At 35.4% G+C, this 230,686-nt stretch carries 211 protein-coding genes and 3 pseudogenes (2 of these 214 only partly in view); 81 read left to right on the forward strand and 133 right to left on the reverse strand.

Annotation, left to right across the window (positions count from 1 at the left end):
- On the forward strand, positions 1-1,438 hold the 3' portion of the coding sequence (locus tag GON26_RS10325; RefSeq protein ID WP_160374736.1) for a TonB-dependent receptor domain-containing protein. The gene continues 944 nt to the left of window position 1, outside the view; 1,438 of the gene's 2,382 nt are visible here — the last part of the coding sequence; the start codon falls outside the window, past its left edge; its stop codon occupies positions 1,436-1,438.
- Between the two features lie 211 nt (positions 1,439-1,649).
- Here GON26_RS10325 and GON26_RS10330 read toward each other — a convergent pair whose 3' ends face one another.
- Both GON26_RS10330 and GON26_RS10335 read right to left on the reverse strand, forming a co-directional pair.
- Positions 1,650-2,318 (reverse strand): ZIP family metal transporter, encoded by a 669-nt coding sequence (locus tag GON26_RS10330; protein WP_160374737.1) that lies wholly within the window; start codon positions 2,316-2,318, stop codon positions 1,650-1,652.
- Between the two features lie 51 nt (positions 2,319-2,369).
- A complete protein-coding gene (locus GON26_RS10335; RefSeq protein ID WP_160374738.1) occupies positions 2,370-3,134 on the reverse strand; it encodes a class I SAM-dependent methyltransferase in 765 nt (254 codons plus the stop codon).
- Between the two features lie 130 nt (positions 3,135-3,264).
- Between GON26_RS10335 and GON26_RS10340 the strand changes: the two genes are divergently transcribed.
- Together GON26_RS10340 and GON26_RS10345 are read left to right on the forward strand one after the other, a co-directional pair.
- Complete coding sequence (locus tag GON26_RS10340; protein WP_160374739.1) at positions 3,265-4,428, forward strand: THUMP domain-containing class I SAM-dependent RNA methyltransferase; 1,164 nt, start codon at positions 3,265-3,267, stop codon at positions 4,426-4,428.
- 93 nt (positions 4,429-4,521) lie between these two features.
- A complete protein-coding gene (locus GON26_RS10345) occupies positions 4,522-4,758 on the forward strand; it encodes a hypothetical protein (RefSeq protein WP_160374740.1) in 237 nt (78 codons plus the stop codon).
- Between the two features lie 118 nt (positions 4,759-4,876).
- Here the strand turns inward: GON26_RS10345 and GON26_RS10350 are convergent, their stop codons facing one another.
- The 4 genes from GON26_RS10350 to GON26_RS21660 form a co-directional block, all read right to left on the reverse strand.
- Complete coding sequence (locus GON26_RS10350) at positions 4,877-5,689, reverse strand: DUF6048 family protein (RefSeq protein ID WP_160374741.1); 813 nt, start codon at positions 5,687-5,689, stop codon at positions 4,877-4,879.
- The gene (locus GON26_RS10355) at positions 5,661-6,194 is read right to left on the reverse strand and encodes a DUF6452 family protein (protein ID WP_160374742.1); all 534 of its coding nucleotides are present in this window, start codon (positions 6,192-6,194) and stop codon (positions 5,661-5,663) included. The genes GON26_RS10350 and GON26_RS10355 overlap by 29 nt, the downstream gene beginning before the upstream one ends.
- A 12-nt stretch (positions 6,195-6,206) precedes the next feature.
- Positions 6,207-7,619, reverse strand: coding sequence for a 23S rRNA (uracil(1939)-C(5))-methyltransferase RlmD (gene rlmD, locus GON26_RS10360; RefSeq protein WP_160374743.1), 1,413 nt, complete (start codon positions 7,617-7,619; stop codon positions 6,207-6,209).
- Positions 7,620-7,822: 203 nt separating this feature from the next.
- Positions 7,823-7,975, reverse strand: a complete 153-nt coding sequence (locus GON26_RS21660) for a hypothetical protein (RefSeq protein WP_230407919.1) — start codon at positions 7,973-7,975, stop codon at positions 7,823-7,825.
- 19 nt (positions 7,976-7,994) lie between these two features.
- On the opposite strand from GON26_RS21660, the gene GON26_RS10365 reads away from it, so the two are divergent.
- Complete coding sequence (locus GON26_RS10365; RefSeq protein WP_230407920.1) at positions 7,995-8,825, forward strand: sensor histidine kinase; 831 nt, start codon at positions 7,995-7,997, stop codon at positions 8,823-8,825.
- Here the strand turns inward: GON26_RS10365 and GON26_RS10370 are convergent.
- From GON26_RS10370 to epsC, 4 genes are all read right to left on the reverse strand, one after another.
- Positions 8,822-9,265, reverse strand: a complete 444-nt coding sequence (locus tag GON26_RS10370; RefSeq protein ID WP_160374745.1) for a hypothetical protein — start codon at positions 9,263-9,265, stop codon at positions 8,822-8,824. The genes GON26_RS10365 and GON26_RS10370 overlap by 4 nt on opposite strands.
- Before the next feature lie 99 nt (positions 9,266-9,364).
- Positions 9,365-10,351 carry an aldo/keto reductase gene (locus GON26_RS10375; RefSeq protein WP_160374746.1) on the reverse strand — a complete coding sequence of 329 codons (987 nt, stop codon included), beginning with the start codon at positions 10,349-10,351 and terminating at the stop codon, positions 9,365-9,367.
- 123 nt (positions 10,352-10,474) lie between these two features.
- The gene (gene cysM, locus GON26_RS10380) at positions 10,475-11,362 is read right to left on the reverse strand and encodes a cysteine synthase CysM (RefSeq protein WP_160374747.1); all 888 of its coding nucleotides are present in this window, start codon (positions 11,360-11,362) and stop codon (positions 10,475-10,477) included.
- A gap of 1 nt (position 11,363) precedes the next feature.
- On the reverse strand, positions 11,364-12,155 hold the full coding sequence (epsC, locus tag GON26_RS10385; RefSeq protein ID WP_160374748.1) for a serine O-acetyltransferase EpsC: 792 nt from the start codon (positions 12,153-12,155) through the stop codon (positions 11,364-11,366).
- Between the two features lie 182 nt (positions 12,156-12,337).
- Here epsC and GON26_RS10390 point away from each other — a divergent pair, with 182 nt between their 5' ends.
- Positions 12,338-13,039 carry a DUF1003 domain-containing protein gene (locus tag GON26_RS10390; RefSeq protein ID WP_160374749.1) on the forward strand — a complete coding sequence of 234 codons (702 nt, stop codon included), beginning with the start codon at positions 12,338-12,340 and terminating at the stop codon, positions 13,037-13,039.
- Between the two features lie 16 nt (positions 13,040-13,055).
- Here the strand turns inward: GON26_RS10390 and GON26_RS10395 are convergent, their stop codons facing one another.
- Entirely contained in the window at positions 13,056-13,340 is a 285-nt protein-coding gene (locus GON26_RS10395; RefSeq protein ID WP_160374750.1) for a DUF2752 domain-containing protein, read from the reverse strand.
- A 105-nt stretch (positions 13,341-13,445) separates the two neighbouring features.
- Here GON26_RS10395 and GON26_RS10400 point away from each other — a divergent pair, with 105 nt between their 5' ends.
- Both GON26_RS10400 and GON26_RS10405 read left to right on the forward strand, forming a co-directional pair.
- Positions 13,446-13,631, forward strand: a complete 186-nt coding sequence (locus GON26_RS10400; protein WP_160374751.1) for a hypothetical protein — start codon at positions 13,446-13,448, stop codon at positions 13,629-13,631.
- A complete protein-coding gene (locus GON26_RS10405; protein WP_160374752.1) occupies positions 13,621-14,172 on the forward strand; it encodes a Smr/MutS family protein in 552 nt (183 codons plus the stop codon). The genes GON26_RS10400 and GON26_RS10405 overlap by 11 nt, the downstream gene beginning before the upstream one ends.
- A gap of 150 nt (positions 14,173-14,322) precedes the next feature.
- Here the strand turns inward: GON26_RS10405 and GON26_RS10410 are convergent, their stop codons facing one another.
- Positions 14,323-15,282, reverse strand: coding sequence for a hypothetical protein (locus tag GON26_RS10410; protein ID WP_160374753.1), 960 nt, complete (start codon positions 15,280-15,282; stop codon positions 14,323-14,325).
- An 86-nt stretch (positions 15,283-15,368) separates the two neighbouring features.
- On the opposite strand from GON26_RS10410, the gene GON26_RS10415 reads away from it, so the two are divergent.
- Complete coding sequence (locus GON26_RS10415) at positions 15,369-16,493, forward strand: cysteine desulfurase family protein (RefSeq protein WP_160374754.1); 1,125 nt, start codon at positions 15,369-15,371, stop codon at positions 16,491-16,493.
- Positions 16,494-16,591: 98 nt separating this feature from the next.
- On the opposite strand, the gene GON26_RS10420 is transcribed toward GON26_RS10415, so the two are convergent.
- The 7 genes from GON26_RS10420 to GON26_RS10450 form a co-directional block, all read right to left on the reverse strand.
- Positions 16,592-17,164 (reverse strand): L-threonylcarbamoyladenylate synthase, encoded by a 573-nt coding sequence (locus GON26_RS10420; protein WP_160374755.1) that lies wholly within the window; start codon positions 17,162-17,164, stop codon positions 16,592-16,594.
- The gene (locus tag GON26_RS10425; RefSeq protein ID WP_160374756.1) at positions 17,164-17,811 is read right to left on the reverse strand and encodes an acetyltransferase; all 648 of its coding nucleotides are present in this window, start codon (positions 17,809-17,811) and stop codon (positions 17,164-17,166) included. The genes GON26_RS10420 and GON26_RS10425 overlap by 1 nt, the downstream gene beginning before the upstream one ends.
- Positions 17,805-18,881, reverse strand: a complete 1,077-nt coding sequence (locus GON26_RS10430) for a DegT/DnrJ/EryC1/StrS family aminotransferase (RefSeq protein ID WP_160374757.1) — start codon at positions 18,879-18,881, stop codon at positions 17,805-17,807. Before GON26_RS10430 ends, GON26_RS10425 begins: the two co-directional genes overlap by 7 nt.
- Positions 18,878-20,053, reverse strand: coding sequence for a glycosyltransferase family protein (locus tag GON26_RS10435; protein ID WP_160374758.1), 1,176 nt, complete (start codon positions 20,051-20,053; stop codon positions 18,878-18,880). Before GON26_RS10435 ends, GON26_RS10430 begins: the two co-directional genes overlap by 4 nt.
- A gap of 25 nt (positions 20,054-20,078) precedes the next feature.
- Complete coding sequence (locus GON26_RS10440; protein ID WP_160374759.1) at positions 20,079-20,903, reverse strand: glycosyltransferase family 2 protein; 825 nt, start codon at positions 20,901-20,903, stop codon at positions 20,079-20,081.
- Between the two features lie 16 nt (positions 20,904-20,919).
- Positions 20,920-21,888, reverse strand: a complete 969-nt coding sequence (locus tag GON26_RS10445; RefSeq protein ID WP_160374760.1) for a glycosyltransferase — start codon at positions 21,886-21,888, stop codon at positions 20,920-20,922.
- Positions 21,889-22,065: 177 nt separating this feature from the next.
- Complete coding sequence (locus GON26_RS10450) at positions 22,066-23,010, reverse strand: hypothetical protein (RefSeq protein ID WP_160374761.1); 945 nt, start codon at positions 23,008-23,010, stop codon at positions 22,066-22,068.
- Positions 23,011-23,924: 914 nt separating this feature from the next.
- Here GON26_RS10450 and GON26_RS10455 point away from each other — a divergent pair.
- Positions 23,925-25,043: a glycosyltransferase family 4 protein gene (locus GON26_RS10455; protein WP_160374762.1), complete on the forward strand. Its 1,119-nt coding sequence runs from the start codon at positions 23,925-23,927 to the stop codon at positions 25,041-25,043.
- A 97-nt stretch (positions 25,044-25,140) separates the two neighbouring features.
- Here the strand turns inward: GON26_RS10455 and GON26_RS10460 are convergent, their stop codons facing one another.
- Positions 25,141-25,935 carry a glycosyltransferase family 2 protein gene (locus GON26_RS10460; RefSeq protein WP_160374763.1) on the reverse strand — a complete coding sequence of 265 codons (795 nt, stop codon included), beginning with the start codon at positions 25,933-25,935 and terminating at the stop codon, positions 25,141-25,143.
- Between the two features lie 82 nt (positions 25,936-26,017).
- Here GON26_RS10460 and GON26_RS10465 point away from each other — a divergent pair, with 82 nt between their 5' ends.
- On the forward strand, positions 26,018-26,785 hold the full coding sequence (locus tag GON26_RS10465; protein ID WP_160374976.1) for a lipopolysaccharide kinase InaA family protein: 768 nt from the start codon (positions 26,018-26,020) through the stop codon (positions 26,783-26,785).
- Position 26,786: 1 nt separating this feature from the next.
- Here the strand turns inward: GON26_RS10465 and GON26_RS10470 are convergent, their stop codons facing one another.
- The 4 genes from GON26_RS10470 to GON26_RS10485 all read right to left on the reverse strand — a co-directional run bounded on the left by GON26_RS10470 (position 26,787) and on the right by GON26_RS10485 (position 31,601).
- Positions 26,787-27,557 (reverse strand): glycosyltransferase family 2 protein, encoded by a 771-nt coding sequence (locus tag GON26_RS10470; RefSeq protein WP_160374764.1) that lies wholly within the window; start codon positions 27,555-27,557, stop codon positions 26,787-26,789.
- A 5-nt stretch (positions 27,558-27,562) separates the two neighbouring features.
- On the reverse strand, positions 27,563-28,630 hold the full coding sequence (locus GON26_RS10475; protein ID WP_160374765.1) for a glycosyltransferase family 9 protein: 1,068 nt from the start codon (positions 28,628-28,630) through the stop codon (positions 27,563-27,565).
- A 126-nt stretch (positions 28,631-28,756) separates the two neighbouring features.
- Positions 28,757-30,625, reverse strand: coding sequence for an LTA synthase family protein (locus GON26_RS10480; protein WP_160374766.1), 1,869 nt, complete (start codon positions 30,623-30,625; stop codon positions 28,757-28,759).
- A gap of 160 nt (positions 30,626-30,785) precedes the next feature.
- Positions 30,786-31,601 (reverse strand): 2,3,4,5-tetrahydropyridine-2,6-dicarboxylate N-succinyltransferase, encoded by an 816-nt coding sequence (locus tag GON26_RS10485; protein ID WP_035683702.1) that lies wholly within the window; start codon positions 31,599-31,601, stop codon positions 30,786-30,788.
- Between the two features lie 161 nt (positions 31,602-31,762).
- Between GON26_RS10485 and GON26_RS10490 the strand changes: the two genes are divergently transcribed.
- The 4 genes from GON26_RS10490 (at position 31,763) to GON26_RS10505 (ending at position 34,340) form a co-directional block, all read left to right on the forward strand.
- Entirely contained in the window at positions 31,763-31,996 is a 234-nt protein-coding gene (locus tag GON26_RS10490) for a hypothetical protein (RefSeq protein ID WP_160374767.1), read from the forward strand.
- A complete protein-coding gene (locus GON26_RS10495; RefSeq protein ID WP_160374768.1) occupies positions 31,986-32,267 on the forward strand; it encodes a type II toxin-antitoxin system RelE/ParE family toxin in 282 nt (93 codons plus the stop codon). The genes GON26_RS10490 and GON26_RS10495 overlap by 11 nt, the downstream gene beginning before the upstream one ends.
- A gap of 42 nt (positions 32,268-32,309) precedes the next feature.
- Positions 32,310-32,726 (forward strand): Holliday junction resolvase RuvX, encoded by a 417-nt coding sequence (gene ruvX / locus GON26_RS10500; protein WP_160374769.1) that lies wholly within the window; start codon positions 32,310-32,312, stop codon positions 32,724-32,726.
- Between the two features lie 114 nt (positions 32,727-32,840).
- Positions 32,841-34,340 (forward strand): malate:quinone oxidoreductase, encoded by a 1,500-nt coding sequence (locus tag GON26_RS10505; RefSeq protein ID WP_160374770.1) that lies wholly within the window; start codon positions 32,841-32,843, stop codon positions 34,338-34,340.
- A 44-nt stretch (positions 34,341-34,384) separates the two neighbouring features.
- Here the strand turns inward: GON26_RS10505 and GON26_RS10510 are convergent, their stop codons facing one another.
- Positions 34,385-36,607, reverse strand: coding sequence for an FUSC family protein (locus GON26_RS10510; protein WP_160374771.1), 2,223 nt, complete (start codon positions 36,605-36,607; stop codon positions 34,385-34,387).
- A gap of 200 nt (positions 36,608-36,807) precedes the next feature.
- Between GON26_RS10510 and def the strand changes: the two genes are divergently transcribed.
- The 3 genes from def to mazG all read left to right on the forward strand — a co-directional run bounded on the left by def (position 36,808) and on the right by mazG (position 38,813).
- The gene (gene def, locus GON26_RS10515) at positions 36,808-37,398 is read left to right on the forward strand and encodes a peptide deformylase (protein ID WP_160374772.1); all 591 of its coding nucleotides are present in this window, start codon (positions 36,808-36,810) and stop codon (positions 37,396-37,398) included.
- 64 nt (positions 37,399-37,462) lie between these two features.
- Complete coding sequence (locus GON26_RS10520; protein ID WP_160374773.1) at positions 37,463-37,942, forward strand: DUF5606 family protein; 480 nt, start codon at positions 37,463-37,465, stop codon at positions 37,940-37,942.
- 100 nt (positions 37,943-38,042) lie between these two features.
- The gene (gene mazG, locus GON26_RS10525; protein WP_160374774.1) at positions 38,043-38,813 is read left to right on the forward strand and encodes a nucleoside triphosphate pyrophosphohydrolase; all 771 of its coding nucleotides are present in this window, start codon (positions 38,043-38,045) and stop codon (positions 38,811-38,813) included.
- On the opposite strand, the gene GON26_RS10530 is transcribed toward mazG, so the two are convergent.
- Entirely contained in the window at positions 38,808-39,494 is a 687-nt protein-coding gene (locus GON26_RS10530) for a Crp/Fnr family transcriptional regulator (RefSeq protein WP_160374775.1), read from the reverse strand. The genes mazG and GON26_RS10530 overlap by 6 nt on opposite strands.
- Before the next feature lie 200 nt (positions 39,495-39,694).
- On the opposite strand from GON26_RS10530, the gene GON26_RS10535 reads away from it, so the two are divergent.
- From GON26_RS10535 to GON26_RS10570, 8 genes are all read left to right on the forward strand, one after another.
- Positions 39,695-42,088 (forward strand): heavy metal translocating P-type ATPase, encoded by a 2,394-nt coding sequence (locus tag GON26_RS10535; protein ID WP_160374776.1) that lies wholly within the window; start codon positions 39,695-39,697, stop codon positions 42,086-42,088.
- A gap of 109 nt (positions 42,089-42,197) precedes the next feature.
- On the forward strand, positions 42,198-42,389 hold the full coding sequence (gene ccoS, locus GON26_RS10540; RefSeq protein WP_160374777.1) for a cbb3-type cytochrome oxidase assembly protein CcoS: 192 nt from the start codon (positions 42,198-42,200) through the stop codon (positions 42,387-42,389).
- A gap of 2 nt (positions 42,390-42,391) precedes the next feature.
- Positions 42,392-44,578, forward strand: a complete 2,187-nt coding sequence (gene ccoN, locus GON26_RS10545) for a cytochrome-c oxidase, cbb3-type subunit I (protein WP_160374778.1) — start codon at positions 42,392-42,394, stop codon at positions 44,576-44,578.
- 7 nt (positions 44,579-44,585) lie between these two features.
- Positions 44,586-44,774 (forward strand): CcoQ/FixQ family Cbb3-type cytochrome c oxidase assembly chaperone, encoded by a 189-nt coding sequence (locus tag GON26_RS10550; RefSeq protein ID WP_160374779.1) that lies wholly within the window; start codon positions 44,586-44,588, stop codon positions 44,772-44,774.
- Between the two features lies 1 nt (position 44,775).
- On the forward strand, positions 44,776-45,714 hold the full coding sequence (locus GON26_RS10555) for a cbb3-type cytochrome c oxidase N-terminal domain-containing protein (RefSeq protein ID WP_160374780.1): 939 nt from the start codon (positions 44,776-44,778) through the stop codon (positions 45,712-45,714).
- Positions 45,715-45,719: 5 nt separating this feature from the next.
- Positions 45,720-47,138, forward strand: coding sequence for a cytochrome c oxidase accessory protein CcoG (gene ccoG / locus GON26_RS10560; protein ID WP_160374781.1), 1,419 nt, complete (start codon positions 45,720-45,722; stop codon positions 47,136-47,138).
- Positions 47,139-47,149: 11 nt separating this feature from the next.
- Positions 47,150-47,599 (forward strand): FixH family protein, encoded by a 450-nt coding sequence (locus GON26_RS10565; RefSeq protein WP_160374782.1) that lies wholly within the window; start codon positions 47,150-47,152, stop codon positions 47,597-47,599.
- 46 nt (positions 47,600-47,645) lie between these two features.
- Entirely contained in the window at positions 47,646-48,347 is a 702-nt protein-coding gene (locus GON26_RS10570; RefSeq protein WP_160374783.1) for a sulfite exporter TauE/SafE family protein, read from the forward strand.
- A gap of 7 nt (positions 48,348-48,354) precedes the next feature.
- On the opposite strand, the gene hemN is transcribed toward GON26_RS10570, so the two are convergent.
- The 9 genes from hemN to prfB form a co-directional block, all read right to left on the reverse strand.
- Positions 48,355-49,719 carry an oxygen-independent coproporphyrinogen III oxidase gene (hemN, locus tag GON26_RS10575; RefSeq protein WP_160374784.1) on the reverse strand — a complete coding sequence of 455 codons (1,365 nt, stop codon included), beginning with the start codon at positions 49,717-49,719 and terminating at the stop codon, positions 48,355-48,357.
- 124 nt (positions 49,720-49,843) lie between these two features.
- Positions 49,844-50,314 (reverse strand): hypothetical protein, encoded by a 471-nt coding sequence (locus tag GON26_RS10580; RefSeq protein ID WP_160374785.1) that lies wholly within the window; start codon positions 50,312-50,314, stop codon positions 49,844-49,846.
- A gap of 106 nt (positions 50,315-50,420) precedes the next feature.
- Complete coding sequence (locus GON26_RS10585) at positions 50,421-50,768, reverse strand: hypothetical protein (protein WP_160374786.1); 348 nt, start codon at positions 50,766-50,768, stop codon at positions 50,421-50,423.
- 67 nt (positions 50,769-50,835) lie between these two features.
- Positions 50,836-51,258, reverse strand: a complete 423-nt coding sequence (locus tag GON26_RS10590; protein WP_160374787.1) for a DoxX family protein — start codon at positions 51,256-51,258, stop codon at positions 50,836-50,838.
- Between the two features lie 121 nt (positions 51,259-51,379).
- Positions 51,380-53,008 carry an acyl-CoA carboxylase subunit beta gene (locus tag GON26_RS10595; protein ID WP_160374788.1) on the reverse strand — a complete coding sequence of 543 codons (1,629 nt, stop codon included), beginning with the start codon at positions 53,006-53,008 and terminating at the stop codon, positions 51,380-51,382.
- A 360-nt stretch (positions 53,009-53,368) separates the two neighbouring features.
- Positions 53,369-53,599 carry a hypothetical protein gene (locus GON26_RS10600; RefSeq protein WP_160374789.1) on the reverse strand — a complete coding sequence of 77 codons (231 nt, stop codon included), beginning with the start codon at positions 53,597-53,599 and terminating at the stop codon, positions 53,369-53,371.
- 399 nt (positions 53,600-53,998) lie between these two features.
- Entirely contained in the window at positions 53,999-54,997 is a 999-nt protein-coding gene (lpxD, locus tag GON26_RS10605; RefSeq protein WP_160374790.1) for a UDP-3-O-(3-hydroxymyristoyl)glucosamine N-acyltransferase, read from the reverse strand.
- Between the two features lie 268 nt (positions 54,998-55,265).
- A complete protein-coding gene (gene msrB, locus GON26_RS10610; RefSeq protein ID WP_160374791.1) occupies positions 55,266-55,712 on the reverse strand; it encodes a peptide-methionine (R)-S-oxide reductase MsrB in 447 nt (148 codons plus the stop codon).
- 127 nt (positions 55,713-55,839) lie between these two features.
- A protein-coding gene (prfB, locus tag GON26_RS10615) for a peptide chain release factor 2 (protein WP_160374792.1) occupies positions 55,840-56,938 on the reverse strand; the annotation gives its coding sequence in 2 pieces (ribosomal slippage) (positions 55,840-56,874 and positions 56,876-56,938; 1,098 coding nt in all).
- A gap of 151 nt (positions 56,939-57,089) precedes the next feature.
- On the opposite strand from prfB, the gene GON26_RS10620 reads away from it, so the two are divergent.
- On the forward strand, positions 57,090-58,109 hold the full coding sequence (locus GON26_RS10620) for a threonine aldolase family protein (protein WP_160374793.1): 1,020 nt from the start codon (positions 57,090-57,092) through the stop codon (positions 58,107-58,109).
- A 166-nt stretch (positions 58,110-58,275) separates the two neighbouring features.
- Here the strand turns inward: GON26_RS10620 and GON26_RS10625 are convergent, their stop codons facing one another.
- The gene (locus tag GON26_RS10625; RefSeq protein WP_160374794.1) at positions 58,276-58,596 is read right to left on the reverse strand and encodes a YbaB/EbfC family nucleoid-associated protein; all 321 of its coding nucleotides are present in this window, start codon (positions 58,594-58,596) and stop codon (positions 58,276-58,278) included.
- 67 nt (positions 58,597-58,663) lie between these two features.
- On the opposite strand from GON26_RS10625, the gene GON26_RS10630 reads away from it, so the two are divergent.
- The 3 genes from GON26_RS10630 to GON26_RS10640 all read left to right on the forward strand — a co-directional run bounded on the left by GON26_RS10630 (position 58,664) and on the right by GON26_RS10640 (position 63,192).
- Entirely contained in the window at positions 58,664-60,799 is a 2,136-nt protein-coding gene (locus GON26_RS10630; RefSeq protein ID WP_160374795.1) for a S9 family peptidase, read from the forward strand.
- Positions 60,800-60,870: 71 nt separating this feature from the next.
- Positions 60,871-61,911, forward strand: a complete 1,041-nt coding sequence (locus tag GON26_RS10635; RefSeq protein ID WP_160374796.1) for a PLP-dependent cysteine synthase family protein — start codon at positions 60,871-60,873, stop codon at positions 61,909-61,911.
- A 354-nt stretch (positions 61,912-62,265) separates the two neighbouring features.
- On the forward strand, positions 62,266-63,192 hold the full coding sequence (locus GON26_RS10640) for a LamG domain-containing protein (protein ID WP_160374797.1): 927 nt from the start codon (positions 62,266-62,268) through the stop codon (positions 63,190-63,192).
- Positions 63,193-63,311: 119 nt separating this feature from the next.
- On the opposite strand, the gene GON26_RS10645 is transcribed toward GON26_RS10640, so the two are convergent.
- Positions 63,312-63,509 carry a hypothetical protein gene (locus tag GON26_RS10645; protein ID WP_160374798.1) on the reverse strand — a complete coding sequence of 66 codons (198 nt, stop codon included), beginning with the start codon at positions 63,507-63,509 and terminating at the stop codon, positions 63,312-63,314.
- Positions 63,510-63,761: 252 nt separating this feature from the next.
- Between GON26_RS10645 and GON26_RS10650 the strand changes: the two genes are divergently transcribed.
- Positions 63,762-64,520: a hypothetical protein gene (locus GON26_RS10650; RefSeq protein ID WP_160374799.1), complete on the forward strand. Its 759-nt coding sequence runs from the start codon at positions 63,762-63,764 to the stop codon at positions 64,518-64,520.
- A gap of 64 nt (positions 64,521-64,584) precedes the next feature.
- Here GON26_RS10650 and GON26_RS10655 read toward each other — a convergent pair whose 3' ends face one another.
- The 3 genes from GON26_RS10655 to gcvT all read right to left on the reverse strand — a co-directional run bounded on the left by GON26_RS10655 (position 64,585) and on the right by gcvT (position 68,820).
- A complete protein-coding gene (locus tag GON26_RS10655; protein ID WP_134146555.1) occupies positions 64,585-65,301 on the reverse strand; it encodes a YebC/PmpR family DNA-binding transcriptional regulator in 717 nt (238 codons plus the stop codon).
- Positions 65,302-65,456: 155 nt separating this feature from the next.
- Positions 65,457-67,487 carry a S41 family peptidase gene (locus tag GON26_RS10660; RefSeq protein WP_160374800.1) on the reverse strand — a complete coding sequence of 677 codons (2,031 nt, stop codon included), beginning with the start codon at positions 67,485-67,487 and terminating at the stop codon, positions 65,457-65,459.
- A 250-nt stretch (positions 67,488-67,737) separates the two neighbouring features.
- On the reverse strand, positions 67,738-68,820 hold the full coding sequence (gene gcvT, locus GON26_RS10665) for a glycine cleavage system aminomethyltransferase GcvT (protein WP_160374801.1): 1,083 nt from the start codon (positions 68,818-68,820) through the stop codon (positions 67,738-67,740).
- A gap of 336 nt (positions 68,821-69,156) precedes the next feature.
- On the opposite strand from gcvT, the gene GON26_RS10670 reads away from it, so the two are divergent.
- The 3 genes from GON26_RS10670 (at position 69,157) to GON26_RS10680 (ending at position 71,534) form a co-directional block, all read left to right on the forward strand.
- Complete coding sequence (locus tag GON26_RS10670) at positions 69,157-70,005, forward strand: NAD(P)H-hydrate dehydratase (protein WP_160374802.1); 849 nt, start codon at positions 69,157-69,159, stop codon at positions 70,003-70,005.
- Between the two features lie 376 nt (positions 70,006-70,381).
- Positions 70,382-71,161, forward strand: a complete 780-nt coding sequence (locus GON26_RS10675) for a HipA family kinase (protein ID WP_160374803.1) — start codon at positions 70,382-70,384, stop codon at positions 71,159-71,161.
- On the forward strand, positions 71,151-71,534 hold the full coding sequence (locus GON26_RS10680) for a DUF3037 domain-containing protein (RefSeq protein ID WP_160374804.1): 384 nt from the start codon (positions 71,151-71,153) through the stop codon (positions 71,532-71,534). Before GON26_RS10675 ends, GON26_RS10680 begins: the two co-directional genes overlap by 11 nt.
- Before the next feature lie 210 nt (positions 71,535-71,744).
- Here GON26_RS10680 and GON26_RS10685 read toward each other — a convergent pair whose 3' ends face one another.
- Positions 71,745-72,851, reverse strand: a complete 1,107-nt coding sequence (locus GON26_RS10685; protein ID WP_160374805.1) for a pectate lyase family protein — start codon at positions 72,849-72,851, stop codon at positions 71,745-71,747.
- A 230-nt stretch (positions 72,852-73,081) separates the two neighbouring features.
- On the opposite strand from GON26_RS10685, the gene GON26_RS10690 reads away from it, so the two are divergent.
- A complete protein-coding gene (locus GON26_RS10690) occupies positions 73,082-73,651 on the forward strand; it encodes a Crp/Fnr family transcriptional regulator (RefSeq protein ID WP_160374806.1) in 570 nt (189 codons plus the stop codon).
- Positions 73,652-73,900: 249 nt separating this feature from the next.
- On the opposite strand, the gene GON26_RS10695 is transcribed toward GON26_RS10690, so the two are convergent.
- The 8 genes from GON26_RS10695 to thrA all read right to left on the reverse strand — a co-directional run bounded on the left by GON26_RS10695 (position 73,901) and on the right by thrA (position 82,794).
- Positions 73,901-74,407 carry a GNAT family N-acetyltransferase gene (locus GON26_RS10695; protein WP_160374807.1) on the reverse strand — a complete coding sequence of 169 codons (507 nt, stop codon included), beginning with the start codon at positions 74,405-74,407 and terminating at the stop codon, positions 73,901-73,903.
- A gap of 87 nt (positions 74,408-74,494) precedes the next feature.
- The gene (locus GON26_RS10700; RefSeq protein ID WP_160374808.1) at positions 74,495-74,809 is read right to left on the reverse strand and encodes a hypothetical protein; all 315 of its coding nucleotides are present in this window, start codon (positions 74,807-74,809) and stop codon (positions 74,495-74,497) included.
- Positions 74,793-75,122 carry a hypothetical protein gene (locus GON26_RS10705; protein WP_160374809.1) on the reverse strand — a complete coding sequence of 110 codons (330 nt, stop codon included), beginning with the start codon at positions 75,120-75,122 and terminating at the stop codon, positions 74,793-74,795. Before GON26_RS10705 ends, GON26_RS10700 begins: the two co-directional genes overlap by 17 nt.
- Positions 75,123-75,146: 24 nt before the next feature.
- Positions 75,147-75,743 carry an NAD(P)H-dependent oxidoreductase gene (locus tag GON26_RS10710; protein WP_160374810.1) on the reverse strand — a complete coding sequence of 199 codons (597 nt, stop codon included), beginning with the start codon at positions 75,741-75,743 and terminating at the stop codon, positions 75,147-75,149.
- A 308-nt stretch (positions 75,744-76,051) separates the two neighbouring features.
- Positions 76,052-77,539 carry an AAA family ATPase gene (locus GON26_RS10715; protein ID WP_160374811.1) on the reverse strand — a complete coding sequence of 496 codons (1,488 nt, stop codon included), beginning with the start codon at positions 77,537-77,539 and terminating at the stop codon, positions 76,052-76,054.
- Between the two features lie 177 nt (positions 77,540-77,716).
- Positions 77,717-79,006, reverse strand: a complete 1,290-nt coding sequence (gene thrC, locus GON26_RS10720) for a threonine synthase (RefSeq protein WP_160374812.1) — start codon at positions 79,004-79,006, stop codon at positions 77,717-77,719.
- A gap of 210 nt (positions 79,007-79,216) precedes the next feature.
- A complete protein-coding gene (locus GON26_RS10725; RefSeq protein WP_160374813.1) occupies positions 79,217-80,137 on the reverse strand; it encodes a homoserine kinase in 921 nt (306 codons plus the stop codon).
- Between the two features lie 209 nt (positions 80,138-80,346).
- A complete protein-coding gene (thrA, locus tag GON26_RS10730) occupies positions 80,347-82,794 on the reverse strand; it encodes a bifunctional aspartate kinase/homoserine dehydrogenase I (protein WP_160374814.1) in 2,448 nt (815 codons plus the stop codon).
- 619 nt (positions 82,795-83,413) lie between these two features.
- Between thrA and hutH the strand changes: the two genes are divergently transcribed.
- From hutH to GON26_RS10745, 3 genes are read left to right on the forward strand one after another with little or no spacing between them, the layout of a single operon-like run.
- Entirely contained in the window at positions 83,414-84,928 is a 1,515-nt protein-coding gene (gene hutH / locus GON26_RS10735; RefSeq protein WP_160374815.1) for a histidine ammonia-lyase, read from the forward strand.
- Positions 84,929-84,976: 48 nt separating this feature from the next.
- Positions 84,977-85,621, forward strand: a complete 645-nt coding sequence (locus GON26_RS10740; protein ID WP_160374816.1) for a DUF47 domain-containing protein — start codon at positions 84,977-84,979, stop codon at positions 85,619-85,621.
- Between the two features lie 32 nt (positions 85,622-85,653).
- Complete coding sequence (locus GON26_RS10745) at positions 85,654-86,985, forward strand: inorganic phosphate transporter (protein ID WP_160374817.1); 1,332 nt, start codon at positions 85,654-85,656, stop codon at positions 86,983-86,985.
- Between the two features lie 76 nt (positions 86,986-87,061).
- On the opposite strand, the gene GON26_RS10750 is transcribed toward GON26_RS10745, so the two are convergent.
- The 5 genes from GON26_RS10750 to GON26_RS10770 form a co-directional block, all read right to left on the reverse strand.
- Complete coding sequence (locus GON26_RS10750) at positions 87,062-88,378, reverse strand: serine hydrolase domain-containing protein (protein WP_160374818.1); 1,317 nt, start codon at positions 88,376-88,378, stop codon at positions 87,062-87,064.
- Between the two features lie 39 nt (positions 88,379-88,417).
- Positions 88,418-88,933, reverse strand: coding sequence for a DUF421 domain-containing protein (locus GON26_RS10755; RefSeq protein WP_160374819.1), 516 nt, complete (start codon positions 88,931-88,933; stop codon positions 88,418-88,420).
- A gap of 86 nt (positions 88,934-89,019) precedes the next feature.
- Positions 89,020-89,640 (reverse strand): hypothetical protein, encoded by a 621-nt coding sequence (locus GON26_RS10760; protein WP_160374820.1) that lies wholly within the window; start codon positions 89,638-89,640, stop codon positions 89,020-89,022.
- Between the two features lie 24 nt (positions 89,641-89,664).
- Entirely contained in the window at positions 89,665-91,032 is a 1,368-nt protein-coding gene (rimK, locus tag GON26_RS10765) for a 30S ribosomal protein S6--L-glutamate ligase (RefSeq protein WP_160374821.1), read from the reverse strand.
- Positions 91,033-91,172: 140 nt separating this feature from the next.
- Positions 91,173-93,719, reverse strand: a complete 2,547-nt coding sequence (locus GON26_RS10770) for an ATP-dependent Clp protease ATP-binding subunit (RefSeq protein WP_160374822.1) — start codon at positions 93,717-93,719, stop codon at positions 91,173-91,175.
- Between the two features lie 258 nt (positions 93,720-93,977).
- On the opposite strand from GON26_RS10770, the gene gyrA reads away from it, so the two are divergent.
- Both gyrA and GON26_RS10780 read left to right on the forward strand, forming a co-directional pair.
- Positions 93,978-96,620: a DNA gyrase subunit A gene (gene gyrA / locus GON26_RS10775; protein WP_160374823.1), complete on the forward strand. Its 2,643-nt coding sequence runs from the start codon at positions 93,978-93,980 to the stop codon at positions 96,618-96,620.
- Between the two features lie 45 nt (positions 96,621-96,665).
- Positions 96,666-97,934 (forward strand): tetratricopeptide repeat protein, encoded by a 1,269-nt coding sequence (locus GON26_RS10780; RefSeq protein ID WP_160374824.1) that lies wholly within the window; start codon positions 96,666-96,668, stop codon positions 97,932-97,934.
- Positions 97,935-98,037: 103 nt separating this feature from the next.
- Here GON26_RS10780 and GON26_RS10785 read toward each other — a convergent pair whose 3' ends face one another.
- From GON26_RS10785 to GON26_RS10815, 7 genes are all read right to left on the reverse strand, one after another.
- On the reverse strand, positions 98,038-98,457 hold the full coding sequence (locus GON26_RS10785; RefSeq protein ID WP_160374825.1) for an OsmC family protein: 420 nt from the start codon (positions 98,455-98,457) through the stop codon (positions 98,038-98,040).
- A gap of 171 nt (positions 98,458-98,628) precedes the next feature.
- Positions 98,629-100,614 (reverse strand): DUF349 domain-containing protein, encoded by a 1,986-nt coding sequence (locus GON26_RS10790; RefSeq protein WP_160374826.1) that lies wholly within the window; start codon positions 100,612-100,614, stop codon positions 98,629-98,631.
- Between the two features lie 375 nt (positions 100,615-100,989).
- Positions 100,990-101,736: a lipid A phosphoethanolamine transferase gene (locus GON26_RS10795; RefSeq protein ID WP_160374827.1), complete on the reverse strand. Its 747-nt coding sequence runs from the start codon at positions 101,734-101,736 to the stop codon at positions 100,990-100,992.
- Between the two features lie 66 nt (positions 101,737-101,802).
- Positions 101,803-102,552, reverse strand: a complete 750-nt coding sequence (locus GON26_RS10800; protein ID WP_160374828.1) for a shikimate dehydrogenase family protein — start codon at positions 102,550-102,552, stop codon at positions 101,803-101,805.
- Complete coding sequence (locus GON26_RS10805; protein ID WP_160374829.1) at positions 102,552-103,949, reverse strand: tetratricopeptide repeat protein; 1,398 nt, start codon at positions 103,947-103,949, stop codon at positions 102,552-102,554. Before GON26_RS10805 ends, GON26_RS10800 begins: the two co-directional genes overlap by 1 nt.
- Before the next feature lie 277 nt (positions 103,950-104,226).
- The gene (locus tag GON26_RS10810) at positions 104,227-105,420 is read right to left on the reverse strand and encodes an aspartate aminotransferase family protein (RefSeq protein WP_160374830.1); all 1,194 of its coding nucleotides are present in this window, start codon (positions 105,418-105,420) and stop codon (positions 104,227-104,229) included.
- A gap of 205 nt (positions 105,421-105,625) precedes the next feature.
- Entirely contained in the window at positions 105,626-107,269 is a 1,644-nt protein-coding gene (locus GON26_RS10815) for an OstA-like protein (RefSeq protein WP_160374831.1), read from the reverse strand.
- 380 nt (positions 107,270-107,649) lie between these two features.
- Between GON26_RS10815 and GON26_RS10820 the strand changes: the two genes are divergently transcribed.
- Complete coding sequence (locus GON26_RS10820) at positions 107,650-109,521, forward strand: alpha-amylase family protein (RefSeq protein WP_160374832.1); 1,872 nt, start codon at positions 107,650-107,652, stop codon at positions 109,519-109,521.
- A gap of 56 nt (positions 109,522-109,577) precedes the next feature.
- On the opposite strand, the gene GON26_RS10825 is transcribed toward GON26_RS10820, so the two are convergent.
- The 7 genes from GON26_RS10825 to rsfS form a co-directional block, all read right to left on the reverse strand.
- Positions 109,578-110,357 carry a superoxide dismutase gene (locus GON26_RS10825; protein WP_160374833.1) on the reverse strand — a complete coding sequence of 260 codons (780 nt, stop codon included), beginning with the start codon at positions 110,355-110,357 and terminating at the stop codon, positions 109,578-109,580.
- 6 nt (positions 110,358-110,363) lie between these two features.
- Positions 110,364-110,633, reverse strand: a complete 270-nt coding sequence (locus GON26_RS10830) for an acyl-CoA-binding protein (RefSeq protein ID WP_160374834.1) — start codon at positions 110,631-110,633, stop codon at positions 110,364-110,366.
- Positions 110,634-111,287 (reverse strand): phosphatidylserine decarboxylase family protein, encoded by a 654-nt coding sequence (locus tag GON26_RS10835; RefSeq protein ID WP_160374835.1) that lies wholly within the window; start codon positions 111,285-111,287, stop codon positions 110,634-110,636.
- Positions 111,277-112,164: a phosphatidate cytidylyltransferase gene (locus tag GON26_RS10840; protein ID WP_160374836.1), complete on the reverse strand. Its 888-nt coding sequence runs from the start codon at positions 112,162-112,164 to the stop codon at positions 111,277-111,279. Before GON26_RS10840 ends, GON26_RS10835 begins: the two co-directional genes overlap by 11 nt.
- A gap of 1 nt (position 112,165) precedes the next feature.
- Positions 112,166-112,768 carry a lactate utilization protein B/C gene (locus GON26_RS10845; protein ID WP_160374837.1) on the reverse strand — a complete coding sequence of 201 codons (603 nt, stop codon included), beginning with the start codon at positions 112,766-112,768 and terminating at the stop codon, positions 112,166-112,168.
- 113 nt (positions 112,769-112,881) lie between these two features.
- Positions 112,882-114,807, reverse strand: a complete 1,926-nt coding sequence (gene ftsH, locus GON26_RS10850; RefSeq protein ID WP_160374838.1) for an ATP-dependent zinc metalloprotease FtsH — start codon at positions 114,805-114,807, stop codon at positions 112,882-112,884.
- A 15-nt stretch (positions 114,808-114,822) separates the two neighbouring features.
- Positions 114,823-115,194, reverse strand: a complete 372-nt coding sequence (gene rsfS / locus GON26_RS10855) for a ribosome silencing factor (RefSeq protein WP_007809313.1) — start codon at positions 115,192-115,194, stop codon at positions 114,823-114,825.
- A gap of 92 nt (positions 115,195-115,286) precedes the next feature.
- Here rsfS and GON26_RS10860 point away from each other — a divergent pair, with 92 nt between their 5' ends.
- Entirely contained in the window at positions 115,287-116,015 is a 729-nt protein-coding gene (locus tag GON26_RS10860; protein ID WP_160374839.1) for a biotin--[acetyl-CoA-carboxylase] ligase, read from the forward strand.
- Between the two features lie 241 nt (positions 116,016-116,256).
- Here the strand turns inward: GON26_RS10860 and GON26_RS10865 are convergent, their stop codons facing one another.
- Positions 116,257-116,649: an SRPBCC family protein gene (locus tag GON26_RS10865; RefSeq protein ID WP_160374840.1), complete on the reverse strand. Its 393-nt coding sequence runs from the start codon at positions 116,647-116,649 to the stop codon at positions 116,257-116,259.
- 117 nt (positions 116,650-116,766) lie between these two features.
- Entirely contained in the window at positions 116,767-117,411 is a 645-nt protein-coding gene (gene pyrE / locus GON26_RS10870; protein ID WP_160374841.1) for an orotate phosphoribosyltransferase, read from the reverse strand.
- 7 nt (positions 117,412-117,418) lie between these two features.
- Between pyrE and GON26_RS10875 the strand changes: the two genes are divergently transcribed.
- A complete protein-coding gene (locus GON26_RS10875) occupies positions 117,419-118,021 on the forward strand; it encodes an NUDIX hydrolase (protein WP_160374842.1) in 603 nt (200 codons plus the stop codon).
- Positions 118,022-118,270: 249 nt separating this feature from the next.
- Here GON26_RS10875 and GON26_RS10880 read toward each other — a convergent pair whose 3' ends face one another.
- The 4 genes from GON26_RS10880 to GON26_RS10895 all read right to left on the reverse strand — a co-directional run bounded on the left by GON26_RS10880 (position 118,271) and on the right by GON26_RS10895 (position 123,058).
- Positions 118,271-118,726, reverse strand: a complete 456-nt coding sequence (locus GON26_RS10880; protein WP_160374843.1) for a hypothetical protein — start codon at positions 118,724-118,726, stop codon at positions 118,271-118,273.
- A 164-nt stretch (positions 118,727-118,890) separates the two neighbouring features.
- A complete protein-coding gene (locus tag GON26_RS10885; RefSeq protein ID WP_160374844.1) occupies positions 118,891-119,439 on the reverse strand; it encodes a hypothetical protein in 549 nt (182 codons plus the stop codon).
- A 1,045-nt stretch (positions 119,440-120,484) separates the two neighbouring features.
- Positions 120,485-121,123 (reverse strand): heavy metal-binding domain-containing protein, encoded by a 639-nt coding sequence (locus GON26_RS10890; protein WP_160374845.1) that lies wholly within the window; start codon positions 121,121-121,123, stop codon positions 120,485-120,487.
- A gap of 207 nt (positions 121,124-121,330) precedes the next feature.
- Positions 121,331-123,058: a M14 family metallopeptidase gene (locus GON26_RS10895; protein WP_160374846.1), complete on the reverse strand. Its 1,728-nt coding sequence runs from the start codon at positions 123,056-123,058 to the stop codon at positions 121,331-121,333.
- A 325-nt stretch (positions 123,059-123,383) separates the two neighbouring features.
- Here GON26_RS10895 and GON26_RS10900 point away from each other — a divergent pair, with 325 nt between their 5' ends.
- On the forward strand, positions 123,384-124,733 hold the full coding sequence (locus GON26_RS10900; RefSeq protein WP_160374847.1) for a DEAD/DEAH box helicase: 1,350 nt from the start codon (positions 123,384-123,386) through the stop codon (positions 124,731-124,733).
- A 350-nt stretch (positions 124,734-125,083) separates the two neighbouring features.
- On the forward strand, positions 125,084-125,527 hold the full coding sequence (locus tag GON26_RS10905; RefSeq protein WP_160374848.1) for a hypothetical protein: 444 nt from the start codon (positions 125,084-125,086) through the stop codon (positions 125,525-125,527).
- Between the two features lie 150 nt (positions 125,528-125,677).
- Here the strand turns inward: GON26_RS10905 and GON26_RS10910 are convergent, their stop codons facing one another.
- The 4 genes from GON26_RS10910 to GON26_RS10925 all read right to left on the reverse strand — a co-directional run bounded on the left by GON26_RS10910 (position 125,678) and on the right by GON26_RS10925 (position 128,826).
- Complete coding sequence (locus GON26_RS10910; RefSeq protein WP_160374849.1) at positions 125,678-126,256, reverse strand: PhnA domain-containing protein; 579 nt, start codon at positions 126,254-126,256, stop codon at positions 125,678-125,680.
- Positions 126,257-126,392: 136 nt separating this feature from the next.
- Entirely contained in the window at positions 126,393-126,851 is a 459-nt protein-coding gene (gene coaD, locus GON26_RS10915; protein ID WP_160374850.1) for a pantetheine-phosphate adenylyltransferase, read from the reverse strand.
- 97 nt (positions 126,852-126,948) lie between these two features.
- Positions 126,949-127,641, reverse strand: a complete 693-nt coding sequence (locus GON26_RS10920; protein WP_160374851.1) for a DUF421 domain-containing protein — start codon at positions 127,639-127,641, stop codon at positions 126,949-126,951.
- A gap of 213 nt (positions 127,642-127,854) precedes the next feature.
- Positions 127,855-128,826 (reverse strand): D-alanine--D-alanine ligase, encoded by a 972-nt coding sequence (locus GON26_RS10925; protein ID WP_160374852.1) that lies wholly within the window; start codon positions 128,824-128,826, stop codon positions 127,855-127,857.
- Positions 128,827-129,141: 315 nt separating this feature from the next.
- On the opposite strand from GON26_RS10925, the gene GON26_RS10930 reads away from it, so the two are divergent.
- On the forward strand, positions 129,142-129,762 hold the full coding sequence (locus GON26_RS10930; RefSeq protein ID WP_160374853.1) for a PASTA domain-containing protein: 621 nt from the start codon (positions 129,142-129,144) through the stop codon (positions 129,760-129,762).
- Entirely contained in the window at positions 129,755-130,798 is a 1,044-nt protein-coding gene (locus GON26_RS10935) for an RluA family pseudouridine synthase (protein WP_160374854.1), read from the forward strand. The genes GON26_RS10930 and GON26_RS10935 overlap by 8 nt, the downstream gene beginning before the upstream one ends.
- A 71-nt stretch (positions 130,799-130,869) precedes the next feature.
- Here the strand turns inward: GON26_RS10935 and GON26_RS10940 are convergent, their stop codons facing one another.
- From GON26_RS10940 to GON26_RS10970, 7 genes are all read right to left on the reverse strand, one after another.
- Positions 130,870-132,048, reverse strand: coding sequence for a cation:proton antiporter (locus tag GON26_RS10940; RefSeq protein ID WP_160374855.1), 1,179 nt, complete (start codon positions 132,046-132,048; stop codon positions 130,870-130,872).
- Positions 132,049-132,208: 160 nt separating this feature from the next.
- Positions 132,209-132,832 carry a hypothetical protein gene (locus GON26_RS10945; protein WP_160374856.1) on the reverse strand — a complete coding sequence of 208 codons (624 nt, stop codon included), beginning with the start codon at positions 132,830-132,832 and terminating at the stop codon, positions 132,209-132,211.
- Between the two features lie 10 nt (positions 132,833-132,842).
- Positions 132,843-134,084, reverse strand: coding sequence for an ATP-binding cassette domain-containing protein (locus tag GON26_RS10950; protein WP_160374857.1), 1,242 nt, complete (start codon positions 134,082-134,084; stop codon positions 132,843-132,845).
- A gap of 229 nt (positions 134,085-134,313) precedes the next feature.
- Positions 134,314-135,165: a sulfurtransferase gene (locus tag GON26_RS10955; protein ID WP_160374858.1), complete on the reverse strand. Its 852-nt coding sequence runs from the start codon at positions 135,163-135,165 to the stop codon at positions 134,314-134,316.
- Positions 135,166-135,178: 13 nt separating this feature from the next.
- Positions 135,179-136,015 carry a ThuA domain-containing protein gene (locus GON26_RS10960; protein ID WP_160374859.1) on the reverse strand — a complete coding sequence of 279 codons (837 nt, stop codon included), beginning with the start codon at positions 136,013-136,015 and terminating at the stop codon, positions 135,179-135,181.
- Positions 136,016-136,141: 126 nt separating this feature from the next.
- Positions 136,142-136,531 (reverse strand): DUF1398 domain-containing protein, encoded by a 390-nt coding sequence (locus tag GON26_RS10965; RefSeq protein WP_160374860.1) that lies wholly within the window; start codon positions 136,529-136,531, stop codon positions 136,142-136,144.
- A 21-nt stretch (positions 136,532-136,552) separates the two neighbouring features.
- Positions 136,553-137,548, reverse strand: coding sequence for an alpha/beta fold hydrolase (locus tag GON26_RS10970; protein ID WP_160374861.1), 996 nt, complete (start codon positions 137,546-137,548; stop codon positions 136,553-136,555).
- Positions 137,549-137,852: 304 nt separating this feature from the next.
- Here GON26_RS10970 and GON26_RS10975 point away from each other — a divergent pair, with 304 nt between their 5' ends.
- On the forward strand, positions 137,853-138,545 hold the full coding sequence (locus GON26_RS10975; RefSeq protein ID WP_160374862.1) for a hypothetical protein: 693 nt from the start codon (positions 137,853-137,855) through the stop codon (positions 138,543-138,545).
- A gap of 50 nt (positions 138,546-138,595) precedes the next feature.
- On the opposite strand, the gene GON26_RS10980 is transcribed toward GON26_RS10975, so the two are convergent.
- Both GON26_RS10980 and GON26_RS10985 read right to left on the reverse strand, forming a co-directional pair.
- A complete protein-coding gene (locus GON26_RS10980) occupies positions 138,596-139,033 on the reverse strand; it encodes an acyl-CoA thioesterase (RefSeq protein WP_160374863.1) in 438 nt (145 codons plus the stop codon).
- A 435-nt stretch (positions 139,034-139,468) separates the two neighbouring features.
- On the reverse strand, positions 139,469-140,731 hold the full coding sequence (locus GON26_RS10985; RefSeq protein ID WP_160374864.1) for a Na+/H+ antiporter: 1,263 nt from the start codon (positions 140,729-140,731) through the stop codon (positions 139,469-139,471).
- A 720-nt stretch (positions 140,732-141,451) separates the two neighbouring features.
- Here GON26_RS10985 and dnaK point away from each other — a divergent pair.
- The 6 genes from dnaK (at position 141,452) to GON26_RS11015 (ending at position 147,839) form a co-directional block, all read left to right on the forward strand.
- Complete coding sequence (gene dnaK / locus GON26_RS10990) at positions 141,452-143,332, forward strand: molecular chaperone DnaK (RefSeq protein ID WP_160374865.1); 1,881 nt, start codon at positions 141,452-141,454, stop codon at positions 143,330-143,332.
- 204 nt (positions 143,333-143,536) lie between these two features.
- Complete coding sequence (locus tag GON26_RS10995; RefSeq protein WP_160374866.1) at positions 143,537-144,091, forward strand: helix-turn-helix domain-containing protein; 555 nt, start codon at positions 143,537-143,539, stop codon at positions 144,089-144,091.
- On the forward strand, positions 144,088-145,338 hold the full coding sequence (locus GON26_RS11000; RefSeq protein ID WP_160374867.1) for a site-specific integrase: 1,251 nt from the start codon (positions 144,088-144,090) through the stop codon (positions 145,336-145,338). The genes GON26_RS10995 and GON26_RS11000 overlap by 4 nt, the downstream gene beginning before the upstream one ends.
- 5 nt (positions 145,339-145,343) lie before the next feature.
- Positions 145,344-146,093 carry a hypothetical protein gene (locus tag GON26_RS11005; RefSeq protein WP_160374868.1) on the forward strand — a complete coding sequence of 250 codons (750 nt, stop codon included), beginning with the start codon at positions 145,344-145,346 and terminating at the stop codon, positions 146,091-146,093.
- A 107-nt stretch (positions 146,094-146,200) separates the two neighbouring features.
- Positions 146,201-146,542: a helix-turn-helix domain-containing protein gene (locus GON26_RS11010; RefSeq protein ID WP_160374869.1), complete on the forward strand. Its 342-nt coding sequence runs from the start codon at positions 146,201-146,203 to the stop codon at positions 146,540-146,542.
- 538 nt (positions 146,543-147,080) lie between these two features.
- Positions 147,081-147,839, forward strand: coding sequence for a phosphatase PAP2 family protein (locus GON26_RS11015; protein WP_160374870.1), 759 nt, complete (start codon positions 147,081-147,083; stop codon positions 147,837-147,839).
- A gap of 78 nt (positions 147,840-147,917) precedes the next feature.
- On the opposite strand, the gene GON26_RS11020 is transcribed toward GON26_RS11015, so the two are convergent.
- The 8 genes from GON26_RS11020 to GON26_RS11055 all read right to left on the reverse strand — a co-directional run bounded on the left by GON26_RS11020 (position 147,918) and on the right by GON26_RS11055 (position 159,094).
- Positions 147,918-148,799: a diacylglycerol/lipid kinase family protein gene (locus GON26_RS11020; RefSeq protein ID WP_160374871.1), complete on the reverse strand. Its 882-nt coding sequence runs from the start codon at positions 148,797-148,799 to the stop codon at positions 147,918-147,920.
- On the reverse strand, positions 148,799-150,757 hold the full coding sequence (locus GON26_RS11025; RefSeq protein ID WP_160374872.1) for an LTA synthase family protein: 1,959 nt from the start codon (positions 150,755-150,757) through the stop codon (positions 148,799-148,801). The genes GON26_RS11020 and GON26_RS11025 overlap by 1 nt, the downstream gene beginning before the upstream one ends.
- A gap of 75 nt (positions 150,758-150,832) precedes the next feature.
- Entirely contained in the window at positions 150,833-153,244 is a 2,412-nt protein-coding gene (locus tag GON26_RS11030; protein WP_160374873.1) for a TonB-dependent receptor domain-containing protein, read from the reverse strand.
- 63 nt (positions 153,245-153,307) lie between these two features.
- Positions 153,308-154,573 carry a sensor histidine kinase gene (locus GON26_RS11035; RefSeq protein WP_160374874.1) on the reverse strand — a complete coding sequence of 422 codons (1,266 nt, stop codon included), beginning with the start codon at positions 154,571-154,573 and terminating at the stop codon, positions 153,308-153,310.
- Entirely contained in the window at positions 154,563-155,243 is a 681-nt protein-coding gene (locus GON26_RS11040) for a response regulator transcription factor (protein WP_042567096.1), read from the reverse strand. The genes GON26_RS11035 and GON26_RS11040 overlap by 11 nt, the downstream gene beginning before the upstream one ends.
- 68 nt (positions 155,244-155,311) lie before the next feature.
- Positions 155,312-156,073 (reverse strand): phosphatase PAP2 family protein, encoded by a 762-nt coding sequence (locus GON26_RS11045; RefSeq protein WP_160374875.1) that lies wholly within the window; start codon positions 156,071-156,073, stop codon positions 155,312-155,314.
- A 456-nt stretch (positions 156,074-156,529) separates the two neighbouring features.
- Positions 156,530-158,698: a TonB-dependent receptor gene (locus GON26_RS11050; protein ID WP_160374876.1), complete on the reverse strand. Its 2,169-nt coding sequence runs from the start codon at positions 158,696-158,698 to the stop codon at positions 156,530-156,532.
- A 66-nt stretch (positions 158,699-158,764) separates the two neighbouring features.
- A complete protein-coding gene (locus tag GON26_RS11055; protein ID WP_160374877.1) occupies positions 158,765-159,094 on the reverse strand; it encodes a hypothetical protein in 330 nt (109 codons plus the stop codon).
- A gap of 278 nt (positions 159,095-159,372) precedes the next feature.
- Here GON26_RS11055 and GON26_RS11060 point away from each other — a divergent pair, with 278 nt between their 5' ends.
- From GON26_RS11060 to GON26_RS11075, 4 genes are all read left to right on the forward strand, one after another.
- Complete coding sequence (locus GON26_RS11060; RefSeq protein ID WP_317164702.1) at positions 159,373-159,699, forward strand: DUF6660 family protein; 327 nt, start codon at positions 159,373-159,375, stop codon at positions 159,697-159,699.
- 98 nt (positions 159,700-159,797) lie between these two features.
- The gene (locus GON26_RS11065) at positions 159,798-164,117 is read left to right on the forward strand and encodes a CusA/CzcA family heavy metal efflux RND transporter (protein ID WP_160374977.1); all 4,320 of its coding nucleotides are present in this window, start codon (positions 159,798-159,800) and stop codon (positions 164,115-164,117) included.
- 10 nt (positions 164,118-164,127) lie between these two features.
- Entirely contained in the window at positions 164,128-165,348 is a 1,221-nt protein-coding gene (locus tag GON26_RS11070) for an efflux RND transporter periplasmic adaptor subunit (protein ID WP_160374879.1), read from the forward strand.
- 48 nt (positions 165,349-165,396) lie between these two features.
- Complete coding sequence (locus tag GON26_RS11075) at positions 165,397-167,427, forward strand: heavy metal translocating P-type ATPase (protein ID WP_160374880.1); 2,031 nt, start codon at positions 165,397-165,399, stop codon at positions 167,425-167,427.
- Positions 167,428-167,516: 89 nt separating this feature from the next.
- Here GON26_RS11075 and GON26_RS21810 read toward each other — a convergent pair whose 3' ends face one another.
- From GON26_RS21810 to GON26_RS11250, 35 genes are all read right to left on the reverse strand, one after another.
- On the reverse strand, positions 167,517-167,852 hold the full coding sequence (locus GON26_RS21810) for a four-helix bundle copper-binding protein (protein WP_202110863.1): 336 nt from the start codon (positions 167,850-167,852) through the stop codon (positions 167,517-167,519).
- 38 nt (positions 167,853-167,890) lie between these two features.
- The gene (locus GON26_RS11085; protein WP_160374881.1) at positions 167,891-168,499 is read right to left on the reverse strand and encodes a DUF305 domain-containing protein; all 609 of its coding nucleotides are present in this window, start codon (positions 168,497-168,499) and stop codon (positions 167,891-167,893) included.
- Between the two features lie 144 nt (positions 168,500-168,643).
- Complete coding sequence (locus GON26_RS11090) at positions 168,644-171,262, reverse strand: multicopper oxidase domain-containing protein (RefSeq protein WP_160374882.1); 2,619 nt, start codon at positions 171,260-171,262, stop codon at positions 168,644-168,646.
- Positions 171,263-171,288: 26 nt separating this feature from the next.
- Positions 171,289-171,777: a DUF305 domain-containing protein gene (locus GON26_RS11095; RefSeq protein ID WP_230407922.1), complete on the reverse strand. Its 489-nt coding sequence runs from the start codon at positions 171,775-171,777 to the stop codon at positions 171,289-171,291.
- Positions 171,778-171,927: 150 nt separating this feature from the next.
- On the reverse strand, positions 171,928-172,800 hold the full coding sequence (locus GON26_RS11100; protein ID WP_160374884.1) for a DUF2911 domain-containing protein: 873 nt from the start codon (positions 172,798-172,800) through the stop codon (positions 171,928-171,930).
- An 11-nt stretch (positions 172,801-172,811) separates the two neighbouring features.
- On the reverse strand, positions 172,812-174,056 hold the full coding sequence (locus tag GON26_RS11105; protein WP_160374885.1) for a hypothetical protein: 1,245 nt from the start codon (positions 174,054-174,056) through the stop codon (positions 172,812-172,814).
- 26 nt (positions 174,057-174,082) lie between these two features.
- Positions 174,083-176,608: a heavy metal translocating P-type ATPase gene (locus tag GON26_RS11110; RefSeq protein WP_160374886.1), complete on the reverse strand. Its 2,526-nt coding sequence runs from the start codon at positions 176,606-176,608 to the stop codon at positions 174,083-174,085.
- A gap of 176 nt (positions 176,609-176,784) precedes the next feature.
- A complete protein-coding gene (locus GON26_RS11115) occupies positions 176,785-177,324 on the reverse strand; it encodes a DUF3347 domain-containing protein (protein ID WP_089055915.1) in 540 nt (179 codons plus the stop codon).
- A gap of 21 nt (positions 177,325-177,345) precedes the next feature.
- Positions 177,346-178,560, reverse strand: coding sequence for an efflux RND transporter periplasmic adaptor subunit (locus GON26_RS11120; protein ID WP_089055914.1), 1,215 nt, complete (start codon positions 178,558-178,560; stop codon positions 177,346-177,348).
- 3 nt (positions 178,561-178,563) lie between these two features.
- A complete protein-coding gene (locus tag GON26_RS11125; protein ID WP_160374887.1) occupies positions 178,564-179,904 on the reverse strand; it encodes an efflux RND transporter periplasmic adaptor subunit in 1,341 nt (446 codons plus the stop codon).
- Positions 179,882-181,150: a TolC family protein gene (locus tag GON26_RS11130; protein ID WP_272092506.1), complete on the reverse strand. Its 1,269-nt coding sequence runs from the start codon at positions 181,148-181,150 to the stop codon at positions 179,882-179,884. The genes GON26_RS11125 and GON26_RS11130 overlap by 23 nt, the downstream gene beginning before the upstream one ends.
- On the reverse strand, positions 181,116-183,119 hold the full coding sequence (locus tag GON26_RS11135; protein ID WP_230407923.1) for an efflux RND transporter permease subunit: 2,004 nt from the start codon (positions 183,117-183,119) through the stop codon (positions 181,116-181,118). Before GON26_RS11135 ends, GON26_RS11130 begins: the two co-directional genes overlap by 35 nt.
- Complete coding sequence (locus GON26_RS11140; protein ID WP_089055911.1) at positions 183,037-184,347, reverse strand: efflux RND transporter permease subunit; 1,311 nt, start codon at positions 184,345-184,347, stop codon at positions 183,037-183,039. Before GON26_RS11140 ends, GON26_RS11135 begins: the two co-directional genes overlap by 83 nt.
- 4 nt (positions 184,348-184,351) lie before the next feature.
- A complete protein-coding gene (locus GON26_RS11145) occupies positions 184,352-184,822 on the reverse strand; it encodes a heme-binding domain-containing protein (RefSeq protein WP_035650032.1) in 471 nt (156 codons plus the stop codon).
- 1 nt (position 184,823) lies between these two features.
- Positions 184,824-185,513, reverse strand: a complete 690-nt coding sequence (locus GON26_RS11150) for a DUF3347 domain-containing protein (protein ID WP_160374888.1) — start codon at positions 185,511-185,513, stop codon at positions 184,824-184,826.
- A 29-nt stretch (positions 185,514-185,542) separates the two neighbouring features.
- The gene (locus GON26_RS11155; RefSeq protein ID WP_160374889.1) at positions 185,543-186,397 is read right to left on the reverse strand and encodes a DUF3347 domain-containing protein; all 855 of its coding nucleotides are present in this window, start codon (positions 186,395-186,397) and stop codon (positions 185,543-185,545) included.
- A 149-nt stretch (positions 186,398-186,546) separates the two neighbouring features.
- On the reverse strand, positions 186,547-186,915 hold the full coding sequence (locus GON26_RS11160; RefSeq protein ID WP_160374890.1) for a hypothetical protein: 369 nt from the start codon (positions 186,913-186,915) through the stop codon (positions 186,547-186,549).
- A 1,839-nt stretch (positions 186,916-188,754) separates the two neighbouring features.
- A complete protein-coding gene (locus tag GON26_RS11165) occupies positions 188,755-189,810 on the reverse strand; it encodes a hypothetical protein (protein ID WP_160374891.1) in 1,056 nt (351 codons plus the stop codon).
- A gap of 19 nt (positions 189,811-189,829) precedes the next feature.
- Positions 189,830-190,633 (reverse strand): hypothetical protein, encoded by an 804-nt coding sequence (locus GON26_RS11170; protein WP_160374892.1) that lies wholly within the window; start codon positions 190,631-190,633, stop codon positions 189,830-189,832.
- A gap of 28 nt (positions 190,634-190,661) precedes the next feature.
- Complete coding sequence (gene traN / locus GON26_RS11175; RefSeq protein WP_160374893.1) at positions 190,662-191,507, reverse strand: conjugative transposon protein TraN; 846 nt, start codon at positions 191,505-191,507, stop codon at positions 190,662-190,664.
- Between the two features lie 18 nt (positions 191,508-191,525).
- A complete protein-coding gene (gene traM / locus GON26_RS11180; protein WP_317164704.1) occupies positions 191,526-192,764 on the reverse strand; it encodes a conjugative transposon protein TraM in 1,239 nt (412 codons plus the stop codon).
- A 49-nt stretch (positions 192,765-192,813) separates the two neighbouring features.
- Positions 192,814-193,308, reverse strand: coding sequence for a hypothetical protein (locus GON26_RS11185; RefSeq protein ID WP_160374895.1), 495 nt, complete (start codon positions 193,306-193,308; stop codon positions 192,814-192,816).
- A gap of 13 nt (positions 193,309-193,321) precedes the next feature.
- Positions 193,322-193,930, reverse strand: a complete 609-nt coding sequence (gene traK, locus GON26_RS11190; RefSeq protein WP_230407925.1) for a conjugative transposon protein TraK — start codon at positions 193,928-193,930, stop codon at positions 193,322-193,324.
- 29 nt (positions 193,931-193,959) lie between these two features.
- Entirely contained in the window at positions 193,960-195,156 is a 1,197-nt protein-coding gene (gene traJ / locus GON26_RS11195) for a conjugative transposon protein TraJ (RefSeq protein ID WP_160374897.1), read from the reverse strand.
- An 11-nt stretch (positions 195,157-195,167) separates the two neighbouring features.
- Positions 195,168-195,803, reverse strand: a complete 636-nt coding sequence (locus tag GON26_RS11200; protein WP_160374898.1) for a TerB family tellurite resistance protein — start codon at positions 195,801-195,803, stop codon at positions 195,168-195,170.
- Positions 195,800-196,429 carry a hypothetical protein gene (locus GON26_RS11205; RefSeq protein WP_160374899.1) on the reverse strand — a complete coding sequence of 210 codons (630 nt, stop codon included), beginning with the start codon at positions 196,427-196,429 and terminating at the stop codon, positions 195,800-195,802. The genes GON26_RS11200 and GON26_RS11205 overlap by 4 nt, the downstream gene beginning before the upstream one ends.
- A gap of 15 nt (positions 196,430-196,444) precedes the next feature.
- A complete protein-coding gene (locus GON26_RS11210; RefSeq protein WP_160374900.1) occupies positions 196,445-197,131 on the reverse strand; it encodes a conjugal transfer protein TraI in 687 nt (228 codons plus the stop codon).
- A gap of 27 nt (positions 197,132-197,158) precedes the next feature.
- A complete protein-coding gene (locus GON26_RS11215) occupies positions 197,159-199,639 on the reverse strand; it encodes a TraG family conjugative transposon ATPase (protein ID WP_449404279.1) in 2,481 nt (826 codons plus the stop codon).
- A 12-nt stretch (positions 199,640-199,651) separates the two neighbouring features.
- Entirely contained in the window at positions 199,652-199,975 is a 324-nt protein-coding gene (locus GON26_RS11220) for a DUF4133 domain-containing protein (RefSeq protein WP_160374902.1), read from the reverse strand.
- A 28-nt stretch (positions 199,976-200,003) separates the two neighbouring features.
- The gene (locus GON26_RS11225) at positions 200,004-200,468 is read right to left on the reverse strand and encodes a hypothetical protein (RefSeq protein WP_160374903.1); all 465 of its coding nucleotides are present in this window, start codon (positions 200,466-200,468) and stop codon (positions 200,004-200,006) included.
- Between the two features lie 11 nt (positions 200,469-200,479).
- Positions 200,480-200,818 carry a DUF4134 domain-containing protein gene (locus tag GON26_RS11230; protein WP_160374904.1) on the reverse strand — a complete coding sequence of 113 codons (339 nt, stop codon included), beginning with the start codon at positions 200,816-200,818 and terminating at the stop codon, positions 200,480-200,482.
- Positions 200,819-200,959: 141 nt separating this feature from the next.
- The gene (locus tag GON26_RS11235) at positions 200,960-201,439 is read right to left on the reverse strand and encodes a hypothetical protein (RefSeq protein ID WP_160374905.1); all 480 of its coding nucleotides are present in this window, start codon (positions 201,437-201,439) and stop codon (positions 200,960-200,962) included.
- 281 nt (positions 201,440-201,720) lie between these two features.
- Entirely contained in the window at positions 201,721-202,929 is a 1,209-nt protein-coding gene (locus GON26_RS11240; protein ID WP_160374906.1) for a hypothetical protein, read from the reverse strand.
- Between the two features lie 97 nt (positions 202,930-203,026).
- A complete protein-coding gene (locus GON26_RS11245; RefSeq protein ID WP_160374907.1) occupies positions 203,027-203,518 on the reverse strand; it encodes a helix-turn-helix domain-containing protein in 492 nt (163 codons plus the stop codon).
- A gap of 693 nt (positions 203,519-204,211) precedes the next feature.
- Positions 204,212-204,814: a hypothetical protein gene (locus GON26_RS11250; RefSeq protein ID WP_160374908.1), complete on the reverse strand. Its 603-nt coding sequence runs from the start codon at positions 204,812-204,814 to the stop codon at positions 204,212-204,214.
- A gap of 480 nt (positions 204,815-205,294) precedes the next feature.
- Between GON26_RS11250 and GON26_RS11255 the strand changes: the two genes are divergently transcribed.
- Positions 205,295-206,968, forward strand: coding sequence for an AraC family transcriptional regulator (locus tag GON26_RS11255; RefSeq protein WP_160374909.1), 1,674 nt, complete (start codon positions 205,295-205,297; stop codon positions 206,966-206,968).
- 134 nt (positions 206,969-207,102) lie between these two features.
- Complete coding sequence (locus GON26_RS11260; RefSeq protein WP_133525787.1) at positions 207,103-207,279, forward strand: histone H1; 177 nt, start codon at positions 207,103-207,105, stop codon at positions 207,277-207,279.
- 544 nt (positions 207,280-207,823) lie between these two features.
- Here GON26_RS11260 and GON26_RS11265 read toward each other — a convergent pair.
- Together GON26_RS11265 and GON26_RS11270 are read right to left on the reverse strand one after the other, a co-directional pair.
- The gene (locus tag GON26_RS11265) at positions 207,824-208,411 is read right to left on the reverse strand and encodes a hypothetical protein (RefSeq protein ID WP_160374910.1); all 588 of its coding nucleotides are present in this window, start codon (positions 208,409-208,411) and stop codon (positions 207,824-207,826) included.
- A gap of 179 nt (positions 208,412-208,590) precedes the next feature.
- Positions 208,591-210,252: pseudogene (locus tag GON26_RS11270) on the reverse strand (ATP-dependent nuclease); the annotation flags it as partial.
- 307 nt (positions 210,253-210,559) lie between these two features.
- On the opposite strand from GON26_RS11270, the gene GON26_RS11275 reads away from it, so the two are divergent.
- The 13 genes from GON26_RS11275 (at position 210,560) to chrA (ending at position 221,419) form a co-directional block, all read left to right on the forward strand.
- A complete protein-coding gene (locus GON26_RS11275) occupies positions 210,560-211,825 on the forward strand; it encodes a site-specific integrase (RefSeq protein WP_078704261.1) in 1,266 nt (421 codons plus the stop codon).
- Between the two features lie 665 nt (positions 211,826-212,490).
- Positions 212,491-212,868 carry a single-stranded DNA-binding protein gene (locus GON26_RS11280; protein ID WP_113264893.1) on the forward strand — a complete coding sequence of 126 codons (378 nt, stop codon included), beginning with the start codon at positions 212,491-212,493 and terminating at the stop codon, positions 212,866-212,868.
- A gap of 44 nt (positions 212,869-212,912) precedes the next feature.
- Entirely contained in the window at positions 212,913-213,986 is a 1,074-nt protein-coding gene (locus tag GON26_RS11285) for a DUF932 domain-containing protein (protein WP_113264894.1), read from the forward strand.
- A 52-nt stretch (positions 213,987-214,038) separates the two neighbouring features.
- The gene (locus tag GON26_RS11290) at positions 214,039-214,638 is read left to right on the forward strand and encodes a PRTRC system protein E (protein WP_078704255.1); all 600 of its coding nucleotides are present in this window, start codon (positions 214,039-214,041) and stop codon (positions 214,636-214,638) included.
- Between the two features lie 27 nt (positions 214,639-214,665).
- A complete protein-coding gene (locus GON26_RS11295; protein ID WP_037438461.1) occupies positions 214,666-214,884 on the forward strand; it encodes a PRTRC system protein C in 219 nt (72 codons plus the stop codon).
- 17 nt (positions 214,885-214,901) lie between these two features.
- Positions 214,902-216,065, forward strand: a complete 1,164-nt coding sequence (locus tag GON26_RS11300; RefSeq protein WP_113264896.1) for a hypothetical protein — start codon at positions 214,902-214,904, stop codon at positions 216,063-216,065.
- A complete protein-coding gene (locus GON26_RS11305) occupies positions 216,062-216,781 on the forward strand; it encodes a PRTRC system protein B (protein ID WP_160374911.1) in 720 nt (239 codons plus the stop codon). Before GON26_RS11300 ends, GON26_RS11305 begins: the two co-directional genes overlap by 4 nt.
- Positions 216,781-217,587 carry a PRTRC system ThiF family protein gene (locus tag GON26_RS11310; protein ID WP_113264898.1) on the forward strand — a complete coding sequence of 269 codons (807 nt, stop codon included), beginning with the start codon at positions 216,781-216,783 and terminating at the stop codon, positions 217,585-217,587. The genes GON26_RS11305 and GON26_RS11310 overlap by 1 nt, the downstream gene beginning before the upstream one ends.
- A gap of 343 nt (positions 217,588-217,930) precedes the next feature.
- A complete protein-coding gene (locus GON26_RS11315; RefSeq protein ID WP_160374912.1) occupies positions 217,931-218,731 on the forward strand; it encodes a helix-turn-helix domain-containing protein in 801 nt (266 codons plus the stop codon).
- An 83-nt stretch (positions 218,732-218,814) separates the two neighbouring features.
- Complete coding sequence (locus GON26_RS11320) at positions 218,815-219,288, forward strand: hypothetical protein (RefSeq protein WP_160374913.1); 474 nt, start codon at positions 218,815-218,817, stop codon at positions 219,286-219,288.
- Positions 219,288-219,866, forward strand: a complete 579-nt coding sequence (locus tag GON26_RS11325) for a phosphatase PAP2 family protein (protein WP_230407926.1) — start codon at positions 219,288-219,290, stop codon at positions 219,864-219,866. The genes GON26_RS11320 and GON26_RS11325 overlap by 1 nt, the downstream gene beginning before the upstream one ends.
- Position 219,867: 1 nt before the next feature.
- Positions 219,868-220,299 (forward strand): DoxX family protein, encoded by a 432-nt coding sequence (locus GON26_RS11330; RefSeq protein WP_160374914.1) that lies wholly within the window; start codon positions 219,868-219,870, stop codon positions 220,297-220,299.
- Positions 220,289-221,419 (forward strand): chromate efflux transporter, encoded by a 1,131-nt coding sequence (chrA, locus tag GON26_RS11335; protein WP_160374915.1) that lies wholly within the window; start codon positions 220,289-220,291, stop codon positions 221,417-221,419. The genes GON26_RS11330 and chrA overlap by 11 nt, the downstream gene beginning before the upstream one ends.
- Positions 221,420-221,559: 140 nt before the next feature.
- On the opposite strand, the gene GON26_RS11340 is transcribed toward chrA, so the two are convergent.
- Entirely contained in the window at positions 221,560-222,600 is a 1,041-nt protein-coding gene (locus tag GON26_RS11340; RefSeq protein ID WP_160374916.1) for an IS110 family RNA-guided transposase, read from the reverse strand.
- 10 nt (positions 222,601-222,610) lie between these two features.
- Between GON26_RS11340 and GON26_RS11345 the strand changes: the two are divergent.
- The 9 genes and pseudogenes from GON26_RS11345 to GON26_RS11385 form a co-directional block, all read left to right on the forward strand.
- Positions 222,611-222,943: pseudogene (locus tag GON26_RS11345) on the forward strand (conjugal transfer protein TraG); the annotation flags it as partial.
- A 132-nt stretch (positions 222,944-223,075) separates the two neighbouring features.
- A complete protein-coding gene (locus GON26_RS11350) occupies positions 223,076-223,705 on the forward strand; it encodes a Crp/Fnr family transcriptional regulator (protein ID WP_041516034.1) in 630 nt (209 codons plus the stop codon).
- Positions 223,706-223,765: 60 nt separating this feature from the next.
- The gene (locus tag GON26_RS11355) at positions 223,766-224,563 is read left to right on the forward strand and encodes a sulfite exporter TauE/SafE family protein (RefSeq protein ID WP_041516035.1); all 798 of its coding nucleotides are present in this window, start codon (positions 223,766-223,768) and stop codon (positions 224,561-224,563) included.
- A gap of 12 nt (positions 224,564-224,575) precedes the next feature.
- Positions 224,576-225,850: an NAD(P)/FAD-dependent oxidoreductase gene (locus tag GON26_RS11360; protein ID WP_160374917.1), complete on the forward strand. Its 1,275-nt coding sequence runs from the start codon at positions 224,576-224,578 to the stop codon at positions 225,848-225,850.
- Positions 225,851-225,929: 79 nt separating this feature from the next.
- The gene (locus tag GON26_RS11365) at positions 225,930-227,282 is read left to right on the forward strand and encodes a cytochrome ubiquinol oxidase subunit I (protein ID WP_041516036.1); all 1,353 of its coding nucleotides are present in this window, start codon (positions 225,930-225,932) and stop codon (positions 227,280-227,282) included.
- Between the two features lie 19 nt (positions 227,283-227,301).
- Positions 227,302-228,338: pseudogene (gene cydB, locus GON26_RS11370) on the forward strand (cytochrome d ubiquinol oxidase subunit II).
- Positions 228,339-228,469: 131 nt separating this feature from the next.
- Positions 228,470-229,126 (forward strand): peroxiredoxin, encoded by a 657-nt coding sequence (locus tag GON26_RS11375; RefSeq protein ID WP_202110864.1) that lies wholly within the window; start codon positions 228,470-228,472, stop codon positions 229,124-229,126.
- A 32-nt stretch (positions 229,127-229,158) separates the two neighbouring features.
- Positions 229,159-230,577, forward strand: a complete 1,419-nt coding sequence (locus GON26_RS11380) for an MBL fold metallo-hydrolase (RefSeq protein ID WP_160374918.1) — start codon at positions 229,159-229,161, stop codon at positions 230,575-230,577.
- Between the two features lie 11 nt (positions 230,578-230,588).
- Positions 230,589-230,686, forward strand: partial view of a rhodanese-like domain-containing protein gene (locus GON26_RS11385; RefSeq protein WP_041516039.1) — the start only. 217 nt of this gene lie beyond the right edge of the window; the window shows 98 of its 315 coding nt (coding positions 1-98); the start codon lies at positions 230,589-230,591; its stop codon lies off the right edge, out of view.

The raw sequence follows: 230,686 nt of genomic DNA on the forward strand, positions 1-230,686 counted from the left end.
AATTTTGAAAGATAAAAGCAATCCTGATTTTGACTCGGATATCAGAATTGATAATTATAATGCTCAGAATAAATTAAACAATTATATCATAAATGAGAGTTTTTTAGACCGAAAAACAGATAACCAGACTTATAATTTACATTTAATTACAAAACTGGATTCGCTAAACCGTAAAGTATCATTTGATGTAGATTACTTTGATTATAACTCAAAATTCGACAGAGATTTTATAGCAAACAATTATGCAGCAGATGGAAGTTTTGTGGATGTAAATCAGTCAGGACGCAATCTTTCGAATCAGGATATTGATAATTTAAGTTTTAAGGCCGATATGGAACATCCGCTTGAAGCAATAAACTTATCTTATGGAGCGAAAGTAAGTTTTACAAACAGTAAAAGTGATGTGGTTTTTTATAATACTATTACCGGAACTCCGGAATTGGATGCCAATCAAACCAACCAGTTTAAATACACCGAAAATAATCAGGCGGTTTATATTAGTGGAGACAAAAAGATTAACGAAAAATGGAATTTTAAATTAGGATTGCGATTAGAAAATACGCAGACAAAAGGTTTTTCTGAGACTTTGAATCAGGAGACTCAAAACAATTATTTTAAATTATTTCCAACCTTTTATACTTCTTATCATAAAAATGAAAATAACAGTTTTAGTTTGAATTATGGAAGAAGAATCCGCAGACCTAATTTTTCTTTGTTGAATCCGTTTAGAGTTTATATCAGCAGTAATAGTTATTCAGAAGGAAATCCTTTTTTGAAACCTTCTTTTAGCGACAATTTTGAATTTGCACATACTTATAAAGAGATTTTGAAAACCAGCATTTTCTTAAATTCGATTACAGATGGTTATGGCGTAATTTTTACAGCAAATCCGGAAACACTGACACAAATTGTATCGAGAGAAAATTATTTTAAAGGGATTAATTATGGAATTGGAGAAACATATTCGGCCAATTTTGCAGACTGGTGGCAAAGTGAGAACTCGTTGTATTTTTTAGGTTCAGATATTAAGTTTATAAAAGATATCAATGCAACACCTGTAAATGGTCTTCAGGTAGATTTTTCGACAAACAATACCTTTTCATTAGGCAAAGCAACCAAATTGCAAATAGATTTTAACTATACGACGCCTTATAAAAGCGGTTTGTATGATACAGGATATGCAGCAAGTCTGAATATTGGTTTTAAACAGGATTTGTTAAACAAAGCAATGCAGGTTTCTGTTTTAGTGAATGATATTTTTAATACGTCTTATCTAAAAGAGGATGTTTCGATTGTAAACAATGTAAGGCAAGTTTACAGTCAGAATGAAAGCAACCGATTTGCCCGTTTGTCTGTTGTTTATAATTTTGGAAACAAAAAAATCAATGTCAGTCAACGTAATTTTGGAAATGAAGAGGAGAAAAACAGAGCCCGATAATTAGTCAATTAGTCAATTAGAGAATTAGATAATTGTATATCCTAACAGGTTTTTAAAACCTGTTAGGTATTTTTTTTTAAGTCAGTTTTTTGCGCGTGAGGGATAGAGCTAAGCTACCGAAGTAGCAGTGAAAGCCCGACCCCATCCTGATAAAAGGGCGTATAACCGCAAAGTTTGTTTGCCCTTTTGTCGGGATGGGGTCACGCCCTGATTATAATAAATAGGCTAGAAATATTCCGAGAACAATCATGGAAACTTTGGCCACATTGAATTTATGGCCTTCGCTGCTTTCGAAAATGATCGTGGATGAGATGTGGAATAAGATACCAATTACGATTGCGGTTATTTGCGTGTAATATTGGTTTAAAAACGGTAAAAAGTCTGATGCTACTGTGCCGAGTGGTGTCATAATCGCAAAAACGAGCATGAAGGCAAAAATGGCTTTTTTGTTTAAACTGGCGTTGATGAAAAACGTGGTTAGAATCACGGCTATGGGCAAGTGATGAATGGCAATTCCGATGGCAAGACCCTGATGATGTCCTACCGGGAAGCCTTCTAAAAAGGCGTGAATACACAAACTGATGAAAAGCAACCACGGAATCTGAGACATTTTTGCATGTCCGTGAACGTGCCCGTGTTCGGCTCCTTTTGAGAAAAATTCTAAAATGATCTGGAATAAAATTCCGATCATAATAAAGAGTCCAATTTTATGATCGTGCGCTGCATAAACCTCCGGTAAAAGGTGCATTACGGTAAGCGATAATAGAAAAGAACCGCTAAAAGCCAGTAACAATTTTAATTTGGTTTTGTTTTTAGGTTTTAAAAACAAAGCGATCAAATATCCTATAAGTACTGAAAATAAGGGTAATAAATAATTCATTTGAAACCTTATATTAATTTTTTAAATCGAATTTTAAGAAAAAAGTTAAGCTTATTTAAAAATCATGATCAATCGTTCGCTTTCGGTTTTGTGGAATTTTTTGAGTTTGTAATCGCCAAAAATGTCCAAAAGATAGATGCCTGCTTCCTCCATTAATTCCTGAAAATCAGCCAGAGTTAATGCTTTTACTTTTTCGGTAAAATGATAATGATGGCCTTTGTCTTCAAAATCAATTTCCTTAAAAATATGTCCGTCCTGAACGTACCTTTTGATTTTAAAATCGATGTTGTCAACTGTTTTTACTTCTTCGGGAACCAACGTTTCGATTACCTGCGCGACATTCATAAAATCGATTACGGCAAAACCATATTCGGATAAGCTTTCTTTGATGGCTTTTAGGGTTGTTAGGTTGTCATCGTCATTTTCGAAATAACCAAAACTGGTAAAGAGATTGAAGATAGCATCAAACTTTTCTTCGAAAGGCTCGCGCATATCGTGCACTTTAAAATGCAGGGTTTCGTTGTTGTTTTTGCTGGCTTCAGCGATACTGTTTTCAGATAAATCGGCTCCTAAGACGTTGAATCCTAATTGGTTTAAGTAAATAGAATGACGGCCTTTTCCGCAAGCTAAGTCCAAAACTTTTGCTTTTTCGGGCAGGTTGAGATAATGGGTAATATTATCCATAAAAATCTGAGCCTCGCGGTAGTTTCTATCTTTATAAAGAATGTGATAATACGGGGTATCAAACCATGAGGTAAACCAATTTTCGGTATTACGTTCGGGATTTGGTGTAGAGGAGTTCGGTGCTTCAGACATTTATTCTATTTCAATTAATTCAAAGTCCGGCAAATTTAGTGTATTTTTGCCAAAAAATTACTATTTAACGAGGATACCTATAAAGAATCAGGTTAGGTAGATTGGGATTTTTTTTATAACAAAAATAAAAATGGAAGAAAATTTTAGAATGATTGCCAAATGTTTTTTTGGCTTCGAAGAAATATTAGAGGCAGAATTGAAAGCATTAGGCGCTCAGGATGTTGAGAAAGGCGTAAGGATGGTAAGCTTTAAAGGGGATAAAGGTTTTATGTACAAAGCCAATTTATCGTTGCGTACTGCCTTAAAAGTGTTAAAACCAATTTACTCTTTTAGAGCTAATAATGAACAGGCGTTATACAAAGGAATTTCGGGTGTAAACTGGTCTAAATTATTGAATGCCAACCAGACTTTTGTAATTGATGCGACTGTGCACTCTACTTATTTTAACCATTCGGAGTTTGTTTCTCAAAAATGTAAAGATGCGATTGTAGATCAGTTTAGAGAAAGAACAGGACAGCGTCCGAGCATTGATAAAGCTTTTCCGGATTTACGAATCAACATTCATATTGATAAAGACCAGGTTTCGGTAGCACTGGATACTTCAGGAAATTCGCTGCACCAGCGTGGTTACAGAACCGCAACGAATATTGCGCCAATCAACGAAGTTCTGGCAGCAGGAATTTTATTGTTGTCGGGTTGGGAAGGGCAAAGTCACTTTTTGGACCCAATGTGTGGTTCAGGAACATTCCTTGCTGAAGCAGCAATGATTGCCTGTAATATTCCGGCAAACATTAACCGTAAAGAATTTGCTTTCGAAAAGTGGAAAGACTGGGACAATGATTTATTCGATCAGATTGTAAACAGTCTGATGAAAAAAACAAAGGAATTTCATTATACAATAAAAGGTTTTGATAAAGCGCCAAGTGCTGTAAACAAAGCCAAAGACAATATTAAAAACGCCAATCTTGATGATTATGTAACTATTTCTGAGGATAACTTTTTTGATACTGAAAAAGCAGTAGAAGGAAAGCTGCACATGGTTTTTAATCCGCCTTATGATGAGCGTCTGGATATTCATATGGAAGAATTCTACAAAAATATTGGTGATACTTTAAAGAAAAGCTACCCGGGAACAAACGCCTGGTTCATAACAGCCAATCTGGAAGCTCTAAAGTTTGTGGGATTAAAACCGTCAAGAAAAATTAAACTTTTTAATGCAAGTCTTGAAGCACGTTTGGTAAAATACGAAATGTACGAAGGAAGTAAGAGAACGAAATTTCAGGTTAACGAATAATAGTTGCAAAGGTTCAGAGGTTCAAAGCGACAAAGGTTTTTTCTTTGTACCTCTGAACCTTTGTAACTTTGAACCTTAAAAAAAAGAAGAAAAATGACAAAACTACAAGTAAGAGCTTTTTTATATCAATTAGGATGTTTCGCTATTTTATTTATTCTAGGGAGATATCTGGTAGCGAATTATACTCATTTAACCGGAATTTGGATTCCGTTGACAGCATTTATTGTGGGAACTTTGATTTCGCCTAAATTTCAGGCTGTAAAAACAAAAGACGGCGAAAAACTGTTTATGAAATGGATTTTTATAAAAGGAATTAGAGAAATAGGGTAGTTTTTGAAGCTACTAAGTTGCTAAGGGACTAAGTCTCTAAGGCAAAATAAAAGCCACGAATTCACGAATTAAAACTAATAATTCGTGAATTCGTGGCTTTTTTATTCGGTATAAAAAATTACTTTTTAGGCGTTTCTGGTATTATTTCAGGCAGCACTTTCTTTTTGTAAAGCGGGATAAAATACGAAACGGTATAATTAAACCCTATTCCGAAGTTACCATTGTAAGTTCTGTTAAAACCAGGAATATACAAATTGTCAAAACCATCGGGTTTTTTATTGGTAACCAAAGTTTTAAGCTGAACGCCAAAACCCACAAAGACATTATTAAAGACTTTGGCTTTTAAGCCTAAAGCAACCTCAATCCAGCTGGCTGATAAACCGCTGTATTTCTCTCCGGATGTCAAAGGTGGAATTGTGCCCCAATACGGATTTGGGTTGTAGATTTTATAACTGTTCAGTTGCTGGCTAAACGTACTAAAACCTCCACGTAAGCCCACAGTTAGCAGGTTTTCCATATCCAGCCAGTTTTCGTACATATTGTAATCAAAACCTGCTTTGATGTATGTACCGGTTGCGGTAGAGTTTAATCGGTCGTCGTCTGTGGTTTTATCTTCGATACCAAGTTCGGCAGCCAGATAGTATTTTTTCGTCAGACGAAAATCTCCGGTAAACTCAACACCTTTATAATCTTTATCATAAAAACCACGGGTAAGCTTGTACAAATCAACACCTACACGCAGACCGTAACGATCTGTTTTAGGAGGAATACTGTCTTTTTTTGCTTCCTGAGCGTTATTGTTTGCTGCAGATTTTGGTTTTTCCTGAACAATTTCTTTTGCTTCTTTTGTAGCGGGTGTTTCCTGGGCCTGAACCAAAAACATCGAAAACAATAAACAAATACTAGAAAAATATTTTAACATGTGTTTCATTTTCGAATTCGACATTAGGATTAAATAAACTGATATTACTTATCCAATAGCTATTGGCATCTTCGTCTCCAGCGCGTTCAATTGAAGTTAAAGTGTAAATGGTTTTGAAACCGCAGGCTCTCGACACATATTCATTTCTTCTGGTATAATTAAACGTCAGTACATCAGTGTTGCTTTGAGCAGGATTTGTGGAGCTAAAATTTGATATAAAACTATAGGTTACTGCATCTTTTGTTGGGTCTAACGGAATTAAAACCTGATTGGCATTTGTGGTATATTTTAAGTCATCCGTAGTAGCGGTTTCGTTAAAAACAATCCCGTTTTCTACACCATCACCCTGAATTTTCAAACGTGTAGCACTTTTCGCAACTGATGTTCTGTCGGCATAGAAAAAAGAAATCAACATTCTGGATGTTGTGGGTGTATTCGCATCGCAAATGTCGTCTTTTTCACAACTAGAAAGACCAAAAGTGAAGACCAATAAAAGAGCAATTATTTTTTTCATTGAATAGTTTTATTATCGAAGTTCTAAAAGTACAACATTTTCGACATGATGCGTTTGCGGAAACATATCAACCGGACGAACACGTGTTACTTTGTATTTTTCATCCATCAAAGCCAAATCACGAGCTTGTGTAGCCGAGTTACAGCTTACATATACTACTTTTTTAGGAGCAATTTTCATGATTTGTTCAATTACGTCTTTGTGCATTCCGTCTCTTGGCGGATCGGTTATAATAACATCCGGTTTTCCGTGTTGTGCTATAAAAGCTTCATTAAAAACGACTTTCATGTCTCCAACAAAAAACTCGCAATTGGTAATATTATTGCGTTCAGCATTTGCTTTTGCATCCAGAATAGCTTCAGGAACACTTTCTACACCAATTACTTTTTTCGCTTTTTTAGAAACAAACTGAGCGATGGTACCTGTTCCGGTATATAAATCATAAACCGTTTCTTCGCCAGTAAGTCCAGCGAAATCGCGTGTTATTTTGTATAATTCGTAAGCCTGATCAGAGTTGGTCTGGTAAAAAGATTTAGCATTAATACTAAATTTTAATCCTTCCATTTCTTCCAATATATAATCTCTTCCTTTATATAGTTTAATGTTCTGATCGTAAATTGTATCATTTGCTTTAGAATTTACCACATATTGCAACGAAGTAATCTGTGGAAACTTCTCGTAAAGATGATCCAAAAGCAGTTCACGATTGGCTTTGTCATTTTCAAAAAACTGAATCAAAACCATAATTTCGCCAGTAGAAGCCGTGCGAATCATAAAAGTTCTCAATAAACCAGAATGTTCTCTTGGATTAAAGAAAGCCAGATTATGCTCATTAGCAAAAGCTCTAATTTCATTTCTGATGGCGTTTGAAGGATCTTCCTGCAAATGACATTTTTGGATGTCCAGAATCTTATCCCACATTTTCGGAATATGAAATCCTAAGGCATTTCTGTTTCCTAAATCTTCAGTGCTTTCTATTTCTTTTTCGGTTAACCAGCGGCTATTCGAGAAAGAGAATTCCATTTTATTTCTGTAGAAAAACTGTTTTTCAGAACCCAGAATATTTTCGAATTCTGGCAATTCAATTTTTCCAATACGCTGCAAATGATTTTTTACCTCGTTTTGTTTGTAATACAACTGTTGGCTGTATTTCATATTTTGCCATTTACAACCACCACAAACACCAAAATGCTCGCAAATTGGTTCGACACGATGTTCTGAAAGCTCATGAAATTTCACTGCTTTTCCTTCGTAATAAGCTTTTCTTTTCTTAAAAGTCTGTATGTCAACTACATCGCCCGGTACCACATTCGGTATAAAAATAACTTTTCCGTCCGGAGCTTTCGCTACTGATACTCCTTTTGCGCCAGCATCAAGAACCTGAATCTGATGAAAGACAATTTTATCTGTATTTTTTCTTCCCATAGCGCAAAAATAAGGGTTTGTAAACTTTTATAAATTCAATTTCGAAAATATTTTGTCAAATTCTTTAATTTATTAGATTAATTGGGTTTTAAGGTTAACTTTGTTTTTAGCAATTGTCCCCAAATGCTACCATAACCTAAGTACTGTAATGCTTATATGAAGTTGTATCACAACCTTTCACAAGTTAGCTTTTTAAAAAACAGCTATTCTTTAAAATTTTTATTTGTAGCTTTTATTGGGATCTTCATTCCTTTTATTGGTGTTTTATTTTTTGTCTTATATTCAGATACTACTCTTACGCCATTTTCTATTCTTATTTTTTCTCTAATAATGACTTTGTTGGCTTGTGTAGTCACGCTTTTGGTTTTAAATCAATTGATTAAGCCAATAGCTCTGGCTTCAAAATCATTAAATGAATATAGAATAAACAGACAACTTTCGGTTTTGCCTACAGAGTATAAAGATGAGGCAGGCTTACTGATGTGTAATATTCAGGAGTCTATTTATGAAGCCGAGAGTTATCTTAACGAAAAACAGGATTTGATTTATATGCTTTCGCATGATTTGAAAAACTTTGCCGGAAATCCTCAGGGCCTGGCAAAATTGATTATGCTTGAAAACCCAACAGATTCTGTACAAAATCTAGCTCAATTAATATGCGAGTCCACCAATCTGCAATTTAGATATATCGAAAATTTTATCAATCTGTTGAAAGAACAGGATAATATTAAGAATGTAAATCAGGAACCTAAATTAATAATGTTTCCAACTATTTTTCCTTTGATTAATGAACAGGTCGAACAGCGGTTGATTGATAAAAACATTAAATTGAATTTGAATTTCGAAGTTGCTGAGGCCAAACTCAAAATTGATGAAAATCTGTTGATTCAGGTTATGGTTAATTTGATTAGTAACGCCATTAAGTTTTCGTATTTTGATAGTGAAATAACGATTACTATTTTTAAAGATAACGGTAAACTTAGTATTAAGGTTTCTGATGACGGAATTGGTTTTAATCAAAATCAGATTGATGAATTGTTTAAAAAATTCACTAAAATGAGCCGATTAGGAACAGCCAATGAAACTTCGACAGGGATTGGATTGTATTTGTGCAAAAAAATTATCGAAAGAAATAAAGGAAAACTAAGCGCCACCAGCGACGGAAAAAACAAGGGCGCTGAATTTGAAATTTTATTTGAAGCTTAAGGCTTTTTCTTTTTTAGAAGTTCATAATTTAATATGGAAAAAGAATAGAAACACAAATCTGCAGAAATTTTTCCAAAAATAATTCCGAAAAAGTAATTCCCAAAAATAATGGGCATCCAGTACATGCAAAACGGACGAATCACTAAAAAGTCTAAGATGGCAGGATAGCCAAATTCCAGAACTAAATTTTTAAGAAGTTTAAGGAAATCTCCAAAACTTGTTTTCTGGTTCAGAAGTTTATTCCGTTGGGCTAATTTTTTATATTCAGAAATCAAAATGACACTGTAAAAAGCCAGATATTCAGCAAATGTAATCAAATAAGCAACCGTTAAACCACTAAAAAACGTACTCGAAAGCGAAGTAGTCAGTGCGGCACTTGTACTTGCGAGTTCGGCATATTTGTAGCGATCGAACCATTCTTTGAATTTGCTTTTTTTCAAGGTTTATTTTTTGAGATTCTGAGTTACTAAGGTACTGAGTTACTAAGAAAAAAACTTAGAATCTTAGTAACTCAGAATCTTAGTAGCTTTAAAAAAAAACTACCAAAGATGCTGTACACTTGGTTTTATGTATTCTTCGTAAATTTTGTTCATAGCAGCAATTTTATCAGAAGATAATTTAGGTAAATCATAAACTGATAAATTCGAGGTAACATGGCTTACATTTGAAGCGCCAGGAATAATACAGCTAATATCTTCAAAACTCAAAATCCATTGCAGGGCGATAGGAGCCAGATTGGTGTTCTTTGGAAAAAGTGCTTTTAAGGCATCAACGGCCTTTAAACCTAATTCGTAATCAATTCCGGAAAAAGTTTCGCCTTTATCAAAAGCTTCTCCGTTACGGTTAAAATTACGATGATCCTGAGCTTCAAAAATGGTTTTCGAATCGAATTTACCTGTCAAAAGGCCACTGGCCAAAGGTACTCTGGCTATGATTCCGATATCTTTTTTTCTGGCTTCGGAGAAAAATAATTGCGAAGGTCGCTGGCGGAACAAATTAAAAATAATCTGAACTGTTGTAACATTCGAATATTCGATAGCTTTTAAGGCTTCTTCGACTTTTTCGACGCTAACGCCTAAATTCAGAATTTTACCTTGCTCTTTTAGTCGGTCAAACATTTCGAAGATTTCAGGTCTGTAAAAAACTTCGGTAGGAGGACAGTGCAACTGAATCAAATCGAGAGCTTCTAAACCAGTTCTTTTCAAACTGTCTTCAACAAATTTTTGCAATACTTTAGGTTGGTATCCTTCGTTTACATGCGGATTAATATGGCGTCCACATTTAGTGGCTACATAAATACGTTCAGAGCGCGAACGCACCACCCGGCCAACAGCAGTTTCGCTTAGACCATTTTCATAAACATCAGCAGTATCAATAAAATTCACACCATTGTCAATAGCAGTATTGATAAGCTCATCTGCAGTTTTATCATTAAAAGGGGATCCCCATTTTCCTCCAACCTGCCAAGTGCCAAGTGAGATTTCGGAGATGTTAAAATTTGTTTTTCCTAGTTTGCGGTAGTTCATTTTTTCTTTTTAAGGTTCAAAGGTTCATAGTAACAGAGGTTCAAAGGTTTTTTAAAATTATAAAGGCTTTTGCAGACAAGTAAGAAAACTTTGTGTCTTTGAGCCTTTGTAGCTTTGAAACTGTTAATCAAATAAATCCGAAGACAAATAACGGTCGCCACGATCACAAATGATGGCTACAATTACGCCTGATTCTAATGATTCTGCTATTTTTAGAGCGACAGCCACTGAGCCACCACTGCTCATTCCGGCAAAAACACCTTCTTCGAGAGCAAGTCTTTTAGTCATTTCGCGGGCTTCTTGTTCGCTTACATCTACAACGGTATCTACTTTCGAAGCATCAAAAATTTTAGGCAAGTATTCTTTCGGCCACTTACGAATTCCGGGAATCTGAGAGCCCTCACTTGGTTGTGCGCCTACAATTTGAATCGCTTTATTTTTTTCTTTCAGATATGTCGAAGTACCGATAATAGTTCCTGTAGTTCCCATAGCCGAAACAAAATGAGTGACTGTTCCTTCGGTGTCATTCCATATTTCCGGTCCTGTTGTTTTGTAATGTGCTTTCCAGTTGTCATCATTTGCAAACTGATTTAGCATTACGTAGCCGCCTTCAGCTACTTTTTTATCAGCATAGTCACGCGAACCAATAATTCCTTCGCTAGCAGGCGTTAAAATCACTGTAGCGCCATAAGCACGCATGGTTTGAGTTCGTTCTTTTGTAGAATCTTCCGGCAGAACCAGTTCTATTTCTATTTGCAGCAATTGCGCAATCATGGCCAGCGCAATTCCGGTGTTTCCACTGGTCGCTTCAATCAGTTTATCGCCTTTTTTGATATCGCCTCTTTCCAGAGCCGATGCAATCATGTTATAAGCCGCTCTGTCTTTTACGCTTCCTCCGGGATTATTTCCTTCCAGCTTCAGTAATAATTTTACATTTTTATTTTTTACCAGATTGACGGTTTCCATCAACGGTGTATTTCCAATTAGGTTTAGCAATTTCTGTGGACCCATTTTATTTTTTTTCTTTTATTTTAACTTCGGTTGTAGTGGTGTTTAGAACGATAGAATCTGCTGGTACTGATTTGGTAATCCAGGCATTTCCTCCCACAATACTGTTTTTTCCAATAGTGGTCTCGCCTCCTAAAATAGTAGCATTGGCATAAATACAAACATTTGCTTCAACAGTAGGATGACGTTTGGCATTTTTCATGTCTTTGCTTACGCTCAAAGCACCCAGCGTTACCCCTTGGTAAATTTTTACGTGTTTTTTGATAACCGTTGTTTCGCCAATCACGATTCCGGTGGCGTGATCAATAAAAAAGGGCGATGCAATATCAGCTCCTGCATGAATATCGGTTCCGGTTATACGATGCGCGTATTCACTCATTAATCTTGAGAAAAGTAGTAAGTCAAGTTTGTATAATTCATGACTTAGGCGGTAAATAGCAATGGCGTAAAATCCGGGATAACCCAAATAAACCTCGTCGATACTGTTTGAGGCAGGATCATTTTCTAGGATATATTCGGCGTCCTGATTAAGTTTTTCTAAAACTCCGGGTAATGTTTCCAGGTATTTGTCCCAAATAGATTCGCATAAATTTTCAGGCTTTTTGCAAGCCAAAACGGCAATTTCCTTAAAGCGAACTTCAAGCTCATTGATGCTGATATCCAAAGGTGCATTCGAATCAAAAAGAGTATAAAAAAGCTTTTCGGTAAAATCTTCTGTCTTCGTTTTGATTCCGTAGTTGATATTGGAATGGCTCTTTAAAGCCTTTATATTTTGTATGATAATATCTTTTGTCAAAACTATAAAATTGAATGAGTAATTTGAAACGCTAAAAGTAAGGTGTTTTTTGGAAATAGTCGTATGAAAAGCGTAAAGAAATTTTGTTTTTAAGATTCTTATTTGTGATAATTAAAGGAATTTTAACTATTTGTTTTTATGTAATTCTGAATAGCTTAAATTAGCCTGTAAAACCTATTTAGATGAAAAATAATTCCACTTTTAAAAGCGCAATTTCGAATCTTTCGTTTCCGGAAAGAGAAAAAATCTCTTGCAAATCAATTCATAATCCTATTTTAGGACTTATTACTGATGATTATCCATCTCTTACAGAAGATCAGTTTATTTCGGTTAAAGAATTAAATGCGTACCGTCAAAAATACATTTCGAATTATCTTTCGGCCGAAATCGGAACACTTTCGAATCTTGAAAAAAGTGTAATTGAATCTTTGAGCGACGACAAATCGATTGTAAGTTCAGCCGAAGATGAAGTTGAATCCAGAAGTTTTGGACAAAGAATTGCCGACCGAGTGGCAGACTTTGGCGGAAGCTGGACTTTTATTATTTCGTTTTTACTTTTTATAGTTGTATGGATTGGTTCGAATGTTTATTTTTTGGCTAACAAAGGTTTTGATCCATATCCGTTTATATTGCTCAATTTGATTTTATCCTGCGTTGCCGCTTTGCAGGCTCCGGTAATTATGATGAGTCAGAATCGTCAGGAAGAAAAAGATCGTACTCGCGCCAAAAAAGATTATATGATTAACCTGAAATCTGAATTAGAAATTAGAATGATTCATGACAAAATCGATCACCTGATTATGCATCAGCAACAAGAATTAATCGAAATTCAGAAAGTACAAATCGAGATGATGAATGATATTCTCAACCAGATTAAAAAGTAATTTTCGCTAAAAAAAATCAAATATAAAAGTGTTTGTAGTAATATCCTGCAATCATAAAAACGCTGTTTAGGATGGCTGTTGCCCAAAGTATTTTTTTGTAATTTTTGGATTTATCCAAAAAATGCAAGGCTACAAAACATAAAAATATCAGGCTGGTATAGAGTGCCGGATACATCCTGAAAGCGGCTAAAAATTCACCCTGAAAAAGTAAGAATAAAGCGCGTTGAAAACCACAGCCTAAACACTCAATTCCGAAGAGGGTTTTGCTTATACAAGGCAGCATGTATTTTTCTAAATTCAAAGCGTTTCTTTTTTACAATTTTACAAAAAATAATCGATAACCTTTTTAGAGGTAAGAAGTACTATTTTAAAGTTTCTTACTTTTGAAGTCTTATACCTGAAAAAAATGAAAACGCTAAAAATTTTAATAATGGTTCTGGCAATTTCGGTTGCGCTTTATGAACAGGTTTCGGAAGAAAAAAATATCTATATAACGGTAATTGCAATTGTTGTTTTCATGTTTGGAATGATGCAGCTCAGTGCCAAAACACCAAGTAAAAACCAAGAAAAAGAGGAGCAGGATGTTGACTAAAGGAGATAAGGTTTCGGTACTGGACGAAGCGATAAACGGAGTAGTGGTTTCGGTGAAAAACAATGAGGTTTTGATCGAAACTGAAGATGGATTTATGATGACGTTTTTTGTCAATGAATTGCTTAAAATACAAGAATCCAGTAATTTACTTAATTCTATTAAAAGAATTGATTTAGATACTGTTTCTAAAGAAAAAGAAGAGCCAAAACCGAGAAGTTTTGTCAAGGAAAAGAAAGACAAACGCGAAATTTCGGCTCCGGAATTTGATTTGCATATCGAAAAACTGGTTCCTAATAAACGCGGAATGTCAAATTATGATATCCTGACTTTGCAAACAGAGACGGCAAAAAGACACATAGAATTTGCTATCAGAAATCGGATTCCGAAGATTGTTTTTATTCACGGAGTTGGCGAAGGAATTCTAAAAGCCGAACTTGATTTTTTATTAGGCCGTTACGATGGAATCGATTTTCAGGATGCCAATTATCAAAAATATGGTCTTGGAGCAACCGAAGTTTATTTTAGACAAAACAATAAATAAAGTTATTTGGAGCGTTAAAAAACACTTTTAACAGCATAAAAAAACATCCGTTACGGAACTAATTTCGAAAGAAAATTAGAACTGTAACGGATGTTTTTTTTGTAAGAATATTTTAAGTAAAATATTCTTTTGTATGGGCTAAAAAATAGCTTATTGTTGTGTGGTAATTTCGCCGAAAATAAAAGTACTTGCCAGTTTAAATTGAAGGCTTCCGTTTTTAAGTTCGATGTTCTTTAGCGTAATAACGTGCTTGTATGTGGTGTTGTCAAGTTTGGTAGTTTCGACTTCTATTACACCACCAGCCAGCGCATTCCAGGTTTCTTCAATTTCGGGTGTTGTAGGTCTTGGAGTCTTGCAGAAATAGTCTGCAGTCATGCTGGCAGTTTTATACTTAGTGTAAGTAACTTTGTTTTGTGTGGAACTTATAGTACTTGTTCTTGGATCAGTCGTTTCAATGTTCTGAATCAATGTCGGATCTAAAGCATCAATAATGATAGATGAATCAGAATTCCAATTGTAGATTTGTGTTTGGCTACATTGTCTAGCAGTAGTTGCTGCAAAAGATACAGTTGGAGATGTATAGGTTGATGTAGTCAGAACGCCAAAGAAAAACTCCGGACCTACCTGATCTCCTTCTGGTTTTGAGTACGTAACATTGGTCATGTATATCGAATGATTGAAACCAGCAATTTTGGTACTCCCGTCAGCTGCTGGTTCTGTTACATTTGGAGTAGTTATGACTTCCATTAATCCAGTTTTAGCAAACCATTCGGTAGATACATTAGGAAAAGAAGGTCGTATAGCATCACAAATATTTGATTTTGAAATTACACCATCGTAAGATTTATAGACTAGCTTATAATCTCCACCTTCGGTAATATCATATTCTTCAGTTCCAACTTCAGGTGCTCCTTCTAAAGGGGCAAATGTTTCTGCTTTTACTTGTAATAATAAAGATTCTTGTTCTTTTAGTTTGTAAATCAGAACGTAGGTGTTGTCGCAATTTACAGGGTCTATTTCTTCAAAATTAATTATTTCAGGAACTAAATCTCCGTCATCGCAACCGTTCAGCATAATGGCGAATAACAATAGGCAGGCAAATTTTTTCATCGTATTTTTATTTGGCTCAAAAATAGTGAAAAATTTGGCAAATGATATTTAAGAATTCACAATTGATATTCCTTAACTTTGCATTAATGAAAAAAGTATATCTCGATAACGCCTCAACAACCGCAATTCGTCCCGAAGTTATTCAGGAAATGACTAAAATTATGACTGAGGATTTTGGAAATCCATCTTCGACTCATAGTTTTGGAAGAAATGCAAAAACGATACTGGAGCTTTCCAGAAAGAACATTGCTAAGTATTTAAACTGTTCTGCGCAGGAAATCATCTTTACCTCGAGTGGTACAGAAGCAAATAACTGGATTCTTCGCTCTGTAGTAAAAGATCTTAAGATTGAGCGTATCATTACCTCAAAAATAGAACATCATGCGGTTTTGCATACTGTTATGGTTTTAGAATCGGAGTTTAATGTTCAGGTAGATTACGTAAAAATTGCACCTGACGGAAGTATAGATTTAACTCATTTATCGAATTTATTGTCTGATGAAAAAAAGACAATAGTGAGTCTGATGCACGTAAACAACGAAACAGGAGCCGTTTTGGATTTGGATAGAGTTGGAGTTATTTGTAAACAATATAGTGCACTGTTTCATTCAGACACCGTGCAATCTATTGGTAAAACCGAAATCGATCTGCAAAAAACGTCAGTTGACTTTATTTTGGCAAGTGCACATAAATTTCATGGTCCAAAAGGAGTAGGTTTTGCTTTTATCCGTAAAAATTCTGGATTGCAACCTCTAATTTTTGGTGGAGAGCAGGAAAAAGGCCTGCGTGCCGGTACAGAAGCTGTACATCAGATTGCTGGTATGTCAAAGGCTTTGTCGCTTTCATACGAAAACTTAGACGCAGACAGAAAATATATTCTGGAATTAAAAACATACTTGATTGAACAACTTGAAATACATTTTTCAGGATTCAGAATCAACGGAAAAAAAGATGATTTTTATAATATTATCAATATTATTTTACCTTTTTCTGCAGATAAAACCTCGATGTTATTGTTTAGTCTGGATATGAAAGGAATAGCTGTTTCAAGAGGAAGTGCATGTCAGTCTGGAAGTATAAAGCCGTCACACGTACTTAAAGAAATGCTTTCGGAGGAGGATTTAAAATTGCCTAACCTCCGCATTTCATTTAGTCATTACAATACCAAAGAAGATATTGATTGGCTGATTCAGAGTTTGAAAACTTTATAAAGGTACAAAGTTACAAAGTGATGATTTTTATAAATATTAAATTCCAATTTTATAAATTCCAAATTCCAATTGGTAAAACCTGAAACCTGAAACCAAAATTATTTTCTAATAACTTTCACCTGCGAATCTTTCGTCAGTTTGATGATGGTAGATGGTTTTCCGCCAATTTTGTCCTGATTTAGTTTTACAACATAGTCAACACCATTTATAATAACGGGATTAATATCCTTGAAAGCAATAGGAGTAGGCTGTCCGGAAATATTAGCTGAAGTGGAAACTAGTGGTTTTTTCATTCGCTCTAATAATTTAAAACAAAAAGGCTCTTTTACGATTCGAATAGCCAATGATTTGTCGGCAGCAATAATGTTTGGAGCCACGTTTCTTGGGTCATCAAGAATGAGTGTTGTAGGTTTTTCTGAAAGATCAAGGATTTGCCAGGCTACTTCCGGAATGTCTTTAAAAACATTGTACATCATTTTTTCGCCATTCATCAAAACAATCATGCTTTGTGTCTCGGCACGCTGTTTTAGCTTATAAATTTTAGCTACAGCCTCAGGATTTGTAGCATCACAACCAATTCCCCAAACGGTATCAGTAGGATAAAGGATAATTCCGCCTTCTTTAATGACTTCGTATGCGTTGTGTATTTCGGTGTTTATGTCTTGATTCATTATAAAAAATCTAAAGGTTCTAAATATTTAATAATTTTCCCTGGAGTTCCGACTACAACAGCATTGTCTGGGATATCTTTTGTTACTATTGTTCCAGCTCCTATGATAACATTTTTACCTATTTTAATTTTGGGTAAAATTACAGCTCCTGCACCTATTTGCGTATAAGACCCAACTGTAACATTCCCTAAAAGAATAACGTTAGGTGATAATTCTACAAAATCTCCAACAACACAATCGTGTGTTATTACACTATTGTAATATACAATTGTTCCTATGCCTACCTTGGTTGAATTTGAGAAAGTAGCCTGAGATAAAATATTTGAACCCTTGCCAATTTCGACATCAAAACTTCCAATTATTGAAAAAGGACTTATTGCAGAAACAAATTCTCCTCCCAGCAAAGTAAATTTATCATAAATTTTTTTTCTCAGAAAAGGGTTTCCTATTCCTATTGTAAACTCATTATTTTTAGAAAAAAACAATTTTACTTGCTCTTCATTTTTTAGAATTCGGAATTGGTTATACAGATAATCATCAATCTGAAGATTGATGTCATCATAAAAGGCAATAGAATCTAATTGATTACTTTGTTTAAAAATCTCAAGAATCTCTTTTGCAAAGCCTTTAGCACCAATGATTAACATGTGAATTTATTTATTGTTGATACAATTCTTTCTAAGTCGGATATTGAGAGATCGACATATAAAGGTAAACATAAAATTCGGGAAGCAATACTTTCAGAAACGGGCATACTTGCTCCGTTTATATAGTTAACAGTATTTAAAGAGGGGTAAAAATATCTTCTTGGAAAAATATTTTCTTTTTGCAATTCGTTCTCAACTGTCAGTAAAACTTCTTCGGAAGAAAAAATAACGGGATAATAACTATAATTCCATTCTGTATTTTCGCGAATTTTTAATGATTTTAGATTACTAAAATCTAAATTTTCATTATAAAAATCAACCACTTTTTTACGTTCTGAAAAAATAGTGTTAATATTATCAAAAACCGCCAGACCCAAAGCAGATTGTAGTTCAGAAATTTTAGCATTTATTCCTAAACCATGAAAATCTAAAGGACCATTATGACCAAAATTGTGGCTGTAAAAAAGTTTGTCAAATAATTTGTTATCATTGCAGAACATGGCACCACCTTCTCCAGTGTGGAATATTTTTGTTGCATGAAAGCTGCAAGTTGATATATCACCATAATTAAATACAGATTTGTTATTATGCTTCACTCCAAAACAATGGGCAGCGTCGTAAATTACTTTTAAATTATGTTTTTTTGCGATATTTTCGATAGCAATTACATTACAAGGATTTCCGAAAACATGAGTTGCTAATATTGCTGTTGTTTTTGGTGTAATTGAGGCTTCAATTTTACTTTCATCAATAGTTAGGTATTCGGGATGAATATCAACAAATATTGGTTGGCAATTTTCCCAAATTATAGCTGCAGAAGTTGCAATATAAGAGAAAGGAGTAGTAATTACTTCACCACCATTACCAAATAATTTTAGTGCAATTTGCAAAGGAATAGTTCCATTGTTCGTTATTATTAGATGAGATACTTCAAGATAATTTTTCAATTTTTCTTCTAATTCCAGCGTAAGCTCTCCTCGGTTTGTTAGCCAAACTTTTTCCCATGCACGTTGTAAGTATGAATTGTAGAGTTCGATTGAGGGCAGAAAAGTTTTTGTAACAGTTATCAAGACAATATTTTTTTAAAATGTTCTATTCTAGGTGTGATTTGTTGATTAAAAGAATACAAATGTAACATTTTATTGCGACCATTTTCTGCGATTCTTTTCATTAAATCTTTGTTAGTGTGTAATTGCATGATTTGTTTAATCATTTCATCAAGGTTGTTGTTAATCTTATAAAAATCTATTCCGTCTTCTAAATCTATATGTTTACTTTCATTGAAATAATCCGTCATAAAATTTACATTTCCAAAAATTGATGCTGTGACTGAGGTTGCTAATGGGAAGCCATCGAAAGCATTTTTACTTAATACAAACGGCTTATTTGGAGAAATCATAATATGCGTTTTTTTCAAAATTGATTCAAATTGAAATTCATCTAATATACCTTTAAATTCTACAATATTATCAAGGCTTCTGTCAACAAGATCATTTTGGCTAAATCCCCCAATTACAATAAAATTAAAGTCATCTTTTTTGTGCTTTAATAGAGAAACAATTTTTTGAAATACATCAAATCCTTTGTCACTTCCGTCATTAGTATATTTATTAGCAAAAAATAAAATGGAAGTTTTTTTTGTGTCTTTTAGGTATCTGAAATTTTTAATTTCTAAAGTGTTTAAATTAAGAGGTACACCATTTATTAAATTAATCTTTTCAGGATCACAAAGCTTTTTTTCGAGTAGATATTCTTTCGTAATATTTTGATTTACAATTACGCCTTTGAAGTAAATAGAATCAAAATACCTTTTAAGATTTTCATCTAAAAGTTTATCATCGAATCCAAAACCCCCTCCAGGATATAATGTTAGGGTAAAAGGATTTTTATTGCGGTTTAAAACCTCAAAATGCTTTTTGATATTATTATAAAAAAGCATATAAATTAGTTGACTGTTTAAATTACTGGAAAATTTCAGTTTTCCTATTTTATCAGTAAGCGAAGGATAATTAGCAGTTAATAAAGCTAAATTTTGATCAAAACTTTTTTCTTGAGTATAATGCTCATAAGTGCTGCCATCTACTTTGATACGGGTATTATCAAAAAAACTGCAAATTTCAGAATATTCATAACTTCTCCAGGGAGAAAGTGTAGATGGAAGAAAATCATCAAGTATTATAATTCCTTTGCTATTACCTCTTTTATAATATTTAAAACGATCGATCATTAATCCCTTTTTCAATTTGATATCTAATTAGTTTAATATTTTAAAAAAAGTTTATTATTTTATATTGAATTTTATACACACTTCTTTTAAACCCCCTCAATCTTCGTGTTTTTAATTCGTAAATCTGTTCAGAAAGTATTTTCCGAATAGGTTTGTCAAAATTTACTTTTATTTTTTTAATAAAAGTAATCCAGATATTTTCACGGTCTATTTGTTGTTTTGATGACCAGTATGAAGTTTTATGAATTCTATAAACTGCCATGTGTTCATTTAAGTATTTGATTTTTCCATACTTAGCATTCAACATGTGTAAAAAGTAATCGCCTATCGGTGACTTAATGAAATATTTAGGGAACGATTTAAACAAATGATTTCTGTAAACTACGCTAGGGGTATGAATGTAGTTATATTTAGCTAAATCATGAATAGTTGTAGTTTCTAAAATTTCGTCTTGAATAGAGTTATCCTGTATAGTATTATCTTCCAAAACATTAATATTATGAAAACATATGCTGTAATCCTTATTTTTATCCAGAAATGAGACTTGTTTTTCTAATTTTAAATTTGAAGTCCAGTAATCATCACCCTCACACAAAGCGACATATTCTCCTACTGCTTTATTTATTGTAAATAAAAAATTAGGCATCATTCCTATATTTTTTTCATGTCTGAAATACTTAATTATATTTCCTTTAGGATTTGTTTTAATTATTTCGTTAATTATAGAATCCGTTTCATCAGGCGAATTGTCATTTGAAATAATTAATTCAAAATCAAACTTAGTCTCCTGATCTAAAATACTCTCAATAGCTTGCCTTATATATTTTTCATGATTATAGGTAATCATTAAGACGCTTACTTTCATATGCATTTTATTTATTCTATTCGATTTTTAAATTTTTATTTTTTAGGTTATAACCAATTTTCATTAAATGATATTGAAAAAAATACTTCTTTTTCATTGCTGATTCTGTTTTAAAGAAAAGATTTTTAGTTTCTTCGGAATTAATCTTAAAAGAGTCACTAAATTTTGTGTCAAATGTGCTTAATTTAATATTTTTTTGATACGCTCTAAAAACTCTTTTCCATCTTTTTTTGTACTGTTTAAAAGAAATATTATCATGATTCAAATTGCACATGTCGATTAACCATAGTTTGGTTTTTTCGGTTTTATCATAAAAAACACCTCCAACTTGTTGATTATCATGTAATCTATAATAAAAATATTTTTTATCTAAAAGTTCAAATTGATCTTTAGAACTTGAAATAAGGGCAATCCATTCATCATGATGAAATTTATCAACAACAGGAAAAGGAAGTATGTCGGAAAGGACTTCTTTTTTAAAAGCCATCGATGCTCCAGTAGCAACATTTAAAATTTGACTGATTAATGTGTAATAATTAAAATCAATATTTTCTTCTCTTAAAAATCTAGGAATGTCCCAAAGCGAATATTTATCTTTTAATATTGAATTATCATCTATACAGTAACCATTAGATGATAAGGTTTTTATGTTTGGATGAGAATTAAAATAAATAATATATTCTTCCACTTTTTCACTGACCCAACGGTCATCCTGATCTGATAAAAAAATGATATCCCCCGTGCAAAGTGTAATAGCTTTTTCGAAATTTTTGACACTTCTTAAAGTGACTTCATTTTGATAAATTTGAAATATATTAGGAAAATTTATTTTATAATTATTTAATATTTCAATTGTTTTATCTGAAGATCTGTCATCGCAAACAATAATTTCATCAACTTTATGCGTTTGGTTTAAGATAGAATCAAGTTGTTCAACCAGATGTTTTTCTCCGTTATAAGTACACATTGCAACTGAAATTTTCATTTTTTTTTAATATTATGAGTTTATATTTTGCAATTTTTATAATTCAGAATAAAATCTGTTTTTTGCAAAATTAGGATTGTTTTTTTTTATTTTGTTTAGTCATGTTATAACTGAATAAAGCTCAACAAATAATTGATAAAAGTAAAGCTTTATTTTTAAGTACGGTTTGAATTTCAATCAAACAGAGCTATAAATTACATTTTCTATCCAACCTTCCTTAGTATATTTATGAAAAATAGCTTCAGGGATTTTTTCATATTTCTTCTCAAAAAATGATATAGGTATATCGGGGCTTTTTTCATCAATGACTAAAATATTATTAGCATTATAGAAATCGTAATTTACAATATCTGTATTGGTAGTTATGAGTTTTTTTTCTAGGCCAATGCTTTCAAAAACCCTAAAAGTTAATCCGCTTTGGTTTTTTCGGTTAACATCTAATAAAACTTGAGAACGGTTAATATATTCTTCTATTTCTTCTAATGAAATATGATTGTTTATGTATTCCAGATTCGTTTTTTTGTGATGTTGTTTTTTGTCATATACAAATATTTTGTATTTTATATTTTTAGATTTTAAATTATCAGCTATTTTATTAAGTATTGGTAATCTTCTGTCTAAGGATATGATATTAAATATCTGATAATCAAAATTTTTATTTTCTCTTTTAGTGGGTTGTGCGTATATCCAGTTGGTGGCAGGTTTCAAATTATACTTTTCGCAATCTTCCTTTTCAAACGAGAATACTTCATCGAAGAAAGGAATAACTCTTTTTATTTTTGGGCATCGGTAAGTGTTATCATTAAAATAGGCTATAGTCTTTTTGGAATATTTCTTTATTTTTAAAATACTCTTAGGATCTATAAAATCTCCTTTGATGATAAGTATAAGATCTTGCTTTTGACCAATTTCTTCAAGATTTTCAATTATTTTTTTTCCGAAATGTTCTGTTTTTAAATTCCTCTTAAATAAGGTCTTTAAAATGAAGTTATAAATCCTGTAGAAAAAGTTAGGATAATGATATTCGAACCTATTAAAATTAATATGTTGTACATTATGCCCTTTTTTTTCTAATGTTATTGCGATATGATTATTAAATCCCCAGTTATCAAGGCTTATCAAGGTAATGAGCATAGTGTTTTTTTATTTAAACTATTGTTGTAATTCTAGGTTAGTTGTTTTTAAAGTGCTTGTAATTAATGATTTAGTGTTGTTGTATGTCCGCTAGTTGATTATTCTCGAAGAGGGAAAAATAATTTTCAGACTAACTGCCCCCTACTAATAAGATGACAATTACTTAAAATGGTTGCATATTTTTTAAAATATTTTTTAAAATCTTTTTGTACAATCAATTTGTCAAATTTTTGAATTAATCAATTTGTTTTTAGTTTATTTATTTCAATTTTAGATTTTATTTATTACTGAATTTAAACTAGTTTATTTTTTAAAATAATTATCAGTCAGATATTTACTTGGAATTAGCTATTATAAATTATCACCAATATTACTAAATATACTAAACGTTCTACAGTATAAAATATTGGACTGTTATAGTTTATAATTATTTATCGGCGCTGAGTCAATACTTTTTCATTGGTTTAACAAAATATAATGTAATGATCATTTTATAAATTCTATTTTTATCTATCAATTTATTTTAAGAAAAAACATATATCTTTTTTAAAATTATATTTAATTTTTTATATCCCTACCAAAATTAGCATATTCTACTAAGTCACAGTTTTGTATAAAAAGTATAAATTTTAAACATTAGTAATAGAAGCGCAAGGTAATAATTTAGATTAAATGAAGTAGTATTTGGATTACTATTTTAGAAGTAAAATTATTTTTATAACATTAAAAATCTTCTTTTTTTTTTAAACTCTTCTTGTGAAGAAAAGCGCTGACTTTTCTTAATTTTAATGAAATATATTAATTTTTACATCCGTATTTAGTGAATTTAGAATATTAAGCGATAGGAGATATTTTGGATTTTTGCAATGTTCTGTTATATTTGTAAAGTAACAAATAATATAATGAAAATAGTACATATTTCGGGTGCAAGAAGTTGGGGAGGGAATGAGCAGCAATTAATTGATATGATTCCAGAATTGGCAAAAATAGGTGTGGATAATGTTGTTTTTGGCGTAAAAAAATCCCCTTTAGAAAAAGAATGCATTTTAAAAGGTATTAATTTTATTGAAGCCCTAGGAGATAAGCTAAATACTTTTTCAAATTATAAATATCTAAAAGAAATTGTAAAATTAAATCAGCCTGATTTAATTCATTTACATACGAGTGATTCTTTGACTGTTTTTACCATTTCTGATCTACTTTATAATCTAAAGGTTAAAGCAGTATTTTCTAAAAAAGGAATGGGAAATAGTAGTAGTGTTTTAAGTAAATTCAAATATAACTATAAAAATGTTGCTAAGATTATTTGTGTTTCTGAAGCAGTTAAAAAGTCTTTTTCAGCAATAATTTTCCCGAAAAACATTTCAAAACTTGAAGTAGTGTATGATGGGATAAATTTGGAAAGAACAAAGACAGTTCGATTAGAAAATATTAAAGAACTCTTTAATATTTCTGATAATAAAATAGTAGTTGGGAATATAGCTAATCATGTACCAGCAAAAGATTTACCCACACTTATTAAGGCAATTAATTATTTAGTTAATGATATTGGTCTGAAAAATGTTCATCTTGTGCAAATTGGTGAGTTCTCTAATAAAGTTACTCCGGTAATTCGAGAAATGATTACTGAATTTAAATTAGAAGAATATATTACTATTGCAGGTTTTCAGTCTAATGCATTAGATTTTTTAACTCAGTTTGATATCTATGTAATGAGTTCGCAAAGAGAAGGTTTGCCATTGACTATCTACGAAGCTTTCTTAAAAAAAGTACCTGTAGTTAGTACAAAAGCTGGAGGGATCCCTGAAGCTATTAACCATGATTTTAATGGTTTTTTATCTGAAATATTTGATTATAGAGATCTGGCATTGAATTTAAAGAAAATTTCAGAAGATGAGAATAAAAGAATTAAATTTGTAGAGCGATCTTATTCACTGTTTTTTGAAAAATTTACTGCTCAGGAAAATGCAAAAAACATATCTAAAATATATTCGAAAGAAAGTTTAAAAGGCTTGAATTGATTTTATTTGTAAATAGTATATTAGAAGGAAATCAATAAACTCAAAAATATTAGATGTAATTTAAAAACAAATACTTCAAAATGTTTTTGAGTTTAATTTATAAAAATTGATCAACTCCTTTTTCTATATAAGTAAGTTTATTTTTAATAGTTTGTGCCTCAATTTCATTGTTGATATCAAGATGATTTTTAGATTGTTCTTTATGATAAATATGATAGGCAATTCCAGAATATTTTAATCTTTTTCCTTTAACTCCTATGTTGTGTAATCGCTGAATCATTTCAGAATCGTCAATTCCCCAACCTACTAAACTTTCGTTAAAACCATTAATTTTAATAAAATCTTCCTTCCAGAAAGACATATTGCAACCTCTAAGTTTGCGGGAACGTTTATCTACACTTTTAACAAAATTCATAAGAAAAGGAAAGCGTATTGTTCGGCCTCTTTTCTTAATTCCTTTTGAAAACAGATTAAAATTAATGATTTTTTTTGAAAATAATTTAGGTAATAAATTTTCCTGAATATTTACACGTGATCCAAATAAGTAGTGTCCTTTTTTAGCAAATGCAAGATGGTCTTCAATGAAATGTTTATTAAGGATAATATCGCCGTCAATTTCAACTATATAGTCGTATTTTGCCGCAGCAATGGCCTTATTCATGATTCTGGGCTTTCTGTTTTTTATATCTTCATGCCAAATATGAGTCAGTGGAATTGGAAATATATTTTTAAATTTGTCTATTAATTTTTTAGTATCTTCTCTTGAACCATCATCTGCAATAATGATTTCGTTGGGTAAAACAGTCTGATTTAATGTACTCAATAATAATAATTCTAAGGCTTCCGGCCAGTTATAAGTTGGTGTTACTAAAGTACAATTTGGGTTTGACATGAAATTAAATTTGAGTAAAAATACAATAATAATTTGAAGTCTAAAATTCTATGTGTATTTTTGTTTACATATAAAGCTAATGATGAATTTTAAAATAAATCCTTTTTTTGAAAATAATAGAGTATCAGTACTTGATACTATTAAAACTTTTAGTCAATCGGGGATTCTTTTTGGTAATGGAGATAGAAATAAAATAAAGCTTTTTGACTTAAACGGAAAAGTAATTAATATAAAATCGTTTAAGATTCCGAATATCATCAATAAAATTGCATATAAATATTTTCGTAAATCGAAAGCAAAACGATCTTTTGAGTATGCTACCATTTTATTAGAAAAAGGTATCGGAACTCCACAGCCCATTGCATTTCTGGAAAATTTTAGTTTAATAGGATTAAAAGATAGTTATTATGTCAGCGAACATTTAGAGTGTGATTTGACATATAGGGAATTGGTTGAAATTCCGGATTTTCCGAATCATAATACTATTTTAAGACAGTTTACCAAGTTCACTTTTGATTTACATGAAAAAGGAGTAGAGTTCTTAGACCATTCACCTGGAAATACATTAATCAAAAAGCGGGAAGATAATACCTATAATTTTTTCTTAGTCGATTTGAACAGAATGAATTTTCATACTGATATGAGTTTCGAACAGCGTATGAACAATTTTAGCCGTTTGACTCCTAAAAAGGAAATGATTGGTGTAATGGCAAATGAATATTCGAAATATTACTCTGATAAAACTGAAACGGAAATTTTTGAAACAATGTGGAAGGCTACAACTCATTTTCAGGAAGAATTTGCCAGAAAGAAACGTCTTAAAAAGAAACTAAAATTTTGGAAATCCTAAATTAGTTTTTTGAACGTAATTTTTTAAGTTCCTGAAACCGCACAGCTACACTCAAAGCATTTAAGTAGCAAATTACAATTCCTTTTTTGCCATCTAAAAAGCCCAGACGCAGTAAATATTGATTTGAAAATTGATATACAGGACGAATGTAATAATGAAAGGCATTAGGATTTGTGTTTTTTAGCAATTCCTCTTTGGCCTTTAATTTTCCGTAAAAAATCATTTTTTGCTTATATTCAGTATAGTTTGCATAGGAGTAATGAATAAGCTTATGTTTTAGTTTGCCTGTCCGCCCTTTTACGACAAGTTTTTCGTGTACAATTTTTTCAATATTGTAACTTGCGTGCTCTTTTTTAAACAGCCTTATAATTTTATCGGTTTGCCAGCCACTAAAATGTAATCTCTTGTCTTCGAATATAAAATCCCGATAAATATAATAAGCAGATAAAGTGTTTTTTTGATTAATTGTTGCAATGATTTCGTTTTGAAGTTCTGGTGTAATTCTTTCATCTGCATCAATAAAAATAATCCAGGAATGTGTTGCTAATCCTATTGCAAAATTACGTTGCGCTGCAAAATCATCAAAAATACGCTGTACAATTTTGACATTGGTAAACGCAGAAGCGATTTCTATTGTTTTATCTGTACTAAATGAATCTACAACGATAATTTCATCGGCGAAAGCCAAATTTTCGAGTACAGCTTTTATGTTTTTTTCCTCATTATACGTAATGAGTAATGCCGTTGTTAGTTGTTTGTCCTGCAAAATCATTTTAATTATTTGCTAAGATTTTGATTTAAAAACAACTCAACTTGATCCTTAAAAAAATTAGGTTTAAAGGCTTCGTACAAAGTTAAAGCGTCTTTTTTTAGAATCTTTTCAGTTTTTCCTTCCAATAAATCCGGGCGAAAATCATTTAAATGAACGGAAAGATGTCTGATTCCATCTTCAAAAGTGGCCCAGATTTTCTTTTCGATCCAGGGAGAAAAAATTATAAAAGAGGGTTTTTCAAGTGCTTTAGCCATATTTATAGCGCCACCATCATTCCCAATTATCAAATCGCACTGATTCATAATGGCTATAAAAGAGCGTAAATCATTTCCTAACAAATCAAAATATATTTTTTTCTGAGTTGCTGTTTTACAGCTTTTAAAGACGGTTTTTGCTTCTTCAATTTGTTTTGGAAAATAATTAAAAAGGATGTTTACATCGGTATTATCAGCAATATAATCAATCACTTCGGCCATATATTCTAATGGATAAGTTTTGATTTTTTCACTTCCCAAAAGGCTTATCATGATGGTTTTACGTTCTTTTTTTACCTGGTGCTTTTCAAATAATGCTATTGCGTCACTTTTTTCTTTTTCAGAAACATATAATTTAGGAATCGGGTCTGTATTTATTGCTAAATGTAAGGGACCTAATAAGGAAAGTCTTCTCTCAATCGCTAAACCTAAATTGGTTTTTGGATACTCATCAAACGGAACATTATCGGTGTACAGAAAATTTCTGCCTGGTTTTTTATAGGATATTTTTCTTTTAGCATTACTCATAAATACTAAAATCCAGCTTTCTAACTTAGAATAGGCGTCAATTAGTAAATCATAACTTTCTTTTCTGATTTTTAATCCAAGATTAAAAAGCTCTTTTTTGCTCTTGCGATGTTTTTCTTCAAACAAAATGATGTTATCTATATTAGGGTTGCCTTCTAAAACCGGAGTTGTTGAGGCGTAAACCAAATAGTCGATTTGGGCATCCGGATAAGCAGTGCGCAAATTATTGCACAAAATGCTGCTAATCAAAACATCACCAATCATTTTTTGTTGAATTACAAGTATCTTCATTAGGAAATTAAATCTTTTTGCTGAGATTACAAATTGAAGCAAAAAAATCCAAATTCCAATCAATTTATGATATGGAATTTGGATTTTTTATTAAAATTTATTTAGATTCTAAAATCAATACTTTTATTAATTGGCCAGTTTATCATTAATTACCCTGTCATTAAAAGTTTGGATATAAGCTTTTAAGAATCTTTCCATTTGTTGAGTTTTTGCTTTGTCCTGCTGCATTAAATTTGTTTTAAGCAAAACATCTTTTTTCCAGTTATACAATCCAATTGCCTGATTATTTGCAAAAGCAAGATAATAGTCATCCTGTATATAATGATAAGTTCCCTGAAGATAATATACTACGAAATTGTCCTTAGACTTATAACTTTTTCCAAAACTAATCATATCGGTCTTGATGTTCAGGTAATCTAAAATACTCGGCATAATATCAATTTGCTGGAAGTTTTTTTCGTTTACACCTACCAATTCAGGATTCGAAGGATCGAAGAATAATATCGGAATGCTAAATTTACCAATATTGGTTTTATCAATAGCCTGATCGCCACCAGACGAAGTATGATCTGATGAAATGACAAATAAGGTGTTTTTGTACCAGCCTTGTTTTTTTGCGGTTGCAAAAAACTTACGTAAAGCAAAATCGGTATAAGCTATACTTTCCTGAATTACAGTAGTTCCTTTAGGAAATTTACCTTTATATTGCTCAGGAATTATATACGGATTATGAGAGGAAATAGTAAATAAAGAACTGAAAAAAGGCTGCTTAAAAGAGTTTAATTTTGTGGCATAAAATTGTAAAAACTCTTCATCAAAAATACCCCATCTTCCGTCAAAAGCTTCTTTTCCGATATATTGATCTTTACCATAATAGTGTTCAAAACCAGCTACTTTAGCATATTGATCAAAATTTTGGCTTCCGTTGAAAGCACCATGAAAAAAAGAAGTGTTGTAGCCTTCTTTCTTTAAAATCTTAGGAAGACCATTTATTTTATTTAAAGAATAGCTTGATGAAATAAATGAATTATTCATTAAACTAGGAATACTTGAAAGAATAGAAGGAACAGCATCAATAGATACTTTTCCGTTGGCAAATCCGTTTTTAAAATAATACGATTTAGTGATAAGCGAATCCAGAAAAGGAGTTTGTCCTCGTCCTACATTTTCGTCTCCAAAACTTTCTAAAATTAATATTACTACATTTTTTTTTGTAGCTGGATTGGTTGGTTGTAGCGTAATGGCAGGATTGTAAATCGAAACTAATTCCTTTTCATCAAAGTAATTTACTTTATCAATATCTTCTTTTTTTGCAATTGTTTTTAAGATGCAAAACGGAGTGTTTAATACTAATGCCGAGTTGCTTAGCGCTCCGTATTTGATAGCATCAACAATTTTAATTGGCTTTTTTTGTAAACCACCACGACCAATAATTAGTATGATAACCAGCGAAAGAATAAAATAAGCCGTTTGTTTATAATAGTCTTTTCGGGTTACAGTTTCTAAAAGATTTATTTTTTTTAGGTTTGGAATAAGTTTCCAAAGTATGATACTAACCAGAAAGAATATAACAGCAATGTACCAAAACTCTTTTAAAAAGGAGGGAATCAGCCCTACTGCTTCTTTTTCCATTCCTTTTGCAGTAATCATGCTAAAAGTACTTCTTCTGCCGGTAAAACGATAGTAGATGATATCAATAAAATTGGTAGCGATAAAAATTAGATTGATGCTATAAAAAGCAATTTTTAAAATACGCTGATAGGTTGTTTTGTATTTAAAATTACCCGGAATTAAATGAAAAATAACAAAAAAGGTATTGATATACGCAATGGCAGCAAAATCAAAAAGTAAACCTCCTGTAAAGGTTTCTAATGTAAAATCGCCAAATTGTTCCCTATTGATGCAATAAAATAATATGCGGCTTAGCTGATAAATGATAACAATTAAAAAAAATCTTTTTAAAAATAAGGCAATACTGCTTTTGTAATTATTCATTCGATATTAGGGCTTTAATAAAAAAATAACTTGTTGTCTGTTAATTGATTTGAAGATGTAATAAAATAAAAAAAGATTTAGAAAACAGTTTTCATTGTTCTCTAAATCTTTTTTATTTAAAACAATTCGCGGCAAAAATACGAAAAAGTTTATATTAAAATTATACTGCTACATCATATTCGCGAAGTGCATTATTTAGTGACGTTTTTAGGTCCGTAGATGGTTTTCTTGTACCAATAATCAAAGCGCAAGGTACCTGAAATTCACCAGCAGCGAATTTTTTAGTATAACTTCCTGGAATTACCACTGAACGGGCAGGCACAAAACCTTTCATTTCAACTGGTTCGTCGCCAGTAACATCTATAATTTTGGTAGAAGCTGTTAAGCATACATTTGCTCCTAAAACCGCTTCTTTACCTACGTGAACACCTTCTACCACAATACAACGAGAACCGATAAAAGCGCCATCCTCGATGATTACCGGTGCAGCTTGCAATGGCTCTAAAACACCACCAATACCAACACCACCGCTCAGGTGAACGTTTTTACCAATTTGAGCACAGCTACCAACAGTTGCCCAGGTATCCACCATAGTTCCTTCGTCAACATAAGCACCAATGTTTACATAACTTGGCATCAAAATTACACCGCTCGAAATGTAAGCTCCATAACGTGCAACTGCATTTGGTACAACACGAATTCCTTTTTCAGCGTATCCTCTTTTTAGCAACATTTTATCATGGTATTCAAAAATACCAGATTCCCATGTTTCCATTTTTTGAATTGGGAAATACATAACAACCGCTTTTTTCACCCATTCGTTTACTTGCCATTTGTCTCCAACTGGTTCAGCACAACGTAATTTTCCGGCGTCAACCAATTCTATAACTTCTCTAATAGCATCAGTTGTTGCTGTTTCCTGTAATAAAGCTCTGTTTTCCCAAGCTTGTTCTATAATAGTTTGTAAAGAATTCATAAGTTTTAATTTTTGGCAAATATAAGGTTTTTGAGTAAAAATATTAGGTCAAAACCTTTTGAAAATGTTACATATTTAACTTTTTGTTTTTATTTAAAAGTGTTAAACCAAAATATTTTTCGAATTAAATACTTTATATTTGTGTTGTAAATGAAAGTATTATGGAAGCGATTAGATTAGAATTTAAATCAGAGATTAAAGAAAAAATCTTAGCATTATTGAGTTCTTTTTCTTCAGATGATTTGAAAATTGAATTTGAAGACCCTGATTTTGAAGAAAACAAGAAGAAATTAGATTTGGCTTTTGCGAAGATTAAAAATGGAACAGCAAAATTTTATACGTTGGAAGAAGTAGATGAACTACTAGAAAAAACAATTTCAAAGTATGAAAATTAGGTTTCAGGAGGAATTTTTGTATACATTAGAAAAACAAGTTCATTATATTTCAAATGATAAGCCACTTGCAGCCAGGAAATTTAAAAACGATTTACTTAGAAATATCAAAAAAGACTTAAGAAATCCTTTCCATTTTAAGAAATCTCAATATTTTAACGATGAGTATATAAGAGATTATGTGTTTAAAGGATATGTAATAACATATTATATAGATGAATCTGAAAATTATATTTCAGTCTTTGGTTTTATAAAATACAAAGATTCTTTTTAGACTTCTGTAAATTCCTTTCTATCTTTGATAAAAATAATTTAAATGCCTAGAATTCTCTCTATAGATTACGGACAAAAACGCACTGGAATTGCCGTTACCGACGAAATGCAGATTATAGCTTCGGGTTTGACTACGATTCCAACCAGTACAGTAATTGATTTTTTAAAAGATTATTTCTCCAAAGAAAAAGTCGAAGCCGTATTAATTGGTGAGCCGAAACAAATGAACGGACAGCCATCAGAAAGTGCTCCTATAATAAAAGGTTTTGTAACCCATTTTTCTAATATTTTTCCCGATATGAAAGTCGTTCGTGTTGATGAAAGGTTTACTTCAAAAATGGCTTTTCAAACAATGATTGATAGTGGATTAAGCAAAAAGCAACGCCAGAACAAAGGATTGATTGATGAAATTTCGGCTACAATAATGCTTCAGGATTACCTGTCTTCTAAACGATTCTAAAAGCAAACTTCTATTTCATAAATTTTCACAATTTTCTAACTATTATCTTCTAAAAATTAGTTTTTTTTTGCAATTATAAAAAGTACCTTTGCATTTTAAATAAAATACCCTGTTATGCCCGACCAAACGATACGTTCAAGTAGTGAAGTAGTACTTATTGGAGCTGGAATTATGAGTGCCACTCTAGGAGTAATTTTAAAAGAATTGCAGCCTGATATTAAAATTGAAATCTACGAAAGATTAGATGTTGCTGCTGCAGAAAGCTCTGATGCCTGGAATAATGCAGGTACAGGACACTCTGCTTTTTGCGAATTAAATTATACTCCTGAAAAACCGGATGGAAGCATTGATCCAAAAAAAGCGATTAGTATTGCTGAATCTTTTGAGGTTTCCCGTCAGTTTTGGTCTTATCTGGTACAGCAAAATAAAGTTCCTTCACCTGAGAATTTTATCAAAAGTGTTCCTCACATGAGTTTTGTTTGGGGAGACAAAAACGTAAAATATCTTAAAACCCGTTTTGAAGCTTTACAAAAAAATCCAATTTTTTCTCAAATGACTTTCAGTACAGAGTTTGAGCAACTAAAAAAATGGATGCCTCTTGTAATGGAAGGCAGGGAAGCTGATGAAAAATTAGCAGCAACATATATGGAAATTGGTACCGATGTAAATTTTGGTGCTTTAACAAGAAGTATGTTTGATTATTTAGGAAAGCTAGATGGTGTTTCATTATATTTTAATCACGAGGTTAAAAAATTAAAACAGCGTGAAGATAAATCTTGGAGAATCAAAATAACCGATTTAGATACTGGAAATACTCGAAAATCTTATACTAAATTTGTATTTATTGGTGCTGGTGGTGGTTCTTTGCCATTATTAGAAAAAGCGAATGTTCCAGAAGGAAACGGTTACGGAGGTTTCCCGGTAAGTGGACAATGGTTAAAATGCACCAACCCAGATGTAATTGCTAAACATCAGGCAAAAGTATATGGTAAAGCAAGTGTTGGAGCTCCGCCTATGTCGGTTCCGCATATTGATACCCGTGTAATCGATGGTGAGAAAGCATTACTTTTTGGTCCTTTTGCAGGTTTTTCTACTCGTTTCTTAAAAAATGGTTCTTACTTAGATTTGCCATTATCTATTAAAGCTAATAATTTAATCCCAATGTTGTCAGCGGGATATCATAATATTCCATTAACCAAATATCTGATTGAGCAGGTTCGCCAATCGCCTAAAGACAGAATGAAAGCTTTGCGCGAATATTTGCCAACTGCTCGTTCTAAGGATTGGGTGCTAGAAAAAGCAGGACAACGTGTTCAGGTGATTAAAAAAGATGAAAAAGAAGGTGGGGTTTTAGAATTTGGAACCGAAGTAATCAATACACACGACGGAACTCTTGCGGTTTTATTAGGAGCTTCTCCGGGAGCCTCTACAGCAGTTTCGATTATGGTAGATTTAGTGAGCAGATGTTTTACTAATCAGGCTAAAACACCGGAATGGGAAGCGAAATTCAAGAACATGATTCCTTCTTATGGTCAAAAGTTAAATGAAAATCCAGAACTCTTAACAGAAGTGAGAAAACAAACTTCTGAAGTTTTAAAGTTGAAAAACAACTAAAATTCAAATACTTACTTTATATAAAAACGACAAATCCAGATACTTTAATCTGGATTTGTTGCTTTTAGGTCTTTTGTGATTTTCAAAATCTTTTCAGATAAGTTGCTCATCCAGATCAATTGCTCGATTACCATTTGGGCTTCCTGCATTTTTGCCTGACGGGTTTCTTTGTCTAATTCGTCATCGGTTGCTAAACGGGTAAAATTTTTGCGTTTCATTTCTTCAAATTGCAAAGTCACATCTTCTTTATCAAAAAAACTATCGGTTAAAATGGTTTCATTTTTTAAAATTGAAATGGAATGTTCTAAATTTAGCAGAATAGTTTTGATGATGTAATTAAAAGATTCTGATGCTGATGTGGTCTGATGCGATTGAATATAGGTCGATAATGAAGCCAATGCTGATAATAAAGAATGATTGAGGACAACCAGTTTATTAACAAAAGGCAACTGTTTTTGCTTCGATTTGGGCTCCTGCATCATGCGTTGAAAAGAGGTCATCAAATTTCCAATTTCTACAAAAGCATGTTTTCTGGCTAATCGGTACGAAGTAGGGACTTCACCTTTTTTGTTATAAAAATCAGCAATTTCTTTAAGATAATTTCTATTGGCACGGATGGAATTTTCGATATGAATTGGGGTGTTAATAAACTCCCAGGCTGGCCATAAAAATTGATTGGCCAAGAATGCCAAAATGGCTCCAGCCAGCGAATCTAATATTCGAAACTGAATAACCTCGACAATATTGGGTACCAAAATTCCATAAATAAAAACCACATACATCGTGACAAAAGTCGCACTGATTTTGTAATTGATTTGGGTAAAAGAAATTCCTAAAAGCATACAAATAATCGACAATATACTTAAAGCAACATGATTTTGAATCACAGAAACTATTCCGAAAGCCAGTAATCCTCCTAAAACAGTTCCGAAAATCCTATTATACGAGCGTTCCTTGGTCAAACCATATCCAGGTCGCATAATAACGACTATGGTCAGCAAGATCCAATAAACATTTTGGAAAGGCAAAAACTGTCCGATTATAAAACCAATTATAATAGTAATAGTCAAACGTAAAGAATGCCTGAAAATAGAGGATGAAAAGCTTAAATTTTCGACCAGAGTATTCAGTGGATAATATTGTGGTGTCAGGAATTTTTCCAGCTCTTTGTCTTTGTCTTTTAATTTGTAAGACTGCATGGCCAGTGAAAAAGCACGCTGAATTATTTTGATTTTCCCAACCTGATTTTTAGCATATTTAAGCATATTAGTCAGCATCAAAACGCCTTCGGCAGCTTCGTCTTTGCCTAATCTTTTTTCGTAATCAAAAATTGCAAATTCCAGTGCATCCAATTCGTTTTTTAAATCGTGTCGATCCACATATTTGGCAATGTGATGTACATTTTTTGAAAGCTTTTTTAAAGTCGAAGCCAGTTTGTAGGCTACATTTTGATACGTTCTGAGGACATCGGGATGTTTGTCAAATTTTTCATGAAGCTTACTATGATCAAACGAAGTATATAAAGCCAGTTCCTGAATCTCAACCAAAGTGATAAAAACTAACAGCATTTTTCTGTTCTGACTCGTTGTTCCGGAAGTATTTTGGTTGCCAATTAATACTTTTCTTAAATCCTCGTGAATCAGATTTAATTCTACCTGAACATTCAGTTGTTTTTCGATAATGGCTTTTCTATTGGCCTCAGGGCTCCATAAATCACCTCTTAATTTCAGGTATTTTGCCGTTAGTTTTATTCCTTCCGCAATTTGCAATTCAACATATTTATAGGGTTGAATGAAGTGAAAAAGGAGCGAAACAATCAAATATAAAATACCACCTGCAAAAATATATCCCGAATATTCAAAAGCTTCCCAGCCTTCATGCAAATGCCCAAAAGATAAGGAAATTGATATTAAAGCTGAAAAGGAAACCAAAGTGGCACGCTGTCCGTAAACCGAAATCATCGAGCATATAAAAAGCAAAAAAGCTAAAAAAGGATAAAATATAATGGGATATGGATAAGCAAAGTTTACTAATAAATTGACTCCGGAAACAATAAATGAAGCCACAATCAGTCCTTTTATTTTATGAACTAAAGTACTCGGAATATCGCTTGGATAGGTATAAAAAGCCCCTAAAGCAATCGTAAAACCAATTTCAAAATGCCCTAGAAAGTGAAAAACCAAAACAGGAATAACAGAGGCAATCGTTACTTTTGCTGCATTTATAAACGAGGTGCTATTGGTAAATTTTGAGACGCGATCAAACATATAAAGAGGTTTGTAAACAAAGGTAAGAATTGTACGAATTAATTTGGCATAATTATAGTGTTCATTTTAACAGGCATGGAAAAAATGCGATTTTATGTCTTGTTTACAATTATTCATTGACTAATTTTTACTATTTTTGCCAGCTGAATTAAGGTGATTAAATTCAGGATTTACAAGTATATATACATAAAACAATACAAATGATTTTACCAATTGTAGGATATGGTGATCCAGTTTTAAGAAAAGTGGGTGAGGCAATTACGCCGGATTATCCAAACTTAAAAGAAACAATAGCAAACATGTACGAGACCATGTACAATGCTTTCGGGGTAGGCTTGGCCGCACCGCAGGTTGGTATGGCATTACGTTTGTTTGTAATTGATACCACTCCTTTTAGTGATGACGAGGATTTACCAACAAAAGAACAAAAGGATTTAAAAGGATTCAAAAAAACTTTTATCAATGCTAAAATCATCAAAGAAGAAGGCGAAGAATGGAGTTTTAACGAAGGATGTTTAAGTATTCCTGATGTTCGCGAAGATGTTTATAGAAAACCAACTGTAACTATCGAATATTGCGAAGAAGATTTTGTGATGAAAACCGAAGTTTTTGATGGTTTGATTGCAAGGGTTATTCAGCATGAATACGACCACATCGAGGGTATTTTATTTACAGATAAAATATCGTCATTAAAAAAGCGTTTGATTCAGAAGAAATTAAAAAATATTACCGAAGGCAAAACATTTCAGGAATACAGAATGAAGTTTGCTGCGGCTAAAAAAGGTAGATAATGGTTCTGATTTAAAGAACTAAAAGATATAAAAAAACAAATTCTTAATACAAATTTTAATAAACATGAATTTAGACAAAATTTTAGCCATTTCTGGGAAGCCAGGTTTATATGTATTGAAAGTGCAAACTCGTACAGGTTTTGTGGCAGAATCATTAAGTGATGGAAAAAAAATCACAGTAAACTTAAAAAGTAATGTAAGTTTATTATCTGAAATTTCGATTTATACGTACGAAGGCGAAAAACCTTTAACAGAAGTGATGAATCGTATTGCAACAAAAGAAAACAAAGGGCAAGCGATTTCTCATAAAGAAGAGAACGCAACTTTAGCGGCTTATTTCAAAGAAATTTTACCTGAATATGACGAAGAAAGAGTATATCCTTCTGATATTAAAAAAGTATTAAACTGGTACAACACTTTGCAGGCAAAAGGTTTAGTGACTGATGAAGCTCCTGCAGCAACTTCAACTTCTGAAGAAATTGTAGCGGAAGAACCAGTAAAAAAAGCGCCTGCTAAAAAAGCAAAAGCTAAAAAAGAAGAATAGTAGTTTTCTACCTTCAAATATATAAGTCCTGTTAAGATGTTTTCTTGACAGGATTTTTTACTTTTACAGCATTGGTACAACCCCAAAAAAAACTTCAAAAATGAGCAAAGAACTTCAACTTAAAGCTTTCGAAAGATTACTAATTATTATGGATGAGCTTCGTGAGCAATGTCCTTGGGATAAAAAGCAAACTTTGCAAACCCTGAGACATCTTACCATTGAAGAAACCTACGAACTGGGCGATGCGATTCTGGATAATGATTTGAATGAAGTAAAAAAAGAGTTGGGCGACTTGTTACTACATATTGTTTTTTATGCCAAAATTGGCAGCGAAACCCATGATTTTGATATGGCTGATGTCTGCAACGAAATTTGCGATAAACTCATTCACCGTCATCCTCATATTTATAGTGACACTGTCGTGAAAGATGAAGAGGAAGTAAAACAAAATTGGGAAAAACTAAAGCTTAAAGAAGGAAAAAAATCTGTTTTGGAAGGTGTGCCAAGAAGTTTACCCGCTTTGGTAAAAGCAAGCCGAATTCAGGACAAAGTAAAAGGGGTTGGTTTTGATTGGGAAGAGCCTCACCAGGTTTGGGATAAGGTTCAGGAAGAACTTGAAGAATTACAAGTGGAGGTGAAATCAGGTGATCAGGATAAAATCGAAGCTGAATTTGGCGATGTTTTGTTCTCGATGATCAATTATGCACGATTTCTAAACGTAAATCCTGAAGATGCTCTGGAACGTACCAATAAAAAATTTATCAAGCGTTTTCAATACTTAGAAAGCAAAGCCGGGGAGTTAGGAAAACCCTTGGCTGATATGACTTTAGCTGAAATGGATGTGTTTTGGAACGAAGCTAAAAAACTATAATTGTTCCGCTATTTTTTTTAAAGCTTTTAGGTCTTGAAGCACGATTTTTTTGCCCACTAATTCAATTAAATTCAATTTATTAAAATCAGATAATAAACGAATGCAGCTTTCTGTTGCAGTGCCAATCATTCCGGCCAATTCTTCTCTCGAAAGCTGTATTTTCAAGGTTTTGTCTGGATTTTCTCCAAAGGAATTATGCAAATACAATAAAGTTTCGGCCAAACGCTGTTTTACGGTTTTCTGAACTAAGGCAATTTTATCGTTTTCAGACTCCTTCAAATCTTCACAAATGGATTGCATCAGATTCATCGAAAATTGATTGTTGTTATTAAAGAAATGGATGATTTCAGATTTCGGAATAAAACAAACTTCCATATCAGCAACCGCTTTTGCGCTTAAGTTGGCTGGCTCATTGCTAATCATGGATCGCTGCCCTAAAAGTTCTCCGGATTTTACCAGTTTTATAATTTGATCTTTTCCGTTGGCGCTTAGTTTAGAGAGTTTTCCAACACCATCTTTTACACAAAAAACACCATTGGTAACTTCACCTTCCTCAAAAATAGCTTCGCCTTTTTTTATATGATGGGTGGTTTTACTATTAGCCAGTTTTACAACTTCTTCTTTGTTCAGTGCTTTGAGTGAAGACAGTTGTCTTACAATACATTGGTCGCATTTGTTCATGGCTATTTGTTTGGTGTAAAATTAACCATTATTAAAATTGATTCAGGTATCGTTTCACAAAAATTAATAGAAAACTTTTTTAATAGTTCTGTAAACGGCTTTATTTTAGTAAATTAGAATTATAATTCGCCTATATGATAAATATCATATTTAAAATCTGTAACATTTTAGAATATTTGTTAAGAAGAAAAAACTAAATTATGAGCGTGCAAAGTTGCTTTCATTGCGGATTAACGATTATTAAAAACGAAGAAATCTATTTTGATGAAAAAATATTTTGTTGCAACGGATGCAAAACAGTTTACGAAATTTTTAGCCTTCATGACTTAACCTGTTATTATGATTTCGAAAAATCTCCAGGAGCCAGTCCGCAAGACATTCAGGGCAAATATGATTTTCTGGACAACGAAGCTATTTTATCAAAAATACTTGAGTTTCAGGAAGGAAATACCGCCATTGTATCGCTAAATATTCCGCATATTCATTGTAGTTCCTGTATTTGGATTCTGGAAAACCTAAATAAAATTCAGTCTGGAATTAGTACTTCGCAAGTAAATTTTCCGGAAAAAAAGTTTAGGATTACCTTTAATTCTGAAACGGTTTCGCTCAAAGAAATTGTTTATACTTTGAGTTCTATTGGGTACGAACCTTATATAAGTTTAGAAAATTATGAAACCGGAAAAAACAATGTCGATAGAAGTTTAACTTATAAATTAGGTGTTGCTTTTTTCTGCTTTGGGAATATTATGTTACTTTCTTTTCCGGAATATTTCGAAATCAAAGAATTTTGGCTCGATAATTACAAACCTTTTTTCAGAGCCCTGATTTTTGTTTTGGCTTTGCCAAGTCTATTATATTCGGCAAGTGATTATTATGTTTCGGCCTATAAAAGTTTGAAATCCAGGATGTTGAATATCGATATTCCAATTGCATTGGGAATTATCGTAATGTTTGTGAGAAGTACTTTTGATGTCATAATGAACTACGGTTCTGGCTTCTTTGATAGTCTGACAGGATTGATTTTCTTTATGCTTCTTGGAAAAATGTTTCAGATAAAAACCTATAGTTTTTTAAGTTTCGAAAGAGATTTTAAATCCTATTTCCCGATTGCGGTTACGAGAATCAATTTGGATACATCCGAAGAAAATGTGCCGATTTATGATGTTATCAAAGGAAACAGATTGCTGATTCGAAACCAGGAATTGATTCCCGTTGACGGAATTTTGATGAGCGACAAAGCTGAGATTGATTATAGTTTTGTGACTGGAGAAGCCGTTCCAACCACGAAAAAATCCGGTGATAAAATATTTGCGGGAGGAAAACAAATTGGTAAAGTGATCGAGATGGAAGTCTTGCATTCGGTGTCGCAAAGTTACCTGACGCAGTTGTGGAGTAATGAAATCTTTCAGAAAAAAGTATTTCAAAAGCATAAAACCATTACTGATGCAATAAGCCGTTATTTTACACCTATTCTGTTGTTGATAGCTCTTGCAGGTTTTGGATATTGGATTTTTTTTGATGCCAATACCGCTTTTAATGTTTTTACCGCCGTATTGATTGTGGCTTGCCCTTGTGCATTGGCGTTGACGGCTCCTTTTACTTTTGGAAACATTTTGAGAATTATGGGCAAACAAAAAATGTATCTTAAAAACGCTTTGGTTATCGAGCAATTAGCAAAAGTTGATACCATTGTTTTTGATAAAACCGGAACAATTACAACCAACATAAAATCAAATATTTTATATGAAGGAATGGCACTTTCTGATGAAAATATAGTTCTGATAAAAAATGTGCTTCGTGCTTCAAATCATCCATTAAGCCGAATGTTGTATGATTTTTTGCCAGAAACCCAAAAAATAAAAACGGCGAAATTTGAGGAAATAACAGGAAAAGGAATTCAGGCTTTTATCGAAAATAAAAACATTCAAATTGGTTCCGGAGTGTTTGTTGAAGCACCCGTTTTAGAGGTTTCTCAAATAGAAAAAACGACGCTTCATATCAAAATTGAAAATAATTATTACGGTAGATTCATCTTTGAAAATCAGTATCGTGATGGACTCGAAAAGTTGTTTTTCGCTCTAAGCAAAAAGTATCAAATAAAAGTACTTTCGGGTGATAATGATGGGGAGAGAACCAATTTAGAAACTATTTTGCCTAAAAACACCGAACTGATTTTCAATCAAAAGCCAGAACAAAAACTAGAGTTCATCAAAAAGCTCCAGGAAAGTGGCAAAAACGTGATGATGGTAGGTGATGGACTCAACGATGCCGGAGCTTTGGCACAAAGTAATGTAGGAATTTCGGTTTCAGAAAATGTCAATGTTTTTTCGCCTGCCTGTGATGCGATTTTAGATGCTTCAGAATTTTCCAGATTAGATTATTTTTTAAAACTTTCGCACAAATCCATTTTAATAATCAAGATGAGTTTTGTCTTGTCTCTTCTTTATAATATTGTTGGACTTTCGTTTGCTATAACAGGAAATTTATTACCCTTAGTGGCAGCAATCATTATGCCGCTGAGTACAGTTACAATTGTTAGTTTTGTAACTGTTATGTCTAACTACTTCGCATTCAGAAATTTAAAATCATTATAAATAATTTTTAAGTTATTTTTTACTAAATTTAACTTACCCCATTGACTATGATAATTATCATATTTTAAAAGCCTTTACCCTAGTAATTTTGTTAATATAAATTTAAGGTATGAGTGTCATTTATCTATTAATATCAGTCAGTATTTTCGTTGCGATCTGTTTCTTTATCGCTTTTATTGTAGCTGTCAAATCTGGACAATACGATGATGATTATACACCTTCTGTCAGAATGCTTTTTGACGACGAAACCAAAATTACCTCCCAAAATAAAAATCAATCAACCGAAGAAAAACAAGTTTAATTATGGAAATGGAACAGTTTTATTACGACAACAAAATTGTAAAAAAATTCATTTATGCTACCATCCTTTTTGGAGTAGTCGGAATGTTAGTCGGACTTACATTAGCAATAATGTATCTTTTTCCCAACATAACCGACGGGATTTCGTGGCTTAGCTATGGTAGATTAAGGCCTCTTCATACCAATGCCGTTATTTTTGCCTTTGTAGGAAATGCTTTTTTTGCCGGAATGTATTATTCGCTTCAGCGATTGTTAAAAGCCAGAATGTTTAGTGATTTTTTAAGTAATCTTCATTTCTGGGGATGGCAGCTTATTATTGTGGCTGCGGCGATCACGCTGCCTTTAGGTTATACTTCATCAAAAGAATACGCAGAGCTCGAATGGCCTATAGATATTGCCATTGCGGTAATTTGGGTCGTGATGGGAATCAATATGATTGGTACGATGCTCCGTCGTAGAGAGCGACATTTATACGTGGCAATTTGGTTTTATTTGGCGACATTTGTTACCATTGCGGTATTGCATATCTTCAATAATATCGAAATTCCGGTATCTGGCTGGAAAAGTTATTCGGTTTACGCAGGGGTTCAGGACGCACTTGTGCAATGGTGGTACGGACATAACGCCGTGGCATTTTTCCTGACAACGCCGTTTTTAGGATTGATGTATTATTTTGTTCCAAAAGTAGCCAATCGACCGGTATATTCGTATCGATTATCCATTATACATTTTTGGTCACTTATTTTTATTTACATCTGGGCAGGACCTCACCACTTATTGTATTCGGCTTTGCCTAATTGGGCACAAAACTTAGGGGTCGCTTTTTCAGTAATGTTGATTGCACCTTCGTGGGGAGGAATGATAAACGGATTATTGACGCTTCGTGGTGCTTGGGATAAAGTTCGTGAAGAACCTGTTTTGAAGTTTTTTGTGGTAGCCATTACAGGTTACGGAATGGCCACTTTCGAAGGCCCGATGCTTTCACTAAAAAATGTAAACGCTATAGCACATTATACAGACTGGATCGTAGCCCACGTACACGTAGGAGCTTTGGCCTGGAATGGCTTTATGTCTTTCGGAATCATTTATTGGTTAATTCCCAGAATGACAAAAAGCACCTTGTACTCTAAAAAACTGGCTAATTTTCATTTTTGGATAGGCACTTTAGGAATCATTTTATACGCTTTACCCATGTATGTGGCTGGCTTTTTGCAAGCTTCGATGTGGAAACAATTTAATCCTGACGGAACTTTAACCTATGGTAATTTTCTTGAAACCGTGACGCAAATCATGCCAATGTATTGGATGAGAGCCATTGGTGGAACTTTATATTTAGTAGGAATGATAATATTGGTTTATAATATTATTATGACGGTAAAAGCAGGAGATACCATCGAAGATGAATTAGCACAAGCTCCAGCATTGCAAAGAATTAGCAGTAGTAGAATCAGCGGAGAAAAATTTCACACCTGGTTAGAAAGAAAACCAATTCAGTTAACGATTTTGGCTACGATTGCTATTTTAATTGGCGGCGTCATTCAGATTGTTCCAACACTGATGGTGAAATCGAATATTCCAACCATTTCTAGCGTAAAACCTTATACGCCTTTAGAACTTGAAGGACGCGATTTGTATATCAGAGAGGGTTGTGTGGGCTGTCATTCGCAATCTGTGCGACCTTTCAGGAGCGAAGTCGAGCGTTATGGACCTCAGGCAAAAGCCGGAGAATTTGTTTATGACCATCCGTTTCTTTGGGGCTCAAAACGTACAGGACCCGATTTGTTAAGAGTAGGAGGGAAATACAATGATAACTGGCATTTTAATCATTTCTGGAATCCGCAAAGTATATCAGCCGGCTCCATCATGCCGGGTTATAAATGGTTATTCGATAATAAACCCATGGATATTTCATTAACTCAAAAGAAAATGCAGGCCATGGTTTCGCTTGGAGTTCCTTATTCTCCAGCCGAAGTTGCAAATGCAGGAAAATTGCTTAGAGCTCAGGCAATCACAATTGAGAAAAATCTGGAAAACGATCCCGATTTTGTAAAAAGTTATGAGGATAGCAAGAAAAAAGCAGCCGCAAAAGGAGAAAAATTTGTTCCAATGAACGAAAGAGAAATTGTCGCGCTTATTGCTTATATGCAAAGACTTGGTACTGATATTAAGGTAAAAGACATCTCTAAATAATAAAGTTATGTTCGAACAAATAAAACACAACATGGAGAATATAGCGGGTATAGAAATCTACCCAATTCTCTCGCTTTTGATATTCTTTTTCTTTTTTGTAGGCCTTGGTTTTTGGGTGTACAGTTACAAAAAAGATAAAATTGATGAGATGAGTCAGATACCTTTAGATGATAGTTTAATTTTAAAAGATAACTAATATGAAAAAAATATTCCCAGTATATGTAAGAGTACCGCTGATTTTCTTCATCGTTTTTGGATTGATGGAATATTTTATTGATTCTGGTAGCCAGCCCGCTTTTGTAAAATACCCAATGGTTTTGGTTTTTTTAGCAGTGTTTCTCTTTATTTTGATTGCTATCGAAATTACATTGAGTGCCGTAAACAGGGTTTTGTACCAATTAATGTCACCCGAAGAAAAAGCAAAAGTAGAGCTTGAAGATAGTTTGAGTTTAAAAGAAAGTACCTGGTATAAAAACCTGATGCAAAAACTAACAAAAACACAACCTATCGAAAAAGAAGGTGAGTTATTGCTGGATCATGATTATGACGGAATTAAAGAACTGGATAATAATTTACCGCCTTGGTGGGTGTATTTATTTTATATCGGAATCGTTTTTGGTGTAATTTATTTTGCTCGTTATGAGGTTTTTGGAGGAGATGATCAGGAAACCGAATTAAAAAAAGAAATGGCTCAGGCTAAAATAGATGTAGAAGAATACCTGAAAACCGCTCCTGATCTGATGGATGAAAAATCGGTAGTGTTGCTTACGGATGCACCAAGTTTAGAAGCAGGGAAAACCATTTTTAACGAAAATTGCGCCGCTTGTCACAGAGCAGATGGAGGGGGGCAAATTGGCCCTAACTTAACAGATAATAAATGGATTTTAGGTGGTGGAATTAAAAATTTATTTCACACGGTAACCAATGGAGGACGTGACGGAAAAGGAATGATTGCCTGGAAAGGGACTCTGAAGCCAAAAGAAATTCAGAAAGTATCAAGTTATATTTTGTCTTTGCAAGGCAGTAATCCGAAAGACCCAAAAGAGGCTGAAGGAGAAGTTTGGATAGACGAAAGCATACCTAAAAAAGGAAGTGTGGTAGCTAAAGTAACAGATAGTACAGAAGTAAAAAAATAAAAATCATGTCTAATTTACCTGATGACGCTTTTAGAGATACCATTGGTACCATTGACGAAAGTGGTAATCGAAAATTTATTTTTCCCAAAAAACCTTCTGGTAAGTTTTATGAATACCGAAAAATTGTCAGCTACGTTTTATTGGCTATTTTAATCGCCAATCCGTTTATAAAAATCAACGGCAACCAGTTTATGATGTTCAATATTTTAGAGCGTCGTTTCAATATTTTTGGATTTCCGTTCTGGCCGCAGGATTTTTATCTTTTCGTGATTTCGATGATTGTTGGGGTGGTATTCGTTGTCTTGTTTACGGTTATTTTCGGAAGAATTTTTTGTGGATGGATTTGCCCCCAGACTATTTTTCTTGAAATGGTGTTCAGAAGAATCGAATATTGGATTGATGGTGATCGTGGCGCACAATCGCGATTGGCCAGACAAGAATGGAACGCAGAAAAAATCCGAAAAAGATTGATGAAATGGACCGTTTTTTTTCTGATTTCTTTTGGCATAGCCAATGTATTCCTTGCGTATTTAGTAGGGAGCGACGAACTTTTTTTGATGGTCGAACAAGGACCAATAGCGCAATCCGGTAATTTCATTGCTTTATTGATTTTTACAGCGGTTTTTTACTTCGTCTTTGTGTGGTTTCGCGAGCAGGTGTGTATTATTGCCTGCCCTTACGGAAGATTGCAAGGCGTACTTTTAGACAATAAATCCATTAATGTCGCTTACGATTTTGTACGCGGTGAGAAAGAAGCTGGCCGGGCAAAATTTAATAAACAAGAAGACAGAAGTGCTGCCGGAAAAGGGGATTGTATCGATTGTCATCAATGTGTGCACGTTTGCCCGATGGGAATCGATATCAGAAACGGAACACAATTAGAATGTACCAATTGTACCGCTTGTATCGATGAATGTGATACGATTATGGAAACGGTTGGTTTACCAAAAGGACTTATCCGATACGCATCTGAGGATGAAATCGAGAAAAAAGCACCTTTTAAGTTTACCGCCAGAATGAAAGGTTATACGGCAGTTTTATTGATTTTGATTGGTGTTTTTGTTGGAATGCTATTTTTAAGAAATGACGTTCAGGCTATTATTTTACGTTTGCCAGGACAGCTTTTTCAGCACAAAGGCGAGAAAATAAGCAATGTTTACACCTACAAAATTGTCAATAAAACCATGAAAGATTACGATAATATTCATTTTGAACTAATTGATCAAAAAGGAGAAATCAAAAATGTAGGCAAAAAGTATTTTAAAATTAAAAAAGAAGCAATTTCGCAAGGAACTCTTTTTATAGAAATTGATCAGGCACTTTTAGAAAGTGATAAAACAAAAGTAAAAATTGGAGTTTTTGAGGGGAAAAAATTGCTTGAGACTACGACAACAAACTTTTTAGGACCACGAAGTTTTAATTAAAAAAGATACAAATGAAAATCAATTGGGGAACCGGAATTGTCATTGCCTTTGGGCTTTTTATGACGTTTATTTTATATTTTGTTTTCGAAGTACAATCAAATAGTAAATACGATAACGATTTGGTTGTCGAGGAATATTATAAACACGATTCGCATTTTCAGGAAGAAATGGCGCGGATACAAAACGCTCATAATTTAAAAGAAAAACCATCAATTGTATATAATAAAGAAGGCGTTAAAATTGTTTTTCCAGCTTCTTTCGAAAGTGAAAATATAAAAGGAAATGTACAAATGTATCGTGCCTCAAACAAAAAGTTTGATTTTGATACCCAACTAGCTTTAATAAATTCAGTTTTGGTTATTCCTCAAAAAAAGCTCATAAAAGGACAATGGGATGTTAAAATGGAATGGCAATACGAAGGGAAAAAATACCTTTCGAAAGAAGTTATTTATGTAGATTAAAAGCAGTTTTTAAATCCAATTAATCTGTGGTGAAAAAATAAAAAAAATGTTGTATTCGGCTTTTATATTTGGACTTATTAGTAGTTTTCATTGCATCGGGATGTGCGGTCCTATTGCAATGATGCTTCCTGTTGACCGCCAGAACGAAACTAAAAAAGCAACACAAATCATAACCTATCATATAGGCCGGTTAACCGCTTATGCTACTATAGGTTTGGTTTTTGGATTATTAGGACGTGGATTTTTTTTGGCAGGAATGCAGCAAAATATGTCTGTTTTTATCGGGGTATTCATGGTTTTGATTGTTTTAATTCCCGAAAAAACTTTCGCAAAATATAATTTTTCAAAACCAGTTTACAGATTGATTTCCAGAATCAAATCAAGTTTAGGAAGTCAGTTTAAAAATAAAACCTACCAATCCTTTTTTACTATTGGTTTATTGAATGGTTTTTTGCCTTGCGGAATGATTTATGTTGCCTTGTTTGGAGCTATTGCCATGCAGAGTGCGAGTTTAGGCGTTTTATACATGGTTTTATTCGGTATCGGGACTTTGCCTTTGATGACCGCTGTAGTATATCTTAATTCGCTTATAAAAGTACCTTTTCGGAATAAAATTCAAAAGGTAATTCCATACTTCGCTCTTATAATTGGCGTTTTATTTATTCTCCGGGGATTAGGTTTAGGTATTCCGTATGTATCGCCTTCCCATGTAAGTTTGTTTGTGCAAAACAGTCCCAATTGTTATTAAAATTCATTTAAACCGTCATCGAAAACAAATTAGTTTGGGGTGATTTTCTCTTTAAATGCAAATCAAATGCCATGCAAATGTTGCGTATAAAAGGTTTTCCAGCTTCGGTAATTTTCAATGTAGTACCCTCAAAAACAATCAAATTATCGTTTTCCATTTCTTTCAGACTGGCGATTACTTCTGGAATTTCTTCAAAATAATTTTCAGAATTGTTCCAGGAAGTTTCAAATTGACAAGTCAGATTCAGAATATGTTTTCGAATTATTAAATCTTCTTTAGTCAAAATATGACCTTTAGAAACGGGTAATTTCCCCCATTCTAATAACTGATAGTAATCTTCTAAATTCTTGGTGTTTTGTGCAAAACTGTACCAGCTATCGCTTATAGAAGATACGCCCAAACCAATCATCAGTTGAGTTTTGGAGGCACTGTAGCCCATAAAATTGCGATGTAAATTATGGTTTACTGAAGCTTCAAACAGCTCATCAGATTTTAAGGCAAAATGATCCATACCAATTTCGTGATACCCATTTTTAGACAATAATGTTTTACCTATTTCGTATAATTTCCTTTTTTCATCATCTTTAGGAAGACTGCTTTCATCATAACCTCTTTGGCCATTTCCCTTGATCCACGGTACATGAGCGTAACTGTAAAAAGCCAGGCGATCTGGTTTTAGAGAATTTGTTTTTTCGATAGTATCCACAACATCTTCAGTGGTTTGAAATGGTAAACCAAAAATAATATCGTGACCAATTGAAGTGTAGCCAATTTCTTTGGCCCAAAAAGTAACTTTGGCCACATTATGAAAAGGCTGAATTCTATGAATCGCTTTTTGCACTTTCTCGCTATAATCCTGAACGCCAAAACTCACTCGGCGAAAGCCTAAATCATACAATTTTTGAAGTTGCTCGTAGGTTGTGTTGTTCGGATGCCCTTCAAAACTAAATTCATAATTTTCAGCTTTATTAGCATAACTAAAAAGGCCATTTATGAGGTGTTCTAAGTTGTTTTTAGAGAAAAAAGTGGGTGTTCCGCCGCCCAAATGTATTTCTTTTATTAGAGGTCTTTCGGGTAATAACTGGCAATACAGGCTCCATTCTTTCAATAATGCTTTGATGTAAAATTCTTCTACCGAATGATTTTTGGTAATGCGTTTGTTGCAGCCGCAAAAAGTGCACATGCTTTCGCAAAAGGGTAAATGAATGTATAGACTAATTCCGCTTTCAGCATTGCTTTCTGAGAATGATTTCTGAAGTGAGGCTATCCATTTCGAAGCATCAAAATCATTTTCATCCCAATAAGGAACTGTTGGATAACTAGTATATCTTGGCCCTGGAACATTGTATTTTTGTATTAAAGAAACAGTCATAAAAGTAGTTTAAGATATTCAAAAATAGACTGTTTAAAGCATGATCTAAATGATATTTATCATATAAATCCAAAAAAAAAGAGACCCAATAATGAGCCTCTTTTTTTGAATTAAATAACTAACACTAAATAGAATCCTGAATGATTTTGAGCCACTTTTTGGCAAATTGATGATCCTGATAAACACTAATTTGTTTAATACGATCATCATCAAAATCATAAAACGGCACTATATTTTTTCTTTGGGTTTCTCTATCCAGAAACTCAAAATCAATTTTTATAATCGTATCTGAATTTCCGTCAAATGTCAAACTCAGTTTGCAGGAACTTACGGTTTTCAAATCTACAAACGTAGCTTCTTGTTGGTTTGGATTGAAATTCATCAAAATAAACTTTCTGTTTTTTTGATCAATAGTCAGTACTTTTTTGTTGATCGATTCGGTTTGATCAAAATGAAAATGATTTAAAGGGTTGAATCTATTTTTTATATTTTGAATTTTGGCTTTATTAACAGCATTTGTTCGTGCAGAAAAATACAAGGGAACGGCTACGATGAGTGCAATCACCAGTCCTATAATAGTTACAGATGTATCCATATTGTTATAATTAAATGAAATGAAATGAAATAATAAACAGTTTACCAATTTGCAAACGGTTTTAGATTTGAAGAAGATATTCTTCGGCTTAATTTCAGTTATTTAATTACCAGAAAAAATGAAAAGGGTAGAGTAGTATAGATACTTTTTTACTCTGATTAAAGCATTGATTGACAAAGTTATTAGCAGATTTTACTGCTTGAAAATGAGGGAGTTCAGTTAATAACGAATCAAACCATTTTACGATTGCAAAATGAGTCGTTTTTTGTGTAGCTGCGAAATGATAAGTAGCTTCGGGCTGTATAAAAGCCAGAGCATCGTTTTGATCTGTTGAAAAGGAATTCTCTGTTTTTTGCTCGTCATTTTTTTCAATAGTTACCTGATCTGCCTGAAAAGCAAACAAGGTTACAATTAATAAGGTGACCAAAAAAAGGGTTTTACGAATCCAGTTCATACGGCGAATTTAATTCATAAAACAGAATTATCTAAACTTATGATGCTAAATATGTCTTAAAATAAAACTATTGCTGCATTTTGAAGTAGTAATCAGCAGAATGTTTTCCGCTTCCGTAAAATAAGAAAAACACACATAATAAAAGCACTACTACGGCTAAAATTAAACTTTCGGAATGCATTTGTCCCATAAAATTAACGAGAACAGCACCAAAAAGAATGGGTAACTGAGCCGCAATTGCCCAACGTGTTAATAATCCGAAAACAATCATGATTCCTCCAATCATGTGGGCTGGAGCGATATAATGCAAAAGAAACATTCCGCCGCCAAATTGGTCTATTGGAGAAATTAAATCATGTAGGTACTGAATATTGGTTACAAAAGAAATACCTTTCATAAACAAAAAAACACCCAATACAATACGTACTAAATCAACAGGTAAATAAGTGTGCGAATTTGCCCATTTATTCAAGCTTTTTACATTTTCCATGGCACTACGTGATTAAAAGTTAGATACTAAGTTACTAATTTTTAATGGAATATGTATTTTTAAGTGTCTGAAAATAAGTTTTTTACTTTTTATTTAACGTATTTTAAGAATTTATTAAATGCTAAACCTGAATTACACCTAAATTAAATGGTTTTGTGATAGGAGCGTGGTTCGCAGCTTCAATCCCCATAGAAATCCAGGTTCTGGTGTCCAGAGGGTCAATAATAGCATCTGTCCACAATCTTGAAGCAGCATAATAAGGTGAAGTCTGCTCGTCATAACGGGCTTTTATTTTAGAAAATAATTCAGCTTCGGTAGCTTCGTCAACGATTTCTCCTTTTGCTTTAAGCGAAGAAGCTTCAATTTGTGCCAAAACTTTTGCAGCCTGAGTGCCGCCCATAACGGCAAGTTCTGCACTTGGCCACGCAAAAATCAATCTTGGGTCAAAAGCTTTTCCACACATGGCGTAATTTCCGGCACCATAGGAGTTACCTACGATTACAGTAAATTTTGGCACAACCGAATTACTTACGGCATTTACCATTTTGGCACCATCTTTAATGATTCCGCCATGCTCAGATTTTGAACCAACCATGAAACCAGTTACGTCCTGTAAAAACACTAAAGGGATTTTTTTCTGGTTACAATTCGCAATAAAACGAGTGGCTTTATCAGCAGAATCAGAGTAAATCACACCACCAAACTGCATTTCGCCTTTTTTGGTTTTGACTACTTTTCGTTGATTGGCTACAATTCCAACAGCCCAACCGTCAATTCGGGCGTAACCCGTTATAATGGTTTGTCCGTAACCATCTTTATAAGCTTCAAACTCCGAATTATCAACCAAGCGATTGATGATTTCCATCATATCGTATTGTTCGTTTCTCGCTTTTGGCAGTATTCCGTAGATAGCTGCCGGTTCTAATTTAGGTTTTTCAGCTTTGATTCGGCTATAGCCAGCTTTATCAAAATCGCCTATTTTGTCAACAATATTTTTTATTTTGTCAAGCGCATCCGCATCGTCTTTGGCTTTATAATCGGTAACTCCAGAGATTTCGCAATGCGTTGTAGCTCCTCCTAAGGTTTCATTATCAATGCTTTCGCCTATAGCGGCTTTAACCAAATAACTTCCGGCAAGGAAAATACTTCCTGTTTTATCAACAATCAAAGCTTCATCGCTCATGATGGGCAAATAAGCTCCACCTGCCACACAACTGCCCATTACGGCTGCAATTTGAGTAATTCCCATACTGCTCATTTGGGCATTATTTCTGAAGATACGTCCAAAATGTTCTTTGTCAGGGAAAATTTCGTCTTGCAAAGGCAAATAAACACCCGCGCTATCTACCAAATAAATAATGGGTAATCTGTTTTCGATGGCAATTTCCTGTGCTCTTAAATTCTTTTTTCCTGTAATAGGGAACCAGGCTCCCGCTTTTACAGTCGCATCATTGGCAACAACAATACATTGTTTACCTTTTATATAGCCTATTTTGATCACGACTCCGCCTGATGGGCAGCCACCATGTTCGGCGTACATTCCTTCTCCAACAAAACCTCCAATTTCTATACTTTTTGCATTTTCATCCAATAAATAATCAATACGTTCACGAGCAGTCATTTTGCCTTCGGCATGTAATTTTTGAATACGTTTTTCACCACCGCCCAGTTTTACTTTGGCAAATTTTTGTTTTAATTCAGAAAGTAGTAATTTATTGTGATCTTCGTTTTTATTGAAGTTTAAATCCATAAGATATTGATGTTTTTACAAAATAGTGTTCGCTAATTTACAAAATCAATTGAAACCCACATAATAAAATATTTTCTTCGCTATGAAATAAAAACAGGGGTTTGTATTTTGGTTTTGAATGTTTTTTGAAGGAAGAGATACTTGTACTTTTTTTTGCGTTTCCATAAAAGTTTGTGTTGTGTTTCAAAATCATGAATTGCCTCCAGCTTTAGCTGGAGGTTTTTTAATGGATTAGTAGTTGGCTTTAGCCAAAAAGAACTACAATTTTGGCTAAAGCCTTTTTTACTATTACAATTTAGTTCCTCCAGCTAAAGCAGGAGGCAATTTAGTTTACTACAATTTGGCAATATGCAGATAAACTTATGTTAAGTTAAAAAAGCTTGTAAATTCGTTAACGAGCTTCGTAAGTTCGTTAGTAAGCGTGGTAAAGTCGTTGGCGAGCGCCGTAAGTTTGTTGGTTACCTTCGTAACTTCGTTAGTAAGCGTCGTAACTTCGTTGACTAGAGTCGTAAAGTTGTTGGCGAGCGTCGTAAGTTTGTTGATAAGCACGTTAAGTTCGTTAACGAGCATGGCAAAGTTGTTACTAAGCATCGGAAGTTTGTGAACAGCCTTTGTAAACTTGTGAATGAGCGTAGTAACTGAAAAACTCGTCTGGACGCCAAATTTGACGTACTTGACGTCAAATTTGACGTCTCTGATGTCAAACTTGACGTCCTCGATGTCAAACTTGACGTCCTTGATGTCAAATTTGACGTTCCTGATGTCAAATTTGACGTGGCGGACGCCAAATTTGACGTGGCTGACGTCAAATTTGGGGCAATGCAAGAATATTGGAACGTTACAGAGGTTGGACAAGATTTTATGTAAACTCAAAATGAGTTTTAGAGAAAGTAACCGCGTTTTTTTAAATGATACAATTGGTATTTGGATTGTAAGCAAAAAAAAACAGAAGCGAACTTCTGTTTTTATATTTTATAGATAATGATAAATTTATTTTTTAGAATCGCAAACCATTCTTTTTAGTATAGCCCATTGTTTCAAAGCATCACGAGCTTCAACAGCTGGATATCCTAACATGGTTTTTCCGGCTCCAACATCTCCGGTTACACCAGAACCAGCACCTACAATGGCGCCATCACCAATAGTTGTATGATCTTTTATTGAAGCGCTTCCGCCAATGATAACACCATTTCCTAACGTGACAGAACCTGCTAAACCGCTATTTCCTGCCATGATACAAAATTTTCCAAGTTTACTGTTATGACCTATCTGAACCAGATTATCAATTTTACAGCCATCACCTAAAACAGTAGAACTGAATTTTCCGCGATCTACACAAGTGTTGGCACCAATTTCAACACCATTTCCGATGATTACATTTCCAATTTGCGGAATTTTTACCAATCCTTTTTCTTTGCAAGGACGAAATCCAAAACCATCAGCACCAATAGTTGCATTGGGGTGAATGATACAATCATTCCCAATATGACAACGCTCACGAATAACAGTTCCGGACCAGATAACCGTGTTTTTTCCAATAGTAGATTCGTCCAGAATAGTTACATTCGGGTAGATCGTGGTGTTTGCACCAATGGTTACGTTTGGTCCAACATAACAACCTGCACCAATGCGGGCACCTTCGCCAATAATGGCAGTTTCGTCGATAGTGGCAGTTTTATGAATGCTGGAATGAAAAACAGGTGTAGGTGGAGCAAAAAGTGTTAAAATTTGAGACATGGCCAAATCGGCATTTTTAACTTTAATAAAGGCACGATTTTCTCCTGGTTCTATAGAAATATCCTCATTAACAACTGCAACTGAGGCTTTTGAGGCTGACCAGAATTTCTCGTATTTTTTATTTCCGATAAAAGAAATTTCAGAAGTTGTCGCTTTATCCAGTTGTTCTGTAGCTGTAATTTGGTACGAAGTAGAACCGAAAATCTCGCCTTTTATTACTTCGTTAATTTCTTGAATTGAATAGGATTTCATTAAATTTTAAAATTAATTTTAGGTATATTTTTTGCCAAATAAAATCAATTAGTTTTGAATTACCTAATATTATTTTTTAGTTTTTTAAGGAGTGTTTAGAATAATAGTTTAAATATTACAATTTTAACATTAATTATACTAATTTCTTGTGGTATTTATGATTTTTGTTAAAAGTAAATCTTTGATTTGCATAAAAAAAGTGATTACCATTTTAATGAATGGCAATCACTTTTATATGTTAAAAATGTAATTTTTAATAGATTACGTTTTATTCCTTTATCTTAGAAAGCGATATCGCATTGATGCAATAACGCAAACCAGAAGGTTCTGGACCATCAGGAAAAACATGTCCTAAATGGGCATCGCAGGTGTTGCAGACAACTTCTACACGAATCATTCCGTACGATTTGTCGGCATAGTAGGCAATAGCGTTTTCCTTCAATGGTTGTGTAAAAGAAGGCCAGCCTGTTCCTGATTCAAACTTTTCGCTTGCATCAAAAAGCAAAGTACCACAGCATTTACACTCGTATAGTCCCGGTTCGAACAAACTGCACAGCTCAGAACTAAAGGATCTTTCGGTTCCTTTTAAGCGTGTTACCTGAAATTCTTCAGGAGTTAAAATTTCTTTCCACTCGTTTTCTGATTTTTCGACTCTTTTGTCTGGAACCGGATTTCCTTTATTGGTAAAATGAATTACGTTCGCCCATTTAATCATAATAGTAGTTTTAAATGAAAATTATTTAATTTACCATTAAGATAGTAAGTTTCATTAAGAAGCAAAGCCTTAATTTTTCTTAATATCTTAATGGTTTAAAGAGAAATTTTAAATGTTTTTAAAAATGTTATTCCTCTTCTTTTTGTCCCATCATCATCAGGAAAGCCTTTAGGAAACCATCGATATTACCATTCATAACGCCATCGACATCACTGGTTTCGTGTCCGGTTCGAACGTCTTTTACTAATTTATAAGGCTGCATTACGTAATTACGAATTTGCGAACCCCATTCGATTTTCATCTTTCCGGCTTCGATATCCGCACGTTGTGCCTGTTGTTTTTTTAGTTCGATTTCGTACAACTGCGAACGTAACATTTGCATGGCACGCTGTCTGTTGTCCTGCTGCGAACGCGTTTCAGAGCACTGTATCTGGATTCCGGTAGGTTTGTGTACCAATTGTACTTTGGTTTCAACCTTATTTACGTTTTGCCCTCCGGCACCGCTTGAGCGCGAAGTAGTAATTTCAATATCGGCAGGATTAATGTCAATTTCGATACTATCATCAACCAAAGGATACACATAAACAGATACAAACGAAGTATGGCGTTTGGCATTACTGTCAAAAGGTGAAATCCTTACCAGACGATGTACACCGTTTTCGCCTTTTAGATAACCAAAAGAATAGTCGCCTTCAAACTCTAAAGTAACGGTTTTGATCCCCGCAACCTCACCTTCCTGAAAGTTCAGTTCTTTTATTTTATAGCCGTAACTTTCGCCCCACATCATGTACATACGCATTAGCATTCCTGCCCAGTCGCAGCTTTCTGTTCCGCCTGCACCTGCTGTGATTTGTACAACGGCACTTAAACTGTCACCTTCATCAGAAAGCATATTTTTGAATTCGATGTTCTCAATATGTGTCTGCGTTGTGTTGTAATGCTCGTCTAATTCTTCGGCTGTAAGCTCTCCCTCTTTGTAAAAATCATAAGCCAGTTGCAATTCGTCCGTAAGTTCGATGGCTTTGTCGTAATCTTCAATCCATTTTTTCTTGTTCCGAAGGTTTTTTACAATGATTTCTGCTTCTTTTGCGTTGTTCCAGAAATCTGGCGCAAAGGTTTTTTCTTCTTCGTTAGCAATTTCGATTAGTTTGGCATCGACGTCAAAGATACCTCCTCAACGCACCAAGGCGCTCCACAATACCTTTTATCTGTTCGGCTGTTGTCATAAATTAATAGTAGTTTTATATGTTTCTGGCAAATATTACGTTATTTTGTTTTTCCTGTAATTCACAAGTTAAAATTTACTAAACTTGCTCCCGAATTACATCTGGTAATACGTAATTTTGTTGTACAAAAATAAGATATAGTTTTTAGAATATGGAAATAAATTTAATTAGCGATACCATCACTAAACCTACCTACGAAATGTTGCAGTATATGTTTAACGCTCAGGTGGGTGACGACGTCTATAAACAAGATCCTACTGTAATAGAATTAGAAACCAGGGTGGCGGAGTTTTTTGGAATGGAGGCTGGGCTTTTTTTTCCGTCTGGAACTATGGCAAATCAGGCAGCAATTAAACTGCATACACAACCGGGAGAACAACTCATTGCGGATAAATATGCTCATGTATATCATTATGAAGGTGGAGGAGTTTCTTTTAACAGCGGTGTTTCCTGCTGTTTGCTGGATGGAAATCGCGGAATGATCAATGCAGCTCAGGTAGCAGCTGCCATTAATGATCCTGAGTTTTATCACAGTCCATTAACGAGTTTGGTTTGTGTCGAAAATACGACCAATAAAGGCGGTGGCGCTTGTTATGAATTAGAAGATTTAAAAGAAATAAAGAAAGTTTGCGATGCCAATAATCTGAAATTCCACATGGATGGTGCCCGAATTTGGAACGCATTGGTTACCAAAAGACAAAACCCTAAAGAGTTTGGCGCTATTTTCGACACGATTTCAGTTTGTTTATCCAAAGGATTAGGCGCGCCAATTGGTTCTGTATTACTCGGGAGCAAAGCAGATATTCACAGAGCGTTGAGAATCAGGAAAATATTAGGAGGAGGAATGCGTCAGGTAGGTTATTTGGCAGCTGCCGGATTATACGCTCTGGCAAATAATATCGAAAGATTAGCCGAAGATCACCGCAGAGCCAAAGAAATTGCAGCTGTATTAAGTACAAAACCATGGGTAGCTTCAATAGAGCCTGTTGAAACTAATATTTTGATTTTTTCGTTAGCCGAAGGGTATAGCGACCAGCTTTTGATGGAAAAACTGAAGCAGAAGAACATTTCAATCAGCTCAATGGGACACGGAAAACTAAGAATTGTAACCCATCTTGATTATAGAGAAGTCATGCATACGTATGTTTTGGAGACGCTTTCGAAGTTCTAAGAAAAAGTTATGAGTTTTGAGTTATGGGTTATGAGTTTAAAAAAAAACTTATAACCCATTTTCTTTAAAAAGTATTAATTTATGTGAATTTCAGAAGTTAAAGATTAAAAATTATGGTTACAGAAAGTAAAACCCATAACTCAAAACTCATAACCCATAACAGAGATTATTTAAAAAGATTATCCATTCCTGGAATCATTGGCATATCCATTTTGGCAACAGCGTCAAGTTCGGCTTCGTTTACGCTTGTAGCTTTTTCGATGGCTTTGTTTAGGGTTACAATCAAATAATCCTCAAGTTGTTCTTTGTCTTCCAGTAAAGAATCATCAATAGAAATAGATTTTACTTTTCTGTTGGCTGTCAACGTAACTTTTAGCAAACCATCTGCACTTTGTTCGTCAATTAATACTGTATCTAAGCGCTTTTTTGTATCTTCAATTTTTTGTTGGGTTTCTTTAAGTTTACCCATCATTCCCATTAAATCCATTTTCGTTTATTTTAAATTATTTTATGCAAAATTAGCACATTGTATATTGATAACAAGATAATATTTTATGAAAAATTTAATCCTCTTCTATTCTCTTTGTGTTATTTTTGCTACTTCTTATATAAAAACAAATGCTCAATCAATGCAAAACAATATAACTGCTCCAAAAGCCAAAATAATACCTAAAAACCTTAAAAAACACAAAGAAACCAGAGTTGACAACTATTTTTGGTTAAATGACAGAGAAAATCCTGAGGTTATTGAGTATCTCAATCAGGAAAATGAATATTACAAAAGCATGACTTCGCATACAAAAGAACTTCAGGATAATTTGTATGAAGAAATGAAAGCCAGAATCAAAGAAGATGATTCATCGGTTCCTTATTTTTATAATGGTTATTGGTACATCACACGATTTGAAACCGGCCAGGATTATCCCATTTTTTCCCGAAAAAAAGAAAGTCTTTCAGCAGATGAGGAAATTTTATTCAATTGTAATGAAATGGCCAAAGGACACGCTTACTTCAAATTAGGAGGTCTGAGCATAAGTCCGGATAACAAATTTGCCAGTTTTGGACTTGATTTGGTAGGAAGAAGAATTTATACCATTCAATTCAAAAACCTTGAAACAGGCGAAATTTTAGCCGATAAAATCGAAAATGCCACAGGAGGCTCCGTTTGGGCGAACGACAATAAAACTGTTTTTTATACCAAACAGGATCAGGTAACCTTACGTGCTGATAAGATTTTCAGACATAAATTAAATACCGATTCTGCAACTGATGTTTTAGTATTTAATGAAACCGATGATACTTTTAATGTATCGATAAGCAAAGAAAAATCAAGAAAATATATTGTTATAGGTTCAGGAAGCACGCTAACGACTGAATATAGAATCCTGAACTCAGATACTCCAGATGGTGAATTTGTTGTTTTTCAGCCTCGTGTGCGTGGTTTAGAGTATAGTATTTCACATTACGAAGATTCATTTTACATCTTAACAAATAAAGATAAGGCTACCAATTTTAAATTGATGAAAACGCCTGAAAACAAAACAGGTAAAAAAAACTGGACAGATGTTATTCCGCATCGTGAAGATGTCTTGCTTGAAGATATCGAAATTTTCAGAAACTATCTGGTTGTGGAAGAGCGTTCGAACGGTCTGAATCACATCCGAATCATGCCTTGGAACGAAGAACCAGATTATTATTTGCCTTTTGGAAGTGAAACCTATAGTGCATACACTACAACCAATATTGATTTTGATACAGATGTTTTGCGATACAGTTACCAGTCTTTGGCGACTCCTTCGTCTATAATCGATTTTAATATGAAAACCAAAACCAAAGAAATCTTAAAAGAACAACAGGTTTTAGGAGGCAAATTTGACAAAGAAAATTATATCGAAGAACGCGTTTGGGCTACTGCCAGATATGGTGCAAAGGTGCCAATTTCGATGATTTACAAAAAAGGATTAAATAAAAATGGTAAAAACCCGTTGTTGCTTTACGCTTATGGTTCTTATGGAGTAACGATGGATGCCTATTTTTCGTCAACAAGACTTTCTTTATTAGATAGAGGTTTTGTCTATGCAATCGCCCATATCAGAGGAGGTGAAGACTTGGGAAGACAATGGTACGAAGACGGAAAACTGTTAAAAAAGAAAAATACCTTTACAGATTTCATTGATTGCTCTAAATTTGTAATTAATGAGAACTACACCTCGGCAGAACATTTATATGCTGAAGGCGGTTCTGCAGGAGGATTATTGATGGGAGTTATCATAAATGAAGCTCCTGAATTATACAACGGTGTTATTGCACAGGTGCCTTTTGTAGATGTTATCACGACAATGTTAGACGATAGTATTCCCTTAACAACAGGAGAATATGATGAATGGGGAAACCCAAATAATAAAAAATATTATGATTATATGTTATCCTATTCGCCTTATGATAATATAAAAGCCCAAAATTACCCTAACATGTACGTTTCAACAGGTTTACATGATTCTCAGGTTCAATATTGGGAACCTGCCAAATGGGTAGCCAAATTAAGAAATTTAAAAACTAATAATAATTTATTATTTTTAGACACTAACATGGATGCCGGACATGGCGGGGCTTCAGGACGTTTTGAGGCTTTAAAAGACTTAGCAAAAGAATTTAGTTTTTTATTAGATTTAGAAAAAATTAAAAGCTAATTAGATTTTTTTTGTTAAATTTGCAACCTATCGAGGTTAATTTAAAAATACCTTTGATTAACTATTTTTTTATGAAAGAAGAAATAAATGCTTATAATAATGTTTTAGAGTTAATAGGTAACACACCACTTATTAAGCTAAATAAAATCACCGAAGAGTTAGAAGGAAATTTCTACGCAAAGGTAGAAGCTTTTAATCCAGGACACTCGTCAAAAGATAGAATAGCATTATATATCATCGAAGAAGCCGAAAAAAGAGGGATTTTATCTCCAGGCGATACCATAATCGAAACAACATCTGGTAACACAGGTTTTAGTTTGGCGATGGTGAGCATTATAAAAGGCTACAACTGCATTTTGGCAGTAAGTTCAAAATCCTCAAAAGACAAAATTGATATGTTGCGCAGTTTGGGAGCAAAAGTTTATGTTTGCCCTGCGCATGTTTCTGCAGACGACGAAAGGTCTTACTATAATGTAGCAAAACGTTTACACGAAGAAACAAAAGGTTCGGTTTATATCAATCAATATTTTAACCAATTGAATATTGATGCCCATTATAATACTACAGGTCCTGAAATCTGGGAACAAACCAAAGGACAAATTACACACCTTGTTGCTTGTAGCGGAACAGGAGGAACTATCTCCGGGACGGCTAAATTCTTAAAAGAGCAAAATCCAAATATTAGAATTCTGGGAGTAGATGCTTTTGGTTCGGTATTAAAAAAATACCATGAAACGAAAGAATTTGACAGTAAAGAAATTTACCCATATAGAATTGAAGGTTTAGGTAAAAACCTAATTCCGTCAGCAACCGATTTTGATATTATCGACAAGTTCATAAAAGTTACAGATGAAGAAAGTGCTCATTCAGCTCGCGAAATCACGCGTAAAGAAGGATTATTTGTAGGTTATACTTCTGGAGCCGTTATGCAGGCTATCAAACAATATGCTGAAGAAGGTGAGTTTACTAAAGACAGTAATATTATTGCTATTTTTCCAGATCATGGCTCACGTTATATGAGCAAAGTATTCAGTGATGACTGGATGAATGAACAAGGTTTCTTTGATAGTGTGAACGAAGAAGAAGTTCAAAAAATAGAATTTGTAAAATAAAACAATAAAACATTAATATATAGAAGCTCCATTTGTTATCGCAAATGGAGTTTTTTTTTGATTTTAAAATAAAAGAAGAGCAAAAGCAAATTATAAAAAAGATATAATTTATTTATTCAGTAAGAATAACGTATTAATACGTAGGATTTTTATATTATTTTTGAATTAAATTTACTTTTTTAAGATTTGTTTAACTTGTAAACAGATGCAAATCAAAGCGATAAGTACTGTTTTTTTGTTGTTTTAACGATTATTTAGGTTAGTTATCGGAAAAGTTTCTTGTGGAAAAATTTATCGCATAGTTTAGCAGTGTTAAAATTACACTATCATTTTTAATAGCTTCAATGTACTATTATGAATAAAATGCTACTCACTTTGCTGTTTGTAAGTTATTTGAATCTTCAGGCTCAAAAACCTAGTGAGGAGTTTAATTTTGACGGAACACTAAATAATAATTCTAATACAGCTTCATTTATTGGAGCGGCTAATTTTGTAACAGACAGAAACGGAAAATTAGCAGGAGCACAGCGTCTTGAAAACAAGTATATTGAAGTAGTGCTGAACAATCTTCCACAGGGAAATAAAGCAAGAACAGTTTCGATTTGGATAAAGTTTAATGATATTTCAAATCCCAATTATATCTGGGGTTATGGAACTACACGTAATGCAGAATATTGTGGTCTCTTGCAGCAAGCAACAGATTCTGTAAACTCAGATTTAAGTTTAGCAGGTTGGGGCGCTTCCAATGATGTTATTGTATCAACTTCTTTGTTACAAAACATCTGGTATAATTACAGCATTACTTTTGATGGAAAAATATCCAAAATATATCGTAATGGAGAGCTTTTGAAATTAGCTGAAGGTATTGTTCGAAACACAAAAGGAAATGTTTTTAAAGTAGGACAAATACAGAATATTACAGCAATTAATGCTGATATAGATGATCTAAAAATATACGACGTAGCTTTGACAGAGCAACAAATTATAGACTTATATATTTTTTCTAAGCCGGCGGTGGTGGTAGCTCAGGCTCAGATAATTGCTACTCCTGAAACAGGAGTAGCAATTAATAATAACAATGTTGCTAGTGCAAACATTGCTAAATCATTGACTACAAATAATGATGTTAATAAGAGTTTAAAATCAGTTGAAGTTTACTCTCAGGGGCAAAGAGTTTTAGGAAGTTCATCGCAACAAGAACTGAATGTAAGAGATTTGCCGGAAGGAACCTATTTGTTGAAGGTTACCAATTTATCTTCGCAAAAAGTCACTTCAAATTAAGTACGAGTCTAATAGAAAATAATAGTTAGTTAGTTTTATTTTTTTTGTTATTACCTTTTTTAATATTTGAATTATTATAAAAAAAGCCTTCTGATTTTATATCGGAAGGCTTTTGGTTTTTAATGCTTTTTTTGATGACCCGGAGCGTGAGATCTTGCGCTTTTGCTGCCTGACATTTTTTTTGCTTTTCCAGGAGGAACTTTGTGTGAATGTTTATTTGAGTGGTGGTGATGGGTAACACAACCTAAAACACTGATAACTACAAATAGAATTACCATAACAATTACGGCAACTTTAGTGTATTTCGAGTTTTTCATAAATTTTATTTAAATTAATTTTGATTTTGGGATTAGCAAATATAATAGTTAAATCGAATTTTTCATCATTTATGTCTTGTTTAAAATGGGTATAAACAAAAAGGACTTCTCTGTATATTTTTGAAAGCCTCCAAATCTATATGCTAATTAGAAAAGTAAATTTTTTTGTATGTCTTCCCAACCTTTTTATAAAAAAAGTACTCTATATAAGTAGTAATCATTTTAAATGATTTTCACTTAAAAAAGTATTTTATGAAAAAGAAATTCACCTTAGAAATAGTAAATTCCTGTACTGAAAATTTTGATAACATGATTCCGAATGCGAATGGATCATTTTGTAATTCGTGTGTCAAAAATGTAATCGACCTGAGTAGTAAAACAAATTCCGAAATTGCCAGATTCGCATCAGAAAATAAAAACAAAACTGTTTGTGCCCGACTTAAAACGACACAATTAGAACAGGAATTTGTTTATAATGAAACTTCTAAAATTAATAATTTTAAGTATGCAGCCGCGGTTGCAGCTTCAGTTTTGCTGACTTCAAATGTTGTGGGACAGGAAAAGCCATCTGTACAAACAGAAATAAATTCTACAAAGTCTGAGCATTTTATTTTAGGTAAAGTTGCTTATAATGAAACAGCAGAAGAACAAGTTTCGATAGTGGTAAAGGGGAAAATAATAGATTCTAAAACCAATAAACCTTTGGATAAAAAGATGTATCCTAAAATCGTATTCTCAATAAATGGTTCAGAAAGCATCATTAAAGTAAATGCCAAAACGGGGGATTTTACAGCTTCAATCAAAATTTTAAAAACAGACAAAACAATTGGATATACGATTAGTAGTGGCGATTATTTTCTTTCAAAAACTTTAGAATTTGATATAAAATCGGTCAAAGAAAATGTATTGCAGCAAAATATAGAGGTTGATCCCGAAGAATTCAGAAAAATTTATGTAATGGGCGGTTTGGGGATTAATTATTCTGAAATAAAGGTAACAAAGGAAATATAATCGAACTTCGGTAAATAAAAAAGCTCTGGAAATTCCAGAGCTTATAATTTATAAAAGAAGCTTATTATGCTTCTTCCTGCATTGTGTGATAAACGTTCATCACGTCATCATCTTCTTCGATTTTTTCGATTAGTTTCTCAACATCAGCGATTTGAGCTTCTGTTAGTTCTTTAGTGATTTGAGGAATACGTTCAAAACCAGAAGAAAGAATCTCTAAGCCTCTGTTCTCTAATTCTTTTTGCAAAGCTCCAAAACTTCCAAAAGGCGCATAAATTAAGATCCCGTCTTCATCTTCGAAAACTTCTTCGGCTCCAAAATCAATCAGTTCCAATTCTAATTCTTCAGGATCAAGATTTCCTTTTGCAATTCTGAAATTACAAGTATGGTCAAACATAAACTCAACAGAACCCTGAGTTCCCATGGTACCATTGCATTTGTTAAAGTAGCTGCGGATATTCGCAACTGTTCTGTTATTGTTATCAGATGCTGTTTCAATCAAAATCGCAATTCCGTGAGGGGCGTAACCTTCAAACAAAATTTCTTTATAGTTGGCAGTATCTTTATTACTTGCATTTTTTATCGCACGCTCCACATTGTCCTTAGGCATGTTGGCCGCTTTTGCGTTTTGTATTACAGCTCTTAATCTGGAATTGGCATCTGGGTTTGGACCACCTTCTTTAACTGCCATAACGATGTCTTTACCAATTCGGGTAAATGTTTTAGCCATTGCTGACCAACGTTTCATTTTTCTTCCTTTTCTAAATTCGAACGCTCTTCCCATTACTGATTTTTTATTTTGTGTTGCAAAAATACGGTTATTCCTTATTTTTCCAAAATCAAATTCAATTATATTTTGGTAAAATAGTTTCAGGTTTCAGGTTTTAAGTTTCAGGTTCCAACATCAGCCTGAAACTTGAAACCTGAAACAAAAATTTGCTACTTCGAGCCATTAAATTCTGTGATAATATTTATTGCTTCGTTCAGATACGGATTGGTTTTTAGAGTATTGATCTGATATTCATTCATCACTTTTTCTGAAGGATAAGTGCCTAATAAAAACTGATTTACAGTAGAGTTGTAGATATCCAGCGGATTATTTTCATCATTAAAAGTGTTAATCTCTTTCCAAAGCGTGTTTCTGATTTGCTTTTGCTCAAAAACCGCATCTAATGTCATCGGAATTTCGGCTTTTGGAACATTTATCATTTCGTCAATCTTCTTATTGATTCTTTTGATATCATTAAAATAATAATTATCCGAAAGTCTTACAGAGCTGTTATGAGCAATTTTATCAATAACGCTTCTTTTTACGTAAGGTTTAAATTTAAGAAAGGTTTGGATACTGTCATTTTTTATAGCTGTAGGGAAATTGCTTTCTTTTTGATAAATGTCTTCGTAAAATTCTGGAAGAATCACATCCGGAGTTACCCCAATTTTTTGATGGCTTTTGCCGGTTACCCGATAAAATTTATTAATCGTAATTTTTAAGAAATCGGTATTCTTAGTATCGTCAAGCGAAACAATGGTCTGCATAGTGGCTTTACCAAGTGTGTTGCTGCCCAATAATAAGGCCCGGTTATAATCTTGTACAATCGAAGAGAAAAACTCACTGGCCGAAGCCGTATTGCTGTTAATTAAAACCACAATTGGACCTTTATAAATCAAGCCTCTATAAGGATCATTGATCACTGACTGACTTTTTTTATTGTCAACTACAACCGAAATTGGTCCATAATCCACAAACATTCCGGCCAGTTTGATAGCTTCTTCCATCGAGCCGCCGCCATTGTCGATTAAATCGATAACGAGACCTTTTATGTTATCGCGTTCCAGTTTTATGACTTCACGGGCTACGTCATCGGCGCAGCCTTTTCTTGAATTACCATCTAAATCAGCATAAAAACTTGGTATTTTGATATAGCCAATTTTATTTTCTTTCCCGATAATAAAACTGAAAACCGAATTATCCTCGTCTTTCATGACTTGTTTTTCGATGTAAACATCAAAGCTTTTTCCTGAATTTCGCTTTAGCGTCAGGGTAATGTTTTTATTTGATTCGGATAAAATCATGGTCGAAATAGATTCCAGCGAAGAGCAGGAAACCTCTAATGTTTCTTTTTGATTGGAAATCGAAATAATCTGATCGCCCTTTTTTATCTGTCCCGTTTTAAAAGCCGGACCATTAGGATCAATTTCGTCCACTATAATTTCGTTTTTCTCATTCAGATTAACCGTCATTCCAAGCGACAAATGTTCTTTAGATAAGGAAGCTACAAAACTCGATTTAGAATCATCGCTAAAGTAAGCGGTGTGTGGATCAAAATAAGTACAGAAAAAGTTATAGAGCTTTTCCTGTTGTGTGCTTTTGGTTTCCAGAAGTGTATTGATTCTACAAATTTCATTCGATAAAATCAATTTTCTGGAAGCAGCTTCAATCGATTTAAAATTCGTCTTTATAGAATCCAGATTATCACTTGATTCTACCATATCATCCATAATCTGATAGCGAAGTTTTTTAAGCCAAACTTTCTCCAGATTGTCTTTATTTACATAAAAGTCAAATGTTTTTTTATAAAACCTAATGGTGTCTTTTTTAGTATAATCAAAGGTTCCGGCTTGTATTTTCTGCAGCACCGTTTTAGTTCTTACAAGCCCATTTCTGTATTTACTTTCGATATCATCCAGAAAACTGCAATCGTTTTTCAGAAGTAAATCATCCAGATTCAGGCGGTATTTTTCAGATAATTCTTTGTATTCATCCTTAAAAAAGATATTTCGGGCGGGATCTAATTCATTAATCAGGTTATCAAACACAAAGATCGATAAACTATCATCTACAGGTTTTGGTTTGATGTGTTCGGTTTGAATTAATGTATTTATTTGGTTTAGTATTTCACATGTTTTAGCGCTATTTTGACTAAATAGAACACTTGTAGTCAGTAAAAATACCAGAGAAAATTTTTTCATATATCGAAAGTCATCGTTTACATTAAAATTACGGTTATTTTTTAACATGAACCCGCACTTTCTCTAAAATATCGATGAGGAATATCTTTTTCTCCACGAATTGCATACATTGTTTTGTTTATCAAAAAGTTAGCCACGAATTCACGAATTATTATACATAAATTGAAAATAATTCGTGAATTCGTGGCCATAAAAAAGCCGTTACAATTATTAATTTGTAACGGCTTTAATACTTATTTATATAAAAAAACTATTTCTTGTAAAAAGGTAATTTCACCACTTTTGCAGCAACATCATTTTTTCTGATTCTGATAAAAATATCGCTGTCAACTGCGCTGTTGTCAACCGTAACATATCCCAAACCAATACCTTTACCCATAGAAGGCGACATCGTTCCCGAAGTTACAATACCAATCACGGTACCAGTAGCATCTACAATTTCGTAATCGTGTCTTGGCACGGCACGTTCCTGCATTTCAAAAGCAACTAACTTTTTGGTAACACCTGCTTCTTTTTGCTTTTTCAAACTTTCAGAATTGGTAAAATCTTTACTGAATTTCGTAATCCATCCCAATCCAGCTTCAAGTGGAGAAGTAGTATCGTTAATATCGTTTCCGTACAAACAGAAACCCATTTCAAGACGTAAAGTATCACGAGCAGCCAATCCGATAGGTTTGATTCCGAAAGCAGCACCAGCCTCAAAAACCTTGTTCCAAATCGCTTCAGCATCGGCATTTTTGCAGTAAATTTCGAATCCACCAGAACCAGTATAACCTGTAGCCGAAATAATGACATCATTAAACCCAGCAAAATCAGCCACTTCAAAATGGTAATAAGGAATCGCAGCTAAATCTAAAGAAGACAAAGGCTGCATCGCCTCAACCGCTTTAGGTCCCTGAATAGCCAACAAAGAGTAGTCGTCAGACAAGTTTTTCATCTCAACACCCAAATCATTGTTTGCCGAAATCCAGTTCCAGTCCTTCTCGATATTCGAAGCATTTACAACCAGTAAATACTCTTCTTCTTTCATTTTATACACAATCAAATCATCTACGATTCCGCCGTCATTGTTTGGCAGGCAGGAATATTGCGCTCTACCAATCGTCAAAGTCGAAGCATCATTCGAAGTCACTTTCTGAATCAAAGCCAAAGCATTTGGACCCGAAAGCAAAAATTCACCCATGTGCGAAACGTCAAAAACGCCCACACTGTTACGAACTGTCTCGTGTTCAGCATTCACACCTTCGTAAGTAATCGGCATGTTATAACCAGCAAACGGAAGCATTTTTGCTCCCAAACCTTCATGTATGTGCGTAAGCGCAGTATTTTTCATTGTGTAGTTTTAAGAAATTGTGACGCAAATTTATTCAAAAAATATCGAAAATAAGCAGTCTAAATTATAAAATTCGCAAAGATTAGGAGCTATTTCCTGCTATCCGCTATATCTTTTTGTTTTTAAAGAAAAAACAAAAAGGATGCCGCTTCTATCAGGGCTAGGGCTATTCGGTTATGAGAAACACTTTCTTCTTCAAATTTTTATTGTAACTTTAATAACCTGAATTTTAATTATCATTTACTGTAAACGGCTAATTAAAAATCCGTTTTATCCGCGTTATAATTAACCTCAATCCATAAGTAATTAAATAATCACAATAGATAAACAAGTCAAATGAAAGACCCGTTTTTAATTACAAAAGAAGAAATTCTACAACTCTATAAACCCGTAAACCCTACAGCGCATAAAGGAATTCAGGGACACGCTGTCATTATTGCAGGAAGTTACGGCAAAATCGGAGCGGCAGTTTTGGCATCAAAAGCAGCATTAAAATCAGGTTGCGGACTCGTCACTACTTTTGCACCGCAATGTGGTTATACAATTCTGCAAACCGCCATTCCGGAAGTAATGGTTGTAACGGATGAAAACCCTAATTTTATTACCAATATCAAGCTTCCGTTTATTCCGCAAGCTGTTGCGATTGGTCCGGGAATCGGGCAGGAGCAAGCCACTCAAAAAGCTTTGCATACCTTTTTGAAAACAAATATTCCGCCTTTGGTTCTCGATGCAGATGCGCTCAATATTATATCAAAAAAACCATCCTGGTTGGATTTATCACCTAAAAACACAATCCTGACACCACATCCAAAAGAACTCGAACGCTTAATTGGTAAATGGAATTCGGATGCCGAAAAATTTCAAAAAACAATTGCTTTTTCTGAAAAGTATAAAGTAATTATTGTCATGAAAGGTGCACCCACATTTATCATTCATCAACAGAAGGTCTATCAAAACACCACGGGAAACGCCGCTTTGGCAACTGCAGGAAGCGGTGATGTCTTAACCGGAATCATAACAAGTCTGCTTGCCCAAGGTTACGAATCTTTACAAGCAGCGCAATTGGGTGTTTTTCTTCACGGATTAACTGCTGATATAGCGCTACCTGAAACGGGTTATGAGTCTTTTATAGCATCGAATATTATGGAGAATTTAGGAAAAGCTTTTTTGGAATTAGATAATTAGATAATGTGTCAATTAGATAATTGAATTGTGTTCACATTTTGTTATTCCAGAAATGATAAAAATAAACGAAAATATCCTTTTGAAAACGGATGCCCTAGCCCCGATAGAAGTGGAAATCCTTTTGTTTTTTTCTTTAAAAAACAAAAGATTGCAACGGATAGCGGGATTAGCTCCTGAAAAAAAGATTTGGTTTTATTATAGAAATCGGAAAGACAAACATGACGAAAAAAAACTTTGCGACTTAGCGCCTTTGCGAGCAAATTTCCGCACCAATACTAAATTTACTTCGAGAAGCCTGCAGTTAAAAAATCTAAAATCTAAACTCAGAAATCTAAAATCAAAAATCCGTAAGTTTGTATTCCAGTAAATACTGCTTATGAAAAACTTCGATCTCAGAACCGTAAATGTTACACGATATATAACACCTTTGCGCGAAGGCGGTTCTTTACCCGCTTTGGCAGAAGCCGACGACGATTTTAAATATGTCCTTAAATTCAAAGGTGCGGGTCACGGCGTAAAAGCCCTGATTGCCGAGTTGGTAGGTGGACAAATCGCCAAAGCCTTAAAATTGCAATTACCGGAACTGGTTTTCGCGAATCTCGACGAAGCTTTCGGACGTACAGAAGCCGACGAAGAAATTCAGGATCTGTTGCAGGGAAGTCAGGGGTTGAATTTAGCACTTCACTTTTTATCAGGAGCGATTACTTTTGATCCGGTAGTAACGACTGTCGATGCCAAACAAGCCTCGCAAATTGTCTGGCTTGATGCGTACATCACCAATGTAGATCGTACTTTTAAGAATACCAATATGCTCATCTGGCATAAAGAATTATGGCTGATCGATCACGGAGCCTGTTTGTATTTTCATCATTCCTGGAACAATTGGGAGCAACACGCCAAAAGCCCTTTTGCTTTGATAAAAGACCATGTTTTGTTGCCACAAGCGTCACTTTTGCAAGAGGTCGATGCCGAGTTTAAAGCACTTTTAACTCCCGAAGTATTAGAAGAAATAGTCGATACAATTCCGCTGGAATGGCTGGAGTGGGAGGACACTGATGAAACACCCGAAGCTTTGCGAAATGTATATCTGCAGTTTTTGCAAACTAGATTAAACCATTCTGAAATTTTTGTAAAACAAGCGCAAGATGCAAGATAGTCACTTATATGAGTATGCCGTAATTCGTGTGGTACCCAGAGTCGAGCGCGAAGAATTCCTGAATATCGGAATCATTTTGTTTTGCAAAAAAGCCAAATTTATAAAAGTATTGTCTCATATTGACGATGCCAAAGTAGCAGCTCTTTCTGCCGATTTTGATATTGAGCAATTGCATTGTAATGTAACGGCCCTGAAAAAAATAGCCAATGGAGACAAAGATGGCGGACCAATTGGCGAATTTGATATTCCGTCGCGTTTTCGCTGGCTGACAGCTATTCGTAGTTCGGCGATTCAGACTTCGAGACCACATTCGGGTCTGTGTGAAGATTTGGAGAAAACGATTCAGCGTTTGTTTGAAGAACTTGTGCTGTAAATGTTTTTCACCATATAAGTTATATAAGAAAATTTAAGTTTGAACTTAAAAATTTCGTGAAGTCGCAAGGCCATATAAGAAAAAACTACGCGAATCTCTGCGAATAAGCTTTGTGTATCTCTGTGTAAAATCTGAAATAAAAAAAACACGAACTACATTCCTATAATTCGTGGTTTAAAAACTAAACTAACTCTATTTTTTTTGGATTTTTTAGAAAGATCCGCAGATGTTGCCGCCTAAAGTAGCTCCTGCATTTGCCGAAACATCGGCTTTAACAGCAGTTTTAACAAGTTTTACAATAGTGTAAGGAGGCGTAAAAGCAGTTTTATTTCCGGCTTGGTTTCCAGTTGTGTTTGTAAAAACATTATCAACTGCTGTAACTGCTGTGTAACCAGTCATTAAATCAATTGGCGTTTTTACACCTTCAAAAACATTACTTTCTACACGAATATCAGCTTCAAAACCTGCTGCAACACATTTGTTACTTACAGTGCTATTAAAGAAATTATTCAGTAAATGCACTTTTCCAAAGCGAACTCTAGGCATTCTTTCTTTACAGCCTGGAGCCCACCAGCAACGGGCAAAAGTAATTCTTAGTTTTCCACGATCTCCTGTTGCTCCGTCGCTTGAACCAATTAAGTTTGAATATCTGTGATCATCAGAACCTCCAGAACCTCCAGCTTTTGGCGGTTTTAGGTAATGAAATTTAGAATACGTAACTGAAATATAATCTGACTTGTTTTTGATGTCGAAGTTTCCGTCAACACCATCTCTAAATTCGCAGTGGTCCACCCACACGTTTGTACATTCGTCAAGAATAGCATTATCCCAACCGTCAGTATCATAAGCGCCGGGACCTTCAAAAATTAGATTTCTAATAATGATGTTTTTGCATCTTTTGATATTGATAATTCCGGAAGCATCTTTGGTTTGATTTGTTGAAACCAGTTTTGCACCGCTAGCACCATAAATGGTTTTGCCTGTCTGATCCTGAAACGACAATCTTGTTGTAACTGTAATAGTTCCGGAAACTTTGATCACTTTTACAGAACTGTTTTCAATCGCCGATTTCAATTGCGCATAAGTCGTAACTGTTGTTTCTGTCGATGTTCCTCCTCCAGTTGTTCCTCCATTTTGAGAGGCCCATCCTGGAACCTGAGCACAGTTTCCTACTTTAGCCGTTAAGTTACTTCCCGTAGAAGCTGCAGCAATAATTTTTTCATCATTTTGTGATGAAGCAATTTCCTCGGTGTTACATGCTGTAAAACCGAATGCCAATGTCAATAAGAACATGGTGAGGGTTGATTTAAATTTCATAATTTAAGTTTGGGGTTTATAAGTATTTAACAATACAAATCTGCGGATAATTGCACTTAAAAAAGTTGAACAAGTTCAATGTTTTGAAAAAATATCTACAAAAAGTATTTTTTTAACAGTTGTTAAGTGACAAAATTTTTTAAAACAAGTATTTTTGCGTAATCGATTACATTATTATTTTTTTAATTCATTCTAATACTTACGCCCCAAGTAAGAATAAAAGTAAAAATATGTACAAAGCCCTCAGATTAAGCATCGAACGCAAAATTCCTTTGACAGATGAAGAATGGAAATTTATAGTTGAAAAAACCGAGTTTATCAAACTAAAAAAAAATGAATATTTGCAAGTCCAGGACTCTAATAGTTCTTACGAAGGCTTTATTTTGAAAGGTGCTTTTAAAACCTACATTTTGAATGACAATGGTACCGAAAGCGTTATTTTTTTCTCCTTCGAAAACGAATGGATGTGTGATCTCGAAAGTTTCTATCATCAAAAACCTACCACCTACAATATCAAGGCAATTGAAGACAGCGAAATCCTTGTTATTAGTAAGGCTAATAAAGCCCTTTTGTTTGAGCAGGTGCCAAAGTTAATCCAGTTTCACATCCTTATGGTCGAAAAAGCCAATATTGCCATCCAGCAAAGACTTTTAGATGTCTTAAACAAAACTTCCAAACAAAGGTATCTGGAGTTTATCGAGAAGTATTCGCACAAAGTGGGGAAAATCAACAACAGGAATTTGTCTTCTTATCTCGGAGTTTCACACGAATTTTTGTCTAAGATTAAAAAAAGGTGTTGAAAAGAGAGGGGCTGAGATTCTCTGTAGAGTCGCACTGCAATGCGTCTAATATATTTTATCATAGAATGCGAGACTAAAAAAAACTCTGCGAATCTTGATGTTAAACCTTTTTTACCATATAAGTTATATAAGAAAATTTAAGCTGGAACTTAAAAATCTCGGGAAGTCGCAAGGACATATAAGAAAGAACTTTGTGCCTCTGCGCCTTTGCGAGACTAAAAAAGCCTCCGCGAATCTCTGTGGTATAAACTATACTAGCTTCTCTAAAAAGATAAACTCCAGCGGTTCGGCTGAAATCGTAATATGAATTTCGCTTTGCGGGAAAGCTTCTCTTTCGCCTGTATCAGTATAACCGTTGCGTTTGTACCAGGCAATAAGCTCCTCACGTACCGAAATTACTGTCATAATAATACTCGACAAACCTAAAGCTTTAGCCTGATTTTCGGCTTCGGCCAGCATCTTTTTGCCGATACCGCTGTTTTGTAATTCGGGAGAAACGGTTAACATTCCTAAATACAATTGCGTGCCTTTTTCGACCAGTAAAACCGAACCGATAATCTGGTCGTTCTCCGTAAATTTCAGAAAAGTGTTTTTTGAATCCTCTAGAATTTCAGTTAATTCTTCTTCGGTGGTTCTTTTTCCTTCTAATAAATGGGCTTCGGTAGTCCAGCCTTTTTTTGAAGTTTCGCCTCTGTATGCCGAATTGATTAAGGTATTTAATGCCGGAATGTCGGCTAATGTTGCTTTTGTAATCATGGTTGGTGTGCTGTAGTCCTTTAATTTTTAAATGTCAAAGGTAAATAAATGTTGTCTAAAAGGAAATGAGACAGTGTGATTATGAAATTAAAAAAATACAACGCTTACTTCCTCAGCTACCGGGCTTACATTCTCGCATACGACGCTTACATCCTCAGTTACCAAGCTTACATTCTCACATACAACGCTTACATCCTCAGGTACCGGGCTTACATTCTCACATACGACGCTTACATCCTCAGCTACCGAGCTTACATCCTCAGCTACCGGGCTTACATTCTCGCATACGACGCTTACATCCTCAGCCACCGGACTTACATTCTCACACACGACGCTTATATCCTCAGTTACAAAGCTTACATTCTCACATACGACGCTTACTTTCTCAGTTACCGGGCTCATTAACGACTTTACCAAGCTTATTAACGAAGTTACGAAGGTCGCCAACAAACTTACCAAGGTCGTCAACGACTTTACGACGCTTACTAACTAACTTACGAAGGTCGCCAACAAATTTACCACGCTCGCCAACGATTTTACCACGCTTACTAACGAACTTACGAAGGTCGCCAACAAACTTACCACGCTCGCCAACGACTTTACCACGCTTACTAACGAACTTACGAAGGTCGCCAACAAACTTACCACGCTCGCCAACGACTTTACCACGCTTACTAACAAACTTACCACGCTCGTTAACGAATTTACGAGGCATTATTTTTTTGAGAGGTAGAAAATCTTAGGAGCAGTAGCTTTTTATTTTTTCGATTACCGATTTAATTTGGATTTGATGCTCATCGTAAACCTTTTCTTTATCTAAAGTTCCGCCCAGAATAAGCATCTCTTTGTTTTCAAAACGTTTGCCTAAACGGTCGTTCAGGAAGACGGTTTTCATGCTTTTGGCAATTTCTATTTCGTCCAGAAAAGCATTGGGATGCCCGGCGGTACAAACGGCAAGTCCTAAGGGTACGGTTTTCATTTTGGCATCAGACTGGTCGTTCGCGTACGCATATCCCACCGAATATACTCTATCGAACCAGCCTTTCATCTTCGCGGGACAATCGCTCCACCATACCGGATATATAAAAATGATAGCATCTGCCTTTGCTATTTTTTGATGTTCCAATATAACATCCGCAGGAATGGGCAGGGCAGTGTTTATAAGGCCTTCTCTTTCGTATTCGGCTTCGGTCATGTCGCTCTGAAAACCCATTTCGTAAAGATCAGAGATTTCGAGATTCCAATTTTGAGCCGCAATCAGCTCTTTCAGCTGTTCCAAAACCTGAAAGGTGTACGATTGTTTGCTGGGATGACTGTAGATGATGAGGATGTTCATGTGGTTTGTTTTCGGTTGTAACTTTTTGGCTGATACGAAAATAAGGATTTATGTTGTGGTTTTTTGAAAGTTAATGGTCTTTAGACTGGTTTGCCATTGCGGGAAACTTGTTTTGTAAAAAGGTAGAGATTTTGAATAGCCTCCTGCTTTAGCTGGAGGGAATAAATTGCAATAGTAAAAAATGGCTTTAGCCTAAAGTATCGTTTTTTGGCTAAAGCCAATTGTAGAATTTATTAAAAAACCTCCAGCTAAAGCTGGAGGCTAGTGAAGGTTTTTGATGTTTTTATATGATTTCTATTGGCAGAAGGCTACATTACTTTTCTAATGCTATCCAAAAAATCATTAACTGATTCTTGATTATCCTTTTTCCATCGATTAAATAATTTTGAATAACCATTACCAAATTCTTTCTTATTTATAGTAGATAAAAACCAACTCTTATGTACACCTTTACCATCATTTGTAAAATTATTAAAACAAGTTAGTTTTGTAAAATTATTTTCATCATCCCAAAAATCATCATAATCAGATAAGTTTTTGACAAAATCATACATGACAGTTTCGGGTCTAAACTCTGTTGGAAGAAAAACTGTTCTTGGTGGTATTTTTTTTGAATTCAATTTTTTCTTTACATCTCCATCTAAAATAAAATATACTTTTTTGAAAATTGAATGGTTTGATTCAGCCATAGAAATAATTGTTCCATCTGGAAAAGGACCTTTTTCTATATTTACTATTTTTTTTAATTCTGTATTATTTATAAGATTTTTAATCCAATATTGTGCAACTTCATCTTCACATATAAAGTTGATTTTTTCAGTAACCTTAATTTTAGATACTTCATTTTTTATTTTTAATCTAATATATTCCACAGATGGATTTATAGAATTCTTTACTTTACCGTCTAGCAAATTGAAGTAATTTATTTTTGTATCATTGCCAAATTTATCCTTTAAGTATTCTAATATTTCAACTGAATGTGTCGTGAAAATTATTTGAATGTCAAGTTTTCTTGCATATCTAAATAAGACGTCAATTAATCTACATTGTGAAGCTGCATATAATGTCGAATCTATTTCATCAATTAAAATAATTCCTCCATTAAAACTATCTTTATTTTTTTCTTTTAAAATTTCAAATGAAATTAGAGAAGAAATTATTTGAGAAATATTATCCTGACCAGCAGAATTTCCTAAGTGTCCGTAAACTTCAGTCTGTAAAGCTAAAAGTTTTTTATTGGTAGACTTTACAGGTTCAGGCCTTATTTTATCATTTACTAAGACAAATATTTCTTTGATTAAATTAGAATAAGTATTTATGTATTTACTTGAAAGAGAAGGATTAAAAGATGAAATTTTATTTTCAGTTGCTAATGGTATCAATCTTTTTAATCCCAAGTAGATTATTGGATGATCTAATGCTTTTCCCCTACCATCAAAATCAGTCCTATATCTTTCGGGAGATTTTTCGGTCTTATTTACATATCTAGTATTTATTTGTTTACTTTCTTCTATTAATGAACTTGATAGAGAATAATTGAATTTAACTTCATACTCTTTGATATAATCATTTGTAGGGCAGAACTTGAAAACATTTCTATAGTCTTCTTTAAAATAAGTATCTAAAATAGTTTTTTCTTTAGATTTAAAATCACAAAGCTGAGCAATCCAGCCAAGGATTGATGACTTGCCTGTTCCGTTTAGACCAGTTATAACTGTTATATAATTTCCAAATTCAACTTTTTGGCTTTCAATATGTCTAAAATTCTGTATTTCTAAACTATTTAATTTAGTCATTATATGTTTGAATTAGAAAAAAATAAATACTTTCTTAACAAGAGAAATCAAACATAACAATTTTATATACAAAAAACTAATCTAGTCTATAAAAAACAAAACCACAAACTACACCAAAATCCACATAAAAAAATAGTGAAAATTCGTGTAATTCGTGGCTAAAAATATAAGTCTCGATTACCCCAAAAACGCCTTCAGTTCCTCATACTTAGAAATCTTCACGCTTACTTTTTCTTTATCCAAAACACTTTCAATTTGTGTTGGAATAGGAAGCGTAATGCCTAAAGCAGGTTCTACTACATCCAGGAATTTAATAGGGTGAGCGGTTTCTAAGAAAACACCAATCGCGTTATCGTGTTTTTGCAATTCTTTTTTAAGACCTAAATACCCAACAGCTCCGTGTGGTTCTGCAATATACCCATCGGTGTTATAGATATTTTTCATAGCTTCAAGTGTTTGCTCATCGGTATAACTATAAGAAGAGAAATCTTTTTCGAACGCTTTTAACTCATTGTTGTACAATTCCTGAATACGGATAAAGTTACTTGGGTTGCCCACATCCATTGCGTTCGAGATCGTTGCCTTAGAAGGTTTTGGGGCGTATTTTCCGTTTTCTAAGAATCTTGGTACGGTATCGTTTACGTTGGTAGCTGCTACAAAATGCTCAATTGGCAAACCTAATTTCTTCGCCATGATTCCCGCGCAAATATTCCCGAAATTACCGCTTGGGCAGGAGAAAATAAGGGGTTTGTTTTGGCTCTTCAAAGCTTTATACGCAAAGAAAAAATAAAACATTTGCGGCAACCAGCGCGCTATATTGATAGAATTTGCTGAGGTTAGGTTTTTGTGCGCTAAAGTATCATCTAAAAATGCTTTTTTTACCATGTCCTGGCAATCATCAAAAACACCATCTACTTCCAGTGCTTTGATGTTTTGTCCTAAAGTTGTCAATTGTCTTTCCTGAATGTCGCTCACTTTTCCTGACGGATATAAAATCACAACATCAACACCAGCAACGCCTAAAAACCCGCTGGCAACTGCACCGCCCGTATCTCCCGATGTAGCGACCAAAACTGTATTTTGACTGTCTTTGTTGTCTTTATTAAAATAACCCAAACAACGTGACATAAAGCGTGCGCCAACGTCTTTGAACGCCATGGTTGGACCGTGAAATAACTCTAACGAATAGATTCCGTTTTCGACTTTCACTACCGGAAAATCAAAAACTAAAGTCTCGGCAATAATTTCTTTTAAAACGGTCTCAGGAATTTCATTTCCCACAAATTGTTTAATGGCTTCGAAAGCAATTTCTTCGTGTGATAAACTTTCGATTTTATCAAAAAAAGAAGGTTCTAAAGCGGTAATGTTCTCTGGGAAATATAATCCTTTATCACTCGCTAATCCTTGTATTACAGCTTCCTGAAACGAAACTTTTGGGGCATTATGGTTTAAACTATAGTATTTCATTCTTTTTAAGTTGTTAGTTTTTTAGTCCTTAGTTCTTAGTTCCTAGTCCTTAGTTCTTTAGTTCTTAATCTTTTAGGTCTTAGTTCTCAGTCTTTTAGTCTTTTAGTCTTTAACTTTTTACAACTAGGGACTAATTACTAGGGACTAAAAAAACTAAGGACTAGGGACTAAAAATACTAAGGACTAGGGACTAAAAAACTAAGTACTCTTTTACAAAATCCTCACACCATCAGGATTAATTTTCGAAACGTGAATTTCATACGGTAAATTCATCTTTTCGTAAACGTCACTCATGGCTTTGGCGATTTGGTTGGCGGTGTCAATTCCTCTGCTTAAAGCGAAAATAGAAGGACCGGATCCTGAAATTCCGGAACCTAAAGCGCCATTTTCAAGAGCGGTTTGTTTTATTTGATCAAAACCAGGAATCAAAACACTTCGTAAAGGCTCAACGATTTCGTCATGAAGCGAACGGCCGATTAAGTCGTAATCTTTGGTGTATAAACCAGCGATTAATCCGCCTACATTTCCCCATTGCATGATGGCGCTTTTTAGGGAAACGGTTTGTTTTAGTACCGAACGCGCATCCGAAGTTTTCAGCTCAATTTGAGGATGAACTACTGTTGCGAACAATTCTTCAGGACTGTCAATTCTGATAATATCTAATGGAGCGTAACTTCTTACCAAGGTAAAACCACCCAAAAGAGCAGGAGCAACGTTGTCAGCATGTGCGTTTCCGCTGGCTAATTTCTCGCCCTGCATCGCAAATTGCACTAATTCTTTACGGGAATAAGGTCTGCCTAACAATTCATTTATCCCGAAAACCGCTCCGGCTGAACTGGCAGCACTACTCCCGATTCCGCTTCCGGCTTTGATGTGTTTGTAAATTTCAATTTCGAATCCGCAATCAACATCCAAAGTTGCCAACATCGCCAAAGCCGCCACTCCGGAAACGTTTTTCTCGGTTTCCATAGGTAAATTAGCGCCTTCAATTTTAGTAATGCGTACCCCTTTTTCGGCTACTTTTCGAACAATCATTTCATCGCCCGCATTGTCTAAGCAAAGTCCGAGTACGTCAAATCCGCACGAAAGATTGGCGATAGTAGCTGGGCAAAATAGTTTAATCTGTGTCATTTGTTAAAGTTTCTGAGGTTCTAAGTTGCTAAGTTTCTAAGGTTTTAAAAACTTAGCGTTGAATCTCTTATCTATATTATATGAGTGCTTCTAAAATTCTAAAGAAGCACAATTTTAAATTTTTTACTTAGAGCCTTAGCAACTTAGGAGCTTAGTATCTTTGAAAGAAAACTTAGAAACTTAGCGTCTTAGTGCCTTAGCGGCTAATCTTATACGTTTCCTATTCTGATGACATCCGCAAAAATACCAGACGCAGTTACCGCAGCACCGGCTCCGGCTCCTTTTATCAATAGCGGCTGATCTACGTAACGGTCTGTGTAAAATAATACGATATTGTCTTTTCCTTCTAGGTTATAGAAAGGATGGTCTTTTGGAATGAATTGCAGGCCAACGCTTGCTTTTCCGTTTTCGAATTGTGCAACGTATTTCAATCTTGAATCTTTTGCTAGCGCTTCTTCGTAGATTTTCTCGAAATGCGGCGCGTGTTTGATTAGCGAAGCAAAAAAGTCTTCGTTGTTTATTGTTGCTAAACATTCGGCAGGCAAAAACGACTCGTTGGCGATGGCGTCAATATCCATTTCATAACCGCTTTCGCGAATTAGAATCAGGATTTTACGGGCAACGTCAATTCCGCTCAGGTCAATTTTTGGGTCTGGTTCTGTGAAACCTTGAACTCCGGCTTCTTTAACCACATCGTGAAAAGAATTATTCTTATCAAAATTATTGAAAATGAAGTTCAGACTTCCAGACAAAACCGCTTGTATTTTGTGTACTTTATCACCAGAAGCGATTAAGTTTTTTACAGTATCAATAATTGGTAATCCCGCCCCCACATTCGTTTCAAACAAAAACGGAGCGTTGTATTGGCGTGATAAACTTTTTAGTTTTTTATAATTATCAAAAGCTGATGAACAGGCAATTTTGTTGCAAGTTACAACAGCGATACTTTGTTTTAAGAATTGCTCGTAAGTTTCAGAAACACTTGCATTTGCTGTAATATCAACAAAAATACTGTTACGTAAATTCAGTTCTTTTGCACGGGTGATGAAATCTTCTTTGTTAGCAGTTTCGCCATTGTCAAGAGCCGCCTGCCATTCTTTAAGCGAAATTCCGTCTTCGTCAAAAAGCATTTTTCGTGAGTTTGACAACGCGATTACACGAACGTTTATTTTTAAATTTTCTTTTAAAAACTTTCGTTGATTGTGAATCTGCTCGATGAATTTTTCGCCCACATTTCCAACTCCCATTACAAACAGGTTCAATTGTTTAGTGTTTTCTTCGAAGAAGTTTTCGTGTAAGGTGTTCAGGGCTTTTTTAACATCTCTTTCGTTGATAACCGCCGAGATATTTCTCTCAGAAGCACCTTGCGCAATTGCACGAATGTTCACGTTGTTTTTTCCTAAAGTGCTGAACATTCGACCACTTAAACCCTGGTGATTCTTCATGTTTTCACCCACCAAAGCAATAATGCAAAGGTTTTTCTCTACGATGCAAGGGTCGATTTTATTTTGAGAAATTTCAATTTCAAAGGCTTTATTAATTGCAGCTTCGGCATTATCCGCATCCGAATTTAAAATTCCGATACAAATTGAATGCTCAGAAGAAGCCTGAGTAATAAAAATAACATTGATTTTTTCGTGTGACAACACTTCAAACAAACGTCTTGACGAACCAGCAACTCCAATCATTCCCGGACCTTCCAGAGTCAACAACGAAATATTATCAATATGGCTGATTCCTCTTACGGCAGTTCCGTTTGCAGGTGCCTGATTGGTAATCAAAGTTCCGGCTGCTTCCGGTTCGAATGTATTTTTAATTAAAATCGGAATATTTTTTCTTAAAACCGGCTGAATTGTTGGCGGATACAATACTTTGGCACCAAAATGCGACAATTCCATCGCTTCCTGATACGAAATAGTCGGGATTGGATGTGCTTGTTTCACTACTTTTGGGTTGGCAGTAAACATTCCGTTTACGTCAGTCCAGATTTCTAATTGTGTTGCATCAAGTGCTCCGGCAATGATAGCCGCAGTATAATCAGAACCTCCACGACCCAGAGTAGTAGTAATACCGTCAAGGGTCAATGCTATAAATCCTGGCAGAATATTGATTTGCGATTGATTTTCGGCAAAATATTCCTGAATCAATTGATTTGAAATTTCAAAATTCACAGCCGCTTTACCAAAATTATTATTGGTTTTAATGATTTCGCGACTGTCTTTATAAGCTGCATTTTTATCGATTTGCTGGTAGGCCTGCGCAATGATATAAGATGAAAGCAGCTCTCCAAAACTCAAAATAGTATCAGCTGTTCTTGGAGATAATTCACCTAAAAGAAAACAACCATCTAATAAGGTTTCTAAGTGGTTGATAATTCTTTTGATATGGCTCAACAAACTGCTTTGCTCGCTTACCGGAATTAATTCTTTAAGCGTGTCAAGGTGTTTTTTCTCGATTTCGGCCACGATTTCTCTAAAGCTTTCATCGTTGGCGGCTGCTTTTGCTGCAGCTAATTGTAATAAATCAGTTACTTTGCTTAAAGCCGAAACAACTACTGCTAGTTTTTCTCCTTTTGAATTTTGTTTAACAATTTCGAGAACGAGTTTTATATTTTGGGCATTGGCTACCGAAGTTCCGCCAAATTTTAATACTTTCATTTTGATATTTTTTTCTTTAAATGTTTTTATGTATCCAATGACTCTCTTCTTTCAGGAAAAAAGTATAGATAACCAGGATTATATGTAAAAATGTTTACCCCTAAGGGGTAGTAGTTGTTGTAGTAGAAATAATAGTAGCAGCAATTGCAACTCTAGTTGGAGTTGTCATTGTAGATGGATATTTTGCGCTGTTACTTTTCATTTTCGTTTTTCAAAAGTACAGTTTTTTACAAAAGTTAAAAACCTTTATTTGCTTTTTGCGAATATTTTAATATTTCAAAATTAAATATTTTTATATTGAGTATTTATCAATATTAAATCTTTAAAGTTGACGGATTCACATAATTAGGTTTCTTTTTCTGTTGTGAAATGCTATATTTAAAAGGTTTTTTTGATAAAAATGATATAGAAAACATCGAATTTACCCTATCTGCATAGTAGATTTTGTTTGTAATTCGAAATTAAAGAGTTATGAAAACGTTTTCGTGATTTTTGTCTGAGAAGTATTGTGAAATCTATAAAAGAGGCGATTTCGAAAGGTTAAAATTTTAATAATTAGGAATAAATGTTGCTTTTTAATATTGATTTGCTGAATTTTGAACTCTCAAAATACCATAAGATGAAAGAAATCCATTATATAAGTTCAGAAATCCTGACTTTAGAAGCTTTGCAAGAAATAATCGTGAACCAAAAAGCGATTGAACTATCTGATGAAGCGAAGGTGAATGTTCAGCAATGCCGTGATTATTTAGATAAAAAAATGGCTTCGCATTCTGAACCTATTTATGGTATCAATACAGGATTTGGGTCACTTTGTAATGTGAAAATTTCAAATGAAAACCTTTCTCAGCTTCAGGAAAACTTAGTAAAATCGCATGCTTGCGGAACTGGTGAAGAAGTACCATCTGAAATTGTAAAATTGATGTTGTTGCTTAAAATTCAATCGTTAAGCTACGGACATTCAGGAGTGCAATTGGTAACTCTTAATCGTTTGGTAGATTTTTATAATAACGATGTTTTACCTGTTATTTATACACAAGGATCATTGGGAGCTTCAGGAGATTTAGCACCTTTGGCACATTTATCTTTGCCTTTATTAGGTGAAGGTGAAGTACTTTTTGAAGGTAAAAAAGTACACGCAAGCGAAGTAATGAAACACTTCAACTGGGAGCCAATCGTTTTACAGTCAAAAGAAGGTTTGGCATTGCTAAACGGGACACAATTTATGAGTGCTTATGGCGCACATATTTTGATGAAAGCTTACAAATATTCGTACTTGGCAGATTTAATTGGTACCATTTCTTTAGAAGCTTTTGATGGAAGAAGCGAACCATTTAATGAATTGATACATTTTGTTCGCCCTCACAAAGGACAAATTGTGACTGCGCAACGCATCAATGAGTTTCTGGAAGGAAGTGAAATTATTGTACAAGAGAAAAAACATGTTCAGGATCCGTATTCTTTCCGTTGTATGCCGCAAGTTCATGGTGCATCAAAAGATGCTATTGATTATGTTCGAAAAGTATTCAAGACCGAAATCAATTCGGTTACCGATAATCCCAATATATTTATTGAAGCCGATCAGATTATTTCTGGCGGGAATTTCCACGGACAGCCTTTAGCTTTAGCGTTAGATTTCATGGCGATTGCTTTGGCAGAATTAGGAAGTATTTCCGAAAGAAGAACGTATCAATTGATTTCAGGATTGCGTAATCTTCCAGCGTTTTTGGTGGATAACCCGGGATTGAACTCCGGATTTATGATTCCGCAATATACCGCTGCAAGTATTGCATCTCAAAACAAACAATTGGCAACGCCATCAAGTATAGATAGTATTGTTTCGAGCAACGGACAGGAAGATCACGTAAGTATGGGAGCCAACGGAGCTACAAAAGCATTGCGTGTCATGGACAATTTAGAACGTATTCTGGCTATTGAATTGATGAATGCTTCGCAGGCAATTGCCTATAGAGAGCCATTGAAATCAAGCGAATTTATCGAAATGTTTTTGAGCAGCTATAGAGAAGAAGTGCCTTTGGTTAAAGAAGATAGAATTCTGCATTATGACATAAAAAAGACCGTTTCATTTCTGGATAGTTTCCAAATTGAAAACGATTTGTTAACAATGGCTTAACATTACAAAATATTATTGAAGTAATTTTGCGCTATCAAAAATATAAAAATGTCAATAAACAGTATTTTCCAATTTTTAGTGCCGAAAGACAAGAAATTCTTTCCACTTTTTGAAGAGGCTTCAAGCAATTTAATTGAATTAGCTTCTAATTTACACGAAGCTGTAAACCTTCCGTTGAAAGAAAGAGAAGTTCTTTTTCAAAAAATTGATGAGTTAGAGCAAAGAGGAGAAGACATTACACGTCAGACCAATCTTGAATTGAGCAGAAACTTTATCACACCGTTTGATAGAGAGGATATTCACACTTTAATTACTTCGATTGACAACGTTGCAGATTATTTGCACGGTGCAGCAAGTAGAATGAGATTGTATCAGGTTGACAAGATTACAAAATCTATCCGTAAAATGACAGAAATCAACCTTGAGGCTTGTCAGAACATTGATAGTGCTGTAAAAGAGTTGAGTAACTTAAAAAACATGAATGTTATTAAGGATGCTTGTGCCAGAATCAATAAACTGGAAAACAAGTCTGATAACGTTTATAACAAAGCAGTTTTTGAAATTTTTGAAAACGAAACAGACGCTAAAAATATTATTAAATATAAAGAAGTGTTATCTGTTTTAGAATCAGCAACAGACAAATGTAAGAGCGTTGCGAACATACTAGAATCTATTTCTGTAAAACATTCTTAAATTCAATTTATTTCATTCTGAAGTTATAATTTATGACGCTACTTATAATTATTATAGTATTAGCTTTAATTTTTGATTACATCAATGGTTTTCATGATGCGGCAAATGCTATAGCGACCGTTGTTGCTACAAAGGTTCTAACGCCTTTTCAGGCCGTACTTTGGGCAGCATTTTTTAACTTTCTGGCTTATTGGGTTTTCGGGTTTGGTGTTGCAGATACTGTTGCAAAAACAGCGCATACCATGGAGATTAACCTTGTCGTAATTCTGGCGGGTGTTATTGCAGCAATTTGTTGGAATTTATTGACCTGGTGGTTAGGAATTCCTTCGAGTTCATCACATACCTTAATCGGTGGTTTTGCCGGAGCAGCAGTTGCTCACGCCATTGCAGTACACGGTTTTTCAGGTTATATAGGCGAAGACGGAACAACACATTACTGGTACGAAATCGTAAGCTGGTACAAATCAAGTAAAGATGGTGGAATGCCTTCTGGAGTAATTGTAATTATTGCTTTTATTGTTTTGGCACCGTTAGTTGGACTTATTGCCTCGTATCTAATTTCGATTTGGTTGTTAAACGCTTCACGTAAAAGTATTTATCCTAAGATTTTTACAGTAGCTTTGATGATATTAACGGTTTGGTTTGTTTATGTTCAAATGGTTCCTTATTCGGAGATAGAAAAGCCACGTTTTGATTCGCATTTTTGGAGTGTAGCTTTTGATCCACATAATATCAAATGGTTTTTAGTTGCTTTTATCATCTTAACAGTTAGTGTTTTTTGTTTGATATTTAGCAGTTTAAATCTTCATCAGGCCGATGGAGCACTGAAGAAAATGCAATTATTATCTTCAGCAGCATTTAGTTTAGGTCACGGAGGTAACGATTCTCAAAAAGTAATGGGTATCATTGCAGCAGCAGTTGCAGTTTATATCAACGCAAATCCTGGTGTTCACATGGATGCTTGGTTGGATGTTATTTTGCCAAATGAAGATTTGGGTGTAAAAGGGACTATGCCAGGCTGGATACCTTTAGCATGTTATTCTGCTATTGCAGCAGGAACTTTAAGTGGTGGATGGAAAATTGTAAAAACAATGGGTTCTAAAATCACAAAAGTAACTTCTTTTGAAGGTGTAGCAGCTGAAACAGCAGGAGCTCTAACGTTATACTTTACTGAGCATTTAAAAATTCCGGTAAGTACAACACATACTATTACAGGTTCTATCATTGGTGTTGGATTAACAAAACGTGTCTCTGCAGTTCGTTGGGGAGTAACAGTAAGCTTAATCTGGGCCTGGATATTGACTATTCCTATTTCGGCTTTGCTGGCGGGAGTTGTATATTTTATTTTGAGTATTTTTATTTAATAGATAAATTTCAAAAAAACATTAAAAAGGCTAATTTCTGAATTGAAATTAGCCTTTTTTAATTTTAATATATGTTTTATTCTTTTGTGAATATAAAAATTTGCCCGCCTTGTTTTAGTTTCATTAGCTTTTCGGCAGGATTAAATTCAAGTATAATTCCGGCCAGATCAAATTTGAAAGTATTTGCTGCGCTTGCTTCTAGAGGAAATGAAGGCTGACCAGTTGCTTGTGCAATTAAACTAGTATCGTTTTTGGTAATGGCTATTTTTAATGGAATTTGTGCACTCCCGTAGTTACCTAAATATTGATCTAAAGTTTCTGTTTTTAGATCTATTTTAGCAAAAGAAGGCATTTGAAAAGGCTTGTCGAAGTAAGAACTCAATGCACAGAATACAATGTCGTTTAAGGTATAATTTACTGCATTTGAAGTTATTGCAACAGATAGTTTTTCTTTTTCAAAATGGCATAATAAAGATCTAAAACCATCAATACCGCCAGAATGTCCGTAGCTTTTTGTCTCCTCATAAGGATATTCAAACATTCCCATTCCGTAATTGTCTTTGATCGTTTTCATTAGATTTACATTTTCTAACGAAATTATTTTTCCAGCAAAAAGATTTTCAATAAAAATATTCAAATCGACAGGGTTAGATACAATTCCACCAGCTCCTTGCGGAATTGACAAGTCAGTTTCGGTGCTTTTTTTCCATTCTCCCGAATAAGTATAAGAATTACACTCTTTGTTAGCCAAATCAATTTTTCCACCGTAATACGTATTTTTTAAGCTTAAAGGTTTTATTATTTTTTGGTTCAAAAGCTCGGAATATGATTTTTTGTACACATCTTCCAATATAAAAGTTAGTAAAACATAATTAGAATTACTGTATTCTCCTTTTGTATTGGGTTCAAAAACAGTTTCTCCAGAGGCAATTCTTTCAATCATTTTGTCTTTCGACTGATATTGTGTTTGGTATTCAGGGTAACTTTTATCACTCGTAAAATTATGAATTCCGCTACGATGATTCAATAGATTAGAAACAGTAATTTTATTTGAATTTTTTACTGTCGGAAAGTATTTGTCTATTGTTTGGTCTAAATTAATTTTCTTCTCTTCAATAGCTTTAAAAATTAAAGAGGCTGTGAACATTTTGGAAATAGAACCAATTCGGTATTTGGTATTAATATCTGATTTTTTAGAGGTTGTAATATCATCAAAACCAATAGCTTTTGAATAAATTACTTTTCCATTTTCAGAAACGGCAATGCTACCCATCAATTTGTTGTTTTTTTCTAAAAGCTCAAACAAACTGTCAATTCTTTTTGAATTGAAATTTTGCGAAAATCCACTTGTAATAATAAAGGCAAATAAAATCGAGGGTATTATTTTTTTCATAAAAAAAGTTTTTTTTATTTATTTAAGTGATGAATTGTATTATTTTTTCAATAGTTTTCGATTGTGTTTTCGCTTGTAATGAGTTTGTTTTAGATTTTTTTCACCTGAAATAATACTAATAGTTCCGTCTATTTCCAGCATAGCAAGCTTTACATCGGTAAAATGTTCTATACCATGTTCGCGCATGGCTTCTTTTAATTCTTCGTGTGAGATGTCTAATTTGCTTAAGGATTGAAAATCTAATTTCCCGTTATGAATCAGAATTTCCGGTTTATCCATTAATAAATCATTGAGTGTTTTGTATTTGTGAAGTAATTTTTTTACAATAAAATTAATTACAAACAAAACCAAAGCCGCAACCAATCCTCCCCAAAGACTTGTATCCGGACCAACCATTGCATTTTGAACAGAATTGCTTATCAATAAAATCAGAATAATATCGGCAGTGTTGAGTTGCGAAAGTTCCTTTTTGCCAAAGACTCTCAGTGCAATCGTCATGAATAAATAAACGGTAACACTTCTAAGAATAATATCAAAATAAGGGAATTGTATCATTTTTAATCCTTTTGTATAACTTAAAGTTAAATAAAAAAAGCTTTTCAAAGTTGGAAACTTTTACAAAGCTTTTAAGTAGATTTTTTTTAACCAGCACATTTGACCCAAATATTTTGGGTATAAACGATTTTCCAAATATTATCTTTTTTTTCTAAGTAAACTGATTTTCCATATGGTAATTCTTTTGAATAACAATCTATTTCCATATAGGCTTTTTTGTTGTCTTCAGAAAATATTGGAATTGATAATATGATATAATCGTCAGCTTTATCTATTTTCGATACTGGAATTATTTTTAGTTTTTTTGATATCTTTTCAGGTAATATATATTTTAAAAAACAATTGTTTTGTTCTATGAAATGTATCGAATCTTTATTTTTGAATATTTTTTTTCCTTTTAAATTCGCACTCAATAACATTTCAATATATATATCTGTATTTTGGAGAATTTTCGGTAAACGAGGTGGGAGTTTTACAACAGCTACTTTTTTTGTGGGTTTTGTGTACACGCTTTCAGTAATAATCTTAATTTTTTTTAAACTATTACAAACTGCGTATATATCTTTAGAATTCTCAATATTTTTTTGTTTAATTAAAATTTCTAGTATTTTCTCAGTTTCAATCTTTCTAATTTTTTCATTATAGGAGCAGTCATTTTTAGTGCACCCGGCTAAGATTAAGATTAGAAAGATTGTAATTTTTTTCATTAATTGATTCTCTAGAATTTTTGATTACAATTTAAAATTCTTCTCAATAGCTCTAATCATTTCGCCTGCAACGTCTTTGTTTGTTGCGCCTTCAATTCCTTCAAGGCCTGGGGAAGAATTTACTTCTAATAATAAAGGTCCTTTTGAAGAACGAATAATATCAACACCGGCCACTTTTAAGTCCATTGCTTTGGCGGCTTTTATGGCTATTTTTTTCTCTTCAGGTGTAACTTTTATGACCGAAGCTGTTCCGCCTAAGTGAATATTAGCTCTAAATTCACCAGGCATGGCTTCACGCTGAATGGCCGCAACCACTTTTCCGTCAATCACAAAGCAGCGAATGTCTTTTCCGTTGGCTTCTTTTATGAATTCCTGAACTAAAATATTGGCATTTAAACTCTTGAAAGCATTGATAACACTTTCTGCTGCTTTTTTGGTTTCAGCCAATACAACTCCTTTTCCCTGAGTTCCTTCTAATAATTTTACAATTAATGGTGAGCCTCCCACCATTTTAATCAAATTATCGGTATCTAGAGGAGAATTAGCAAAACCAGTTGTTGGAATATCAATACCGCTATTTAAAAGCAATTGCAGCGAATATAGTTTATCGCGTGATTGTGTTATGGCTGTAGCCGAATTTAAAACAAAAACTTTCAGGGCTTCAAATTGACGTGTCAAAGCGCAGCCATAAAAAGTCATGCTAGGTCTTATTCTTGGAATTATAGCGTCAAATTGATTTAGGATTTTTCCGCCGCGATAATGAATTTCAGGCGTTTTGGCGTCTAACTTCATATAGCATTCTTTGATGTTCAAAAAGTGCATTTCGTGACCACGCATTTCACCTGCTTCCATGATTCTTTTATTGCTGTACAATTCAGGATTGCTGGCGAGAACACCAATTCGCAAACCAGAACTGGCTTTCTCAGAATTCTTGTATAAATCTTTAAGAGTTTCTGCAGTAGGCTGCCCCAGCATGTATTTTTCTTCGGGATCTACAAGAACACGACCGCTCATGGCTTCGCGGCCTAAAAGCATACGAAAACCCATTGAGTCGCGGTTAGTCAACGTCATTTCGATTGGCCATTTTACATCGCCAAGTTTGATATTGGTCTGAATTACGTAGCGATGTTCTCTAAAACCGCTAGAACTTTTTACAATTCTTTTGTCAACCAAAGGAGCTTCGCAATGAATGATCGTTTTGATATTATTCTGAATTGGATTAATATCAAATTTCACCCAATTGGCATCATTTTTTATAAAAGGAGCTATGTTTACAGCATGCATTGCCGAAGTTTTGGCACCCGAATCGACACGAGCCTTGATTGTAGGAATACCTAATTCTGGAAATGAGCACCATTCTTCGCTACCTAAAATGACTTTATTTTGAAGCATACGTTGTTTTTATATTATAAATTTAATAGTCAAAAATAGCTAATTGCTTTTACTAAAGGTAGTAATTTATCTAAAAAAAATACCCGTTATGTTATGAAAACGTAACGGGTTTGTTATTTCTGTTAAAAATATAAATTTATTTACAGATTTGTTGGTTCTTCGGCTTTATGAATTTCTACCGAAAGCTCTTGAGAATCATCTTTTAAATCCATTAAGATTTCGTCTCCGGAATGAATTTTTGATGTAATGATTTCCTCAGCTAACAAATCTTCAACATATTTCTGAATCGCTCTTTTTAGAGGTCTTGCACCAAATTGTCTGTCGAAACCTTTTTCAGCAATAAAAGCTTTTGCTTTGTCGGTTAGGCTTAAATTGTATCCTAATTCAGAAATACGGGCATATAATTTTTTAAGCTCGATTTCGATAATCAAATCAATATCATGTTTTTCTAAAGCATTAAATACAATTACATCATCAATTCTGTTTAAGAATTCAGGAGCAAAGGTTTTCTTTAAGGCATTTTCGATAATGCTTTTTGAATTTTCATCAGCCTGAGCCACTTTTGCAGCAGTTCCGAATCCTACACCCTGACCAAAATCTTTAAGCTGACGCGCACCAACGTTTGAAGTCATAATAATGATAGTGTTTTTAAAGTCGATTTTGCGACCTAAACTATCAGTTAAATAACCATCATCCAAAACCTGAAGCATCATATTGAATACATCCGGATGCGCTTTTTCGATTTCGTCCAAAAGCACCACACAATAAGGTTTTCTACGAACTTTTTCGGTCAATTGTCCACCTTCCTCGTATCCTACGTATCCCGGAGGCGCTCCTACTAATCGTGAAATAGCAAATTTTTCCATGTATTCGCTCATGTCGATACGAACTAACGCATCTTCAGAATCGAATAATTCTTTTGCTAAAACTTTTGCTAATTGGGTTTTACCAACACCAGTCTGACCTAGGAAAATAAACGAACCAATAGGTTTGTTTGGATCTTTAAGTCCGGCTCTGTTACGTTGTATAGAACGTGCGATTTTAAGAACAGCTTCGTTTTGACCAATTACTTTGTTCTGAATCAATTCAGGTAATTTGGCCAATTTATTGCTTTCTGTCTGCGCAATTCTGTTTACTGGAATTCCGGTCATCATTGAAACAACATCGGCTACATTATCTTCTGTAACTTCAATTCTGTTGTTTTTAGAATCTTCTTCCCATTGTTCCTGAGCAATAGCTAAATCTTTTTCGATACGTTTTTCGTCATCACGAAGTTTGGCTGCTTCTTCATATTTTTGTTTTTTAACAACCATATTTTTGTTTTCGCGTACTTCTTCTAACTGACGTTCTAAATCCAAAATTTGTTTTGGAACATCAATATTGGTAATGTGTACACGAGATCCAGCTTCGTCAAGCGCATCAATAGCTTTGTCCGGTAAAAAACGCTCAGACATATATCTGTTTGTTAGTTTTACACAAGCTTCGATAGCTTCCGGAGTATAAGTTACGTTGTGATGATCTTCGTATTTATCTTTTACGTTATTCAAAATAGCAATCGTTTCTTCAACAGAAGTTGGTTCTACAATTACTTTTTGGAAACGTCTTTCGAGAGCACCGTCTTTTTCAATATATTGTCTGTACTCATCAAGAGTTGTAGCACCAATACATTGTATTTCGCCTCTTGCTAAAGCAGGTTTAAACATATTTGAAGCATCAAGAGAACCTGTTGCTCCGCCAGCACCTACAATAGTGTGAATTTCATCTATAAAAAGAATAATATCATCATTCTTTTCAAGCTCATTCATAACGGCTTTCATTCTCTCTTCAAACTGTCCGCGGTATTTTGTTCCGGCTACTAAACTTGCCAAATCAAGTGTTACCACACGTTTGTTGAAAAGAATACGGGAAACTTTCTTTTGTATAATACGTAAAGCTAAACCTTCAGCAATAGCAGATTTACCAACTCCTGGTTCACCTATAAGGAGTGGATTGTTCTTTTTTCTACGGCTCAAAATCTGAGAAACACGTTCTATTTCTTTTTCGCGTCCTACAACAGGATCAAGTTTTCCTTCTTCGGCCATTTCTGTTAAATCTCTCCCAAAATTATCTAGCACCGGAGTTTTAGATTTTTTGTTTGACTTATTGGCTGGATTATTAAAACTACTTTCTTTTAGACTGTCATCTTGTCCTGAATCATCATTATACGATTCGTTTCTTGGCAAGTTTTCTTGGAATTCTTCTTCGCTTGGAGTCATATTTAAATATTGTTCTTTAGCTATGTCATAATCTATTTTTAGCTTATTCAACAGCTTGGTTGTGGGATCGTTTTCGTTTCGTAAGATACATAAAAGCAGGTGGGCTGTGCTAATTGACGAGCTTTGAAATACTTTAGCTTCCAGAAATGTGGTCTTCAGGGCCCTTTCCGCTTGACGGGTAAGATGAAGATTTTTCTTTTCGGCATTTACTTCAACGCTTTGATTGGCGGGACTCAGTATTTCTACTTTTCTGCGTAAATGTTCTAAATCGACTGCCAGGTTATTGAGTATATGAATGGCTTTTCCGTTTCCATCCCTCAAAATGCCCAGCATTAGATGTTCAGTACCAATAAAGTCGTGGCCCAAACGTAAGGCTTCTTCTTTACTGTAAGTAATAACATCTTTTACTCTTGGTGAAAAATTATCATCCATAATATATATGTTGGTATTGTAAATTTAGTGAATTAGTGTTTGAAAAACAAAAATCGTACCCTTTGGAATCTCCTGTCAGCTAAGAGACAAAAAAAATAGTAATAAAAGCGTTAAAAAACGCTTAATTTATTAACTAAAAGCGGAAAAAAAGTTGTTAATAAATCATTGAAATAAGTACCAGGAAATTGTTATAAAAATTTCAAAAAACCGTATCTTGGCACGCTTTGAAACTAATATAATTATTTAATATAACAACTTATGTCTGAAGGAGAAAGGTTAATTCCTATTAACATAGAGGATGAAATGAAATCAGCTTACATCGATTATTCGATGTCAGTAATCGTATCGAGAGCACTTCCTGATGTTAGAGATGGCTTGAAACCAGTACATCGAAGAGTTCTTTATGGAATGTATGATTTAGGAGTAACTTCAAAATCTGCTCATAAAAAATCGGCGAGAATCGTAGGAGAGGTTCTGGGTAAGTATCACCCTCACGGAGATACTTCTGTTTATGATGCTATGGTGCGTATGGCACAAGAATGGAGTTTGCGTTATTTATTAGTGGATGGACAAGGTAACTTTGGTTCTGTCGATGGAGATAGCCCTGCAGCAATGCGTTATACGGAGGCTAGAATGAAAAAGATTTCGGAAGAAATTATGGCAGATATCGAAAAAGAAACAGTTGATTTTCAATTGAACTTTGATGATACTTTATACGAACCAAAAGTAATGCCTACACGTGTTCCTACTTTATTAGTAAATGGAGCTACTGGTATCGCAGTTGGTATGGCAACTAATATGCCTCCTCATAACCTTACTGAAGTTATCAACGGAACATTAGCATACCTTGATAATAACGATATTGAAATAGACGAATTAATTACACATATCAAAGCTCCTGATTTTCCAACCGGAGGTATTATATATGGTTACGAAGGTGTTCGCGAAGCATTTAAAACCGGTAGAGGGCGTATTGTAATGCGTGCTAAAGTTGGTTTTGAAGAAGTTGATGGTAGAGAATCTATTATCGTAACCGAGATTCCTTATCAGGTTAACAAAGCCGAAATGATCAAACGTACGGCAGATTTAGTTAATGATAAAAAGATTGAAGGTATTGCGAATATTCGTGACGAATCGGATAGAAATGGTATGCGTATCGTTTATATCCTGAAACGTGATGCTACGCCAAACGTAGTTTTGAATACTTTATATAAGTACACTTCATTACAATCTTCTTTTAGTGTAAATAATATTGCATTGGTAAAAGGCCGCCCGCAAATGCTGAATCTGAAAGATATGATTCATTATTTTATCGAGCACCGTCACGATGTAGTAGTTCGCAGAACCCAATTTGAATTGCGTAAAGCCGAGGAAAGAGCGCATATCTTAGAAGGTTTAATTATAGCTTCGGATAATATTGATGAAGTAATTGCGTTAATTAGAGGTTCTAAAAATACTGAGGAAGCTCGTGAAAAATTAATCGAAAGATTCAAATTATCAGATATTCAGGCGCGTGCCATTGTAGAAATGCGTTTACGTCAGTTAACTGGTCTGGAACAAGACAAGTTAAGAGCGGAGTACGAAGAATTGATGAAATTAATCGATCATTTGAAAGCTTTATTGGCTGATGTTGATTTAAGAACCAATTTGATCAAAGAAGAACTAGTTGAAATTCGTGATAAATACGGAGACGAACGTCGTTCTCAAATTGAATATTCTGGTGGAGATGTTAGTATCGAAGATTTGATTGCTGATGAAAATGTGGTTATTACCATTTCGCATGCAGGTTATATCAAACGTACTAACTTAACAGAATATAAAACTCAAAATAGAGGAGGAGTTGGGCAAAAAAGCGCCGGAACAAGAGATCAGGATTTCCTTGAACACATGTTCGTAGCAACCAACCATCAATATATGATGTTCTTTACGCAAAAAGGAAAATGTTTCTGGATGCGTGTTTACGAAATTCCGGAAGGAAGCAAAACAGCAAAAGGTAGAGCAATCCAGAACTTAGTAAACATCGAAAGCGATGATAAAGTAAAAGCTTTCATCTGTACGCAGGACTTAAAAGATAAAGATTATATCAATAGCCATAATCTTGTAATGGTTACCAAACAAGGTCAGGTTAAGAAAACGTCTCTGGAGAAATATTCTAAACCTAGAGTTAATGGTGTTGCCGCGATTACGATTAAAGAAGGAGATGAATTACTAGGAGCACAGTTAACTAATGGTGAAAGCCAAATTATCTTAGCTGTTAAGTCTGGAAAATTGGTTCGTTTTGAGGAAACTAAAACGCGTCCGATGGGAAGAACTGCTTCAGGAGTTCGTGGAATTACCTTAAAAGATGACACTGATGAAGTAATTGGTATGGTTACTGTAGATAAAAACGACATCAATGATTCGCAAATTTTGGTTGTAACCGAAAACGGATACGGAAAACGTACCAAATTAGTGGATGATGACGGAGAAGATGTTTACAGAATTACAAACCGTGGTGGAAAAGGGGTAAAAACGCTGAATATTACGGAGAAAACAGGAAAACTAATTTCTATTAGTGCTGTAACGGATGCTGATGATTTAATGATCATCAACAAGTCAGGATTGACTATCAGAATGGCTATCGAAGATTTACGTGTAATGGGACGTGCTACACAAGGTGTTAGATTGATTAACCTAAAAGGAAAAGATTCTATCGCTGCCGTTACCAAAGTAATGAAAGATGACGCTGAAGAAGTTATTGTTGATGAAGATGGAAACGTTATTGAAACAGTTACTATCGAAAGAGTAAAACCTGATTTAGAGGTTCTGGAAGATGAAGGTCCTGTTGAAGATGATGACGATGATACTGATGAAGAAATAGAGGACGAAGATGATTCAGAAGAAGAAGAATCTGAAGAATAAATTTCTAAAAACAATTATAAAAATTAAATACACAAATTGAATACTATGAAAAGTAAATATGTAATACTTGCGTCAGCTTTATTGATTTCAGTAGCTACTTTTGCTCAAAAAGATCAGATTAAAAGCGCAGAAAAAGCCTTAAAAAGTGGAGATGCGCAGGGAGCTTTGGCTATATTAAAAGACGCTGAAAATTTGGTTGTAAATGCCAAAGACACTGAACAGGCACAATATTATTTTGTAAAAGGTAATGCTTATTTAGATTTAGCTAATAAAAAAATCGAAGAAGGTAAAAATTTATCTCAGGCAGCTGATAGTTACAAAAAATTAATTGACGTTGAAAAAGCATCTGGAAAACAGAAATATTCTACTCAGGCAGCTACTTCAATTACGCAGATTAAAGGAAGCTTAATTAACTCTGCAATTGCGGATACACAAGCTAGCAAACACGCAGATGGAGCAAAAAAACTATATGAGGCTTATTCATTAGATAAAAAAGATACAATCAATTTGTATTATGCAGCTTCAACAGCAGTAAACTCTCAGGATTACGATCTTGCTTTGCCAATGTATGAAGAATTGAAAAATTTAAACTATTCTGGAAAAGGAACAAGTTATACGGCTACGAATATTGCTTCTGGAGAGGAACAAGGTTTCAATACAGCTAACGAAAGAGATTTGGCTGTTAAATTAAAAACTCACGATAAGCCTAAAACAGAAGCGATTCCTTCAAAAAGAGGAGAGATTTTCAAAAATTATGCTCTGATTTTAGTTCAGAAAGGTCGTGTTGAAGATGCTAAAAAAGCGATTGCCGATGCTAAAAAAGCTAATCCGGAAGATAGCTCTTTAATTCTTACTGAGGCTAATCTTTATCTTGAGACTAAAGATTTTGATACCTACAAAAAATTGGTTGAAGAAGCTTTACAAAAAGATCCAAACAACGCTGATTTGATTTTTAATTTAGGAGTAATTAGCGCTAATGCTAAAAATCCTGCTGATGCTGAAAAATATTATTTGAAAGCGATCGAAATCAATCCAAATTATACAAACGCTTACCTTAACCTTGCTGCTTTAAAATTAGAGGCAGAGAAGCCAATCATTGACGAAATGAATAAATTGGGAACTTCTGCAAAAGATATGAAGCGTTATGATGTATTAAAAACACAAAGAGAAAATGTTTTTAAAGGAGTGATTCCATACCTTAAAAAAGCAAACGAATTAGATCCTAAAAACGAAGATGTTTCTAAAACATTGTTAGGAGTTTATAGTGCTCTTGAAATGACTGCTGAAGCAAAAGCATTGAAAGCTACAATGTAGTTTTGAGCTAAATTTCAATATTTTTAAAATTCCAAATTCCAATTATGCTCAGCATTCTTTTGGAATTTGGAATTTTTTATTGGACTTTTTTCTGGTTTAACCTTTAATTGATTAAGCTTGCAGAAAGCGTAATAGTAGTATTTAAAAGTTTAGAAATCGGACAAATTTCTTTTGCTTTTGCAGCTGTTGCTTCAAATTCTTCAGCTGAGATGGAAGGAACTTTTCCTTTTAAATCTAAATGAATTAAAGTAATGGTTCCGTCTTCAAAAGTGACTGTGGCTTCTGTAGATAAATCATCTGCTACAAAGCCAGCTTCATTCAGTAAAAAACTTAATTGCATCGTAAAACAACCTGAATGAGCTGCTGCAACCAATTCCTCCGGATTTGTTCCAACTCCTTCAGCAAATCGGGTTTTAAATGATAATTGTGCTTTATCTAATGTCGTACTTTGCGTACTGATAGTTCCTTTTCCTTCCATGCCGCTTCCTTGCCAGTTAGCATTTGCTTTTCTTGTAAATTTCATGTTATAATTTTTTTAGATTAATAATGTATTGAGAATCAAATTGTTCTATTCTATCAAATATAAGCAATATTTTAAATTATCGTTTTATGTTTTTGTTACTTAAAGAATAATTCTACAAAAAAAGGTGCAATAATTTCTCATTGCACCTTTTTGTATTTAGAATGTGTTTTTTTATTCCTGACCTAAATTGCGTAATTGTTTCAGTTTGTCTTTCCAGACATCAAGACTTTCTTTATGAATGGCAATGTTTTTGCGAACTTCCAGGACAATTGAATTCTCTTTTTTAGCATTTTTAGTATTCGTAAAAAACTGTATGTTGTTTTCTAATTGAAAAATTTCATTCTGAACTTCTTCAATTTTACGCATTAAGAAAATCTTTTCGTTGTCTAATTTTCTGGTATCATTGCTTCCTGATAAAGAGTCAATTCTATTAGAAAAACGCATCATTTCGGTTTCTTTTTTACTCAAACTTAGTTTTTCAAAAAGAGCATCCAGAATTTTATTGAATTTTCCTTCGATGTGGCGTCTTCCAAAAGGAACTTTTCCATAACCTTTCCAGATTTCGATATGTTGTTTTATTGCATCTAAATCTGTTTTGTGATCACCGGTTAATTGGTAAGCTCTTAAAATATCTAAATAGGCTTTTTTATTATCAAAAGCAGCTACTTCATCGACATTTTCTTCAGATTTGTGTTCTTTTAATTTGTCAAAATAATGGTTGCAGGCATCTTTAAATTCTTTCCAGATTTTGTCTGAATATTTTTTAGGAACATGCCCAATTTGTTTCCACTCTTCCTGAATTTGTTTCATGATTGGAGTAGTGGCACCAAAGTCGGTACTTTCCTGTAGCTCTTTGGCTTTAGCAACCAATGCCATTTTTTTGTTTAAATTATCGTTTTGGTCTTTTTTAATGTCTTTGTAAAACGAATTTTTAAAAGAATTAAAATTTCTAACAGCGGTTTTAAATGCCGCCCAGGTTTCTTCATTTACTTCAGATGGTACTTTCCCGGCAGCAAAAAACTCATTTCTTAAAGCTTCTACTTTCTGAATTTGAACCAGCCATTGTGAGTGAGCATTTACTTTTTCAGTTGCCAGCACTTCAATTTTGGTGATAATTTCTTTCTTAACTTCAAGATTTTTTTGTTCGTTGGCTCTTTGACTTTCGAATAAAACCTCACGTTTGTCATGAATCTTTTTAGTCAGTTCACTAAATCTGTTCCAGATTACATCACGGTGTTCTTTAGAAACAGGTCCGATATCTTCTTTCCATATTCTATGTAAATCCTGCAATTCACGGAAAGCTTTACTAATGTCAGTTTCTTCTACTAATGCCTCAACGCGGGCTATAATTTTTTGCTTTTGCTCCAGATTGTATTTAAAATCCAAATCTCTTGCTTCACGGTCTAAGTGTAAATAATCATAGAAATTCTCTACATGAAAGTGATAATTATTCCAAACATGATTGTATTTATCTTTCGGAATTGGGCCTGCATTTTTCCATCTTTCTCTCAAATCATTAAAATGTTTCAGAGTATCCTTGATGTTTTCCTGAGGGTTTATAAGTTCTTTTAGTTCCTCAACTATTGCTAGCCGATTTTCTAAATTCGATTTTAAATTGGTTTGTAAATGCTTAAAATGAGCATTTCTTTTTTCTCTAAATACATTGTAGTATTCATCAAACTTCGATTTTAAAGGAGAATGATATTCAAATTCTTCGTTAGGATCTTGATTTGAAGCATTAAATTCTTCTCTTTTTTCGTCTAAAAGGTGAGTGAATTGTAATGAAAATGATTTTTTAATTTCCTCAATATGATCTTTTACAGACATTACTTTGTCTGTGTTTACTAGTTTTTTTAGTTCATCTACTAAGGCATCTAAAGTAAACGTATCATAATCCTGCATTGGGATATCATGACGTTCTTTAAGTGTTTCATCTTCACTTTCCTCGGCATTAGAATTTATTATAGCATCTAAAGCCTCCTGATGTTCTGCATCAGCTGATGCGTTTTCAGGCTCATTTTCAGAAACTGTCGTTGCATTTTCTGGCTCAATTGCCGAAGTAGTTTCTATTGAAGCATCAGTTTGTGTAGAATCAGTTGTATCGATTTCTAATTTTCCATCTGCTTCCTGCAGGTTATCATTCTTTTCTTCTAACATTTTAAAATGTTTAAGGTTTGTATTTTAAGAGAGCGAAAGATAGTAAAGGAGTTTCTAAATACAAAATAAATCCTTTGTTAATAGCTTATTTTGCTATGAAATTCTTAATTATACATCCATTTGTGAGTTATGATATGAATTTTACTTTTAAAATTTTAATTTAAATTCAAAAAAATAACATTATGTTGAAAAGCAATTTTAGAGTTTACAGTACATAGTTTTGCGGACTTTACTTTGAAAATGTATTTGTTGTTTTAAGTAAATATAATTCTGTGCTCTTTTGTAAAAAACTTTGCGAAACTTTGTGTTAGATTTTGTCCAAAAATTAAAAAGGATTTTAAATTCGGTAAACTTTGTCTTAAACCAAAAACAGATTTAAAATAAAATTAGAACTCCAACCTCTAATCCATAATTATACGATCTGTCTTTTCCAAAGCCTAAACTCGGATGAATGTATATTAAGTTGTTTGGGGTGATTTTTCTACCAAATTCTACAAAAGCATTATTTTGATAGCCTTCGATAGTACTATTATATCGAAAAGCTACATCGGCTGCAATCCAGTTTTTATTAAAAAAGTGTAACACGACATTCTCAAAAGCTGTAGTATTTATGTCGGCTCGATTACTCGCACCTGCAAAACTGGCCTGATATTCTAATGAAGCAATCCAAAGAAATTTTTTCTGTTTAAAATATTTGCCATAGAAAATTGTCGGGATAACCACCCATTTTCCGGTTCCAAAAGCAGGATCTGAAGCAGAATTTGAAACGACTCTGGCACGAAAGGCTATGCCGTTACTCCTTTCTAAATACGGGATATAACTAATTCCGACTCCCACATCGCCAATTCCGGATTTATTGATTGAATTGGTGTTTGTAGAAATCAAAGGAACATCAAACCTTAAATTCCAGGCTTTGTTGGCAATTGGGTGCAAAAAACGCAATTGAGTAGTATTGAAGGAGCCACTGTCAGTATCTAAATATTCGTTAAAAAATAAAATAGTTTTTAAAAAATAATGATATCTGGCCTCAGAAAACGGACTGTTTTTTGCGATAGTGTCTTGCGCTTTAACCGAAAATGAAACAAGAAAACTTAGTAAGAAAAGTAAATGTATTTTCTTCATAACTACCTATTTATGAGTAGTCTAATTTACGAAAATTACTTTAGCTTTTTATTTGTAAGTAAAAAATTATTTGTTCCAGATTTTCCAGGCTTTTTCGGCTTGAAAAATAAGCATATCGTAGCCGTTTTTGATCACTGCTCCGTTAGCTTTGGCTTTCTTTAAAAAAGTAGTTTCTTCGGGGTTATAAATCAAATCGTAAGCAATGTGCTTTTCGGTAAAAAACTCATAAGGTAAATTGGGTGAAGCTTCAATATTTGGGCTTGTGCCAACGGGTGTACAATTGATGATGATTTGAAAATTATCAAAAGTGGTCGCATTGATTAAATCATAATCAATGATGTTTTCTTTGGCTTCACGAGAAACAAAAGTGTACAAAATATCCAATTCATCCAAAGCAAAAGCAACGCCTTTTGATGCGCCTCCTGTGCCTAGAATTAATGCTTTTTTATGATGTTCTTTTAGTAATGGTTTTAATGATTTTTTGAAGCCATAATAATCGGTGTTGTAGCCTTTTAATTTTCCGTTTTTGGTAAATTTAATAGTGTTTACAGCACCAATTAAAGCTGCTTTTTTTGATAATTTATCTAAGAAAGGAATGACTTGTTCTTTGTACGGAATCGTAACATTTAAACCTTTTAAATCAGGATTGTTTTTTACCAGTTCAGTAAAATAATTAATTTCAGAAATGTCAAAGTTTTCGTAGCTGTTGCCTTCAAAAACTTCGTCTTTAAATTTTTCTGTAAAATATCCTTTTGAAAAAGAATAACTAATATTACGGCCTAATAAGCCAAATCGTCTTCTTAAAATGTCAATCATTATTGTTTTTTATGTTTTGCAATATAATTTTGTACTGTTTTTTTTGCCCAAACCACAGGAAATAAATCTTCAATTAATATATAATTATCGAAGTTTAATCGTAAACCATTACTTAGGTGAAATTTTGCTTTTGTGTTGTCCTGAAGCATAAAATAGAGACCAGCCAAACGATATTCGATTTCGTTTTCTTCCGGAAAGTATTCTGTTGCTTGCAACAATGTTTGTACTGCACTGTCAAATTCGCCTAAAAACTGAAGAATATCAACCCAAAACAACCAGGTATCCAGTTCGCAATCACCAAATTCTACGGCTTTTCTGTATCCAAATTCAGCTTCTTCAAAAAAGTTCATTTGTTTGTTGATCGTTGCGTAACGTTTCCAGTACAAACGATTCTGATTGTCGATTGCCAATGCTTTATTGACAAAAAATAATGCTTTTTGAAAGTTTTTCTGGCGTACATAAAAGTCTGTAATCGCAATCCAGCCTTTGTCTAAAAGCGGATCTTCGTGTACGGTTTGGTTGTAATATTTTAAAGCCAGAACTGCGTTACCCAGTTTTTCGTAACATTTACCAATTCGAAGTAAAGCATAAGAAGTCGCATCGTCTAGTTCGATGGTGCGGTTGTAGCTTTCTATTGCTTCCGCATATTTTTTTAGGCGTTCGTTGGCTTTTGCTTTTTCCATAAAAGCACCCAAAAACTCATCATCAATAAGCGTTGCGTAGTCAAATGCACGAATCGCTTCTTCGTATTCTTTTACGCCATAATGCAAACGTCCCAGCTGATGCCAGGCGATTTCGCTGTACGGGTTTTTGTTAATGTATTCGTTAAGATAAGTAATGGCTTCCTGGTTTTGATCTAAAAATTCAAAACAATATACCACATTATACAAGGCCGATTGGTCTTCTAAATCTTCTTCAAGACATTTTATAAAACTGTCTTTTGCCATCTCAAGGTTATCCATAAACAGATATTCCATTCCGATTAAGTTGTACACGTCGGCGTAGTCATCTGTATATTGCAGGGCAATTTTAAGCAATTCTACGGCTTTCTCGTGTTGGTCTCTCTTGGAATAAATATTGGCTTTCTGGATGTAAATTTCCTCGTTGTTCGGTTCTATTGCATACAACTCGTTTAATAACTTCTCAGCAATTTCGAGTTTGTCATCGTAAACCAGCATTTCTACTTGTACTAATTTTAAGCCTGTAGATTTTGGGTGTTGGTCTAATGCAAGTTTTAAGGCCTTTTTTGCTAAATTAGCCTTACCTATGTCTAAATAATGAAGAATTATTTCTTCGAATTCTTCAGAATCAAAAAAGAGAACTTTGTTGGTTTTCAACATCGACTCAAATTTGGATAGGGATAGGTTATAATCTTCTTCTTCGTTGCTTAATTGCATACTTTGTTTTTTTGAAATTAGCCTGTTATAAATTTAGGCAACCATATTTTGTTGTGAGGAAAGGAAATTAATTGTTTTGAACAATTTAATTAACAATATGGATAGAATTTTGATTCTATTTTAAGTTGTAATCTTCTAATTTTTAAAAGATCAATTGGATTATTATTCTGAAACTTATTTTTAACTGAGTGCCCTAGCCCTGATAGTAGCGATATCCTTTTGCTTTTTTCTTTAAAAAGCAAAAGATAAAGCGGATAGCAGGAAATAGCTCCTAATTTTACTTATCTTCTTTTTTTAATATTTCGTCCATAACGTTTAAGATTATGGCGCAACCTTCTTGTATTTCTTCTTCAGAAATGGTTAACGGAGGCGTTATTCTTATCGCGCAGCCTTCAAACAGCAACCAGAATAATATGAGCCCTTTGTCCTGACAATTCAAAATGACCTGATTGGTAATTTCTGCGGTCTCGGTCATTGCGGCTAGCATTAATCCTTTTCCTCTAATTTCTTTTATCAAAGGATGTACCAAAAGCGATCTGAAGAGTTTTTCTTTCTCCAAGGCTTTCTGCATAAGGTTTGTTTCAGTTAATTCCTGCAAAGTCGCCAAGCAGGCTGACGCAATGACAGGATGTCCGCCGAAAGTGGTGATATGTCCTAATTTTGGATTTTCGGTTAAAAGATCCATTTTTTCTGCCGATGCGGTGAAAGCGCCAACTGGCATCCCGCCACCCATTCCTTTTCCCATTACGACAATATCGGGAACGACATCGTAATTTTGGAATCCGAAAAGTTTTCCGGTTCTGCCAAAACCAGGCTGAATTTCATCTACAATCATCATGGCACCCACTTCGTCGCAGCGCTTGCGGACTTTTTGCAGAAAGTTATTTTCTGGCTGAATAAATCCTGCGCCACCCTGAATCGTTTCGAGTAAAATTGCGGCTGTTCTGGTGGTTATTTTTTGTAAATCTTCTTCGTTATTAAACGTGATAAAATCGACATCGGGTAGCAAAGGGCGAAAAGCTTGTTTGCGTTCCTCAAAACCCATGACACTCATAGAGCCCATGGTGTTGCCGTGATAGGCGTTGTGACACGAAATCAATTGGCTACGACCAGTTGTTCTTTTGGCCAATTTTAAAGCGCCTTCGATTGCTTCTGTTCCTGAATTGACCAAATAGGTTTTATTGAGCGATTCGGGTAGGAGAGAAGCCAATAATTTGCAATATAGTACGGCAGGACTTTGCGAATATTCGCCATACACCATCACGTGCGAATATTTGTCTAACTGGTCTTTAATCGCCTGATTGACTCTCGGGTGTTGATGCCCCAATGTGCAGGCAGAAACTCCGGCTACAAAGTCTAAATATTTTTTATCGCTGGTGTCGTAAATATAGGAGCCTATGGCATGCGAAACTTCCATTCCGAGAGGATATGGTGAAGTTTGTGCCTGGTATTTTATAAAATCTGGATTCATTTTTTTCTAAGGTTCAAAGTTGCAAAGGGACTAAGGTTCTGAGGTTTTTTGAAATTTTTATATTAAACTTTGACTAGATTTTAACGCAAAGTCCGCTAAGTTTTTTCGCAAAGTTTCGAGAGTTTTTCCATTTTCAATGTGAAGTTCGCAAAGCTGTTTACTGAAAACTGACACTGCGACTAAACTCATAACCCACAACCCATAACTATTTTTTACTCTTCACTGCAGGTTTTTTCTTGTCGTAATTCAACGTTTCTTTCCTGACTTTCATAGGAACATTTTCTTTGGTGGCTTCGTCTTTTCCTGCTTTGACTAATTTGTCGTTTTCCTCATTTTCTTCTTTAGTGAAAATATCATCTTTCGACTTTATTCGTTCATCGCCACGCCAGACCAGTCCTCTTAATTTCCGTGCATTTTCAGGTAAATCAATTTCCGGGTAAAGATCGCCATCGACTTTATTAAAAAAGGTCATGCTTTCTACTTCATTATTTTCCAGAATTACATTGATTTTACTACTAACATTTTTATTGATTCCGATGAGTTCATTGGCGTCATTACGCATAAAGTAAACAGCTTCGGTGTTTTTTATAACATCAACTTCATGTAATTTACCTTCTTTAAATTTTCCAAACAAATTAAGTCCTTTGACCTGATTATAACCTGTTCCGAGGGTATCCCGCGAGACGAGAAAGGTGTTGTTGAGTACTTTTAACGAGTCCAGTTTTTGCGTTTTGGTGTCACTAATTAAGTGCATGATATCCCCTGTTATCTGGCTTTCGCCATTCCAGAGAATTGGATTTCCAATTAGTTTGGTTAGACCTATTTTGGTACTGGAATGTATCGAATCACATTTTCCGCTCATGTCAATTTTAAAAAAACGAACATTATTATAGGCTCTTATGATTCGGTCGCCTTCTTTACCTGTAACCATCAGTTTTTTTCCGTGAATGTAAACCGAATCGTTTTCAACAAAGTTTATAGCTACAGCTCTTTTGGTAACAAACATCGAATCTTTTAGTTTGTAAATTTCGGCATAATGACCTTTTACGACCCCACGATTGACTGAATCGGTAATTTTTACATTTCGCGTTGCGGAGGCAAATTCAATATTTCGATTATAATACAAACTGTCGCCTTCAATCAGTCTGTCATCGTATTTGATGTAGGACTTTCGCAGAAAATGAGCCAGGTTTTTCTTGGTGTCATAAAATCCTTTTTCAGTATAAATATAATTGGTTTTACTCGTAATTGTCGAGGGACCAAATAAATACGAATGCCCTGAATTGCTATAATAATCTAAATGATTCGATTTGATAACATATTTAGGATTGGTAATGGTGACTTCTGTTAGAAACTGAAACTTTTTTTGTGCTACATAATATCTACCTGATTTACTAACCAAAGTATTGTCTTTATTAACGATGGTTCCTTTGGTATTATAAAAAACTTCCTGAACATTTCGGTCAAAATTAATGGTATCTGTTTGCAAAGTTGCGTCAGGTGAACTCATAACTGCATCTCCGGTTGCAAAAGCTTTTTTTACATCCCCATTATATTCTGCATATTTACTATTTAGAAACAAAGTATCACCTTGTACTAATTGTACATCTCCAAATGCCTTGAGATAATTTTCTTTCTGAAAAAAATAGGCTTTGTTGCAGGTCAGGACAACACCATCGTGATTCACTTTTACATTTCCAGTAAGTAAGGTTGCTCCGGGAGCGATGGTTTCGTTGATATCTACAAAGTCAGAATTTTCGATAATGATTTTCTTTGGCGCTTGTGCCAAAAGACTTTGTACACTTAATAAAAACAAGCAAAAAGATATGAAAAAGAGTGATTTCTTCAATTGATTTAATTTTTGTCAAATTTATGAAAAAGGTTATAACCTTTACGAATATTAAGATTTATTTATTATTGAAGACATGATTTATTAATTCCAAAATTAAAATTCTAAATTCCAATGACAAATTAAAATGCAAATCAGTTTTAATTCGTTTATTGCGAAGTAAATCTGCTCTATCTGCTGTGCAAAGCTACAAAGACCCTTGCAAAGTTATCAACAAAAAAATGAACTCCTACGTTGTAGTATTGTGTTTAGTTAGGATTTAGTATCTAATTTGAATGGAATACTTTCCAATTTTAAAAAATATCCTAATTTTAGAAAATGATTATTAATTTTTCGATTAATTTTTAAAAACTGAAGAAAATCAGATTAAAAAAGCGAATATGATAAATAAGAAAATTTTTGTTGCCGGAATTACGCTTAGTTTTTTGGTAACTGCTTGTAAAACAAAAGATTTAAGAATGAATGTTGACAGAAATGCGGCCCCAACCGAAAAGAAGATTGTAGTATATCAGGTTTTTACACGTTTGTTTGGGAACAAAAACACAACCAACAAACCCTGGGGAACGATTGAAGAAAATGGTGTAGGGAAATTTAATGATTTTACTGATAAAGCGCTTCACGAAATAAAGGATTTAGGGGTTACTTATATTTGGTACACCGGAGTTCCGCATCATGCTTTGGTACGTGATTATACGGCTTACGGAATCTCTAATGACGACCCGGAAGTTGTAAAAGGAAGGGCAGGTTCTCCTTATGCCGTAAAAGATTATTACAATGTAAATCCTGATTTGGCGGTAAATCCAGCCAATCGTTTGCAGGAATTTGAAGCTTTGATTGCACGTACGCATAAAGCCGATTTGAAGTTAATTATTGATATTGTTCCAAATCATATTGCCCGAAAATACGAAAGTAAAAGTAATCCGGAAGGAGTTGCAGATTTTGGTGCCCATGATGATGTTTCGGTTGAATATGCTCGCGATAATAATTTTTATTACATCCCGAATACGCAGTTTGAAATTCCCGATGGGGATCATCCATTAAATGGAGAAAAAAATGTACTGATTGATGGTAAATTTAATGAATTCCCGGCAAAATGGACAGGGAACGGTTCGCGCAAAGCAAAACCGGACCAAAATGACTGGTATGAAACGGTAAAAGTAAATTACGGAATTCGTCCTGACGGTTCTAAAGATTTTCCGGAACTTCCATCCGGATTTGATCAAAAAGATTATAAAGAGCATTTTGCTTTCTGGCAAGATAAAGATGTACCGGATTCCTGGAAAAAATTCAAATCGATTGCTTTATATTGGATTGATAAAGGAGTTGATGGTTTTCGATATGATATGGCCGAAATGGTTCCGTATGAATTCTGGAGTTATATGAACTCGGCTATCAAAATGAAAAATCCGAATGCCTTTTTGTTGGCGGAAGTGTATAATCCGAATGAATATCGAAATTATATCCGTTTAGGAAAAATGGATTATTTGTATGATAAAGTTGAAACGTATGATAAACTGAAAGATGTGGTTCGTGGCAAATCATGGCCTGATGGACTTTCGGATATTCAGAAAGGTATGGCTGATATCGAACATCACATGTTGAAATTTTTGGATAATCACGACGAACAGCGTTTAGCAAGTGCCGAATTTGCAGGAAGTCCAGAAAAAGGAAAGCCTTTGATGGTCGTTTCGACAACTATTAGTACTGCGCCTACAATGGTTTATTTCGGACAGGAAGTTGGAGAGGCAGGAAATGAAAATGCAGGTTTTGGTACCCGTTCGAGAACCTCTATTTTTGATTATATTGGCGTTCCCAATCACCAGCGCTGGATGAACAAAGGTAAATTTGACGGTGGACAACTTACGGATTCAGAGAAAAGTTTGCGTGATTTTTATAAACGTTTATTGAATTTTTCGATTACTAGTTCTGCTTTGATGGGCGAGTTTTACGAAATGCAATTGGCTAACCGATTTAAAACAATGGGGTACGATGATTTTATGTATTCGTATGCACGTTGGTCGGAGAACCAAAAATTACTTGTAGTAGCTAATTTTAGTGCTACTGTTACAAGTGAGTTTGATTTGAAAATTCCATCAGAAATCATTTCAAAATGGAACTTAAAAGACGGCCAATATCAACTGACAGACCAATTGTATAAAACAATTACAATTCAGATGCAGGTTCAGAATGGAGAAGGGGTAGCAAGGGTAAAAGTTTTGCCTTCAGAATCCTTTATTTTTGAGTTAAAGTAAAATACTCAAAAAGCATAAAAAAAGCTGATACTTAATTTTATCAGCTTTTTTTAGTTTTAAACTTTTCTAACCTTCGTTAGAGCGGTTTTATAATTTTCGTTTACTTTTTCCCAATTGATTAATTTGTAAAAAGCATCAATATAACTTTTCTTTCTGTTTTGATAATCCAAATAATAAGCGTGCTCCCATAAATCAATTCCTAAAATTGGAGTTCCTTTGATTAAGGCATTTTTCATTAATGGATTGTCCTGGTTTTCGGTTGTGCTTACTTGTAATTTACCTGTTTTATCCACAACTAACCAAACCCAGCCAGAACCAAATTGTTTGTTGGCTTCGTTTTTAAATTGTTTGGTAAGGTTATCAAATGAGCCAAATTCAGCGTTGATAGATCCCGCAAGCGTGTCTTTAGGAGTTTGTTCTTTTGGTGTCAGAATATTAAAATAGAGCGTATGATTGTAATAGCCACCTGCATTCTGGCGAAGCCTTGCATTATTTAAGTCTAAATTTTTTAAAATATCTTCAATAGGAGAATTTTCAAACGCTGTAGTCACTATTTCTTTATTTAAATTATTAGTGTAACTTAAATAATGCTTAGAATAATGCGTTTCTAAAGTTAATGAACGAATCGCCGGAGCCAATGCGTCATAGGCAAATGGTAATTTTGTTAACTCAAAAGAACCTGGTTCGGCTTTTACATCATTGGGTGAGCCAATGATGATTTTTTCTTCTTTTGTTGGTAAGGGTACTTCAACAACTTCAGTAAGTTTTTTTTCGTTACAAGAAAATAATAAAATGAAAGAAGCGATAACTGGAAATAAAGTAAATTTATTCTTCATAATGAATTATTTAGTTGTTAATGAATCGATGATTTCGATATATTTTTCTTTGGCTTCATCAATTGAAATATGACTTATTTGCATCCAGGCATTAGTCTTGAAAGCATTACGTAAATCAAAATTTTCAGATTGATTGTATTTTGCAGTTCCAAAAGTGGCTTGTTTATAATAAGCATACAAACGCAGCTGCACATCTTGTGGCAATGCCGCTTGTGTCATCAGTAAAGCTTTATCTACAGCTTCAGAAAAACGAGTATCTAAATCTTTTTTTGTCATTTATGCTTTTGTAGCAATAATGGTTTTTCCGCCAATTGCTTTTTGGTTTAATTCAACATTGATTGGAGTACCTAAAGGTAAAAATAAATCAACTCTTGAACCAAATTTTATAAATCCGGCATCAGTACCCTGAACAACCTGCATTCCTTCCTGAGCATAATTTACAATTCTTCGTGCCAAAGCACCTGCAATTTGTCTGTATAAAATCTGACCAAAGGTTTCGTTTTCGATAACTACGGTAGTTCTTTCATTTTCTTCACTTGCTTTTGGATGCCAGGCTACCAAGAATTTTCCTGGGTGATATTTACTGAATTTAATGATTCCATCCATGGCATAACGGGTTACGTGTACATTGATTGGAGACATAAAAATAGAAACCTGTAAACGTTTGTCCTTGAAAAATTCACCTTCGTAAACTTCTTCAATTACCACTACTTTTCCATCAACTGGAGCAAGGATGTGATCGCTGTTTCTGACTGCAATTCTTTTTGGGTTTCTGAAAAATTGTAAAATGATTATCAAAACCACAAACGCAGCAATTTGAACTAACATTCTTAGCCAATTGATATCAATAAATTTGTCAGCAAGTAAAAGTACAACAACAGTAAAAATTGTACCTAGTAAAATTGATGGAGCTCCTTCTTTATGAAACATAATATAAAATTTGATAAAATAAAAATATAATTGGTGCTACAAATATAACACTATCTAGTCGATCTAGTACACCACCATGACCTGGCATAATGGAGCCGCTGTCTTTTACTCCTGCGACACGCTTGAATTTTGATTCTATCAGGTCGCCTATAGTTCCAAAAATACTGGCTATTAAGGCAATTATAGTCCAAATCAGAATAGACATATTGCTAAATTCAGGAGTAGGTTTGATGTATAGTTTAGAAATCAAGAAACCAGCAAAAGCTGCGAAAACAACACCTCCAAGAAAACCTTCAATAGTTTTTTTAGGAGAGATGCGTTCAAATAATTTATGTTTTCCCATCGATTTACCCACTAAATAGGCAAAAGTGTCATTAGTCCAGATCAGGATAAATAATCCTATAATGATTTTAGGATTATAATCTTTTATACCAAATGAAATTTTAGTGATAAAAATAAAAGGAGTAGTAATATAGCCTAAAAGGTAAATGTACTTTGATGTTTGGCTGATTTGTTGTGTATCATCAAACAAAAAAACAATACATTTTATCGATATGATTAGGGTAATTGCTAAAAGTGCAATATACAGATGATCGATGTTTAAGGTGACTTGTATTTTTTCTTTTAAAAAGGAATTGATGTAGTTTTCGGTTTTAGTTTTATAAAAACTAATCAAAACAATAGTGGTGTAAAAAACAGCTACAAATAAAAGGGAAGAAATTTTATTTAGGTTTACTAAATTACAGAATTCATAAGTTGCAATAACTAAAAATATACCGAAAAGTACAATAAAACTTTCAGTCGAAAAAAGAATAGAAGTCAGTAATAATACTATATAAACTGCACCTGATAGAGCTCGTTTTAGTGTTTCGTTCATCTTAAAGATCTTCTAAGAGCAATAAATATAAGTTCTTTGCAACACTGCCGTATTGTGTAAAATCTTCTTCTTTTGCTTTTTCGAAATATTTTATGGTCGTGATATTCGTTGGGTAGTCTCTTTCGTATTTTCGTTTAATGGCACTCAGACCATCGCTTTTTACGGAAAGAATTTGACTTGTAGTCGCAATAATGACAATGTTTACCGGTAATTCGTTTGGTTTATTTTGACGAATTTGTTTTGATGAAAATAATATTGATCCTTCATCAGCTATCAGGTTTTCACAAGTGGCTAATAGAAAAGATGGTTTTGAAGGGGCAATGTAAAAAAGTTTATTTTCGTCTAATAAATTGAATAAGGCTGGTTCATAACATAAAACTTCTCCTTCGAACCAATCATTTTCTTCTAAGATATTTTCGAATTGTTCTGCAACTTCTCGTTTGTTTTCGCAATACAAAAATTTACCACCATTCTTTTTAAAATTAAAAATGAATTGTTCGTCTATGGATAAATTGTTATCTGGAGCTGGATTGCCATATTCACTTTCACTTTCTTCTTCAGAAGCGGTATTGCTAGAACCAAATATTTTTTTGAAAAAACTCATTATATATGAAATGCTTTACATGTTAATTGAAAACGTTCAAAGATAAAAAAATCTTAATTCAAAAGGCTATTTTGAATTAAGATTTTAAAAAATATTAAATATTTCGTTAAAGTTTAAGAAACCACTTCTTCTAAGTTTTTATCAAAAGTACGTTTTCCAAAAATGTTTTCTAAGTCATCTTTAAAGATTACTTCTTTTTCAATTAAAATATCAGCCAACTGATTTAGCTTGTCTTTGTTTTCTTCAAGAATTTGAATCGCTCTTTGGTATTGACCTTCAATTAATTCTGAAATTTCTTTGTCAATTACTTTAGCAGTTTCATCAGAATATGGTTTTGAGAAATTGTATTCGCTTTGTCCGGTTGAATCATAATACGTAACATTTCCTATTTTATCATTCAATCCATAAATTGTTACCATGGCACGAGCCTGACGTGTAACTTTTTCTAAATCGCTCAAAGCACCAGTCGAAATTCTGTCAAAAGTTACTTTTTCAGCAGCTCTTCCGCCCATAGTAGCACACATTTCGTCTAACATTTGATCAGTTCTCACGATTTGTCTCTCTTCAGGTAAGTACCAGGCAGCTCCTAAACTTTGTCCGCGAGGAACAATTGTTACCTTAATAAGTGGTGCAGCATGTTCTAACATCCAGCTTACAGTTGCGTGACCCGCTTCGTGAATTGCGATGGCTCTTTTCTCTTCTGGAGTAATAATTTTATTTTTCTTTTCAAGACCACCAATGATTCTGTCAACAGCATCAAGGAAATCTTGTTTGTCAACAGCAGTTTTGTTATAACGGGCAGCAATTAAAGCAGCTTCGTTACAAACGTTAGCAATGTCAGCACCAGAGAAACCTGGAGTTTGTTTGGCTAAGAAATCCAGATCAAGACCTTCAACTTTTTTAATAGGTGCTAAATGCACTGCAAAAATTTCAGCTCTTTCGCGAATGTCTGGTAAGTCAACAAAAATTTGTCTGTCAAAACGACCCGCACGCATCAAAGCTTTGTCTAAAACATCAGCTCTGTTGGTTGCAGCCAAGACGATTACGTTAGAGTTGGTACCAAAACCATCCATTTCGGTTAATAATTGGTTCAATGTGTTTTCTCTTTCGTCGTTACCGCCTGACATATTGCTTTTTCCTCTAGCTCTACCCACAGCGTCGATTTCGTCGATGAAGATAATAGCAGGAGATTTTTCTTTGGCTTGTTTAAACAAATCACGAACACGTGACGCACCAACTCCTACGAACATTTCAACAAAATCAGAACCTGATAAGGAGAAGAAAGGAACCTGAGCTTCGCCGGCAACCGCTTTTGCCAATAATGTTTTACCAGTTCCCGGAGGTCCTACCAATAAAGCTCCTTTTGGGATTTTACCACCAAGATTAGTATATTTTTCAGGGTTTTTAAGGAATTCTACAATTTCCTGGATTTCCTCTTTTGCACCTTCCAGACCTGCAACATCTTTAAAAGTGGTTTTGATATCTGTTTTTTCATCAAATAATTTAGCTTTAGATTTTCCGATATTGAAAATTTGTCCGCCACCGCCACCGGCACCACCTGACATTTTTCTCATAATAAAAATCCAAACAGCAATGATAATGATGATAGGAAGTAAGCTGATAAGAATATCGCTCCAGTTGTTTTTCTGTAAAAAATTAAAATCTTTCAGTTTGCCTGTGCTTACTGCTTTTTCTAATTTTGTTTGAAAAATCTGGTCGTTACCAATTTCCAAAGTATAATGAGGCCCTTTGTTTGCATTTCCAAACATATCTTTAGCAACTTTGCTATTTGCTTTGTCTTTAAGTGCAGCAGGGGCTAAATATACTTCAGCTTCGGCTTTGTTATAAACGATTACTTTTTCAATTTGTCCTTTTTCTAATAAAACATTGAATTTAGAAGAAGTTAATTGAGCAGGTTCGCTTAAGTTTGATCCTCCAGTTGTAAAACTGATAACCAAGAAAACCAAAAGTATTGCGGTATATATTAACCAGGGACTTATTTTAAATTTATTCTGATTCGGATTATTATCTTTAGCCATTAGAAGAAGTTTCTTTTAGTATTTGTTTTCGATTGTAGTTATTTTGGCATCACCCCAAAGACTTTCGATATTGTAGTATTCGCGAATATGTTTCTGGAATACGTGTACTACGATGTGTACATAATCCATCAATACCCATTCTGCGTTATCGGTACCTTCTACATGCCAGGGTTTATCTTTTAAATCTTTGGATACTGTTTTTTGAATTGAGTTTACAATGGCGTTAACCTGAGTGTTTGAGCTACCGTTGCAAATAACAAAATAGTCACAAACAGCCGTGTCTATTTCCCTTAAGTCAAGAATATCGATATCATTTCCTTTTACTTCTTCAATTCCTTTGATTATGTTCGCCAATAGAACATCGTTGTTTATAGTCTTTTTCGCCATGAATTATTTTTATGAATCTGTAAAGTTACCAAATTTTGTGATTATTTTTGAACCTTAACAAAATATTAAATTAAGTTATTTAAATTACTTGAATGAAACTAATCAAACTCGATGCCATAGATTCTACCAATGACTTCCTAAAAGCATTAGCCAGTCAGGATGAGCTGGACAATTTTACGGTCGTAACAGCTGAAAATCAGACAAAAGGAAAGGGCCAAATGGGAGCCAAATGGCAGTCAGAATCAGGTAAAAACTTAATTATGAGTGCCTTGGTAAAGGATTTTGTGTTTGATAATGAGCACGTTTTCAACCTGAGTATTGTAGTTTCATTATCGGTAATTCAAGTCTTAAAATCATTGAATATTCCTGAATTAAGCATAAAATGGCCTAACGACATAATGGCAGGGAATAAAAAGATTGGTGGCATATTAATCGAAAACACGATCAAAAGCGATGGCAGAATCGTGTCAGTCGTTGGGTTAGGACTAAATGTTAACCAGACTAATTTCGAACATTTGCCTAAAGCATCTTCGCTCGCAGCAATTTCAGGAGTCGAATTTGATAAAGATTCTTTGCCCTTTTTTATTGTAAAAGAAATCCAGAAAAAAATCGAATTATGGAATACCAATTCGGTTCTTTTTTGGGAGGAATATTATAATTCGTTATTCAAAAAAGGAGTTCCGATGCCTTTTAAAAATAGAAACAACCAGAATTTCATGGGAATCATTCAAGGCGTTTCTTCCACAGGAAAAATCCAAATTTTACTCGAAGATGATACTGTAGCCGAATTTGATATCAAAGAAGTTCAGATGCTTTATTAGAGGTTCTAAGGTTCTGAGTTGCTAAGTTGCTAAGGTTTTCGACCACGGATAACACGGATTTTAAGGGATTTTACCGATTTTTTTTTCAGTCCGGGATAAATAAATCTGCTCAATCTGCTCAATCTGCCCAATCTGCGAAAAAAAAAATCAGTAATATTCCGTCAGACCAGTAAAAACCCTTGGTCCAAAAAAAAAAGCCCGATTCGAAAATCAGGCTTTATAAAATGTATTTTTTTAAAACTTACAGCTTCGTCATATTAGTAGCCAAAGTTTCGATAAATTTACTAATTGGTCCTTTGATCATCATCGCCATCATAGCATTGAATTCGCCATCAAATTTTAATTGTACAGCACTTTCCGAATCTGAAATGCTTTCGATATCCGACACTAAAGTAAAAGGAAGTTTATCGCTTGCAGCTCCTAAAACAATTTTGTTTGGCGCTGTTTTCTCCTTCATTTTAAGTTTGATTTCCGGCATCCCTTTCAATCCAAAAATAAAAGCATCTTCGCCAATTACCTCGAATTTAGCGATATTATCCGGCATTAGTTTCTCGAAATTCTTAACATCAGACAATAAATCAAATAAATCTTGAGCTGATTTCTGAACAGTAACTTTTGGACTTTCTAAGTTCATATATATTTTTGTTTATTTTATTTTAATGGGAAAGAAAAAATAAATTCCAATTTTTTTAAATTCCAAATTCCAAAAAAGATCGAAGCGATTTTTCAGAAAATCTTTACTCTTTACTCTTTACTCTTGTTTCCAGGTCGATGGTGTAACGCTCCATTCCTGCAGCGTAGCCAAGTCATCCTCTGTAATGTATTGTTTATCAACAGCTAAATCCAGCAAATTCGAATAGTTGCTAAGCGTATATAAATCGATATTAGCGTTTTTAAAGTTTTCTTCGGCAACACCAAAACCATAGGTAAAAATCGCGGCCATCCCTTTTATGTTAGCACCTTCGTTGCGTAAAGCTTCCACAGCCATCAAACTGCTGTTTCCGGTACTTATCAGGTCTTCAACCACTACAACACTCTGGCCTTTATGCATAAAACCTTCAACCTGATTTTGTCTTCCGTGTTTTTTAGGTTCCGGACGTACATATACAAATGGTAATCCAAGGCTTTCTGCAACCAGAATACCAATACCAATCGCACCTGTAGCCACACCGGCAATAACATCGGGCTTACCAAATTGTTTTTCTATATTTTTCGCAAATTCATCACGAATATAATTTCGGATGCTCGGAAATGAAAGAATTAACCTATTATCACAATAAATAGGTGATTTCCATCCAGAAGCCCATGTAAAAGGATTTTCGGGATTCAATTTAATTGCATTTATTTGCAAAAGCAATTCTGCTGTTTTTTCGGCGGTATCTTTATTAAAAATCATAGTACAAATGTATAAAGTTTTTGTGAACGACAAACCACTTTTTTTGACAAATGAAATCTCACGTGAGACTAATTTTCAATTGTTCTTGTTAGAGAGTATTGACATTGAACAACTTATTGTCAAAATCTTTCAAAATAAAATTCAAAAGGCTTATTTGTATCATCCGGACGAAAAGGAGATTATGAAAACTTTAAAAGCTAAAATTCCTGTTAATAAAGCCGGTGGCGGATTTGTCTATAACAAGAAAGGCGAAGTGCTTTTTATCTTCCGAAACGGAAAATGGGATCTCCCAAAAGGCGGAATCGAGAAAGGTGAGGACATCGAAGACACCGCCATGCGCGAAGTCGAAGAAGAAACCGGTGTTGGAAAACTACGAATTACCAACAAACTCCAAAAAACCTACCACGTTTTTAAACGCAACGGAAAATACAAACTCAAAATCACGCATTGGTTCGAAATGCAGTCCGATTTCGAAGGAACCCCAGTAGGTCAGGCCAACGAAGGCATCGAAAAAGTAGCCTGGCTCAACCCCGAACAAATCAAAGAAGCCCTAAAAAACTCCTACGAAAACATCAAATTGTTATTCGAAGAAGAAAATACTTTAAATTAAATTCCAATTTTTATAAAAATTCCAAATTCCAAATTCCAAATTCCAAATTCCAATTTTTCAAAGTTTATTTAGCTTTCTTTAAATTGGAATTTGGAATTTTAAAATTTGACATTTCCTTTAATAGGGGCGTGCCACCATCCCGATAAAAGGGCAAACATACTTTGCGCTTATACGCCCTTTTATCGGGATGCTGTCGGGCTTTCGCTGCTACTTCGGTAGCTTAGCTCTATCCCTCACGCGAGCTACACTTTATCTTAAAACTCTTTTTTGTGTTAAATACTGACAGTAAAAAATCATTGCAGTAGTAACCAAAGCCATAATGATAGGCATAGACCAAAGTACGCCCATTGCTTCAACTCCTGCCGAAAAAAAATAGCTGTACACGATAAAACCAAGACTTCCGATCAGGCAAATTACAAATAAGCCAACTGATTTCCGGGAGCGAAAAAGCATAGCGGCTGCTGCAAAAAAGTTTCCCCAAACCGATACTGTCCAGCCAATTGTGGCCCAAAGCGGAAAACTAGTGTAGTACATAATTTGTTCGTTGGTCATTCCCGACGAGCGAAAATAAGTTTCTCCCTGAGCAACACTCATAATATAATCTAAGCACGAAGCAATTCCGAACAGCAATAAAATTCCACCCAAAATCCAGCCATGCCAAGGCATAGGAGAACTTGTAGTGCTTTTGAGAGTAGTGGTTTTCATAAATAAATGGTTTAAGGTTTTGTTAGTTAAAAAGGCAAACGCTTAATAATGTGCTGCCTATAATTTTATTTAGACGAATAAAGGATTGTTTCGTAACACAAAAAGAAAAAAAGAGAGTGAATGATTCCTGATTTGTCTAATCTAAAACATATTTTGAAATCGGATTATAATTGCTTTTTGATGAGTTTACACAAAATGTTGTCCAGTCTCCACAAAATCTTGTCCAGCCTCAGAAAAACGTAAAATTTCACGTCAGCGATGTGAAACTTCACGTCTGTGATGTGAAATTTCACACCAAGAACGTAAACATTTACGTCCGGAACGTGAAATTTCACGTCAGCGATGTGAAATTTCACGTCTGTGATGTGAAATTTCACACCAAGAACGTAAACGTTTACGTCCGGAACGTAAAATTTCACGTCGGCGATGTGAAATTTCACGTCTGTGATGTGAAATTTCACGTCCAGGACGTGAAATTTGGCATAATTGACTTCTGTTTTGCGAAGTCTCATGACTTTGTACACGTTCCAATATTCTTGCATTACCCCAAATTTGACGTCAGCCACGTCAAATTTGACATCGAGGACGTCAAATTTGACATCAGGAACGTCAAATTTGGCATAGAGGACGTCAAATTTGACATCGGGCACGTCAAATTTGGCGTCAGGTACGTCAAATTTGGCATCGGGTACGTCAAATTTGACGTCAGGCACGTCAAATTTGGCGTCCAGACGAGTTTTTATCAGCTAAACGTTTTGAAGAGTGATTTTGTGAAAGTTTATTTTGAAATTAAGTCCATGAATTCGCACCAGCCATGAATTCCGTAGGAATAAAACATATTGTAGCGACGGATTTCAATCCGTCGTAGAATTGAACGTCATGTGTCAAAATTCCATAGGAACGATTCATATAAATAAGCATAAGCATTGACCGAACCTACGGCTCTTTTGATTTCTGGCATATCGCTAGACTGGATTAAAATCCAGCCCTACAATATTTGAATCGAGCCTATGGCTCTTTATTTAGCACGCTCAAAAAAGCTTTATTTCAACATAAAGATAGCGCGGATTTGCAATCCGTGCCCGCAAAGATTGATAGTTTCTACCCATAAAACAAAAGCTACAGAATTGGTTTTCTTGTAGCTTTAATTTTGGTTTGTATTGTGTCTTATTGTTGCGGGCACGGATTGCAAATCCGCGCTATCAGGTGTGATCTAACTTAGCAGTATTTTTATTTTTTCAAATTTTTCAAAAGTATTGAAGAGAGAAATCCACAGCTAATCAGAAAAATTAAAAACAAACATCTCAAAGGTCTTTCAGAAAATGCTTCTAATGGAAAAATACAACTGATAACAAAAAGAAAAAATGCAATTAGATAAAGATACTTTTTAGAAAATTCCAGATACATATTAAAAGCAAAAATGGATATGCTAAAAATAATTCCGGTGTAAAAAATGGTTAAACCAAATCCAATCGATTTATGCTGAATTGGATAAAAAAGAGTCAAGAGATAGTGAATAGTAACAATTATAACAATTTGAATTAATGAAATCAATATTGGTTTTAGGATTTTTGCAATCATTTTTAGTAATTATTGATAGTTATACAAAGTACAGAGACTTGTTACAAGTTACAGTTTTTTTGCTAAAGCGATCTGAAAAAAAAATGTAAATCAAATTAAGACATACCTATAATTGCGGGCACGAGCGAGACGCTCGCGCTAACTGAGGAATTCTTTTAGTAATTATAGACAGTAGTTTTAATTTTTTACTTCTTGCGCTATGGCTTCTAATTGTTCAGTTAATTCAATAACTTCTATAATATTATCTCTACTTTTTGCAGTAAAATTTTCCATATCTAAAACCCTGATTGCTGTTCCTGCCATACATACCATGAGCATATTAGTGCTTCCCGCTCCAATCTCATTAAAATCTATATCTGTAGATATAATTGCATTACCACCTTGTCTTACACATTGAACTCTTAAATCTGCTTGACAAAGATTTGTTGCTCTAGCTATTTTTTGATTAGTTGCATTAGAACCTGAACCAAAAAAATCATTAAATGACCTGGATAATTCTGTTGCAAATCCAGTTCCAGATGTAGTTTGCGATGTCACCATACCAATAACTTCATATTTCCAAGCTATTGGAGCTGGACTCGACATAACAGGAATAGTATGAATAATTTGTTGAAGTCTATTTTCAATCTCGCCTTTTTGCTTTCTGAAGTTATTTGCAATTTTAGAAAGTAGAGGAGGTGAACAATTATTGCAGTAAGCTTCTTTACTTAATTGTAAATGCCTATTTATAAATTCTGCTTCAGATGGTAAAATTAAATCTGAGCTAAAAAATCCTTTTAAAGATTTATCGCAATTTGGACATTTTTCAAAGTTCATGTTTATTGGTGATTTGTATATTATTATTAAAATTTGCTGATACTTAATATATGAGAAAAAAAATCAAACATTATTTTGCTGAAAATCAATATGCTATTTTCTTTATTCTTCAAATATAAACTTTATGAACAAACCATTATTACGTGAAACCATAAAACCAGTTAAATAAAAAAAACTTTGCGACTTAGTGCCTTTGTGGCAAAAAAATCACAAAACACGATAAACAGGATACTGCAAATGCGCCTTTTCATAATAAACCGAATGTTTGTAAACCCAGTCCAGTTGCGCTTCTGGATTTTTGGCAAACTCAGCGTCGGTTTGTTTTTTAGCTTCCATTTCGGCTTTAAGGGGTGGGATGTCTTTTAGTAATTGCGCCGCTGTATCTTCAAAAATATAATCAGAATAATGTTCTTTTTGCTGCAAAATAGGATCGAAGAAATTCCAGTTAAAAAACGAATCCACACCCTCAGGTTCAAAAGCTTCCAGAAGATATTTCACCCCTTTTTGGTTGGTTGAAACGATGTAATCGCCTTTGGCAAAAGCCACCTTTTCAACTTTAGAAGTTACTGTTGTATTACGGTGCAAATAATGACCTTCGTAAGCACTTGGAACCGTTTTGAAACTCGCTATTTTATAACTTTCAACCGCTATAATAGTGTCATTCTGAATCTGCTTAAAGGCAATACCATTATTCTTCAAAAGTTCCATAATATTCCAGTAACCATGCGGAATGATATAAGCAGACGGAATAACAACTTCTTTCAGTGATTTGAATTCTTTGATATACGGCACGTCTTTCTGGTACGGTTTGCTTCGGTCATAATACAAACGATTTCCTGTCGTGGCTTCGCTTTTTTTGTAACCCGCTTCAAAACCACGAAAGTTAAATGTAGTTGCTTTGGTACTGTCCATTGCCCATTTTAGCGTATAGGACTTTTTAGGCTGATATTGTTCGAGGTTTTTCAGGCGCAACTCTTTTATTTTTTGAAAGTTAGCATCCGTAAAATCCAAAGTAGTTTTCATGTATTCGTAGGTTACTTTTACACGTTCGGCATATTTTTTCAGCATGTGTGTTTCGACCACAAAACCAATCGTGTTAAACAACGAAGTATAACCAGTAGTATATCGCGGACTATCGACAAACTGCCCAAAACCTTTGTCCGGAGTATCTTTGAACGAATCGACATAAGGTGTCATTTCGATTTTCTTTTTCTGGAGGTCTTTCACCAAAGCTGGCATCATCTCCTCATTCATAAAATTGCCCAAAACTGTTCCTAATTTGTTATGCTGCGTCATAATATAGGTTAGTTTGTATTGATAATCAGAGCCGTTGCTCACGTGATTATCGATAAAAACATCGGCATTGATCTTTTGAAAAATCTCCACAAAACTTTTGGTATTTCGGGTATCCGATTTCATCAAATCACGATTCAGATCATAGTTTCGGGCATTTCCTCTAAAGCCATAAACCTCAGGCCCGTCCTGATTGGCTCTTGTGGTCGAATTTCGATTGAAAGCACCGCCAATATTATACACCGGAATGCAAACCAATACTGTATTTTTAGGCGCTTTTAGTTTCCCGATGGCCAAATCACGGTACAATTGCATGGTAGCATCGATTCCGTCAGGCTCACCCGCATGGATACCGTTATTGACAAAAAGGACTGCTTTGTTTTTCTGAATTACATTAAAATCAAATTCCTTCTCCGGATTGTAAACCACCATGTGCAAAGGTTCACCGGAATCTGTAAGTCCCATTTCCTGAATCTGAATCGTCGGGAAATCATGCGCCAGAAGTTTGTAATACGTAATAGTTTCAGGATAAGAAGCCGATTGATTTCCGTTTCCTTTCTCGAAAAAAGTATCGTATTTGGAATTGTTCTGAGCGAAAGTCGTTATTGTTAGAAGTGAAATGAGAAAGGTGAAAAGTTTCATGATTGGAGCGTTTTGTTGAAGATTCAAATATAAAAAATAGTTTCAGGTATTCTTTGTTTCAAGTTTGAAATGCGAATAATTTTACCGCAAAGTTCGCTAAGATTTACGCAAAGATTCGCAAAGTTTTTATAATAAAACTTTGCGGTTTTGCGCCTTTGCGAGATTAAAAAAAAACTACACAAAAATTCTCAAAGCTTTGTGAATCTTTTTTCTCATAACAATAAAAAAAAGAAACTTTGTGTATCTCTGTGAAAAAAACTATCCGCATTTCAAACTTGAAACAAAGAAAACCTGAAACTTGAAACCTTTTAATTACTTTTGCAAAATGAATAAAAAACACCATTCCAATAACATACTTTCGAATTTAGGAATTGAGAGCCTAAACGAAATGCAGGAAGTTGCTAACGATGCAATTTTGAACGACAACAATGTTTTACTACTCTCTCCAACAGGATCAGGAAAAACATTGGCTTTTTTGTTGCCGGTTTTAGAATTATTACAGCCTGAAATTCTTTCGGTTCAATGTTTGATTCTGGTGCCTTCGCGCGAATTAGGTTTGCAGATTGAGCAGGTTTGGAAAAAAATGGGTACCGATTACAAAGTCAATATCTGCTACGGCGGTCACTCTATAGAGACAGAAATTAAAAATTTAAGCAATCCTCCAGCGGTTTTAATAGGAACGCCGGGAAGAATTGCAGACCATATAGACAGAGAAACTTTCCGTACCGATAAAATTCAGACGTTGATTCTGGACGAATTTGATAAGTCATTGCAATTGGGTTTCCATGAGCAGATGTCTTTCATCATCGGGAAATTAGCAAAACTGAACAAACGTGTTTTGGTTTCGGCAACTTCGGATATTGAGATTCCGAGATATACCAGAGTGGTAAATCCAACGGTTTTAGATTTTATTCCAGAGGAAGAAGAGAAAACGAATCTTTCGATGAAAATGATTGTTTCATCCTCTAAAGATAAATTAGAAAGTTTATTCAACCTGATTTGTTCGTTGAAATCGCAATCGGCTATTATTTTCTGTAACCATCGTGATGCTGCTGAACGTATTAGCGACACGTTAAACGAAAAAGGAATTTACGCCACCTATTATCATGGCGGAATGGATCAGGACGAGCGTGAGCGCGCTTTGATTCAGTTTAGAAACGGAAGTGTGAGTTACTTAATCACCACCGATTTAGCCGCACGTGGACTGGATATTCCGGAGATGAAACACGTTATTCATTATCATTTACCCTTAAAAGAAGACGAATTTACGCATCGTAATGGTCGTACTGCCCGTATGCAGGCTTCTGGTACCGCGTATTTGATCATTCACGAAAGTGAAAAAAAATTAGACTACGTAGATTACGGAATGGAAGTTTTGAAAGTAGAAAATACAACTACTTTACCAAAACCACCAGAATACCAAACGATTTACATTAGTGGCGGAAAGAAAACCAAACTAAACAAAATTGACATCGTAGGTTTCTTTTCTCAAAAAGGAAAACTCGAAAAAGGCGATTTAGGTTTGATTGAAGTAAAAGATTTTATTTCGTTTGCTGCCGTGAAATATAATAAAGTAAAAGATTTACTGAAAAACATCAAAGACGAAAAAATGAAAGGCAAGAAATTCAAAATCGAAGTAGCCAGAAAAGTGGTGAAGAAAGAGGAGGAGAGGTAGTTTTTAGTTTTTTTTGTTTGCTTCGCCAATTCGGCTAAAGCCTCGTGTCAGGTTTCAAGTTTCAGGTTTTCTTTGTTTCAGGTTTGAAATGTGGATAATTTAACCGCAATCCCGATAGCTATCGGGATTGCGGTAAAAAAACACAGCAATTCAAGTCATTTTAAAAGTGTTTTTCCAGATTAAAACCCTTTAGCTTTTTGATTATTAATTATTTAGTTAATTTTTTCGGTTTGTGTTGAAGATTATAAACAACATTCTGTTCTAATGTTAATAAAATAACGGTATAAATTATAATTTCTCAGATTTTTTCCGTTTGTTTATATCCTGAAATAATAAACCCCAAATCCATTATGAAAAAAATTATTACCATTGCCATTTTGTTCTTTAGTTTTATTTCTTTTGCCCAAATTAAAGTAATCGAAACCGTACCAGTAGAGAAATTAGGTCGTGTAAACAACAATTTTTACATTCAGAAAATTGGAAACGAATACACTGTTTTTTACAACACTGTTCAGACAGGTGACGAAGCTCCAGGTATCAAAAAGTTTACGTTTAAAAACGTAAATGATGATTATTCTAGTCTTTACACGATTATTGTAAACGGTTTTGCTGCAAGTCCGTTGTATGATATCAAATTAGAATTGCCAGACAACTACGTATGGTTGCATTACATTGCAAATACAGACAAAACGTTAGTGCAATTTATGGTTTCTAACAAAGACAATGCTACAGGAGCAAACGTTTCTGAACCATTATCAAGAGAACAAATCGAAAAATTATTCCAAAAAGGATAAATTTTTATTAAAGTTTATAACTAAAAAAGGCTATTCGTAATTTGAATAGCCTTTTTTGTTTGTTTCAGGTTGTTTTATTTGTTTCAGGTTTCAGGTTTCAAAAAAAAACTTAGAACCTTAGTAACTCAGCACCTTAGCACCTTTAAAAATCTATATTTTCTTCACGTACTGTGTGATAATTACAATTTGCTGGCCATCTACCTTTCCTTCGATATATTCTGCATTTTCGTGGTCTAAGCGAATGTTACGCACGGCAGTTCCTTGTTTGGCTACCATACTGGAACCTTTTACTTTTAAATCTTTGATTAAAACCACAGAATCACCGTGTTCTAAAATCACACCATTACTGTCACGGTGAATGATTTTGTTTTCATCCTCTTCACCTTCGCCCGTTGCTTGCGCCCAGGCCAAAGTATCTTCGTCTAAATACATCATGTCCAGTAACTCTTGTGGCCAGCCTGCGGCGCGATTACGGCTTAACATTCTCCAGGCTACAACCTGAACAGCAGTGTTTTCATTCCACATACTGTCGTTAAGGCATCTCCAGTGATTCAAATCTACGTGGTCCGGATTTTCAATTTGGTCGATACAAGTGCTGCACGCCAGAATGCTTTCGTCAATTCCGCCTTTTTGAGTGGGTAATACCTGATATACTTTTAGGTTTTCGGTTGCTGCACAAAGTTCGCATTTAGATCCGCTGCGTTTGTTTAATTCTCTTTCGATGCTCATTTTTATTGTTTATTTAGGAGAGCGAAATTACTTATAATTTGATTGGGGTGCAAGTTTATGTTTTGAGAGATGATAATGGCACGCAGATTTAACTGATCTAAGCAGATTATCACAGATTTTTTATTTTCTATAGGTTTTACTTCTTCACCCTAACTGCTTCAGGAACCAACATTTCGTATTCCCCGCCATTACGCAATACATCACGAACAATGCTCGAACTGATAAAAGATGTTTTGGCCGCTGTCAATAAAAAGACAGTTTCTATTTTGGATAATTTTCTGTTGGTGTGGGCAATGGCTTTTTCGAATTCGAAATCGGCTGGGTTACGCAGACCTCTCAAAATAAAATGAGCTTTTTGATTTTTGGCTAAGTCAATAGTCAAACCTTCGTAAGTAATCACCGAAATTTTTGGTTCGTCTTTGAAAGTTTCTTCAATGAAACGTTTTCTTTCTTCGAGTGAAAACATGTATTTTTTTTCGGCATTGACACCAATGGCAATTACAATTTCATCAAAAAGAGAAACGCCTCTTTTGATAATGTCTTCGTGTCCTAGAGTAATGGGGTCAAACGATCCTGGAAATATAGCTTTTCTCATTTTTCTTTTAAGGTTCAGAGTTTTAAAGTTACAAAGGTTCAAAGTTTTTTTATTAAAACACACTGAAGCTTTGTTTTTTTATTTAGTTTGAAATTTTTTAAGTAATTCTAAGCGTATTGATTGCAGGAACCCATTCGTCTTTTTGGCATACTTCGCATTTTGCGGTTCCTGCTTTTTGCTCTACTGTATGACCACAAAAAGTACAGGAATGAAAACCATGTTTTTCTATAATCTTACTTTTTTTATTAAATAACGAAGGCAAAATGGGTAATCCATAACCAACTTCTTTGTCATCAAAATAAAAAACACTTATTTCACCACTTGTTTCGATAAAGGCATGCTTAATCTGGCCTAAATGTTCCACAGATTTGATACGTAGTTCTGAGAAAAATTCATCCTGAGCTAAGCTTTCTTTTTTAAAAGTCGATACCGAAAATTTCCCTTCGTTGATTAGACATTCGGTTTTGCCCTCTATGAATTCCTCGAATTTTTTACTTTTCCCGGTTAACCAGGTTACTAATCGGTATAAAACAATTATTACTATAAAAACCACTGCAGCAGGAACAATGCCTACATCTTCATAAAACATAGGATCTCCGGCAGCAGAACCTAGTGCAATTACAATTACCGTTTCGAAAACGGATAATTGTTTAACGCCACGTTTTCCAGCCAATTTTAATGTCAATAACAAAATAATGAACATTATAGTCGAACGAAATATGACTTCAAAAATGAAATTCTGAGGCAAATCGTTGTAAAATATTCTATCCCACTCGAAGATTTCTGTCATTTTTTTTTGGAGGTGCTAAGGTTCTGAGTTGCTAAGGTACTAAGGTTTTTTATAGGTTCAAAGGTTCAGAGTAATAAAGGCTCAAAGGTTTTTTTTCTGGGAGTTAAAAGTTTTTTGAGTTTTTGTACGGAATGACAATACAGAGTTGAATGTTTTTTATAAAAAAAAGGTGCTAAAATCTCAGAGACTTAGCACCTTAGTATCGTAGCACCTTTAAGAAAGAGCTAACTCAATAGCATTGGTAAATAAATCTTCCAGAGAAATTCCGGCTGCTTTGGCTTGCTGTGGAATTAAACTTTCGGTGGTTAAACCTGGTATGGTGTTCATTTCCAGCATGTGTGGTTCGTTGTTTACGATAATGAATTCGCTTCGTGAGAAACCTTTCATTTTTAAAACTTCGTAAGCACGTTTGGCTGTATCGCCTATTTTTTGTGTCAGCTCGTCTGAGATTCTGGCTGGTGTGATTTCCTGTGATTTTCCTTCGTATTTGGCTTCGTAATCAAAGAAATCATTGTCGGATACAATTTCTGTGATGGGCAGCACCGTGATTTTTCCTTTGTAATTGATTACGCCAACAGAAACTTCGGTTCCGTCAAGGAAACTTTCGATAATGATTTCGTTGTCTTCTTTGTAGGCTACTTCAATGGCGATTGGCAATTCGTCAGCTGTTTTTACTTTCGAAATTCCGAAACTAGAACCTGCTTTGTTTGGTTTTACGAAACATGGCAAACCTACTTTTTTTACGATTTCTTCGGTATTGATGACGTCGCCTTTGTTCAGGTAATAAGAAATTGCCGTTTTGATTCCGTATGGTTTTAGTACCGATAATAAATCACGTTTATTGAAGGTTACCGCAGCTTGGTAATAATCGCAGGAAGTCTGCGGAATCTGTAATAATTCGAAATACGCCTGCATCAAACCATCTTCGCCCGGAGAACCGTGAATAGCGTTGAAAACACAGTCGAATTTGATTTTTTCGCCGTTTACTGTAACTGAGAAATCATTTTTATCAATTGGAAATTCAGCTTCGTTATCGTCAACATATACCCATTTTTCTTTGAAAATATGAATGCGGAATCCGTTGTATTTTGTTTTGTCAAGGTATTGTTTTACGACGTTTCCAGAGATAAGCGAAATTTTGTACTCGCTTGAATATCCGCCCATGATGATGGCAATGTTCTTCATTGTAATGTTGTTGTTTATGGTTTGTTTTAAGTTTCAGGTTTTCTTTGTTTCAGGTTTTCTTTGTTTGCTTCGCCAATTCGTCTAAAGCCTCGTGTCAGGTTTTTTAAACTAAACATTCTTATGAAACCGTATGCCCTAGCCCCGATAGAAGTGAAAATCCTTTTTATTTTTTCTTTAAAAATAAAAAGATTGTAACGAATAGCGGGAAAAAGCTCCTTATAATAACGTGTATTAATGGCTTTCTTGTATTAAACAAAATTATCATTTTTTTTGAAACGAAATAGCTTTATCTTTGCCACAAATAAAAATAAATTTATGAGTTTACGTAACTATTTAACAAGTCGGGTTTTTCTAGTGCAAGTATTGATTGCGGCTGCTATTATTGTGGTTTTGGGTTATTTGTTTATGCATTGGCTGACTTTTACGACTGATCACGGAAATGAAATTGCGGTTCCGAATTTATCTAAACTGACTGAAGAGCAGGTTGAGGAAAAACTGGACGAATTGGACTTAGATTATGTGCTTTTGGATAGTGTTGATTATAAAAGTGAATTTCCGAAATACTCTGTTGTAGAGCAGGATCCGTCGCCAGGAACGAAGGTGAAAGTGGGAAGAAAAATATATATTAAAATTAACTCATCAGGATTCTCCTCTGTTAGAATTCCTGATTTGATAGAGAAAACCTATCGTGAGGCGGTTCCGACTTTGAAAGCTCTTGGGCTTGAAGAGGGGAAGATTACGTATATTCCGAATTTAGGAAAAGATATGGTTTTGGAGATGCGTTATAAAGGCAGAAACTTAAAAGCAGGCGATCGTGTGCTGAAAGCTTCGAAAATTGATTTGGTTTTAGGAGACGGAAAAGCAACTTATGAAGATGAAGGCGAACCTGTAGATAGTGCAGCGGTGCCTACAACTGAAACCCCAGAAAATGAATAATACTATTGAAAATTTAGATCTGGAAGACGAATTATTCGAACATTTTAGATTTGACGTTCCTAAAGGTCAGGCGCTTTTGCGTATTGATAAGTATTTGATGAATATGATTCCGAATGCGACCCGAAATAAAATTCAGAACGCAGCTTCGGAAGGCAGTATTTTGGTAAATGATATTCCGGTGAAATCGAATTATAAAGTAAAACCTTTAGACTTGATTACCGTGATGTTATCGCATCCGCCGTTTGAAAACCATATTTTGCCGGAAGATCTTCCGTTGAATATTGTATATGAAGATGACGCACTTTTGTTGATTAACAAAGAGCCTGGAATGGTCGTGCATCCTGGTCACGGAAATTATACGGGAACTTTGGTAAATGCTTTGGCACATCATTTTGATAATTTGCCAATGAACAGCAGTGAACGCCCAGGTTTGGTTCATAGAATTGATAAGGATACGTCCGGACTTTTAGTCGTTGCCAAAACCGAAGCAGCGATGACGCATCTTGCCAAACAATTTGAAGCGAAGACATCTGAGCGTGAGTATATTGCCCTTGTTTGGGGAAATGTTGCTGAAGATGAAGGAACTATCGAAGGAAATCTTGCCAGACACCTGAAAGACCGTATGCAAATGGCGGTTTTTGCTGATCCTGAAATTGGGAAACCAGCGATTACGCATTATAAAGTTTTGGAACGTTTTGGCTATGTAACTCTGATTTCGTGTAGATTAGAAACAGGGCGTACACACCAGATTCGTGCGCACATGAAACACATTGGTCATCCGCTGTTTAATGACGAACGTTATGGAGGGCATTTGATTCTGAAAGGAACTACGTTTACGAAATACAAACAATTTATCGAGAACTGTTTTAAAGCGTTGCCACGTCAGGCTTTGCATGCTAAAACACTTGGTTTTGTGCATCCAAACACTAAAGAAATGATGCGTTTTGATACCGAATTGCCACAGGATTTTCAGGATTGTATCGAGAAATGGCGCAATTACGGAAAAACACATAATATTGAAGAAGAAGAGAATTAATTAGATAATTTGTCAATTTAGATAAATTAGATAATGTTTTAATATAAAAAAAGCTCCATTGGAGCTTTTTTTTATGATTCTAAGGGTGGTTTTTCTTTTTTGGAATGTGCTATTAATCCCAGCATCATCATTAAACTCGAAATTAAAATTACCTGAATAATCAATGATTTGTTTACCAGGTCAATATTGAATTCTGAGGTTATAGTAAGAAATAATAAAATGGTAATTAATCCTCTTGGTGCCACAAAAAGCAACGGCAGTAAGGGAAGTTTTGAAAAATATAATTGTAAAGCTCTTATAATATAGATTAGTACCACAATGGCTACGGCCCAAACCAAAGTATCAGGATTCAGGATTTCTGAGGTTTCTATCAAATATCCAAATAATAGAAAAAACAACGAACGCACTACAAAAGCGACTTCTGTATTTAATTCTTTAAATTTTTCGACTTCTTTTGTTAATGAATCGGTACGAAAGCGTTCCGCCCATTTATAGCCTTTTAATTCATCAAAATTGTTGATGGAGAGTCCAAATATCAGAATAAAAAATAAAGCTGGTAAATGAAACATTTTTGATATTTCGTAAATCAATATGACCAATAAAATAATAGGCACAAACTTGATATGGTGATCAATTTTATTGAGTAAAAAAGAAAGTAAAAGTGTCGATAAAAAAGAAATCAGAATCATGATAACGATTTGCATGATAAAATGCCCAAAAGTTAGCATCTGAAAGTCGGAATTGTAGAGAATGAAGTTAAAAAAGATAACCCCAAAAATATCCGAAAGACTGCTCTCGTAAGTTACAAATTCACGTTTTCGTTCGCTTAAATTCCGTACGCTGGGAATTGCAATTGCACTACTGATGATACAAAACGGAATCGCATTTATTAAACTGGCTTTAAAACTATAACCTCCGTAATACTGAAACAGAAAAGAAATTATAAAAGCAGTAATTAATAGTGGTATTAAAGCACCTAATGATGATTTTTTGATCAGGCCAATTTTAGATTTATTAATCTCAAGTTCTAGTGAACCTTCCAGAACAATAAGAATCAATCCGATGGTTCCGAAAATAGGGAGCACATTAGTGAAATCAGGAAGATCTATTTCTAAAAAGTCGGTTATTCTATGTACAATTGCTCCCAAAAGTAATAAGAGTAATACGGATGGGATTTTGGTTTTAGATGAAGTTAGATCAAATAAATACGCGACTAATAGTAAAACGCAAAACGTAATTATAATGGACATTTGAAAAAAATTAAGAATTAGATTGTAGGCCTATAAACAGTTGTAATATACCTTTTTTAAAGTTTAAAACAGAGGTTTTATAAGAAATTGTCTTTAGAGATTATGAAATTTGTCTCTTGCTTGATTTTCGTCTCTGTAAATTTGTTTTAAGAACTAATTATTAGCGTTTTTCTGTGATGTTTCGGATAGTTAAGTTGGTTATTTTTACTTCGCCGTTTGTTATAAATCCTAATTTGCCTTCTTCGTTCAAATTGTTTTTGTCAATATAACACGTTAAAACCGTTTCGTTATCGACAGAAAAAAACAATTGATTATGAAGCATTTTTATTTTTATAAAATACCATTTATTCTTTTCTAATTTCATTGATTTAGTAAATAAACTCGGGCCTCCGTAGTTTTCATATTCATGACCTCCTTTTTTGTAAACGCCTTTGCCAATCACGATATTCTGATCAATTTGATACAAATAGGTTCGGATGTATTTTTCTTGATTTAGGTTTAACATGATCTCAAATAGAGATTCCTTTGTCATGTTTGCTTTTAAAGTGATTTCATAATTTTTGGGTAGTAATTTTTTAGATTCGATTATGCTCCAACGCAGCGGACCGCCTTTTCCTGTTAAGGTATCTTTTTCTAAAAACCATTTTTCAGGTTCAAAATCCCAATGCGATTGTAGTTTAGAAACCTTTTCTAATTGATATGTTTTATTCGATGTTACAATTAAATTAGAACAAGAAAGAAGCGTAAGAAATCCTGCTAAGAATATAATATTTTTAAGTTTCATTTTTTATTTTTTAATCCCTTTCCGAATGATATTTTATTTTTCCGACAGACCCAGATTCGCCTGGTAGAAGCTCAAAAACCGAGGTAGGAGCGAGACCAGCTTCTATTCTGTGGGAAACATACAAGATAGTCACATTGGTTTCCTGCTTGATGGTATTGATGAGCTGAATGACCAAATCTACATTTTCGTCATCCAAACCTTCTACAGGCTCGTCGAGAATCAATAATGGCGGGTGCTTTAGAACCGCACGAACGATTAATGCCACTCTTTGCTGGCCGATAGAAAGATCTATAAAACGTTTTTTGGCCAGATGACTCATTTCGATTACCTCAAGCCATTCGGTAACGATTTGTTTTTGTAAAGTGGTTGGTTCGATATACAACCCAATAGAATCAAAGAAACCGGAAAGAATCATTTGTTCGAGAGTATGGCTTTTCTGAAATAAATCGGTCATGGAAGTCGTGAAAATTCCGATTTGCTTTTTGATGTCCCAAACGCTTTCGCCGCTTCCTTTTTTTCTTCCAAATAAAAACAAATTTTGTCCAAAACCTTTTGGATTATCACCTGTGATTAAGGACAAAATAGTACTTTTTCCAGAGCCATTTGGCCCAATCAATTGCCAGAATTCGCCTTGTTTGATTGTCCAGGAAATATTGTCCACGATTTTCCTTTCGTCATAACTTACCGAAACTCCATCCATTTTTATCAGTTCACTTTCGTGAAAGGAATGCACTTCCAGAGCCTTTGGGATATTCGTCGTATTTAAGGTTTTAAAATGACTTTCGGTTTTTGAAATGGGATGTAATTCGAAAGTGTTGTCTTTTATTTGGGCTTTATTCGGAACAAATTCGAGTACATCAGACACGCGATTTACGAGTTGAATCACTGCAACAGTATCGGTTAATTTTTGTAAAGAATTTGCTAAATCTACTCGTGATGCCTGATCTAAATGGTCAAACGGATTATCAAAAATGATAAAATCAGGATTTTGATTGATGCAGTATTTTAGAAACTCTTTTTTTCTTTCGCCTGAAGAAAAGGTACGCAATTGCCTGTGTGACTCCGGTGAAGCTTCGACAGAGTCGTATTGGTATTCTTTTTCGATAAATTTTTCTATCGAAATATCGGAGAATAAAATACCTTTTAGAGTATTAAAAACGGCTAATTCGCCTTTAGCTTCGCTGTTCAGCAAAGTATCTATAAACGCTTTTTTATTGACCTGATTCGAGAGTAAAATATCCCAATGTTGCATTTTTGTAATTTTATTTTTTAAGTGATAGACCTCTGATTGTACTGATAAAACGGATGGTCACAGATTTTATTTAAAAATATCTGTGAAAATCTGTTTCATTCGTTTTGTCTGTGTGCCATAGCTTTTATTTGTAATGATATACCACTGATTGTACTGATGCAACGGATGGTCACTGATTTATTTTTTAGTGTAAATCCGTTTGATTCGTTGTATCTGTGTGCAATAAGCTTTAAATATTTTTTGTTGCCAATTCGCGATCGTTGCGGGACCATTCGCTCCAGGAGCCTACATACAATTTAGGAATTTCGATTCCGGCGTAGTCCATCGCCAGTAAAGTGTGGCAGGCGGTAACCCCTGAACCACAATGTACAATGATGTTTTCTGGACTTTTATCACCAATGATTTCGCTATATTTTTGTTTTAATGTTTCAGAAGAATGATAAAAACCTTCATCGTTTAGATTTTCATTAAACGGAACATTTACAGCTCCCGGAATATGTCCGGCAATCAAGTCTAAAGGTTCTGTAAGCCCATCAAAACGATTTTTATCTCTTACATCAATCACCATATTTTGGTCGTTATTTCGCGCGATTTCAACCTCGTCGATATCCGCCAGCAGTAATTTCCATTCCTGAATGGGATACTTTTCGGCAGGTTCAAAAGTTTCGATTTCGGAACTTATAGGAAAACCAATTTTTATTGCAGCCTGTAAACCGCCATTTAAAACCTGAATTTTTTCGTGACCAGCAGCTTTCAGCATCCACCAAAAACGGGCAGCAGCATTAGAACCATTTTTATCATCATAAACGATAACATGGCTTTTAGGCGAAATCCCAAGTTTTGAAAGTACTTCCGAAAATTTTTCTAAAGAAGGTAAGGGATGCCTTCCTCCGTTTGCAGGATCTGTTGTAATGGTTGCCAAATCACGATTCAAATCGACAAAACGTGCGTTTTTCAAGTGTTCGTTTTGGTAATTTTCCTGAGCGTTAATACCGGCTCTGGCGTCTATTAAAAGGATATCTGTACCTGAGAGCGCTTTTAGTTCCTCAGGGTTTATAATGGGAGAAATAGATTGTGACATGATATAAGCGGTATTATTTTTTATTTCCTAACCAAAGCAGTCCATTAATTATGAGCTGACTTTGTATTTTATTTTTAAAAGTATAAGACAGGGTTTCGTTGGTGTTGTTTTCATAGTCAATATCATTGTGTCCCATATTACAATACAACATTTTATATTTTTTATTGGTCCAAAACACAGGATAGTAGCCGCTATGCCAAATTTCGTTTGGCTTTGGCCCGGTTCCCAGCGGAAAACTGGCAGGATCAATGGCGAGTAAAATTTCGATATCCGGATTTTTTTGCAAATCATTGCTCCATCTATACCATTCGTTAGGAGAAGAGGTGAATGTTTTTGGAATATTTTTGGTAATCGGATGCGGATTCTCAACTCTCAGAATAGCCGAAGTTGGTCTCCAGGTATTGCTGCCATATTCTCCGGATCCTAAAAACTCATTGTGGTACCAGTCCCAATTTTGTGGGTAATCAGAATCATTTAAGGCAAATGCTGAAAAGTGAAACCCCATCCAGGCTCCGCCATTTTTCATATATTGTTCAAAAGCTTCCCGCTGAGAAACGGTTTCAGGTCTGGTGTCTAAAAATAAAACTACCTGATATTGCGAAAGGAATTTTGCATTCAGATTGTCCCAGTTGCTGGTAGAATCGTAAACGAAATGATTTTCCTGAGCAATTTTTGGAAACCATTTATTGGCTTCCTGTACAAAGCTAATATGTGCCTGATCGTTTTTGGCAGTATAAAAAGCAATAACCTTAAATTTATTTTTTTGACTTAAAGCTGCAGTACAAATCAATATAAGAATAAAAGAAAGTAGATTTTTTAAAATAGATTTGATTTTTTTTTGGAAAGGCATAGCGCAGGATTTTAAACAATGCTTAAAAAAATTAGCCACCAATCTCACTCAATTGCTACTAATCTGTTAGTCCTGCAATTTAGTGAAATTTATGGCTAAAAATAGAACCCCAAAGGCATAATTATATTAACCGGGAATTTTTTCGATTAAAATTTCATCTCCGGCTTTATTAAAATAAGTGCAGGTCATTTCGATAATATCAACACGCCATTTTGCAATTCCGCATTGACCGGAATGATTACAAAAAGTGATATAATCAGTTTGTCCATCCTGATGCGCTACCAGAAATTCTATAAAACGTTCTTTATTGGTGTGATCTTCCACTTTAATCTCGGAATATTTTTCCTCCGAAGTTACGGTGTAGTTATTCACGCCATAGTATTCGACATGTCCGTCATTCACGTAAGTGTCATAACCCTTAACCCCCAGAATAATAAGATCCTGTATATAATTTGGAAAATCTGCACCCGATTTTACTTTGGCATGAGCCTCTTTTACTTGTTCTATCGTAAACATATTTTTTTATTTTAAAGTTTATTAATTTTCTTTCAAAAATACAATTAATGGCTTTATAAACGCATCAAAAGTTTCGATATGTGGCAAATGTCCTGTGTTGGGAATTTCGACTAATTTTGCATTCGGAATTGCCTTTTGAGCCGTTTTGCCTAATTCTGCATAATTACCCATTGTTTTTCGTATTTCTTCGCTTACCAAAGGTTTTCCTAAAGCAGTTTTGTCGCGTGTTCCAATGATTAAAAGAGTAGGGCTTTTGATGTTTTTAAATTCATATAAAACAGGCTGTGTAAAAATCATATCATATAGCAATGCCGAGTTCCATGCTACTTTTTTATAATCGGGAGCTGTTGTCCAGCCAGCGCCTAGTTCAGCCCATTTTTGATAATCGGCATTCCATTTTCCGTCATAATAATTCGCCATTTGGTATTTTTTGATGGCTTCATAATTTTGTTTCAGTTCGCTTTCGTACCACCAGATGATATTCTGGTAAGGAACAACCAATTTCCAGTCTTCTAAACCAATTGGGTTTTCGAGTACCAGTTTTTCAGTAGTTTGCGGATACATCAAAGAGAAGCGTGTAGCCAGCATGCCGCCCATAGAATGCCCTAAAATAGTCGCTTTTTGAACACCCAAAAGGTCTAATAGATTTTTGGTGTTCTCGGCCAATTGCTGAAAAGTATATTGAAAATGGTCTGGTTTAGATGATTTTCCAAAGCCTATCTGGTCCGGAACGATTACACGGAATCCTTCTTTGGTAAGGGCTTTAATAGTCGTTTCCCAGTAAGCGCCATTGAAGTTTTTGCCGTGAAACAATACTACATTTTTGTTGTTATAATTAGCTGGTTTAATATCCATATACGCCATTTTGAGTGTTTGGTTTTGAATTTGCAATTCTAAAAACTTCACAGGAAACGGATATTCATAATTGTGTAAATTGATATCTAAGGCTTTGATTTTCTCTTGTTGAGAGAAACAAATAAAGGGAAGCAGCAGGAATAAGACTTTTAATTTTTTCATATCTATAAAAGATTTTTTTCATTAACTATAAAATTAGACTTAACCATTTTAAGGACAAAAAAATAACTCTTAAAGTTATCAGAAAAATAAAATAGAATTTTTGATGGCTGTAAAATTCATTTTGGAACATTTTGTAATGTATTGATTTCTAAAAATGTATATTGTTTTTTAGGCAAATCAGGCTGCTTGCTAGGGAAATAATGTATTTTAACGACTAATGTTACTGTTAAAAGGACTTCTTCTTTGAATAGAATTATAGTCTGTAAATTAGTCTTAGAATGTTTGTAAGCTAATAATAGTATGTATGAAGAAAACAATACTTGTACTCCTGCTCACAGTCCCCACATTTGCCCAGGAAGTTAATACATTTGACTTCGCCGTTATCAACTCAACCTTAATATCTCCCAATATCGATCTTGATACAGGTCGGAGTGTTGTTGCTGCCAATAAGGATCAGTATTCTTCGTATTTTCAATATGCAGTAGAAATGTGTGATGAAGAAATGATTTTAGGTGCCGGTATCGACAAGTCCGAAATCGACCGAACTTATATTGGTTACATCGGTAAAATATGCGAAAATTTCAGGGCCACAATTGCTATCGGTTATCTGGAATCCCGCAGTGGTTATGATGGAACTTTTACGGGTTTTAGTGTTTCTTATCATTTTAAAACAAATACGTATTTGGGTGCCAGTTTAAACAACCTGCATTCGAGCAGTATTGATTATGAAACCGATGAAAGTTTTGATTATTATAAAAAATTAGTTCCGAAGGTTTTTGGGAGCTACGAAATTTTTCCCCGATTTATCGTTTTCGGACAGTTAAGCAGTCGTGTAAATGATATTGCTTTTAAATATCAAATTGATCGGTTTTCGGCCGGTGCGTTTTATTCCGGACACGGAACAGAAGGTATTTTTGCTACGATTAATTTAGGAAGATTTGCTATTTCGTCCAGTACGACTTTTGAAAGAATCAATTTTGGATTGAAGTTCCAGTAAAATAAAAATCCAAAAAGTAAAACTGTACTTTTTGGATTTTCTATTTCTTTTTATAGTCCTACGAAATCATCACTTTTAGGGAAAATGCTCAACGCTTCGATAGCAATTTCAGGTGTTGGAGAAGCTAATTTTCTAAGTTTTGTATCCATCCAGGCGCCATCAACCGTAATAGTGGCACAAAGTGTATCATCTTCTCTGCGAAATTCGTGCACGATGGACCAGCGTGAAGCATCGGCTTTCATTTTGGATGTTTTGGTATGAATAAAAATCTTATCTGACAGTTTTAATTCTTTTCTAAAAACACATTCTTCTCTAAACAAAACAGGTCCAAAACCCTGCGTTTGCATGACTCTTAATGTTAAGCCTAATTGCTCCAGAATTTCGATACGGTGTTGTGCACCAAAATCGTAATAAGCACTATGACGAACGTGAAAATTTGGATCTAAATCAGACCAGCGAAAAGATATTTCTTTAATAAATGAAACCATTTTTTGTATTGTATTTTGTAAATAATTTGAGGATTCGAAATTACGAATAAAAATGAAACGGTTTTGTAGAAAGTTTAGTGCTTTGTGCTTAAAGTTTGTTCCGTAGGAATCTCAGTATCGCTGAATCTTTGCATATGAGAGATTCCTACGGAATGACAAACTGTGCGATTAAAAACCGCAAAAACACTGCGCAAACTTGTCATTCCGTAGGGATCCTAGTGAAGTTATACTATAAAGCGAATTTCAGTCTATGCTTGAGATTCCTACGGAATGACAAACTGTGCGATTAAAAACCGCAAAAATACTGCGTAAACTTGTCATTCCGTAGGAATCCTAGTGAAGTTATACTATAATTCGAATTTCAGTCGATGCTTGAGATTCCTACGGAATGACAAGATTGCGTTTTTTTCAAAAAGAAATAATAAGTTTTAATAACTACTCCTCATTTTTAATATTCAGTTTCTTCACAATCCACGGCAAAGTAAGTCCCTGACCAAGAAGTGTCAGGAGTACTACGGCAACCGAAATGAATATGATTTCGTTTCGTTCCGGAAAAGGAGTTCCGTCCGGAAGTAATTTAGGCAAACCTATGGCAACGGCAAGCGAAACGATTCCGCGCATTCCGGACCAACTGATGATAAAGCTGTTTTTCGAATCGAGTAGGGCATGTTCGCTAATTTTTCGCTTCTTTTTGTTATTTTTTAAAAATCCTTTTTGAAGACTTATTTTTTGAAGAAATATCCTTACCATTCGGACCAATAATGCTACGAGAGTTATTATGGCTGCGTAACCAATATAAGGAAGTATAGCGCTGCTGTCTATATTTTTGAGAATGTACGGAAAATTAAGTCCGATTAGGATGAAGATCAAACCGTTTAAGAGAAAAATCAGGATATCCCAAAGGTTTCGGGTTTGATTTTTTAAGCTTTCGGGAAAAATTTTATTGCTAAAACGGGCAATTGTCAATCCTAAAACTACGACAGCAATCACACCTGAAACATGCAGATGTTCTGCTACCAGATAGGTCACAAAAGGCATTAAAATCATGAAGCTAATAGTTGTAATGGGGTTTTGATGGACTCTGGCAAGAATAAAGGCTAGAATTTTTCCCATAATAAACCCAATTATAAAACCGCCACCTAATAAGAATACAAACTGTAAAGAAGCTTTCCAGATGATAAAAGCCGAACCCATTGCAGTAGCCACGGCAAAACGATAAGCAACCAGGGCCGAGGCATCATTAATCAGGCTTTCGCCTTCGAGTATGGTGATGGTTTTATGTGATATTCCGAGTCCTTTAGTGATGCTTACGGCGGCAACGGCATCTGTAGCAGAGAGTATGGCGCCCAGCACAAAAGCCAAAGGCCATGTCATATCCGGAATCATATAATGCGCCACAACGGCAATCCAGAAAGTGGTAAGGAAAACCAAAGGGATAGCTAATGTACTAATGGTGCTAAGATTGATTTTGAAATGTTTGGGTGAAATGTTAAACGAAGCATCATACAATAAGGGAGGAAGAAAAATCAGAAAGATGATTTCAGGATTAATTTCGATTTCTGGTACTGATGGAATAAATCCGATCATGATGCCCACAATAATTAAAAGTATAGGGTAAGGTAATTTTATTTTGTCAGCAAAAGCAGAAAGCGCTATGACAACGAAAAGGATAAAGATGATAATGCTGTAGTTTTCCATTAAGATGTTTATTTAGCAATAGGCTAATGTAAAGAATTCGGGATTTATTTGAAAGGTAATCGTTTATTTAAGATAAACTCAGGGAGCAATTTATGAAAAATATCAGGCTGAAACGTCCTGGTTTACGTCCCGGACGTGAAATTTCACATCGCTGACGTGAAATTTCACATCGCTGACGTCAAATTTCACATCGCTGACGTCAAATTTCACGTCCGGGACGTAAACGTTTAGGTTGTTGACGTGAAATTTCACATCGCCGACGTGAAGTTTCACATCGCTGACGTGAAATTTCACGTTCCGGACGTGAACGTTTAGGTTGTTGACGTAAAGTTTCACATCGCCGACGTGAAATTTCACGTTCCGGACGTGAAATTTCACCTTTTAGGGACATAACCTAAATTTTGTGTAAACATACTAAAGGTTGAAAAGAAACTTTCTGATGAAAACGGATGCCCTAGCCCTGATGGGAGGGAAGATCCTTTTGTGCCGGGGTTCGGCACAAAAGATCTGGAAGGACAGCAGGAAATAGCTCCTGATAATGACACTTAAAGTACTGATATGACACGAATGTCAGTTTGGTAAAATGTCATGTTGTCAGCTAGTTTTTGGCACGCAGACATGAAAACTGACAATTTATATTGGTTTTTTATATTGGCACAAAGATTGACTTATGCCACCTTGAGTTATAAAATTAGTATATCAAAATAAATTATATAAAAAATGGGTAAAATAATCGGAATTGACTTAGGTACGACAAACTCTTGTGTTTCTGTAATGGAAGGTAATGAAGCAGTTGTTATTCCTAACGCAGAAGGAAAAAGAACAACGCCATCTATCATCGCTTTTGTAGAAGGTGGAGAAATTAAAGTAGGTGATCCTGCAAAAAGACAAGCAGTAACTAATCCAACAAAGACTATTGCTTCTATCAAACGTTTTATGGGACATTCTTTTGCTGAAACTCAGGAAGAGGCAAAAAGAGTACCTTATTCAGTAGTAAAAGGAGACAACAATACACCACGTGTTGATATTGATGGTCGTTTATATACTGCTCAGGAATTGTCTGCTATGACACTTCAAAAAATGAAAAAAACTGCTGAAGACTATTTAGGTCAAACGGTAACTGAAGCAGTTATTACTGTTCCTGCTTACTTTAACGATGCACAACGTCAGGCTACGAAAGAAGCTGGAGAAATTGCTGGTCTTAAAGTGATGCGTATCATCAATGAGCCTACAGCAGCAGCTTTAGCTTATGGATTAGACAAAAAAGGAACTGATCAAAAAATTGCTGTTTACGATTTAGGTGGAGGTACTTTTGATATCTCTGTTCTTGAATTAGGAGACGGTGTTTTCGAAGTATTATCTACAAATGGTGATACTCACTTAGGTGGAGATGATTTTGACCAGGTTATTATTGACTGGTTAGCTGACGAATTCAAATCTGAAGAAGGTATTGATTTACGTTTAGATCCAATGTCATTGCAACGTTTGAAAGAAGCTGCAGAGAAAGCTAAGATTGAATTATCATCTTCTGCTGAAACTGAAATCAACTTGCCATACGTTACGGCTACTGCTTCTGGACCAAAACACTTAGTGAAAAAATTATCTAGAGCTAAATTTGAGCAATTATCTGATTCTTTAGTAAAACGTTCTATGGAGCCAGTTGCTAAAGCATTGAAAGATGCAGGTTTATCTACATCTGATATTGACGAAGTTATCCTTGTTGGAGGTTCTACAAGAATGCCAAGAATTGCTGACGAAGTGGAGAAATTCTTTGGTAAAAAAGCGTCTAAAGGAGTTAATCCTGATGAGGTTGTTGCTATTGGAGCTGCTATTCAAGGTGGAGTTTTATCTGGAGATGTAAAAGATGTATTGTTACTTGACGTTACTCCTTTATCTTTAGGTATCGAAACTATGGGTGGTGTAATGACTGTATTAATCGAGTCTAACACAACTATCCCAACTAAAAAATCACAAGTTTTCTCAACTGCTGCTGATTCTCAACCAACTGTAGAATTACACGTTCTTCAAGGAGCTAGAGCAATGGCTGCTGATAACAAAACTATTGGTCGTTTTAACTTAGACGGTATTCCACCAGCACCAAGAGGAGTTCCTCAAATCGAGGTTACTTTTGATATTGATGCTAATGGTATCATCAAAGTTTCTGCTACTGATAAAGGAACAGGAAAATCTCATGATATCCGTATCGAAGCTTCTTCTGGATTAACAGCTGAAGAAATCGAAAAAATGAAAAAAGATGCAGAAGCTAACGCTGGTGCAGATAAAATTGCTAAAGAAAGAGCTGAGAAATTAAACGAAGCTGACAGCATGATCTTCCAAACTGAGTCTCAATTGAAAGAGTTAGGAAGTAAATTAGCTGATGATCATAAAGTGGCTGTTGAGTACGCTTTAACTGAATTGAGAATGGCTCACCAATCTCAAGACGTTCCAGCTATTCAAACTGCTCTTGATAACATCAATGCAGCTTGGAAAACAGCTACAGAAGCTATGTATGCTCAAGGAGAAGCTGGTCAAGCTGCCCCACAACAAGAGCAAGCGCAAGGAGACAATGTTGAAGACGTTGAATTCGAAGAAGTCAAATAATTACTGATTAACATCAGTTAATAATGAGTGTTAAACCGCTGTAAACGAAATGTTTACAGCGGTTTTTCTTTTTTATTCTTTTTTGTTTCTGCTGTTTTTTAATCATTTTTTGCCATATATTTGTACCATATTTGTACCGGCACTTAAAAGGCGATAATATGGCACTTATGTATACTTATGGCACTTAAATTGGGGATAAAGGCGATGAAAAGAATAAATAAACAATGTCTGGTCTGTGGGGAAGTGTTTCTGCCCAAGACCGTAACTTCTGTCTACTGCTCACAAAAATGCAGTAAAAAAGCATACAAGCAGAAGATAAAGCAGCTTAAAAATGAAGTAGAAATCAAAGCGATGATAGAGAAAATACCGCAGGACAGGGCATTTCTTTCCGTCTCTGAGGCTGGCATGCTTTTTGGCATTGCCAAAAGAACCCTCTATAGGCTTGTCGGCCAGGGAAACGTTCCGTCAGTTAATCTTGGAACCCGCCTTGTAAGGATAGACCGCAGCGTCATGGAAGGGATGTTCGGCCCTGAGCGCAGCCTGCCGCAGGCTGAGAGTATACCGAAGAAAAAATTATACAGCCTTGAAAAAGAAGACTGCTATTCCATCGGTGAAATAGCTCAGAGATTTCAGATATCAGAAGGTTCTGTCTACAGCCATATCAGGAAATATTCAATCCCAACCAGACAGATCGGAAAGCATGTATATGCCCCCAAAAGGGAAATTGATAATTTGTATAACGGAAATGATTTTATATGAAGCAATTAGCAAAAACCAAGGTGACTGTGCGTCTTCGAAAGGCAGAAGACCGAAAGGAATGGTATGTTTACATAGAAAGCTATCCTGTCCAGGTTTCCGGAAAGAAAGCGCCCCAGAGAATCCGTGAATATTTAAACAGATCCGTAACAACAGTGGAGTGGGACAAGAAAAGAACTGCCCGCACAGATGCAGAGGGTATAAAATCCTATAAACCCAGACGCAGCGATAACGGAATAATAATCTGCAGCAGCGAAAGCGACCGTGAGATAATGCTATATGCGGACGCAGTGCGTAATATCCGACAGAAAGAATACGATAAAACAGATCTGTACAGTGATGCTGAGAACCTATGGGCTGAACAGAAAGAAAAAGCAAAAGAGGATTTTATTAAATACATTGCTGCGGTGGCGGCTAAAAGGCACGCCCAAAGTTCAAAATCCATTAAGATCACTTGGGAGCGCACCAAAGAATTTTTAAAAAGCTATTCAGCTGGCAACCTAATGTTTTCCCAAATTGACAGCAGAATGGCGGAAGATTTTAAACTTTTTTTATTATCAGCTCCGCGCGGAGGAGGCAAAAAAGGAATCCTTTCCCGCAACACTGCGGGAACGTATTTTTCGATATTTAAAGCCGCTTTGAAACAGGCCTTTATCGATGGATATTTAACCGTTGATTTATCTTCAAAAATAAAGGGTATTCCCGATGAAGATTCAAGACGTGAATATCTGACTATTGAAGAATTGAACGGGTTGGCCGAAACGCCCTGCGAAAAAGACGTCCTTAAAAGAGCGGCGCTTTTCTCAGCGCTTACAGGTCTGAGGCATTCCGACATTCAGAAGCTACGTTGGAAAGAGATAAGCATGGAAGATGGCATAGCTAAACTGCATTTCACGCAGAAAAAGACAAAGGGTGTCGAATACATGCCTGTTTCTGAGCAGGCTTTAAATCTCTGCGGAGAACCGCGTCTTCCTGGACAGTTTGTCTTTGAGGATCTGCCCGACCCGTCGTGGATTTCACGCCCTCTGAAAAAATGGGTTGAATCTGCAGGAATTAAAAAAAATATTACCTTCCACTGCTTCCGCCATACATTTGCAACACTGCAGCTATCAAGCGGGACAGACATTTATACGGTCAGTAAAATGCTGGGGCATACCAATGTAAAAACTACTGAAATCTATGCCAAAGTAATAGATGAGAAGAAAAACAGAGCTTCGCAGGCAATACAATTGGAATCTTTAAAGAAATAAGCGCAATGAAAATTAAATATTTTGAATATATCACAGTTTACCTGTCTGTTTTTTTAGTCTGTGTCTTTGTCGGTATAGTCGGAAGACTGGTGTTGCTGGAAAAAGGTGCGGATGAATATACGGCCGGCGTTTTCTTTTGGATCAGCACTGGATTTGGAGTTTTAATGTTTGCAATTCTAAGTTTATTTCTAAACGATTTGGCTGAGAGATTGGTGAATCGTTTTTTGAAGGCAAAAAAAAATGAATCGCCTGAAAGCCGCATTCCATGTGAAGACTTTATAAAAATAGAAGAGGAGCTTCAGGATGGTTTAATTAAGCTCAGATTCTCTGAAAATAAAAATTCAGCCATCGATATTCAGCAGTTAAGAGAGCAGCAGCAAAATGCAGCCAGAAATCAAAAACAGGCCAGGATTGATAGAGCCATCCGTTATGCACAGCAGGAGTTCGCGCTTTACGTCTCGGATGATGGTTTGAAACAATTGAGTAAGAATTTAATAATATATGCTGAAGACATAAATTTTGAAAAGATTAAACCGGTGAAAGTAAAAGATTTGTCAAATCTCGATTTGTATCATTTTGGCTGGAATATCTGGAATTGTTTTAAAGTCAGCAGACAGGACAAAGCCGCACAATTTTTAAAATTAACTTTTGCTGAAGCTTTAAAAGATGTTGAAATGAACAGCATTAAAACGCATCTAAAAGATGATGAACAGAAAGGGTTTATAAAGATAATAGAAGATTTTAAAGATTTTTAAGTGCCAATAGTTATAAAGCACTGTGTTTTTGAAGTGTTTTTGTTGTGAAGAAGGACACAGCAAAAACACTTTTTTCATTTGCACCATAACTATTAAAAACGATAGCAATGGACATAAACGAAATCTCTTTTGACAACCTGCCTAAAGCAGTAGCACACTTAGTGAAAGAAATTGCCGAGATTAAACTTCTGATTCAAAATGTACAGGTATATGAATCTAAAGAAAAAAGTATTCCTATTGGTATTGAAGAAGTAAGCCGGTTAATTGGAAAAGCAAAGCCTACAATTTACGCTCTTGTAAGGCAAAGAAAAATTCCGTGCTATAAGTATGGTAAAAAGCTGTATTTTTTTGAAGAAGAGCTTTTAGAATGGATTTCTAAAGGGAAAAAGAAAACAATACAGGAAATCGAATCAGACGTATTGAATTATAATCATAATCGAAAAAAATAGAGCGATAACAGCCAGCAAAAATAATTATATCATTCCATTAGATTATCAAAAAGCATTTAATACAAAGCGCTATCTTATCTACAGACAGGTAATTCATGGTTGTAAGTTGCTTGTAATCAAGCTTTTGAATGTTATTAAAATTAAGAGGTCTCTAATTAGGTCTCTAATTTTAATTAGGATAAATCTGGACTTTGCAAAGATAGTTTTTGAGAGAAAGAAAAAAAACCTTTTAGTTATCTTTTCTCAAATAATTTAAGGGAGTTAAAGCATAACGTTATTATCTCCTCATTCTAGAGATCTTTAAAAAAGAATTTGATTATATAAAAGTATCGTGACGATTTTGGATACTTGATTAAATTTTTGTTAAAAAATGCGCTTTCTCTCTCCATGCAGAATTTCTTCAGATTTCATCTTGAACTTTGCCTTATAATCAATCTTTAAGGTAGAGAACTTATTGTCTTAATTTAATCTGTTTTCTATGAGGAAAACGTCTATTTTATTCAAAAAGCGTAATTATTAATTTTTAATCTTTTTTAAAATGTCAAAAACCTTCCTTTTATTCCTTTTTGGTGTGACTTCGATTTGTGCACAAAACACATTAAGTGATACAATCGCTGTACAAGATACAATACGGAATCTAAAGTTTAGCTACAAACAATTAATCATCCCAGGGGTTCTTTTAGGTTATGGTTTTATTGGTTTGGAAAGTGATCAGCTCAAGAGTTATAATGCAGAAATTAAGGAAGAAGTAAATGAGGATATAGATCATAAAGTTTCTATTGATGATTTCTCGCAGTGGGCACCTGCAGCTTCTGTTTATGCACTTAATGCTTTTGGTGTAAAAGGGAAAAATAATCTAAAAGACCGATCTATTATTTTGGCCAGTTCTTATTTAATGATGAGCGCTTCGGTATTTGCTTTGAAAAACATCACTAAAGTGGAAAGACCAGACGGATCTTCCAATAACTCATTTCCTTCTGGACATACAGCTACTGCTTTTGCGGGAGCTGAATTTATGTATCAGGAATATAAAGACCAATCAATTTGGTACGGAATTGCAGGATATGCGGTGGCAACAGGAACGGGACTTTTTAGAATGTATAATGACAGGCACTGGCTGACAGATGTAGTTGCCGGCGCAGGTATAGGAATATTAAGTACAAAAGCTGCGTATTGGATTTATCCTTACCTGCAGAATAAGGTCTTTAAGTCCTCAAAAGAAAATAAAACCACATCGATGATTATGCCTTTTTATAACGGAAAAGAATTGGGATGCGGTTTCGTAAGGCAATTTTAAATCAGAAGAGTATTTGAAGTTCAAAATAAAATTCCATAGAGATAAAATAAAATCTCTCTATGGAATTATTTTTATTTATTAATCTACCAGAACCTGTAAAGCCTTCGGAAGTAAGCTTACTTTTATTTTATTTGTTTTTAAATTATACTGTTCTCCGTCAATCTGGGCATCAATGAAGATTTTGGAAGGCATTTCGATTTGAATATCTTTTACTAAAAAGTGTTTTGCCTTTTCAAATTTTTCGATGGAGTTTCGAAGAACATGATAACCCAGCATAATTTTTTCAAAAAAGGACAATTTCGGTATAATAATCATATCGAGTAATCCGTCGTGAAGACTTGCTTTTGGGGTTAGGCTCATATTATAACCCATTTCGTTTGAGTTAGATATGAATAACATCAAAGGATCTGTTTCCATAATCTGATCGTTAAAATGCACAATAGTTTTTTGTGATTTAAATTCTAAGCTTGAAGATAATGCAGCCTTGATATAAGCGGGAAGTGTTCTTTTTCCTGCTCTCTCATATTTTTTTATAATCATGGCATCAATACCGATACCCATATTGCTGAAAAAGTATTTGTGATTGAGTTGCCCAACATCTATAACTGTTGAATTTCCTTTTTTTATAATAGCAATCGCTTTGTCAAAATTTCTCGGAATATTTAGGTTAGAGGCGAGTCCGTTACCTGAACCTACGGGAACAATTCCTAATTTTATTGAAGTTCCCACAAGGCATGAAGCTACTTCATTGATGGTTCCGTCTCCACCGCAAGCAATTATATAATCGGGATTTTGTAAAATGGCAGCTTTTGTGAGTGCTATAGCATGCTTTTTTTGGTTGGTATAATCAACTTGAATTTTATATTCGTCTTTAGAAAATTGATTCAAAAGATAGGAAGTAGATAGGTTGTGTTGTCCACTCCCGGATATAGGATTGATTATAAAATGAATGTAAATCATTATTTTAAAAGTTTATTTGTAAAAAGAAAATCGGCAGTCTGGTACCACGAAATTGTTTCTTCTAAAAATGACTCGTCGATAGTAAGAGCTTTAAGACTATTATCTTTTTTGTTCCATGAGTAAAAGGCCTGCTTTTTCTGGTCTGATAAAATCATTACTTTATCTTTTTTCATCAAAACCAGTTTGCGATACGTTCCCATTAATGCCCTTTGTTCAAAATTGGCATCCAAAACATTTTTCCCGAAAAAATCAGATTCATAGTTCCATTGAAACAAAGAAAAAAGAGTAGGCCATAGGTCGATTTGCGAACACTGTTTGGCTATTTTTTGATTCTGATTTTCAGGTAAATTCACAATGAAGGCTGGAATATGGTAATTGGCAACATCTATTTCGTCCTTTCCGGCGCTGCTGGCGCAATGGTCTGCAATGATTACAAAGACAGTATTCTTGAACCAGGGCTTTGTTTTGGCTTTTTTGAATAGTTCTTTCAAGGCAAAATCGGTGTATTTTACAGCTCCCTCGCGGCTTGTTCCCGATGGGATATCAATCTTTCCCGAGGGATAAGTAAAAGGCCTGTGATTGGATGTTGTCATTACAAAATTGAAAAATGGCTTTCCGGCTTTGGATTGCGAATCGGCCACTTTTAGCATTTTATTGAAAATGTCCTGATCACAAATTCCCCATGCATTCTCAAAAGTTACTTCATTATCATTAATATTATGACGCACGGTTTTGATTTCGTCGCTCAAAACACTTCCGCGTCCGCGATCGTAAATAGTAAATCCGTTGCCTCCAAAATAGGCGTTCATATTATCAAAGTAACCGTCTCCGCCATAGAAAAAATTACAATCGTAATTTCTGGATTTAAAAACATTAGAAACCGTATAAAGATTTTGATTATGAGGTCTTTTCACAATACTTTGCCCCGGCGTTGGCGGAATACATAAAGTAACGGCTTCCATACCTCTTACGGTTCTGGTTCCGGTGGCATATAAATCTTCAAAAAAGATGCTTTTTTGGGCAAGACTGTCCAGAAAGGGAGTTATATTTTCTTTGTTTCCAAATTCTTTAAGGAAACTTCCGCTAAGGCTTTCGACCAAAATAAAGACAACATTTTTATTTTTAGGAGAAGCTATACTGTCTGTTATTTTTCTGTGAATAGAATAATCATTTTTGGCATAAACCGCATTATCAGCTGCCAGTTTTTTTCTTATAATACCAAAAGCTTTGTCATTATCGATTGAAGTATAGAAGTCCACATATTTCATCTGGTTATTCCTAAAAGCAGCAAAAAAGGAATAAATTCCTGATTTTGAAATTTCAGAATTATAGCGGTTGGAAGACCATTCCGCCTGATTATTGGTAATAAAGAAGCTAAAAAACAGAGCGACAATTATAGCTGAAGACAAAACCGAAAGTCTGGTTTTTAAAGTTGCTTTTGAAGTAAAAGTCGTTGTAAAGGCTTTTCGTTGATGAAAAAGAAACAAAAATGCGGCACTTAACAATAAAACGCCGCCAATTAGCAAAGGAAGCGGATAAGACTGTTTGATATTGGCTACAACTTCATGTGTATAGATAAGATAATCAACGGCTATAAAATTAAATCTGGTTTTAAATTCGTCCCAAAATGTCAATTCGGCAAAAAAAGTAAAGACAAGAATAAATACCGTTAATGAGGTAAAAAAATAAACAAGGACTTTATCTAAAATAGAGCCAATCCATTTATTGGGCATTAGGCTATAATAAAATATGCTGCAGAGTGAAATGAAAACAACAGTGCCAAAATCAAAAAACAAACCTGTCAGGAATGTTCTTAAAATGGAAATTAAATTCCACGAAACTTCGTCATATTGCCATATAAAAAAAGCAATTCTCAGCAACAGTGAAAGGATTAAAAACCAAAGAATGAAATGAAACAACAGCGAATACCGGCCGTATTTTGAAGATAATTTATTCATATATTTATACTATTAAAAGGCAAATTTTATAACCCAATTCTGAATTTATTTTGAATTTTGGTTTTTATTGGGAAATTAGAATTTATAACTGTAGCCAAAGCGAACTACTTGTGTCTCATAATAATCCTTGCTGGTGTAGCGGAAACCCTCACCTTGAATTTCTTTTTTGATGACCAGCGTATTGAAGATGTCGGTGGCATTTAAAAATACTTCGCCTTTACCTTTCTGCACCATTTTTTTTACACCAAGATCAGTAGAAAAGCGAGAGTCAATTTTTCCCTGTGGAATAATGTCCGGTGCCAGATAAACCATAGAAACCTGTCCGGAAAGTGTTTTGTTAAATTGAAAAGTATTATTCCATTTTACATTACCCGAAGTAATTTCCTGAAGACTTCCGCTATAAGTTGACGCAACTGGATATAAATTAGTAACCTTAAAAGCGTCTATGGTATTTTTATATAAATTTCCATTCAGATTAAAAGAATACCAAGACGTAATTTCTTTTGCAAAGACAAGTTCAACGCCAAAAGAAGAACTTTCCATGGCATTCTGAAACACATTATAAATGATAGGACTGCCGGGAACTGTTGTTGCAATTCGGGTAATTGTACCGTTTACAACCCGGTAATAAAGTGAACCTAAAAAATAGCCCTTCTTAAAATCGGTTTTATACCCCACTTCAAAAGCACTTGTGTACTGCGGACGAAGGGCAGGATTTCCTACTTTAATAATTTCAGCATCATCGTATTTTGGAAAAATACGAATATCGACTTCATTAGGCCTGTCAACGCGGCGGTTGTAAAAAGCGGTAAATTTATTTTTATCATCTATTTTGTAAGCAAGCTTAACACTCGGAAAAGGTTCTGTATAATTGTAACCGTCACTTTTATAGGTAGGGTGGTCAGGATTGACCTCATACTTTAGCTGTACATATTCATAACGCAGTCCGAGCTCCGCTTCAATTCTTTCTGTTTCATAAATATAGCTCCCATAAACAGCAGGTATGATTTCTTTATAGATGGCCCATCCTCCGGCATTGGCATCGATAGGGGAGTTTTCGCCCGGAAAAAACTGCATATTAGTTGGGATTTCCCGATTTCTAAATTTCAGACCCGTTTCAAAACGACCGTATTTTAAAGGCTGGACATAATCCAAATTCAGATCGATTACTTTTTCATCTGAAAGTAACTTAAAAGCATCTTTTCCGGTGGATGCCGGCAGGATATTATCAAAGAAATACTTTTCATCTTCCTGATGATACGTGTAATTAATTCCCGCGTTTAATTTTCGTCCTGCCTGTCTGAATTTATGCTGGTAAGAAGCGCTTGCCATCACGGTTGTTTTTAGTTCATCTTCTAAAAATTGCCAGAGACGCAAACGCTCAGAATAATCGGCATTAAAAAAAGGCTCATCACCATGATCGATGATTTTTTCGCTTCCAAATAATCCGGAAAATGAAAAAGTATTTTTGTCGTTATAATTCCAGTCGATTCCGGTTTTAATGGTGGTAAAATGCGTGTCCCGATTTCGCTTGGTTTGTTGGTTAATTATAGTTCCGTCATCATAAGTTCTGGTTACAAACTCATTTTTGTTTAGGGTTTCAGTGTAAAGATAATCGGCTTGTAAATAGGTGTTTATTTTGTTTTTTCTGTAATTTAAAGACAGGCTCGGATTGATTTTAGGGGTCATGTGATATTGATCCCTGATAGTGGGAAGATTTGCCTTGCGCTCCCACAACGCGCCATAACCCGAACTGATTCCTATTTTACCATTCAGGCCATCCTGCTTATTTTTTTTATAAATGATATTAATGATTCCGGCATTTCCGTTTGCATCATATTTAGAAGATGGATTATTGATAATTTCAATTTTTTCGATGGCAGAAGCCGGAATATTATCCAGCCCAGACTGGTTTCCAAATCCTGTGAGCGCGGTTTGTTTGCCATCAATTAAAATGGTTACTTTATCATTTCCCCTTAACTGCACTTTTCCATTCTGTACCGTAACCCCAGGGAGGCTCTGCATGGACTGCAGAACAGAGCCTCCGCTTTGGGTAATATTATCAGCGACTGCAAACACTTTTTTATCCATTGTTACAGGATTTTTTTTCGTGTCTGAACTCACAATGACCTCAGATAAAGTATTGATGTCTTCTTCCATTTCGATAGCTCCAAGATCCAGATAATCAGAAAGGCTTCCAACAAATACGGATTGTGATTTTGTTTTAAAACCAATTGAAGTTACCTCCAGGGTAAAATTTCCTGAATTTACTCCTGTTATAGTAAAGCGTCCATCTTCGCCACTAACGGTTCCGAAGAAAATTTTAGAATCTTTGGAAGATTTTAAAACAACATTGGCGTAAGGTATTGCAACTTTGGATTTACTATCGGTAATAATTCCCGAAAGGATTACTGTTTTTTTCTGGGCAGATAATTGCATTACGGCTAGCAGCAGAAAAGAGAAGAGCAGTAGTGTTTTTGATTTCATTTGTACTATTTAAAAAAAGAATAGTACAAAGCTCATAAGTGATTCTGTAGGAAGTTTGAATTTTTAGAAAATCACCTCAAAAATATGCAGATTTTCAGTAAAAGAATAACGGATATCCCAATCGTTAATTTCACAGATTTTTTTGATAATTGCCAGTCCCAGCCCATTTCCCTGCGATGACGGATTTACTTTTGAAAAACGGTTAAAGATGCTCTGTGCTCCCAGCGGAGTTTCTTGGCCGGTATTGACAAATTTAAGAGAATTATTTTCTATGATAATATCAATTACGCCATTTTTTATATTGTGGCGAATGGCATTCAGAAATAAATTATTAAGCAGCACTTCTGTAAGTGCCGTATTTCCTTTTGTTGTAATGATATTTATAAAATGGGTATTGATTTTTATACTCTTGGATTGTGCCTGTTCCATAAAAAAGTCGAGGTGTTTATCGATATAGTCGTTGAGAACAATAGTATCGCGATCCAGATAACTTTCGTTATCAATTTTAGAAAGTAATAAAAGGTTTTTATTGAGTCTGTTCAATCTTGAAACATCTTTATTGAGAGATCCCACCAACTCCGATTGTTCGCGGGTTAAGTCCAATTGCTGCAGCGTATCAATTTTAGTCTGAAATAAAGCCAATGGGGTCTGAAGTTCATGAGCTGCATTTTCTACAAATTCTCTTTGACTTTTATAAATAACAGTGTTTTTTTCGATTAACCGTTCCAAACTTTTGTTAAGCCTATCAAATTCGTCGATATCTGTTGCAATAAATTCAGGCGAATTGTTTTTGTCAATTTCAAACTCCTCAATCTGGCTCAGTGTATTATAAAAAGGCTTCCAGATTTGTGCAGCTGATTTTTTGGATATCCAGATAATCCCTGTCAGCAGAATAATGATGATAAAAAGAAACATGAAAGCAACGCTGATCACCATTCCCTCCATTTCAACAAGATTACGCTTTTCTATGTAGGTATATTTTTTTCCGTTTATTTCGACCGGGGCATACAGTATGCGAAATGGCTCTTTTTCATTGGCTATGGCTTCAAAAATCATCTCACCAACGATGGAATCTTTGGTTACGCCCATATCGGGCACAATAGTAACATTGTGATTGTATTTGTTCCATGCCGCAATGTCAGCAGCTTTATAATTGCTATGGCTCTCATTTACAAAAGCCCCTTTATGAAAAAGCAGTACTTCATCTGTTTCATAAATGTAGAGCCATTGGCAGGTATAATAAAATACCGGCGCTGCTATTAAAAGTATAACAACAGCATAAATAAGAAAACTGTTGGTTGTTTTAAGAAGTAGTTTTTTATTGCTCATTTTCCCATTTGTATCCTAAGCCGTACACCGTTTTTATATAATCTCCGCTGCCGGCCTGAGTTAGTTTCTTTTTAAGATTTTTGATATGGGCATATATAAAATCATGATTGTCCAGCATATCTGCCATATCACCGGAAAGATGTTCTGCAATGGCAGATTTTGATAATACTTTATTTTCGTTGCCAATTAAAAAGAGCAGTAAATCTAATTCTTTTTTGGTAAGATCCAGTTTTATATCATTTACAGCTACTGTTTTGGAGAAAATATCGACCGCAATTTCATTAAAGACAACACTATTGCTTCCTTTAAAATTTTTACGACGTATAAGCGCCTGCATGCGAACCAATAATTCAGCCAGATGAAAAGGTTTAGTCAAATAATCGTCAGCGCCCAGATTAAATCCCTCCAAACGCGTTTCAAGGTTTTCTTTTGCTGAGATAATAATTACGCCTTCGGTTTTATTTTTAGCTTTTAACTCTTTTAAAATATCAAAACCATCACCATCTGGCAGCATAAGATCCAATAAGATACAGTCGTAATCATAACTGTCTATTTTGGTGAGTGCCAAATTATAGTTTTCGGCGGTTTCGCATTGAATGCCGTTTGTTTTAAAGTAGTCTTTGATGCTTTGCGCAATTTCGCGCTCATCTTCAATAATAAGAATTTTCATGCTGCAATTTACAAATGAATTCTGAAGAAAAACTGAATAAAAGGGTTCTTAATTAAAATTTAATAATCCTAAAATGTTTTAAAATAGCAGATTGTAAAATTCTTACCATCGTATGAAGGGGCTATAAAAGATGTCGATTTATTTTGTTCACCATGAAATAATTTTCTTGAAATATAGGGATTCATCCAGTAGGCAATTTTGGTACTCAGAATTCCAATTCCTGCACCTGCAGCTACATCTGTAAGCCAGTGCCTGTTGTTGTACATTCGAAATATCCCAGTACCTGCAGCCACCGCATACCCCGCCACGCCGTACCATATGGATTTGTCTTTATATTCCTGATATAAAAATTCAGCGCCTGCAAAAGCGATAGCGGTATGGCCGGAAGGAAATGAATTATTGGAAGATCCATCCGGGCGTTCTACATTGGTAACTGACTTTAAGGCAAAAACAGTTCCAACAGTTATAATAGTTGAAGTCGCCAAAATTACAGAACGGTCGCGCATATTATTTTTTCCCTTGACCCCAAATGCATTAAGCGCATAAACAGAAACCGCAGGGACATATCGTGAAAAATCATCTATTGTAACCTTCTTGTCAATGTCCTCTGTAAATTCGTCGCGTATCTGAAAATTGAAACTTTTTATCTGCCCGCTTTCAGCTCCCCAAAAACCATATCCAATCAAAACTCCGGGAATGATAAGCTGTTTGTAATTAAAGGTGATGTTTTTAACGGTATCATTGATTATGGAATCTTTAGGAGAGGTATTTTGCGCTAAAACAGAGTAAGTCAAAAACTGTAAAATAACAAGTATGATTATTTTTCTCATCGAAATGATTTGTTTTGTTATTGCAAAAGATACTTTGATAATTAAGTCTTTATTAAAGGTATCATTATTTTTAAATCAACGCAAAAATAAGGCAGAAAACGATTAATAAGAATTAGGACTTTTTAGCACAATGGATTTAAAACACAGACTGGCAGATAAGGAAAATGTTACTTGATAATTAACTTTACAAACTATTGATAGTTTGGAAAAAGAAGTTAAATGAAATGAAAAAGGAAACTGCGTTAATAAACCAGAAGCGAATCGGTTAATAAACAATGAAGGGATTCTCTCTAAACAGCAGCACTTTTTTCTGTATCTCGATAGTCCAGGAATTATAAACCTCCAAATTTATAGATTTTGGAGGCTTTTAGGTTCGAAAATTATTTTAAGTCTGTAACTTGCTTTTTGTTATAGCGATAAAATATATTTTCAATCGGTTTACAGTTTTTAAAATATTTAAATTTTTATTTTAATCCCTGCATTTATTACAAAACCATCTAATGGGGCATAAATATCCTTGAAAACAGGGTTTGAAATAGGTCCTGTATAAATACTTCCAAATTTCGTTTGTCTTGTATCTGTAAAGTTTTCGAAATTGGCATAGACAGAGAAATTCTCCCACAATTTTTCAACCATAAAACCGAAAACCCAGTATTCACTTCCTTTAGTTTCGTCATTTAATTTTTGTGGGCTATAGTAATAGGCTTCCAATCCTGCTTTCCATTTATCTTCTACTTCATACATCAAAACATTATTTAACCTATGCTTTGCAGTTAAAGGATTTTCAGATTTTATGCCATTATTATTAATTGAAGCATCAGTGTAAGTATACCCTATAAATAGTTTAAAATCGTTATATCCTAATTTAACATTGGTTTCTGCTCCTTTTGTATCCAAATAACCATCAACGTTTACAAACTGATAAGTTTCATTAGGAAGAGAAGTTAAGATCAGAGGATTATCGACATTAGTGTAAAAGAACAACTGATTAATCGATAAAGATATATCTTCAGTAATATTGGTTTTATAATTCACATCAAAATTAGCACCGTAACTTTTTTCAAGTGTATTATAATTACTACTTATTGGCAGTACATTTTGATATTGGATACGCTCACTTTCTTCGGTAAATATGGTGGGTGTTTTATAACCCAATCCACCGCCAATTCTTGAAGTAAGCTTAGGATTAATTTTAAATAGAGCAGAAATTCTAGGCAAAAGCGAAAATCCATAATCAATAACATAATCACCTCTAAGACCAGTTTCAATATCGAGCCATTCTTTGGCTTTCACAGTATTTTGAACAAAAGCTCCATAAGTTATCTGATTATAGTCTCTTAGAGGAAAAGCAGTGGCACTGTTTTCAGTAAATTTATCAGTATATAAATTGGCTCCCGTAACCCACTCTGATATATCGCCATTGTGAGAATAGGTAATTTCAGAAAAAGTACTATTCTGAAGACCATCAAAAACATAATCTGGAATAGTTATGACACGGCTAAAATTATTGAAACTATTTTTGAATGTCAGGGATTCCTTTTCACTTAATTTATGAGTAAGGGTAAATTGAGTACTCATTCTCTCTGTCTTATTTTTCTCAAAATAACTATCAGGGTAATTGTTTTCGTCTTTAATATAATCGATGTTCCCACCAATACGATTTTCGAAAACTGTATTTATTCCAAAATTCAGTTTTGTGTTTTCATTAAAATAAACAAACAATTTTGGATTGAAATTAAAACGTTCAAACTTAGGGATAGCGGTAAGCTGAATATCGGCAGGATCGTAGGGTGCATTTCTATCATGCGAAGCAAATACAGTCAGTCCAATTTTATTGAATCGCTGTGAATAAAACCCATTGATGTCTAAACCAAGAGCTGAAGTTCCGTTTAATAAAAATCGCAATTCTCTTTCTTCTGTCGGGGTTTTAGAAACCAGATTAACCAATCCTGCAATTGCTCCACCTCCAAATAAAGTAGAGGCAGATCCTTTAATGATCTCAACTTGCTTTAAATCCAGTGGCGGTGTCTGTAGTAATCCAAGTCCACTAGAGGCTCCTGAATAAACAGGAAATCCATCTTTTAAAATTTGAGTATATCTTCCGTCGAGTCCCTGAATTCTGATAGAAGAATTTCCTGAAGTTGCTGATGTCTGCTGTGTTTGTATACCAGTACTTTCATTAAGCATCATTCGGATATCTCCTGGTTTCATATTAGCTTTTTCTTCGAGCTCTTCTCCTGCAATAAATTCAACACGGGTAGGAATGTTGCTGATTGTCCTTGTGCCTCTGGTAGAATTGACAATAATCTCGTCCATCTTTTCAGCTTCACTTTCTAATGAAATTTCTAAAAAGTCGCCTATAAAAGGTATTGTAAAGGGTGACATGAGTGATTTATAGCCTTCCATAGAAAAAGAAACGTTGTAAGCTCCCTGCTGAAGATTTTCAAAAATGATAAGTCCTTCTGCATTTGATACAGCTGATAAATCAGTCTGCTCAATTTTAGCAGTTATGCCGTTGATGGGTAATCCTGTTTCAGCATCCTTCATGAGAACTTTAATTTTATTCTGTGCTTGTGCTGTGCCAATAGTTGTTATTGCCACAATCAATAAAATATATTTAAACATTTATTATTTCTTAATATTAATACATAAATATGCTCATGATCTTGAAATCATGAACGTAAAACTATTTTAAATATTAAGAATTTTAGGAGGCTGCCAAATTTTACAAATGAATGAAGAATCAACAAACTTATCGTAGGATATAGGCTGTAGTATTGCGTTTGTCGTAAATTCTAATTTTTCTGAAATTAAAATTGAAGTATGTGTAATTGGAAAACCGGTACAGCTTCCACAAGAATAGAAAGGCGAACATTTTCCATTACATTCATGCTCACAATCATGCGGGTCGTTTTTGCAATTTTTCTCAACATTACATTCTGAATGTTTAGAAAATGCAGAACAAGGTACTGTTGCAAGGAGCAGTACGACAATCGAAATAAATATCACCCATGTTTTCACATTACAAATTTATAGATAAAATTCAAACCGTTGTTTGTATATTCAACTTAAATTACAAGAATTATATATGGCAAAATTTAAAAGTACGACAAAGGCAAAAAAAAAGAAGGGAGTTAAAGCAAGGAGAAAATTAACTACTAATGATTTTATTCGAGTTTTTGCAATTGTCTTGATCTGTACACTATTATTATTGGGTATTGCAGCTCGCTGTATTCATTTTTACGAGGAACATATTAAATAATTTAATTTTGTAAGCTAATAATCGTATTTTTACAATCGTGAAAATAACGAATATCATATTATCACTTATCATTTTAATCATTTCCTGTATGCCGTGCGCAGACAAGGATACTAATAACAATGTACCGGATCCAGTTCTCTTTTCTGCAACGGAAATGGATCATTCTCATGACAAGCAAAGTGATATGTGTCCACCGTTTTGCATCTGTAATTGCTGCGGAGTACAGGTATTGAGTTATGCACCTGCAATCACATTTGATTTTCCTCTTCTTAGCAAAACCATCAAATGTTCTTTGCCAAGTTATACTTCAGTTTTTGCTTCCAATTTTTACGGAAGTATCTGGCAGCCGCCTCAAATAGCATAATAATGTTGCCCGAGTAATTTCGGGGTAGAGAGTTGTGGGATTTCCACAGTTTTTAATAGACAAGCATGTCTTGTTTTCTCATTCATTATTATATTCAGATGTTAGACAAAATCATACAATTCAGTATAAAGAATAAGTTCATTATACTCTTATTTACCCTGGCCTTAATTGCCTGGGGAAGCTACTCCATTAAAAAATTGCCGCTCGACGCGCTGCCTGATATAACCAATAATCAGGTTCAGATAATTACCACGGCTCCAACCTTAGCGAGCCAGGAGGTAGAACAATTAATCACTTATCCTTTAGAACAGGCTGTAAAGACAGTTCCGAAAGTTATTGAGCTTCGCAGTATTTCCCGTTTCGGGCTTTCTGTTGTAACGGTTGTCTTTGAGGATGATGTAGATATTTACTGGGCAAGGGAACAAATATTTCAGCGCTTGAAACAAGCCGAGGAAAACATTCCTGATTATGCAGGATCCCCTGAATTAGCGCCCATTTCAACAGGTCTTGGCGAAATTTACCAATATGACGTTTATGCCAAAAAAGGCTATGAAAGCAAATATGATGCTGTAAAACTAAGAACTATACAAGACTGGATTATTATTCCGCAATTACAGGGTATAGAAGGCGTTGCTGATGTAAGTACCTGGGGAGGAAAATTAAAGCAGTATGAAATTGCAGTGAATCCAAACACTTTAAACAGCCTGGGAGTTACCATTACTGAAATTTTCGATGCTTTGGAAAAAAACAATCAAAATACAGGGGGAGCTTACATTGAAAAAGATCAGTATGCTTATTTTATCCGTGGGGTCGGAATGGCAACAGGAGTAAAAGATCTGGAAAATGTGGTGGTAAAAAACCGCAATGGCTCACCTGTACTAGTGCGAGATGTGGCGCAGGTTCGTGAAGGAATTTCGCTTCGTTACGGCGCATCTACAAAGGATGGAAAAGGAGAAATTGTATGCGGAATGGCCTTAATGCTTAAAGGTGAAAATTCCAGTGCAGTAGTAGAGCGAATCAAAGAAAAAATGATTCAGATAAATAAAAGCCTGCCTGAAGGTGTTGTTGCAGAGGCATTTATTGACAGAGGAAAGTTGGTGGATAATGCCATTGGAACCGTAACCAAAAATTTACTGGAAGGAGCATTGATTGTTATTTTTGTTTTGATTTTATTCCTCGGAAATCTTAGGGCCGGCCTGATTGTAGCATCCGTAATCCCATTGGCGATGCTTTTTGCAGTTATCCTGATGAATGCTTTTGGGGTAAGTGGAAATTTAATGAGCCTTGGAGCTATCGACTTTGGAATAATTGTCGATGGTGCGGTTATAATTGTGGAAGCCACAATGCATCATTTGCAAAAACTCAAACGCAAAGACGCTTTATCCCAGGAAGAAATGGATGAGGAGGTTTACAATTCAGCATCAAAAATCAGAAACAGCGCCGCTTTTGGAGAAATTATTATCCTTATAGTTTATCTTCCAATTTTAGCACTTGTAGGGACAGAAGGAAAAATGTTCAAACCAATGGCTATGACTGTTGGTTTTGCTGTCATTGGGGCCTTTTTGCTTTCCCTTACCTATGTACCGATGATGAGCGCCATGTTTTTGTCAAAAAACACAGAGCACAAGGATAATTTTAGTGACCGAATGATGGCAAAGCTGGAGAATATTTATCTTCCGTTTCTAAAGAAAGCACTTGAATTCAAAAAAATAGTTTTGGGTATCGCATTGGGATTATTCACATTGGGAATCGTAATTTTCCAGAATATGGGCGGTGAATTCATCCCAACCATAGAAGAAGGTGATTTGGCAATAAATGCTACTATTATGACAGGAAGTTCACTGACACAGATGGTTAAAACCACTACTGAATATGAAAAAATATTAAAAGCTAAATTTCCTGAAATCAAAACCATTGTAGCCAAAATTGGAAGCGGTGAAATACCAACCGATCCAATGCCGATAGAAAGTGCCGATTTAATAATTGTCCTTAAAGACAAAAAAGAGTGGAGCGGAAAATATGATAACTGGGAAGAATTAGCCAATGCCATGAAGGAAGAAATGGAAGTGATTCCAGGTGCCAACATTGAAATTTCCCAGCCTATTCAAATGCGTTTCAACGAACTTATGACAGGAAGCCGAAGCGATATTGCCATCAAAATTTTTGGAGATGATCTGGAAGTTCTCGATGCAAAGGCAAACGAACTGATATCAAAAGTAAAGGGCATTAAAGGGATAGGAGACCTAAAAGCCGACAAGGTAACAGGTCTTCCTCAGATTACCATTAAATACGATTACAATAAAATTGCTTTGTATGGACTAAATATATCTGATATAAACAGAATTATACGATCCTCTTTTGCAGGGGAAAGTGCCGGTAAAATATACGACCAGAGCAAACGGTTTGATGTTGTCGTGCGCATGAATGCTGACAACAGAAGCGATATTACTGATGTGAGTAATTTGTTTATTCCCCTTCCTAACGGGCAGCAGGTTCCTCTATCACAGGTAGCTTCCATTGATTACGAGCAGGGACCGGTTCAGGTGAGCCGTGAAGACGGTAAACGAAGAATTACCGTAGGGCTTAATGTTCGTGGAAGAGATATCAAAAGTGTTGTGGAAGAAATTCAGTTAAAATTAGACAAGGAACTTAAGCTTCCGGCAGGTTATTATGTGACCTACGGCGGGCAGTTTGAAAATTTAATAGAAGCGACAAAACGCCTTTCAGTAGCTTTACCGATCGCTTTAGGGCTGATATTGGTTTTGCTGTATTTTACCTTTAACAGTTTCAAACAGGCAGGATTAATCTTTACAGCTATTCCGCTTTCAGCAATTGGAGGTGTTTTTGCCCTTTGGATGCGCGGCATGCCTTTTAGTATTTCAGCAGGAATAGGCTTTATTGCTTTATTTGGAATTGCGGTATTAAACGGTATTGTTTTGATTTCTTATTTCAATCAGCTAAAGACCGAAGGAGTAACAGATCCTCTGCAGCGTGTTTTAATTGGTACAAAAACCAGATTAAGACCCGTGCTGATGACAGCAGCAGTTGCTTCGCTTGGATTTTTGCCAATGGCCTTATCTACCAGTGGGGGGGCGGAAGTGCAGAAACCATTGGCGACGGTAGTTATTGGGGGACTATTCTCAGCAACGTTATTGACCCTGATCGTTTTGCCTATATTATACCTATTGCTGGAGAATAGAACAAAAAAAAGAAAAATGATACAAAAGCCTATTATAACGCTACTGGTGCTGTTTTTTACCAGTTTCTCGTTTGCTCAAAACAGCCAGGCAATAAGTTTGGAAAAAGCGCTCGAGATGGCAAAATCAAATAACATTGATTTGAAAATTGCTGATAAGGAAATTGAAAAACAAACTGTTTTAAAAAAGACCGCCTTCCAGCCCGATCCTCTAAACGTTCAGTACCAAGGGGGGCAGTTCAATAGTGTCGATTTTGATCATAACGTTTCAATCCAGCAGTATTTTCCAATAGGAAAAATCACAAAAGCCAATCGTCAGCTACAGGAAGAGCTGGTAAAATTGGCTGAGAAAAGAAAAGCTTTATCTGAATATGAAATAGAAAAGGCGGTAATACTTTCCTACTATCAGTATTTGTATGGTATTTCAGTTCAAAAATTAAATTTGGAGCTCAGTGATATTTATACCAAATTTCTTAAAAATGCAGAGCTACGTTTTCAGACGGGCGAAAGCGGGAATATTGAAGTGATCAGTGCAAAGGCAAAAGTAAAAGAGATTGAAACCCAGAAAGCGCAGTTGGAATATGATCTGGCAATCTACCAGAAACAACTGCAGTTTTTTATTCAGACAGATCAGGACGTAGTTCCCGATGTGTCGGTTTCTTTACTGTATACTCCTGTTCAGCAAAAAGGAAATTCAAAAGCCGAGGCACTTGTTACAGATTTTTATCAGCAGCAGATTGTCGTTTCCCAAAAAGAAGCCAATACTTTTAAAGCCATGCGCACACCAAAATTAGGACTGGGGTATTTTGCCCAGACCATCAATACCGAATCACTATTCCAGGGGTTTACCGCAGGTCTGCAAATACCACTATTTGGAGGAGTGAATACTGCATGGGCTCAGGCGGCTTCTATAAGTATTTCACAATCGCAGCTGGCATTGGATAAAAACAAACTGGCTATTAACCTGCAGATGCAGGAACTGGAAAATAATTTTGAAAAGCAGCAAAAAGCGCTTTCCTATTATCAAAATGAGGGAATGCAGTATGCCGGCCAGATAATTGAGACGGCGCAAAAAAGTTATGCCAATGGCGATATGAGCTACTGGTCTTATATCAGCTTTTTAAATCAGGCCATCGATATTAAAAAACAATACGCCGAAGCTGCCCATTCTTATAATCAAAGTGCTATAGAAATGCAGTTTCCATCTATTTCAAACAAATAAATTTCACAGAATGAAAAACATATTTAAAAATAACATCTCATTGGTTTCAGTTAAAATTAATATACTGATTGTTTTTATAGCTTTGTTTCTGACGGCGTCCTGTCAGGATAAAAAAGCAGAAGAATCCCATGAGGAGGAAAAGTCTGAGAATGAAGTGGCATTGACCGAATCTCAATTTAAAACCGTTGGGATTGAAACGGGTGCCGTGGAAAACAGGAATTTAAACAAAATTATAAAGGCCAACGGCTACACTACCGTTCCGCCGCAAAACTCCGCAGAAGTGGCAACCCTTATCGGTGGAACAGTCAAGGATATTTTGGTATTGGAAGGAACTTATGTAAATAAGGGAAAAGTGCTGGCAACCATTCAGAATCTTGAAGTCATTGAAATGCAGGAAGATTATCATTCTGCCACAGCCAGCATTGAATACCTGCAGCTGGAATACAACCGCCAGAAAACCCTAAGTGATGAAAACGTAAACCCGAGAAAGACTTTTCAGGAAATCAAAGCAAAATTAGCAGCGGAAAGGGCCAGGGCACAGGCAGCTAAAAACAAGCTGGACGCATTGCATGTGAGCACCAAGGGGAGCAGTTCATTGGTACCTATTGTAGCGCCCATTAGCGGTTATGTAGGAAAAATAAATATTGCAAAAGGTGCGTTTGCTGAAACAGGGGTAACACTTTTTGAAGTAGTAGACAATAGCCAGATGCACCTGGACCTTAATGTTTACGAAAAAGACCTCGGATCTATTTCTGTGGGGCAGGTTATTGATTTTGTTCTTACCAATCAGTCTAACAAATCAATAAAAGGAAAAATATTCGGAATCAACAAATCATTTTCAAATGAAAGCAAAACAGTGGCGGTGCACGCCAAAATTGATCCTGCCGATGCCAAGGGGTTGATTCCCGGCATGTATGTTTCGGCCAACATCAATATCACAAATGCTACGGTTCCGGCGTTGCCAAAAGATGCGATTGTTAGAAATGGTGACAAATATTTTGTGTATATTCAGGAAGAGAATCATAAGGAAGAGAAAAGTGAAGCCAAAGAGGCAGAAGAAGAACATAATGAAATTCATTTTAAAGCAATCGAAGTAGTACCCGGGACAACAGATTTGGGCTTTACGGAAGTGAAATTTGTTGACCATATACCCTCTGATGCCAAAATAGTAATCAAAGGGGCATTTTACCTTTTATCTGCTATAAAAGGCGGTGGGGAGCATGAACATTAAAATAGGGACATTCCATAATTAAAATTTTGAATTAAAAAAATAGACAATATGGCACATGAGCACAAATACGATGCAAACGGCAAACAGCTTTGTTGCACACTAGAAGAAAAAATTAATGCAAAAACAGATAAAAGCAGCGGATGCTGCTCTGTAGAGGATAAAAACAGTCATTCTGATGATGATGGACATGATCATGACCACGAGCATACAGCTGATCAAAGTACATTTAAGATGTTCCTGCCGGCGATAATTTCATTTGTCCTGCTGATTATCGGTATATGTTTCGATAACTATTTTCCGCAAAGCTGGTTTACCAAGTATGTTAGGTTAGCCTGGTATATTGCGGCTTATCTTCCCGTGGGAATTCCGGTTTTGAAAGAGGCGTTTGAAAGCATTACTAAAGGAGAGGTCTTTTCTGAATTTTTACTCATGTGTATCGCCACAATCGGGGCTTTTGCTATTGGCGAGTATCCCGAAGGGGTGGCTGTTATGCTTTTCTATACCATTGGAGAAGTATTCCAGACTTTGGCCGTTAGCCGTGCAAAATCCAATATTAAAAGCCTGTTGGATCAGCGCCCCGACGAAGTAAATATCGTAAAGGATAATGTTGTGCAGACAGTAAAAGCAGCAGATGTTGCCATAGGTTCTGTAATACAGCTGAAATCAGGTGAAAAACTAGGTTTGGATGGAGAATTGTTATCTGATACAGCTTCCTTTAATACCGCTGCCCTTACTGGTGAAAGCAAGCCCGATACCAAGGTAAAAGGCGAAACTGTTCTGGCAGGGATGATAAACGGAAACACTATCGCGCAGGTAAAGGTGACTACTGCCTATAATGACAGCAAGCTTTCAAAAATACTCGAAATGGTGCAGAACGCCACAACTCAGAAAGCACCAACGGAGCTGTTCATTAGAAAATTCGCAAAAATCTACACTCCAATAGTTGTTTTCCTTGCGGTTGGTATTTGCTTTTTGCCTTATTTTTTTGTTGAAAATTATGATTTTAACGACTGGCTCTACAGGGCTTTGGTTTTTCTGGTAATATCATGCCCTTGTGCCCTGGTAATCAGTATACCCCTTGGTTACTTCGGCGGAATTGGGGCAGCGAGTAAAAACGGAATATTATTCAAGGGAAGTAATTTTCTGGACAGTATTGCCAATATCCAGAATGTGGTAATGGACAAAACAGGAACCATGACAGAAGGTGTCTTTAAAGTTCAGGATGTGGTGATTTCCGACCAGCTTAATAAAGACGAAATCCTTAAAATGGTCAATGCGCTCGAAGGCCAGAGTACGCATCCCGTAGCAACGGCCATCCATGATCACGTTGGTGAAATTGATCCCTCGATAGTACTTGAGAAGGTCGAAGAGATTTCAGGACATGGATTAAGGGCTGAGATTAATGGAAAAGAATTGCATGTAGGTAATTTTAAGCTGATGGATAAATTCGGTATCAAATATGATATTGATCCGAACTCTATAGTCTATACGTTGATTGCCATAGCTTACGATAAAAAGTTTGCCGGTTACTTAACCATTGCAGATACAATAAAAGAAGATGCGCAGCTGACTGTTGACAGGCTAAAAGCAATGGGAGTTAAAACCACAATGCTTAGTGGCGATAAAACCAATGTTGTCCAATTTGTGGCCGATAAGCTGGGCATAGTAAACGCTTTTGGAGATTTGCTTCCTGAAGACAAAGTAAATAAAGTAAATGAAATTAAAGCTACTAACCAAACCGTTGCATTTGTAGGTGACGGTGTAAACGATGCGCCTGTTGTAGCCTTGAGTACTGTTGGTATCGCTATGGGCGGTTTGGGAAGCGATGCCACAATTGAAACTGCCGATGTGGTAATCCAGGATGACAGGCCAAGCAAAATTCCAATGGCTATCAATATTGGGAAACAAACCAGAAAAATAGTGTGGCAAAATATTGTATTGGCATTTGCTGTCAAGGCAGTTGTTCTTATTCTGGGTGCGGGCGGACTTGCAACGATGTGGGAAGCGGTCTTTGCAGATGTAGGTGTTGCCTTACTCGCTATACTGAATGCGGTAAGGATTCAGAAAATGAAATTCTAATGGCAATAAATAGACAGATTTTTGCCGTGTTAAGCTTCAAAAACAAAAACCGCACAACTGTGCGGTTTTTGTTTAAATAATTGTTGGTATTAACTTGCCATTGCCTCACAAGCCTGGGCACATTTGCGGCAGGCTTCCGCGCACTCTGCGCAGTGACCCATGCCCATTGCGGCATGTTTTTCACATTCCTCGGCACAGGCCTTACAGATTTCTGCGCATTCAGCACATAAATGGGAGGCATGTTCGCCTCCAATACTCATAAGGTTTGCGGCGGCAAAACATACCACTGAACATTGCCTGTCGAGCTGTATGCATCTTGCAAGCATTTTTATATCGTCTTCATTCAGACATTCCGTTGCGCAGTTGTTGCACGCTATACCGCAAGCCAGACAGGCTTCGATACAATTTCTAAATTTCTGATCCATAATTTATTTATTTTGTATTAAAAGTTATTCATACTGAATTAATTTGCTACAAGCCAGTTGCCAAAATCAATTATTTCCTGGGTCTGCATTTCTACCATCATATTCGCCATTGCTTTGAGTTCTGCGTTTTTTCCATGATGTAGATAAGCCGATGCATTATCGAGTGCACTTTGGTGATGGACAATCATTAGTATGGCAAAATCATGGTCCGTATTTCCGGTGATTAATTGCGTGTCAGCAGTAATTCCCATTTTGTCCATTGATTTCATAAGCTCCATAGCAAAAGCATTATCGGTTTCATCAGCTGGCATGCCATTTATAATTGCTTTCATATGCTCTATTTCCTGCTGTTGGGTATCAATCACATCTTGTGCCATTGCCATAATCTGGGCATCAGTACCATTTTTCAGTTCATAATTAGCCATATCTATAGCACCTTGATGGTGCATAATCATCATATTGGCAAAATCCAGATCTGGATCTTTGCTCATGGTCATTGCGTCCATTTGATCCATCATTGTGTGCATTTTATTCATCAATATGTTTTTATCATGCTCCTGAGGATGTATTCCGTTATCTTCATCATTTGAACAAGAGCCAACTATTAGCCCAATTACTATCAAGGTTGTGAATGCTGCTTTTTTCATAATTTTCACAGTTATAAATTATACTAAAGCTAAAATAATTATACCATTTGTCCTTTATTTATAAAATTTAGCCCAAGTTTTACATTATTATTACTACTGCACTCAGGCATCGAGCGTTTGTATGATACTAGGCAACATAAACCGTTAATAATTCAAAGTGAATCCGGCCCCAAAACCCATATCGCTGTCATAATGTGAGGAAAGTGATCCCCATCTGGTTACTATGTAACGAAGCCCCGCCATATATTCCTTATCTGTATTCCACATTAAATTCATTCGAAGCCTTTTAGAAACTGGAATGTCCTTACGTTCAAACTGTAGTCTGACTTTACCGTCTGTGAAAACTTCAGCCTGTGCTACTATTAACATAGGAAGGGTATAGTTGACCCCTAGACTCGCCACTGCACGTTTATCTTTAGTATTTTTTTGTCCAAAGAGATTTCTTTCCTGTTCATCTTCTCCCATTTTTCTATATCTCCAGTCAAATCCTATAAATGGCATTAGCCATTGCATTTTTCCAATATAGCGTCCAATATGTGTTTCAGTTTCATAGCCATGCATATCATTGTAGCCTAATCTCCATTCGGTCCCTATACTCCAGCGTGTCCCCTGATACATTGCTTCGCCATCGTTTCCATTAGTAGCAAAATCGTTTTCAGCCATGAAATGGAATTCTCTATCATCAGCAAACAATTTTCGCTGAGCCAGTTTAGGGTCTGGTATTTCTGGATTTGGAGGTGAATCTTCATAAGAAAAAATTCTGCCCATACCAGCCATCATATGGTAGAGAATGTGACAGTGGAAAAACCAGTCGCCACCATCTTCGCTTGCGGCGAATTCAATAATATCTGTTTCCATTGGCATGATGTCGATGATGTTTTTCAATGGCGCAAAATCTCCCTGCCCATTGATTACCCTGAAATCATGGCCATGCAAATGCATTGGATGGCGCATCATTGAATTATTATGCAGCACGATACGTAAAATTTCTCCTTTTTTGATCAGAATTTTATCAGATTCAGAAACAACTTTGTTGTCCAGGCTCCACACATAGCGATTCATATTTCCGGTAAGCTCGAATTTGAGCTCCCTCACGGGTGCATCTTTTGACAATTCCGTGCTTGTAGGAGATTTTAGCATCGCATAATTTAATGTCACAATATCGGCAAGAGCATTGGCATTGTACTTATTTTCCATATTGTCCATGTCGTGCATCTTATCAGGGATATCCAATTTGGTTTCTTCTTTGTCCATTTCCATTGGCATGTCTTTACTTCCTTTTGTTTGTGGGCCTGTAATTTCAGGATACATTACCGAGTTCATATCCATCTGATTCAACGACATCTTCATCCCCATATCATTTAGGTCTCCATTCATTTTCATCATATCATTCATCATTTGCATCCCTTCAAAGTATTTCAGTTTGGGTAAAGGGGAGGTGAGCTGTTTGGTGCCATTTCCAATGTAGAGGGAAGCCGATTTTGTCCGGTCTTCCGGTGTTGCCAAAAACTCATAAGATGTGTTTTCTGCCGGAATGGTCAGGACAACATCATAGGTTTCAGAAACTGCAATAAGCAGACGGTCTACCTCAACGGGTTCAACATCATTGCCATCACTGGCCACTACTGTAATTTTGCCTCCGGCATAGGTAAGCCAGAAATTACTGGATGCACCGCCATTAGAGACGCGTAATCTTACCTTATCACCCGCTTTGAACTGCGAAAGTTGGCTTTCGTTTTTCCCGTTAATTAAAAATTTCTCATAATAGACATCGCTTACATCCATAGCGTTCATACGCTTCCATTCGTTGATGACCTTGGTTTTGAAATAGCCTTGTTTTATAGCTTCTCCATAACTTTGGGTCGTGCCTTTTTTTATTGCAAACCAATCGGAGGCATTATGCAGCATTCTATGAACGTTCTCAGGGTTGATATCGGTCCATTCGCTCAGCACAATCGGAATTGTGGGAAGATCGTCTATTCCCTGGCGGAAATTCGGATCGGAGTTTCGTTTGTTCATCACAAAAGATCCATACATTCCTATTTGTTCCTGCAATCCCGAGTGGCTATGATACCAATGGGTCCCATGCTGCCTGATGGGAAAAGAATATTTGTAGGTACTGTGCGCTTTTATCGGCATTTGGGTAAGGTTAGGCACTCCATCTTCTTTATTGGGTAGAAACAAACCATGCCAGTGTAATGAGGTTTCTTCGTCAAGTTCATTATGGACATAAATTTCTGCGGTATCACCTTCTGTAAAGGTTAACGTAGGCATTGGTATCTGGCCATTTACCGCTATTGCTCTTTTTGATTTCCCTGAAAAATTTACCACCGTATCGCGAACATATAAATCGTACCTTACAACTTTAGGTGGCTCATCATTTATCATCATTTTTTTTACTGGGGGATCTACTGTTTTCTTTTCCATGTTTGTCATATCATGCGCCTGGTGTGTGTCGATATTATCCGCAGAGGAGGATTTAGCCTTTTCAGGCAATACCTCTTTAACAGGAGTTGCAGCTTTAGGTTTTGTGCCTGCTTTCGGCTGAGTTGTTTTAGCCTTTGCTTTTACTAATGTCATGCCGCATTTTGGGCATTTTCCCGGTTTGGATTCATGGATATCGGGATGCATTGGACAGGTATAGGTAGTGGGATTTGACTCTTCTTTTGCTGGCTTTTTATCCATTTGCATTGTTTTCATGTCCTGGGCCTGAATTAAAACAGGAAGCATGATAAATACGAGTATTGTCAGTATATTTTTCATATTGTTTTTTAATAAATATTACTGTATTATTTTTTTTTCATCTCATCCAATTTGGCTTTCATCTGAGCAATTTCAGCTTCTTGCGCTTTTATAATGTCTTGGGCAAGTTGGCTTATTTCCGGATCGTGAAGATCAGCCTCTTTAGCCATGAGGATGGCTGCTGCATGGTGTGGTATCATTGATTTTAAGAATTGTTTATCTTCAACAGCTGCCTGCTCTCTTATGCAGGTAAAAAAAATAATTGCTGCAAGGCTACCTGTGATAAGTAACATTATGTTCCATCTTTTATTCATATACATACTACCCATTACAATAATCTCAATTATGAGCATTGGCATAGTCATTAGCCCTGCCATGTAAAATTGGTTTATATTGGGAATGACATTAGCAAAAATATCGACCATCGAATACATTAGTATGTACATGGAAATAAATGACAATACAATCATAATGGCTAATTTTTTGTACATTTTGAAGTCTACCTTTTTTGAATGCTGCTGTGTTGTGTGTTCCATTTTCATATTTTTAGCTTTAAAAGTTATTTTGATTTATCTATTTCCCTGAACAAAACAAGTCTAATGTTACTATAACACTGTATCGGCTTAAATGGCAAGGATTTTTTTATGCTCCTGTAGTTTTCAATGTGATATTGTAATACTTATTATTTATTTACTTTTAAGTAATAATTGTAACTCTTCAATCTGATTTTTTAATTTTTCAGTACCCTTCATTTTTTTCTGTTCTGCAATTGTTAAGGCTTTTTTTGCTGCCTCAATAGCATTGGGATAATCCTTCAGTTCTAAAGATACTTTCTGTCTTAAAGTGGGATAATAAAAATTTTCGGGATCCAATTTTTCGGCCTCAGTTAACCAGGATACTGTTTGGTTATTTGCTCTTCCCGTGGTTGAATAATAATTTGCTGCCTGAAACAATAAAGTAGCATTTTGACTTTTCTCTTTAATAATATATTTGTCAATCAGGGCTAAAATTTCTTTGTCAGCTTTGCTTTTCATTGGTATTTTAACCATAGTATTTTCCCATTCTATTTTAAGGAAACCTTCTCCTTTACTATTGATGTCATTTAATTCGATGGTAAAAGTTTCGTAGAAATTAGTTGTTTTTTCTGTGGGGACGGTAAAACGCATAACGTCTTTTTTCTCATCATAACCAGTTTCACCGTGTAAAGTACTATCACTATTTATAATGATAGTCCACTCATTTTCTGATGGAATTGAAAATATAGAGTAGGTTCCTGTTTTTAAAATATTATTTCCTAAGGTGATATCCTCATTAGTACTGATGGTCGTACAGTCACTGGCACCTGTCCGCCAGAGTTTGCCAAATGGCACCAGTTCCCCAAATATTTTTCGTCCTCTTGCCAAGGGTCTGCTATAGGCCATTTTTATTGTTGAGCTTCCAATTTCTTGTTGAAATGATGCTGAAGGGCTTGCAGGAGTAAGCTTTATTTGAACTTTTTCCTGTGCCCAAATTGATAATGATTGTATCGTGATGAAGCTCAGTAGAATTATTTTTTTCATAATTTTTAATTTTAAATTGATTTTGATATTTTTTCCATTATTGAATGGTCTGTTCCAAACTTGCAAATCGCATCACAATTGGCCCTTAGTTCAGAGAACAGGATATATTGTATATTCATTTTCGAGTTTTTTATAACGGGCCTATTTAGCTGAAGCACTACATCCTTTTCCCTGTTATTGGGAATAATAATATAAAAAACTTCCTGTCCGCTTGAAATACTAAAGTAGAGGTCAGACAAGCGCAGTATGCCGGAGTAGATACTAGTGCTCTTTTCCACTTCAAAGGCTCCTATAATTTTATTTGTGCCTTTTTCGAACCAGAGCACATCAATAAGCCTGATGGTATTTTGAGTATCCTTGTCAGTAGGCAACTCAGGGAATTTTACCAGTGAAATAAATGAGAAATTTTGTCCATTAAATGATTTGTTTTTATCATTGCTTGCCGGGGTAACATCGAAACCTAGAGAAATACCTATTTTTAGCAGATGGTATTGCATCTCACTATGCAGATTTTCCTCCAGTTTTTCTTCGAGTATTTCTCTTTGACGTTTGTATACGTTTTTTTCGAATTTTGAACGTTCTGCCTCGCTTAAATATTCATCGTTACCGATTAGCATTTTCTGGGTTCCAATTTCAAAACACAATCCTGCAATGGCACCCAAATCATTTGACAGCTGAGATTTATGCAAAGTGTTAGTTTCCATCAAAGTTTCTCTTATTTTAAGATATTCTGTCCAGCTTCCCAATTTTTTTTTGTCTTTAAAAAGAAAATTAAAACCATTGAGAATAGCAGTGTTGAATGGCGGGAACCAGGTTGGGTGTATGAAATACAAAATACTGGCAACCGCAGGCCCTAATCCTTTAATTTTTAATTCATCGAGTTTTATGATTTCTTTTACAACCTGCTCTTCAGACTTGGCATTGATACAATTTTCAAGGAATTGACCAAAAGCCAATTTATTGTTTTGATTTTCATAGATATCGGGGATGCGTAATTTGGGTTTCCAATAAAACGGATGGGAAACCCCTGCAAAGACTTGTTTTTGTTCAGCAATGCAACTCAGAACAAATTCTAAGCTGCTTTCTTTAAAATCATTAGGAAAGGTTTTCTTTTTAATATCCTCAATGACTTGTAAAACACCTCGTCTTATAGTCCGAAATGCCTTTAACCGTTGGTTGTTATCTATAAACCAGGTATTGTAGACACTTTCGTTATCGTTTTTATACTGCAGAATAATTTGTCCTAGATTGGTCATTTGTTTTAATAATAAATTATTATTTTTTAGAGTTTTAAGCTTCTCAATCGCAATGCATTGACAATAACAGATACCGAGCTAAAACTCATTGCCAGGGCAGCAATCATAGGAGAAAGTAATATTCCGAAAAACGGATATAAAACTCCCGCAGCTACTGGTACGCCTAAGACATTATAAATAAAAGCAAAGAACAGGTTTTGCTTGATGTTGCGCATTACAGCGTGGCTCAGATTTTTTGCTTTTACAATTCCTTGCAAATCTCCTTTTACCAAAGTAATCTTGGCACTTTCTATCGCAACATCTGTTCCTGTTCCCATCGCAATGCCAATGTCCGATTGTGCCAAAGCTGGCGCATCGTTTATACCATCTCCTGCCATAGCAACAACTTTTCCTTCAGCTTGTAATTTTTCTATTACTTTTAATTTGTCTTCCGGTAAACAACCTGCTTGGAAAGAGGTTAAATGCAACTCGTCAGCAACAGCTTTGGCAGTATTTACATTATCTCCCGTAAGCATAATTACTTCAACTCCTTGACTCATTAATTCTTTTATAGCAGCAGCACTGGTTTCTTTTATAGCATCGGTTATCGTTACAAATCCCACTACGTTATTATCCACAGCGATATAAGAAACTGTTTTTCCTAATTTTTGTTCGGCAATAATTTTCTCTTCAATTGTGGCAGAAATAGCTGCGCCTACTTGCTCCATTAATTTTTTATTCCCTAATGCGATCTTTTTATCAATAGCAGTTCCAATAACTCCTTTTCCTGCAATATTTTCAAAATCATCGACTTTCGTTAAAGAGACATTTTTAGCTTTTGCAAATTTCACCACGGCTTGTGCCAAAGGGTGTTCGCTATACTGATTTAAAGATGCAATGTATTGCAACAGTTCATCTTCTGAATATTGTAGTGCAACAATTTTTTCCACCGAAGGTTTCCCTTCTGTAATTGTTCCTGTTTTATCAGTAATCAGAACATTTACCTTATCCATTTTTTCTAAAGCTTCAGCATTTTTTATCAGAATTCCCGATTGAGCGCCTTTTCCAACTCCTACCATTACAGACATGGGCGTTGCCAATCCTAAAGCACAAGGACAGGCAATAATTAATACCGCAATGGCATTTATAAACCCATAGACCAATGCCGGTTCGGGACCAAATTTTGCCCAAATGAAAAAGGTAAGAATGGAAATTACAACAACAATTGGTACAAAATATTTAGCAATACTATCGGCTAGTTTTTGAATTGGTGCTCTGGAACGACTTGCATTATTAACCATCTGTATAATTTGCGAAAGCAAGGTTTCCGAACCAACTTTTTCGGCAATCATTATAAATGATTTGTTTCCGTTTATAGTTCCTGAAGACACCATATCGCCTATTTTTTTATCTACAGGAATTGGTTCACCGGTAATCATCGATTCGTCTATTGTACTTTCACCATCGGTTATTTTCCCATCCACAGGAATTTTATCTCCGGGTTTTACCCGTAATAAATTACCTTTTTTTATATCATGGATTGAGATTACTTTATCACCGCCATCAATTACCAAAGTAGCTTCGGTAGGAGCCAATTTTAATAATTCTTTTATAGCACCACTGGTTTGACTGTGCGCTCTGGCTTCAAGCAATTGTCCTAATAAAACCAAAGTCAGAATAACTGTTGTGGCCTCGAAGTACAATAGTACTGTTCCGTGCTGGGTCTTAAATTCACTTGGAAAAATGTCTGGAAAAAACATTCCAACTAAACTAAATAAAAATGCCACTCCTGTACCAATTCCGATAAGGGTAAACATATTTAAATTCCATGTGATTATTGATTTCCATGCTCGTACAAAAAATACCCAGCAGGCATAAAAGACAACAGGAAGTGATAAAATAAGCTGTACCCAATTCCATTTAGCCGCATCCATTAGTTGAAGTAGAGGATTGTTGTGTGCCATTTCTATCATGGCAATGGCGAAAACAGGAACTGTAAATACAACCGCTATTTTCATTTTCTTAACCAAACCCTTATAAATCCTTTGTTCTTCGCTTTCGCTTGGTTCCATTGGTACTAGATCCATCCCGCAAATAGGACATGATCCTGGCGCATTGGTTATAATTTCCGGATGCATAGAGCATGTGTATTGCTGAACCTGAACAGCGGGTGGTTCTTGTACCAAATGCATTCCGCATACAGGACAATCTCCCGGTTTATCATACATTTTATCGCCTTCACAATGCATCGGGCAATAGTATTTTCCACCCGCATCATTATGAGGCGCAGCTAACTTTTTATGATCAGGATCGTTAGCAGTACTACAGCATGGTTTCTCAGCTGTTTTTTCTTGCGAATGAGTCGTGTGTGTCATTTCAATGGTGTACTTTCCAACCGCAGTCAATGCTTCCTGCAGCTGTTCGGTTGCAATATGTTTTTCCATTGTAATGGTTGCCAATGGAGGATCTAAGGTAACAGTTGCCTTTATTCCCTGCACAGCATTTAATGTTTTTTCTACTTTCGTACGACATCCATCGCAAGTCATTCCCGATATTGTATAGGTGTGTGTCATAATGTTGTTTTTTTTTATAAAATTCGATGTGTTATATATTTAATATATAGAAAGTTAGCTTTTTTTTAGTAAACCTGAAATTTTGATTTGCTTAAAATGATCTTATTCCCAATAAGCTTTGATATCCATTTTTTAACACTGAAAAAAATTACAAGTAGTTTTGTTTTAGAACCTAATTATTTAATTGTTTCTTTCACCTCACCGCACTTGAGCATTTTTGCTCCAAAATAAGGATTACGTACTTCTTTGGTAGAACTAATCCATACGGCCCCCTTATTGTCAAACGCCATTGGACAATATTCCACGTACAGCTCAGCCTGGGTCATTCCTGCTTTTTTTAGCAGGTAAATGAGTTCATTGCTTAGCTTAGAATAGGCAGCCCGCTGGTTTTCAATATCAGGAGCTGAAACGATTGCTGCGGCACTTACTGCAAGAGTACTGTTGTTGCTAATTTGCCGTGCTCCCGCTTCAATCGCATTGGCCGCCAGTTTTGCTTCCGCGATATTATCTTCGGTAAGGGCTACTGTTAAATGTGCATACTGGCTGTATATCGCGTTTAAGACATCATCATTTATCCTGATTTCGGCTTCTTTTGAAATTGGGACAGAAGTTTCACTATCCTCAGGATTCTCTTGCTTTTTGTTTTCATTATTACCGCAGGCAATAAGTAAGAAGATTGATAATATCGGGATTCCTATTTTGATTATTTTTTTCATCGTCTGTTGTGAGATTGGTTATTACATTTTCATTCCTGACATTGGGTTTTTGCCTTTCTTTAATATAAATTCACTGTACAGGAGATAGGCTCCGGATGCAACAACTACATCACCTTTTTTTAAGCCGCCAGTAATTTCGACTTCATCGAAGGTTTCCGAACCAATCGCCACCATTCTAGGCTGATATTTGCCTTTTCCAATTTCAATCCAAACATGTGTGCCGCTTCCGTCTCTTATAACAGCATCCACAGGTATGGTCAATTTCATTTTCTGTTCTGAGGAAGGCAGTAAAACAATTGCCTGCTGACCTGCCTGCCATTGATTGTTTGGATTGGCAATAGTACCGCGCAGCTGTATTATCTGCTTGCTTGTCTGCAAGGCAGGATTTATAAAATCTACGGTCATTGTTTGGGGCTGATCTTCATAACCAGAGACTAAAACTTTAACCTTTTGGCCGGTTTTAATTTTACCTGCATCGGCTGGATAAACATCAGCTTCGACCCATAAACGATTGTAATCTTCTAATTTCATAATAGAGGCTCCTTCTGCTACATATTGGCCTTCCGTTATGGAAAGTTCTGCAACTATTCCTGAATTTGGAGAATAATAATCAACATAAGGGGATGCTTTTTGTTTTTTGAATAACTCATTAAGCTGGGCTTCGGACTGACCATACAATAATAGTTTTTGCTTTGCAGCATTTTTTATTTGGGCAAAGCGTTTATCCTCGGCAAAGCTTGTGGCCTGTGCTGTGGCAATGAGGTACTCCTGTTGCAGGGCTGATAGCTGCTCTGAATATATTCTGTATAAAGGCTGGCCTTTTCGAACGGGAACACCAGTTTCTTTTACATACAACTCTTCAATCCTTCCTGCCACTCGGCTTGAGATGTAAATAGTTTGCTCAGGGTCAGTAACCAAACGCCCGTTGAGACGCGATGAATTCGAAAATTCATTTTCTCCTGCAGTTATTGTAGTCAAATTGGCTAGAGCTTGCTGGCTTGGCCCCAAGGTTAGAAAGTCCTGTGAGTTGTTTTTTTCGAAGGGCACTAAATCCATTCCACAGATTGGGCATGAGCCAGGACCATCTTTTACAATTTGCGGATGCATGGGACAGGTATAGGTTTGAACTTTTTCCTGACTGACTTTTTTTTCTTCTTTTTGAACACATGCTGTAAATAGAAGTGGAAAAACCATTGCAATGAGCAAAATAGTACGAATTATTGATTTACTGTTCATGACTTAATTTTTTAATTTATTTTCTGAAGCTATCTTGATAAAACTCTCACTGTCTATCATATAGGCCGCATTGCTGGCAATACCCCAATCACTGATATCTTGATCTATTAGGACCATTCCATCAGCATTGTTTTTCGTTTTAACTTCTCTGGGAACAAACACGTCTTTTTCTTTTTTGAAAACGATGGATTTATTTCCTAGATTGAGAACGGCACTTTGCGGGAGCCACCAGCCTTTACTGACAATAGGAACGGCTGCAGTTACTAATTTTCCAGTTTGAAATTTATTATCCTGCAAATAAATCCTTGCTATAGTAAAGTTGCTTCCCTCTTTAAAGACGGGCTGAATGAGTCCGATAATACCAGTATATACGTTTTGCTTATCTGAGGGTTCATAAAACACCAGTTTTTGTCCTTTTTTAATCTGGGGTGATACCGATGGATCAAAAGCAAACTCAGCGATAAGGTTTTTGTTGGTATAGATTGTGAAGAGTGATTGTCCAGCACCAATATATTGCCCTTCTCTTAGCATAATAGCAGAGGCAGCAGGGGTAGATGCACTATTATTTGATGCTGCATTGCCACTTGAGCCCATAGCACCCATGCCATCATCTGACACCGAGCTTTGAGGTGAAGCCGCAGGAACTATTGCAGAAGCATTTGCTGTCGCAGTATTGTCTAAGATGTAGCCGGTGGCATTACTGTAAACAGGAATGCGATAGGAAATTTTACCTGTCTTTAATACCTGTTGTATTTGTTTCTGCTGCATGCCTAGCAGAGACAGTCTCTCTTTTGCTTTTTGAAGCATCGGATTGTTTGCATCAGATTGATAAATAAACAACAACTCTCTTTGCGCGGCAGCAAGGTCAGGTGAATAGATTTCCATGATTAGCTGTCCTTTTTTTATGGGCTGGTAATTGTACTTAATCAGCAGGCGCTCAATCCTTCCGCTTACCCTGCTGGAAATGCTGGTCTGCTCACGGGTATCGTAGGTAATAATTCCTTGTACCTGCAGAGAGAATATTTTAGTACCTCCCTGAGGTTTTATGACAGATATATTAGAAACGACCTGTTCATTGACGGGTTTTAAAAGGTGTTTCAGGCTGCTGTCTATAGCTGTTTCCGTACCAGGGGTATGTCTTGGAACCAATTCCATACCGCATATTGGGCAGCTGCCGGGCTTATCCTGAATAACTTCAGGATGCATCGGACAGGTATATTCCTGATTTGTAACATGCTGATGTGATGGCTTACTGTTATACTCGGTTTTCTTGTTACAGGCTGTCAATAATAATATCGAAACGAATAACAATGCGACTAACTTAGCGATAGAGTTCTTTTTCATAATCGACAATCATTTGATATAGTTTTAATTTTTCATCTAATAAGTTATTCTGCAGCATATTTAAAGCTTCCCAGGAGTCAATTACTACAGGAATCTGCAGTTTGTTTTCCTGATAGTTCAGAAAGTTTACATCCAGGGACTTTTGCATAGAAGGGATTATTTTTGTTTCGAGTCCCTGAATCCTTTTTTGCATGGTCAGTATTTCGTATTGCATACCATATAACATACCTTGGGTTTCCTGCAGCATGGCGGATTTCTCTTTCTCCATAGCCTGTACATTGTATTGCATTGCTTTGACATCTGATTTATACATTTTTGAAGACCAGGGAGCAATAGGAATAGACATCATTGCCATTACCGAATAGGCTTTGGGCATCATTTTATCAAAAGAATTCATATGATCAAACTGGATTTTAAAAGAGGGATTTTTTTCTGCTTTCATGGCCTCAATACTAAGCTGCATCGATTCAATTCCAGCATCCATCTTCTTGATATCTCCACGTACCCCTGCAAGGCTTGTGGTGTCGTGTAAAGCTGGGTTGAAGACAGGATTAATACTCGTGTCTATGGCAAAATCAGCATTGCCGGGCTGGTTCATCAAGCTGTTGAGCCATGCTCTTGCTTTTGCAATTTCACCTTCCTGCATGCGGACCATATTTTTGTTTTCTTCAATCCTTGCGTCGATCTTGTATACATTACCCAATTGCGACTGGTTGTAGGGATAGCGCACTTCCTCAATCTTTTTCATGGTCAGCATTATCTTTTCGTTCTGATCCAAAACTTTCATTCGCTGTTCGGCCACCATCCAGCTGTAGTAGAGCTGTTTGGCCTTCGATTTATAGTCGTTAAGGGTAACGGCACGGGTAGCGTTCTCAATGTTTCCTTGGGACTGGATGAATTTTTTCTTCTTGTTTAGCTTTCCTACATTGGGGATGTCCTGTTCAATTCTGAACATTAAAGATCCTTTGTCGCGGTCATCCATAACCTCCTGAAAGGGATAGGGGGTCATAAAAGTTCCCACACCCACCATTGGTGCCATCCATGCCGTTGCGGCATCGCCACTGTACTTGTATCCTTCTGCCTTTAAACTATAGCTTTGCAGGAGCACATTTTTTTTATCAATCCTTTGAAGGATTGTATCAAGAGACAAGACCTGTTTGGTCTGGCTCCATAGCTGTATGGGCAGTAAAAGCAATAGTACTGCCAGTATTTTAATGTTTGACATCATGTACTTCGAGTTTGCCATATTTTCTTAGTTCATATTCTTTGGACATTAGGAAAATAAGCGGGGTTACTAATAAGATATGCACGGCAGAGGTAAATACACCGCCAATCATAGGCAATACAATTGGTTTCATTACATCCATTCCAACACCATTGGACCACAGGACAGGTACTAATCCGAATAATGAGACGCAAACGGTCATTAGTTTTGGGCGCAATCGTTTTGCGGCGCCGTGTACCACATATTCCCTTAGATCCTCTTTAGTAATGGTTTCTCTTGAGTTTCCTTTGGCCCGGATAAGTTGCTCCATGGCATCATTGAGATAGATAACCATCACAATTCCGGTTTCCACGGCAATACCAAACAAGGCAATAAAACCTACTGCTACCGCCACTGATAGATTGACATCCCAGAAAAAAATGATATAGGCACCTCCAATTAAAGCAAAAGGAACTGTTATAAGACTTAAAAAGGCTTCCCTAAGGGAATTAAAGGCAAAATATAGGGCGAAGAAAATAATAAGCAATACTAGCGGCGCAATGACTTTAAGGGTCTTTTCTCCGCTGATCAGGTTCTCATATTGTCCGCTCCATTCTATAAAGTACCCCTCAGGAAGTATGTTTTTGGCGCTTTCCAATTTTTTCATGGCTTCCTGTACGGTTCCTCCCATATCACGATCACGTATATTGAACATGACTGCTCCGCGAAGGAGTGCATTTTCAGAACTGATCATTGGCGGTCCGTCTACGAATTTAATATCAGCAACGGCAGATAATGGCACTTCTCCAAAGGCAGGAGACTGTAAGGGAATGCGTTTAATGCGTTCCACGCTATTTCTATAATCCTGTGCCATACGCACACTTATTGAAAAACGTCTTCGTCCTTCAACAGTATTGCCAATGGATGCACCACCTAAAGCAAATTCCACGGTTTGGTTTACATCATCTACTGTTAATCCATATCGGGCCAATTCCTGGCGATTAACATCAACATCAAGGTATTTACCTCCGGTAATAGGATCCACAAATAAATCAGATACTCCCGGAGTTCCTTCTAAAGCCATTTTCACCCTTTCAGATACACGGGCAATGGTGTCGAGATTTTGTCCGTAGACTTTAATTCCTACATCAGTACGAATTCCTGTTGCCAGCATATTGATTCGGTTGATAATGGGCTGTGTCCAACCGTTTACTACACCAGGTATCTGGAGTTTGGTATCGAGTTCCTTAATAATATCTTTTTTATCTATTCCTTCACGCCACTGTGATTTTGGTTTTAGCATGATAATGGTCTCAATCATGCTCATTGGGGAATTATCCGTAGCTGTGTTAGCTCGCCCTGCCTTACCCAAAACACTTTCAACTTCAGGAACCGATTTGATTATTTTATCCTGTACCTGCAAAATGCGTTTGATTTCTCCATTAGATACATCAGGGAGGGTAACAGGCATAAATAAAATACTCTGTTCATCCAATGGCGGCATAAACTCCGTTCCCAGCCGCATCAATAATGGAATAGAAATCAATAATGCCAGAATATTGACTGCAAGAGTTGTTTTTCTCCATTTCAGAACCCAGCGTATAATTGGCTCATAACCTCTTTCCAAAAAGCGATTTACCGGATGTGCATCGGTTGGACGGAATTTTCCTTTCATAAAAAAAGAAATCAGTACCGGAGCTAATGTAAGTACCAACAGGGCATCCACAATCAGTATGAATGTTTTTGTAAAGGCTAAAGGATGGAATAGTTTTCCTTCCTGTCCGGTAAGCATAAACACAGGCAAGAAAGAGGTAATTATAATTACAGTGGCAAAGAATACGCCACGAGAAACCTGCTTGCTACTTTTCTCAATTATTTTGAGCCTTTCCTCTTCGGATATCCATTGTGGTTTTTTGCGAAATATATTTTTAATTCTTTTCATCAGAGTTTGTTTCATTTTTTTGTTCAGATTCCCATTGTGCATACCTTTGTGAGAGATGCTGGTAGGCATTTTCACTCATAATAATACCATTGTCAACTATTACTCCAATGGCAAGTGCTATACCTGTAAGTGACATAATATTGGAGGATATGTCAAAGGCATTGAGCAGTATGAAACTTGCTGCAATTGTAATTGGTATCTGGATGATAATACTCAGTGCACTACGCCAGTGAAAAAGAAAAATAATAACGATAAGGGACACTACAAGCATTTCTTCAATTAAGGTACGCTTAACCGAATCAATAGATTCTTTAATCAGATGTCCCCGGTCATATACAATATTGAATTTTACCCCTTTTGGGAGCCCTTTAGCAACTTCCTTCATTTTTTCTTTCACATTATCAATTACAGCATCTGCGTTTTCACCATAACGCATCACTACTATACCGCCAACGACTTCGCCAGTGCCATTATGATCAAAGATTCCCAATCGGGTTTCCCCGCTCATCTGAACAGTTCCTATATCGCTGACTTTTATAGGAATTCCATTTTGGTTTTTCAGCGGAATATCCTCAATCTCTTTGATGGATTTCAGATAACCGGATGTCTTAATGATATAACCAATATCACTCATGTCGAATTTTCTTCCGCCGCTTTCATTATTATTGGCACGTACAGCACTTATAACCTCCGGGACAGACAGCTTATAATATAGCAGTTTGTTTGGATCAATGGTAACCTGGTATTCTTTTTGAAATCCTCCAAAAGAAGCAATTTCACTTACTCCGGGAACATTTTGCAAAGCAAACTTGACGTACCAGTCCTGTAGGGCTCTTTGTTCGCCAAGGTCAATACCGGGTGCCTCCAAAGTATACCAGAGTATATGCCCAACCCCAGTTCCATCGGGTCCTAATTGCGGGGCAACTCCTTTGGGCAAGGTGCTGCTAATAGTACTGAGCCTTTCCAGTACTCTTGATCTTGCCCAGTATACATCAACATCATCTTCAAAAATGACATAGATAAAACTCATACCAAACATGGAAGCAGCTCTTACATATTTAATTTTGGGCAATCCCTGAAGGTTGGTAACCAAGGGATAGGTGATCTGGTCTTCAACGAGCTGTGGAGCACGTCCCATCCATTCTGTAAAAACGATTACCTGATTTTCAGATAAATCGGGAATAGCATCAATAGGATTTTTTTGAATAGAGATGATACCCCATACAAATATTCCTGCTGATAATAGTAAAACGATATAACGGTTGCGCAGCGACCATTCTATTAATTTGTGTACCATAGATTTAATTTATTTGTGCAAGACTATCGCTTACTTTTTCAATCCAATTGAGCAGTTGTTCTTTCTGAACAGTATTCAGCACTGCATTTTTATGGATCAGCGTATAGGAAGCCAAAGGCATTTCGTTAGCTTTTATCTGCTTGGCAATTCGGTCTAATTTATTTTCCTGTTTTCGTTTGGAATAACTTCCCCATTGGCTAAAATTCAAATTTTCTTTACCCTTAGTAATATGCCCCTCCATGAAAGTACGTGCCGGCTGTATGTAGGAGTACCATGGATATTGCGTGTTGCTGCTGTGACAATCATAACAGGAAGTCTGAAGAATCGTTTGTACATTTTTGGGAATGGGATAGACTCTCGAAATGTGAATTGGTAAAACCTGCCCGTAATCGGAATTTCGGGCAGGCTGATACAATTGCATCAGTAGAAAAATAATTAACCCAATAAAAAGAATCTTTCTGATGAATCGTTTCATTTTACAATTGTTTTTTCATTGAGCCGCAGGTTAGCATTTTAGAACCATAGTAAGGATTTTTTATCTCTTTTGTTTCACTGATCCAGATAGCTCCTTTCCCTGCATCATACATAGGGCAGAAGTCCTGATACAATTTTTGTTCTGACTTGAAAGATTTTATCAAATCATTCATGTCTTTACTGAGCATGGCGAAATGCTCTCTTTGGTGCTCAATATTTCCACCATTAGCTCCAATATGTTGGGCGTGTTCTTTGGCATCATCAGCTATATCAAGATATTCTGTCTTTAATTTCGCATCGATTGAATTGGGATTTACACTATTAAAAATTGTGTATAATGTATTTGCGGCATTTGCGGCACCTTTTGTATCATCTTTGGTTAATGCATTTTTTAGAGACAGGTAATTATTAACGATTTCGTTAATAGAAAATGTTGCCTGAGCAGCCTGGGTTGTTTTTGCTTCTGCGTTTTTTTCAGTAGTAGTTTGCTTTACTGGCTCGGTTAATTCCATTGCGCACTTGGAGCATTTGTCTCCTTTTTTTCCTGTAACTTCAGGATGCATGGAACAGGCATACAATTGTGATGCTGTTTCTGTTGCTTCAGAGGTAGTTGTTGCCGCTTCGGTGTTTTTTTGGTTACAAGAAACCATTACTAATGCCATTGCTATAGTGGAAAGAATTACATTTTTCATTTTTATTGTTTTTATTTTTTTTTGATTGATTATTTGATTGTTTCTATAGTTGATCCACAGCTTAACATCTGGGAGCCGTAATACGGATTCTTGATACCGCTTTCTTTGCTGAGCCAATTCGCATCAACCATTGGACAATGGTTATAATAAACCGGTTGTGGCTGATTGGCAGTTTTTATAAGATCGTAAGTGCTTTTCGATAAGTTTTTGAAGGATTCTCTTTGTTTTTTAATATCCTGGGTCTCAGAAATATTTTTTGCATCCGTAGCTAAGCTTTTCATTACATTCATCCATGTGGTATGTTCTTTGGGCTTTAGCTTGTCCATTTCAACAGCATTGATCGCATTAAGAAGCTCTTTGGATTTCATTTTGGCAGTTGTAGCATCTGTTTTCACCAAAGCATCTTTTAGCTCAAAGTAGTTCTCGAAAATGGCTTTAAAGGGACTGTCTTGTTGTGCATCTGGAAGAACTGCGGTTGTATGCTGGGAATGATCCATTTTCTCCATATCCATTTTTGATTCTTTCATTGGGACAGCCATCTTATTTGTTCTTTCATATTGGCAGCATTTTGGAAGTTTTGCATAAGCATCACCAGGAGATAAGAATTGCTCGCTGTCGTATCCCGCTAAGGCAATTCGTTTTAGGATCTCATCTTGATTTGTTTTCTTCTGGTCGTAGGTAATTGCCGCAATTTTGGTGTTTTCATCCCAGTTTACCGATGCGATGTTTTTGATGTTTCCTGCTTTTTCAATAGCAGTTTTGCACATTAGACAATTGCCATAAATTTTTGTGTTTACGGTTTTTGCATTTTTTATAGGTGCACCAAAACTTATGGCTGATAACAATATAGTAATTGCCATCAATGCTTTTTTGATTGTTTTCATTTTAAAATATTTGAAGTGGATAAAGCCTTTGAGAATTAAGCGTATAGGCGAAGTGCATAGACTACATTCTATAAAAGCAAAAAATAAAAAGTAATGAAGCGCAAAGGGCTTCCTTTTTTGACACACTTATGGCTGTCAAAAATGGTGTTTTAGCTTATTTTAGGAATAAGCCAGATGGAATAGAAACCCGATAAAGGTGAGGTTTGGGAATCGGAAAATTTTTGTTTTTGAGAAAAAACACTTATGACATTGTTTTTGAATTCCAGCTCGCTTGTAAAACAGATACCTCCATTACAAACCGAAGCACAGCTGCACATCGAATGTCCGCATTTTCCACCGCAGCCATCATGTTCTTTGCTGCCTGAATGATTTGTTTTGGAACAGCAATTATCATTATCAGCATTAGGGCCTTTTTTGGTACAGGAATGATTTACCTCAATTTTTTCACATGCAAAAGTCACTGCCGGCTTTAAAAATAAGCCCAGCATAACAATTAATATGAGGTGAAATCTGTTCATGTAAAAAATTTAATGAAAACAAAAATACTTATATTATCTTATATTTTAACAAAAAAAATGTTAAAAAGCGCAGTTCTGCAGCGGCAAATTATACTGGATAGGTTAACCTGTTGTACTGCTCATACTCTTGCTAAGGCAATAAGAGGCGCTTTGCCATTTGGGTTAGGGTAAAGGCAATACGTTCAATGAATCTTTTATTGACCTATATGCCCCATATAAATATTATCCGTTTATTTTCTCCTTATGATATTCCTCGAGCCATTTTTCCATTTTTTGCAATAGCTGGATTTCTTTAGGGTTGCCGGCCGGATCTAAAAGGCCCGTTATGGTCCTTTTGTAATTGAATTTCTTGTCCTCAAAAAGGCAGGTGAACTTAGGGAATTCATTGTGGGAGACAAGCCATTTGTTCTGATCGGTATTTGTAATTGTAAATTTTTTCATGTCTAATAATCTCCCCAAAGCTGCCTGCAGGCAAGATTGCTTTTTTTTAGGTTTTTGCTGCTGGATATAAGCGCAAAATTAGCGTATTTATTGCAGTGGTTCAAGTATCTGTTTCAGATCGGGATATTTTTTCATGCCCTTTAGTATTCGTTGATGCAGCCTGATTAATATTAAAGACGGCAGACGAATGTTAGGCCTTATGTTGCAAGTAGCATTTACTGGTAAGCCTATGGGTTTCTTAAGAGTTAATTCACCCGGGTGCTTACTGCTTTTCTTCAGGGCTATCTTTATCCATACTATCCCAATTGCTTCCCTTTTCTTTTTACCCGAGACCCAGTATGCTTTTGTTTTATTTCAGGAGCAAAGGTAGTCCGTGTCCTGAAGCCAAAGCAAGGCCGGGCCTTTCAGGTCTTGCTGAAAAATCTCCACCCCTCCGGGTTTTTCAAGCCTATAGGATACTTTTATAATACTTCGTGCTATTGAAAAGCGATTTAGATTGAGGGTTGCTAACAGCATAATTGTGTTTCCGCATATCGTAATTCATATAATGCCTATTTTTGATTATTGGGAATCCTCTTTTGTAATAGCGAAAATAATGCTATCTTTTAGGAGCTTTTCCCGCTATATGTTCCAATCTTTTGTGCCGAACCCCGGCATAAAAGGATTTCCACTGCTATCGGGGCTACGAAAGCTATAAATAGTTAGGGCCAATTTATTATTTATCATTATCTGGGGCACTTCCTGCACATTAATAGAGCTTTTATCTTAGGTGCTTTTAGTCCGTTTCGATTGCAAATTGATTTTTATAAAATGTGATGTAAAATTAAAAGGGGGTATTTTTAGTGTATACCGTATTTTTTTAATATTAGATTTGTGGCAGCGCTATAATTTCACTGTACTTATATTTGATTATTTGATCTGAATAATTCTCAATTACTGAAATAACCTGCTTAAAATAGCTTTGGAACACAATATAGGTTAATATAGTCCCAGAGCCTCTGAAGTAATAGAACGGTATGGATCAATGTTGAAAACAGATAAAATACAGAAAACTTATAATTTGTCTGTTAATTGAACATCATCTTCATTTAATTATAATTTACAGCGGAAAATAAATTGTGCTTCTCTGCTTTCTATTTTTTTTAGGTAAATATTGAATGTAGCCATACTCATGTAATTCCCTAATGCATTTATGGTAGGTGACTGGCCCTGTTATCTTTGCGATCTTCATGATTTCATATCTGTAAGCCTGAACAGGATTGGCAAACCCTTTATCGTATCTGAATTGCAATAGTGCAGCATATAACCCTATATGTGTTATACTGATACGATAATCATTTTCTATAGCCTTGAAGAAGTTGGATAAAGATTTTAAGGATTCCATAATATTATGCTTCATTAATGGACAGGAGAACTATTCCGTAAGGACAGGCTTGGCCTGCTCTGTTCGTTTTCTGCTTTCATTTGTTTTACGCTTCCCAGCGTTTTGTTTCCCAATGCAGCTGCAATTGTTATTTTTCTGGACCGGTCATCAAAAATGTTTACTGATTTATATTGGGGATTTGCTTCAATATAAAATCGATGTTCATTTCCGTCTCGTGCCATAGTTACAGCGATTCGGCTTCCTTGTTTTAAAGAATCTATCCAATTTTGTTCTTCCCTCTTGTCTAAGGTTCTTTTTAATGGCAGCTCCCTTATTACTTTTTCAAGATCATAGCCGTATCCCATGGGGAACTCTTTTATTCGATGGTTGCCCTGGGGATCTTTATCATTGAAATCAAGCTGTTGCCAGGAGGCCTTAATTTGCACCGAGCGGCCGGCTAGTAAATTGTATGCCTGGGTTAGGTCTGCAATTTCATCACCCTGCAGCTTAAAATATTGCTGTCTGTTATTTTCAGGATGTAGTTCATTTTGCAAAGTGCTTTTATACCCTTCCAATTGGTAACGGCCCGAGGTGTCCTTAGAAAAAGAAAGCTGATGATTTATTTTCTCTTTCTCGCTGATGTAATAGGACAGTGGAATACTAAACTTTTCTTGCCCCTCTCTGATATGCTGATTTATTCGGGCAGATAAATCAGGAAAACCGATTCGCTGCATCTTTGCATGCAGCAAATCGATGTTTAGTTCCAATTCTTTTGATTCCCGTCGTGCCAATGCCTGAATAAATAAGGGACTAATAACAAGTTTTCGGAAAAGCCGAACAAGCAGATTGGGATGAAGTAGCTTTATCATCCTTGCGTTTTCTTGTTTTAGAACTCTTAGCGTGAATTGTTCCTCAGTATTCTGTGTTGTTTTATACTTGGCTGCAATTCGCTGATAATCTCTCAGTTTTTCTTTAAGAAGTGACTTGTTATTCGAAAGATTAAATGAAAATACCTTAGTGAAACGATCCTCTCTAAGGCGCCACTGGTTTAATTCCGCCTCTACTCTGTTAACGGGAAACTGCTCGTTCATAACTCAACTTTTTGGTGTGCTACACTGAATTGGATTGATTTTTTCTTTTCTTCTTTCCTTCTTTAGGTAGGTCCGGACCGTCGCCGTCCTCAGCTTGGTTTTGTTTTTTATTTTCCATCTTGATCGTACTTTTTTCCCCTTCAGACTGCTTTTCATTTGCGGACTGACGAGTATCAATGCGTTTCAGATTGATATCATAGACGTTAATAGTCTTAAATTGTGGACTGGCTTCAATATATTGCTTAATCTCATTTCCTTCTTTATGGAAAGTAGCGGATTGCAGGTTTCCCTTTTTCAAAGAATTGATCAGGTCTTCTTTGTATTTTGGGGTTTCGAGTTCTTTAATTGGATGTTTGAAGAGTGCTGCTTCTAAATCATAGCCGTAATTCTGATGGTAATGGTTTAGTTTAAAGTTTCCATTAGCTTCGGATTGCTTAAAATCGATTTGAACCCAAGAATTGTAAATTTCTCCCTCCTTGTTGCTAAGATCTTTATTTACTGATCTGCCTTCCATAAGATTGTAAGCTTCTTTCATGGTTATGTTGCTGCTTTTATTGATATAAAATGTTTGCGCCAAATCTTCCTTGGAATTTTCCTTTTGCATTTCCACTTTGTAAGAATTAAAGAAATACAGGTCACTTTCTTTTGACTTATTAAAATTCAATGTAGCTGCAGCAGTATCATTGCCATATTGCGCATTATGCGTCAAAGTGAAAGTAGGCTCTTCTTTCTGCATTTTTTCTTTTAATTGAGACTCTAATGCATCTCCAAAACCAGTGTACTTTAACTGGTCGCGCAGGTATTCAAAATTTTTCTCGTTCATGATTTCAATTTTTTAATTATTAAATAGTTTATAGTTTGGGAAGTACAGTCACCTGTACCAGTTTTGTATTCTTGACATGTTCTTCTAAATGTCTGCCGCCATTTTTCTCCATTAACTGTATGACTAAATATTTTTTTTCCGGAATTGTAAATTTTGGCAGCGCAAACACAAAGATGTTTTCTGCTTCAGCTTGAATTTTATCAATATCATTGAGGATATAAATGGGCGTAATTTCAATTTCCTGTGAAGCCGTTCGTTTTACTTTTTTAGCATCACGAATAAAAAAACGAATCTGGTCGATATCGTAACTGATTTTAGAATTGTTGGTTACTTTTATCCTGTAGTACATCACCTGCTCACGAATAAAAATCCCGTTGAGCTTAAGGTCAATATCGTATTTACTTTCCTTTTGACCTCGCAGCTTTTTTTTGTCATATAGCGCTAACTTTGAATATTCCTGAATATCCTTCTCATTAGTAATTTCATCTGAAAAATAAATTTCCTGTACATCAGGCTTGGTTTTATTAAGTGTCAGATTCAGCTGTGGAAACTCTTCATTATAGTCCAATACGAAAGAGTAGAGTTTACCATCTGCAGTTACTACCGTAAGATTGGTCTGGAAAAATCCCTTTTGAGCTGCCTTAACCTGAAGGATGTTTTCAAGACCTTTAGCTTTTTGTACCAGTATTTCGGGACTTCCTTTGTCGACACTTTTTATGGCAAAAGGAAATACAATACTCGTCGTTTTTGAATAGGCTATCATTAAAGAGTCTGATTCTGTTTGGAATAAACGGTTTTTACTTGTTTGTTGTCCCAATACACTGATGGTCATAAATAATAGAGGAACCATCAACAATAGTTTTAAATTTTTCATCTGTATCATTTTTAGTTTTTAATTGGAATCTTTTTGTTTCTGTTTTTCATCACGCAGCAGTACCTTATAACCTGCTTTTACCACTACTTTAACCAGTTTTACTTTTTTGCTTAGCAGACTTTTAGCTGCTTCAATTCCTGCTCCCGCTGCTTGAGCTCCCCAGGAATCATCCAATGTTGCAACTCCTAAAGTTTGCATGGAGCGATCAGCCGAAGCTTTGGCGACATCACGATTAATGGCTCCCGGAATGTATATACCGACAAGTCCATCCATATCATAAACTGACAAGTCCACCGGAAATAGGGAGTTGTTGTATCTAATACTATTAATGTTTATTGTTAATCTTTCTCCTTTTAAGGAAGCTGTTCCAAATAAAAAATTGTCTTTTGAAATTTTAATGCCATTTATGAATATGGCGTTCATGAGTCGGAACTTAACTGTTGACCCATTTACAATTGTTTGTGTATCGTGAATCATAGCTTCCACGGCATTCTGCTCTAAATCATTATCTTCAGATTCATCTAAAGCGTAAAAACCATTCTGTTTGTACTGAGAACTTTTCAATGTTTTGTTTTGTAAAGAAGAAACAGGATCTTCATGCTCTTTGGTTGAAATAGTAAAGACTTGTCCACGCTGGGCTTCGGAAGCTTCTTTTAATTTTTCCTGTACCCTGCCCGGATGTTGGATATCCAAAATACTCTCCAGCATTCCACCGAGCTGCTGCAGTTCCGGATCCTGACTGTCCTGCTTCTCATTCATTGAGTGCATCATTTGTTCGAGCCTGTCCACATCATTGGAATGTATTGACGTTTCATTTGATTTCGTATATCTTGCATAATCCCTGTTTTGCTCTGGGAGTGATACTGGAGTATTGATTGCTTTTTGCAATGCTTCCAATTTTTGATGCACTTTTTTTTCGTTTGGATCGCGGTAAACGGATTTATTTAAACCATGTTGTTCTTTTCCTGGAGTAACAGCACTGCTGTCCTGAGTGGAATCAATCTGAAAGGACTGGCTTAAATAGTTGGGATCTTTTCGGAGAAGTTCATCAAGCTTTGCTGAATCAAGAGCAGCCAGATCGTAGTAATTCATTTTATCGAGCGGAATTCCTTCTTTCAGGTTCGCATTGGGAAGTTTTAGATTAAAACCTTTTTGCTGAGGTTCTGCCGGGTTGGCAGCATCCATTTTTCCACCGCCTAATGCCCAAAATAGGGCAGTCAGAAATGGCAACGCCAATATTGGCAGTATCAGGAGCATCTTGCGATGCTTTAAGGCCTTTAATGATTTTGTGTTTTGTTCCATGATATTAATTTTTAAGATGTGAGTAATAATAATTTTCTAGTATTGTTAAACTGTCCAGAAGTCCGGGACGGTCAGAGACAATACTGTCATACGTTTTTTTTCCTGCCGGACTTCGGCCCAGACTATCCATATATTTCCTAAAACCTTTAATTTTTTCAAATGCAGTTTCGCTAATACTTGTATTGAGTTGGGGAGGCTTTTCTTTTGTGGGTACCAGATTGGTTGGTTTGGTAATCGGGGTTACTGTTATATTTCTATTTGTATTACCTGAAAAACTATTAACGATCAGGTATATACTGCAAGTAGTTGTAAATACTATAAAACACAACAGAATCACAATCCAATTAAGACGCGAAAAATGAGCTGTTTTGCATTCAAGCCAATTGGCACATTTATACTGCAATCGCAGATTAGCCTGGTCAAACTTTTGCCACAGGTTATTTTGAGCAGTTCCAGGAACATCGCTCTCTTTGATATTTCGTTTAAAAGTGAATTTCATGATTGCAGCTTTATTATTTTCTGTTTTCGGTACTTATGTCCCTGTTCTCAATAGTATTCCATCGCTCGATTAAAAAGCCATGGGGATTGTTGTCACTTCTCGATACATTACGAAGGTTGCCTTCCGTTATAAGGTTTCGATGCGCAATGCTGGTGGTACGAATGATATTTTGAGTAGCGTAACATCGGAATCCATACGGATAGCGGTTAAGGTCAATAGTCACACTGTCAATTTGTATGGTCTGGCTGACGTTCCCGGATATAATGCCGGAGTAGTAACCGTTTTCCTTTAAATCATCATAGACACGTTTGGCACTGTCATCGGCCAGATACAGCGCCTTTGTTACATTGCTTTTAATGACTTTATCATCCGGGTCAAGTGTGAAAAACAGCTTATGGAACGTTTTTACATGATCCCTGGCCTCCACTGGAATATTATCTTTTCGGTCCGAAGCATAGGCTTCCAGCGCCTTTCCGTTAGCCAGTATATAAACCTTATTCTGCATTTTAGACACCAGCGAAAAGCTCTTATAAAGTGAAAAGCAGCTTATAAGGATGCACCCTGTAATAACCAGCATAGTAAATCCGCGAACATGCCGAAAGGCAGTATCAATATTTTTCATTTTGCTAAACATAAACTTAGAATTTAGGGTTAAGATTTGCCTTTTAATTTATCGGCCATATAATTATCCTTGTCCTTGAAGTAAGGCGCAGCATTACCGGAATCATACATGCTTTGGTACATACGTCCGGCAGCATTCCCCATAGCATCCGCTGCCATTGCTGTCCCTTGAGATGTAGTATTGACAATGGAAGTTGTAGAATTACTAAACATACTAGTCACTTTTTGTCCGAGTGCACCGCCACCGCCGGCATGAACAATATAATTGGCAACAGAGGGAACAGTGAAATAGCCTATAATTCCAATAATCATAAAGACCAAGTAGGCAACATCAGTTCTGCTAAAGAAAGTATCTCCATATTCTCCAGCTTGCGCAATATCAATCTTTAGCATATTCTCCTGAATTTTTCCAATGATGCTTCCAAATATGTTAGCCACAGGAAGCCACAGATAGATATTGATGTAACGTGCCAGCCAGACGGTAAGGGTGTGTTGAAAACCATCGAAGACCGAAATGCCAAAAACGATTGGACCTAAAATAGAAAGTACCACCAATTGAAAAGTCCGCAGCGTATCGATGCACAGGGAAGCAGCTTCAAATAATACGCGCAGTACCTCGCTCATCCACTCCTTTACTGAATTTCGGAAATTATAAGAGGCCTTGCTCATGGCAAATTTGATATCATTTCCAATACCATCGAGCATTCCCTGCCCACTTGGATCTGCATCATCATGGGTATAGCGGTACCATTTATCCTGGTCGCCGCTTCCAGTAGAACCCACATACATTTTCCAGGGATCTGTTTCTTTGAGTGCTTCTTCTTTATCTTTAAGCAGTCTTTCAATCGCTTTGTTGGATCCTTCTACCATTGCAGAAGTTGCTGTAACGGTAGGTTTCATGACACCATTTATCATATAGAGGACAGAGGGAAAAATCATAATGCAAAATCCGATAACAAAGGGACGAAAGAGCGGGTAAAAATCTATGGGTTCAGCACTGGCTATATGTCGCCAGACTCTTGAGGCGATATACCAAATAGCTGCAAAACCGGCAAGTCCCTGTCCCACGCCAATCAGGTTACTGCATAAAGGCATCATTTCATCATACAATTTTTCCAGTACACTATGCAGGCCGTTCATGTCTTCAGCAATTCCTTGTGCGTGAATGGTAAATGGCATTATCATTGCAAAAAGAGCAAGTAGTAATGGCTTACTTATCTTTATCATAACCGTTAGATTTAATTATTTAGCTTATAAATACTGCGCATTGCGCGGGTATCATTGCGCTCTTTTGCACGCTGCAGAGCCAGTACCGCAGTATTATTGTTGAAGTTTCTCAGGAATAAAAGTTTGTCCTGCATATCGGCATATATTTTGTCAATAGAGGCCAGCCTTTCATCATCTGACATTCGCATTTTATTTGCGGTAATCACAGAGGTCAGTTCATCAAGATTTCTGAGGCTTTGCTTAAAAAGATTATCGTACACCTTTTCGAAATATTCAATTTCTTCAGCATTGAAATTTTTACTGTCCCTAAAGCGACTAAAAGCGGACTTGTATTCTTTTACCAGCAGCACCTGATAATTCACAATGTCGCCAATACGCCTGTAATTCTTAACTGTGGGACTGACTTGCATCAGCGCATCAAGAAATGTTTCATGAAGGCTGAAATTACCTTCAGACAAATCCTTTACCGTATTATAACCTCCATTAAGTATTTCATAGCCCTTTTTCATATCCTTTAGAATCTGTTTGAACTGGGCCAGCTTCTCTATGTTCAAAATCAATTGTTGGATTTCCTGTTTTTGGGCTGTAATCTGCGATGGGAATAAGAGTCCCATAAATACCATTCCTGTAATCAGTAATTTTTTCATGGCAAATCAGTATTTATGCCGTTTAGGTCACGGCTGTTTTTTGCTTCTTGCAATTCGGCTGCTCTCGATACAGCCAGGATTTTAGCTTGATTACTGAAGCTCTCAGAGAAAGCATAGTTATCAAGCATATTCCGGTAAATCATATCAATACGTTTCATTCGCTCATCATCTTTCATTTCTAACTTTCCGTCCGTAATAATTGTTAGAAGTTCATCCAGATTGGTATCACAATTTTTGATTAACCTTTCAAAGACCCTTTTGATATAATCGACTTCATCTCCATGAAACAAATCATCGTGCCGGATTTGCTGATGTAAGCTCTTATAACTTTTGATGATTTTTAATTGCAGCCCGATAATTTCTGTTACCCTTGCATACTTTTTTATTTTCGGATTGACGGCCTTGAGCGAATTCAGGTAATCGCTATGAAGATTAAATTCTCCACGTTTGAAATCTCCTATGGTATTCAAGCCTTTTTTGACGGCGGAATAGCCTTTTTGAGCATATCCGATATAGACCTGCAAGGCTGCTATTTGCTGTAAAAGCATCCTTTGCTGTTTTGCCTGTGCCTGAAGATTCCCTGTGGTCAGTGCAGTAAAAAGCACCAGTAAGAATATTTTTTTCATGATTTTATTGCTTGTTTACGGAATTCCGTAAAATTGTTTAACGGATTTGACATCATGCTCTGTTTTGGCCCTTTGAAGACTCAGCAGTATATTCTGCCTGTTGAAGAGCGTCAGGTCATCATAATTGGCATCAATCTGATCTGCAGCAGCATTTATGATCTCCAGTCTTTTGGCATCACTCATCTGTGTGGTGAAAGAATCCAACACAAGGAAAATCTGATCAATGTTTTTCAGGCTTTCATCGAGTATCCCGGAATACACACTTTGCATATAATCGAGTTCACTGGAATTAAAATGAGCATCCTTTTGAAACAAGCTCCAGGCTCTTTCGTATTCATCTACCAAACGAACCTGCTTTTTGCTGATGTCCTTGATACGCTGGTAATAGGTAATGATGGATTTGACTTTTGCCAGTTCCTGGTAATAATTCCTGTAAAGTTCTTTTTGTTTCTGGGTCCAATCGGAAATCTCATCCAGCTTTAGTTTGGAGAGGATATTTTCTATTTTTTTCTGCGCATTCTGCAGCCAGATCGTTTTGTTCTGCAGTTTTTGGATCCTCAGGTCAATAGCCTTAATTACCTTTTTGGCAACTGCTTTTACGATTTCCAAAATTGGTATTGCCGCAACCGTTGCCGGTTTTGCCGGAGTGCTGATCAGTAAAAAGCACAACAGGCAAACCATGATTTTCTTTTTTGCTTTCATAATTATTGTTGTTGGTTTTAATAATTTTTATGTTCTTAAGTCATTAGCAAGTGCTGCAATGCCTTTTCTGATATCACCATCAAATTTCTTAGCATAACCCTGTACTTTTACTTTTTCGGTTTCTTCGGTTGTGTAGGCGTAGTATTCCTCAAGGGATACCTCTGTACGGTATACTTTAGACTGCATGCCTCCAAGGGAGATAAACACTTCTTTGTATTTCTTATCAGGATCATTGGCTTTGTTTACAGATAATACGAGTGCCTTTTCTTTTTCTGTAAGCCCAAGCAGTTCCTGAATCTGTTCGAACTTATTTTGATACTTACTCTGGTCCAGTAATATCTTGCAGTCACTGTTATTAATAATAGCCTGCTTGACGACCGGAGAGGATATAATATCTTCTACTTCCTGAGTGACAACTATGGCTTCTCCAAAGAATTTACGCACAGTCTTGAATAAATACCGAATATATTCGGCCATTCCTTCCTTGGCAATAGCTTTCCATGCTTCTTCTATCAGGATCATTTTACGCACTCCCTTAAGCTTGCGCATCTTACTGATAAAGACTTCCATGATTATGATGGTCACCACAGGAAAAAGTATCGGATGGTCTTTGATATTATCAAGTTCAAAAACAATAAAGCGTTCTTTTAACAGGTCCAGGTTCTCGGTAGCATTGAGCAGGTAATCAAATTCACCTCCCTTGTAGTAAGGGCGCAGTACATACAGAAAATTGTTTACATCAAAATCCTTTTCCTTTACCTTGTCACCTTCCAATATGGATACAAACTCATTTTTCAGAAATTCATAAAAGCTGTCAAAGCAGGGAAACAAATCAGAATTGCTGTCTAACTTTTCATAATACAATTGAAGTGCATTGGACAGTGCCACATATTCACTTCGATTGAACGTTTCATTGTCTTTTTTCCAAAGTGCCAATAAGAGTGTTTTAATACTTTCTTTTTTCTCGGTATCAAGCAAGTCGCCTTCGCTGATATAAAAGGGATTAAACCGAATAGGGTTCTTTTCATCATAAGTAAAGTAGTAGCCCTTTACCATATCACACAATCCTTTGTAGCTGTGCCCGACATCCACAAGTACAACATGGGTTCCTTGCTCATAATAGCTTCTGACCATATGGTTGGTAAAAAAGGATTTACCGCTTCCTGAAGGCCCCAGTATAAATTTGTTCCGATTGGTACAAATCCCCATCTTAACAGGTTCGTCACTAATATCAACATGGACCGGTTTTCCAGTCAAACGATCTCCTAATCGAATACCAGTCGGACTAAGGGAAGAACGATAGCCCGTTTCCAGATTCAGGAAGCACGTAGCTTGTTCTGTGAAGGTATCAAAGGTGTCGTTCATTGGGAAATCTGCGGAATTCCCGGGAATTCCTGCCCAGAAAATTTGCGAGGCTCCTACCGTTTCCTGTTTAGCCGAGGCATCCATCTGGGCCAGTGCTGAAGAAACTTTGTTTTTCAGGTCTTTGAGCTCTTCTTTATTATCGGTCCAGATCAGTACATTAAAATGAGCTTTTACTGGCAATCGCTGCTGGCCTATAGCCTCGTTAAGAAAATCATTGGTAGCATCTCTGGCAATCAGGTTCTCCCTGCTGTAGGCTGATAAGGATTGCAGGCGTAGTCTTTTGCTTTCGAGCTTTTGCAGTGTTTTCTGGAAATCTTCTATAAAAATGTATTGGTTGTATATATGGTTGCATGAAAGTAATTGTCCCAGAGTGGAAGCAAATCCGATGCTGAACTTGGTCTTATCAGTGGAATACCGGTCGTAGTTAATCCTCGAACCGCATAAGGCAGGAAGATCAGCTGCATCTCCCAATGTGTAAATCTGACAGTGTTTGTCACCAACCTGCAAACCGTCATCAAAAGCGATATCTTTAAAAACAAATGAGTTTTGTTTTTCAGACAGAAAACAATATTGCTCTATTATTCCGATCTTTCTACTGTGGCTTCTGAGCTCATCATTCCCAAGACGGGTAATTTTTACAAAACCACTGTCTTCCAATATGCGTCTGAATTGTCCTGTACTGTCTATAAAATCCTGGCGCAGTTGCGCTTTTAAAGTTTCTTCGGGAATAAGGGAGGGTCTTAGTAAATTCGAAAATAAGGAGCTTGATGTTTTTCTCCCTGCCGGTTTTTTGGTCAGGAATATGTAACAGGAATGATCCAGAAAAGGACGTTCATTAAAAAAACGATCACTGCTTCGGGTAAGAAAACTCGAATCTTCACTGGCGAAATCAGGCTCAAACTTGCTATCAATAAACCAGTCCTGTTTATGGAATACAGTAAACTTAGGCAGTAGTTTTATGGCTTTCAGCCAGGCTTGGTGGAATGCCTCATATTCCTGATCCGATAGGGTGAATATCTCAGGCAGCTCAGCTTTGAACACCACTGTAACATCCCCTTGTTTGGAAAGGATGCAGTCGTGCTGAACATCCATTATCGGTAAAATATCATCTATCATCTTTTCCATTTTCATCTTATTTACCATTTTATTGAAATTTCAAATGCTTTTCTGCATTTGAAATATTCTTCTGCTTTGTGCTTTCACTGAACCCGGAATCTGCCGTTTTGCCAAAGTTTTCATGAGTCCATACTCGCCGTATTTGTGACTCATCTTATATATCTTAAACACCCATAGCGTACCGGAAATTCCGATGACAGCTATACAGAGAAAAGAGGGCATTCCCGCTATGTACATAGCTGCAAAAAGAATCATCAGTAGTATAATGCCGCCGCCTAAATACCAGATGTATTGCGCTTTTAACCCTTTAAATTCTATACTTTGATTGATCCCTTTGTTGATTTGATATACGCTGTTTGACATCAGTTTTGCTTTTAAAATTGTTTGAGATCTATCCTGATTTCTGTAAGCTTCCGCTTTTCTGAAGTTTATTTAGATAGTCGGTTATTTTTGGGATCAGCGTATTTTTGAAGTTAGGATCTGTGTTACTTCCTGCTGTAAAATTATTTGTTTCAAATAATTCACTACAGGCGCCCATAATGTTCAATACTTCATAAGTGAGCGTACCCGAACGGGCAAAATCAACGTAGGTGCCCTCGAATTCTTCAAAGAGCAGCGAGCTCAGGTATGTAAATCGGGAGGGCTTTAGCTCAGTCGTAAGTAAATTAAGGCATATTTCTTCGATGATCTCCCTGGGTGTACACTCTGAAAGCATCTCGTCTGCCAGGACAAGAACGCTTTTTACTTTGTCCTCGAGATATTCCGAGACTCCATATTTATCCTGCAGCTTATACATCAGTTCAGGATTGTTATGAATGATGTACTCCCACAATTTTTCTTTGAGTATGTTTTCCATGATGATGGACTTTAAATTCCAAAGAAAGATTGGATAACGGTTGCTACAACAACCAGAAACACACAGCTGCCAAACCACGCGGCAGCAACTTTTCCGGTATCCGGGTCCCCGGCGTTCCATTTTTGATATACTTTTACCGCGCCGATCAGGCCCAGAATTGCCCCAACGGCATACATAAGTTCGGTTCCCGCATCGAAATAGCTTCTGACTTTCTCATTAGCCTCATTGATCCCGGCAAGTCCGTCCTGGGCATAACTGCTGTAGTTGACCGCCAGCAGTAAAAAGTGCAAGGCAATAATGACAATTTTTTGTTTCGTTGATTTTCTAAAATTCCAGCTCCATTTTTTCATAACGCATTATTTTAAAGTTCAAATAATCAGATAAAAAACGGAGGAGCTGCCGCTGTCACAATTCCATTTCCATTGTCACATAAGCCATACCGCACAGGAATGGACAGGGGGATTTCCTCCGTAATATTTTTGCAGAATTTTCTAACCCCATAAAGCTTCAGCTTCTGGTTGGGTTAAGATGAAATATTCGAGTTTGTTACATTCTAGGACTATCAGCTCACTTACTGAAGAGCTAAAAGAGGAATCTCTAATTAAGGGATAGTCCTGAAGGACTGATTTTAGCCTATAGGCAAATTCCTGTTTGGCAAGTTTTGTTTTGGCCGCATCGGCAATAACAGTTTTCAAGTGATCAATTAAAGCATCGACCTGTGTAAATGTGGTATCAAATTCTTCTGAAGAGGAATCTGTTGCCGTAGTTTTTGGTAAATACGGTGTATTTAATTGTGATTCGAACTCCTGATAATTTTCTTTCTGGAATCCATGAAATTTTAGTTTTCTTTTCCCGGCAGCGATTTCTTTAAGGTCATTAAAGTAAAATCGTACTCCAACAAATAGGTACCAGCTCGCTGTTAAAAGAACAATCACAACTATGTAATTGTTCCATGAAATGTTTGTAAACATACGCTCTTCATTTTATCGTTCGACATTAGTTCTCATCATCCTTTTTGATTAATTTTTCAATATGGATGTTCATCATTACAGGGCAAAGGAACGATAGTCACCATGGCGGTACAAGTCCAGCTTTTTGTTGTACCCCTGCTGGACTCCGCTGGACCCGCTGTAAAACCTGGAGAAAAAAAATGAAAAATTTTTTAAAAAAAAGTAAAAGCCTCCGGAGGGGAGGCTGATTTATAATTAGGTAAAATGTTTTTAAAATTCATTAGAACTATAATAACATCTACTTAATATTCTTTTATTTTTTTAATCATTCTCTCCAGTGTATCAATTGCTATTTCCTTATCCCGGTCCTCTGCCACATAAGCTTTGCTTCGCATCGAGTCATAGGAAAGGAAATCCTTATTAGGGGTCGATAAATAGGGAACGATTGTCTTGAAGAGTTGATTCATCGATTTTGAAATTAAGATGTCCAGCTCACCCGATGCCCTGAGAATCAGCGCTGTTTGGTCAGTTGACAATCGGCAGAGAACCTTCTCAATTTTCTTTTCTGCTATCGTGGGTGCAGGCTGTTTTTGAGCTGTAGAGGTAGAGGATGTTGAGGTGCTTAGCTGCTGTTTTTTTTCTTGAAAGATGATTTCCTGTTCAAACCAGTCTCGCAGTATTTTCTTTAGGTTTTGACAATTAGGATACAAAGCCACGCCCTCAATAGTGCTGATTTGATTGAATTCCTTGAAGTAAAATAGCAGGCATTCCATCCTATCGTACATGTGTTCAAACGCATCAATTTTTCTTGAAATGGTCTGCGTGAAATAGTTGATAAAAATCTTGCTGTTAAAATTCATATAAATCAATAATTCTTCGAGGCTCGTATTAGCTGCGTCTTTACTGTAACTGCGGGTTAAAGATTCTAATTCCTTTATCAATAGTTTTTGGTAAAGGATTTCCCGAAAAGTGATTTTCTTTTTCTTTTTTGGACTGGCAAAAAAGTACAATGAATTAAAGACAATATCAACCAGTTCCCTCTCCTGAGTTTCAAAAAAAGGACTGCTTCCGAGTTTGTCAAGCCTTTGCTTCTGCTTTTTATTGGATGTGGTCAGGTAGGATACAGGGATTCTTGAATCCAAACTTAAAAAACGGTTAAACCTGGACTCTATAAAAGTCAGTAGTTCGTCAAGTGATGACAGTAAAGTCGTGACAACTTCCCGTACTTCATCCCGCTGTAGATGCATAGTGGAGTTTATGGCGATAAGCTGTTCCCATAGGTTAATTAGGGCTGAATGGTAATTTTTCACAAGCACCTTAATATGCTTTTCCCGGTTAAGGGAGAAAACCTGAATGGTAAGCTGGGTCTGGATTAATTGTGTTTCCTCTATCGCTTTATTAATTATTGCTTTGCACTGAAGGGATGTCAATTGATTAACATCATTTTTTTTCGGGTTTAGATTTAAAGTAACAACCGAATCCAGCCACTCTAAAAGATAGGTTTGAGTCATGTCTTTAATTTTTTAGTAAATACAGCTCTATTTCTGAATTCAGGTGACCTTAAATCAATTCCTTCAAAGCATTTTTAACAGTTAATTTTGTGCAACTTTAACGAACATTTAATCTTATACGATATTCGGAGGGCGACATTGAAGTATGTCTTTTAAAAAAAGTACTGAAAAAAGAGGTATTGGCAAATTGAAGTTCTTCTGAAATGTATAAAATGGTTAAATCATTATTTTGAAGCAATATTTTGGCTTCCAGAATTATGGCATTCTCTATACATTGTTTGGCAGTGATCTCCGTAACTTGTTTTACAATTTTGGTAAGGTGGCCTGCAGAAACATGCAGAGAATCGGCATAAAATTTTACACTGTGCTGTTTTCTGCAATTGAGTTCCAATAGCCGGAAAAAATGAACTACCAATTTTTCAGTACTGGAATGTTTGACATGGCTGTACCACGATGATATATAATAAGCTCTGGCAAGTTCGTACAGGAAAAGATTAAAACTTAAAAGTAATGTTTCCTTTTTATAGAGATGCTTGTCGGAGCTTCTCACTTTGCTGTGAACCAATTTGAGTAAATCGATTAGAGGCATTATATCTTTGTTCTTAAGAAAAATTTTGGAAACATATTGTGAAATGAAATATTCAAAATAGCCCACATGCGGCCATCTTATGCTGTTCTCCAAAGCGAACTCTGAGGTAAAGGAAAGCAGGCAGATCTGCAACTGATGGCTCATGATCAGAATTTCACAATTGGACCTCTTAGGTATGACGATCACCTCATTTATAAATAAATGGATTTTTCTGTTGTTAATTTGTATGCATAGGGCTCCTGAGTTTATAATTAGGACTGTAAACCGGTCCATTATAAGTAATTCCTTAAAAGCAATTCTCGAGCTGAATGTTTTAAAGATATAGACCTGGATGCCTGAAGGGTTATATTTTGATTTGCGTGATGCCAAAATAGATGCTTTATGATTTTAATTTGTAAGTACGGTAGGGAAAAGTGTTTGTTTCCTGTATCTAGCCTGCTGTTTAATCTTTAAATAATCGGGCCATGAGTATGACGCAGACAAAAAATAAATTAGACATGCCATTTACAAAAAAGAGGAACGCTAATTTGCGGGAAGAATCACCTCGTATCCCTGTGTCTGTCAGATTGCCTGATATTTCATCATAGACTAAAAAATCTATGATGAAATAAAGGCAGATAAGATTGAAAAGGATCAAAAAAACACAGTATGTGTATTGCAGTTTTTTTTCAGCCAGCTCAGTTATATACATGGCTACTGCGTTTGTAGGTTTTGAATCATAATGCCTGCAACAGTGGATCTTTTAACTGCGGTTGAGGAATTGGCAACAGCACCCTGCACAGCTCCAACGCGATTTCCAACAGAGGTTTCCCAATCTTTATCCTTGCGTTCCTTAGTATAGTATATGGCATATCTTGTAATGGAAGAGGTGGTAAGGATAATCCTTTTTTCCTCATTGCTAAACTCAGCATTGGACAGAACAGAAGCCTCAAATGAAATAATGGACTGATGAATAACGCTATAATCATCATCCTGCCATAAAAGCATAGAGGCCATAAAACCGGAAAGGCAGTCTTTTGCAGTACTTGTCATTGGAGAATTGGCAATCGCCTGTTCTAATGCTGTTTGGGGACTATCAATAATCTCCTGTATGTCACCATAGATTACAGGGGAGCTTGTTCCTAAATTTAACAGATCATTATTCAAAGCTGAAATAGAATCAACTTTCTGGCTGACTTGTGCAATTGTGCTGCAGGTATGGTATCCTGTCAGGTAGGCGTCCAGGATGTCATTGTGTATTTTGCCGGCTATATCATAAGGGTTGGCCGTGTTTTCGGGATTGAGTCCGGTAAGCATTTTTCCTGCGTTACTGGACTTCTCTTTAAAAATTTTGCTCTCTGGAATTTCAGTGTTTTCAATATTCTCATCGGTACAGGAAATTAATAGCGATGTAAAAATTACTAATGTTGATAAAAGATTTTTCATGATAAGTTTGTTAAATGTAAAGACTGATTTTCGCAGTCAGTTCATTTCACCCGGGTTAGCAGAACTTTAATTGAGCACCTTGCCCAATATTTTTGCTTTTGAATTCATGACAAATCTATAGGCAGAAATCCAGCCCCGCAAAACATTGTGTGTGGATTTCCGGTAATTGGTATATGGATTTTCCGAAAATCCACACATGTTTTTTTTGTGTCAAATGCCTTAATTATCAAGATATTGCGTTATATTTGAGGCTCTTTTTTTGTATCCGTTACATTATCCTTATCGAATTGCGTTTTTTTCCTGTAAAACTGTATTTTGTGTTTAAGTAGTGCCCTAATTTTAATTAAGCTTATGATCAAAAAGTATCTCTTATTAGTTTTTCTTTGTTTTGGAGTTCAATTTTACCCCCGTGATTTGCATCCGAAGATTTCCGATACGCTGCAGTCGAAGAGTTATGATTATCTTTTTGAACGCATTGAAGCCGCGGCTGAGGATAAATTCAAACAAGCTTATTATCTAAGGTACTTTCTGAGTAAAGCAAATAGTGAGGGGAATTCCGAGGAAATCATAAACGGGTATAAAAATTATCTGCACTACGCGCCGGATAAATTAAAACTCATATATGCTGACAGTATGATTTATGCTGCCAGACGGTCGAAAGATAATGCTCTTATTGGCTCAGCGTATCTTTCCAAAGGAATTGTTTACTATGGACAGAAAAAACATAAATATGCTCTTGATAATTATCTCATAGCTGATAATTATATTTCTAAAACCGGTGACAAATACCTCATATTTAAGGTCAAGTATAACATTGGAAATATAAAATACTATCTCGGATTTTATGACGAGGCAATTTCTCTTTTTATGGAGTGCCGGGATTTTTTCAAAGAAAAAAATGGAAGGGCATACCTTAATTCGCTGCATTTGCTTGGCTTATGCTATAATAAGATTGGCAACTTCGGTCTATGCTCTGAAATAAACAGCAAGGGTCTTGAGGAGGGAAGAAGACTCGAAAATAATGAAATGAGAGATTACTTTATTCATTCAGAGGGAATCAATGAGTATTTTAAAAATAATTATGGAACAGCTATCCAAAAAATTAACCAATCACTTCCAAGCTTAAATAAAAATAAGGATTTTGGAAACATATCCGTTGGATACTTTTACATTGGTAAAAGTTATTGGGCACTTGGAAAACCCGAAATGGCATTGGCCTATTTTATGAAAGTAGACCGGATTTTTGATGATAAACAGTACATACGTCCAGACCTCAGGGAGAATTATGAACTTATAATAAAATATTATAAGTCTAAAAAGGACCTGTCCAAACAGCTTTTTTATATCGAAAAACTGCTTAAAGCAGACAGTGTACTGGATAACAATTTTAGATATCTTTCAAATAGGGTTCGCAAAGTATATGATACCAATATACTGGTAAAAGAGAAAAAAGAGATTGAAGACTCATTTAATAGAAGGAAACATAATGACCTTATTTTTACGGCTATAACTGTACTCTTATTTTTAATTGTACTGTTCATGGCGTACAGGCATATCAGAAATAAAAAAATCTACAGACAGAATTTTGAAGAGGCAATGAAGCAAAACGGTTATGCCCCGAAGGTGGAAGCCCGAAATGGCCATAATGGAATTGATGATATTCATAAAGATACGGTTGCAGGTATACTAAAGCAGCTTGAGAAATTTGAAAGAAATCAAAAATTTCTTGAAAAAGATCTGACTTCAATAAAACTTGCCGCAGTATTCAAATCCAACCCTAAATATTTGTCAAAGATAATTTATCATTTCAGGGGCAAAAAGTTTACAAACTATATAGCAGATCTGAAGATAGATTATATAATCTCCATATTGAAAGAGGATCCCAAAGTGAGGAAGTATTCCAACAGGGCATTGGCAGAGGAGGCTGGTTTTAGCAGCACGCAAAGATTTGCACAGGCATTTTTTGCAAAAGCGGGATGCCCAACTTCTTATTTTATTAAAGAACTCAATAAGATATCGGAGTAAAATATATTTTTGAAAAATAATTCAACAAACCATTACGATCCTATTTATTCAGCAATAGCTTTTTTTTCTTGGGAAATTAGTGTGTATAACAAGCAAAATTATATTTTTGCTCCCTTAACTTAAATAATAGTATCATGAAAGATTTAGTAGCAAAAATAAACGCCGAAATCGAAACATTTAAAACAGAATCTGAGTCTTTAATTGAAAAAGGTGTTAAGGCAGCAGGTGCAAGAGCCCGCAAGTCAACACTGGAAATTGAAAAATTGTTGAAAGAGTTTAGAAAAGTTTCTATTGAGGAGTCTAAGAAATAATTTTTAGCAGTCTTACTTACTTTAAAAGAAGGGAATGGGGTTTTTAAACCCCATTTTTTTATGTCTATCTTTTGTGCTGATTCTACGGGTTGATTTTTAAATTATTTTTTAAGCCGACAATAGCATTTTTTTTGGAAGCACAATTATTACGTTTTTCATTAGGCAGCCTCTCCCGCTTTGCACTGCAATCTTTTATGCCGGACCCCGGCAGAAAAGGATTTCCGCTTCAATCGGGGCTGGAGAATAACATTTTGTTTTTGAGTAAATACAACTAACTAAATTTTATTTTTACGCCAAATTTATCTTCTAACTTGTCTACTTTTTCTATAACATAGCTCGTACAAAAGCCAAATGATTTTCCTTCAATTATGCCTCATTTTTGAAAACTTCTTTTGAATCCAGTGATAATTTCACCTCCACAACATGAACAACATTTCGCATAGGAGAGCACAGAATTTTTGAACATTCCATCTGCCAGATCAAGGCCATCCTAAATTAAGCCAAATGTTTAAATTGCTTGTAGATGTTGTTAACTGTTGCTTATTTATTTTCCCATTGTCCAAAGTACTTTATCAATTATTCTATTTTTACAAATCAACTTCAAGTCTTTTAAATCATTAAATTCGGTGTGTATTATATTAGTTAGAGAATTAGTATAATTTAAAGAATTTTCAAAAATTAATTCATTTTCATTTCCAAAACCAGTGAGTTTATTTTTGTATACGGAGTATTTATTTTCTTTTTGATTTAAAGTTTTTCTTGCCAAACTATCCATCGGTATTATTTCCCAAGGATTATTTAGAAATAATATTTTTGAAGCCATTGAGGCCATTACTTTTTTATTCGTCACAGTTTCGGCTAATTTTTCTGCAAATAAATCTACATTGTTAGACTCACTACTTTTAATCCATAAACTGGTTTCATATAACAATTTATTTACAGTCCCTTTTGGGAAGTTTCTAACAACTCTATATTCAATTAAAAAAGAATAAAAACTTCCTGGGTTTTTTTGAATGTATTCTTCTGGAGATATCTTTCCGGCTTTAAATTTTTGAAACTGATTAATATAAATTAAATCAGTTCTGTAATACGTTAGAAAATTTCCAATAGCTTCAATTTGTTTTATAGTCATTTTAATTTAATACTGATTTATATGCTTTTTTTAAGTGAGTTATGGCTAACGTTTCGCCACTTTGCGTCTGTTGCGAGCTTCGGAACTGCGTATTTTCTGTTAAAATATAACTTCTTTGGAAAGATAAACGTCCGGCTTACACAAATTTCGCAATAGAGCAAAACGGGTGTTGTGCGTAGTTATGTTATGCGTTTTTTGATGTTTTTAATCCACGTCATATCTTCTATGTCATTAAAAAAAGGTTGTTTGGATATTTCTATATATTTTTTTGCAAATAGTATTTTATTGTAACCTTCATTTCCATTAAAAAAGTCTTTGATACTTTTCTTTTCACTAGTTTTCAAATCTAAAAATTCACTTGAGTTTTTAGCATTTTCTACAAGTTTGTTTTCAAGTAATATTTTTTTAATTATTTGATCATCTTCAGAAAATTCCATTAAGGTTTGATAATATAAAATTGTGTTTAAACAATCTTCGACTTCTGTCGGTGGATTTGTCAAATTATTATTCACATCAATTAGCACCGTACCTTCTTCTTTATTTATTAATCTTTCGAAAAATAAATTTTTATTTGTTTCATATGGAACTTCAACTTTCTCGTTGTCGGTATCAATTAAGCAGAAAACTTTTCCTTTAATAGTATAATCTGGGTCCTTTATTGGAGATAAAAGATACATATAAATTTTGCGAACCTCTTTATAACTTCCCATAGGAAGAATTCTTAAATTATTATTTTTAACTTCAGCTTTAAAAATTTCTTCAAAGTAAATTTTTTCTGATAATCCTTCACAAATAATCCAATTATAATTATTCTCTTGTAATAGTGAAAAGACAATTGATTGAACTAAATCATTGTAACTTTTTATGTTATAATCAATAGGTAATTGTCCTTTAATTTTTTTCCTTGATTGAGTAATTGTTTCGCGATAATTATATAAGTTGAAATAATCTACTGTAATTTCATTTTTACTATTCTTTCTAATTGATGTAGCACTTCCGTTTGTAACAACAGGAAGATAGCCGTACCAATGAGTTGAAATTATTATTTGATGATTTTGTTTACTAATTCCAATTAGTTTTTCAAATTGTCCGTAACAACTTGATATGTGTAATGATGCCTCAGGTTCATCAATTGCTAGAATTATATTACTATCTCTATCACTATTTTTTAGTAAAAACGAATAGGCAACATCAATTAATGCTTTCCTCTTTTCACCTGAACTTAATTCACTTACTGGAATTCTTTTTGTATCGTTTTCTGATTTTTTGTTAAGTACTTTTATCGAAAAATATGCTTCAATAATTTTCGAAACTAAATCTGGCATTGTTAAACTATTTTTGAAATGCCCTTTATATTCATATATTTCCAGAACTCCTTCAATGTCTTTTACAAATGTATCTAAATCTTTATTAATTTGTTTTAGCGTTGCTGGTTTGATTGCTTTTTCAATCTCTGATTGAATATTTCTATCCATCAGTTTTTGCATATCTTGAGTTTCTAACTTCGTGTAAGTGTAAACATCGGTTTCTACAGGAATATATATGTATGAATAATGAGAAATAATATAGTCATAAAAGCCTTTAAAATATTTTTGTAATTCGTCTTCTTCGTGCTGAATTAGTGGATTTTCATTAATAAAATCTAAATAGTTATGATAAGAGCCAAAATAAATTCCGCTTTCATTGAACTTTTTGCCAATAAGAATAAGCAAGTATTCCTGATTATCATAAACTGCTTTTAATTCTTCTCTATGATTATAAAATTCATCAAGTGATTTTGATTTTGTTTTTATTCTTGTGTTCCATAAAAAATTTGAAAGTTTTACTGCTTTCTCAAAGTTTTCTAAATCCTCTTTTTTACTTTTTTTTAAAACGTCCTTTTTTTAATAAAAAAGATTAGTAGAAAGCAAAAATAAGCAAAACGGTTAAAACCGTTTATATACAATGCTTTATAAAACAGTAGTCTTAGTTTGGAACTCGGTGTCTGATAGGTTTTGGTCTTAAAAATACAAAGATAGGTTACTAATTCGTTACCGATTAGCAAAGGTAATTAAAGGTGTAACAGATTATATTTCAGTGTTTTGCCCTATTTTTCATATTCCCTTGTAACTCAATACAATTTAATTTTAAACATTAAACATTTGAGTTATGGAGCAGACAAAAAAATCTACGTTCAAATTACTTTTCTACCTGAAAAAGAACGAGCCGAAAAAGAACGGTAATGCCCCGATTATGGCACGTATTACTATTGATGGAACACCTAAGACTTTAGGAACAAAGTTAGAAATCAACCCAAATAATTGGGATTTAAAGTATGGAAGAGTTGAAGGCAAGAGTGCAAAAGCACTAGGTATTAACCAAAAATTGGATAATATACGGGCACGTATTGATACCCTTTATGAAGATATGCTGAAACACGAGGGTTTTGTAACGGCACAAAAGCTGAAACTTGCATTTCTCGGTGTTGGTATTATGGAAGATTCCTTGCTGAAAGTCTTTAAGAAGAACAATGACGATTTTGGGAAAATGGTAGTACAAGGAGAACGCTCCGAAAGTACCTACTACAAATACAAAATTGTCTATAACCACGTTACTGAATTTATCAAAAGCAGGTATCATCGTGATGACATGGCGTTCAGGGAATTGACGTGTGATTTTATCAGAGAGTTTGATTTCTTCCTTAGAATAGACAAAAAGTGCACACACAATACTGTTTGGGTATATACTATGCCACTCTATCGTGTTGCGGAAATAGCTGTCAAAAACGGTCTTATCAGGAAAAATCCTTTTGAAGATTATGAAATAGCGATGAAGGAAAATGACCGTAGCTATTTACTCAAGGAAAACGTTGAGTCCCTGTTATTACACAATCCTTCAAAACAAAATTATGAAATTGTAAAGGATCTTTTTGTATTCAGCTGTTTTACAGGACTATCTTATATAGATATTAAACAACTTAAAAGTACTAACATACAATCCTTTTTTGATGGTCACGATTGGATTATAAGCCGAAGACAAAAATCTGATGTTGCCTCTAATGTTAGGCTTATGGAAATACCCAAACGTATTATTGAAAAATATAAAGGTACTACCCGAAATGATTTTATTTTTCCTGTTCCAACTAATAAAATTTGTAATAGCCATATAGACAAACTTGTTCAAGAATTAGAGATTGTTACAGAACAAAAAGTAACCTTTCACACCGCAAGGCACACATTTGGAACAATGTTTTTAACAGAGGGTGTACCCCTTGAAAGCCTTAGCAAAATGATGGGACATAAAAACATTTCTACCACTCAAATCTATGCCAAGATTACCAGTCAGAAAATTAGCAAGGATATGGATTTGGTATCGCATAAATTTGCAGGAATGGAAGCCGCATTTTCTGAAATGGAGAAAGAGGTTATCATTTAGAATTTATATACACACAGAGCGAAGCAGGATTATGTCCTGCTTTTTTTATGCCCATACTTAATCCTCAAAAGCACATTTATTCCTCCAGCACCCATCCCATGCAATAAAAGAGCTTTGGCAGGATGACTTAATAAACCATACTGAAAAACTATCCAATCTTATCCCTCAACAAATATTTTCAGTACCGTTTACGTGGCCTCCAAAGCCACAATACTTTGAGATACTAAAATAAATTCTGCTAAATGTAATTGCAGGTTTTGTAATCATAAGGCCATTTCCTCAATGCCTTTTTCAAGTGCTTCCACATGATTTTTTATTCAAGAACCGATATGCTTTTTTGTTCCATTTCAAGAGCAAAGGTATTTCCGTGTTCTTAACGCAGAAACAAGGTCGTGCCTTCCTGGTTTGCAAAAAAAATCTCCACCCATTCGGGTCGTATTTTTTTGACAAAACCTTGTTCCTGCTAAACACTAACCTTTTTATGCTCGTGAAACGAAACAAAGCATACTCCGGCTCTTTAGACGAATAAAAAAAATGTCAGAAATGAAAAAATACAGCATTGGAAATGGCAAAAGAGTGAAACGAAACTTCAGCACCTCCTCTCATTGCCGAATAAATCAAGGGAAAAATCAGAACAAAATTAATAACGCAAAAAAGTAGAAATCATGAACATTACAGGAAGACTGACAAGAGATGCGGAAGTACGCACAACGTCACAGGACAAACAAGTAGTAAATTTTTCAGTAGCGACCAACGACAGCTACCGTAACAAACAAGGTGAGCGTGTAGAGCAAACAACCTATTTTGATTGCTCCTATTGGATAACCCCAAATGTAGCCAAGCTACTTACAAAAGGCACTTTGGTAGAACTATCGGGAAGAGTAAGTACAAGAGCGTGGACAGGCAATGACGGAGAGCCAAGAGCAGGACTGAATTTCCATACCTCACAAATCAAACTGCACGGCGGTGGCAAAAAAACGGAAACGGTACAAGCCACCACAGGCACAAACAATAATAAGACAGAAGACGACCTACCATTTTAACAACGAGTATTCAATCATTTTTTAACATCAAAATTTTAAGCATTATGGCACATAATATCAATTTCAACGAGAGAACAGGACGTTATTCATTTTTTAGCGTTCAGCAAAAAGCGTGGCACGGTTTGGGGCAAATCGTAGAACAGTACCCGACAAGCGAAGAAGCTATCAAGCACGCAGGGTTAGATTACGAAGTCGTAAAATCCCCACTATTTACAAAAGGTTCGGGCATTATCGAAACGGCTAACGGTATTGAGATAGGCAGTAGTGAATTGGAAGTACCTAACTATTTTGCTAACATACGCACCGATAACAATGCAGTATTGGGAGTAGTCGGAAAGGATTACCACATAGTACAAAATCGTGAAGCCTTTAATTTCTTTGATGCAATTGTAGGTGGTGGCGAGGGTATTCTCTATGAAACCGCAGGAGCATTAGGAAACGGAGAACGTATTTTCATCACAGCCAAATTGCCTGACTACATCCGTGTCGGTAATGGCGATGATGTTACGGAAAAGTACATCTTCCTAACCACTTCGCACGATGGTAGCGGAAGTATCACAGCCGCATTTACTCCTATCCGTATAGTTTGCCAAAACACCTTAAACGCTTCGTTACGCAGTATGACCAATGTGGTTCGTATCAAACATACTTCGGGAGCAAAACAACGTATAGAAAATGCCCACAAGATTATGGGACTTGCCAACACATTGAGCAACCAATTAGAGGGAATTTTCAATGAGTGGGCAAAAGTGAAGGTAACAGACCAAGAGGTTAAAAAGCTAATCCAATTGGCACTTTGCCCGAATAAGGAAACCTTTGATTTGCTAAAAAAGGGTGCTATGGATGAAATTTCCACCGTGTTCAAAAATACCGTTGAGGACGCATTTGCATACGCAATGATAAGCGATACACAGCAAATGGACACAACAAAAGGCACTTTGTTCGGAGCGTATAACGCTGTTACAGGCTACTATCAGAACGTGAGAAATTACAAGAATGACGAAGCCAAATTACAAAGCATTGTATTGGGTGGTACTGCTCAACTCAAATCACAGAAAGCATTTGACTTGTGTAATGGTTTTGCTTTAGATGGTGCAGAAATCCTAAACCTTAATTAAATAACAACAGGCTACCGCCTTAATCGGTGGTAGCCTACAAAATTTCATAACAATGAATACAAATTTTTTCAACCAGATACAGCAGTTGGACTTTACAGGAGTATTACAACTGAACATTTCAAAAGGAATAGAAAGCAACCTAATCGTAACAGTATTGCTTAACAACGAACAATGCGGAGATAGTGCCAAAAACGGTATTCCCCCATTGACATTTAACGCCACGCCCCAAGAGTTTGACGAGGGATTTTTTGAACAGATTACCAAACCTATACAAAAAATATCAGGCTTAATGGTGGATATGGAAAAATTCTTAAAGCAATTGGAAGAAGTTAAAAAACAATCGGCAATCGAGAAAGAAAAAGCCGAAAAGGAGAAAAAGGAAAAAGAAGCCAAAGACAAGAAATTTAAAGATGCTATAGTAAAGGCTGACGAGTTGGAGAAAGAGGGTAAGTTCCGTGAAGCGTGGATGAAAGTACCCGATATAACGGAGTTTCCCGAAAAAGCGGACGAGATACGCAAACGCAAAACATCATTATCCGACAAGTTTGCCACACCGAGCCTTTTCGGAACAATGGAAGAAGCACCACATGAATCGCCAGAGGAAGCAGTTACTGCCGATTATCCTATTGATGAAGCGGACGAAGAAGAATAAAAGTGTTAACCCCAAAATCAGAAAGTTATGTTATTAGCAACGCAATTAGAGCGAGTTTTCATACTCAAAGATAAAGGACAGGACATCAGACTGACCGACCCCGAACCACGTTGGAGCGTGGAAGCCGTAATGAATTTTTACGCCAATATGTACCCGATTTTGACAACCGCAAAAGTATCAGCACCACAAATAAAAGATGATGCAGTCGAGTACAAATTTGAGAGCGTAATGGGTACGAAAGGTTAAACCAAAATTTTAAAACGATGAATTATGCAACGCAACATCATATCGGGAACTATCAGCATACCCGAACAGAAACGACAACGGCAATTGCACCGACAGTTGGGCGAGTTTGCCAATTGGATGCAAAGACCAAAGGATGCAAACCAAGTGCAGAAAGACAAGCAGAAGTCCGTACCGATAGCAATGCTACCAATGGTATTTTAAAGTGTACGTTTCTGCCAAAACTGAAAACAGCAAAATCCGTACAGGCTTGTCAGAAAACGGAGAGGGATTTTCACAAGTCCCTTTCCAAACTTGCCGAGCATCACAGCATTGAGCCAATGCAGACCCAAGATTTTGAGTTTCCATACAATATAGTATTGTCTATGTGGGATATGGAAACCAAAGTAAAACGTACCAATATCAATTGGGAAGGTTTTAAATTGATACAGGATAGCAAGAAAACCTACTTTACAAGTGAGGAACGGTACAACACAGGTACAACCTTGTATTACATTCCAGTTGTGCCACTCTTTCAAATACTCAAAGACCAGAAGCGTAAAAAGACCGCACAGCTTTTACTATCAGTATGCAGTTATCTGTACCACATTGCCCAAATTCCCTATTACAGACAAGAAGAAAGTTATTTGTATTGGCTTTACGAAATGATGAACGATTGGGTTGAACAGGACGAGGAAACGGCAGAAACCGAAACCAACAAACGTGAGTTGAGAAATGCCGAATACATTGGCGATAAGGTGGAACAGAAGTTATTCAACCTCATCAATCTAAAGGTATTTGAAAAGCGTTTGAACCGATTTAAAAGTGTTGATACGTTCGATAGCGAATGTTGGAAAATTGCTCGCAATGCGTTTGCCCTTTATACTGAATATCCAAGCGAAAATATTTTCAGAAACGCAACATTGCCCGAAAAAGACCCTTATGATAATGACGAGAATGAAATAATCGGAATGGAAAAGTACATTTCATTTATTGCAGATACTAAAGGCTGGTTATACGAAAGTCTTTCAGATACAATCAACAATGAATTTAACGAGTACGGAGCAATGGAAGAGCCAACTATTTCCAAGCAATTTGACGGAAGCGAAATACCAACAGCCAACCTCGATTTTGAGAACCGTTTGTTTGATTTATTAAATGATTTGAGTGGATTATTATACGAATACAAAACGATAGAAAAATGAACACAACAACAGATATAACAGACCATTTCGGAACATTGTACCACCCAAAATCTGCTTTGGTTTTCTACGAAGCCAAAGGAACAGATACCGATATGTACGTGGAGCATTTTGATATGGATAGCAATGGAACGCCTATAAATGCCCACCCACTGACAGTAAAAGAAGCTAACATTTTGGCAAAGGCTTTACAGACGGATGAAGAAAAAAACACAGCCTTTTTAAAGCCAAAGGGAATTTTGCCTACCAACATTCTGCATATTAATTCGAGCGAAAAAGGTACGGTGCTATGGTACACCAAAACACAGCAAAGGCAGATATATTTTGTGGATAGTTTGGGCATACCCAACGGAAAGGCACAAGTACCGCCAATGCTTTGGTTAGCGAGCAAAAGCAGTCTTACGGTATTTGCTTTGGCAAGCGACAGAAGACCTACCGAGAAAACGCCATTGCATTACGTCCCATTTTTCAATATCTACGAAAAAGGCAACGTATGTATGGGTACTGTTAGTATTGACATTAAAAATTCGGCTTCGGTTGAGGAATTTATACAGGCTTGGGAACATTATTTTTTCAATTCCTATTTCAGCCATTCATTATGCGAAAACTTGACGAAAAAAAACATTGTAAACCTTTGGAAAGACCTTATCAACACAGACAAACCCTTTCCTAAAGAAGTATTAAAAAAGAACAACAAAACCCTTAAAAATCTATTGTGATGAATACAGCAAAAACAGCAATCCATTTTACGGACAATTATCTGCTCAATCCGACAAACCCGATTTCGGTAAACCTTATCGGAGCAGGTGGCACAGGCTCAAAAGTATTGACCGCTTTAATGGAAATAAACGAAAGTTTGATAGCATTAGGACACGCAGGGTTGCAAGTCCGCCTTTGGGATGATGATGTTATCACGAGTGCTAATTTAGGCAGACAGCGTTTTGCAGAAAGTGAAACAGGATTATACAAATCCGTTGCCTTGATCAATCGTTGCAACCGTTGGGCGGGTACAAATTGGAAAGCCGAAACGATAAAATTTGAAAAGGACAAGTTTGGGAGAATGCCCGAAAAAGCAAGGGCAATCATTACCATTACTTGTGTGGATAATGTACAGGCGAGGTTTGGCGTTGCTGAAATTCTGAAAGAACTAAGTTACCGCAGACACTATCAAGATGAGCCGAAATATTGGTTAGACTTTGGCAACAGCCAGCATACAGGACAAGTGCTACTATCTACTATCGGAGAGATAAAGCAACCCAATTCCGAGAAATACCAAACGGTGGCAAGCCTGCCATTTGTTACCGATGAATTTGGCGAATTGCTGAAGCAATCCGAACAAGAAGACAACACGCCAAGTTGCTCCCTTGCCGAAGCATTGGAATACCAGGACTTGTTTATCAATTCCTCATTGACACAAATGGGTTGTTCCTTATTGTGGAACTTATTCCGCAGAGGAATGACCGAATACAAGGGATTTTTTCATAATCTGAAAGATTTCCGTACCCACCCGATAAAAGTCGCCTGACCCGAAAAATCGGGCGGGCAAAAATGCAATTCCTCACTTTGGTCGGAAACGCATTTTTGCATTTAGAATAGGTGCAACCCCCTTGTCAAAATGCACCACTACACAATTCCCTTTCCTTACATTTTACCAAACAGGTTGCGAGTTTCTGCTTGGGATATTTAGTATCCCATTTGTTGTATTTAGCACTGAGTTCTTTTCTTTTCACACAGCGACCAAAGAAAAGATTCTGTGTTATTATCCAAATCTTTTTATAAATAACTTGCAGAAGTTTAAACTTTAATAATAGTATTAAAAAAAGCTAACTACAGATAATTATATTGAGTAATTTAGTAATAAAAATAATTTGAAAAAATCCGTAACCATAAAAAGTAAAATTGAATCTGCAGAGCTTATAAAAGTTTCACCTTTCAGAAAGGAAATTCGCAAGACCATACCACATAAGCACAACAGCTATTTTGAAATTATATATCTGTCACAGGGAAGTGGTACACATACTATTGATTATACAGAATTCCCTATAATACCACCAACAGTATTTTTTGTCCGAAAAGAACAGGTACATCATTGGGATATTGATTCAGTACCTGAAGGTTATGTATTGCTTCTAAAAAAAGGATTTGTTGATAAATCGCTGGATAGTGAGCTGAAAAGAATTTTGTCTCAGGTAAGTGCATTGAGCTGCCTTCGTCTGGAGCATAATAATGCCATATCTAAATTATTTCAGTTACTTATTGATGAGAAAGATTTCAGTGTGATAGAAGGAGTATTAAAGGCATTACTGGCAAAAATCATCAGTATTCCTGCATCTTTTCCAGTCAATAAGCATAAAACCAACAATACTATCTTATTATTTAGGGAGCTCCTCAATCAGACAGATGATTTAAAAAATAATGTTGCTCACTATGCCGGGCAATTGAACACGACGCCCCAAAATTTAAATGCTATCTGTAGAAAAGAGCTCAATCAGCCAGCGGCAGATGTTATAGCAGAATACATGATTAGTGAGTCAAAAAGATTATTACTGTATACCGATAATACTGTTTCAGAAGTGGCGTATACTTTAAACTTTAATGACACTTCTCACTTTATAAAATATTTCAAGCGCCATACAGGTTCTACACCGCAGGTATTTCGCAGTCTTTAAGAGCTACCATATTATTTTCAAATATACCGTCATTATACAATTCATTGTATGAAGTTTGTAAGACAAACTAAAAATAGGATATCATGAGGTATTTTTTAATTCTGCTATCGTTAACGCTCTTTGCTGCCTGTAACCAAAAAACAGAAACAGTACAAGGCAAATGGATAAAAGGTACCGAACAGGAGAAACTGGAAATCATAGAAAATCAGTTTAGAGGCTTTGATAACACAATGGTAGAAACTGGCTATCGCTACCAGGAATTGTTTTGGGCGGGACAGGATGAAAATTGGGAATATGCGGATTATCAATTAGAGAAAATACAAAAAGCAATCGAAAACGGATTGGAGCGAAGACCTAAACGTACGAAATCGGCAAAACATTTTCTGGATGTAACTCTTCCAGAAATGGGAAAAGCTCTTGCAAAAAGAGACACCGCTGTGTTCAACAAGAATTTTAAAGTGCTTACCAATAGCTGCGTAAGTTGTCACGCAATGGAAAGAGTTCCATTTTTTACTGTAAAAACTCCAACAGAAAGACAATCACCAATAAGAAGATAATGATAGAGTCTATAAAACAATTAGATATAGATATCCTGCTTTGGCTAAATGGCAACCATAGTAAGTTTTGGGATAATGTAATGTGGTTTGCCAGTGAAAAATACACATGGCTCCCTTTTTATGGATTTCTGTTATTACTGTTGATATGGAAATATCGAAAAGATGCGATTTTTATGATATTGCTGATAGTTTTACTAATTACTATAAGTGATCAGGTAGCTTCAGGAATATTCAAACCAATATTTGAAAGATTACGACCGAGCCACAACCCTGATTTAATAAATAAGCTTCACATTGTTAATAATTACAGAGGTGGAAAGTTTGGTTTCATATCATCCCATGCAGCCAATGTGTTTTCGTTGGCATTCTACCTGACGCTGGTAGCTAGGGACAAATTGAAATGGCTGCCTTTTGTTCTTATCCCTTGGGCAGTATTTGTCAGTCTAAGCAGGGTTTATCTTGGAGTGCATTATCCAGCTGATATTGTTGTTCCTGCCGTTCTGAGTATTCCTATTGCTTTGCTTGTGGCCCGAATTTACAATTTGTATAATCCAATTATAATAAAAAAATTCGCTTAATATGCTCAAAAGAATCATTAATACCGACAACTCAAAAACCACAATTATAGTCCGCTTAATTGTTGGTGCCGTTTTCTTTTCCGAAGGAGTTCAAAAATTTTTATTTCCAGCCATTCGTGGTGCTGGCCGCTTTGAAAAAATCGGTTTTCCATCACCTGATTTTTTGGGAAGTTTTGTTGGTTTTTTCGAAATCCTATGTGGAGTTTTACTTTTAGTGGGTCTGCTGACTCGTTTAGCCAGTATTCCGTTAATCATAATAATGCTTGTCGCTTTCGCAACTACCAAAGCTGAAGTATTGGCAAATGAGGGCTTCTGGGAGCTTCTTCATGGAAGCCGTACTGATTGGGCAATGCTTCTAGGAAGTATATTTCTCTTAGTTAAAGGAGGAGGTAATTGGTCTCTTGATAAAATCTTAATGAGGAATGGGGCGTGATATTCGTATAAAAGAAATTGCCCAACTCTTTCTCAAACTGGGACTCATAGGTTTTGGAGGCCCTGCAGCACATATTGCAATGATGCAGCAGGAAGTTGTTGCCAAAAGAAAATGGATGAGCGAACAGCATTTCTTAGATTTATTGGGAGCTACCAATCTTATTCCCGGTCCCAATAGTACTGAAATGGCGATACACATTGGCTACGACAAAGGGGGCTGGAAAGGACTGCTGGTTGCAGGTATGTGCTTTATTTTTCCAGCGGTTTTCATTACTGGTATTTTTGCATGGCTGTACAAACAATACGGACAGTTGCCCGAAATACAGCCGTTTATTTACGGTATCAAACCAGCCATTATAGCCATCATTATCGGGGCAATTTTTCCATTAGCCAAAAAATCGATTAAGTCAATTTTATTAGCATTTATAGGTATCGCTGTATTGGTCTTGTCTTTATTCGGAATCGGGGAAATGTATTTAATGTTTGGTGCAGGACTGTTTGCATTGGGTTTGTTTTATATTCAAGATCAAAAAAATATTACGTTGCAAAGTTTTGTTCCCGTCCTTTTTTTTCAAATTGCAAACAATCAATTACTTTCAGAAACAAACACCAGATTATTTTGGATGTTTTTAAAAATTGGTGCTATTCTCTACGGAAGCGGTTATGTGTTATTCGCATTTTTAGATACGGAATTGGTAGCAAACGGCTTACTTACCCGACAGCAATTGATGGATGCTATTGCAGTTGGCCAATTTACACCAGGTCCTGTTTTTTCATCAGTTACATTTATAGGTTATCAAATCAATGGATTATCAGGGGCTGTTATCTCAACGATTGCTATTTTTCTTCCATCGTTTGTATTGGTAGCATTGCTTAACCCTCTGATGAAAAAAATGAGAAATTCTAAGGGGTTGTCAGCTTCCCTGGATGCTGTAAATATAGCATCTGTTGCCATTATTATTGCTGTTTGTTTTACAATGGGTAAAGAAACCATAACCGATTGGAAGACAATCAGCATAGCACTGATTAGTGCAATTATCGTTTTTAAATTCAAAATAATCAACAGTGCATTCATTGTCTTGGGCGGAGCACTGCTTGGCTATCTCTTATATCAATTTTAATCTTATAACGATGTATTGAATACCTTGCTTTCATAGGTATAAAAAGGCAATAGTATCTATTGGTAATAGCAAATAAACTAATACCCTCTTAAAGAATTTATGTGGATAGATAACTTAACTATAAGTAACTCAACTCTCCATTACATAGCTATTGCTGCGGACGGCAAAATTTGATATGCATATTCCGAGTTATAATAAGAATTGTTTTTCCAGAGGATAAAAGTCAATTCTAATATTTTTCTTTGGATGGCAACGATAGCTTTCATTTTAATGCCATGCCTTGAAACCAATCTTAAAAAGATATCTCTGAACCTTTCATCGGTTCTAATCGCAGCCAGTGCTGGAAAGTGCATGACTTTCCTTAAATTCCGATTACCCCGCTTGGATATACGGGGTTTGGATTTTACGGAGGTACCAGATGTCTTTTCTCTTACATCTAATCCAGCATAACTAACCAGTTGCCTTTTATTCTTTATGAGTTCGAAACCGTTGGTTTCAGCGATAATGGTCACGGCAGTCAAATTTCCAACTCCAGGTATAGAAGATATTATTTTCATCTTTTCTGCTAATACCTCATCTCCTTTGATGAGTTTAGCAATTTCTTCCCGTATCTCCTTTTCCTGCGTATCAATCAAGGCTATTCTTTTGTTTGTTCTTTTAACTGACTTTTCACTTGATGTTGCAGAGGTACGTTCAGCATGCAACTGATTTTTTAACATGGTACGTTCCTGTACCAACTGCTCACGTTCCCGACAAAGCTGCCTCAAATCATTGAATATTTTTAGAGGAGGCTGCCAAACTTCCAATTGCCTTTCCAAGCCAAATCTAGCAATTGCTTGTGAAGCACTCTTGTCAGTAATCGTTCTTATATCAAGTGTTCTCACATAATTACTAATCTTGTTTGGTAAAACGATGCTGACTTGTTTTTGAACACTGCATAGATAATAGGCTAAAGATTCATGGTAAACCCCTGTTGCTTCCATTACATAACGTACTTCCGTAGTGGTTAATGTTTGGTTATTAACCCACAATACAAGACTCGAAAACCCTTTTTTAGTATTGGGAAATACTTTGTAAGCATAAACTTCAATACTGATCTGCTCGTCCATCCGACCAAGTGACACAACTAATTCCTTTTGTGCAACATCAATTCCGACTGTTTGTTTTAATAATATCTTCATATTAATTGGTTTAGGCAGCCTTATTCCGGCTTCCAAAATTTCAACACTTACACAGGGTATGTTTGTGGGTTCCGTTTCGGATAATTTTGATGAGCGTATCGAACAAAAGATTTTCCACGCTGAAATTGTAGTGGATAATGAAAAGGTAGCCGCAGAAACTAAAGTCTATCAGAAGATACCAGAAATCCTCTCCTTTGTCAATGACCAAGGAGAGGACAAAATGAAACAAGAAATTGAAAGCAATTACCGTCAAATAAAATCAGATATTCTTAGTATTGTTGAAAATGAAATGGAACGAATTAAAAATGATCCCGACTTGCAGCATTTGATACAAAAGGGATGAAACTATTAACTTTGTAACAAAAGTCACAAAGTATTAAAGGAAGATAATGTAAGTTTGTAGGTTACATTTTTCTATTACGGAATAAATCAACACCGCAACAACAAATATTATTAATTAGTAAGTCTTAAAAAAATGCAAACGGAACCATTAGAACAAATAACAGAATTTAAGACCTCTCCTGAATTGATAGGCAAACTTTATGAATATAGCATAAGAAAAGAATATGAAGCAGGAAGTGTTATACTAGATGAAAATGCTTCCATCCGTTCTATTCCAATTGTAACCAAAGGTACGCTGAAAGTAATACGGACAGAAGAAGATGGTAGAGAAATTTTGCTTTACTATATCAAAGCTGGTGAAAGCTGTATCATGTCTTTCTTAGGCGGTATGCACAATGAAACAAGTAAGGTAAAAGCTGAAGTGGAAGAAGATGCGGAAATACTTTTTTTGCCCATGGATAAAGTATCCTTATTCATTAAGGAATATCCGCAATGGCTAGATTATATTTTTCGTTTATACCATAAACGTTTTGAAGAATTATTGGAAATTGTTAATGCCATCACTTTTAAGAAAATAGATGAACGTTTATTGAATTTGTTGATTAAAAAGCGTGAACTTACTGAAAATAATATTCTGCACATCACCCACGAACAATTAGCTAATGAACTTGGGACTGCCCGTGTAGTGGTGTCAAGGTTACTCAAACAGTTAGAAGAAATAGGTAAGGTTAGGCTAGGTAGAAATAAAATAACCCTTATGTAACAAAAGTAGCTGTGCAGGTTTTTGAATTGATGCAAATTTGTTGTAACAATTTAAAAATCTATGGACATAACAGGGTATATAGCATCAATTTTTATAGGTATCTCTTTAGGGTTAATAGGCGGCGGAGGCAGCATCCTTACTGTTCCAGTTCTCGTTTATCTATTTGGTCTTGATGCATTATTAGCTACAGCTTATTCTCTTTTTATAGTTGGCTCCACAAGCGTCGTCGGCTCTTTTTCTTATTTCAAAAAAGGATTGGTAAGCATCAAAACAGCTATTATATTTGGTATTCCATCAATTGTAGCCGTTTTTCTAACTAGGGCTTACATCGTTCCCGCTATTCCTGAAGAAGTTTTCAGTATTGCAGCTTTTACCGTTACCAAAAACATTCTTTTGATGTTGCTTTTTGCTGTATTGATGATTTTCGCTTCATACAGCATGATAAAAAAATGTAAAGGAGAAGATTGTTTACCTACCGACACGCCCACCGTAAGTACATTATTAATCGTTATTCAGGGAATATTTGTGGGCTTTGTTACCGGATTAATCGGCGCTGGTGGAGGCTTTTTAATCATTCCTGCCCTAGTCAATTTATTGCGTTTAGAATTTAAAAAAGCAATCGGTACTTCGCTAGTAATCATAGCTCTTAATTCCCTTTTTGGCTTTGCCATTTCCGTTACACATTATACAATAGACTGGATATTTCTTTTTAAAATTTTGGCTCTCGCCATTACCGGAGTGCTTATCGGAAGCTATCTATCTAAAAAAATAGATGGTAAAAAACTAAAGCCTGCTTTCGGTTGGTTTGTACTGCTTATGGGTATTTACATCATCATCAAAGAAACTTTATTAAACTAAAATCATAATAATATGGAAAAGCATTATCAAATAGTTATCGTTGGCGGTGGAAATGCAGGATTATCTGTTGCATCACAATTACTTCGTAAAAGAAATGGGTTAAGTATTGGCATTATTGAGCCTTCAGAAAATCATTATTATCAACCTGCGTGGACATTAGTTGGTGCAGGAATTTTTGATATTAAAAAGACTATCCGTAATGAAAAGGATTTTATTCCAAAAAATGCGACATGGATAAAAGAAGCAGTTGCTGAATTTAATCCTACTTCAAACAAAGTAATTTGCAGTTCTGGAAAAGAAATTTCATACGATTATTTAATTGTTTGTCCGGGTATCCAATTAGATTGGAATAAAATAAAAGGATTAAAAGAAACCTTAGGTAAAAACAATGTAAGCAGTAATTATAATTTTAATTCAGCACCATATACTTGGGAAATGATTAAAAATTTTAAAGGCGGTATAGCAGTCTTTACTAACCCATCCACGCCTATTAAATGTGGTGGTGCCCCACATAAAATCATGTATCTGGCTGTAGATTATTGGCGTAAGAAAGGTGTTTTAGACAAATGTGACATACATTATATTTCTGGGGCAACAGTTATATTTGGTGTGCCTGAATATAAAGCAACATTAGAAGAAGTATTAAAAAAAGGTAATATAAAAGTACATTATAGTGCTAATACAATAGGAATTGATGCAAATAATAAAACAATCGAGTTCGAAACCAAAAGCACTCCAAGTTCAATAAAGCAGTCATTATCAGAAACGACAGCTGCTTGTTATAGTATTAACGAAGCATCACAAACTGATTTAGCAAATAAAGTTACTCTTTCATTTGATTTATGCCATGCAGTACCTCCCCAATCTGCCCCAGACTTTATTAAAAAAAGCCCCTTAGCAGATGCTTCAAATCCCTATGGTTATGTAGAGGTCAATAAAAACACAATGCAGCATTCAAGATTTCCCAATGTTTTTGCTTTGGGAGATTGCACCAATGCACCCTGTAGTAAAACCGGAGCGGCAATACGAAAACAAGCACCAGTTGTAGTTACGAACTTATTAGAAGTAATGGATAAACAACCTGTAACCGCTCAATATGATGGCTACAGTGCTTGCCCGATACCGACGCAATACGGAAAATTAATGCTGGCAGAGTTTGATTATAACAACAAACCAAAAATGACATTTCCATTCAATCAAGCAAAACCACGTTGGACAATGTGGATACTGAAAACAAAAGTATTGCCTTGGCTATATTGGAACAAAATTTTAAAAGGCACAGCTTAGCTACCTAGGTTGTATCGCCTGAATTTATTTATTACGCCCATACCAAATATCACTTATCAATGTTTAAAAACACAACGCTATGGATGTAGAAATTCTGGCTCGAATTCAGTTTGCATTTACTATTGCTTTCCATTACATCTATCCACCACTAAGTATTGGCATTGGATTGATAATGGTCATTATGGAAAGTTTATACCTCAAAACTGGTAAAAAAGAATACGAAATTTTAACACGTTTTTGGATTAAAATATTTGCACTGACTTTTGGTATCGGAGTAGCAACTGGTATCATCATGGAATTTGAATTTGGTACCAATTGGGCTGTCTATTCGCGATATGTAGGCGATATTTTTGGAAGTGCTTTAGCTGCTGAAGGTTTATTTGCTTTTGGTTTAGAAAGTGCTTTTCTAGGTGTACTCCTTTTTGGCTGGCATCGAGTAAAACCTTGGGTACATTTAGTCTCAACAATAGGCGTGTTTCTCGGTTCAATGTTTTCAGCAGTTTGGATTGTGGTTGCAAATTCTTGGCAGCAAACTCCAGCGGGCTATCATATTGTTGGAGAGGGATTAAACACAAGAGCTGAAGTGACCGATTTTTGGGCAATGGTATTCAATCCATCAAGCATGGACAGATTAGTGCATACTTGGCAAGGATCATTTTTAGCTGGTGCATTTTTGGTTTTAAGCGTTCATGCTTACTATTTAATCAAAGGACGTTATGTAGAAATTTCTAAAAAAGCTTTTAAAATTGCTTTAGTTGTAGCGACCATTTTTTCATTATCACAATTAATTTCTGGGCACAGCTCTGCTGATGGAGTTGCTGTAAATCAACCAGCAAAATTAGCCGCTATGGAAGGTCATTTTAAAAAGTCAGCTCCTGCCGATTTATATCTTTTTGGTTGGGTAGATAAAGAAAAACAAGAAGTGACAGGTTTGAAAATCCCTGGAGGATTATCTTTTTTGGTACACCAAGATTTTAAGGCTCCTATAACTGGTTTAAATAGTTTTCCCGTTAAAGATAGACCAAGCCAAATCAATGCCGTTTTTCAATTTTATCACATCATGATTGCTATCGGAATGTTGCTAATAGGATTGACATTATATGCTAGTTTCTTATGGTGGCGTGGAAAATTATTTGAAACCAGGTGGCTATTATGGATATTTTCATTTTCGGTAATACTACCTCAAATTGCCAATCAAGTAGGTTGGTATGCCGCCGAAATGGGAAGACAACCTTGGGTTGTTTATGGTCATTTGCGCACCAGCGATGCTTTTTCGCAAGAGGTTTCAGCTAATCAAATCGTATTTTCATTAATTATGTTTACAATCATTTATGCACTATTATTTGTACTATTTATCTATATGGTCAATAAAAAAATAAAACACGGGCCTTACGAAGAAAGCAGCACACTGGTTAATTTTCAATCTTTCTAAAGAATTAAAATCAATAGTTATGGAATATTTTTTAGGAATAGACTATCCAACCTTGTGGTATTTAGTTATTGGTCTTTTATTTTCCGGCTATGCCATACTTGAGGGATTTGATTTTGGTGCTGGAGCTTGGCATTTGTTTTTCAGAAGGATTTAAGCCGTCGAGTGGCAATTAATGCCATTGCTCCAGTTTGGGATGCCAATCAAGTATGGTTGGTTATTGGCGGTGGTGCATTATTTGCTTGTTTTCCAGTAATGTATGCTACTATGTTGTCGGCAATGTACGTTCCGTTTATGCTTTTCCTAATGTTTAATATTCTTAGGGCAGCTGCAATCAAATTCAGAAGTACAGAAGATATGCTATGGTGGCGAAAAACTTGGGATATTGTGTATAGTGTTTCCAGTATTATGATTGCCTTTTTATTAGGGATTGTTCTTGGTAATATTTTACAAGGTTTCCCGCTGGGAGAAAATCATAGCTATAAAGGCGGTATGTTCTTCTCTTTTTTAAATCCATATGCAATAATGGTAGGTCTTACAACGCTATCATTATTTATGACACAAGGGGCAATTTACCTTTTGATAAAGACCGAAGGAAGATTACACTCTAGACTGACTTTTCTATTGAAAAAAGGAATAATATTTTTTATAATAACCTTTGGCATTACAACACTCTATACCCTAATATTCATCCCAGAGGTTACAACAACTTTCAGGAATAACCCTTTCTATTTTATTACTCCAATACTTTCCTTCTTGGCAGTTGCAAATGTGCCTCGCCTCGCTTCTAAAAAAAGCTATATGCAAACCCTGATTTTTTCATCATTAACAATGGCTTTATTACTCGGTCTTGTTGCTTTACAATTATACCCAACCTTATTGATTTCTACGATTGACCCAAAATATAGCGTAACCATATATAACGCAGCATCATCACAAAAATCTTTAGGTATTATGCTGACCATTGTTGTTATTGGAACTCCTTTACTAGCGGGGTACTTTATCTTTTTGTATAAGACCTTTAAGGGCAAAGTAAAGCTAGACGATACAAGCTACTAGTAGCCGAGCTAGATTAAAAAAAAAACGAAATTGCCTAATTAGGTAAAAAAACATCCTTGTGTAACCAAAGTAGCTGTACAGGAAAAAACAACATGGTAATTTAGCATTATAAATTATAAACAAATAGAAAAATGGAAACACAAGAAATTAAAAATACAATGCCAAGAATAGGCGATATAGCTCCAGACTTTGACGTAGTGACAACAACTGGAATTTTAAAATTTTCTGAATATAATAAAGGAAGTTGGGTAGTATTTTTTTCACATCCTGCTGATTTTACACCTGTATGTACAACAGAAATGAGTGGTTTTGCACTTGAAAAAGATTTCTTTGCGGAACACAATACCAAATTAATTGGTTTAAGTATTGACAGTATTCATTCTCATATTGCCTGGGTAAATGCAGTTCATGAAAAAACAGGAATTTTATTTGATTTTCCAATAATTGCAGATATTTCGATGGAAGTCTCAAAACTTTATGGAATGTTACAACCAGGTGAAAGTGAAACAGCAGCTGTTCGTGCCGTTTTTATAATGGATCCCGAAGGGAAAGTACGTTTGATAATGTATTATCCACTAAACGTGGGAAGAAATATGGACGAAATTAAACGCTCATTGCTTGCTCTACAAACTTCGGATGAACATAAAGTAGCAATGCCACTTAATTGGCAGCCTGGAGACAAAGTAATTGTGGGTGCTCCAAAAACAATAGAAGCTTTGGCGGCAAGAAAAGCCGATAAGGAATTAGAGCAGGTAGATTGGTATCTGGCTAAAAAATCAATTGGGTAATTTCATTTAAAATTAATTAAAAACTAAAGAATATGTTTTTTCAACACGTTTATGATAAGAGTTTAGCACAAGGCAGTTATGTTATTGGCTGTCAAAAAACTGGGGAAGCCATAGTAATCGATGCACAACGTGATATTGATATATACAGCGACATCGCAAAACAAAACAACCTCCGTATTACACACATAGCTGAAACTCACATTCATGCAGACTTTCTTTGTGGTTCAAGGGAACTTGCAGCAGTAACAAACGCAACAATGTACCTTTCAGACGAAGGAGGCGAAGATTGGCAGTACCAGTTCCCTCACAAAGGGCTAAAAGAAGGGGATATTATCAGAGTGGGCAACCTCACATTAGAAGTAATACATACACCAGGCCATACGCCAGAAAGTATAAGCTTTCTATTAACTGATCATCCGGCGACAGATAAGCCCGTTATAGTACTAACAGGTGATTTTGTTTTTGTGGGTGATATAGGCCGTCCTGACTTACTCGAAAAAGCTGCTGGACTTGCTGGTACAAAAGAAGATGGAGCCAAACAAATGTTCCAGTCCTTGAAAAAGTTTGCGGCACTTCCAGAATATGTGCAGGTATGGTCGGGACATGGCGCAGGTTCTGCTTGTGGCAAGGCTTTAGGAGCCGTAGCAAGTTCTACAGTTGGCTATGAGAAAATTAGAAACTGGGCGCTTCAATACAGCGAAAATGAAAAAGGGTTCATCGACTACCTTTTAGCCGACCAGCCTGAACCACCGAAATACTTTGCGATGATGAAGCACTTAAACAAAGTTGATCGTCCGTTACTTATAGATGTTCCGAAACATCCAGAGCTAACCAAAGAGCAGTTTATTTCTGCCTATGAAAAAGGCATGAAGGTAATAGATACCCGCAATAAAGTAGAATTTGCCAAAGGTTTTATTCCTAATTCGCTAAACATTCAGGGTAATAATTCTTTCGCTACTTGGTGCGGTTGGTTATTGAATTACCAAGAGCAGTTTATTTTGGTAGCCGAAGACAGTCAGATGGAAGATTTGACCCGTAAATTGATGCGTATCGGCTTGGACAACATTTTCGGATACATTTCGGATGTAAATGCTACAGGAATTGAGCTCCATACTTCAGATGTCATTTCTTTGGAAGAATTTAAAACCCAGATAGGAAAGGATAATGTGCAGATAGTAGATGTTCGTGGTGCATCGGAATATGAAGCAGGACACGTTGAAGGTGCAGAAAACGTTTTTGTTGGAACATTAATGGACAACTTGGGTAAAATCAGCAAAGACAAACAGGTGGTTATACATTGTCAGGCAGGCGACCGATCAGCCATTGCCTATTCGATCCTTGCCAAAAACGGCTTTAAAAACGTGAAAAACTTTTCTGGAGGAATGAAAGAGTGGTTAGCAGAAAATGGTAAAACAATTGGATGTAATGAAACATCTTGTACAAAAGCTTAAAATTTAAAACTATGGGACTTTTTTCAGCAATATTTGGCAAAACAGATAACAGTCAATTATCAGAAGCTATAAAAGACGGTGCGTTTTTAGTAGATGTTCGCACACCTGA

This window comes from Flavobacterium hydrocarbonoxydans, from assembly GCF_009789235.1.
Lineage (GTDB): Bacteria > Bacteroidota > Bacteroidia > Flavobacteriales > Flavobacteriaceae > Flavobacterium > Flavobacterium hydrocarbonoxydans.

What these genes read in the sequence shown, in the direction of transcription:
- GON26_RS10330 (WP_160374737.1), bottom strand. Translation starts at nt 2,318, where the DNA reads ATGAATTATTTATTACCCTTATTTTCAGTACTTATAGGATATTTGATC.
- GON26_RS10335 (WP_160374738.1), bottom strand. Translation starts at nt 3,134, where the DNA reads ATGTCTGAAGCACCGAACTCCTCTACACCAAATCCCGAACGTAATACC.
- GON26_RS10340 (WP_160374739.1), top strand. Translation starts at nt 3,265, where the DNA reads ATGGAAGAAAATTTTAGAATGATTGCCAAATGTTTTTTTGGCTTCGAA.
- GON26_RS10345 (WP_160374740.1), top strand. Translation starts at nt 4,522, where the DNA reads ATGACAAAACTACAAGTAAGAGCTTTTTTATATCAATTAGGATGTTTC.
- GON26_RS10350 (WP_160374741.1), bottom strand. Translation starts at nt 5,689, where the DNA reads ATGAAACACATGTTAAAATATTTTTCTAGTATTTGTTTATTGTTTTCG.
- GON26_RS10355 (WP_160374742.1), bottom strand. Translation starts at nt 6,194, where the DNA reads ATGAAAAAAATAATTGCTCTTTTATTGGTCTTCACTTTTGGTCTTTCT.
- rlmD (WP_160374743.1), bottom strand. Translation starts at nt 7,619, where the DNA reads ATGGGAAGAAAAAATACAGATAAAATTGTCTTTCATCAGATTCAGGTT.
- GON26_RS10375 (WP_160374746.1), bottom strand. Translation starts at nt 10,351, where the DNA reads ATGAACTACCGCAAACTAGGAAAAACAAATTTTAACATCTCCGAAATC.
- cysM (WP_160374747.1), bottom strand. Translation starts at nt 11,362, where the DNA reads ATGGGTCCACAGAAATTGCTAAACCTAATTGGAAATACACCGTTGATG.
- GON26_RS10390 (WP_160374749.1), top strand. Translation starts at nt 12,338, where the DNA reads ATGAAAAATAATTCCACTTTTAAAAGCGCAATTTCGAATCTTTCGTTT.
- GON26_RS10400 (WP_160374751.1), top strand. Translation starts at nt 13,446, where the DNA reads ATGAAAACGCTAAAAATTTTAATAATGGTTCTGGCAATTTCGGTTGCG.
- GON26_RS10405 (WP_160374752.1), top strand. Translation starts at nt 13,621, where the DNA reads ATGTTGACTAAAGGAGATAAGGTTTCGGTACTGGACGAAGCGATAAAC.
- GON26_RS10410 (WP_160374753.1), bottom strand. Translation starts at nt 15,282, where the DNA reads ATGAAAAAATTTGCCTGCCTATTGTTATTCGCCATTATGCTGAACGGT.
- GON26_RS10415 (WP_160374754.1), top strand. Translation starts at nt 15,369, where the DNA reads ATGAAAAAAGTATATCTCGATAACGCCTCAACAACCGCAATTCGTCCC.
- GON26_RS10420 (WP_160374755.1), bottom strand. Translation starts at nt 17,164, where the DNA reads ATGAATCAAGACATAAACACCGAAATACACAACGCATACGAAGTCATT.
- GON26_RS10425 (WP_160374756.1), bottom strand. Translation starts at nt 17,811, where the DNA reads ATGTTAATCATTGGTGCTAAAGGCTTTGCAAAAGAGATTCTTGAGATT.
- GON26_RS10440 (WP_160374759.1), bottom strand. Translation starts at nt 20,903, where the DNA reads ATGAAAGTAAGCGTCTTAATGATTACCTATAATCATGAAAAATATATA.
- GON26_RS10445 (WP_160374760.1), bottom strand. Translation starts at nt 21,888, where the DNA reads ATGAAAATTTCAGTTGCAATGTGTACTTATAACGGAGAAAAACATCTG.
- GON26_RS10455 (WP_160374762.1), top strand. Translation starts at nt 23,925, where the DNA reads ATGAAAATAGTACATATTTCGGGTGCAAGAAGTTGGGGAGGGAATGAG.
- GON26_RS10460 (WP_160374763.1), bottom strand. Translation starts at nt 25,935, where the DNA reads ATGTCAAACCCAAATTGTACTTTAGTAACACCAACTTATAACTGGCCG.
- GON26_RS10465 (WP_160374976.1), top strand. Translation starts at nt 26,018, where the DNA reads ATGAATTTTAAAATAAATCCTTTTTTTGAAAATAATAGAGTATCAGTA.
- GON26_RS10470 (WP_160374764.1), bottom strand. Translation starts at nt 27,557, where the DNA reads ATGATTTTGCAGGACAAACAACTAACAACGGCATTACTCATTACGTAT.
- GON26_RS10475 (WP_160374765.1), bottom strand. Translation starts at nt 28,630, where the DNA reads ATGAAGATACTTGTAATTCAACAAAAAATGATTGGTGATGTTTTGATT.
- GON26_RS10480 (WP_160374766.1), bottom strand. Translation starts at nt 30,625, where the DNA reads ATGAATAATTACAAAAGCAGTATTGCCTTATTTTTAAAAAGATTTTTT.
- GON26_RS10485 (WP_035683702.1), bottom strand. Translation starts at nt 31,601, where the DNA reads ATGAATTCTTTACAAACTATTATAGAACAAGCTTGGGAAAACAGAGCT.
- GON26_RS10490 (WP_160374767.1), top strand. Translation starts at nt 31,763, where the DNA reads ATGGAAGCGATTAGATTAGAATTTAAATCAGAGATTAAAGAAAAAATC.
- GON26_RS10495 (WP_160374768.1), top strand. Translation starts at nt 31,986, where the DNA reads ATGAAAATTAGGTTTCAGGAGGAATTTTTGTATACATTAGAAAAACAA.
- ruvX (WP_160374769.1), top strand. Translation starts at nt 32,310, where the DNA reads ATGCCTAGAATTCTCTCTATAGATTACGGACAAAAACGCACTGGAATT.
- GON26_RS10505 (WP_160374770.1), top strand. Translation starts at nt 32,841, where the DNA reads ATGCCCGACCAAACGATACGTTCAAGTAGTGAAGTAGTACTTATTGGA.
- GON26_RS10510 (WP_160374771.1), bottom strand. Translation starts at nt 36,607, where the DNA reads ATGTTTGATCGCGTCTCAAAATTTACCAATAGCACCTCGTTTATAAAT.
- def (WP_160374772.1), top strand. Translation starts at nt 36,808, where the DNA reads ATGATTTTACCAATTGTAGGATATGGTGATCCAGTTTTAAGAAAAGTG.
- GON26_RS10520 (WP_160374773.1), top strand. Translation starts at nt 37,463, where the DNA reads ATGAATTTAGACAAAATTTTAGCCATTTCTGGGAAGCCAGGTTTATAT.
- mazG (WP_160374774.1), top strand. Translation starts at nt 38,043, where the DNA reads ATGAGCAAAGAACTTCAACTTAAAGCTTTCGAAAGATTACTAATTATT.
- GON26_RS10530 (WP_160374775.1), bottom strand. Translation starts at nt 39,494, where the DNA reads ATGAACAAATGCGACCAATGTATTGTAAGACAACTGTCTTCACTCAAA.
- GON26_RS10535 (WP_160374776.1), top strand. Translation starts at nt 39,695, where the DNA reads ATGAGCGTGCAAAGTTGCTTTCATTGCGGATTAACGATTATTAAAAAC.
- ccoS (WP_160374777.1), top strand. Translation starts at nt 42,198, where the DNA reads ATGAGTGTCATTTATCTATTAATATCAGTCAGTATTTTCGTTGCGATC.
- ccoN (WP_160374778.1), top strand. Translation starts at nt 42,392, where the DNA reads ATGGAAATGGAACAGTTTTATTACGACAACAAAATTGTAAAAAAATTC.
- GON26_RS10550 (WP_160374779.1), top strand. Translation starts at nt 44,586, where the DNA reads ATGTTCGAACAAATAAAACACAACATGGAGAATATAGCGGGTATAGAA.
- GON26_RS10555 (WP_160374780.1), top strand. Translation starts at nt 44,776, where the DNA reads ATGAAAAAAATATTCCCAGTATATGTAAGAGTACCGCTGATTTTCTTC.
- ccoG (WP_160374781.1), top strand. Translation starts at nt 45,720, where the DNA reads ATGTCTAATTTACCTGATGACGCTTTTAGAGATACCATTGGTACCATT.
- GON26_RS10565 (WP_160374782.1), top strand. Translation starts at nt 47,150, where the DNA reads ATGAAAATCAATTGGGGAACCGGAATTGTCATTGCCTTTGGGCTTTTT.
- GON26_RS10570 (WP_160374783.1), top strand. Translation starts at nt 47,646, where the DNA reads ATGTTGTATTCGGCTTTTATATTTGGACTTATTAGTAGTTTTCATTGC.
- hemN (WP_160374784.1), bottom strand. Translation starts at nt 49,719, where the DNA reads ATGACTGTTTCTTTAATACAAAAATACAATGTTCCAGGGCCAAGATAT.
- GON26_RS10580 (WP_160374785.1), bottom strand. Translation starts at nt 50,314, where the DNA reads ATGGATACATCTGTAACTATTATAGGACTGGTGATTGCACTCATCGTA.
- GON26_RS10585 (WP_160374786.1), bottom strand. Translation starts at nt 50,768, where the DNA reads ATGAACTGGATTCGTAAAACCCTTTTTTTGGTCACCTTATTAATTGTA.
- GON26_RS10590 (WP_160374787.1), bottom strand. Translation starts at nt 51,258, where the DNA reads ATGGAAAATGTAAAAAGCTTGAATAAATGGGCAAATTCGCACACTTAT.
- GON26_RS10595 (WP_160374788.1), bottom strand. Translation starts at nt 53,008, where the DNA reads ATGGATTTAAACTTCAATAAAAACGAAGATCACAATAAATTACTACTT.
- GON26_RS10600 (WP_160374789.1), bottom strand. Translation starts at nt 53,599, where the DNA reads ATGCTTAGTAACAACTTTGCCATGCTCGTTAACGAACTTAACGTGCTT.
- lpxD (WP_160374790.1), bottom strand. Translation starts at nt 54,997, where the DNA reads ATGAAATCCTATTCAATTCAAGAAATTAACGAAGTAATAAAAGGCGAG.
- msrB (WP_160374791.1), bottom strand. Translation starts at nt 55,712, where the DNA reads ATGATTAAATGGGCGAACGTAATTCATTTTACCAATAAAGGAAATCCG.
- GON26_RS10620 (WP_160374793.1), top strand. Translation starts at nt 57,090, where the DNA reads ATGGAAATAAATTTAATTAGCGATACCATCACTAAACCTACCTACGAA.
- GON26_RS10625 (WP_160374794.1), bottom strand. Translation starts at nt 58,596, where the DNA reads ATGGATTTAATGGGAATGATGGGTAAACTTAAAGAAACCCAACAAAAA.
- GON26_RS10630 (WP_160374795.1), top strand. Translation starts at nt 58,664, where the DNA reads ATGAAAAATTTAATCCTCTTCTATTCTCTTTGTGTTATTTTTGCTACT.
- GON26_RS10635 (WP_160374796.1), top strand. Translation starts at nt 60,871, where the DNA reads ATGAAAGAAGAAATAAATGCTTATAATAATGTTTTAGAGTTAATAGGT.
- GON26_RS10640 (WP_160374797.1), top strand. Translation starts at nt 62,266, where the DNA reads ATGAATAAAATGCTACTCACTTTGCTGTTTGTAAGTTATTTGAATCTT.
- GON26_RS10645 (WP_160374798.1), bottom strand. Translation starts at nt 63,509, where the DNA reads ATGAAAAACTCGAAATACACTAAAGTTGCCGTAATTGTTATGGTAATT.
- GON26_RS10650 (WP_160374799.1), top strand. Translation starts at nt 63,762, where the DNA reads ATGAAAAAGAAATTCACCTTAGAAATAGTAAATTCCTGTACTGAAAAT.
- GON26_RS10655 (WP_134146555.1), bottom strand. Translation starts at nt 65,301, where the DNA reads ATGGGAAGAGCGTTCGAATTTAGAAAAGGAAGAAAAATGAAACGTTGG.
- GON26_RS10660 (WP_160374800.1), bottom strand. Translation starts at nt 67,487, where the DNA reads ATGAAAAAATTTTCTCTGGTATTTTTACTGACTACAAGTGTTCTATTT.
- gcvT (WP_160374801.1), bottom strand. Translation starts at nt 68,820, where the DNA reads ATGAAAAATACTGCGCTTACGCACATACATGAAGGTTTGGGAGCAAAA.
- GON26_RS10670 (WP_160374802.1), top strand. Translation starts at nt 69,157, where the DNA reads ATGAAAGACCCGTTTTTAATTACAAAAGAAGAAATTCTACAACTCTAT.
- GON26_RS10675 (WP_160374803.1), top strand. Translation starts at nt 70,382, where the DNA reads ATGAAAAACTTCGATCTCAGAACCGTAAATGTTACACGATATATAACA.
- GON26_RS10680 (WP_160374804.1), top strand. Translation starts at nt 71,151, where the DNA reads ATGCAAGATAGTCACTTATATGAGTATGCCGTAATTCGTGTGGTACCC.
- GON26_RS10685 (WP_160374805.1), bottom strand. Translation starts at nt 72,851, where the DNA reads ATGAAATTTAAATCAACCCTCACCATGTTCTTATTGACATTGGCATTC.
- GON26_RS10690 (WP_160374806.1), top strand. Translation starts at nt 73,082, where the DNA reads ATGTACAAAGCCCTCAGATTAAGCATCGAACGCAAAATTCCTTTGACA.
- GON26_RS10695 (WP_160374807.1), bottom strand. Translation starts at nt 74,407, where the DNA reads ATGATTACAAAAGCAACATTAGCCGACATTCCGGCATTAAATACCTTA.
- GON26_RS10700 (WP_160374808.1), bottom strand. Translation starts at nt 74,809, where the DNA reads ATGAGCCCGGTAACTGAGAAAGTAAGCGTCGTATGTGAGAATGTAAGC.
- GON26_RS10705 (WP_160374809.1), bottom strand. Translation starts at nt 75,122, where the DNA reads ATGCCTCGTAAATTCGTTAACGAGCGTGGTAAGTTTGTTAGTAAGCGT.
- GON26_RS10710 (WP_160374810.1), bottom strand. Translation starts at nt 75,743, where the DNA reads ATGAACATCCTCATCATCTACAGTCATCCCAGCAAACAATCGTACACC.
- GON26_RS10715 (WP_160374811.1), bottom strand. Translation starts at nt 77,539, where the DNA reads ATGACTAAATTAAATAGTTTAGAAATACAGAATTTTAGACATATTGAA.
- thrC (WP_160374812.1), bottom strand. Translation starts at nt 79,006, where the DNA reads ATGAAATACTATAGTTTAAACCATAATGCCCCAAAAGTTTCGTTTCAG.
- GON26_RS10725 (WP_160374813.1), bottom strand. Translation starts at nt 80,137, where the DNA reads ATGACACAGATTAAACTATTTTGCCCAGCTACTATCGCCAATCTTTCG.
- thrA (WP_160374814.1), bottom strand. Translation starts at nt 82,794, where the DNA reads ATGAAAGTATTAAAATTTGGCGGAACTTCGGTAGCCAATGCCCAAAAT.
- hutH (WP_160374815.1), top strand. Translation starts at nt 83,414, where the DNA reads ATGAAAGAAATCCATTATATAAGTTCAGAAATCCTGACTTTAGAAGCT.
- GON26_RS10740 (WP_160374816.1), top strand. Translation starts at nt 84,977, where the DNA reads ATGTCAATAAACAGTATTTTCCAATTTTTAGTGCCGAAAGACAAGAAA.
- GON26_RS10745 (WP_160374817.1), top strand. Translation starts at nt 85,654, where the DNA reads ATGACGCTACTTATAATTATTATAGTATTAGCTTTAATTTTTGATTAC.
- GON26_RS10750 (WP_160374818.1), bottom strand. Translation starts at nt 88,378, where the DNA reads ATGAAAAAAATAATACCCTCGATTTTATTTGCCTTTATTATTACAAGT.
- GON26_RS10755 (WP_160374819.1), bottom strand. Translation starts at nt 88,933, where the DNA reads ATGATACAATTCCCTTATTTTGATATTATTCTTAGAAGTGTTACCGTT.
- GON26_RS10760 (WP_160374820.1), bottom strand. Translation starts at nt 89,640, where the DNA reads ATGAAAAAAATTACAATCTTTCTAATCTTAATCTTAGCCGGGTGCACT.
- rimK (WP_160374821.1), bottom strand. Translation starts at nt 91,032, where the DNA reads ATGCTTCAAAATAAAGTCATTTTAGGTAGCGAAGAATGGTGCTCATTT.
- GON26_RS10770 (WP_160374822.1), bottom strand. Translation starts at nt 93,719, where the DNA reads ATGGATGATAATTTTTCACCAAGAGTAAAAGATGTTATTACTTACAGT.
- gyrA (WP_160374823.1), top strand. Translation starts at nt 93,978, where the DNA reads ATGTCTGAAGGAGAAAGGTTAATTCCTATTAACATAGAGGATGAAATG.
- GON26_RS10780 (WP_160374824.1), top strand. Translation starts at nt 96,666, where the DNA reads ATGAAAAGTAAATATGTAATACTTGCGTCAGCTTTATTGATTTCAGTA.
- GON26_RS10785 (WP_160374825.1), bottom strand. Translation starts at nt 98,457, where the DNA reads ATGAAATTTACAAGAAAAGCAAATGCTAACTGGCAAGGAAGCGGCATG.
- GON26_RS10790 (WP_160374826.1), bottom strand. Translation starts at nt 100,614, where the DNA reads ATGTTAGAAGAAAAGAATGATAACCTGCAGGAAGCAGATGGAAAATTA.
- GON26_RS10795 (WP_160374827.1), bottom strand. Translation starts at nt 101,736, where the DNA reads ATGAAGAAAATACATTTACTTTTCTTACTAAGTTTTCTTGTTTCATTT.
- GON26_RS10800 (WP_160374828.1), bottom strand. Translation starts at nt 102,552, where the DNA reads ATGATTGACATTTTAAGAAGACGATTTGGCTTATTAGGCCGTAATATT.
- GON26_RS10805 (WP_160374829.1), bottom strand. Translation starts at nt 103,949, where the DNA reads ATGCAATTAAGCAACGAAGAAGAAGATTATAACCTATCCCTATCCAAA.
- GON26_RS10810 (WP_160374830.1), bottom strand. Translation starts at nt 105,420, where the DNA reads ATGAATCCAGATTTTATAAAATACCAGGCACAAACTTCACCATATCCT.
- GON26_RS10820 (WP_160374832.1), top strand. Translation starts at nt 107,650, where the DNA reads ATGATAAATAAGAAAATTTTTGTTGCCGGAATTACGCTTAGTTTTTTG.
- GON26_RS10825 (WP_160374833.1), bottom strand. Translation starts at nt 110,357, where the DNA reads ATGAAGAATAAATTTACTTTATTTCCAGTTATCGCTTCTTTCATTTTA.
- GON26_RS10830 (WP_160374834.1), bottom strand. Translation starts at nt 110,633, where the DNA reads ATGACAAAAAAAGATTTAGATACTCGTTTTTCTGAAGCTGTAGATAAA.
- GON26_RS10835 (WP_160374835.1), bottom strand. Translation starts at nt 111,287, where the DNA reads ATGTTTCATAAAGAAGGAGCTCCATCAATTTTACTAGGTACAATTTTT.
- GON26_RS10840 (WP_160374836.1), bottom strand. Translation starts at nt 112,164, where the DNA reads ATGAACGAAACACTAAAACGAGCTCTATCAGGTGCAGTTTATATAGTA.
- GON26_RS10845 (WP_160374837.1), bottom strand. Translation starts at nt 112,768, where the DNA reads ATGAGTTTTTTCAAAAAAATATTTGGTTCTAGCAATACCGCTTCTGAA.
- ftsH (WP_160374838.1), bottom strand. Translation starts at nt 114,807, where the DNA reads ATGGCTAAAGATAATAATCCGAATCAGAATAAATTTAAAATAAGTCCC.
- rsfS (WP_007809313.1), bottom strand. Translation starts at nt 115,194, where the DNA reads ATGGCGAAAAAGACTATAAACAACGATGTTCTATTGGCGAACATAATC.
- GON26_RS10860 (WP_160374839.1), top strand. Translation starts at nt 115,287, where the DNA reads ATGAAACTAATCAAACTCGATGCCATAGATTCTACCAATGACTTCCTA.
- GON26_RS10865 (WP_160374840.1), bottom strand. Translation starts at nt 116,649, where the DNA reads ATGAACTTAGAAAGTCCAAAAGTTACTGTTCAGAAATCAGCTCAAGAT.
- pyrE (WP_160374841.1), bottom strand. Translation starts at nt 117,411, where the DNA reads ATGATTTTTAATAAAGATACCGCCGAAAAAACAGCAGAATTGCTTTTG.
- GON26_RS10875 (WP_160374842.1), top strand. Translation starts at nt 117,419, where the DNA reads ATGTATAAAGTTTTTGTGAACGACAAACCACTTTTTTTGACAAATGAA.
- GON26_RS10880 (WP_160374843.1), bottom strand. Translation starts at nt 118,726, where the DNA reads ATGAAAACCACTACTCTCAAAAGCACTACAAGTTCTCCTATGCCTTGG.
- GON26_RS10890 (WP_160374845.1), bottom strand. Translation starts at nt 121,123, where the DNA reads ATGAACTTTGAAAAATGTCCAAATTGCGATAAATCTTTAAAAGGATTT.
- GON26_RS10895 (WP_160374846.1), bottom strand. Translation starts at nt 123,058, where the DNA reads ATGAAACTTTTCACCTTTCTCATTTCACTTCTAACAATAACGACTTTC.
- GON26_RS10900 (WP_160374847.1), top strand. Translation starts at nt 123,384, where the DNA reads ATGAATAAAAAACACCATTCCAATAACATACTTTCGAATTTAGGAATT.
- GON26_RS10905 (WP_160374848.1), top strand. Translation starts at nt 125,084, where the DNA reads ATGAAAAAAATTATTACCATTGCCATTTTGTTCTTTAGTTTTATTTCT.
- GON26_RS10910 (WP_160374849.1), bottom strand. Translation starts at nt 126,256, where the DNA reads ATGAGCATCGAAAGAGAATTAAACAAACGCAGCGGATCTAAATGCGAA.
- coaD (WP_160374850.1), bottom strand. Translation starts at nt 126,851, where the DNA reads ATGAGAAAAGCTATATTTCCAGGATCGTTTGACCCCATTACTCTAGGA.
- GON26_RS10920 (WP_160374851.1), bottom strand. Translation starts at nt 127,641, where the DNA reads ATGACAGAAATCTTCGAGTGGGATAGAATATTTTACAACGATTTGCCT.
- GON26_RS10925 (WP_160374852.1), bottom strand. Translation starts at nt 128,826, where the DNA reads ATGAAGAACATTGCCATCATCATGGGCGGATATTCAAGCGAGTACAAA.
- GON26_RS10930 (WP_160374853.1), top strand. Translation starts at nt 129,142, where the DNA reads ATGAGTTTACGTAACTATTTAACAAGTCGGGTTTTTCTAGTGCAAGTA.
- GON26_RS10935 (WP_160374854.1), top strand. Translation starts at nt 129,755, where the DNA reads ATGAATAATACTATTGAAAATTTAGATCTGGAAGACGAATTATTCGAA.
- GON26_RS10940 (WP_160374855.1), bottom strand. Translation starts at nt 132,048, where the DNA reads ATGTCCATTATAATTACGTTTTGCGTTTTACTATTAGTCGCGTATTTA.
- GON26_RS10945 (WP_160374856.1), bottom strand. Translation starts at nt 132,832, where the DNA reads ATGAAACTTAAAAATATTATATTCTTAGCAGGATTTCTTACGCTTCTT.
- GON26_RS10950 (WP_160374857.1), bottom strand. Translation starts at nt 134,084, where the DNA reads ATGCAACATTGGGATATTTTACTCTCGAATCAGGTCAATAAAAAAGCG.
- GON26_RS10955 (WP_160374858.1), bottom strand. Translation starts at nt 135,165, where the DNA reads ATGTCACAATCTATTTCTCCCATTATAAACCCTGAGGAACTAAAAGCG.
- GON26_RS10960 (WP_160374859.1), bottom strand. Translation starts at nt 136,015, where the DNA reads ATGCCTTTCCAAAAAAAAATCAAATCTATTTTAAAAAATCTACTTTCT.
- GON26_RS10965 (WP_160374860.1), bottom strand. Translation starts at nt 136,531, where the DNA reads ATGTTTACGATAGAACAAGTAAAAGAGGCTCATGCCAAAGTAAAATCG.
- GON26_RS10970 (WP_160374861.1), bottom strand. Translation starts at nt 137,548, where the DNA reads ATGAAAAAATTAAAAGTCTTATTCCTGCTGCTTCCCTTTATTTGTTTC.
- GON26_RS10975 (WP_160374862.1), top strand. Translation starts at nt 137,853, where the DNA reads ATGAAGAAAACAATACTTGTACTCCTGCTCACAGTCCCCACATTTGCC.
- GON26_RS10980 (WP_160374863.1), bottom strand. Translation starts at nt 139,033, where the DNA reads ATGGTTTCATTTATTAAAGAAATATCTTTTCGCTGGTCTGATTTAGAT.
- GON26_RS10985 (WP_160374864.1), bottom strand. Translation starts at nt 140,731, where the DNA reads ATGGAAAACTACAGCATTATCATCTTTATCCTTTTCGTTGTCATAGCG.
- dnaK (WP_160374865.1), top strand. Translation starts at nt 141,452, where the DNA reads ATGGGTAAAATAATCGGAATTGACTTAGGTACGACAAACTCTTGTGTT.
- GON26_RS10995 (WP_160374866.1), top strand. Translation starts at nt 143,537, where the DNA reads ATGAAAAGAATAAATAAACAATGTCTGGTCTGTGGGGAAGTGTTTCTG.
- GON26_RS11000 (WP_160374867.1), top strand. Translation starts at nt 144,088, where the DNA reads ATGAAGCAATTAGCAAAAACCAAGGTGACTGTGCGTCTTCGAAAGGCA.
- GON26_RS11005 (WP_160374868.1), top strand. Translation starts at nt 145,344, where the DNA reads ATGAAAATTAAATATTTTGAATATATCACAGTTTACCTGTCTGTTTTT.
- GON26_RS11010 (WP_160374869.1), top strand. Translation starts at nt 146,201, where the DNA reads ATGGACATAAACGAAATCTCTTTTGACAACCTGCCTAAAGCAGTAGCA.
- GON26_RS11015 (WP_160374870.1), top strand. Translation starts at nt 147,081, where the DNA reads ATGTCAAAAACCTTCCTTTTATTCCTTTTTGGTGTGACTTCGATTTGT.
- GON26_RS11020 (WP_160374871.1), bottom strand. Translation starts at nt 148,799, where the DNA reads ATGATTTACATTCATTTTATAATCAATCCTATATCCGGGAGTGGACAA.
- GON26_RS11025 (WP_160374872.1), bottom strand. Translation starts at nt 150,757, where the DNA reads ATGAATAAATTATCTTCAAAATACGGCCGGTATTCGCTGTTGTTTCAT.
- GON26_RS11030 (WP_160374873.1), bottom strand. Translation starts at nt 153,244, where the DNA reads ATGAAATCAAAAACACTACTGCTCTTCTCTTTTCTGCTGCTAGCCGTA.
- GON26_RS11035 (WP_160374874.1), bottom strand. Translation starts at nt 154,573, where the DNA reads ATGAGCAATAAAAAACTACTTCTTAAAACAACCAACAGTTTTCTTATT.
- GON26_RS11040 (WP_042567096.1), bottom strand. Translation starts at nt 155,243, where the DNA reads ATGAAAATTCTTATTATTGAAGATGAGCGCGAAATTGCGCAAAGCATC.
- GON26_RS11045 (WP_160374875.1), bottom strand. Translation starts at nt 156,073, where the DNA reads ATGAGAAAAATAATCATACTTGTTATTTTACAGTTTTTGACTTACTCT.
- GON26_RS11050 (WP_160374876.1), bottom strand. Translation starts at nt 158,698, where the DNA reads ATGTTTAAATATATTTTATTGATTGTGGCAATAACAACTATTGGCACA.
- GON26_RS11065 (WP_160374977.1), top strand. Translation starts at nt 159,798, where the DNA reads ATGTTAGACAAAATCATACAATTCAGTATAAAGAATAAGTTCATTATA.
- GON26_RS11070 (WP_160374879.1), top strand. Translation starts at nt 164,128, where the DNA reads ATGAAAAACATATTTAAAAATAACATCTCATTGGTTTCAGTTAAAATT.
- GON26_RS11075 (WP_160374880.1), top strand. Translation starts at nt 165,397, where the DNA reads ATGGCACATGAGCACAAATACGATGCAAACGGCAAACAGCTTTGTTGC.
- GON26_RS21810 (WP_202110863.1), bottom strand. Translation starts at nt 167,852, where the DNA reads ATGGATCAGAAATTTAGAAATTGTATCGAAGCCTGTCTGGCTTGCGGT.
- GON26_RS11085 (WP_160374881.1), bottom strand. Translation starts at nt 168,499, where the DNA reads ATGAAAAAAGCAGCATTCACAACCTTGATAGTAATTGGGCTAATAGTT.
- GON26_RS11090 (WP_160374882.1), bottom strand. Translation starts at nt 171,262, where the DNA reads ATGAAAAATATACTGACAATACTCGTATTTATCATGCTTCCTGTTTTA.
- GON26_RS11095 (WP_230407922.1), bottom strand. Translation starts at nt 171,777, where the DNA reads ATGGAACACACAACACAGCAGCATTCAAAAAAGGTAGACTTCAAAATG.
- GON26_RS11100 (WP_160374884.1), bottom strand. Translation starts at nt 172,800, where the DNA reads ATGAAAAAAATAATTCTACTGAGCTTCATCACGATACAATCATTATCA.
- GON26_RS11105 (WP_160374885.1), bottom strand. Translation starts at nt 174,056, where the DNA reads ATGACCAATCTAGGACAAATTATTCTGCAGTATAAAAACGATAACGAA.
- GON26_RS11110 (WP_160374886.1), bottom strand. Translation starts at nt 176,608, where the DNA reads ATGACACACACCTATACAATATCGGGAATGACTTGCGATGGATGTCGT.
- GON26_RS11115 (WP_089055915.1), bottom strand. Translation starts at nt 177,324, where the DNA reads ATGAAAAAAATAATCAAAATAGGAATCCCGATATTATCAATCTTCTTA.
- GON26_RS11120 (WP_089055914.1), bottom strand. Translation starts at nt 178,560, where the DNA reads ATGAACAGTAAATCAATAATTCGTACTATTTTGCTCATTGCAATGGTT.
- GON26_RS11125 (WP_160374887.1), bottom strand. Translation starts at nt 179,904, where the DNA reads ATGAAAAAGAACTCTATCGCTAAGTTAGTCGCATTGTTATTCGTTTCG.
- GON26_RS11130 (WP_272092506.1), bottom strand. Translation starts at nt 181,150, where the DNA reads ATGGCAAACTCGAAGTACATGATGTCAAACATTAAAATACTGGCAGTA.
- GON26_RS11135 (WP_230407923.1), bottom strand. Translation starts at nt 183,119, where the DNA reads ATGCCTACCAGCATCTCTCACAAAGGTATGCACAATGGGAATCTGAAC.
- GON26_RS11140 (WP_089055911.1), bottom strand. Translation starts at nt 184,347, where the DNA reads ATGGTACACAAATTAATAGAATGGTCGCTGCGCAACCGTTATATCGTT.
- GON26_RS11145 (WP_035650032.1), bottom strand. Translation starts at nt 184,822, where the DNA reads ATGAAACGATTCATCAGAAAGATTCTTTTTATTGGGTTAATTATTTTT.
- GON26_RS11150 (WP_160374888.1), bottom strand. Translation starts at nt 185,513, where the DNA reads ATGAAAAATGTAATTCTTTCCACTATAGCAATGGCATTAGTAATGGTT.
- GON26_RS11155 (WP_160374889.1), bottom strand. Translation starts at nt 186,397, where the DNA reads ATGAAAACAATCAAAAAAGCATTGATGGCAATTACTATATTGTTATCA.
- GON26_RS11160 (WP_160374890.1), bottom strand. Translation starts at nt 186,915, where the DNA reads ATGAACAGATTTCACCTCATATTAATTGTTATGCTGGGCTTATTTTTA.
- GON26_RS11165 (WP_160374891.1), bottom strand. Translation starts at nt 189,810, where the DNA reads ATGAACGAGCAGTTTCCCGTTAACAGAGTAGAGGCGGAATTAAACCAG.
- GON26_RS11170 (WP_160374892.1), bottom strand. Translation starts at nt 190,633, where the DNA reads ATGAACGAGAAAAATTTTGAATACCTGCGCGACCAGTTAAAGTACACT.
- traN (WP_160374893.1), bottom strand. Translation starts at nt 191,507, where the DNA reads ATGAAAAATTTAAAACTATTGTTGATGGTTCCTCTATTATTTATGACC.
- traM (WP_317164704.1), bottom strand. Translation starts at nt 192,764, where the DNA reads ATGCTCCTGATACTGCCAATATTGGCGTTGCCATTTCTGACTGCCCTA.
- GON26_RS11185 (WP_160374895.1), bottom strand. Translation starts at nt 193,308, where the DNA reads ATGAAATTCACTTTTAAACGAAATATCAAAGAGAGCGATGTTCCTGGA.
- traK (WP_230407925.1), bottom strand. Translation starts at nt 193,930, where the DNA reads ATGAAAAATATTGATACTGCCTTTCGGCATGTTCGCGGATTTACTATG.
- traJ (WP_160374897.1), bottom strand. Translation starts at nt 195,156, where the DNA reads ATGATAAAGATAAGTAAGCCATTACTACTTGCTCTTTTTGCAATGATA.
- GON26_RS11200 (WP_160374898.1), bottom strand. Translation starts at nt 195,803, where the DNA reads ATGAAAAAATTACTGATTACAGGAATGGTATTTATGGGACTCTTATTC.
- GON26_RS11205 (WP_160374899.1), bottom strand. Translation starts at nt 196,429, where the DNA reads ATGAAAAAAATATTCTTACTGGTGCTTTTTACTGCACTGACCACAGGG.
- GON26_RS11210 (WP_160374900.1), bottom strand. Translation starts at nt 197,131, where the DNA reads ATGAAAGCAAAAAAGAAAATCATGGTTTGCCTGTTGTGCTTTTTACTG.
- GON26_RS11215 (WP_449404279.1), bottom strand. Translation starts at nt 199,639, where the DNA reads ATGGTAAATAAGATGAAAATGGAAAAGATGATAGATGATATTTTACCG.
- GON26_RS11220 (WP_160374902.1), bottom strand. Translation starts at nt 199,975, where the DNA reads ATGTCAAACAGCGTATATCAAATCAACAAAGGGATCAATCAAAGTATA.
- GON26_RS11225 (WP_160374903.1), bottom strand. Translation starts at nt 200,468, where the DNA reads ATGGAAAACATACTCAAAGAAAAATTGTGGGAGTACATCATTCATAAC.
- GON26_RS11230 (WP_160374904.1), bottom strand. Translation starts at nt 200,818, where the DNA reads ATGAAAAAATGGAGCTGGAATTTTAGAAAATCAACGAAACAAAAAATT.
- GON26_RS11235 (WP_160374905.1), bottom strand. Translation starts at nt 201,439, where the DNA reads ATGTTTACAAACATTTCATGGAACAATTACATAGTTGTGATTGTTCTT.
- GON26_RS11240 (WP_160374906.1), bottom strand. Translation starts at nt 202,929, where the DNA reads ATGACTCAAACCTATCTTTTAGAGTGGCTGGATTCGGTTGTTACTTTA.
- GON26_RS11245 (WP_160374907.1), bottom strand. Translation starts at nt 203,518, where the DNA reads ATGCCTCTAATCGATTTACTCAAATTGGTTCACAGCAAAGTGAGAAGC.
- GON26_RS11250 (WP_160374908.1), bottom strand. Translation starts at nt 204,814, where the DNA reads ATGCTTACCGGACTCAATCCCGAAAACACGGCCAACCCTTATGATATA.
- GON26_RS11255 (WP_160374909.1), top strand. Translation starts at nt 205,295, where the DNA reads ATGATCAAAAAGTATCTCTTATTAGTTTTTCTTTGTTTTGGAGTTCAA.
- GON26_RS11260 (WP_133525787.1), top strand. Translation starts at nt 207,103, where the DNA reads ATGAAAGATTTAGTAGCAAAAATAAACGCCGAAATCGAAACATTTAAA.
- GON26_RS11265 (WP_160374910.1), bottom strand. Translation starts at nt 208,411, where the DNA reads ATGACTATAAAACAAATTGAAGCTATTGGAAATTTTCTAACGTATTAC.
- GON26_RS11275 (WP_078704261.1), top strand. Translation starts at nt 210,560, where the DNA reads ATGGAGCAGACAAAAAAATCTACGTTCAAATTACTTTTCTACCTGAAA.
- GON26_RS11280 (WP_113264893.1), top strand. Translation starts at nt 212,491, where the DNA reads ATGAACATTACAGGAAGACTGACAAGAGATGCGGAAGTACGCACAACG.
- GON26_RS11285 (WP_113264894.1), top strand. Translation starts at nt 212,913, where the DNA reads ATGGCACATAATATCAATTTCAACGAGAGAACAGGACGTTATTCATTT.
- GON26_RS11290 (WP_078704255.1), top strand. Translation starts at nt 214,039, where the DNA reads ATGAATACAAATTTTTTCAACCAGATACAGCAGTTGGACTTTACAGGA.
- GON26_RS11295 (WP_037438461.1), top strand. Translation starts at nt 214,666, where the DNA reads ATGTTATTAGCAACGCAATTAGAGCGAGTTTTCATACTCAAAGATAAA.
- GON26_RS11300 (WP_113264896.1), top strand. Translation starts at nt 214,902, where the DNA reads ATGAATTATGCAACGCAACATCATATCGGGAACTATCAGCATACCCGA.
- GON26_RS11305 (WP_160374911.1), top strand. Translation starts at nt 216,062, where the DNA reads ATGAACACAACAACAGATATAACAGACCATTTCGGAACATTGTACCAC.
- GON26_RS11310 (WP_113264898.1), top strand. Translation starts at nt 216,781, where the DNA reads ATGAATACAGCAAAAACAGCAATCCATTTTACGGACAATTATCTGCTC.
- GON26_RS11320 (WP_160374913.1), top strand. Translation starts at nt 218,815, where the DNA reads ATGAGGTATTTTTTAATTCTGCTATCGTTAACGCTCTTTGCTGCCTGT.
- GON26_RS11325 (WP_230407926.1), top strand. Translation starts at nt 219,288, where the DNA reads ATGATAGAGTCTATAAAACAATTAGATATAGATATCCTGCTTTGGCTA.
- GON26_RS11330 (WP_160374914.1), top strand. Translation starts at nt 219,868, where the DNA reads ATGCTCAAAAGAATCATTAATACCGACAACTCAAAAACCACAATTATA.
- chrA (WP_160374915.1), top strand. Translation starts at nt 220,289, where the DNA reads ATGGGGCGTGATATTCGTATAAAAGAAATTGCCCAACTCTTTCTCAAA.
- GON26_RS11340 (WP_160374916.1), bottom strand. Translation starts at nt 222,600, where the DNA reads ATGAAGATATTATTAAAACAAACAGTCGGAATTGATGTTGCACAAAAG.
- GON26_RS11350 (WP_041516034.1), top strand. Translation starts at nt 223,076, where the DNA reads ATGCAAACGGAACCATTAGAACAAATAACAGAATTTAAGACCTCTCCT.
- GON26_RS11355 (WP_041516035.1), top strand. Translation starts at nt 223,766, where the DNA reads ATGGACATAACAGGGTATATAGCATCAATTTTTATAGGTATCTCTTTA.
- GON26_RS11360 (WP_160374917.1), top strand. Translation starts at nt 224,576, where the DNA reads ATGGAAAAGCATTATCAAATAGTTATCGTTGGCGGTGGAAATGCAGGA.
- GON26_RS11365 (WP_041516036.1), top strand. Translation starts at nt 225,930, where the DNA reads ATGGATGTAGAAATTCTGGCTCGAATTCAGTTTGCATTTACTATTGCT.
- GON26_RS11375 (WP_202110864.1), top strand. Translation starts at nt 228,470, where the DNA reads ATGGAAACACAAGAAATTAAAAATACAATGCCAAGAATAGGCGATATA.
- GON26_RS11380 (WP_160374918.1), top strand. Translation starts at nt 229,159, where the DNA reads ATGTTTTTTCAACACGTTTATGATAAGAGTTTAGCACAAGGCAGTTAT.